This is a genomic window from Lysinibacillus sp. NPDC094177, assembly GCF_050279145.1.
Classification (GTDB): domain Bacteria; phylum Bacillota; class Bacilli; order Bacillales_A; family Planococcaceae; genus Lysinibacillus.
The window spans coordinates 11,295-222,886 of the sequence record NZ_JBNNTW010000007.1 but is presented as its reverse complement, the minus strand read 5'-3'; the positions used below and the strand labels follow the sequence as shown (position 1 = coordinate 222,886).

Here is a 211,592-nt window from a genome sequence, read left to right as displayed (position 1 = left end):
TCTGGAGACAACATAAAAAATAGAGAAATCCGAATTTGAATGAATTCAAATTCGGATTTCTCACTAATTGAAGCTAGTTATGTCCCAGCCTCTTCTTAAATCAAATTACTACTCGAATTGAATGTGTGCTAAAATCCATGTAAATTGCCACTCACAATAGAGTTAGGAAGACTATTAATAATAGTAAAAAAATCAAGCATCAAAAGGATTTATTTCTTTACGACGATTTATTAACTGACGTTCAAAGCAGAAACGAACAATATGTTGTTGGTCTACATCATCTGTATCTGTTAGCTGTATAGTTGCAATTTTTTTGTCATCTTTTTCGAATATACGAACAACCGTCGCATCCGTGATAACGTATTTTACATCCCCATTGACATATGGTAAAACGAGAGTTAACTTAACATTATCATCATCTTGGAAAGCAATTGCCCCTTTCAAGATAACTGCTAAACCACCTGCGCTAACATCCGCTGTTACTAGCTGATATTTGTAATCTTTAAACTGTATCGCTACATCTACAGGCGTTTCCACACGAACATATTCGCGGCGTTGAATTTTGATAAATTCATCTTCCTTTGGACAATGCAACATAATCATAGGTATATTACCAGCTTTACGCCCAATCACTTCTGTATTGAAAGCAAATGATTGTTTATCCTCCGTGCGAAAAGTCGCTCTAAATTCAGAACCATCTATTAAAAAAGCTGTTTTCTTTGTGGCAATATTTATTGGATAGTCGATGTAAATAATGTTTTCTTTTTGTTCTACAACTTTACAGCGGAATTTTTCAACACGCTCTGTATAAGTTGGTTCAAGATCTAATTGTGTACCAATTTTTATTTCCATGAGCATCTCCCCGAACACAAATATACTTTTATTATCGCATGAGATGCCCATTTTGGCTATATATGATCTGGTAATTTTTTGGCTCATCACCATAACGTGGAGTTGATTTTCGTTCCAACTAAGGGCCGTACTAGGAGTGTCTCTTCCTCTAATCAACTTACATATGGCATACGTTTCAACAAATGCCATCCCAATCTTCGGTGATGGACAAGTTTTTTTCTTGAATTACGTTAAATATTCCACTTTTAAAACATTGTGATTTTCAGCGTCAATAACAATTCTGAATGTTTCTTGCGTGTTTTTATCGCGGACTGCAATTACCTCATAACAAAGGCGTTGTTCAAATTGACCGTTATCTGTATAAATATTTCTTACTTCTTCTACTTTCACATCGTCACCGAAGAAAGTTTTCCAATCAATTGGTTTTGGAGTTTGTGGTTTAATCGTCTCTGCCTGAATATATTCCATCGCATTTGCACCGAGTAACTCGCCTGTATCTTTAGCAAGTTTTAATTGCACCCCATCTGCATAAATCAATGCGTTATCGCCAGGGTGAACACGTGCAAATGTTATATGCCATGCTTGATGGTTTTCACGAGATTCCACAAATGCAACATCATTCATTCCGAGTCGTTTTACATATTCTTCAGCTTTTTTCATAATTTCATCTTGTGATAGCCTTGCTTCATCTACTGGACGTTCCACTAAATAGGATATTAAATGCCCACCCTTTTCTGTTAGATCGACATATCCTAATCGGATACCTTGGTGGAATTGGATATGATAAAACGGATATGGTGCAGTATCGCTACTTCTCGTAACAGTAAATGTTGCATCTTTTATGATAGGGAATAATTGTTTTACTTTTTCCAATGCTTCTTTTTCAGTAATAACTGAATCTTGTAATGCTTTAAGATCTATTTTTTTCTGCCAATCCGATTCACTTAATGTAAGCGGGAAGTCCTTTTCGCCGTAATCCTTTAATGTCTTTTGTACATTATCAAATGTTGTATTTGGGTTCTTAGTATCTACTTGTCTTAACCAGACATCCATCTTACCGTTGTTTTTATAAAAATCTACCGTTGCTGCTGACCATTCATCTGAAAGTGATTGTAAATTTGTAGAAACTTGTGGCATTTTTTCTCGCCAAGCTTGGTAATCACCTGTTTTAGCTGTTTTCTTTGCCTCATCTCCTAGGCGCCCTAAATAACTAAACCAGTCGTTCGACATTTCCTGCCCGATAGGAATATTCGACATAGAAGATTGAACGTCAGAGCTTAGTCGCCAAACAGAATCTAACTCATTGTGAATGGCATTGTCATCCTGAAACAATAGAGATTGTGAAACAGCTTTTTGTAGATGCGATAATTTCTCCGATGCATCCGTTAAATTATCTGTGTACTGAGCTAGCACAGTACGTTGTAAACTTACATTTTCTCCGTGCATATGAATGCTATATGCCCCTAAGCCAATAACTGCCGCAGTGAGTATAACGAGCATAGTTTTCATTTTTTTCCTCCTTTCTTATGAACAGAAAATGTGTTCTCCAATTCGTTTAATTTGTGGTCGTGACCAAATCCACTTACTTGTAGCTGTTTTGGGATTAAAATAATAAAGTGCATTTTCTGAAGGATCCCATCCATTCATAGCATCAAGAACTGCTTCTTTTGCACGTTCATTTGGTTCAAGCCAAATTTGTCCATCTGCCACCGCAGTAAACGCTAATGGTTGGAAAATAATACCAGAAATAGTATTCGGAAATTCGGGGCTTTCCAAACGATTTAAAATAACAGCCGCTACTGCTACCTGACCTTCATAAGGCTCTCCCCTAGCTTCACCATAAACCGCATTCGCCATTAACTGTACATCTCTGTCAGTATATTTTGGAGGTACTTGCGTTTTAGTCCCATTATTATTACTACTACCACTACTTTTACCTCCACCACCACCGCCGCCAGTGTTTGTTTTCACTTGCCGTTCAAGTGGCACTCCACCATAATAAGTAAATTGATTTCCTGCATTTAATTGAGCTTTAACCCATCCTTCATCGTAATCTGAATTACCTGATAAAGTTTTTTTAGTTTTAGCACCAGCTATTCCATCTACTGGTAAACCATATTTCTCTTGGAAAATTCGTAAAGCCCAATATGTGTTATAGCCAAATTTGCCATCAATTTTACTTTTATAATATCCTAAGTATTGTAGCCTTGCCTGTAACTCAATTACATCATCTCCATAAGCACCACGAGAAATCTGTTGCTCGGTAAATGCAATGGCATCATTTTGCGGAATAGCAAATATACTAATCCCCAATATAAAAGCAAAAACTATGCTTACTAAACGCATTATTATCACTCCTTTTTTTCATAGCTTGAAACAAACGACTCATTTTATACATATCAATTTTTCCTCAGCAAAATTGCGTTTGGAATCGGCTTTGTGCTTAGGCCTGCACGTGGGCCGACACAATGTTGGTCATTTCGGTAATGCTACAGGACGTGGCGTTTTTACCGATGCAGTTCAGTTAGCCGTTATCGCATGGATGCGATGATTTTAGGCTAACTTCATTTAAGAATTCCTTTCCAATTCCATGACATCCACCGGAGGCTTTAGGCCAACAGATGTTTTTTGCGCGGGAGTGTAGTGCTAACGCAGCGTCAGCAACGTGTTTTTGTCTGTGCGAAAGCAAAGCGACAGCAAAATGGTTTTATCTGCGCGAAAGCAAAGCAACAGCTACAGATGTTTTTTGCTGAAAGAAGTTAAAAAATAGAAAAGCGCAGAAATCTTTTTTAGATTTCTACGCTTTATATTTTTTTATGCATATGCAAATGTTGTACTAGGTGATAGTGAGCGAGCTTGACTTTTCGTAGCCCAAACCACCACAAAAATAGCATAAAAGGTATCATTAAATATACCCAATACCCTTTGAATGATAAAATTGTATTATATAAAATGTGTAATACTACCGGTGCACAAAGCGCCATAGCAATCATTTCTTTCGTCTTTGCATGCTTTGAAAACTTGGCACGTCCATAATAATAGCCCATTACAACACCGAACAAAGCATGACTTGATACGGGTAATAATGCACGCATAAATGCAGTATTCAAACCGAAAGAAAATAAATAAAGCACATTTTCTATCGTGGCAAAACCAAGAGATATACTTGCACCATACAGTATGCCATCATAAGGATCATCGAATTCTACATGATTGTAGATTGCGATTAAAAGCACAAACCATTTAAAAAACTCTTCAACTACACTAGAAAATACTACATCTTGTAGATAAAGATAATGAAAGACCCCTTCCTCTGTTAATACATATTGTAGAAACAAGATTGGGAACGTTAAAAATGCGCCATACAAAAACGTTTGAAGTAAGGTTCTTCTTGGCTCCGTTGCCATCTGATTGCGCAAATAGAAGTAACTAAAAAGCGCTAGACCGGGAGCAATGGCAGCTGATAATAAAATGATCATGATGCCGGCTCCTTTCAAAAAAATCAATTTTCGCCTTGACATTATTATGTTGAGATTTTAAATTATGTTAGCACAATTTAAAATTCGACATCCTCACGAGGCTATAGATCACCACTTTGGCATTTCGTAGGATGTAAAATTTCTTAGCCTAAGTTTATCTTTTTCGGTCGTTTGTTGGACACCCAAATAATACATTCGTATATCTCAGGTGGAAAACTTCTGTACCATCAAGCTTTCGTTTTCAACAAAAAAATATCTGTTACATGAAGATAAACTGCTATTATTATACCATGATATGACATAAAACTTTTTAAAAGGAGATAATATTTTTTATGAAAAAAACAATTTTATTAATTCATACAGGTGGAACAATTTCTATGGCGATGAGTGATGAAGGTGCAGTAATGCCAAACAAGGAAAATCCTCTAATAAAGGAAAGCAACAAACTTGATGCACTTGCCACAATTATTGAAATGGAGGCTTTTAACCTCCCATCACCACATATTACACAAAAAGAAATGCTTAAATTACGTAATCTGATTATCGAAAAAGTTGCGGAAGAGCAAATTGATGGCGTTGTTATCACCCATGGTACTGATACATTAGAAGAAACAGCATATTTTTTAGAGTTAACAACTGATTTATCAATTCCTATTGTCTTAACAGGTGCAATGCGCTCCTCAAACGAACTTGGTGCAGATGGTATTTATAATTTGGTAGAAGCCGTTCGTGTAGCCGTTGCTGAAGAAGCTCGTGAGAAAGGTGTGCTTGTTGTCATGAATGACGAGGTCCATCTTGCTGTTAACACTACAAAAACAAGTACCAGTTCAGTAAATACCTTTCAGTCACCTCAATATGGCCCGATCGGACTTATTACAAAATCAAGAATATTGATTCACCATGCCCCTATCCGCCGTCAATATGTAGATGTCGATGGATTATCAAAACGAGTAGCCATGCTGAAAGTATATGCTGGCATGGAGGTTGACTTACTTGATGTAGTACTCGCATGTAAATATGATGGCGTTGTGTTAGAAGGCCTTGGACAAGGCAACGTCCCTCCAACAGTTGTTAAAGGTATCGAAAGTCTTTTAGAGCGCGGTATTCCTGTCATACTCGTATCCCGTTGTTTTAACGGTATTGCAGAAGGTGTCTACGGCTATGTTGGTGGTGGCAAAATGCTCGAAGACTTAGGCGCTATATTTGCAACTGGTATTAATGGTCAAAAGGCGCGATTAAAATTATTAATTGGGCTCAACAAAGTTGGAACTCCTCTTGATTTAAAGGAATTTTTCATGTAAGGCTAATGTATTCGACATTCCCTTTTGCTTATGCATCTATAATTTGCTTATAATTATCCAAGATATTATGTAAATGATTGATTGCTATCTCAAAATCCGGCTGAATAACAGACAGCTGTATGAAATTTCTTTCACGTAAGTATTGACTATCCGAATGAACATAAAAACCATTTAATTTTAAATCTCTCTGTAGATTTGCCAAAGCCTTAGGAAGTTGTAAAGTGATTAGCATCGGATACTGTCTAGTTGAAACCTGATATTGCATAAATGGTAGCTGCAGTAATGTTTTAAAGCGTTGCTGTAGCTGTCCATATCTTTCTGGATATGCTTGTAATGCTGCAGTAACATTTGCAACAAGTACTGCTGGTAATGTAAATGGAATTGCACCTTGCTGGTAATTAGCTAAATCGAGGTAAGCAGGTAATGTCGTAGAAGATTTCACAATGTTTTGCGAAAAAACAAAAGCCAAGCCACTAAGTGCACCAATTGCTTTTCCACTCACCGCAGTCGCTAAATAACAATCTTTTAAAGAAAATGGCATTGCTCCAAAAGTACTAATACAATCAATGCAAAGCTTTATATTATAACGCTTAGTAAGCTGTAAAATTTCCTTTAAATCATTACAAGTACCAGTCGACGTTTCTCCATGTACTACAAGAAGCCATTGATAAGATCTGTTTAGCAAATAAGAGTCCAGCATATTTGTATCAAAGGAACTTCCCCAATCTTGCTCGATTACATCAAAATCTAATGACCATCTCTCTGCTTGTTTTCGAAGACGTTCTCCAAACTCACCATTTGTTAAAATTAGTCCACACCCTAATTGTTGAGCCTTCAATTGCCCCAGCATTACTTCATTTGCCAATGTCCCTGTTCCTACAATTGTAGCTACATGCTCTGCCTCTGATAATTGAAGCAACTTATTTCTCATTTGCTCAAATAATGATTGAAAGCCTAACGAACGATGAGAAAGCTCAGAATACATAAATGGTTCGCTTTGTTTCACTGGACCTGGATAAAATGTATAGCACTCCTTCGCAAGTCTTTGCTGCAAAGACTTTTCAAATTGCTGTCTCCTTAATACCATTGGTAAAAATAAAGCATCTTCTGTCCCTGTAGCAGGTGCAAATTGGGTAAATCCCATTTGCTTATAAAGTTTCTCTTCACGAGTAGTACCTGAGATAACCGCTGCCGAATAACCTTTTTCGTAGGCAAAAGCTGTTAATGCCTGTGTCAACTTTAGTAGTACCCTCCCTGTTCTATATGCCCTCTTGACGGCAAGCAATCGAATTTCACATAGCTTAGTACTAATTTCCTTTGATAAATACTGCTCAACCTTTCCTATCTTTTCATCAATCGAAAACGGCCTTTGATCTCTAAATGCAAGCATGCCAATTAGTTCTATTCCTTTATAAACAACAATATATGTATTTTCATGATGAAAACGGTCAACTTTTTTTCTCTCGGGGTTGGGTTTATGCTGTGGAATTTCTTCGACAAAGGTTTCATAATTTAATCGCGCAATTTCCTCAAACTCCGCTTCTGTATGCGCAATTTTACACCAATACATAAAATCACTTCCTTTTTTCTAAAGCTTCTTTAATATTTGACATATGCTTAAAAATCATCAAAATCATTGCTACTAGCATTGGAAAATATAACATTAATTTATCAATATAAAAAATCGTTCCAACATAAAATAGAAACCCACCTAGCATACTAAGAGTTAAACTTCTAGTGACACTCAGTGTAATAGCTGAACCTACAACCATCATAGAAAATAAGCTCGGTGACAATGCCAGACCTACACCTATAAAAGTCGCTACTCCTTTTCCTCCATTAAACTTAAGCCAAAATGGAAACATATGACCAATCATACCCAAACTAGCACCTAAAACGATTTCCCATTCTTCGAAATGCAATAAACGACCTGCACCAACAATGAGCACACCTTTTAAAGAATCCCCTAAAAAGGTCCATAGAAAAGCACCTTTCCCAATCACACTACCAGCATTTCTAGCCCCTAAGTTTTTACTTCTTTCTTCCTGTAAATTAACACCATACGCTTTTCCAACGAAATACGCCGTCATAAAGTTCCCTACAATATAACTTAGAAACCAATATAATCCAAGCATACTTTCACACCTTTTTATCAACTTCGATTAGAGAAATATTGCTCATCACCATAACAGGGGTTGATTTCCGTTCCGAATGGATGCTTTCCTGCAGGCGTCTTCCGTCGCTCTAGCTTTTCTTTCCGTCGCTTTGGCTTTTCCATCCGTCACTTCGGCTCTTCTTTCCGTCGCTTCGGCTCTTCTTTCCGTCGCTTCGGCTCTTCTTTCCGTCGCTTCGATTTTATCCCCATCGCTTTCGCTCTATATCCGTCACTTTAATAAAAGCTGTATAAGCTTACATGCCTATACAGCTTCTATTGCTATTTCGCTCTTTCTACAATTGTCTTTGCAATACAATCGCCATGGAAACGGCCATTTTCAATAAAAATTTCATTGGCATTATTTCCAGCTGCAATAACTCCCGCAATGAATAATCCTTCTACATTCGTTTCCATAGTTTCCTGATTAAAGAAAGGACGTCCCGTTTCATAATCAATAGAGACACCCATTGCTCGAATAAATGAATGGTCTGGATGATAACCTGTCATCGCAAAAACAAAATCATTTTTTAAAATTTTCTTGCTACCATCAATTTCTACTACAACCTCATGCTCACGGATTTCCAGTATATTTGTATTGAAATGCATTTGGACTTCTCCATTTCGTACTACTCCTTCAAATTCTGGTAAAACCCATGGCTTGATGCTAGGTGAATACTCACTACCACGATAGGCTACAGTGACTCGAGCTCCAGCCTTATTCAACTCAAGCGCCGCATCCACTGCCGAATTTTTTCCACCTATCACAATAACATCAGTATCAAAAAATTCATGTCCCTCTTTAAAGTAATGGAAGACTTTCGGTAATTTCTCGCCTGGAATGTTTATATAATTTGGATGGTCATAGTAACCTGTTGCGATCACAACATAAGGTGTTGTATAAACCCCTTTATTAGTCGTTACTGTAAATACCACTCCATTTTTTACAACGCTATTTACTTTCTCGAAGCGGTTTACTTGAATATCTTTCAAACGCGAAACTTCTCGATAATAAACTAGTGCTTGATTTCGTTTTGGTTTACGACCTTCAATAATAAAGGGCACATCACCGATAGCTAGACGTTCACTCGTGCTAAAAAAAGTTTGATGTGTAGGGTAATTGTAAATCGCATTTACGATATTTCCTTTTTCAATGACAATTGGCTTTAATCCAATATTTTGCAAGGCTATTGCCGCTGCTAAACCACATGGGCCGCCTCCAACAATAATTGCATCTACTTGCTGCATTTCTTGACACTCCTATCAACTTTGTATCAGCAATTTGCTAATACTTTACTTTTAACTTCTTTCAGAAGAAGTCTCCCACCTCTATAGACGGTGAAATGAATGCGGGTTTAAGTTACTTTTCAGCGGGTGTCCAAACAACCTCTGAAATAAGTTAAAGCCTCCGGCGGATGTCACGGAAATCGGAAAGGAGTTCTTTGTGCATGCACTAAGCCGATTCCGGACGCATTGTTTATCTGTGCGAAAGCGAAGCGACAGCAACAATTATACCAAGGCATAATTGATTAATCGGGCTTTTACCGAATAATTCCTTATAGCTTCCATTATACGCCTTCTATCGAGTTTTGGTTGTTTATTTACCCGAAATTTCAATGTCAATAATATGACACTGTGGTCTCGCGCCAAGTCGGAAAGGTAATAATGTAGTACCATAGCCGTTACTTACTAACGTCATCACACCTTCACGCTCTCGATATGAGCCATTCGGATGCACACCGTATGGGCCAATTCTAATTTGACCACCATGTAAATGCCCACCAATCATTAAATCTGCTCTAAATTTTGCACGGACTCTTGCAAAAACACCAGGGTTATGTGAGATGAAAACAACTAAGTCTTTCTCTCCTACCTTTGTAAATGCTTCATCAAAGCTGTATTTCATTGTAGATGTGTCTTCAATTGCATTTAGCCAAAAGCGATTTTTTTTAGGTAATAATACAGCATCATTGGCGATGATCTGAACACCATGTTCCTGTAAAATACTTCGTAATCGCTCTTCACCTACTTCTCTGTCATTATTACCCCATACAAAATAAGTTGGTCCTAAAGGCGTTAATAATTTTAGATTGTCATGAATACGTTGAATAGGTGTGCGTCCATCTGCAAAATCTCCACCAATAATAACAGCATCAAAATGACCATCTAACTGCTCAATCATCTGGCGATTAATTTTGCGTAAATGTGTATCCGAAATAAAAAACAGTCGAATCTTTTCCTGTTCACCCTTTAATAGCAATTGATGATGTAAAACATTATTTTCATGTGCCACCTTCAACATATAAAGTAGGAACGCGATGACTACTAAAACAAATAGTCCAATATAAATCATTCCCTCACATCTCCTTACGAAAGCAAAAAGACGATTCGTAATAATGAAGAATCGTCTTTTTACTAAATCAGACGTACGCCTCAACCATATTTGGTTTTAACGTTTGTCCATTATTTTATACTAGAAAAACTTCATTGCCAAAGAATGACACCGCTTTTCTTATGGTAACTTAATAACTTGCCCAACCATTACATTATTAGAAGACATACCGTTTGCTGCACGAATTTTCGATAGTGTCGCTTCACTTCCATCACCGTAGTGATTCAATGCAATACGATATAGATTTTCATTTTGCTTTACTGTATGGGTACTTGCATTAGCAGATTGTTTTGCTTCTTCTGCTTTACGTGCCTCCTCGGCTTTTCGTGCTTGTTCAGCCTTTTTAGCCTCTTCCGCTTTTCTAGCCGTTTCTGATTCTGCCTGTGCTATTCTAGCTTGCTCAGCTTTTCTAACTTCTTCAGCCTTCTTGTCTGTTTCAGCCTTTTTCGCTTCCTCAGCTGCCTTCTGTTCAGTTGCTAATTTCTCAGCATCTTTTTTAGACGGCTCCTTTGTTTTGTTTTCTTTGTCTGCTTTTTCGCCTTCTTTGTTTTTGTCAGTTGATGCAGATACCTTAGTTTTATCCCCTGACTTGTCAATCTCTACAATTTGATCCGAAGAATTTTTTTCAGCCTCTTCAATTGTTTTACCAGGTTCATAGAATTTTAAAAAATAGACTAATATCGATAATGGAATTAAGATAAAAATTACAAAAAGAATCGTCATTAATGGCGGTTTTCGCTTTGTATTTTTTGGCTTTTTATTGTCATTTCCATTTTTATTCATTCTTGAAACTCTAGATAAAGCTTGCTGTTCTTTTTGTTCTTCTTCAAAAGATTGACGATGTTCTTCGATTTTATCGCGATAATCTTCTTTACTCATTCGCCTTTCCTCCAACCTTACTACGCATTCTATCATTCTATTATGACGAATTTTGCGAAAAAAGTAAATGACCGTCAGTTATAGTCTAAAAAGGGCATATCACCATAATGTAAGATTGATTTCCGTTTCGACTGCCTCTTTCCTGGGGGCGTCCAGTCTTCACTCCAATCAACTTATATATATGGCATACGTTTTAAGAAGTGCCATCCAAACTTTTGGTGATGTGCTTCTATAAACCCATTAAGAGTTGCTTTAACCGACTTTCCCATGGAATCATTTCTATTTTCTTCTCTTCCTTCAAGCGTACTTTATTGATTTCATCATAATGGATTCCACAATTTTCACAACAGTTTTCCGGTTTTTTCAACAATTTTTGCCCAAAATACCCGACTAGCTGTGTCCGAATACAGTCTTTGGTCTGAGTAATTTTTTGCATTTTATCGACTGCACGATATTTTTCTAGTGCCAAATGATTTAGACGTACTTTAACTTGTTCCATCATTTCTTGTTGTAGCCAGTAATCAAGCACACGAAAAGCGGTCTCACTCAGCTCTCCATTTTTCAGCATTTGAGAAGGGTGTATGTGTTGATTTAGTAGTTCCTGATACCGATCGACATGACTAGGAGTTGGCAAATCGCCTGTTACAACAAATTTCGCAAATTCCTCGTCACCATCACTATAAAGTAAAATCGCGAGCGCTGGTTGACCATCTCGCCCTGCGCGGCCAATCTCCTGCATGTAATTTTCTACATTAGCAGGCATCGTTTCATGGATGACCTGACGAATATCTGACTTATTGATACCCATTCCAAAAGCATTTGTGGCCACAATCCAGTCGAGTTCCCCGTCAATAAATTGTTGCTGAATAAACTGACGGTCCTCAGCACCGTAGCCAGCATGATAAGCTGCCGCTCGTATACCTGCCTGTATAAGCGCTTCGCTATATTGTTCAGCACGTTTTCGCGAGGACATATATAATATACCCGGTCCTGCAGTCTCTTTAACATGCTGTAAAATCCAGTGCAGTTTATCTGCTCTGTCCTCAAATACAACACGCCCAAGATGAATATTAGGTCGATCCACATTATATAAAAATTCAAATGGTGTCTGTAGCGACAATGTATCTCGTATATCATTAACTACTTTATTCGTCGCAGTGGCTGATAATGCTAAAACCGGTGGACGATTTTCTTGTGAAAACCATTGTCCGATTCGTAAATAATCTGGACGAAAATCAAAGCCCCATTGAGAAATACAATGTGCCTCGTCCACTACGATAAGACCTAGCTGCATTTGTGAGAGCTTGTCCTGGACTTGTTGCTGTAAAAGCATCTCTGGTGATGTAAATATAAAACGAAACTGCTCTAAAAAATGTAACACATATCGTTTTTCACTTATGGTTAAAAATGAATTTAAAGCAACTACCCTTTTTTCACCAAAGCGTTTTAGCTCCTCCACCTGATCCTGCATTAGAGAAAGCAAAGGAGAAACAATTAATATAGGCTTCTGCAAAATATATCCCGGCAACTGATAGCAAAGTGATTTCCCCATTCCTGTTGGTAATAAAGCAATAACATCTTTTTCTTCTAGAATTGCTTCAATGACCTCTTTTTGGCCTGGACGAAATGTTGTATAGCCAAAATACTTTGCTAACGTTTGTTCAAGTTCCATTTATACTTCTCCTTTCGCGAGGACAAGCCTTAACTGGAAATAACTCATACCTTCAACTACTTCATGCAATGTTTTCAATTTTTTGGTTTGATAGTGTTTCGATGCCTGCCAAACTTTTTCCGCTTCTTCATAAGAGACGAATGGACCAATAGAAAAGTTCGGTTCATTCATGGCCAATTCTACCAAATGATCCTCAATTGTACTTTGTTTTAGTTTCCTTATTTGCACAATTTGTTCAATCGAATAGCCCTGTTCATACAATTGTGCTGTTTGCTGTGCCGAATCTGTTAATAAAGCTTTTACTCTTAATTCCTCCGCCATTTTACCAAGTAACGGATAATCTTTTGTCTGATGAACTTCATTTAATAATGTATGTAGCAATTCTATAAACGCTAATTGACAATCTAAAACTGTTTCCTTACGTTCACTAGCAAGCTGCTGCCACGTCCATCCTGGTAAACTATTGCCACTCAATCGATAGAGGACAAGCTGTTTGTTAGCGTCAGATAAGGGTAACACAGAAAGCACACGTTCACATTCTTCCAATAATCGCTGCTGTAAATGCCCATTTTGATAGTTATGCTCGACTAAAAATGTACGAACCCACGACTGAATATTCGTATCCCTACTAATGGGAGAAAAAGAACGAACCCCAGCACTTTGATAGGATAAACTTTGTACAATTAACGAGAGCCTCGCAAAAAATACATGCTCATTTCCCCTATAATGCCACCCATCAAATAAAAAATCTGGTGACTGCTCCGCTCGCTGTAAACCTAACTTGTACATAGAATAATGACCAGATTCTTGCATAATTAACCAACTATACTGCAAAAATGTAGAAACAGCTTCATCAAATGTCTTCCGAGGTAGCTTAGGTAATAGCCCGAAATAATTATGCAACTGAAATAGACCAATGTCTTGAATTGTCTGGCCTGAGCGCTTTCCTCTTAATACATGATAAGCAGCAGAAATAGTACGTTCGTTGTTTAGTTTTTGAAAGATTTGCAATAAAATTTGATGAAACATAAACGCAAATTCCTCCAATTTAATAGTATTTATGTTGAAATGTAAGATAAACATCTTTAAAATGAGAATGAAGCTTTGTAGGAACATGTAAAAGGAGAGATATAAAAATGGCTAAATTCACAATTGTTGATAAAGATACATGCATCGCTTGTGGCGCTTGCGGAGCCGCAGCACCGGATATTTATGATTATGATGATGAAGGTATTGCCTTCGTTATTTTAGATGATAACATGGGAACTGCTGAAGTTCCAGAAGATCTACTAGAAGACATGCAAGATGCTTTCGAAGGATGCCCAACTGACTCAATCAAAGTAGCAGATGAAACTTTTGATGGCGACTCATTAAAATTCGAATAGTCTTAGTATCTTTAAAGGCATCCTTAACTGGGTGCCTTTATTTTATCCCCTCGTTACAAACACCAAAATTAGATTACATGTTAATTCTCTGGCTCATCACCATAACGAGTGGTTGATTTCCGTTCCGATTGGGCGCTTTTATCGCTGCATGGTCTCGGGCCAACAGATGTCTTTTGCGCGAAAGCGAAGCGGCAGCGGCACCGATGTTGATCACGAAGGCGTTATCACAGGACGTGATGGTTTTAGCCTTCGTTCCTCTATTCGCTGATCCCCAAGGAGTCGCCCAGTCTCACTCCAATCAACTAATACCCGGCAGATGTATCAACAAATGTCATTCACAACTTTTGGCGATGAGCCACTTTATTTTAAAATCTTGTATCACAAAAAATAACATCTACTACATTCTCTAACATCCTATAGACGAATCTTTTTGTACTTTTCAAAGTAAAGTTGGTCACTCTTTTCATCTTGTTATTGCAACCATTTTTTATGTATGATAAGATTTTAGTAGTTGGTACTAATAACAGATATTATTTCATAAAGGGGTTCTTATAGATGATGGATAATTTATTACAATTAAAAGATAAGAATATTGTCGTAATGGGCGTGGCAAACGATCGAAGTATTGCTTGGGGTATCGCTAAACGTTTATTTGACGTAGGTGCAAATGTTATTTTCACATATCGCCAAGAACGTTCATTAAAAAAATTACAAAAGCAATTAGAGAATATCGGACAATCCGATTCACTTATCGTACAATGTGATGTCAACAGCGACGAAAGCACAAAAGCAGCTTTCGATGAAATCGGTACAAAAGTAGGAGTAATCCATGGGATCGTGCACTCAGTAGCCTTTGCCAACGCAGAAGATTTACACAATCGCTTCTTAGAAACAACTCGTGATGGCTATGCATTTGCACAAGATACTAGCGCCTATTCCCTTATTTCAGCAGCAAAAGCCGCACATCCTTATATGACTGAGGGCGGTTCTATCGTAACAATGAGTTACTTAGGAGCTGAGCGAGTACTTGATGGCTATAATGTTATGGGTGTAGCGAAAGCTGCATTAGAGGCATCTATGCGCTATCTTGCTGCAGATATCGGCAAAGATAATATTCGCGTTAATGCTATCTCAGCTGGAGCGATTCGCACACTTGCTGCAAAAGGAGTTCCTTCATTCAATACAATTTTACACAAAATTGAAGAAACAGCTCCATTAAAACGTAATGTTCAACAAGACGAAGTGGCAGATATGACAATCGTGATGCTTTCTCACTTATCACGCGGTGTAACAGGCGAAACGATTTACATCGACTCAGGCTACAATATTATGGGATAAATACAAAGAAGCATGGAAGATCATCATCGATCTCTCATGCTTCTTTTTTCATAATATACCTACTAGTTAGTTTTACAGCTGTTATTTTAGTACCTTTGGAGCTGGGTAATCAAAGCCTTTTGTATCTACTTCCACCTTTTTCATCTGCTGATCTTTTAATGGCTTCTCTCCATCTCGTTCAGCAGTAGCGATAGCATCTACTGTTTCCATCCCCTCGATCACTTTTCCAAAAGCAGCATATTGACCATCAAGTTGCGGTGTATCCTTTACCATAATGAAAAATTGAGATCCTCCAGAATTCAGATCCTGCGAACGAGCCATTGAGATGACACCACGTTTATGCTTTAAGTCATTGTTAAAACCATTTAATGAAAACTCACCTTCTATCGAATAGCCTGGTCCACCCGTACCATTACCCGATGGATCTCCACCTTGAATCATAAAATCAGGGACAACTCGATGGAAAATAAGACCATCATAAAAACCTTTTTTAACTAAGGAAATAAAATTAGCTACCGTATTCGGCGCTTTAGAAGGCTCTAATTCGATTACAATTTTTTCATCATTGTTCATCGTAATCGTTACAATTGGATTTTCCTTCACATTTGATGAATAATCCACTTTTTCTTCCGCTTTCTTTGCCGTATTTCCCTCCGATTGCCCACTTTCTTTAGCGGCTCCACAACCCGTCAAAACAAATGCGAACGCCAACAAAGCAAAGACAAAAGTAAATCCTTTATAACGAGTAAACATATTCTTTCAACTCCTCTTTATAACCAGTCTACTCATTATACTATCAGATAGTTTATGACAAATCATTTTTATAAAAGATGATGAAGATTTTATATTTACATAAATATAAAACTATCAAATGGTGCCTCAAACAAACTACCTATTATGAATGCGAACAAGATAATTAAAACAATCCCTATTGCCCTACTGCAATGCGCTGTTTAGCAATAATACCCCTCAGTAAAAAGGATAATAGGCATGCAATAACTAAAAATACAGCAATCATTACAATAACGCCTCCCCAGCCGTAATGCATCCAATATATCCCCCCTACTGTTCCTCCAACACTTGAACCAAAATAATAAAAAAATAAATAGAGTGAAGACGCTTGCGCTTTATCATGAGTGGCTCGTTTACTTACCCAGCCACTGGCAATCGAGTGTGCCGCGAAGAAACCAAATGTAAAGATTGTAATCCCTAAAATTTTCAAACTAAGTAGCCCATTTAAAGTAAAAATTGCCCCTGTAAACATAATCGCAATGGACAATAACAGCATCTTTTGACGACCATATTGATCAGCCAGACTACCAAACCAAGCAGAGCTAAAAGTACCCACTAAGTAAATCACAAAAATCCAACCAACAATTGTGGCACTTAAATTATAAGGTGGTGCCATCAATTTAAAGCCAATGTAGTTATAAAGGGTCACAAAGCTTCCCATTAATACAAAGCTAATACCAAAAAGACAAAGCATAGATGGATCCTTCAAATGCTGCAAAAGAGATGTAGCCAATGATTTGAACTGCAATGGACGTGCTGTAAAATGCTTAGAGTTAGGTAGCATCCAGATAAATAACACGCTAATTATAAGACTGATGACACCCAGTACAATCATCCCCACCTGCCAATTGTAAAGATCCGTTAATGTCCCTATAATAACTCGTCCACTAAGGCCACCTACCGAATTACCACTTATGTATAAGCCCATCGCAATACCTAAACTAGCTGGATCCATTTCCTCACCTAAATAAGCCATCGCAATCGCTGGCAATCCTGCAAATACAACGCCCTGTATAACACGTAACACTAATATCGTTTCAAAATTAGGAGAAAAGGCAAGTGCAAGTGTAATAATAGATGCTGCAAAAACAGAAATCGTCATCAAAGATTTCCTGCCCCATGCCTCTGATAATGAACCAACAATAATCATGCTGATGGATAACGCAAAGGTTGTCACAGAAAGCGTTAAACTCGCAACTGCAGGTGATACATGAAACTCCTTCGCAAATGTTGGTAATAATGGCTGTGAAACATATAAGTTGGCGAAGGTAATAAAGCCCGCTAAAAATAAAGCCCAGTTTGCTTTATAAAACGTCTTAGTCCCCTTTTGAATGTAATCCATTTCTCTCTCTCCTTAACGTTCTTCCAATTCTACTATTAGTCTAATACAATATTCTTCAAAACACACGATACTCCGTCAACAAATGGACAAATTCATCTCTGCTTCTAGAGTCACGCACATTTTTTTATTTGACAATTTTACAGCGACTATCATTACATATTAGGACTAATTTTCCATATATAAATTTATTTTTTGTCTATTTTGAGTTGGCAATTATTGTGTTACAGTGAAAGTAATCATCTAGCAATCATTGTCAATATGAGCTCCGATGACTAAACTATTTTTCGTTGCACAGACTTGGAGGAATGTTCATGAAAATTATTGAAGCTTTAGCCCTTTCAGCACCCTATATCCACCTTGCATTAAAGGAAGAGGCAATCGTGGCTGTCATTGAGAAAGAAAATGAAACAGTTATAAAATATTTAGCTGGCAACAGTGTAGATTCAGGCTATCAAGATGGACAAAAAGTAAATGCAAATGATCAAAATGTTTTCATTGCCTTTAATGGAAAAAATGCTGATGTCATTATACCAAAGGATGTATACGGAGTTTCCATCAATGCTTTTTCATTTCCAATCCGCGAAAATGGTAAAGTCGTAGGTGCCCTGGCATTTGGACTGCCAATCGACAATGAGCTTAAACTCGAGGATTATATGAGTACAATGGATAGCATTGTAAACAGCTTACAGGACAAAGTACATACTATTGCCTCACATTCCGAGGAATTAGCAGCAACAAGTGAGGAAATCAACAAACAGGCACAGCACGCTCTTGAAGATTCAGAGAAAACAAATGAAGTAACAGATTTAATAAAAAGTATTTCTCGCCAAACTAATTTACTCGGCTTAAACGCATCTATTGAGGCGGCTCGTGCGGGTCAGCATGGCGCCGGCTTTAACATCGTAGCGCAGGACTATCCTTTGAAACATCTAGCGCCACGGAAAACATTGAAGCATCCCTACGAAATATAAATAGAAACCTTGAAAACCTTAAGCAAAATATGGGGCAAGTCAATGACGCAACGAATGAACAGGCCCAGCTCGTTCAAGATTTTAGTGAAATCATTGAGGAATTAACCGTTCTTAGTCGTGAAATGAAGGGCTTTATGCATGATGCCTTAAAACAATAAAGAGGTGGAAAATATTGAAAATTACAATTAATCCGGATTTATCTTTACGTACTGTCGAATTAGAAGATGCAAATACTGTATTTGCCTTAACAGATGCATCACGAGCATATTTACGTGAATGGTTGCCGTGGTTGGATTTCACAAAAGAAATAGCCGATACAACGGCCTATATAGAAGGCTGTATAAAAGGATACAAAGCTAAAAGTAGCCTTTCTCTTGTCATCATTTTTCGAAATGAAATAGTAGGCATTGCTGGCTTTAATACGATCAATCATAGCAATAAAATTGCTGCTATTGGGTATTGGCTTAGTGAAGGCGCTCAAGGACATGGTATTATGACGAAGACCGTACAAGCATTATTACAATATGCTTTTGGGGATTTACAGCTCAATAAGGTAGAAATTCGTGCAGCTGTAGGTAACGCAAAGAGCCGTGCCATCCCTGAGCGATTAGGCTTTACAAAAGAAGGAACGATTCGTGCAGCCGAATGGCTTTACGATCATTATGTTGACCATGTTGCTTATGGTATGCTCGCTAGCGAGTGGAAACAAATTAAGGAAAAATAGAAGTTACTCAAAAATAGCCGCCTGATATCACATATCAGGCGGCTATCTCTATTATTGTTCTACAGTTTCTTTTATTTCGTCTTGCGTTTCATTGACTGTAGCTGGTGCTCGCTTTCCTAAACCTACTGCTATTTGCTCTAGCTCAGGACGTAATGTATGCTTACCTGCATAGCTTTCGATAAGTTCCTTAACATCAATCCCTGAAGTTTCCTTCAACGATTCCTGTAATGTAGACATTAAATTAGTTGCGTAGGCAGTTACTTTATTGGCACCACCGCTTCCTTCCCCACTGCCAGTATCAACAACAGTAATTTTATCGATATTGCCAAGTGGACTCGCAAGCTCTTTCGCATATTCAGGCATCATACGTACAATCATATCAAGGACAGCTGCTTGACCATAGTATTCGAAGGCTTCCGCAATTTTACGTTTTGCCTCGGCTTCTGCCAGACCTCGAAGACGAATAATATCCGCATCTGTTTCCCCTTTTGCACGCTCAGCATCTGCTTTCGCAAGACCATCCAAACGAATTTTCTCCGCTTCTGCTTGTGCTAATGATTCGATACGGTATTTCTCCGCATCTGCCTGCGCTAGCTCACGCATTTTTGCTGCAGCTGCGTTTTGCTCGATAGCATAACGATCAGCATCAGCCTTTTTCTTAACTTCTGAATCGTATTGCTTCTCACGACGTAAAATCTCTTTTTCTTCTAACTCAATTTGCTTTTGACGTTCAATAATGCGAATTTGCATTTCCTGCTCTGTTACTTCCTGCTTTGCACGTGCAGTTTCTAGTTCATACGCTTGGTCTGCACGAGCTTTTGCAATATCTTGCTCTCGACGGAATTCTGCTACCTTTAATTGATTTTCTTTTTCTGCTTCTGCAATTTCCGTTGCACGTTCAAGCTCTGCCTTTTGTGCTTCTTTCGATGCTTCAGCACGCTTAATACGTGTTTCCTTCTCAGCATCTGCAGTAGCAATATCCGCATCACGTTTAACTTGTGCAATACGAGGTTTACCAAGCGATTCTAAGTAACCATTTTTATCACGTACATCTTTAATCGTAAAGGAAACGATTGTCAGACCCATCTTCGCCAAGTCTTGAGATGCAACACGTTGTACTTCCTGAGAGAATTTATCACGATTTTTATAAATTTCCTCAACCGTCATTGAACCTAAGATTGAACGTAAATGACCTTCTAACACTTCACGCGCCTCATTTTCACGCTCTTCCTTTTGCTTCCCTAAAAACTGCTCCGCTGCTGTCGCAATTTCAGAAATAGAACCACCGATTTTAATGATAGCTGTACCATCAGCCATAACCGGTACACCTTGTTCCGTATACACTTCAGGCGTTGTCACATCAAGCTTACTTGATAATAAGCTTAATGGCTGTGCTTGTTGGAAAATTGGGAATACGAATGTACCGCCACCACGAATAATTTTTATACGGTTCCCTGACTCATCTTTATGTACATTTTTTGAGCCAAGATAACTACCTGTCACAATCAGTGCTTCATCAGGACCCGCTGTACGATACTTTGTCACATACAGTGCAACTAGTGCGATTAAAACAAAGGCTACAATTCCTATAACAATTAAAATCTCCATAGACATATAAATATCGCTCCTTTATAAAAATTTCTTATCATAAGATCTCACAAAAAGCGTTCCTTCTTTCACTTCTACAACAAGTACCGTCGTATCGTAATCGATAGCCTCATTGTCAAATCCTGTTGCTCGCTTCGAAATCATTCCGCTAGTCGTTTCAATAACTACCTCTCCAAAACCGTCAGTCGGGATTGGAACAATAACCTTTCCTAGCTGACCACCAAGCGATTCTTCCGTATAAGCTAAAGAAACATCGGCCGATCGTAGTGGAACAAGAACAAATAAATAAAATAGGGCACTTAAAATAACTCCGATGATACAAGCAGCAACAATGTTCCAAGCACTAGGTAAGAAGGCTAATTTTTCCAGAATAAATCCTGTTGCTGACATCAACGTAATGAAAGATAGAATGACACTTGGATTTAAAATCGGTAGCCCCTCTCCAATGCCCTCGACAGCATCACTAAAAAACGTGAATAAAAGAGTTGCAAGGCCCCCAAATATTAATCCCACTAAAAATATTTGCTCGAGTGAATAGCCAAATAGCGTCAAGTTGTTCACCCCTTTTCATTGTATTACCTACTATACGGATGCAACCTACAAAAAGTTTCGTAATTTTTCACATTTTCTTAATTTTCAAATGATAGATTTTGAAATAGTAAACTTCTTAATTTATTATTAGCCATGTTACAATAAAAGGAATAATGGCAACTAAGGAGATATTGCATGAGGCTTTCAACCATTTTAAATTTTTGTATTCTTGTATTTTTCACCTTACTATTCGTCAATGATTTTTTCCCACACACTACCATAGCAGGAACACTGTCTAAAAAAATCATCCTACTTATATTAATAGCTCTTGTGATCGTGCAAATCGCGACAGAAAAGGGTAGATATAAAAAGCTTTCAAAAAAAGCCTATGTTGGCTTAACAGTATATACAGTCGGTCTTTGGGTTGTACTAACATTGCTTGGTGGTCAGTCACAATTAGGTCTATCCTTTAACAGTCCTATTTTTTATATTATCGTACTATTTCTTGCGCTTGATTTACTACGTGTTTATCGTCAATCAAAGCAAGAGCGATTAGAGGAAAAATCAAAACAATAAATACAGTTCATCACCAAAAGTTGGGATGACATTTATTAAAACATTTACCATAATATTAGTTGATTGGCGCGGAGGCTGGGCGACTCCATGGGGATTAGCGATAGAGGAACGGAAATCACCCCCACGTTATGTTACTATCCATCTATTTCGATCTACAAAAATAAAAAGCATGTCACCGAATGGGCTTTACTTGGAAGCACCAATCGGCAGACATGCTTTTCTTAAGATTCTAGTACATTTAAAATTACATCAAGATCATTGACAGCAATATCTAGGCGTTCCTTTGCCTCCATATTTTGCTGTTTTAATTGACTAAACTCTAGCAAATTTTTCTCATGCTTTAATTTGATAGAAGACAAGCGTTCGATGCGCGATTCTACCTTTTCAATGGCTTGCTCACAAACTGCTGTCCATATCTTTTCTGAATGCTGCATTTCAGTTGTTGATGGGTTGTGTTGACGCATAATTCGTGCATATACCACTTCAATTTGTTCAATTAGTTCAGAATAAAAGTGTCGCTCAACACGAGTTGTTTGGAATGTTGGGTGCTCTACCTCTTTTGCATATGGGGTAATTTGACGTAGTAGCTTTCCAGCATTTTCTCCGAAACCATGAGATAAATTCAATACATTCATTAACTGTAACAGTAAACGAATTTCTTCTAGATTAATAAGCTGTGAATCGATGCTTTCCTTTAGCTTTAAAGATTCCATATAGCGTCGATCAAAGTGCTCAATTTCACCATTGCGTTGCTCTACTAAATGATCACTTGCATTGTCTTTTAAACTTTTAATATAGCGAATGGCATGGCTTTTTAGCTCTTCCATCGACAGCAAGTTGTCATTGTCTTGTTGTGGCTTTCCTCGTTGAACATACGCAAATGCATCCATTTTTTTGGGCCATTGTGCTACTGGGGTTTCATCTGTGACATTATAGCGTATATAAATTCCGTGCATTCCATATCCTCCAAGTCCATTAAACAAGTATCTCTAAAGACAATAAATCGAATACGCAATTTTTTCAAGTAAAAAACTTTTAAAGATTGAAAATCCTTCTTTTGAACAATAATTCAAAAATCCCGAATAGTCGATACTATTCAGGATTGCTTCTTTTATCATAATAAAGATTTTTACCACTTTATCCTCTGACAAGCTTTGTTCGTATACGGTTTGAAACATACTCTACGACTAAAATAAGCAATATTAGCCCCAATAAAATTGCTCCTACCTCTGACCACTTCTAACCATTCATAGCAAAAATAAGTGGCGCTCCTATTCCATTTTAAAACATCCAACCATTCATGCAAAATGTAATAACAATTGGCAAATAACGTTCCAGCTTTTAATAAAAAAAAAATTTCGTTATGCTCCTATAAGGATTGCTGTCCCTCTGGAGTATAGCGAAATTTTTTTCTTTCATCCTAATTAGGAATCTTGTCGTATTTGATTTATGCTTTTTCCTTCAGTAAAGGCATGAATTGATTTTATTTTACCTACTGATTTGAAATTTGCCTTGTCATAGACCTTGGCAACCTGCTCATTGATAGGCAAAATCCAGAGGTATTCTAACCCCTGCTTTATCGACTCTTGCTGAATATGCTGCAGAATATATCCAATCAATCCTCGTCCTCGATGGCTTTCAAGTGTGGCTACACTCTCAACTCTCCCTTGATTTCCTGAGACAAAAATATTAGCAGTACAGCAAGCTTTGCCATCTAATCTTAATAAATAATACGTAAACTGTGGTGAATGATATGTTTGCTCAAAAGCTTGTTTAATTAATGCAGGCTCCCCAAATGTAGAAATGCTCATTTCTACAGCTAATGCTTCCTCCATATTGGCATCTGTTACAAGTTCAATTTGCATGGCTGGATTATGTGATAATTGCGAGTATTCACCATTCCAACACTGTACGTCATCAGTAAAACTTTCATGTTGAAAGCCATGATTCTCTAACACTTCTATGCATGACTGATTTTCTTCCAAGTTGTATAAATACAATCTTGGGATGAGAGATTTTGACTGATAAAAATTTTTTATTTTCTTTAAAAACATATCTGGCTCGGTAATCTTCTTCCAAATGTGTGCATGATTAGCGTCGTAATATGTTGGCATTTCCTTATTATAAAATAATACTCCTTCGTGACATGTTTCCATCTCACTAAAACTTTTAATATAATCAATATCTAACTGCATGATGTGCTCAATTTTATGCATGCTCTGTTCCTCCCTCAATCCAGCTTTCATATAAATCCTCTAACTGCTGTTCAAGCTTTTGACGTTGCTCCTTAGCAAGTGTGGGCTCTTTTAATTTCATTTCGAGCTTTTCAATTTGTTCTTCAATCGGAATCTCTTTTTTAGCAGCATAGGACTTTTCAGTCACTTCTTTTATAACTGGTTCTTTTACTATTTCTAAGCGTTTTTGTCTTGCCCATTCATAATCACCTTCAAATACTTGAATCGCTTCATGCTCAATCCATGCAACTTTTGTAAATATCTTTTGTAAAAAATAACGGTCATGTGAGACGCCAATAATGGTCCCTTCAAAGGACTCCAGTGTATCCTCCAATACCTCTCTCGCTTCAATGTCTAAATGATTGGTTGGCTCATCCAGCATCAATAAATTAATATCCTCATGCATTAACTGTGCTAGACGTAAGCGCATCTTTTCACCGCCACTTAAATCCTTCACTTTTTTAAAAACGTCATAGCCATAAAATAAAAACTGAGCAAGAATATGGCGTGCTTCAGCCTCTGACACAGAGACGCTCTCACGGAAGGCATCTATTAAACGAATAGCAGGATTTTTATGCTCAAATTGCTGTGAAAGGTAGCCAATTTTTACACTGTTGCCGACATGACAAGCACCTTCATTAGGTTCAACCTCACCTAACATCATTTTTAATAAAGTTGATTTTCCACTTCCATTACCACCCACAATCGCCAATCGTTCTCCGAAGTAAACCGCTAAATTACTTTCCTTAAATAATGGTTTCTCAAATGCATGGCTAATACCCTTCATTTGTACAACCTCTTTACCACTACGTTCAGCCATCATTAAGGCTAAATTCATTTTCTTTTTCGTTGAGGGCTTCTTCACACGCTCTATCCGTGCTAGTGCTTTTTCCATACTTTTAGCACGTCGATGTAAGCCAGCATTTGGCGGATTCGCTTCATTTGCCCATTGCCTTAGGCGCTTAATTGTTTCCTGCATTTTTTTAATTTTCTTTTGTTGTTCTTCATATTGAGCAAATTGCTGTTCAAGCTTAGCTTCCTTTTGTTCAACAAATGCATCGTAATTGCCAATATACGTAAATGCTTCTCCATCTTCAATTTCAATTATTTTTTGAGCCATTTGATTCATAAAATGACGATCATGTGATACTACAATAACAATTCCTGCAAAGTTTCGGACATAATATTCTAGCCATTCAATTGCCTGCATATCTAAATGATTCGTCGGTTCATCTAATAGCAAAATAGTAGGATTACTTAAAAGGATTTGCCCAAGCATCACCTTCGTTTTCTCCCCACCGCTTAAGCTACTAAAGGGCTGCTCAAGCAAAGGTGTAATACCTAGACCATTTGCAATCATCGCTAATTGTGCATCAATTTCATAGCCGCCCTGCAACATAAACTGTTCCTGCACATGACCATATTGCTGGAGCACCTTATCTGTTACAGCTAACTGCATTTCCTGCTCAAGCTTTGTCATTTTTGCCTTTAATGCATAGATTTCCGCAAATGCTTCCTCTAGAACTTCCTTCACAGAGAACATAGGATAATGTGGAATTTGATGTAAATAACCAATCGTCGCTTCCTTGCTTTTTATGATTCGTCCCTTATCTGGCATATCCAAACCAGCTAATAACTGTAATAAAGTCGTTTTCCCGCTGCCGTTCACGCCAACAATAGCAACATGCTCTCCTGTATTTACTTCTAATTGAAGCCCTTCAAATAAAATATTTCCACCAATAATTTTTTGTATTTGTTCAGCTTTAATTTGCATCGTTTTTTCCTCCATGAAACGTGCGAAAAACATCTATAGACACAAAAAAAGACTGCTCGATTAACAAGCAGTCTTTTCCTCATTAGTTTGTGAAAAAGAATGGTTAATCCGCTACGTTTGATATTTGATTTTGCTTAAAAATGGACAGACCTATCCCGTTGTTCGCAAAATCGAAAGTAATCACACGTGCAAAATACATAGCTGTATCCACTTTTACACATGTTTTCGTAGCGTTTTTATTCATTCCTTTTCACCTCCGTTCATCATAGTTAAATATATAATACCATAATTCAGGAAATTTGGAAAAGAAAAAAATTTATACTTTCAAATTTTTATGAATATACGAAAATCGCCACTAGCCATAAACTAATATAAAAATAGAAATGTTTTCCTAAATTAATTCGTTATTTAGTCATTTTTACGCGAATATACGATAAATATTCATGATATATTAGTCTTACTTTATATTTATGAGGGTAAAAATACGGAGGAACATTTATGAAAAAATTAAGTATGCAAAACAAAATGAGCTTATTAATTGTCGCAATCATTGCATTCGTAATTATTGCAATCGGTCTAGTCAATACAAACGAAATGAAAACAACATTGCAAGCAGAATATAATACTCGTCTCACTCAAATTTTTGATTTAAGCGTACATAATTTGGATCAAACATTGCCAGGCAAATGGCATTTAAAAAATGGGGATCTTTACAAGGGAGATGCTAAAGTAGCTAACGAAACAGCTATCATTGATAAATTAGGTGAATTATCTCAAGCAGCAATTACTATTTTTGCTCATGATACACGTATTAATACAAATATTGTAGTGGATGGAAAGCGTGCGATTGGGACAACCGCTGATCCTAAAGTAGTAGAAACTGTGTTAACGCAAGGTAAAAGTTATACAGGTACAGCTGAAGTTGTCGGCGAACCCTATTTAACAAAATATGAGCCCATTAAAAATGCGAGTGGGGAAACAATTGGTATGATATTTGCAGGAGTGCCTTCTTCTGAAATTGATGCAGTGGCTCAAAAAATGCTACTTAAAATGGGTTTCCTTACAATTATTGCAGCCATTATCGCTGTTTTTGCAGGTATTTTATTCGTACGAGGGATTGTTAAGCCTTTAAAGCATTTAAACACTCAACTCGAAACAATTTCAGCTGGGAAGGGTGATTTAACACAGGAGCTTGTTGTCAAGTCTAAGGATGAAATCGGTGAACTCGCAAATTCCTTCAATGCTATGCTCGCCACATTACGTAAAATGATGCAGCAAGTCGATAAAACAGCAAATCAAGTATCTGCCTCATCAGCTGAATTATCTGCAACAGCGGGCTCTACAACATCAACAACTGAAAATTTAACGGCCAATATGCAAGACCTAGCGAGTGGAGCAAGTACACAAAAACATAGTGCTAATGAAAATGTGGAAGCTATGCAGGATATAGCAGGAGGTATTCAACTAGTAACTGAAACAAATAGCGAGGTTTCATCTTATGCATCTGATGCCTTTGTTACCGCTAAGCACGGTGAGGAGACGGCGCAGAAGATGCAAGTACAAATGCGTGCTATGACAGCGGCCGTGCAAGACAGTGCAAATTCTATCACGTCTCTTGATTCATATGCCAACAAAATTGGCGAAATTGTTGAGGTTATTCACGCAATAGCTGACCAAACTAATTTACTTGCGCTCAATGCATCCATAGAGGCAGCACGTGCTGGAGAACATGGTAAAGGCTTTGCGGTTGTAGCTGAAGAAGTTCGTAAACTAGCGGAACAATCGAAAACATCAGCGGCAGAAATTACTGATACCATTCATACGATGCAGCAGCTAACAAAGGAAGCAAGTGAGCATATGCAACAAAGTGAACAGGAAGCCGCTTCAAGTGCAGAAATTGTTCATACAACAAGTATCGCTTTTGAAGACATTACATCCAAGGTTTTACAAGTAACGAATAAAATCCAAGAGGTTTCAAGTATTGCCGAAGAGCTCTATGCACGAATCGAACAAGCTAATGCTTCCACACAAATTATGGCTGAAATTGCAGTAGACGCACGAGAGCAATCAAAAGTAGTTACACAAATTGCAGAAGCAAATCTTGAATCCATGGAGGATATCAAAACAGCAGCCTCACAGCTTACTTATAATGCAGAGACACTACAAGATTTAATCCATCAGTTTAAATATTAAAGCTTGTTCATATCTTTTTATTTCCTAATTTAAAGAGGCTGAGAAAATCATCAGCCTCTTTATGTTTTCACTTTTCTCACAAATATTTTAACAAACGGTACGAGGAAAACGGATACGACCAGCACTCGGAATAGCTGAAATGCAGTAACGATTGTCACATTTGCATGAACAGAAGCGGCGATAATCCCCATTTGATCAAGCCCGCCTGGTACGATACTTAAAAAGCCTGATCGGAAATCAAGGCTGTAAAAACTCTTCATAACAAACGTTAACCCATAAGCTGCGCCAACAAAAATACCCGCTGATACAAAAGCGTAAAATACATGCTTCTTCGATAAATGCAAATCCTCTTTTTTCAATAAAAGTCCGATGTAAATGCCTAGCATTAGTTGCGCAATATGAAGTAGTGACAATGGCAATTTCGGTACATCAATCCCTGCTATATTTATGCCCATCAATAAAAACACTGGACCAAGCATATAGCCTGTCGGAATTTTTGCCTTTTGCGCTAGCCCCCCTGCTACTCCACACACAGCAAGTAACCCAATTAGGCTCCATGTATACGCTCCGTTGACAACTACACCCGTTCCTCCAGAGCCTGACACCATTAATGGCACAAAGCCGACAATTAAAAGAACCCTTAATATTTGGAAGAACGTAATGACGACCATATCCATATCCCCCTGCTCCTCGGCAAAGGCAATAACCTGTGACATGCCACCAGGTACACAGCATGTCAATGCGGTCGCAAAATCTAAATCTGCACGTTTTGCAACTAAATAACTAATACCAAAAAACAATACAATAAATAATACGTTTAAAACAATCATACTTCCTATAAATTGTTTAATATCCTGCACCGCTTCGGGTGTAAATGCAAAACCAATGGAATAACCCGCAACGATTAAACCAAAATTACGGAAATATTTATGCCATTTCAATTGTACTTTCGTCGATAACTGAACAATTAGTACCGCCGCAATAGCTCCAAGTAACCATGGCATCGGAATATGTAATACATTAAATAAAATCGCACCTGTTAAACCTATACATAATGTAATTAACATGTGCTTGTCAAAAATAAACATAGAAGCAACCCCTCGTGATTGTATCATTCTATTATGCCGTGAACCTCCTTGTTTTTCTACTTCATCACTTTTTTGCAAGGTCATATATCGCTAAAATTGAACCTCTTATCTATAAAATTTAACCTCTTATCCAAGATTTTCTCCAAGCCAAAATTTTCTATGCTACATTATTATTACCTGATTCAGTGTTTCTCCGTAGCGGAGATATGTAAAGGAGGCCTCCTATGAAATGAAAATTCATTTAACAATCAATAGTGCATTAGAAGAAACTGAGGTTCATATACATGCAAAGGAATATAACGAGCAAATTGAGCGACTGATGAAGCAACTACAAACTTCACAAACGACAATGTTAGATGGCTACTTTCAACAGGAAATTCATATGCTAAAAATTTCAGATATTTACTCCATTTACGCAGAGGGTGCAAAAGTATTTTTGCAGACAGAGGAACAGGAATTCGAAACGAAGCGTAAATTGTATGAGCTGGAAGCACAATTAGCGAAAGACTTTGCCCGAGTCAGTAAATCGACACTCGTTAACATTAATAAAATTGCCTCTATTCAGATGGGGAAAATCGGTACAACAGAACTGATATTAGAAAACGATGTGTCCGTCCATGTTAGTCGCAAATATTTAAAAGAATTAAAACACCACTTAGGTATTGGGAGGGACTCATAATATGAAATTTATTCGCATGATGATTATCGGACTACTCATATCACTAAGCTCTTCCTACGTTTTAGTAACATTAAGCGTCATATCTAATAACGCTGTAATGTCAGGATCGGAATTACTTGAACAAATTATCATCGCAGCCATACTTGGAGCTGTAATTGGTTTGCTGTCCATCATTTTTGATATCGAGCGTTTACCTTTTATTATTCAGCTTATTCTACATTTAATTGCAGTTACTCTGTGCGTTATGATTGCAGGCTATTTCGGGCGTTGGTTTGAACATTCTGGCATTAAGTATGTTCTTATAAGTGAAGCTATTATTTACTTAATAGTTTGGTGCATCCTTTATGTACTTCAAAAAAATGATATTGAAAAAATCAATTATGAAATTCAAAAAAGAAAGGAATAAACCACATGACTTTTGCTATACAAGTTGAAAATCTATGTAAGCAATATGGCGATCATCAGGCCGTAAAGGGTATTTCATTTACAGTTAAGCAAGGCTCCCTCTTCGCCTTTTTAGGTGCGAATGGTGCAGGGAAATCAACGACCATTGAAATACTCTGTACATTATTAAAAAAATCAAGCGGTACTGTAAAAATTAATGGCTATACACTTGATGCAAGCAATGACAATGCGGAAATTCGAAAATCCATTGGTGTAGTATTCCAGCAAAGTTTACTAGATGAACGATTAACAGTGCGGGAAAATATACTTCACCGTGGTAAAACATATGGCTTATCGAAAAAACAATTGACCGATAATTATCAATTCGTTTCAACATACTTGCATTTAGAAGATATCGAAAAGCGCAGATACGGAACGTTATCAGGTGGTCAAAAAAGGCGTGCTGATATTGCTCGAGCCCTTATCCATCGACCAAATATATTGTTTTTAGATGAACCGACGACTGGGCTTGATCCACAAACGCGTCAATTCGTTTGGCAAGCAATTAAACAACTTCAGCTAGAGACAAACATGACTGTTTTTTTAACAACACATTATATGGAGGAAGCGGCAGTCGCTCATCAAGTCATCGTCTTAAAAGAAGGAGAAATTGTTGCTGAAGGTACACCTGATGAACTTAAAACAAAATACGCCTATGATTCAATGGCAATGGTTTTTCATAATAGTTCTGAAGGGATACAGTGGCTCGAGGAAAATGCCATCTCCTATACAGAAAATCTAGGTATTTTCTCCATCCGAGTCGAATCGACACTTCATGCTTTAACGCTATTAAAAAAAGCGGAGTCGCTTATTGCTTCATTTGAAGTAATCAAAGGTACTATGGATGATGTCTTTCTTCATATTATGGCCGAGGGAGGTGCAGCTTAATGGAAGCATTATTTAGCTTAGTACAACGAAATAACAAGGTTTTTAGACGTGATAAAACACAAGTCTTCTATTCGTTACTTTCTGTCGTTATTGTCATTATCCTTTACGCAGTATTTCTTCAAAAAATGCAAGTAAATGCAATTGAAGAAGTGACAAAGGCTACCCCAGAGTTGGTAACAATGGTCAATGAGTGGATCGTCGCTGGTTTACTCTCTATGATCGCTGTTTCTTCTACACTTGCTGCGTATGGCATTGCTGTTAGGGACCTTGAATCAAAAGCACAAGCTGATTTTCTAACAGCGCCTATCTCGCGAGCAACTATCCAATTTAGCTATGTATTGAATGCCTTGATCATTGGCTGTATCTTTTCCATTATAGCCCTTATTGGCTGTGAAATTTTTATCGTTTCAACTGGCGGTGAACTACTAAGCTTTGGGGATTTCATGAAAGTAGTAGGCTTATTATTTTTATCTGTGTTACTTGCCAGTGTTTTTAATCTCTTCCTTGTGTTACTTGCTAATACCCAACATTCATTTTCAACTCTCAGTACAATCGTCGGTACAGCACTCGGTTTCTTATGTGGCGTTTATGTACCTGTTGGTGCACTTCCAAGCTTTGCTCAAAACCTTATTATGTATTTCCCTATCAGTCATACAACTTTACTATTACGCAATGCTTTTATGGAGAGCTCAATTTCCAAGGTTTTCGAAGGTGCGCCTGCTTCACAAGTAGAAGAATACAAAAAAATGTATGGTATTGTCTATGACCTTCATGGAAATATACTAAGTACCTCAACAAGCATTATCATTATTGTCGCAACAATTATTGTGCTAGCAATCTTATCTATCATTATTTTTAAAAAGAAAAATAAATAAACACTTTCGCACATCGTTTATAAAACGATGTGTTTTTTATTGATTTTACTCAAACAATTTGTTATTTTAATAGTAAATAAGCAAACAATACGTTTTATCGTTTGTTTTTTAGGAGGATATCCAATGGATGTAAATGAATTATTCTGGCAAGCTTCAATCCATGACATAAAAAAGGGCTACTACGATGAAGCAACACACTTTACTTGTTTGCTTTGCGGGGAAAAGATTGAAAAGGGTATTATTTATCCACATGAAGGCATTCTCTACGAGGCAGAAAAATTTATGCAACATCATATTACTGCTGCTCATCAATCTGTATTTCATTATTTAAATGGCCTTAATAAAAAAATGACAGGACTAACTGATCATCAAAGTCATATTTTACGCTTATTTTATGAAGGAAAAACCGATCAAGAAATTAAAGAAGAGCTGGAAATTGGTAGTGCAACAACGATACGTCACCATCGCTTTACCCTTAAAGAAAAGGAACGACAAGCGAAAACTTTTCTTGCGATGATGGAGCTATTAAAAGAACAGGACCAAAAGGAAGATAGCTTTGTACCCATTCACAAAACAGCTACGATGGTCGACGATCGTTATAATATTACGATTTCTGAAGAGCAACAATTACTTGAAAAGTACTTTCCAAACGGTATTGGTAAAGAGCTTGTCCGCTTCCCAAAACGTGAAAAACATAAAATTGTGGTACTCCGTGCAATCACAAAGCTTTTCGATGAAAAAAAACTGTATTCAGAAAAAGAATTAAACGAAATGATTCAACCGATATATGAGGACTATGTGCAAATACGTCGCTATTTAATCGAATACGGCTTCATGGATCGACAAGAGGATGGCAGTGCTTACTGGATAAAAAAATAAGAAAGAAGGATTTCCGATGGACCATAAAAAAGAATTAAAAGAAATGTATAAAGAAATAAAAATCGAAGCTGGTGTTTTTACAATGACCAATAAACAAAATAGTAAAGTGTTTGTTGGCAGCTTCAATAATTTAAAACGCTTAAATGGCTTTCAATTTATGTTAAAAACAAATACACATACTAATAAAGAGCTACAAGCCGATTACAACACATTCGGCAAGGATGCCTTCGATATTGAAGTTGTGGAATATTTGAAGAAAAAAGAAGAAGGCTATTTCGATGCCAAAAAAGAGCTAGAAAAGCTGGAACAAAAATGGATCGACAAGCTTCAGCCATTTGATGAACGTGGATATAACTAGGTAAAGCATGGGAGCTACAAAAAAAGAATCTGTTTTCTCCGCGATTTAAATGGAGAAACTTGCAGATTCTTTTTTAATTTCATATATTGTTTTATTTCGAGGGGGGATTCACTGCTTCCGGGTATTCCTTTTCGTAGGTAGAACAAAACCAGTTGCACTAGAGCAGTTCTTTGGCTGACCCGAACACTTTTCCCTTGTACCTGATCAGTTCTTTGGTTAACCCAAGCAGTTGCACCCGAGTATATTTCTTCGCCGGCCAACCCCACTTCTTTGCGTGGGTTCGTCCTCTCACTTCATTTCTTAATTTCCTGCTGAGCTTTTTTTGTTAGCTTTCCGAAAACTAGCTCATACGAATGCTTGATTAAATTTTCGACTAACTCAATAGGCACGTCATCTACATCCATATAGATTGAGTTCCAGTGTGTTTTATTCATATAGTAGCCTGGAATAATACCTTCATAGGCTTCTCTCAACTCTTCAGCCCGATTTGGTTCGCATTTTAATGTAAGTACCGGTCTTCCAGTCGCGTCTCCGCCCATCATCCCATACATTTTACCACCAATATGATAGCGATCCGCTTGCCATTCTTCTTTGTAATCATGCGTTGTTCCATGAAGCTTTAGGCATAATGCGTGAATTGTTTCTTTGTTCATTATTTAACCCCATTTCATATCAAAATAAAAAAAACACACGTTCGATTACTTTAATTGTAATCAATAACGTGTGAAGAGGAAATATATATTTATTTTAAATCATCTACTGAGCCTCTTAGCAGCAATGAGAAAGCTGAGCGTCAGCCATAACTCGTTATTACAGGACATCCATTACTTTATACCTCTATCAAACACGCCGATGACCTCGGTAGTTTGTAATATATTGACAAAGGCTTTGGCATCCGCTTCCTTGATCATACCTTTAACATCAGCAAGCTGATAGCGTGTAATGACGGTAATTAAAACTTTTCGCCCTTCGCCTGAATAAGCACCCTTCGCATCCATTATAGTTACACCTCTATGAAGCTTTTCCAGTAACTGCTGTTTTACTTCCTCGCCCTTGCTCGTAATAATCATCATTGTCAATTTAATATGACTCGTATGAATAGTGTCGACAACCTTCCCAGTAGCATAAATTGATACGAGCGTCAGTAATGCCGCATCCCAGCTAAAAACGAATCCGGAGATAGCTACAACGATACCATTCATCGCAGAGATTAATGTACCAAGTGGAAAATCTCGTTTGCGGCTTAGCAGCATCGCTATAATATCAAAACCACCAGAAGAACCTGCCGCACGAAAAATCATACCCAACCCTAAGCCCACAATAACACCACCAAATAATGAGGCAAGAATTGGATCTTGTGTAGCTTTATAAACCGGAATAATATACAAGCTTACTGACAAGACCACTACTGAAAGAATGGTATATCCAATGAACCGCTTCCCTAGCTTCAAGACCCCTATAATAAGCAACGGCAAATTCAATAGTAAATTTAAAACCCCTGTATTCAAGGGTGTAATAATACCAAGCATGATAGCAATCCCGCTTAATCCTCCACTTAAAATCTCATGTGGAATTAACAAAAGATTATAGGCAAGGGCGACTAATATCGATGAAAGTGTAATAACGACAATATTTCGCATAACAATTCCCCTATCATTTACGAACGAGTTTTATACTTCTTTCCCTTAGAATACCCAAGTTATTCGTTCAAAAAACCTGGAGTATTGCACTAACGTAGTTAAAACAACGATATTTATTTCTTCTGATATTCTTTTTTCTGCTCCTCTTTTATCGGTACTTCTTTTAACGGCTCATCTTTATTCTCTTCTACTTTCTCCGCTACCTTATAAATACGTTCAAGCATTGGCGGATGTGTATAACGGAACCACTTTACGAGTAACTGTGGATTTACCTCACTTAAACCAGATATCGTTAGCTTCTGGAATGCAGTAACTGCAGATTCTCGATCACCCGTCAGTGAAATCGCATATTGATCTGCTCTCGTTTCTTGATACCTTGAAACATAGTTCGACAGAGGGCTTGAAGCAAATAATAAAACAGATGTTAGGAGTAAAAACAATGGATAAGAACCTATGTCACCGACCTTTTTAATTTTTAATACCTGTCCGTAACGTCCAATCAACCACCTCAAACATTTCGCTGTCAGCCATAAGCCTATCAATGTCAACAGAAGATACCCAGCAATGCCAAAATAAATATGCTTTTCAACATAGTGTCCCATTTCATGTGCCATGATAAATAATATTTCATTATCCGTTAAACGATTTAAAGTTGTATCCCATAGCACAATTCTCGAATTACTGCCAATCCCCGTTACATAGGCATTTAAGGCATTTGTTTTTTCTGCCATATTGACTTCATATACGTGCTCTGCTGGTATATTCGCCTGTGAAGCAATTGACAAAATTTTCGCCTCTAGCTCTTTATTTTTTAACGGATAAAAATCATTATACAAAGGATCGATGACTACAGGTTGAATGAACATAACAAATATTGTAAATGGAATCGTTAGAAACCATGCATATAGCCACCATCTTTTGGCACTTTTTTTGATGAGCCAATAAAGGACAGTCACGATAATAAAACTCATGCCAAAGTTGACCCAAAAATCAAGAATGCCATCTCGCATCCATGACGAAAATCCTTGTGTACTAATTCCATACGTTTTACTTAAATTGTAACGATAAAAATTGAGTGGAAATAGTACAACATATAGTAAAAGTGATAATAAGAATAAGTAACTTGCATTTTGTAACAGCTTCCATTTTGTTTGTGATGTCGCAACTTTTTCGAAATAACGTGATACACCCATAGTTAATATCATGAAATAGATTAACCATTCCAAAGGTGTAGCAACAAAGAATAGGAAGTTCCGTATTTTAGAATATTCACCACTTAAGTATAGTTCCTTTTCAGACATAAACATCATTGGATCTGCAGCTGTCCCCTGCATCGCTCGTGGTATTGTACCACCACCGCTGTGGAATATATACCAATACATACACAGCACATAAACACCGAATATAAGTAGCGCGACAATTCCCATTTTTTTCGCTATGTCATTTCCTCCCTTGTTCAACACTAAGTTCGTCCTATAGTAAGTGTAAGCTAAATTAAAAAAGTTAGAACAAATTTTTCTTTGTTTTATTTACCTTCTATTCTACTTCACACCAAAAAGAACAATGCGCTAAAGTTTCCCAAAACTTCGCGAATGAATTTTAAAGTAATTGCTCATCATATTGAACTTTTGATCAAATAGAACTTCCACCGTGCGACACTTAAGATAGAAAGATTCAGCATTTTCATCCTAAATCTTGTCTAAACAGCAAAATGAATTTTAATGTAAAAACTTCATTTTTTGATTTTTCCAAACAAAAAATATCCTCATATGACATAATTCCATAGTCAGCAATAATAACATGGAATGGGGGCTGTTTATCCCTACGAAGGGAGGGTTGTACTTGTTAACTGAGTTACTGACAAAAGATACTATACAACTTGCAAATTTTGTAAATACTTGGCAGGAAGCTATTCATTTAGCTGCTAACCCACTATTAAAGGACAATAAAATCGAAAAACGCTATATTGAGGCAATGATTCATTCCATTGAAAAACACGGACCTTATGTAGTCATTACACCAAAAGTAGCGATTCCACATGCTCGGCATACAGAAGGAGTTAACGAACTAGCTATGAGCCTATTAAGCTTACAAAAGCCTGTTATGTTTGGACCAGAAATGCCTGTTTTCTTAATTATTGTCTTAGCTGCGACCGATAGTGTGTCGCATCTGCAGGCTTTAGCTGACTTAACAAAGATTTTGCAAGAACCAAATCAAATTGACAGCATCATCGCCTGCCAGCATAAAGACGATATTATTAAAGAAATTCAACAAATTGTGGCGAAGGAGTAACCTTGATGAAAATTTTAGTAGTGTGCGGGAATGGCTTAGGTAGTAGCTTTATTATGGAATTGAATGTAAAAAAAGCGTTAACTGAACTTGGAAAAGTTGCAGAAGTAACTCATACAGATTTAGCATCTGCCAAGGCAGAAAAAGCGGATATTTATATTGGTGCAGAGGATATTGTCAATCAATTACCCGAAGAGAGAGGTCACATCGTTAGTATAGTTAATATGATGAGTATTTCAGAAATTAAATTAAAGCTTAAATCTCTGCTATAACTGATTGAATTGAACTTCATTAAAAATTGGATAGGATGAGGTGTTAATATGTTAGATGTTATTATGAATGACATTTTAGGAACACCAGCTATATTAGTCGGCCTATTCGCTTTTGTCGGTTTATTAATCCAAAAAAAGTCAGCTTCAACAGTTCTTTCTGGTACGTTAAAAACGGTTATGGGCTTTGTTATTCTCGGTGCAGGTGCAACCGTTTTAATTGGTTCTTTAAATCACTTTAGTAAAATGTTTGATCATGCATTTAATGTCCAAGGGGTTATCCTAAATAACGAAGCGATTGTAGCAGCTGCCCAAACTAGTTTCGGAACAGCTACTGCTATGATCATGGTTTTCGGTATGATTATGAACATTTTATTTGCTAGATTTACACCCTTAAAATATATATTTTTAACTGGTCATCATACATTATTTATGGCATGTTTAATCGCAGCATCACTTTCAGTCGGTGGTATGAGTGGCACACCTCTTATAATCGTTGGCTCCATTATACTTGGTCTATGTATGGTCGTATTCCCTGCCATTTTACAACCAACTGTTCGGCAAATAACCGGCAGTGATGATTTTGCCGTTGGTCATTTTGGCAGTGTTGGTTATTATGTATCTGCTAAAATTGGAAAGCTCTTTGGAAACAAAGCTAAATCGACGGAAGACATAAAAGTTCCAAAATCTCTAGTTTTTTTAAGAGATACATCTGTAGCTGTTTCCTTAACTATGAGTCTATTTTTTATTATCGTTGCTCTATTCGCAGGTCAATCCTATATTGAGGCACAATTATCTGGCGGTTCAAACTTTATCGTCTTTGCCATTATTCAAGCTATTACCTTTGCCGCTGGTGTCTATATCATTTTGGCTGGAGTGCGGATGCTGATCGCCGAAATAATTCCTGCTTTTAAAGGTATTGCAGATAAGCTCGTGCCAAACACAAAGCCTGCATTAGACTGCCCAACAATTTTTCCATTCGCTCCAAATGCAGTGATTATCGGTTTCCTGTTTAGCTTTGTGGCAGGCCTAGTATCTATGTTTATACTTCCCCTCATAGGGCTAAAAGTGATTGTACCTGGGCTTGTACCACATTTCTTCACGGGTGCGGCTGCAGGAGTATTTGGTAATGCAACTGGTGGTAGAATCGGTGCCATGGTAGGAGCATTTGCCAACGGATTAATTATTAGCTTTATCCCCGCGATTCTACTTATCTTTATGGGTGATATCGGCTACGAGGGAACTACATTTGGCGATTCAGACTTCGGCATTGTAGGAATTATAATAATAAATGTATTGAAATTATTTGGTGCAGTTTAATTTAAACAATGGGCCTCGCAAACTCTTTGCGAGGCTTTTTTAATATGCCAATAGTACTTATATCGCGATATTTTCATCTTTTTCACTATAAATATAGAGATAATCCATCAGATAACCAACTAAATAACTAGTGATTTAAAATTTGTGAGGATGATTTGAACCCATTTCCCTGTAGTAAATTGTAAAAAGTTTGATAATATTTAATGGTAAAACAAAAACGTCGTCTGACATCTGACTTAGAAAAACTTTTACCGATATAAATAATACATACAATTGGAGGTACTCATATTGAAAAAATTAATGATTGGCTTTTGTCTAATCGTTTTATTAATAGCAGGCTGTTCAACAGCTTCACCAGAAAAAGTGAAAGATAATTATAAAATTGGTATCTTACTCTCCGACGCAGGGCTTGGTGATGAATCATTTAATGACTCAGCTTTTAAAGGGCTTGAGAAAGCACGAGATGAGCTAGGTATTTTGTTTGATTATAAAGAGGCGCCTGATGGTAAGTATGAAGAGAAGCTTGAAGAACTAGTCGCAGAAAAGTATAACGTCATTATTGGTCTTGGCTTCTCTGTACAGGAAGCATTGGAAAAGACTGCGAAGAAATATCCTGATCAACAATTCGTCCTGATTGATGGGCAATCAGATGTTGCCAATATCACTTCCATAACCTTTAAAGAGCAGGAAGGGAGCTTTTTACTTGGAATGGTTGCTGCAATGACGAGTAAAACTGGAAAAATAGGATTTATTGGTGGTGCAGATGTTCCGGTTATCCATCACTTTGAAAACGGCTTTATTGAGGGAGCTAAATATTATAATCCAAATATCGAAATTATTAGTGAATATGCTGGCTCATTTGATGATACCGAGGCAGGTGCCGCAATCGCAGAACGATACATAAAAAATGGTGTAGATTTTATTTATCATGCAGCGGGCTTCACAGGCTTTGGCGCCATAAAAAAAGCTGAAGAAATGGGCATTTATGCGGCTGGAGTTGATATAGATCAATTTTATATTGCAGAAAAAACTGTCGTGACATCTATGTTAAAAAATGTCGACCAAGCTGTTTTTAAAATTGCTAAAACATTAGTTGAGGACGGAAAAATTTCAGACAAATCGTTGTCATTCGGTCTAGCTGATAATGGTGTGGGCCTTGCGGATATACGTATTATTAAACTTACGCCTGAGCAACAGAAGGCCATTGAAAAAGCAAAAGAAGATATTGTCTCGGGTAAAATAAAAGTTACTGCAGAAAAGGGGAACAGCCAGTGACACTACGAAAAAAATTATTTATGAACATACTTATTCCAATTGTCCTCGCAATGGCTATGATTGTTTTTATTATCGTTCAAACATTTGATTTACAAACAACTGCACAAGATGATACAGAACTATTACTGGCAGTGAAAGAACTTGAACAAAGTTTAGTTGTAGCGAGCCAATCATTAAATAATTACACTTATTTAGATAGTGAGGCCAATAAAAATGAAGCTCTTTCAATTTTAAAAGAAACGAAGGCAAATTTAGAAAAACTCTCAACAATTGCAAAAATATCTGAGCATAAAGCAATCATCAAAAAAATTGAGGGTAAATACGACGAGTTAGCAAAAGCTTCAGAGGCAGGATTTCTTGCTTACAATCGCGCTGAGATAAAAAAACAAGCAATAAGAATATCCGGTATATTGAACGATATGTATCTACTGAAAAAAGAAACAAATGAATGGTATAAAGAAATGAATGATTTAGCGAAGCAAAAAATTTCTTTTATTACTACAACAACAATAATAGGAAGTATCCTTCTAATTATTGCTACCATCATTTTTTCTTATGTCGCAACGAAGAGAATTACAAATCCGATTAACCGTATCGTAGATTGTGCACAATTGGTGGCTGCTGGGAATTTGACAATTGACACTGCTTCCCTTCCCTATAAGAAAGACAGTCGAAATGAAGTTGATCAACTGACTGAGAACTTTTCCAAAATGATTGTTAGTTTAAAAAGCACTGTACAATCCATTGATAATGTAGGTAAAAATGTTGGCCTATTTACAAAAGATGTCACAAGCTATATTGAAAGCGTTAACGAAGGCAGCAAACAAATTGCTACATCAACCGACGAATTGGCAAAGGGAAGCTTAACTATTTCAGAAGATATCCAGTCAACTGTTATCCTTATGAATACGATGGCAGATCAATTTACTACTGTTCAGCAGACAAGTGAACAATCAGCAGTAAACGGAAACCAGGCACTATCTGCTGTTCAAACTGGTCGTAGTTCATTAGAAAAGCAATCCACTATCGCGCAGGATATTTCATCCACTTCGATTAACATCAAAGAGGCAGTTACTCAATTCTCTCAATTCACAACAGAAATTGAAGGTGCTGCTAATGCAGTTCACACGATTGCTGATCAAACAAATCTTTTAGCATTAAATGCAGCAATCGAAGCGGCACGGGCTGGAGAAGCCGGAAAAGGTTTCGCGATTGTAGCGGAGGAAGTCAAAAAATTATCTCATGAAACAGAAAAAGCGACTTCTTTAATCTCTTCTATGGTTACACATATACAAGATGGCATTTCGATCATTCTTTCTACGGCAGAGCACGGACATCAGCTTTCAACAGAGCAATTACAATCGATGACCGATACAGAAAAGTCATTCGAGGCAATTGCAACTCATGTTTTAGACATGAATGATCAGTTACAGCACCTTACGAAGGATATGGAGCAAACAAGCGAAATGAGCCAGCAAATGAACAGTGCCATTGAAAACATTTCAGCTATTACGGAAGAAACCGCTGCAGGAACAGAAGAAATATCCGCTTCTACTCAAGAGCAGTTAGGATCATTCCAAAAAATTAGTGCAAAGGTGGCAGAACTTCAAGAAATGACGAATACATTGTCTGAAGAGTTAAAAAAATTTACATTATAATGATAAAAACTTCTTTAGGACAAATTAAAAATACAAGGTTAGAAAAGAAAATCCCGAATAACGGACAATATTCGGGATTTTTCTTTTTGAACTATTATAAAGTTAAACCACCATCAACTAGAACTATTGATCCTGTCATATAGCTAGCGCGTTCAGATGCTAAGAAAGCAACCATCTCTGCTAACTCTTCTGGTGCTGCATAACGACCCATTCTCATATTTGGGAGTTCATCTGGAACATAGCCATTTGTTTCAAACATTTCCGTTACACTATTTGTTAATGCTGTTTGAACACCACCTGGACAAATAGCATTAATGCGAATGCCTTTTTTAACGTATTCTAACGAAGCTGATTTAGTCAAACCAACGACAGCATGTTTACTTGCAGAATATGCAGCCATACTATGCTCGCTTCGAACGCCTGCTGTTGAAGCTGTATTAATGATCGAACCACTTCCTTGACCTTCCATTACTTTCAAAACATGTTTTAAGCCAAGAAATACGCCTTTTACATTGATGGACATAATACGATCATATTCAGCATCCTCAATTTCTGTAAGTGGTGAAATTTTTTGAATAACTCCTGCATTATTGAAAAATACATCGATGCGTCCAAATGTTTCAATCGCAGTATTTACATAGTTCTGTACATCTTCACTTTTCGATACATCGGCTTGAACGAAGATACCTTCGCCACCCTGCTCTTTAATCATGCTTAAAGTTTCTTCACCTGTTTCTTTGTTGAAATCAACAACTACAACTTTTGCTCCATTATTAGCAAGTTTAATACTGCTGGCTCTGCCAATACCACTTCCCGCTCCAGTTACTACTGCAATTTTATTTAAAAGATTCATACTCGATTCCCCCTTGAAATAATTAATACACTGTCTATTTTATTGCCAAATTAACGATTTTTATTGTATTATTCTACACAAAATAGTATTTTCTCATTGTATTTAGTCAAAAATATTACTGTTTCATTTTTATTATCAAAAATAGAAATGGGGTTAGAAAGATGAAAATCTCCTCAGTCGATCTTCAATATATCTGTCAGCTAATATATGAAACACATAATCTTTCTGTTTTTTATATCAATCAATTTGGAGAAATTGTTTTCGAGTGCACTTCAAAAAATTTCCAACAAAATTCACATTATGCTTCCTTAATCGATCACATTCGAGCATATCCATATCATACTACTCCAAGTGATTTCCCAATTTTTTTCTCTAACGCTGATTTTAATTTTTTCTATATTAATTTGAAGATGGGTCAGCAATTTTTAGGTTCAATCATAGTAGGCCCAGCCTTTTCTTCAGAAATGTCTGATACAAATAAAAAAAGTTTCTATAATGACGATCCACCTATACCTTTTCTCCATTACCAACAATTTTTAACAATTAGTTTATTCGTTTACTATTTTATATATCGAGAAAAATTAAACAAATCGCTGGTTATACATAACAACCAAGAATTAAAACCAATTATTACCCAAGAGGAAAATTCGATTCTGGAACTTTCAAATGCAAGAAGAAATTTTAGTGTCCATACAAATCTCTATTATGAAAAAATATTGTTAGACTATGTTAAAAATGGACGTAAGGAGAAATTAAATGAGCTGATTAACTACTCAATTGTCGGAGAAACTGAACTAGGCGTACTGTCTAAACAGAGTCACATAAGAAGTGTACAGAATCTGATGATAACAGGAATTGCTCTTATTTGTCGTGCAGCCATTGAAGGTGGTTTAAATGAAGAAACAGCATTTACGTTAAGTGATTTTTATATCCAAAAACTTGAGGATCAGGGTAACTTATTATCAATACTTTCCTTAATGGAGGAAGCCATCTACGACTTTACCGATCGCGTGTCTAAATCAAATAAAGATAAATACTCTGCGACAATCACAACTTGTCAGCATTATATTGATAATCACATCTATCGTGAAGTTACATTGGATCAGCTTGCTGAAATTTGCCATTTAAGCCCCAATTATCTATCATCTCTATTTAAAAAGGAAGTCGGCATCTCAATCAGTGAATATATTCAACAGCAACGTATTGATGAAGCAAAGAGGCTATTAACTTTCACAAATTATCCAATCTTAGATATCGGTTCTTTGTTAAATTTCACTGATCAAAGCTATTTCATTAAAATCTTTAAAAAATTCACTGGCATCACACCAAAACAGTATAGAAATGAGCACTATAATAAGTAATACGGCTGCCAAATTAAAGAGAAGGGGAAAATATCGCTAAGCCAACAATTCCACCTTCTCTTTTAAGTTTTTTCAACACATATCTCTCATTGGTTTTCCAGACCTATTGCGACATTGGAGCATTAAGCATAGTTTTTTAAGGAAACGGCGTTACTATCCATCCTAAGCCGAAAAAAATCACTGTAAATATCATAATAAATAATACAATACTTAACCCCCATAGCCCTAATGAACGACTTTTTTTTGAAAATAACGCAAGGACGCTTAGAGGGGCTGTCAGATAAATTAACAAATAGAGGTTATTAAACGTTAAATCAATATTTGTTAATAGCGTAATATTAAGTACTAGAAGTAGGCATAAACCACAAATGACGCCAAACCATCCAGCTGTTACGAATCCCTTTTCAAATCTTTTTAACGTGACCAGTTCCATAATTTCACCTCACCTACTTTTAAATATCGTACAAGACTATTCATTTTTTCCACTGATGCAATGACATCTTTTTTCGGTCCTGTTACAACAACCCCGTAAGTCTTTACGCCATGTTTATTAATGTAAGCAATACGCTCCGGCAAAGCTAAATTTTTCGCACTAGATATAGCTGTCGCAAGCTCCTCGTGCTTCTCCATTGTCTTTAAAATATCTTTAAATACTTCTTCATTTGACGCTGTATCTCGAAATGGTGACCAAGTAGAATTATCAGGTTGCACAGGGTAGCCAATTGGTGAAACAACGTCGCCATTTTTGCTTAAATTTGTTTTTTCTACACCGGTATCGACTGCAGCCCATACAACATCGACATTAGGCATTGCATCTTCAACCTCTTTAACTGTCATTAGATCAAAAAACGAAATATAAGCTTCCACAACTGTTTCATCTGGTAAACCGTCAAGCACCCGCCGTTCTCGACCAGTATCCAACTGCAAATTCCTGTTTTCAGGATGTATTAACCAAGGATTAGTTTCTGTTGGATGTTTTGGCGCAACTCTCTCTAAAGATGTTGTTACTTCTTTTTTAGATAAACTACCTAGGAAAAAACGTAAATCATAAGTATTCGCTTTATAGTCTTCCTCTCCTATACGCTTATATTGCTCAAAAGAAAGCTTCATTGAAAATGGTGAAAAGGACATATCAAACTCCATTTCTTCTAATGTCGTATTAGGCTCTGTAACATACAACGTTTTACTTGCTACTTCCATTAATGTTGTAGACTTTGTACCGAAGGCGTAATACATTAATGTCAACATAAAACTAATTGGCACAATCAATAATAACATCGTTAAAGTTGCAAAAATCAACTTTGATTTTGACGTAAAGATTGTTCTTTTAATTGCTTTTTGAAATTTACTTTGATCTTTTACATTTGCGATTTCAGCTTTGGAGCTGGCTATTAATTTTTCATAATCATCCATTTTGTTGTCTCTCCTTTTCTATTAAAATTCTCATCTTTTTTCGACCACGCAATAAATGACTTTTGAGCGTATTTAATTTTAAATCTAAAATATTTGACGCTTGCTCATAAGTACAATCATGCAGATCACACAACATAATTGTCTGCTTTTCATAAGGCGATAGCTGATCGAGTAAAGAAATTAACGAATGGAAAGATTCCTCATTTATCGCAATAGTTTCAGGTGTCATATGTGTTGATCGTTCAAGATTATTCGTAAGGTCCACACGGTGCTCTCTTCGTATGTAATCAATATGGGTATAATATGCTACTTTAAATAACCATGGTTTAATGTCTTGGACCGTATTAGAAAGTAATGTAATGTGCGCTTTATAAAATGTATCCTGCATTAAATCTTCTGCTAGTGTGGGGTTTTTACATAAGGAATATAAATACCGATAAATATCGTTTATATAGCGCAAATAAAGCTGTTCAATGTCCATCTCTTCCCACCTTTCACCTTATCCTCGTTTCAGCAATAGGAAAAGTTGCACTAAATTATTTTTTTTTGCAATTTTATCATCATTTGGATAGTATCTGAAAATTTCTTTGAAATGTCTATGTAGTAAACGTTTATATGACAATACAAAAAGTATGTAACATTCAAGCGCATTTGCTTGCTTTTGCATGCACCGATAAACTTTTCCAATAGTCACAAAAAAGTCATAAGGTAGTCATAAGGCCATCATAACCAACCATTATCATAGACAACAATTAGAAGAGATGGAGTGGTTCAATGATAGAAATTAGAAATGTTAGTAAAACCTATTATCCAGATAAATCGACCCCAATTCCTGCATTGAAAAATGTAAATTTAATGTTAGCTCACGGTGAGTTCGTTGCGATTGTAGGAGCTTCTGGCTCTGGAAAATCCACACTCCTTAACACACTTGGAGGACTGGATAAGCCAGATTCGGGTGAGGTGTATATTAATGAAACACCTATGTCAACGTTTAATGATCATCAGTATTCTGATTATCGTAAAGATAACGTCGGATTTGTGTTTCAACATTTTCACCTGATTCCTCACCTGACAGTATTGGAAAATGTAGAGTTGGCTTTAGCTATGAGCTCATATGAGAAAAAGGAAGCTCACCAAAAATGTGTACAAGCTCTTCAAGAGGTCGGCCTGGAAAAAGCGATTCACCAAAAGGCTAATGAATTGTCGGGAGGACAGCAGCAAAGAGTTGCGATTGCAAGAGCGTTGGTCAAGTCGCCAAACATCATTTTGGCTGATGAACCTACCGGTGCCTTAGATTCCCAAACCTCTCAAGAAATAATTGATTTATTAAAAAGAATTTCTGAGCAAGGCCGCTTGGTCGTTGTAGTCACCCACGATGAGGCGGTTGCTGAGCAAGCTTCAAGAATCGTTCGAGTTAAAGATGGAGAGATCATCGAGGACAGGAAACAAAGTAAACGGGATTCTGTTCAAATGGAGATACCGGAAGAACCATCACGGAAACGTGCTTTTCAACTGAAATCAGCATTTAGACTTTCTTATCATAGGATTAAGGAAAAAAGGTGGCGATATTTCCTTGTATCGATAGGCATTTCTATGGGGATTTGTGGATTTTTACTGGCTCTGGCGTTTGGGAGCGGAATAGACAACTATATACAGTATTCATCCGATAAAGTAATAGACAGTAAAAAGCTAGATTTTAAAAAAGAACAAGATTATATGGTTAGTTCCGATTATTATGAACTCAAGAAAAATGAGCATATCAAATTAGTGCAACCTGAATTCGAGCTATCGGCAAGAATTGAGAAAAAGCCGGATATTATCAGCTTTGATGTCAAGCCTTTGCATAAAGAAAAAAATAGAAACGAATACGCCTTGCCGAAGGTATTATACGGCCAACTTCCAAAAGATGAGGAGCACGGAATTGCCTTGTCAGAAAGCACAGCAAAAAAACTGCTAAAGGAAGGCGGCAAGCTGGAAGAATTAATCGGTAAAGAGATTACTATTAAATTTCTGTCCATGGACGAAATTACGAGTTATCCCTCTAGATGGGACACACAAAAGCTGAAAATTTCTGCAATTACAGAACAATCTTTTATTGGAAAAGAATATTCATATATGCCATACGATTTCCACACAGAGGTTGTTAAACGTTCAAGATTTATCGGAAAAGATTCAGAAATAACGACTAACAACTATGAAGTGTATGTCGATGATAAAAGCTCAATCGAATCAGTTGTCAACCAGTTTAAGCAAAACTATACCATTACAACACCTGAAAACGTATTGAAAGAGTTAACTAAAACATTTAAAAATATACAGCTTGCTATTACTGGGGTTTCTATGCTAATTCTATTGATTTCCTCTATTATGGTAGGAATTATTCTTTATATTAGTGTTTTAGAGCGAAGAAAAGAAATTGGTTTGTTCAAAGCAATTGGCGGTAGAAACAGAGAAGTTCGCTGGATCTTCTTTTCGGAAGCAATTTTATTGGGAGGCATGGCTTCTATCAATGGTACAGTGCTAGGCATTGTGGTTCAGGTTATTTTAAACCGTACACTAGAAGCTAAAATTCATTTCGAGCTGTTACATATAGATGTATTGACAGTACTGCTAACTATAGGATTTGGGATCGTAATTAATGTGTTGGCATGTATGATTCCAGCTAACCAAGCAGCAAAGTTGAATCCGATTCAACTGCTTAAACAGGATTAATTATTGAAAGAAGGATGATAATTATGTTAAAAACAGTACGTTTATTGTTCATGATTTTGATCATAACGATATTGACAGCATGCAGCAACAATAATCAAGAAACGACCGAAAAGCCGGTTGAAGAATCCCAGAAGTCGAACGAAGAAACGTTGGACAGCAACCCTATTGAAAATAGTAAAAAAATTAGAGAAATAACACCTGAATTAGTGAAAGATATTAAAAAGATTTTGATAGACGATGCAAGCAAGCTATGGCCATCGTTCAATAATGAGGATAAGCAAATATTATTGTTGAATCCTTCTAACAAAATGGCCTATTTAATTAACAACCAGAAAACCGATATTGGACCTAAAGACGAAGTGATCGAATACAGTACGGATTCCATTAAGGATACCCAATTGTTGGTCATGCCCTTCCAACTCACGACATTCAACGATCACCCTACCTATGTATTTAACCTTGAATTTGCGTCAGACATAATTTCTGGCGCAGATGAGAACGCATATGAAATTGTGTTTAAGTTTATTGTGCATGAAGGAATTCATATTCTGCTTCAGTCAGGAGAATCTGTGGAAGGTCTTGGTACAAGAGCTGAAACATATCCCGAAGATATCGAAAGTAGATATTATCGAAATGAAATGTACCAATACCTAAAAAAAGCAATTGAATCTAAGAATAAAGATGAAAAAATCGATCAGATTCAACAAGCGGTATATTTTTATGAATTTTATTTAAATAGTAACAAGAAGAATAAGGAGCAAGATGGCTATGATAATATGGAAGGAATGGCTACTTATCTAGAGTCAAAAGCATATCAGATGATTAAACATCCAGAGGCATCTGTAAAAGAATTAAATGAGTTGACTGCACAAAATATTATAGATAATTTTATTCCAGCTGATCAAGATCAAGAAGAAGTACTCTTGATGAAGGGCCGAGAATTTTATGATATCGGAGCTTTAGCAATTGCTTCTGCAGTTGAATTAAACCTTAATGACAAAACAATATTAACAGCTTCTCCTTTAGGATTGTTGAAATCCGAATTTGGTGGCAAAAAAGCTGAAGAGCATCAAAATATAAAAAAAGCTAACGAAGATTATTACAATTCTTATAATAGTAAGCTAAAATCTTATGTAGATGATATAGTATCCAAACAGAAGGATAACCAGTATGTAGCAGTCAGAATCCCTGTGACAATCCAAAACTCCTCAGCTATGTATGAGGAAATGATAGTGGAATATCAATATAAAGGGAATCCGGCAGAAATACAGACTACGACAAGAGAAATTATCCTTTCAGATACTCGGATAAAACTTAACAAAATGAAATCTCTTTTCACAAAAGCTCCTATGGAAGATTTGGAAGATCCAACGAAGATGAATCCAAATACGATAATGGGTTACACGATTGTGTATGTTCCGAAAAAGGACATCGAATTCTCTAAGGACAAACTACTGACGATTCAAAGAGATGATATATTGATCTTTGATGCCAAGTATGAGGAAAAAAACGGAGAATATCAAATAATGATGAATTAACGAATCCATATATTTAGCAGGCATTTTTCTTCGTACGGTAAGTAATTTTACTATGAAGATTCCTGCTTTATTAAATAAGGAGATATTTAATGAAGCGAACGATTTTAATTATAGAAGATGAAATGAAAATTGCTAATATAATAGCAGACTATTTTACAATGCACGAATACAAAATCCTAATTGCGACGGATGGTAAGGTTGGTCTGCAAATGTTTGAAGAAGAAACAGTCGATTTAATTATTCTCGACATCATGCTACCAGAAATCGACGGATTCTCCGTGTGCAGAAGAATTAGAAAAAAATCAGATGTTCCTATCATCATGCTGACAGCACGTTCAGAGATAGAAGATCAGTTGATGGGCTATGAATTTAAAGTGGACGATTATATGACTAAGCCGTTCAATCCTGAGATTCTAGTAGCTAAATCTAAAGTGCTTCTTGATAGAATCTACACTGTAAAAAAAGAAGATAGAGACAAAGAAACCTTGACGCTAAAAGGAGTCACGATTAACAAACTTACACGTGAAGTATGGATAGATGGCACGTCCATTGAATTAGAGCCAAAACAATTTGATCTTTTACTATATTTGATGGAAAACAAGCATATTGTCTTATCCAGAGATCAAATATTAAATGAAGTATGGGGATATGATTATTTCGGAAATACAAGAGTAGTAGATGCGCAAGTCAAAAAACTTAGAAAAAACTTACTGCATAAAGCCTACCTAATTAAAACCATATTTGGTTTAGGGTATAAATTTGAGGTGGAATAATGCGAAAAAGAGGAATTGCCTATAAGCTTTTTTTAATTCATATTTTATTATTTGCCTCTATATTTATAATCCAAATCGTCTTTCAATCGACTTACTTCGAACCTTACTATATCAATACGAAAAAGCAAAACATGGAAGAGTTTGCTCGTACAATTGAATCAAAGATTAATAATCATGAGCCAACTGACACTATTAATCAGTACATTACACAAATTTCGGAAAATAACAATGCTATCATTTCGGTTATCGATGATCAACTTCAGCATCATTACGGTTCGTCATTAAACAATAATTACACTCAATTCGTGGTCAGAACGAAGGACAACAAGGAGTATAATATCATAGATGATTTTCTATCCATCGACTATAAAGAAATAAATGAAAAAGACATCTTCTCCATAGACGGGCTTCTAATGGATGATAAGGAATCCTTGGTCCTTCCGAAGAAAATCAAAATGGGTACTCGAGTCTTAGAGCCAACCGAGATTTCCACGATATTTTTTGAAGGATTCACTAATGATAATGACATGATGAATCAGCAGCCTAAGCCTATTACAATTGAAGGAAAAGTGATTTCTAAACCAACTGAAAGTAAATCCTTCACAGCGCAAAAGAATGTCCTCATTCAAGAAATGTTTGTCATGATGAATAGAAAAGAAGAACAAACATTCAATAATCAAATATATACGGTACGGGACACACAGACAGACATTAATAATTTGGTGTTAACTAAAAAGGTGGAAGGAACAGATTTGGTCATATTCGCCGTCACTTCTCTTCAATCTGTAGATGAGGTTATCGGGAATCTAAATCAGTACTATATTATTTTATTTGTTTTTACGATGATCATCGTTATTTTAATAGCAATAATTTTTTCCAAGACTTTATCAAAGCCTCTAGTTAAAATGAGCACTATCGCGAATCAGATTGCAAATCAAAATTTCAGTGAAAAATATATTGTTAAGTCCAAGGACGAGTTAGGACAAATGGGTAAAGCATTAAACAAAATTTCTACCAACCTAGAACAGAAAATTACGGAATTAGTCCATGCCAATGAAAAACTTGCACAAGATTATGAATTACAGTTGAAATTGAAGGAAAAAGAAAAAGAGTTTGTTGCCAACGTATCTCACGAATTAAAGACCCCTTTAACCGTAATAAACGGTTATATCAAAGGCATAAAAAACGGAGTATATGAGCAAAACGACTTGAAATATTGTGATGTTATTTTGGATGAAGTCGATCGAATGACGGAAATGGTACAAGAAATGCTTGATATTTCGAGACTTGAGTCCCCTATCTATCAGCTTACTGAAAGCACCTTTGACTTATGGCATACATTTTTAAAGGTGTACGATAAATTCAAAACAATGGCTGACGAAAAAGGATTGCAAGTTCTGTTTGAAATTGATGAGGAAGCTTATGTAAATGGGGATATAAAAAGAATCGAGCAGGTCATTACCAACTTATTTGTCAACGCTGTAAAATATACGCCAAAACATAACCGTATCAACATCAAAATAGTCTATTTAGAGGGTTTCAATAAATATATGTTCAAAATCAAAAATGAAAATATTTCCATTCCTTATGATGAAATCGAACAAATTTGGGATCCATTTTACAGAGTAGAAAAATCAAGAAGCAAAGAATTTGGTGGTTCAGGCTTAGGTTTAGCTATTGTAAAACAAATATTGGAACGTCATCACAGTAGCTTCGGCGTAAATAACACTGAAAATGGAGTCGAATTTTACTTTGACTTGAGAGCAGTTAGTACAGATTACTTGAACTACTAATCACCAACCGTTTTTCTCTTCGTCTGCTAAATAAAGATAAGTAAAGAGAAGGGGATGTTCATAATAACAGCCCCTCCATGACACTTTCGGTTTCATGGCTAGTGTATAACGAAATTAGTCGAATAATGGGTAATACTTGTTGTAACATGCTTTTATTATAGAATATTGTAAATGCCTACTGCCCATTACGTTGGCCTTTAGCTCGCTCAACCTTTCGCTTATGAATTTGCTCTTGTGTTAGTTGTAAAGATTGTTTTATCGTCTGTGTCCTCTCAGCTTGTTGAAATGCAATGATCACCGCTGGAATTAAGCTAGCTTCAGAAACGGGTTTAACTAGATAACCTAAAATATTATCTTGCCTAGACTTTTCTACAAATTCTTTTTGGCTGTATGCAGTAATCAACAGCACTGGTATATCTAGCTGACGACCAATAACCTCGCTTGCTTTTAAACCATTTAGTTTTGGCATTTCTATATCCATTAACACTAGATCTGGTTGTAACTTAAAAGCAAGTTCGATTGCTCGATCCCCATCTCCTGCTTCCCCGACTACCTCATAGCCATTGTTCCGAAGCATCATTTTTAAGTCCAGTCTGATAATTGGTTCGTCCTCAGCAACTAAAATCCGTTTTTTCATAACATCACAACCTTTCTGGACAGGGAGAATATTACATATTGTTATTCCTTTGTTGAGCAAAAGAAACTCCTGTACACTTAGCAAGAAGCATTTGTTCGATCAAATCAGATAAATAGGCACCAGCTTCAACTGAAGTTAGTCCATCTTTATGGATATTTGAAATTACCGTCCGATCGGCTTCAACTGTTTTTTCAGTAGGCCGATAAATCATGTATGCACTCAAGCTTTCATCTGTATTTAGACCTGGCCTTTCACCAATCAATGAAATGACAAGGTCACAATTAACAATAGCAGCTACTTGATCTTGCACCCATACACGTCCTCTTTTAATAAAAAACGGCTTTGCGACACTTATATTTTTTAATTTTAGCCCTTGTATTAAAGCAGGCAGTAAATCAGCTACATTGGCTTCTACCGCAGAGGAACTCAATCCATCACAAACAATAATTTGAACAGCTTTGCCTTTATCCCCGTTTTTTTCAAGATACTTAATAGACTCATCTGATAACTTTCGACCAGCATCTAAATCCATTAAATAAGATTTCATATCACTAGCTTTTGTTTCCAGCTTGTGTAAATCCATATTTTGAAGAAAATCGTCACTTACATCTCTTAATACAGCATCCTGTGCAGCTGCATGATCAATTAAAAATTGTAAATAGCTTGTCGTCAACATACGAGTTCCAGTTCGACCAATACCAATACGGGCAGGTGTAATACTTTGTGCTCGCTCAATAGATGCAGCGTTATGTGGTTCGTCTACCCCTTTTAATCGTTCTTCTGGAAAATTTATAATTTCTTCTTTATTTTGAACGGTATCGTTTTTTGGCGAATCCATGTTTTTCTTCACTTCTTCTACTACCCTTTGAATAATTTCTTGAATATCCATTTTGCGCCTCCCTCCTCAATCAAAAATTGATAAATCTCCTGCACGTTTTGTCAACCTTCCATTTTCCATTAGGCCCATATTCTCCATCCATTTTTCAAATTCCCGAAGTGGTCGTAAGCCTAGGATCTCACGCAAACTAGCATCATCGTGATAGCTTGTATCTTGATAATTCAACATGACATCATCTCCACCTGGTACTCCCATATAAAAATTCGCTCCTGCCACTGCCGTTATGATACCGGCAACTTCCTGATCATTTTGATCGGCATCCATATGATTTGTATACGTTGGAGCAATCCCCATTGGTAAGCCATGCAATTTCCCCATAAATCCGTCTTCAAGATCCGCTCTAATTAATTGGCGTCCATCATAAAGTGTCTCCGGTCCAATAAAGCCAGAAACGGTATTCACCATGAAAGGCTTCCAGTGACGTGCATAACCGTAACTTCTTGATTCAAGCGTTTGCATATCTACCCCAAAGTCAGCATTTAAAGATACTTCCGAACCCTGTCCTGTTTCAAAATACATAAAGTTTGGGCCTGTAGATGTACCATATCGAGCCATCATCTCATAGCCTTCATCAAGAATTTTTTTGGATATACCAAATGCTTCATTACCTTTTTGTGTACCTGCTAAACTTTGAAACATCAGTGCGATAGGTGCCCCCTGCTTTAAAGCTTCGATCTGTGTTGTTATATGAGCCAAAACACAATTTTGTGTTGGAATTTGCCATTTCTCAATAAATTCATGTGAAAGTGTCAAAAGTTTTTTGACGGACTCAACCGTATCCACATTCGGATTGATACCTATAACTGCATCACCTGCTCCGTAGGACAACCCTTCCTTTATTGAATACAAAATACCTTCTGGAACATCATTTGGATGGTTGGGCTGACATCGAAATGCTAAGCGGCCAGGCTCTCCAATTGTAGTATTACAATGTGCTTGATATTTCATTTTCTGCGAAGCAAGGACTAGATCAATGCTTGACATCAGCTTGGCAACAGCTGATATCATTTCACTTGTTAGTCCCCTTGAAAGTTTCAATAATTGATCCGTACCTGTACTAGATGACAAAATATAATTTCTTAATTCACCGACTGTCCAACTTTTTATATCTTTGTAAATCGTGTCGCTAATATCATCATAAATCAAGCGTGTTACTTCATCGATCTCATACGGAATAACCGGATTCTCATAAATTTCTTTCAGCTGCATCTCACTAAGTACAACTTTTGCTGCCATGCGCTCAAGCGATGATTCCGCTGCTACACGTGCCATCACATCCCCAGACTTCGCTTCACTCGCTTTTGCAAGTACCTCCCTTACCGACGAAAACGTATAATGAGTTCCTTTTACCACACAAGACAATTTCATCATTTAACACCCCTTTTTATATGTTGCAATCAAACGAAAAAAAAAAGCGCTTTCACTTATCCCTGAAGAAATTTTCTTCGGGGATAAGTGAAAGGCGCCTTTGCCTAGTTATTATTTTAATTCATTCTACACTACTATCAAATATTTTGTAAATAGTTCGAAAACAATAACAACTCTATTAACGAAACAAAGTATCAATTAAAATTGTTACTGAAGATTTATTTGGAACAGTCAGTAATATCTAGTATTAGTTAAACTTCGGTAGCTACTATCGGAAAAGTTATTGAAACTTTTGTCCCTTTGTTAGATAGAGGAAATGAAAGAACCCCTTGCAGCCTCTCTTCAACTAACATATCTACAAGCTGTAATCCTAAAGATGACATATCGCCTAAAGAAAAAGAATCACCAATTCCACATCCATCATCCGTTACTGTAATAGTAACCATTTGTTTTCGTCTCCTCAAATTTATATCAATATCCCCATAATTTTGTGAAGGAAAAGCATGCTTAATGCTATTTTGAACTAACTCATTAACAATGAGTGCAATAGCTGTTGCTTTATCTGAAGGACAGAATACCGATTCCCCTTCAACAGACACAGTAATCTGTTGGCCAGGAATAATAGACGAGGAAACTAGCAAGGTAGAAATTTGCTGTATTAAAAGGTTAATATCTGCTTCATCAATTCCACTCTTGGCCAAATAATCATGAACCAAAGCCATACTTGAAATACGGGATATACTGTCGTGAAATACTTCAGCTACTTCTTCCGATTGAGTATGTTGCATTTGTAATCGCAACAAACTGGAAATAACCTGTAAATTATTTTTAACACGATGATGGATTTCCTGAACGACAATAGCTTGAAATACACGTTGCTTGTCTCTACTATTAGTCGCTTTCATAAAGTGCTCTATATTTTTTTCGTTCTGTACTACCTGTGAGATATCTCTTTCCTTAATTAGTACCGCAATGGTCTCCCCATGCGAATCTTTTATAGGAACAATATCTTGTTGCATTATTCCGTGCTCTTCTGTAATGCCTCTTGATCCAAAAATTGGTTTCCCGGTTTTTAAACTAAATAAAACACCCGGCTCCATTTCTTCATATGCTATTTGCCCTAACATACTTTTTTTATACAAAGATGCTATAGTAGTAGGCTTTGCTTCAGCTACAACTAAAGATGCGTTATCTTCTTTCAAAAGACAATCAATAAAAATATCTGCTTGAGAAAGGTCAGCTATTATTTGAAGGTTTTGAGCCATACCTAATATAATTTCACACTTTTCATTTGATAAACTTGTCAATCGTTCTAAATCTAAAACTCCTATCATGGTATGCTCCTCCTTTCCCTAGTTTTCCAAACACTATAGCAAAAATAAAAAATGTGTACAACATGACACGAAAATATTTATCGAATTTTCAAAACGAAGGCGAATAATTAACTCTTTTAAGTTGTATAAATGTTTCAGTTTACAAAATAAAATGTAAAACGCGAGTAACCTCATAAGATATAAAACAAAAACCCGCTATCCTAAGATAACAGGCTATTTAGTCTTTACCATATGACAATACGTCATCGTTTATACTTTGAACATATTTGTTTTTTCTTGTAAGTCTTCTGCCATTTTAGAAAGTGCCGAAGTAGATGCGGTAATTTCTTGCATGGAGGCTAACTGTTCTTCTGTTGCCGCTGAAATATTTTGTGTTCCTTCTGCAGAGCTTTGGGCAATTGTATTGATTTGTTCCATGGATTCAGTCATTTGATTAACTCCTGTAACCATTTGTTCTACTGAAGAAGAGACTCCTTGTATTTGCATAGATACTTCATTAATAGCATGTTGTATTTTTTTAAAGGCTTCACCTGCGATGTTCACATTGTTAATACCTGTTACCACTTCATTTGTTGTGAAATGCATAGAGTCTAACGCTCTATTCGTTTCCGTTTGAATTCCTGTAATTAACTCAGAGATTCTCTGTGCTGACCCAGATGATTCTTCGGCCAATTTTCGCACTTCTTCTGAAACGACTGCAAAGCCCTTTCCGTGTTCTCCTGCTCTCGCCGCTTCAATTGCTGCATTTAATGCCAGTAAATTGGTTTGTGCTGCAATGCCAGTAATGACTTCAACGATTTGCCCAATCTCTGTCGAACGCTCACCTAAACCACTAATTACATTACTTAGACTACTAATAGAAGTTTGAATTGCGTTCATTTGTTGGACAGCGGTTGTAATAATGTCATTTCCATCCACTGTGATTTGATCAGCTTGTATAGCAGCCTCTGAAACGTTAGTAGAATTTTTTGCTATTGTTTGGACATCTTGTACCATTTGATTAACAACATCTGATGTATCTATAATTGTTCTAACCTGATCGTCCGTGCCGCTTGCCACCTCTAACGTAACAGACGCAATATGTTCACTAGCCTCACTTGTTTGTTCTGCACTTGCCGAAAGCTCAACCGAAAATGCAGCCATCTGTTCAGATGATTGTTTCACCTGACCAATTAAATCTCGTAATTGTGTAATCATATGACTAAATGAAGACGTTAAGACCCCTAGTTCATCCTTTGAATCATAGTCTATACTAAAATTGAATTCTCCAGCTTCGGCTCGTTGAACAGCAAATTTTAATTTTTCAACTGGGGAAATTATATATTTTCGTACACCTATAAAACCGACTGCAACAAACAAAATTCCTAATACAATTGAAATGATTAGAGAGATTGTGATACTTCTACTCGCCTCGGCTTTACTTTCCGTATTCAAAGTACTTGCATATTTTTTATTCAATTTAGTCAGCTCTAAACCTGTTGACGCAATTTTATCAAACACAGGCTTAGCACTTGAATTATAGAGATTGAATGCCTCCTCATTCTTATTAACGAGACTTAGTTTGAAAACTTGCTCCATACTTTCTTTAAAAATTGGATATTGCTGAACCAGTTCATTTATTATTTTATCCTCATCCGGTTTTAAATTGGTTGCTTTAAGTAATTGAAGATTCTTTTCATTTTCTGTAAAAGCCTTCATCACTTCATCTTTAATCTCTGTAAGTGTTGATTCATCTGTATAAATGAAAGAACGATACATGTTTGAAATAATAATTCGATTATTAATTCTATAATCAGACAAAACAATACTTGGTTCTAAACGGTCTTTAAAAATATTCTCTGTATTATTCTCCAAAGATTTCATTGAGTTATATCCAATCAATTGGATAATACCAATTGTTAAAATGGCTATAAACATTAATAGGACTAATTTTTTAAATATGGATAGATTGCGCAGCATGGTTAATACTCTCCTTCTTGATTTCAATTAATTGGTGCACATTTTAATGTAAGACAATGAATTTGTACACTTTCAAAGGTGCAAACGTACAAGTTTGTTTACTTCATGACAACATGGAGGCTAACCCGCTTGTCTCTTTTTATTCCTATGTTTTCATTATTTTTACTCGTCTCTTCGTTTTACTGATTACATACTTAAAACTAAAATAAATCCTTTAACTAAATATGCTTTTTAGCCCCTTCCTAATAACTTTGAAATCTATTTTCCATACTATTCACAATATATTTCGACAAGTTTCGTTATTTTTGAACAAAAAAACGACAAAATAATACAATTGAGTAAATAAACCTAATTTACTATGGAATTTTTTGATAAGTAGTTCTTAAGATGCGCTTTCTTTACTTTTATAAATAAATAAAGGGGAATGTCCTAAAAGTCATTTGTAGACTTTTGGGACATTCCCTCGAAAGCATTTATTATGTTTTTACTCTCTTCGAAATTCTAGCGAATACTAATCAAATACTTTGAGCTGTATTATATGGCAAAAATTAAAAGACCTGGGTTGGTTCGAGGCCACTGAAAAAGTGGTTTTTTCAATAAAACTCCAATAAAAATCTATCATTAGGATTTAGCGCTCTGGCGTTCGCTTTCCGCGGGCGAGCGACGAGCCTCCTCCTACGCTTTGCTTCGTGCGGGCTCTCGTCTGTCTCGCTTTCCCGCAGGAGTCTCACGCCGCCGCGCTAAATCCTTGCAAAGTAAAATAATCCTCATGCAAAAAAAATACTGTAAAAACATCCTATTTTAGAGTTTTTCAGTGTCCTCGTTGGTTCAGCTATAACTTTTTAGAACAAATCAAATGATAATAAGTTTTTAAAAGCTAAAAGCAATTCTTTAAGCTAGACAGGATTTTTTAAAATGCTTGTCTTGTTTGTGATTGCATACTTATTGACTTATCATGAACTCTATTTTGCATTTTTGTCGGGTTGATGAATTCCGAATATATTGCCCTCGGTATCAATATAGTAACCTTGCCACGCCATTCCCGGTAGTGCATATTTTGGCATTGCAACCCTGCCGCCATTCTCAATAATTTTAGCTTCTGTTACATCATAATTTTCCACACCCATTGTACAAGCAAATCCATTTAAAGCTTGGTTTGGTTCCGGAGAAGCACCTTGACGTTGCATTAAAGCACCATCGATTCCATGCTCGTCTTCATTACCAGTCACTGCTCCAAAGTAAGGCATTCCTGCATACTCACTCCAATCTTGAAATGACCATCCGAATACCTCTCCATAAAAATTCTTTGCACGTTCCATGTCACTTACATGAATTTCAAAATGAACTAATCTTCCCATGATATCCTCCTTGTTTTAAAGCGAACTCTTACCTGAATTAATCTGTGTTTAACTACAATTACTATAAAATATTATTATGTAGAAGGGAATTCATTTGTATGCTTTATTGACTAGATAATCCCACCTCAACACAAGAACATTTGTTCCTATTTTATCACAACGTCGTAGGTTTTGACAATCGTCGGTATCACGAATTTTTTCAGACACTCTACCGGCAATTTTCTGCATGAACAAATCTCTTTAGCTCAAATTATAGGAATCGTGGCTGTTACTTAATAAATGTTGAATACTACAAATGAAAAATTATTTTATAAAATCGAGAATAGGCATAACTAATGCTTGATTCCGATTTTTATTGTTAATTTATAGCGTTTAAATGATTTTTTAAATACTGAATAAATGGATGCTCTCCTAAATCTGATTTGCGTGTACATATAAATAAACTTTGCTGAATTTCTGCCTGTTCAACATACACCCGAGCTAGTTTCCCATTTGTTATACTTTCCGTTACACTGTAGGACGGCGCTAAAGTCATACCGTACCCTGCTTCCACTACTTTAATCGATTCATGTAAGCCCTGCATTTGAAGTCCTAATTTAGGTAATGGGCCATTTAACGTGTAAAAAACGGCCTCCAATAAATCAAGTGTCGAGCTACCTCGTTCCCGATATATAAAGTCCTCTTTCGATAATTCATCAATGGAGACAGTTTGATTGGCCAAAGAATGTGATGGATGAACAACAAACCAAAACGGGATATCTAATATTTTTTCAAACTGTAAATCAGGGTGACCAATTTTATTTTGCACGACAAAACCGAGATCTACTTCATAATTAAGAACTTGCTCTTCCACAGATTTTACATTCCCTAATGACACAAAAAATTCTATGTGAGGATTAGCAAGCTTATACGCTGCAATAATAGGCGGGAGTATATAGTTTGTTGGTATATAGGAAGAAGCAATTTGTATTTTTTCTTCCTTCGCTAAAAATTTACCGAGCTTTTCACCAATCTGTGCTTCTAAATAAAATAAACGCATTCCCTGCTCATACAAAAACTTTCCCTCAGGAGTTAATTGAATACCACGTCCTTTACCTTCAATCAATTTTGTCCCTATTTCGCTTTCTAATTTCCGAATTTGAATAGTGACAGCTGGTTGACTAAGAAGCATTTTATTCGCCGCTGCGGTAATTCCTCCTAGTTTTGCTACATTCGTAAAAATCCTTAACGCATGCAAATTCATTTCATTCACACCTTTCTATCAATCAATTTCGCCTTGGCGTAATTGTTGCTGTCGCTACGCTTTCGCACAGATAAACAATGCGTCCGGATTTTGAATTGTGCCCGGGCCTGCACGAGGGCCGACACGATGTCGGTCATTTCGGTAATGCCACAGAACGTGCCGTTTTTACCGATGCAGGTCAGTTAGCTGTTTTCGCAGGATGCGAAGGTTTTAGGCTAACATCCTTGTATTCATTCCTTTCAAAATCCGTGACATCCGCCGGAGGCTTTGGGCCAACATGATGTTGGTCACTCAGTCGTTGCCATAGGATGTGGCGTTCTTAGACTGAGTTCCTCTATTTCAGCGGATGTTAAAACACCCACTAAATAAAGATAAATTATATTTATGAATAAGCAATTATTATATATTTGTTTTATGTATTATTTAGCAGTAATTTAGGTGTAGAGGTGATTTGATGGAAATATTACTACATGAATGGTTATCAGTAAACGGTTTTATTTTATTTACAATTGGCTTACTCGCAGCAGTCATTGGTGTTCTTTTCGGCGCTGCAGGCTTTATTTTGTTACCTGCAATGTTACTTATTGGCATTCCGATTCATTCAACCATAGCTGTTAATAAATTTGCGACAGGAATTTCAGCTTTATCTAATGTCGTATCGTTTTTAATTAAAGGACATTTATCGTTAAAAAAATTTACATCTTTAATGATGATTGCTAGTTTAGGAGGTGTTTTTGGCGCATTTTTAGCCACTCTATTATCGGAACAAGTCATGAATGTTGTAGCTTGTGTAAGCTTAATTGTCGCATTTTTTATTGTACTTTGCAGTAATAAATTTATTGTAAAGTTCAAAAAAGAAACACAGGAACAACCAATTAATAAACTCATCCCGTTTGTAATTTCAATATATGACGGTGGTTTTGGACCAGGCTCAGCTCTTATGAATATAACCTATTACCTGAGAAAGCAATATATCTATATAAAAGCAGTTGAGTTAACAAGAATTATTTCTTTTTCAAGTTGTACAGGTGCCTTTCTCTTTTACTACTTTACTGGCATTGTTAATTGGGGAATCGCCATTCCTGTTTCCATTGGCTCTATCCTTGGCTCGTTCTTAGGTTTAAAGATAATTCCTTTTATCAAAACAAAATGGATTCAAGTTTTATTACCAATTATTTTTTTCTTACTGATTATTCAGGTCTTATCAGATTTATTGATATAAATCACTGTATCTGTTCCTAGACTAATTGTTGGATTTGTTGTTACACTTCGCAATCCCATCCTCATTTAATTTAATAAACAGACCAATATTGAAAGGGAAAAATTAACTACATAGGTATTAATAGAGGAATAAAAAAAGATTGAGTTCGGCACATACCAAACTCAATCCTTTGGGTCACTTCATTGAAGAATTACTTTCAAAATTTTAAACCTATTTTATACCACTCGCTCCAAATCCAGAAGTTCCACGAACAGTTTGAGATAATTCATTTACTTCTAGTAGTTGAATTGAAGGGACAAGCTGAATAACCATTTGGGCGATACGCATTGATTTTTCTACTTTAAATGTTTCTTTACCATGATTGATTAAAATAACACCGATTTCCCCTCTGTAGCCTTCATCTATTGTGCCTGGACTATTGAGAACTGTTACACTATGTTTTAATGCTAGTCCACTTCTCGGACGAATTTGAGCTTCCGTTCCTTTAGGTAATTCAATTTGTAATCCTGTTTTAATTAGTTTCGTTACTCCCGCTGGTATCTCTACTTCTTCAATAGAGTAGAGATCCATTCCAGCATCACCTGGATTGGCTTGCATAGGTAGTAATGCATCAGTGTGAATTCTTTTGATTTTTACTTCTAAGTTCATTATTTTCATCCTCAACGATTAAAATTAAATGTGTCATCTGTAATCGGTGCTACTTTTGCTTTCGCATAGGTAGAACCCTTTTGTGAAAAGAAATCATATGTGGAGCCTTCATTACGAATTCCATTCATAACAATAGGATTAACTTCTTCTTCTGGGAACATTGGATCGAAACCGACATTCATTAATGCTTTATTAGCGTTATACCGTACATAGGCTTTTACTTCAGGAGATAATCCTGTTTCCGCATAGATATCATCAGTATAATTCATTTCATTCTGATATAAATCCAGCAACAATTCATAACCCCATAATTGTAACTCTTCTTGTTTTTCTTTTGAAAATTGCTTAAATAGATTTTGAGCAAAAAATCCAACTGCTACACCATGGATTGATTCGTCGCGTAAAATAAGTGAAATAATTTCTGCACTGTTTCGTAGGAAACCTTGTCCTCCTAAGTACAGTGGGTAGAAAAAGCCTGAATAGAAAAGGAAAGATTCGAGCATAACGGACGAGAACATCGCTTTCCATAAACTCTCTGAATCGCCTTCTTCAATACCGTTATAAATATCCGCAATTTTATTTGCCTTATATTGTAGAAATTCATTTTTCTTTACCCATTCAAATAGCTCATCTATTTCTTCGTTTGTACATAGGGTAGTGAATATATAAGAATAGGATTTGGCATGTATCGCCTCAAATGCATCAAAAACGGTTAGTACAGCCTTCTCTTGTAAATCATTTGTATAAGCAGCAACACGATTCATCCCTATATTTGTCTGAACGGTATCAAGTAAGGTTAATCCTGCAAATACTTTTTTATACGTATCTTGATGTTCAAAACTTTTCCACTGTTTGATATCTTTACTTACTGCAATTTCTTCAGGAAACCAAATTTGCTTCCATTGTTGATCCCAAAATATTTGTGCAAGTTCACTCGTTGCCTTATTCCAATTGACAGCCTCATAAATTATATTTGACATGCTACACACTCCTCTAAGCTTTGTAATCTTTGACGAACATAGTAAACGGACTTAATCCCCTTTACCCATGCATAAATGTATACTTTAGCCAATTGTTCTGTTGTCCAATTGTCAGTCACATAAAGCGTCATCGAAATACCTTGGTCAACGTGTTTTTGAGAAGCTGCGTATAAATCAATTAAGTCATAAGGATCAATATCGTATGCCTCAGCATATAAATGACTGTTCTCATTTGTTAAATGAGGCATTGGATAAATTGTTCTACTATCTGCATAATCACGAACCTCTACTCGCTCTGTACATGGAGATATAGAAGCCGTACAACTACGAATATAAGAAATACTACCAGTTGGTGCAATAGCCAAACGATATGAATGGAATAAACCATATTGCATAACATCTTGCTTTAAAACTTCCCACATCTTTTTAGTAATGAGTGGAATATTTCCAAGTGCTTTTAACACAACAGGCGATAGTTCCTCTTCACTTTTATTTACATATTGATCAAAATAGCTACCTGAAGCGTAATCACTTTCCTCAAATCGATAGAAAGTTTCAGCTTTTGCTTTAGCCATCTCCATTGATGATTTGAGTGAATAAAAGTTCATCGCTTCCATAAAGCGATCCATAAAATCAATAGATTCCTTTGAGCCGTACATGATTCCCTCAGTAACAAGATGACCATGAAGATTCATGCAACCAAGCCCTACTGAATGCATTAATTTATTTGCTTTTGCAACAGATGGTACATTCTTAATGTGCGTCATTTGCGACACATTTGTTAATAAGTGCATGGCTGTATCGATTAATGTTTCGAAATCGTTTACTTTACTTGCTGCATGGATATCAATTGACCCTAAGTTACACGATACATCTAACCCATATTCATTCGGTTCATCTTGGTTAGTAATGATACTTGTTTCTTGAACTTGCAAGATTTCTGTACATAAATTTGACATTTTTACACGACCGATATTTTTGAGCGGATGCACTTTATTGACATTATCATCAAAAATTTCAAACGGATAGCCCGATTCAAATTGCGCTTTTTTAACCTCTGTATAGAGTTTACGTGCATTCAAACGTTTAATTTTACGGATATTCGGATTATCTAGAAGTTCATAGTACATATCTGATATTGAAATTTCAGACATACGTCTGCCATATTCTTTAAAAATATCGTATGGACTAAACAATACAATATCTTTATCACGTTTCATAAGATCGAAGAAAATACTTGGTATAATAATTCCTGTTGACAGTGTTGCGAGGCGAATTTTATCATCAGCATTTGGTTTTTTTGATGAAATGAAATTTTCTATGTCTGCATGGAAAATATTTAAGTAGACAACGCCCGAGCCATTTCGTTGTCCTAGTTGATTTGAATAACTGAAAGAGTTTTCCAACAGCTTCGCTACTGGGATTACACCACTTGCACGATTTAATATCTCTTTAATTGGATCACCTAAAGGGCGTAAATCCGTTAAGTTTACCCCAACTCCACCACCAAGACGTGATAGCTCCAAACAATAACCAATATTTTCGGCAATACTATTCATGGAGTCATCCATTGATAATTTAAAGCAGCTTACTAATTCGCCACGGGCTTTCTTTCCACTATTCAATGCTGTTGGTGTTGCAGGCTGATACGCTTCCATCATCGCTTCGATAGAACGCTCTGCTAGAACGGTATCCCCTTGTGCTAAATATAAAGCAATAATGACAATACGATCCTCATATTTTTCTAAAATTTCTTCCCCATCACGACTTTTCATTGCATAGCTATCGTAAAACTTGCTCGCACTCATAAAAGATGGAAAACGGAAATTATAATCATATGCTTTCTTGTACAGCTTTTTAATAAATTCCATCTCGTACATATCGATAAATGCTTTCTCATAGTAGCCCTCATCGACTAAATAGCGGATTTTTTCCTCGATATCAATAAAGTAACGTAAACGCACGTTAACATATTCTAAAAAATAGCGGCGCGTTGCTTCACGATCCTTTTCTAACTCTAGTAGACCAGTTGTACTATAACGATTCAGTACGTCATTATTAAGCTTTAAATATGTTTTCATCCCATTACCCTCGTTTCATAAAACGTTTGTATTGCTTCATAATCTGCTTGATTTCCTCTTAAATCTAGTTTCCGCACTAAGGGCACATGATAAGTAGCAGCAATTTTCTCACCGGCAGCGCCAAAAACATTATGCCCGAAATTACTATTGCCACTGGCAACTACACCCTTACAAAATTTCCTGTTGTTTTCTAAAAAACATGACACTTTTGAAGGGACATCACCTAATCCATCTGTGTAGGTGATTAAAAGGTAGGGCTCATTCAACACTAACCCATCAGAGAGTTCAATAGATTCCGCTGTTAATTTAGAAACAACATTCCGGACATTGCCTGTACGACTAGCATAAACAATCATATTGCAATCATCTCTATATGAGAAACAATCTCCTTAACATCTCCTATAAATGTTTCATTAATTTCTAAAACAGGCACACTTAAAAAACCTGCGTCAATAATTGTTTGCTTAGCTTGTTCATCGTGATCAATGTTTACAATTTCTGCTTCAAGTCCTACACGTTGTAATTCAGATTTTACCCAAAGGCATTTTGGACAGATTGTTTTCGTATAAAGTTTCATATATATCCCTCTTTTCATAAAATAAAAAAGCTATCCCTTCGAGAGAGATAGCCTAAATGGAAACGTTAAAATACAAAAAAAACACATACGTTCCCATCTCTTAATCCCCGAAGAAATGATCAATTTGTTTTATATAGGCAGGTCTCCTGGCTTTGCTTCATTCTCTGATTTCCTTCCCATGCGAATGCACAGTGGCTAATATCATCGTCAGCTTCACAGTTGCGGGGACAGCGTCGGTATTGCACCGAACTTCTCTATTAAACTACATATAGTAGTACCTTTATAAAACGAACACAATATATTGTTGTTCAATAGAACTAAGTGTACCATCCTTCAAATAAAAAGTAAATCTAGATTAGAAACTTCTTTAATATGAGATTATTCAATATTTTCTTTCACACTCTCAAAATATGATCTTAACAAATAATTAGCTGCAATAGACGACTTATTTAAAAAATTTCTAAAAAATATGAAGTTAAATATATTCGCTATTTTACATTTACCTAAATGCAGTATCTTGTTTATCAATCAGGATTATCTCATTCCATCTAATTAAGAACTCTAATTTAATGTAACACTTATGTAAAAATTAATTTCTGAGGTGAATCAAATGTATTGTAACAGTCTAATAAAACCTTAAAGTTCCATCTATTAAGTCGTAATCAACAATTAGATCAATCGTAGATACAAAGTTATTATTTGAACTCCTTACATTAAAACAGTCCATATTCCAAAGAATAATAGACTGTTTTACCACTTCAATTTTTAAATGAAATCTACCGTACAATTATTCCATTCCTACAAATAAAATAATTCCTTAAAAAATTCAGAGCTGAATTTACTTTAAACTAAGGATTATATTTTGATAATAGTTTATATAATTAATAGCAATTTTAAAAGATTATTATCTCTATTATAATCTCTAAAACTATCATAGACTCCTTTTACTTTACCATTTATTGAATTACAAAAGAAACTATGAACTTCTGGATCCTCTAATTATTCAATTTTCCATTTGTAACATATTAGAAAAAACATTTCTAATCCAGGCATTTTCTTTACTTTATTAAGCAATGTCATTCTATAGTCAAATGCCAAGTTGTTTCATTTTGCATTCCATTTAAATGTTCACTTCTTTTATATTTTTTGCATCTATAATCACTTTATAAAGTCTGATCATCATTATTACTTATTGACCCTACCAGCTCACGTTTTATATTCAAATAGGCATAAGTAATATTCTTATTATTATCCGTATTTTCTTGAATTAACTCTTTTACATAATTCTGCAATGAAATAAAATTTTCATTATATAGGTTGTTCATAATTTGCTGTCTTAACTGATTCTCATAATACGAGATTGAATGTGATGTCATCTAGTTCACTCCTATTTAGTCCATAAAAAAACATCTTTCCATTATGATTTCATGTTTTCGCAAAGCAAACTATTGCCGCAATACTGGTTGGTGTAAGTAAAATGTGTAACGGTACTAACTTCGTCCATTAGTGTTGTTTTTAACAGTTTGATTTATGCCCTCACAAAGCTTTTGTCGATCATTCTAATTATTTCTATTATCGTTGCAATGAGTATGGTCATGATGACTTCTAGTATGCTTTAAAGTTGATTAAAAATACATCACTAAACCCATTTTATACGAAAAATAAAAGAATCCATTTTGAAAAAAGATTAATCAAAATGGATTCTTCTCTAGCAGATATTTATTTTAGGTCTCCATAAAAGGTTTGATTATTTTAGCAACGTTCTTCAACTAAAGCATCAAATAGTTTAATGAGCAAATTTACTAATTATACCTTCAGTTCTTCATATTTAACTACAGAGATATAGTTTTTGTTGCAACTGTTTGTTGAAATGCCTGATCATGCTCAACAAAAACCATTGTGGGATTAAATTTTTGAATAAGCTCTTCAATCTGCATGCGCGAATAAATATCAACGAAATTTAACGGTTCGTCCCAAATATATAAATGAGCTTTTTCACATAAACTTTTGGCTATAAGCAATTTTTTCTTTTGTCCGCCGGAATAATGAGCTATATCTTTCTCAAATTGAATTCGCTCAAAATCCATCTTACGTAGGATGGATTTAAATAACGTTTCATCGATCTCATGCTCTTCGATAAAGTCCGATAATAGTCCCTTCAAATGAGAAGTATCTTGTTGGACATAGGAAATAATGAGGCCAGAACCTACATTCAGCGTGCCTGTATGCTGGATCAGATTTCCTAAAATTAGTTTTAGGATACTACTTTTTCCGCTCCCATTCTTTCCATCAAGTACAATTCGGTCACCTTGTTCAACTATAAAGCTAATTGGCTTATTCACTATTTGGTCATCATACTTAACAGACACATCCGCCAAAACAATTAATTCGTTTGACTGATATTCCAATGGTTTTAATTTTAATGACTCCGTTTTTTCCACATTTTTTAGCAGTTTTGACTTTTCCTCAATAGCTTTTTGTTGCCTTGATTGAATGTTCTTTGCTCTCTTCATCATCTTTGCCGCTTTATGTCCTACAAAACCTTTATCCAACTTAGAACCCGAATTCGTTGTCCCATTTTTGGAAGCTTCCACTTGATTAGACCAACCTGCTGAACGCTTTGAAGACTGTGTTAATCTCCCAATGTCTTTTTGTAGACGCTGATTTGTTGCCTCTTCGTGTTCCTGCTGTCTATCAAAATTTAACTTCCAAGAAGAATAGTTACCACTTTGAACTTCAATATTCGCCCTATTTATAGATAAAATATGGTCAACGCATCCATCTAAAAAGGTTCTATCATGTGAAATTAATATAAACCCTTTCTTCTTCCTTAGATAATCAGAGACCATCTTTCGTGCATCAGTGTCCAAATGATTGGTCGGCTCATCAATTAATAGAAATTGACCTTCCGTCAAAAAAAGTGCAGCAAGCAACACCTTTGTTTGTTCCCCATTTGATAATGTCTTAAATGGTCGGTACATTACCTCGGCATCGACATTTAGATAGGATATTTCACGAAGATATTCCCAATCTTCAGCTTGAGGACAAATTTCTTCAAAGATTTCATAAGTGTACTTATTTTTATCTGAAACTGGATAAGGAAAATAATTAAATTCTACAGAAGAAATGATTTTCCCGCTATACTCATAATTCCCTAATAATAAATTAAAGAATGTCGTTTTACCTCGTCCATTTCTACCAATAAACCCAAGTTTCCAATCCGTATCTATTTGAAAGTTTACACCTTCAAAAATATTGTCAAAGCTACCTGGATAAGAAAACGTTAAATCTTGAACTTTTATCATTGACATAATAATTCCTCCTTTGTATATCAACACTTTTTACTTTTTATACAAAGTCGGCACATCCATCTATTCTAAATTTCTCCGTATAAGTTTGATGGATATTAGCGACTTATACGGAGTATTACATGCGTAACAATAGTGTCTGATTCGCTCATTTCTCTCTCTCCTTTATTGATTAGATTAAAAATTTTTATGAGAGAATAAAAAATCCTCCCAATTTGTAATTGGAAGGTTTAGTCTTTCACTTATATTACATAAGTTCTTATTTGCCATTGGAGTCATGACAAGTAAAATGTAAACTGATATATAAAAATGGACAGACTAACCCTATATTTTGTAGTTTGAAGTTATTCATTTCAAATAAAAACATAGATTAGTTAATCATTTCCATCCATCAGTCCTCTCATAATTGTATATATATATTAACAATTTTTTTTATGGAATACAATTCAGTATCATCCTCACCTCAAATTAGTAAGAGATGGCTTCTATTTCTTTCTCCACTAGCGTTCAATAAAATATTTTCGCAAATTTTCATGAAACATCTTCTGTAGTTGCTGTTCGCTAATACCTAAAACATAAGCTTCACACATTATTTGCTCAACCTTTATAGAAATTTGTTGAAGGTCAGCCTCCTTTGCTTCAGCAGACTTCTTAACAATTGCTTTTGAGTTAGGTTTTATAGCGATTATTCCCTTCTTCTCAAGCTCCTTGTAGCTTTTATGAACGGTATGAAGATTAAGATTTGTTTCAGCGGCTAAATCACGAATGGAAGGCAATGGATCACCATTTTGCAAACTTCCTCTCGCTATTTCAAAAAGTAGTTGCTGGGTTAGCTGCTGATAAAAAGGAATTTTACTTCTTGGATTTATTATTACATTCAATTGTTTTCGTACCCTTTCATATTCTTTCCTTCAAAAAACATTTTGTAAATTAATGTAATTGCACATAGAGTTACAATAATCAAAATAATTACGGCAGTCATCGACGGAGAAATATTGAAAGAAAGCAAGCTAAAATGAAGAAGCCCAATGACAATCAATATCGGTAATCCATATAGCAGGCTTATTAATACTGTCGGATTTGATTTTATTGCCTCTGATGGATTAGACCATTCAAGCAATGGATGCCTTCTATCATAAAGAGGTGATAATAAATTATAAGTAATTACTAATAGTAATGTAATCAATAAATGCAGCCCCATAATAATATCACCTCTACCAAATAGCATGTAAATGATATAGCTTATTACAACCGAAATTGTGCCGATACATGATGAAGTCATAACTTTTGCTAGATAAATCTTTTGTGAATCAAATGGCAATGTCATGCTAGATGCATAGTATTTCCCCTCTCTTGAATAGGGAGTTCCGCTAATATTGTTTATACAGCTCATCAGCAAAACCATATAGACAAATAGAAAAGATTCATTGTTTACAATCCATTCGGCCTTTAAAATACTCATCTGTACGAGAATTAAAAAAATGATTGTACTAATTGGCGTTAAAACTATCCCTAAAACAGCTTGCATTTTAAAGTACGGTTCAGACTGAATAATCCAATATTCACGCTGCAAATAATTGACCCAGCTACTTTGAATATCTCTCCCCCAAACTTTAGTCGTTTTTTCTATCCTGCTGACAAGCAAGCCATGTTCATAATACTTAGACGCAATCATTTTTATCGTAGCTTTAAACAATAAATAACATAGTGCGAACAATAGGATGAAATAAATGAAACTTTTTGTAGTAGTCAATGGAAAGAGTGTCTCCACCACTGACTGTTGCATTGCAAAACGATATCCTATTTCGAGAAAATCTGAAATTGAAGATCTTAAGGATGATATTGTTGATGTATCTAATTTTGCTAAAACAATGCCGATTGAATGATAATTTTTTATTAGAAAGTACAATATTGGGCTTATTCCAATACCTACTATAAGAATCATCCTAACAAGCAAATACACAGAGGTATTAATAAATTTACTGCGAAAATGATTCAAAATGGATAATATAAATAGAAGGAACAATACAATTAATACGTTCATGACAAGTAAAAATGCAAGTGATTTTATAGCAACACCTAGTTTAAACTCTATCAGTAATATGAAAAAGGTAGGTATTGATAGAATACTTACTGCCATTATCGGTAAAGCTACAGCACTTATTATTTTCGACATCACAACCCGCTTCGCTGAAATGGGCAAATGGGCAAATATAGAAAAATCGCTTTGACTAAATACTACCGAAATTGCAAAATATGAAATCAGTAAATACGTCACACCATTTGAAAGAAGAACATTGTAAAATAAATACTCCTCTGGCGTCGCTATAAAGTAGATAATGAGCGTAAGCGTAAAATACTGAATCGCTACATAAATAAATGCAATAATTAGGAGTACTTGAATTACTGGCTGCTTTGGCTTTGCATAAAAGGATGTTAAAAAGAATTTGATTAATTGTATATTATCCTTCATTGGCTTGTTTCTCCATAAAAATAGTTTCTAAGCTCCCATCGACTAGCAAATTCTCAACACGCTCATGTAAGACAATCTTTCCATCTTTTAAAAACGAAATGGATTGACAAATTTTTTCGGCAACGTCTAATAAATGAGTGGAAAAGAGAACGGTCCCACCATTTTCAACATACTCCTTCAGACAATTTTTAAAAGCAACTACAGCAAGTGGATCCAGACCATTTAATGGTTCATCCATAATAAGGATTGGTGGACTAATTGTAAAAGCAGTAATCAACGCCATCTTATGAAGCATTCCATAAGAATACGTTCCCATTGGTTTATAAATACTTTTGTCCATACCAAAGACGCTAATAAAGCTGTGTAGTTTTTCATCTTCAGTTTTTTCATATAGTTTCAGAACAAAATGTATCCAATCAAATGCAGCTATGTTTGGAAATACATGAATCGTTTCAGGTATAAAATAAAATTGTTTTTTATAGTCGAGTGACTGCGATTTTGGCACATTATTAATCATTATTTTTCCTGAATCTTGCTCAACTAATCCAGCAAGACAATTTAATGTCGTTGTTTTACCTGCACCGTTCCCACCAACAAACCCTAGTATTTCTCCTTTTTCTATTTTTAAATCTACACCCTTTAAAACCTCATCTTGTCCATACGATTTCTGTAAATTTTGTATCGATAACAATTTCTTCACCTAATTTCTGATCAATTAATTTCGCATTCATCTCACCAACAACAGAGGTAGGAGACTTCTGTACCTGTCACTACACTTTCGGTACAGAAAATAATTTCTGAAAGAAGTTAAAATTTCTTTTTCGCAATGAAACTTTGCATGGTAATCATCATCAATAAAACTAGTAGCAGTGTTACTACAATATTGATGCCATACCAGGATCCCACTTCACCTGACATTAGAATGTTTGTTGCATACAAGCTATTACTAGCAGGATTTACAACATCTATGAATGGATGTAACCCAGCGATAAAACGACAGATTAATAGGACAACGATACTTATTAGTGCTATAAATGCAGGGCTATTAAAAAATGTACTCATCAGCGCAACAAACGTTATGATGAATAACAGCCAAACACAATAGAACGCTAAAGCCCACATAGCTTGTGTCACAGGAACAGTTGTAAATAAATACGCTGAATAGCCGTAAGATACCGCATAACCAAGAGCTATACATATAACAGCCAAAATATAATGGATGATGATTTTACTATTCAAATAAGATGATATCGATACTGGCCTAGTTAGTATAAATGCCATCATGCCATTTGCTTTTTCTCCTTGAATAATACTCATAGTGGCAACGACTAAAATAATAATGCCAAGCTGATCAAACTGTGAATATAATGTTGAGGCAAGTACCTCCTGTCCCCCCGGCTTTGCGATCGTAGGATCAATCATTATCCCTTCAACACCGCCAACCGATTGTAAAATAACAGGTAAATAATACATCAAAATCGGCTGGGTTAGCCCTAGTAAAATAAATACGATTGGGAGCCAAAGTATTTTAAATTCCCTTGCCATTTGATGTATTTCTTTTTTACTTAGTGCGATAAACGAATTCATATGCTCATACCACCAATTCCAAAAATATTTCTTCTAGATTGTCTTGAATACCCACTTCCAATTTAGTAAACATCACCTTTGTATCCAAACCATGCTGTATTAGTCGATTAGCATCTGTTTCCAAATTTTCAACATGGATTTTAAAGCCATCTCCACAGCTTTCGATTTTCTTCACATATGATAAGTGTTCAATCATTGTTAACCATTTATAATCTGCCTTTCGAATCATTAAAAAGATAGCTGATTCTTGATGGCGCATAAGCAACTCTGATTTTGTAGCATCCTCTATTTTGTAACCATTTTTGATCATCACAAAACGCTCACAAATTTCCTCTGCATCGCTCAATATATGCGTTGATAATAATACGGTCGTTTCTTTTTTGATCTCATTTAATAGATTTAACACTTCCCTTCTCCCTATTGGATCTAGTGCAGATACCGGTTCATCCATAATCATTAAAGCAGGCTTATGCAATAATGCCTGTGCGATGCCAAGTCGTTGCTTCATACCCCCTGAAAATGTCCCGACATGAATATGTGCTTCTTTCCCTAAGCCCACTTTTTCTAAAAGTAATGGAATCTCTTTCTGCAATTCGTTTTTTGATATGCCAGAAAGTGTTCCCATAAAGGACAATGTTTCAAATGCTGTCATCCATGAGAAAAAATTAGGATACTGAGGTAAGTAACCAATGTGATTTTTCATAGATGAAATCTTTTGCCCATCAAGAAGAATTTCTCCTTTGTCTGCATTCAGAATGTCAGCAATGATTTGAATTAACGTGGATTTCCCCGCTCCATTTGGTCCAATTAACCCGACACACTCATTAGCATCAATGACCATTGAAAAATCATTCACTGCGGTTTTTTGTTTAAACTTTTTCGTAATATTTTTAATCTCTAAGCGCACGTTTATTTACATCCTTCCTACCAATAATGAAGTATAGAACAGAACCAATTGAGTTAAAGAACAAAATAATAATTGTCCACATAAGTATGTTTTCTCGCGTATCTCTGTGCCGATATAAATCGAATAAAGCAACCATGATTAGAACAAATCCTACGAATAAAAATGGCAAAATAATTGGAAGTATGCTTGCCCAATCCAATTGCTGTAAATCTTCAAAACCATAGTGTAATTTCATTAATAAACCCCTTTCATTATCGTTATCAATAATGATAACAAAAAACTTTAAAAATTTCATTACCTTTTTACTGTACATCCTTTTTAAAAATATATATTATATTTTTGAGAATGTTCTCAAATTGATAACATTTGATTACTACCCTTGATACCATCTCATTTTTTCTATAGGAGGATCGTTTTATGCGTAATAAAGCAGAGGTCTTAATGCACCCTGTGAGAATGAAAATTTTACAAGCTCTGAATAAAGAAGAAGGCTTAAGCACTTTGGAGATGATTACTGTCATTAAGGATGTACCTCAAGCTACTTTATATCGTCACATCCAAATTTTAGTGGATGAAAACATTATAAAAATTGTAAAAGAGCGAAAAGTACGTTCTGTTACAGAGAAGTTTTATGCATTAAATGAAGGAGCAGCTAAACTGAGTAAGGAGGATTGGACACAACTAACGATCAAACAAAAATTGAATTATGTTTCCTACTATCAATTAGCTTTACTATCTCAATATCAAAATTATTTAACTTCACTTGATGAAAAAGAAAGCACTGCAGATTTTGCAACTTTTTCATTTCTTGACTTGTCGTTAACGAATGATCAATTTATGAACTTTGAAAATGAATTGAACGATTTAGTAACTAAATACTATAATATGGCCGACTCAACTAAAGCGACTGTGACAAAAACAATTGCTGTAAATATTATTCCAAAACCTTAAGTATTATTTCACATACAGAAATGGAGAAGATGAATGAAAAAAAGAAAATCAGTTGAAAACATACGAAAATTTATTATGATTGTCATTGGCGCTGTCATCGCAGCATATGGACTAGAAGCGGTATTAATACCGAACGATGTCATTGATGGTGGTGTGACGGGGCTTAGTATTATGGGAGCACACCTCTTTGGTATTCCATTAGGCGCACTGCTCTTTGTATTAAATATTCCTTTTATTTTTATTGGCTACAAACAAGTAGGTAAAACTTTTGCATTGATGAGTACTGCTGGGATAGCAGCTCTATCTATTTCCACAGTGCTAATGCATAATGTTAAAACAATTTTAGGTCCAAATGATCCGTTATTAGTTGTTTTATCTGGTGGTATGCTACTAGGTGTTGGGATTGGGATTGTCTTACGTAACGGTGGTGCTTTGGATGGCTCTGAAATTTTAGCCGTGTTACTTTCACGTAAGGTTCCATTTTCAGTCGGGGATATTATATTATTTATTAATGCCTTTATTTTCTTAGGGGCAAGCTTTATTTTTGGCTTAGAAAGTGCCTTATACTCAGCTTTAACATACTTTATTGCGAAAAACGTTATCGATATTATCCAAGATGGTTTAGAAAAATCAAAAGACGTTCGTGTTGTTAGTGCGAAGTCAGAGGAGATTGGTGATGCTATTCAAGCTCGTTTAGGACGTGGTGTTACATATACAAAAGGGCGTGGCGGTTTTTCCAATGAACCAACTGATATATTAAACTGTGTCATTAACCGTATGGAAGAAAATAAACTTGTGTCGATTATTAAAGATATCGATGAAGGTGCCTTCGTAGTTATTTCTGATGTATCAGAGGTACGTGGTGGGAACTTCAAAAAACGTGATATTCACTAAATACAAGGTAAGTAAGTCATTCATGAACTGCACCCCAATTGTTAGATATCTAGCAGTTGTAGGTGCAGTATTTTTTATGAATACATTTACAGTTTAAGAAACATTTCGATGGATTTAGCGTACTGGCATAAGTCAATTGAACTACACTTTAGCTTTTCTTCTCCATGACACTAATGCCAATGCCCATAAATACGACTGTCATAAATAATAGTAGACTTAAAGGTTGTAATAGCTCTACATAAGAACTAGCATTAATCGTCACACCTTTTAAAATCTCTAAACGTCAAGCTCATTTAGGAAATTGTCCGATACTAAGCTTTCTTTTATTTTCTCTTGTTCTCCAGCCTTTCGGTTAAATCATTAAAGTCTTGGACTACTTCTCGCATTGATGATTTTTTAGCTAACGAAATTCCCTTTTGAATCGATTTAAATGCTTCTTCAAATTTATTTGCTTTGATTTGGGCATCTGCAAGGCAATACCAATAAAACCAGGCATCCATTTCTGAAATTTTATCGTTATAAAACTTTTCGATGATTGAATAGTATTTGGAATATAATTCTTCATCATAAACCAACTTTTCCCCATTCCATTTTAGTACATCCACTAAATAACTATCACCAATATACATTTGCCAAACTGCTATACCGACATTTTGCTTTCCATTCACAAAGTCAATTTTATGATAAGGAACATCTGCAATTTTTTTGAATGAGTTATCAATCCATTGGAAAACTTGAAGTTTGCTTCCTATTGCTGCACCAATTGTAACACCAAATAAATATTCCTTTGTACCATCGCCGGTTATATCTACCAAACCCGAAAAATCCAAATCGACTCCTTGAATTTTAGTTTCCCAAATTTTTCTCCAATCCGAATTATGTTTTTTTAGTACTATTGATCTATACTGAGAAGGAGATGGTTGATTTTTTGCTTTAATTTCAAAAGTAAATATTATTTCTTTCTGTCCATCGTGGTCAAAGTCATAGAATTGAATTGGCAGTGTGGAGGAAGGATTTTCAGGGCTTATAAGTGACGCATTCGATGGCATAAATCTGCTAACAATTTTTATTAAGTCTTCTTTCTGGTTCTCGTTAGCGTAAACAAATATTGGACTAAAACTAACTACAAAGAGTAGCAACAATGTAAGTAGCATTAATTTCTTCATCAATAAGTATTCCCCCATATAAAGGGGAATTTTCCGAGTTTTAACAACCTCTTTTTTAAAATTTTTTTACACAACAAAAAAACCCGCCATTTAAGCAGGATTTTTACTAACTTTTATTTTTTTCTACTACTCCCGAAGACTTCATCTACCTCTTTAGCAAAGACTTGGAATATATAATTTATCTCTTGCTCTTCTGAAGCAATGCCTGTCGCTGAACCATCAGGTGTTTTCGTCCCTTGCATACGCATCAAAGTATTATGGTCAATGTCTACTGCTGAAAAATCGCCTTTTTCCCAACGCTTTATTTTCGCAATAACTCGCACAAGGCTTCCAGTTTAGAAGAAAAAAGCTGACCACTGGCACTACCATTTTCGAGAATCGCTCCATAAAACTTCAATTTGGTGGGTAAGGCTCACTAGACACATAATTTCCTAATTGGTACACTATTTGTAAATTATATCGAGGGGTTTTTACACCTATGCAGATACCCGAATCAATACAACCATCAATCTTTTATGTTACATTTGCTTATTTTATTTTTTTAATCCTATTTGTTTTTTTTAGAGTTGTTGTTTTTAACTTTTCTCTAAAAAAGATTAAACGCCCACTAAGTATGGCTTACGACATTTCTCTTTTCGTCATTACAACACTTTGGTTCTTATATCTACATTCACAAGATTTTATTTATTACAGTTATGATTCCCCTATATTATTTTGGGTTGCTTCGTGCTATTTATTCGCAATACTTGATTTCATATACAATTTTATTCTCTACAAAAAAAATAAATCCACGAGTTTATAAACTCGTGGATTATTATTCTTATTTTCCAAAATTCCAAGGTACATACGCAATATAAGAGAGTTTCGTATATTTCTGTGATGATTGGTAATTACCATAACTATCAGTATAAGCAACCGCAGTATAAGTAGTTGTAATTTGCGCCCCACCCGCTGGCATAGCTGATGTAATAACATCTAACTTATCTCCGATTCTCGGAACCGACGGGAATGATACCGTCTCCGTACTGAAAACCGATGAACCCAATAAGATAGAAATAGTACTTCCAATTAATCTGAGACTTCCAGCAAGAACTGAAATCAGAAGAACGATTGCTTGCCCCTCTTTTGCTTTTTGTACCAGTGCTGCATCATAAGTAACCGTAGGAGAAGTATGCGTACCACGCATTTTCACTGTTGGGTAAACAACATCTGAACCAATAGCAGGTGAGTTTAATGTTAACGCTACTTTAAATTCACCATACCATGGCACGTCGATTGTAATATCATCACTTGTCTTACTTTTAGTATAACTCTTACTAAATACTCGATTACCGTCACCACCACGATGTACCGTTAATGTTGCTCCGGTAGGTAGTGTAGCATTCCAACGAATGCGTAATTGACGAGATACCACTCCATAATGTTCTACTTGCGTTGCTGTTAAACCATAATCCGCCATGTTATTTCCTCCTTTTTATGTTTGTTAGCTACTAACACTATACAAAGGGAAATTCAAATAGTTTTAACAACCTCTTTTTAAAAAAAGTTAAAAAAGATTTATACATTTTCATTCAAAACGAGTTGACATAACAATAGAAAAGGGCAGTAATGACAAGGTTTTGCCCTTGGTTATTACTGCCTTTTCGTTTAGAAAGTTTTATTTACTTCGCATTTTATCGGAATTGATAACCGTCAACAGTAATCTGTTTTAGTTAACTAAAAGTAAAAAAAGACATAGTAGCAATTACTCTTTTTCTCTACTTAAATCCTTCAACATATTTAGCCTTTCAAACAGCAAAACATAATCTTGATGTTCTACAATATTAGCTTCTACTGCAATCATAGCTTTTAAATACCGTTCAATTTCTTTTGAATAAGCATTAGTAAAATCTATAAAATTAAGTACATGTACATATTCCACTTGATCATCAAAAGCACTAAAGTTTGTAATCTTTAGGTCATTTCTTATTCGTTCTAGCGTATAAATATTTGCATTCCCGAAAGGGTCAAATGTTTGTTTTTTACCTGTTTTATGTAGCTCAATTAATAGCTCGGTAAATGTGATGATGATTGTACTATGCATAGTAGTTGAGAAGAGTGAAAACTCGCTATCTTTATCATGTACTAATACTTCTAGAAAGCTATCGAGATAAAAATCATAACCATATTTTTTATCTAGGAGGACTGACACATCATTTTCTATTTCAAATTTTAATTTCATAATATACTCCTTTTAAGACAAATTATTTCTTGATTATCACAGATGTTCCCTTAACAGGATATGATGTCTTAATAATATTATCTTTTGTTACAACTGTTGTCATTTCAGAAATTCCATATTTATTTGGATTATAAGTATACACCCTTGTACCATTAGAATGAGTACTTTGGAGAGTTCCTTTTTCTAATGACTCCATAACGAGATTTTTTATTTGTGCATCACCAAGTGCTTTAGGGAATAAGGTAGTACCCTTAGTTGCAGCTTTACCTGATACATGCCTTTTATAAATATGTTCCCAACCTGTACTACTATTGCCATCCATTAAAATTCCCTTGGTGTTAAACTTCTGTATTGTCCCTAAACCTGAGAAAGCATCAACCACATGGTTCTTGTCAGCGTTTTTTAATAATTTATAAATTTTCCCCGCCTTAACAACTTTGCCTGCTGGAAATAAAGAGATGGCAGCAATGCTTTTATCAACTGCTCCCGCATCTGGGTTAAATATAGTTTTAACATCATCTAAAACTAAGAAATCTATTCCTTCTTTGACTGCATTCTTTACGAAATTCCCAGCATCTTTTAACCATTGAACGGTTGAATTGGCCCAATCTTTTACTTTATCTAATAAATTTCCTTTAGCTACTAGTTGTCTCGAAGTATCGGAAATAGTTACAGAATCGTTATAAGTGTTAGGATTTTCGCTTTTATAACGATCTGCGCTAACTGTAATTTTTCCATAATCGGGGTATGAAGTTGTAATAGAATAATTGTTGATATTAGAAACCATGTAAAATAATAACCTTTTATGTTTTTTTTGGAAATTTTAGATATCCAAATATATTTTAATATATTCAGTATGGAAAAAGTTCTATTTTCATCCGACATTTCCTGTCGTTATTCGACTATATCTGCACCCTGAAGTTACAAACTTAAAATCTCACTATAATGTCCAACTGCGTTATAAATTCACAAAAATATGGCCCACCTCAAAGCGAAATAATTATACATCTCTATACACAACAAGTTGACATAACAACTGATAGCAGAAGCTATCCAATCACGAAAAACCTTGATATATCAATATTCCCGCACAAAACCCGTCCTCAACCCGTATTCATTTTTTATAGATTGTTGAGTTTGTAGCGTTTTGTAGCTGGTGATCCAGCTGCAGCGTGTATAAAATCCTGTATGGGGTCCCGTCAGATTATGCGGATTTACAACGTTAAGAAATATACACGATTTTATGCATGCTAAACAGAACGCCATAATCGTGTAAATATTGATGTATCAAGTGTTTTCGCTTCCTGCATAAAAAGCTGTATAAATAATGTTCATAGGAAAAGCCACGAAACGTTGATTTAACAGTGTTTGTGGCTTTTTAATGTGTGTCCAAACTTTTATTTGGGAACGTTTATTAGATTTTATTTGTATAGTGTATACGTCGTTTTTACACTAAAGTACCCGTTAAATTCAACAGTCTAAATTTCTGTTCCATTTGAAAGTCTCTTTTTTATAACAAAATAGGTAACTACTCCTAAGCTAATGTAGATGAATAACATACTACTCCCCATTATCACAGAGTATTTATATATATCATAAAGACTGTATATACTTAATAAAACATAGATTATTAAAAATATAAGCCCTTTCTTTCTGCTTTTCACAAATACCGAGGAAAATATGGCTAAAGCTAAACTTATGACCATCAGTTGAAGTAAAATGACCATTGTAAACATTAAAATGTTATTATCCATTTCACCAATCCTTTCTAGGGGTCATGCCAACATTTTATCATTTATATATGTTAATTTATACCATAAATCCTACTTTTAAAATAAAATCCCCAAATCGACATTCGGTAACCCAATGGAATAAAAAGCAACTAAGAACTGGGTGTAGTTCTTAGTTGCTATATAGAACCTTCCCAAAGCGTCCTTTGGGTACTTTTCTTTGAGATTCTATTTATATGTTATCGCCATTCAGAACAAGTGGATCGAACAGTCTTCTTTAAAATTATTTTTCGCAGCGTCTCAGAGCGTCTGTCACTAAGGAGGTGGTGAAATTAATAAATCTCATATTCATCTAAAATATCTTTCAAAGAAAACCAATCATCATCATCAAAAACATTATCTAGTTTCAACAATTTCATTTTTAATTTTTGAGTAAATATAAAGATTTTATTAGCAAATTCAATCAGTTTATTTTTGTCTAATTCAAAAAGCGTATCTCCATATAAATACTCCCAAACATACTCAGCAAATTCTTTTTCTTGTTTAGGTGAATTTTCAATAGCTTCACCAATATAAAGGAAATCCTCTTTTATTTGTTCAAACACTTCCTCCAGAACTACTTTTAAAGGTACATCAATTTCATTTTGTTGCAATGCTTTAATTAAGTTTTCTTTCTCCTTTAGACTTAAAGTATCACTTGTGTACTTTTGCTTTAAATTAAGCAAGCGATCATATTCTTTATTCATTAATGTAATAATCTTTTTTTGATTTGTTCTTAAAAAATCAATGTCATTATTTGAATAAAATCCATCTGTATTTATTCTTCTTATTAAGCTATTTACATTCTTTCCAATGTAATTAATTTCTCTGGTTAATTCTCTATAAACTTTCATATCAACTTCTAAACGGAAATGATTTTTTGCACTTTCTAAAAGAAAGGCCGAAACATTTTTGTATCCTAATTCTTCTGATTTATCGTGTATATATTTTTTATCCTCTTTGGTTAATCTCATTTGAAAATAAGTATTAGTTCTTGCCATTTCTCCCAAACTCCTTTTAATTTAAATTTCGAGCGTAGCGACAACAAATATAGCTGCTTATTTTCATAAAATAACAGCTAAATATTTGTAAAGGTTGTAGGAATCTCCTACCAAGTCAAAAACAACGTTTTTGGGGTATGGCATGCCATACCCGTTGCTTGCCTTTCAAAAATATATAGAAAACTTTGCTAATCTTTTCTAAACTTTTAAAAATAAAAAACCCACTTAAGTGGGTAAAAGCTAGCTTAAGCTAGCCTTGCATTTAAGATGGTTATTAAATAGTGTGTAGTTCACGTTGTGGTGCTTTTTCTACAAGCTTTATAATTTTTTTATATTGTTTTCCTGTCTCTTCTAACTCTTCTCGAAAAACTTCGGTTACCAAAACAGGCGCCTTCGTTTCCCCAACAGCTACAATATCACCAGTTATTGACGTAATTAAAAAAGAAATTCTTTAATAAACTTGCATAATGGGTTCTTATAATCTCTATATAAAAATACCTCTTTTACCGAAAAGAGGTATTTTTATTGCGTATTGATAAAGTGTACTGCAATTAACTTGACTTTTTTTATTATTCACTTATGGTATCCAGCTCTCCGACTTTCACTTTTTCATATTTTAATCCACTAATTAGACATATAGCTCCAACCACTACAACAGCTGTTGCTCCAAATAAGGCATACTGATAGCTATTCGTATAATTGGCTAATGTTCCTGCAAGTGAAGGTCCTAACATTTGTCCCAAAGCATAACCAGCAGTTAGGTAACCTAATATTTTGTGACTGTTCACAGGCAATATTTGTCTTGCTAATGTTGTAGCTACAGTAGTAATTCCCATAAATGTTGCTCCAAAAATAAAGGCACTTATATAAAGTGTCATTGTATTAGTCGTAAACGCTGGTAAAACAATTCCTAGCCCTTGAACTAACATGGAAATCAATAATGTTCTCACGTAACCGTATCTCTGTGCCAGCGTAGACCAAACAATGCAGGATGGAATCGCTGCAATCCCGACAACAAACCATACAAAGGTAGCATCACCATGAAAGCTTGTTGATTCTTCTGCGATTGACACGATAAATGTTCCCGTGACAATATAACCAAGGCCCTCTAAGCTATAAGCCAAAATTAGCCACTTCATCCATGTCGTAGGTGGGACTTTTGGTGACGCTACTGTTTGACTTAGTTTCTGTTGTGGATGTTGAGCAACCGGCTTTATGAACATTACGATTAATACAAGCAATACGGCACAAAACAACGCCAAAGCAATCCACGTTCCATTCCAATCAAACATTGCATGTATGGGCGACACAATAACCGCACTTAGGGCAATTCCTGCACCTACCCCACTATAAAAAAGCCCAGATAAATGCGCTTTATCATTCCCAGCTAACTGATCGAGTACAAGGCTAGCAGTAACTACAAAGATCAATGCACTCATAACGCCAGAAATAAAACGAAGTACATACCATGCGATAACAGTAGCAGTAAAGCCCATCAAAGCCGTCGTCAAAACGCTAATAACGAGTGCTAATTGTAAAAAAGGAATACGTTTTTCCCCAATTTGTAAACGACCAGCCACCAATGCCCCTACTAAATATCCAAAATAATTACTTGTCGCTAGAAAACCTGCTGTGGCATGACTAAAGTCAAAAGTATCTTGCATATACGGCAAGATAACCGTATATGAAAAACGCCCAATACTCATAGCAATGACTATTGAAAAAATACCTCCTACTAAATAATGAACTGTATGCTTGTGCATATTTCCCCTCCCCTCCATCTCACTATAACGAAAATTCAGATATCACAAATAGCACGAATTCGTTATAATAGATATCAAATAATTTGATGGCTGGAGGGAATATATGAATATTAATGATCTCTTAATTTTTCGGACAGTCGTACAAACAGGTAGCTTCTCCAAGGCTGCTGTAGAGCTTAATTACACCCAATCCAACATCTCTATGAAAATACAAAATCTTGAGGCCATGTATCAAACAACCTTTTTTTATCGAGGACATCGAGGTATCCGATTGACACCAAAAGGAGAACAGTTTTATGAAATGGTATTAAAAATGCTATATCTCTATGAAAAATCCTTTGAAATACTTCAGGATACAGAGGAAAATAGAGGACTTTTACGAATTGGTTCAATGGAAACGACTGCGGCACTGCACTTACCTACCCTGTTAACTACTTTCCATAAAGCCTATGATCAGGTGGATATCACTATATTGACGAGTCCATCTCAACAAAATATCGCACGGCTAGAAAACTATGAATTAGATGGTGCATTTGTAAATGGACCCGTTTATAAAGAAAATATCCTTGCGAAGGAATTTGTTTGTGAGGAGCTTGTTGTCATCACATCTAGCAAGCATAAACGAATTGATAGCCAACGAGATTTAGAGGACAGCACATTTATTACTTTTCCTCATGGCTGCTCATATAGAGCTATTTGGGAGCATTGGTTACGTGAAGACGGTGTGCAACCACAAAAGCGTATGGAATTTGGCACCCTCGATGGAATCATTGGCTGCGTTGCTGCTGGGCTAGGTGTAACATTACTGCCACGTGCAATCGCTCAAAAATATATGGATACTCAATCACTGTCGCTGCACATACTAGCAACAAAGCAAGCTCAAATCCCAACTTGGTTTATTTATCGTAATGACGAAGTACAATCACCTGCGCTAAAATATTTTCTAGAGACGATTGATGCGTACAAATATTCTTCGATTTAAAGAGGGCTATCCATCTTTTTGATAGTTCCATCCATCACTATAAACATCAAGATATAAAAAAGGAGAAATAAATGGACTTATTTATCGCAAGTAATCGTCAATTACCTATCCGTTATTACGTCAATGAGGCGATTTGGATTCGTCGTGGTTGCTTAAGTTTGCATCAATTAACGCTGCCCTTTTTTGTAGAAGTAGAAATAAAAGACCCACATCATTTATTGAAAATTACAGAATATGTTCAAGAAGTCCAAAAACAATATAGCTATACAGAAATTCAAATTATTATTAAGGACAAAAATATTTTAATGCACTTACAAAAGAGCCTCCCCTGCTCTAATGCCAATCATATTCTCACTATTGAGCATTTAATTCGCCCATAAAAAAAGGTAGCATTACTCTAATGCTACTTTTTTTATAAAGCTGTAACAGGCAGTTCGATGATAAACTGCAACATTCCATCCGTATACTTCGCGTCAATTTTACCACTATGTAGTTCTACAATGCTTTTAGCAATAGCAAGTCCAAGTCCTGAACCTTCCGCTACACTTGTTCTAGATGGATCTTTTTTATAAAAACGATCAAATAAGCTCGTTAACTCTTCAGAAGTAAATTCATTACTTTCATTTGCGACACAGATTTGAACATTACCTTCTTTTCTTTCAAGAGAAACAAAAATCTCGCCATCACCTGTACTATATTTAATTGCATTCATTAATAAATTATCAAAAACCCTGACAATTTTTTCAGAATCTACTGTAGCAAAGATCCGCTCCTCCGAGAAATTTTTATTGAATGTACGATGGTTTTCCTCCGCTTGCGGAATTAACTCCTCGATTAACTGATCGAGCAGTTCATTAATACATACATCTTGTTGCCCAAGGATAATACTTTCGTTCGTTAGCTTCGTATATTCAAATAAATCATCAATTAGGTTTTTTAACTGTTCGGATTTTGAGAAAGCAATCTTTAAATACTCATCATATTGCTCCTTTGTGTCGTACCTCTCATCTCTTAACAATCGTAAATAGCCCATAATCGAAGTAAGTGGTGTTCGTAGGTCATGCGAAACATTAGTAATTAATTCATTTTTTTGTTTTTCAATCCTTCGTTCTATCTCTATATTGGTCATGATTGCTTCGGCCATGTGATTAACATTCTCAGTTAATAAAGCTATTTCATCTATTCCCTTTTTCTCAATTCGATAGCTTAAATCTCCTTTTGCGATTTCCTTTACCCCCTGCGCCAGCGCCTCAATTTGTTTCATCTTTCGTTTTGTTATATAAAAGAATGAAAAAGTAAAAAAAGCAATTCCTATTAATACAGGAATAGGACCCTCAGTTGTATATGTAATAACTGAACCTTCTGGAATACCACTGACAAACAAATATAAATTTTTATCTTCTATAGTTATTGGATAAAAGGCAACAAATTCTTGCCGCGAATTCTCGACTGCCGGAATATTATAATTATAGAGTGGATGGTTGATTGCAAAATCCATTACATTACGAATCTTATTGTGTAAATCAATTTGTTCTTCTTCAGCTTGCTTTGTTTTATACAAAACCTTCCCGTGCTCATCGGTAACTAACACTTTCAACGCACTCTGTTTCATTTTCATCTTTACATTTTCATCTTCAATCATTTGCTGTAAAGCTTCGACACTATTTTCGCTGACAGCCAAATCTGCCGCACGCTGAGCTTGAAAATTTATTTGTTGCATACCTGAACTATAGTCAATAGTAACTGTTTCATTGATATTCCCCAAAAGTGGCAGAGTAGCTCGTACAACAAGTAAACCGAGAAATGCACAAAGAATAAAAGTTGTTAAAAGTTGGATTCTTATGCTTTCCCTAACCTTTGTTATAGCACTCATTATAAGTATTTTAATTTTGCTTAGTAAGTATTTGAATGGCTTAATGATCTTTCTCAATTTTATAACCTACTCCCCATACTGTTTTAATATATTGAGGATTTCTTGGATTTGTCTCAATTCTTTCTCTAATTTTTCGTATATGTACCATTACCGTGTTTTCAGACTGTATAGCCTCTTCCTTCCAAACCTTTTCATAAATTTGCTCAGCACTCATCACAATGCCTTGATTTCTTGCAAATAATTCAAGAATTGAAAACTCCCTTGGCGTAAGCTTCACTTTTTCATTGTTGACGATTACTTCATGTGTGTCTGTATTGATTCGCATATCACCAATTTCTATCTCATTTTCGTTCATTCTATCTAAACGATTCATTTTAATATATCTACGAAGCTGAGATTTTATACGCGCAATTAGCTCTAATGGATTAAATGGCTTTGTTACATAGTCATCTGCCCCTAATGATAATCCAACGATTTTATCCATATCCTGAGATTTTGCTGACAGCATGATAATTGGCATCTCAGCTATTTCCCTTACCTTCATACACATTTCAATGCCATCCACATTCGGCATCATAATATCTAGGACAATTAAATGTACTTGATGCTTTTTTAATAGAGTTAGGCCTTCCTCTCCATCGCTAGCTTCTAGAACATCATAGCCTTCATTTTTTAAATAAATTGCAATAAGATTTCTAATCTCTTTTTCATCATCAACTATAAGTATCGTTTCTTTACTCATCTAATCCCACCAATTTCAAATTATATTAATGTATCAGGTATATTAATCAATACCATAACGTAGGGTTGATTTTCCGGTTAGGTGGCGTCCAGTCTCCACTAAAATCAACCTATTCCTGCAATATACTTCCTATCAATAATTATAGTTCCTAATTTTAACTATTTTTTTATTTTTCGTATATATAAAATAATAGAAACATCCTACAATTCCGACGAAAACGCCAAAATATATACCATATCTTGTAGCAAGTGTGGAAATGTACTCCATATTTTTTCCGAAAAATAAACCAAGTGTAAAGTAAATCAATGTCCAAACAAAGCCTGCTGAGTAGTAATACAAAGCGTATTTTTTAAACGACATGTTGTTCATACCTACTAAGTACGGAAGTATATGTCTCACTATTGGTATGAAATAGCTTATAACTAAAGCAAAATGACCATATCTATCTATTAGTTCTTTTGACTTTAATAAATACTTAGCCTTGTTCTTTTTCACCAATTTATCAAGTATTTTATGGCCAAACACTTTACCAAGGATAAATCCTAAGGAAAGTCCTGAAACTGCACCAAGATAAGTTATGACAAAAGCTTTTAACACACTCATTTTCTCTAACGAAGACATAAAGCCGCCACTCATAACGATCAGCTCATCAGGAAGAGGCATACCTACGATTCCTAACCATAAGCTGAAAAATAAAGCAAAATAACCGTATTGCTCGATATATGATAAAAGATCCTGTAACCCCATTAACTAGCCCTCACATTTCCAAGTTTGCAACTTAGCACATAGGCAGGTGGAATGTTAATCCACACTTTTTCATGTGAAATATCCTCAAAATATTTTTGGATAAAGGATTTCCTTACAAGTGAATATTGGAATGTAATAAATTTTCCGTCCTTTAAGCAATCCCTTACATTTCGTAAAATACATGAGGAGATGGCAGGATTCAGAGAGGTAAAAGGTAATCCAGATACGACATAGTCAATTTTTTCGATATTCAACGCTGACATATACATGCATAAATTCTCAGCAGATCCATGTATAACGATTACATTCGGCTCTTGTTCAAATTGTTTACGTAGCTTTTCACAAAAAATCTCATTATTTTCAATAAGAATTAACTTTGTTGACTGCTCTTTTCTTTTCATTAATTCTTTCGTAAATGAACCTGTACCTGGGCCTAGTTCAACAATGCATTGGGCATTTTCAAAACAAATTGTTTCGACCATTTTTTCTGCTAATTTTTTAGAACTCGGTGAAATCGCACCTATAGTTTTTGGATGTTTTATAAATTCAGCAAGGAACGTTATAAATTGCATATATTTTCTCCCCGATCAATGATTATTTGTATACTTTTACTATAAAGAGCATTCCTTAAAGATTTCCGAGGAGATTTCTTAAATTTTTCTTAAGAGTCAGAAAAGGTTTGCATGTCATTGGTTCTAATAATTATTTCCTACACAAAATAGTCATACAATTGCTTCCAGTAGAATAGAAACCTATATAGAGAACATTTAATACTGAACGGAAAAATAAAGTGGGGTGTGAAAGGATGCTTAAACTAACTGATACAAAAGAAATGGTACTCGAAATTGTGCAACATGACCCATTGTTCGTGGTAATACAAAACTCGTCTTTAGAGGAAATACTTTATAATGACGGATATTTAGCACATATTGAGGTAGCAAATTATTATTCTACTTCAGAAGTCGCAGGCTGGTTTGAAATAACGGATGCGATGCTTCGCTATTACATTAAACCATTTGAACAGTACATTTTTGATAATGCTACGAATAGCCCAAACACCAATATTCGCTTGAACCTTCCTGCCATATTAAGACTTCGCATGATTTTACTATTAAAAGATGAATACCGCGTTAAAGGTTTAAAACTTTTACTAGGGATAGATGACAACGGTCAGCTCATCAAACATCAAATAACTGCAACAACTATGGGTACTGATGATTTAGTTAATAAAGTTGATGTTCTTGGGAATGTTCTTCAGCAAATGATACAAACAGGACTTTTCAATATTTTCCCAAACGAAGAACATGGAGTATTACAAGTAACGATAAATCAAGATTTTCTCGCACAAAAAATTCAATTAGTATCCTCAGAATCAAATCTTCAAGTAGAAGAAATTCAAAAAGAAACAGCTGAACTTAAACACGAAAATGAAAATCTACAAAAACAAATTTCAGAACTGCAAGAGCGTAGCGTAAAGGATATTGTTCAAAAAATTCGTGAGCGTCATATTGAAAATGAAATAGTGTCGACATTACGAACAGAAGCATTACAGCAATTTGCGGTGGAAAATAAGGCAGGCTTTTTCAGAAAAACTTTCCGTTCCTCTCAAATTGAGATGGAAAAGGAGCAATTTGTGTTGAGCTATATTTCGAAGCACCTAGAGGAACGTTTAGAAGTAGCACTGAATAATTATTATGGAGAATAAATATCTTCAAGCTGATACTACTAAAGTTATAATCACTAACCAAAGAACATGAATGAGTCTTTTTAAAGAAGCCATTCATGTTCTTTTTTATTGTAATTTATTTTTTGAAAATTAGTCTTATAATCATTATTAAGAACAGTCGAAGGGGTGAATTGTATGCCAATGATCGAGGTCAATAATTTAACTAAAATGTTTGGGGATTTTTATAGCGTACAGAATGTGGACCTACAAATCGAAAAAGGTGAAGTGTTTGGATTTTTAGGTCCAAATGGTGCTGGTAAATCTACAACAATACGTCATTTAATGGGTTTCTTACAGCCCACAGAAGGACAGTGTTTTATAAAAGGGTTGGATTGTCGACAATCTACGGCTGAAATTCAAAAATTTGTAGGATATTTACCTGGGGAAATTGCATTTATCGATAAAATGACTGGACTACAATTTATCAAATTTATTGCCCAAATGCGAGGGTTACATGATTTAACAAGAGCTAATGATCTCATGCAATACTTTGAGTTAAATGCCACTGGGCTTATTAAGAAAATGTCAAAGGGTATGAAGCAAAAAGTTGGTCTCATTTGCGCATTTATGCATAATCCAGAGATAGTCATTCTAGATGAACCGACAAGTGGCTTAGATCCTCTTATCCAAACAAAGTTTATAGATTTTATTTTAGCTGAAAAAGAAAAAGGAACGACCATATTCATGTCCTCTCATATGATTGAAGAAATTGAAAAAACTTGTGACCGTGTAGCGATAATTAATGCTGGGAAAATTGTAGCAACTGAAACAATTGCTGACTTAAAAAAACAAAAATCTAAAAAGTTTTTAATTGAATTTCAAAGCGAGCAAGAGCTGTCTCGTTTCTTAGGAGAGCAACTTAAAATTGAACAGATTGGCCCAACTCAAGCAATTATAAAAGTTCAGGGTAATGTCCAAACATTACTTCATACACTAGCAGACTATAAAATTAATGACCTCGATATAATTTCACAATCACTTGAAGATATATTCATGCATTATTACGAAAGAGGAGGTAATGAATCATGAACTTTACTTTGCTGAAACATGAGGTTCTTGCTACTGTTAAACTTTTTAGTATTATACTCGCTGTATTAATGCTCTATATCATTAGTATTGTTTATATGTACAACCCTGAAATGAGTAATACTCTTAATAAACTTACCGAAACAATGCCTGAATTGATGTCAGCATTTGGCATGAGTAACATAGGTAATACGTTAATTGAATTTCTATCAACCTATTTGTATGGATTTTTATTACTCATTCTGCCGTTAGTTTTCATCATTATGTTGGCAAATAAACTAATTATGGGCTATATCGATAATGGCTCCATGGCATACCTAATCGCGACACCGAATACACGTTTTAAAATTGTTTTCACGCAAGCATTTTTTTTAATTGCTAGCATTTTTATTTTGCTCTCTATAACAACTTTGGTTGCAGTTATATTTTCAGAGATTCTATTTCCAAATGAATTGGATATAAGTGCTTTTTTGACTTTAAATATCGGTCTTTTTTTCTTACACTTTGCCATTAGTGGCTACTGTTTTTTTGTATCCTGCAGTAGCAAGGATTTAAGAACCTCTTATGCGTATAGTACAGGAATTCCTATCCTATTTTATTTAATTCAGGCGCTTAGTAATATGGGTGGTGCTTTAGGAAAGCTACAGTACTTCACCATCTACTCATTGTTTGCACCTGAAAAATTAATGACTCAAGATAGCTCGTCTATTTGGATGCTAGGGGCATTATTTTTAATCGGGATGCTTTGCTATATGCTAGCTATTCGTATTTTTATTAAACGTGATTTGTATTTATAACGTGAAAATCTGCTTGCTTTCTTGGAGCAAGCAGATTCTTACATTTAGAAATATAAAATATCATTGCTGCAAAGATGCCAAATCACCAAGGAAGCGCAATAACCGAAAATGAATCATCGCTAACTCCTCTACGTTTAAATCCTCATCTCCATTGTTTAGCCATTCTTGTATAACACCTAAAATCGCGGATGTTAAAAAAGCTTCAAAATATTGTTGAAACTCTGAGTCAAGTCCTTCTTCTCGAATAACAGAGATTCTGTCCAATATATGATTACTAAAAACTTTCTTCATCCTCTTACTAAAGGCGGGGCTCCCCTGCTCCCCTATAATAACTCGAAAGGCTGTTGCGTGCTCTTTAATATATTTAAACACTGCTATAAACGGCTGATAAAGTTGACCTATTTTTACCGTGTGAAAGGCTTCTAGTGGTTGAACGTTTTTTACATAGCTTTCTAGTTCATTTAATAATTCCTGCTGCAAATCTTCCATCACTTCAAATTTATCCTTATAATGTAAATAAAAAGTTCCTCGATTTATGTTTGCAGTAATAGCTAGATTTTTTACTGTTACTCGTTCAAAGCCCACTTCCTCTATTTGTATAAGTAATGCATTTTTTATAGCTTGTTTTGTTTCAAAATTCATAATATCGTGAATAGACATTTAGAACCTCCATTGTATTATCACTTTATTCCGATTAGTAGTTAGCGATGTTGTTATATGATCACAACAAGGTCAAAATAGTGTTAGTAATTACAGGCATTACCTTATTTATCGGCATTCTTCTTTATTTATTTCCATTAATCTCATTTAGGAAAATTGTTATTTATAAAATTTTATTAACAACTTACTTTTTCAATGAATTCTGAGTACTAGTCAGTTTTTTGACTTAGGCAGTTGTGAAGAGATAATAAAGTTGTAAACTTCCTATTTTAAATTTCGAACCCATTACTACTACGACTTACGATGTTATCTACAAACGTACTGTGTTTTTTAACATTGTATACTTAAAGGAAAACACGGTATCAACACCAACCAAAGGATCAGTAGAGGCACTTGAAGCACGCATCAAACAACTGGAAATGGAAAATGCCTATTAAAAACAGTTGAATGCTTTAGTTCAAATGCAAGAAAAATTACAAACAAAATCAAAGCGCAAGTAATTTTTAAACTAAAGAAAATCTACAAGGTCGTTGATTTAGTCAAAGTCGCAGGTATTCCACGAAGCACATATTACTATTTGGAAAAACGATTGAATCAGTCTGATAAATATGCGAAAGTAAAACAAGCGATTCACATGATTTATCATGAACATAAAGGTAGTTATGGGTATCGTCTTATTGCGAAAGAACTTGAAAAATACGGCTTCTTTCATGATCCGAAAACGATTAACCGCTTAATGAATCAACTAGTTTTGAAATGCCAAGTACGACTGAAAAAATATCGCTCGTATAAAGGACAGACAGGCAGAATTGCGACTAATTTAATTAAATGTGATTTTAAATCAAAGCGAATGAATGAAAAATGGGTAACTGATGTGACGGAATTTCATTTATTTGGAGAAAAACGATATTTATCAACGATTATGGACCTGTGCAACGGAGAAATTATTACTTATACAATTATGAAGCGACCTGTTTATCAATTAGTATCGAATATGTTGAATCAAGCATTCTAGCGTTTCCAGCCTAACGATGACTTAATTCTCCATTCCGATCAAGGTTGGCATTATCAAATGAGCCCATAGCAAAAAGCGCTCCAAAACACGGTATTAAACAAAGTATGTCTCGTAAAGGCAACTGCTTAGATAACGCCACAATGGAATCTTTCTTCGGTATTTTAAAAATCAGAATTACTGTATCTACAAGAGTTTGAAAGCTGTGAACAGTTTGAGCAAGAACTAATAAATTACATCGAGTATTACAATCACAAACGTATAAAGGCAAAATTAAAATATCTGAGCCCAGTGGAATACCGAGCTCAGATATTAGAAGCTGTCTAACAAATATGTCTAACTTTCTTGGGTCAGATTATCCAAGGAGTGACTTCTTGCTATTTTCTTATTTGTTCTATCATTTATTATTTCTAATTTTACTAAGTGTATGACTCTCAAATCCATTAACAGTAGTATTTTTAACTGAATAATAGGAATTATCTTTCCTTTTCGAATTAAAAGTCTACATTCTCTCCAATTAAATCTTCAAAATCGTTTTTCATAAAAGAAAGCACTTCTTCCACGAAAATTTGATACGAAATTGTGTCTGAAACATATATATTATATTCTTTACCAAATTCAAATTTTGCATTATTATTTTTAGTTTGTTCCTCTCTATAACTGATCCATTCATAAAGTTTATCATTTGAAAAATGATATACATAATTTCTGTTTGTATTAAAAAAATCAACCAAATCTTGTTTTTTCTTATTATATTTATATTTGACCCCTTGTATTTTCTTTTTTTTAATTATATCTAAATAGTTGTTGTACGATATGGCAAGTTTATCTATACAAAAAATCTCCAATAACATTAATCATTTCATTTTTCACTAAGTTAGTGGCTGAATTGAATAGTTTAAATTTGTAAAAATCCAAACTTAAATCAAAATCAGAATCCGTTTGCTGCTGTATAAAATTTAATACAGTATTACTATTTAATATAAAGATTCCCCACTTACGTGTATTGGCAACAACTTAAAGATTATTAGACTAACAACATATGTGTAATACACATAGAAGTGGATCGTATATCAACTAAGCTTAAATTGTTGAACATGATGATTCAATTCTTCTGCCATCTTTGCAAGTAGATTGGAGCTATTTGTCACTTCCTCCATCGTAGAAGAGGTTTGCTGCATTGTTGCTGAAGTTTGTTCTACACCAGCTGCTGATTGCTCGGAAATGGCTGCAATTTCATCTACCGCCTTATTAATTTGAGTTGAATTATTGACAATTTGCTTCATGTTTTGTGAAACGATTGCAATATTATCTCCCATTGATGTAACAGCTGATTCAATACTCATAAAAGTTTCATTCGTGGCAACAATTTGTGAAGTGCCATTTTGAACCTCTTTATAACTAATTTTTAATTCGTCTGTTACACTATTTGTTTCAGCTACAATTTGATCCACAATTTGAGAAATATCGATAACAGAAAGGGATACTTGTTCAGCTAATTTTCGCACTTCATCTGCTACAACAGCAAAACCTTTTCCTTGTTCTCCTGCACGTGCTGCTTCAATGGCAGCATTAAGAGCTAATAAATTTGTCTGATCCGCAATATTGTTAATCATTAGTACAAGTTCAGAGATAGATTGCGTTTTATTATTAAGACCCTCTACTCTTATTACGACTTCATGGATAATTTCATCAATTTTTGACATTTGTGTTGTGGATTGTTCCATTAATGTGCGACCTGTATTAGTTAAATGTAAGACATTATCTGAATGTGTTTGTACATAGTCACCATTATTATTCGCTTCCTGCACACGCGCTACAAAATCCTCCATTTGGATTGCTAATCCACTGGCATTATTAGCTTGTGATTCTGCTCCTTCTGCAATTTCATTCATAGTAAGTGCTACTTGTCCTGTTCCAACTTTAACTTCCTCAGCTGATTGTAGTAATTCTTCACTATGTGTGGCAACCTCATTAGAAACTACTTGAATTTGGCGCAAGATACTTTGCAATTTTCCACTTAACATATTTGTTGCACCTGTTAATTGACCGATTTCATCTTTTGATTTAACGGTTAATGCGTCATCACTTAAATTACCCTCTGCAATGCGTTGTACACGTTCAGAAATACGTTGCACTGGCCGAGAAATTGAAGTGGCACTATATAAAGCAATTCCTATTGCAATTAAAATCACTGTAACAATTATAATGTTATTGATTGTACTTAATGTATGATTATACGTAATAATAGTATCTCCAGATTTACGAACAGTGGCCTCACGGTTGCCTGCAAGATCCTCAAAGCCTAATTGGATTTCTCTCGCTTCATCAGCCACACCCATTAAATTTGCAATGGCTAACTCTTTATTTCCACTTTCATAAACAGAGAATACATTCTTTTTAACATATTCCCTCCATACCTTTGCTCTTGCAGATAACTCTGTTAATTTATCAGACAGCCGTATTTTTTGAGCCTTCTCTTCATTTTCAAGTGAAAGTTGTGTATAGTCATTGAATCTGTCTTTATATTTTTGATCGCCTGTTAACAAATAGCCTCGTGAAGCACCAATTCGTGCAGACATTGAGTTTGCTAAATGTTGATCTATAATGGAAAGCTCGAATTCTATGTTCACAATTTCGTCGAGTTCTTTACTCATTTTGATATTAGAATATGTGGTATATACACCTTGAACGATAATAACTAGTAAAACAACAATAAATCCGAATAAAATTTTTGCACGTATCGTTTTAAATTGCATGAGAAGCCTCTTTTCTTATGTATTTTTTATAGTCATCATAGTTTTAAAAGTAAAGGACTTATATAGAAATTTAAATAAACTTAGATTCATATTTTCTAATATTTCAATACTAATAAGGGTTTTAAAATTATGAAGTTGTCGTATTGACAGTAAGTCCCCCATATCCATAAGTGTTTATCTTTAAAGGCTTAATTCTTTAGGTACTATTTTCATCAATCCTCATGTGAAGAGCTAAAGCATACCTTATTTATCTCTTTTGAAAAATAATAAACTCGTACCAATAAACATCACAATACCATCAACTGGCTGAAAAATTGGTGTTTACTTACTGTATCAAGACTATGCAAAGTACCCTATGCCCTATTTCTTTTTCAGCTTAAGAACGTTCTTTTGTTTATTTTTTCAATTAATTCACAAAGTTACTTTTTTTAATAATAACCATCCTCACCTCTTTTCGAAATACCACTCCTCTTCTTCCAGTTTTGATACCATCTTTCAATTTCATCACTTAGCTCCATTGTCATTTTCTCTAGGAATATCTTCTTTAATAGCCTATATTGATCTTCAACAGCTACCTTATAATCTAATAAATCGTAAAGTTTCATCAAGAAAAAATAGCTGTCTTTATTACTAGGAAAGATGGATTGAATCCTTTCTTGTATCTTCACAGCAGCAGCGTAGTTCTCGTTCTTAAGATAATACCCACTTAATTTCTGCGCATTGTATAACCAAAGACTCCATAGATGTTCGCTTTCCCTTTCAAACCATAAATAAATTGCTTTCCCCAAAAAACTCGCCTGTATAAGCCTGGAATGCAAGCTCAGGTACCTCTATCGTATCGTGCTCGAGTGGTGGCAAAGATATTAATTGTGTTTGCCATTATCGTTGAAATACTGGTTTGATTCATTTAGTTGTTGCCACCAATCCTTTATTTCTTTAGTCTCTAAGTAATCCTTCAATTTTATTAAATTTTTATCTAACTCTGCAGCACTTATTAAAAGCTGTTCTTTATTTGTTTCTAATATTGGATTTAAAATCATCGAATTAATATAAACTTCCTGATCAGTGAATCCAAAGCGAATTTCTTTGATAAGTAATAGCGAAACTGTTAGTAAAATAATAAACAACATAAAAGACATATTTAATTTTTTACCTATACTCATCAGAAATCTCTCCAATTTAAATTTTCATTTATTTCATAGCAAATAATATTCTCTATCATTACCCACTCACATTTTCCATTATATTAATTTTATTTCTTCGTATCCTTCTTCTGTTTCTATCACATAATACTCACTATCTAAATAAAGAATAGGTGTATCACATATTTTTCTAAGAGTGATTAAATGATTTTATCCCTTCTTATGAAATCGGACATAATAATACAAATTCATTACTATATGCTTTTGTTAATAGTACAAAATTTGATTACAAACGACTTTTAACAGTTCACTAATTTTTTTCAATACTTGATTAGCATGATCCAAACCTAGACTTTCATTAAAACTTTTAAAATCATTTATATTGATTTTCAATAAATAAAACGGCTCGTTGTTCTGTATTTTTTGCTCTACGATTTTCTCTAAATACATACTGTTTGGTAATCCTGTAATCGAATCATAAATAAACCTATTTTCTAATCCAAATGCTAGCATTTTTTTTTCTGTAATATCATGGCGAATAGCTATATATTGCTCCACTTCGCCTAATTCATTTTTTGAAGTGACAATTGTAGTATCAACCCGATAGATAGTTCCATCTTTTGCCTGATTACAAATTTCACCTCGCCACGTATTCTCCTGCGAAATCATATCCCACATGGTTTTGAAAAAAGAAGAATCATAGTAACCAGAATTTATTACACGATGAGTTTTACCAATAAGTTCTTTCGTTGAATATTTAGCCATATCGTAATATTTCTGGTTGGAATATAAAATACGTCCCTTTGTATCAGTAATAGCTAAGATGGTTTTGTCATTTAATGCTTCATACATATCAAATATTTTTTTCATTTTTATCTAATTATATCCATTTCTGTTTATCTTATTTATTTCCTTTATTGTGTTGACGATATCAATCGAACCAACTTACCAACTATACCAATAGTGAAATTATCTTAATTTAATAATTTATGATTTTATTCACAAAACATTTTTTAAGAATAAGCATTTTGTTCGATTTGGCAAGCAGAGAAAATGTATTGCTAATAATTGTATTTATGACTTCAAATATAGGTTGTGAATATATACCAAAAAAATAATAACACTAAACATAACACCGCTTTATTTAAACCTGGTAACCTAAGCTATTCGTAAAAAGAAATAGCTTTTATGCCAATCGAACAAATTGATATATAAATCGTACTCGTAGTGAGATTACTTATATATTATCTGAAATCTCCTGCTGTGTAGTTTTATCGAGATGTTCATGCTTTTTAAGAGCATTTTCAGCTACAGCTGCTATTCTCACTAATGTAAGGAAATATTGTTGATTTTCCGTTGATAAATGTCTTATAATTCCAATTATTTCGTTAATAATAATTTCATTTTTCATAAATAACACCCCCATCAAATTTCATTTGTGATGTTTATAACCACATATTATCACAAACGGAATTATTGTCTACCATTTATTTTCAATTACGATAATTGAATATTTACTTTATTTGTGATAAATTATAATTACATATAAATGAGGTGAATGTATTTTGTATACCCGAATAAAAGCAATCAGAAGTGCCTTAAAGATGAACCAAGCAGAATTTGCTCAGCACTTAGGATTAGGACAATCAACTCTTGCTATGATTGAAGTAGGTAAACGTACATTTAGCGATAAACATATTAAAATAATTTGTGCAACTTTTAACGTTAATGAAGAGTGGTTGCGAACTGGGAAGGGTGAAATATTTAATTCTTCTCTCTATGAAAATGAATTAATTGAGATTTTTGATAACCTTAATCCCGAAACACAACAATATTTACTTGTTATGGCAAAAGAATTGCTTAATACTCAACAAAAATTATTATCAAAAAAATAGGGAAGATAATTTATGAGCCTGCTTCAATTAGAAAGCTTTACAGACTGCTCCATGCAAGAAAACTAAACAGATATGTTATTCAAGGTGGGGCTTACTGACCCACCTTTTTTATATCCACATTGGAGCTACTGTTGGTTTGGAATAAAGTTTGATCAAAATAAATGGGTTTGGTTCTAAACAAGAAATTGTAAAGTACCAGGCATCCATATTAGGATACTCTTGATTTCGACTGCTCAAATTAAAGAAGGAGGGCTGGACAGCCACCTTCCTGTTTGAATTACACTTGGAACTTGTTGACCATATCGAGCAGTTCATCAGCCATAAGTGAGAGATGGGTAGAAGACGCCTCAATCTCTTCCATTGATGCAAGCTGCTGCTCACTAGCGCTTGAAATGTTTTCTGCGCCGGATGCCATATTCATAGATGCCTTCTTAATCAACGTTGTTGAATGAATCAATTGCTCTGTGCTTGTAGACATTTGCTGCGAAGCTGCGGAAACCTCTTGAATTTGCCCACGGTTTGACGACGAAATCTTTGGCACCCGCCTGTATCGCTTGAACCACCATCGCCTGTTGTCCCATCCAAGAACACATCATTACCTTCGCACCTGGATCTTGCTGTATTATTTGTTTAAGCGCTTCAAAGCCTTCCATTACTGGCATCGTAATATCCATCGTAACGAAATCGGGTATTAATTTTCTATAGTGTTCAATGGCCTCAATACCATTCCTAGCCTCACCAATGATTTGATGACCGCCTTTTGTCAGAATATCCTTCAGCATTTTTCTCATAAATACTGAATCGTCAACTACCAAGATTTTCGCCATCTTTTATCCTGCCTTTTCTTGATCCAATAATAAAATACTATTCATTTAGCCGGCACTCTCAATTGTTACTGGAACAGAAATAACCTGGTAATATCCATCTTTGGTCATTTCAGTTAAATCAAGGTACACATATTTCCAGCAAGCATACCGTATTGGCTACTTCTCCTACAATGCTGTGATGAATATCTCCCCTAGAACCAATTCGAACAAACTCTCGCATATCTTTCCAAACGTTTTTATACTCCCATCAATAAGTAACCGCCCAAAATTTTTACCAGTAACTCCCACCAACACGTACATTTCAGTTTGTAATGGTGTTCGTAGCTCAAATAGAGAGTTTCAATTCTAACTAGAAGTGTTATTTACCTATTTAATAGATGCCGTGTTTCATTCCAACAATCCGCTTGTGTTTTTAGTTAGCTATAACATTTCACTCTCTCCTTTGTTTATTTCTTTGAACTTTTAAGGTTATTGAGCAATTCTATATTTACAGCTAATATGAATTCTCATGTGCTCACGCAAAAAAAAATAATCTGCTGTATTGAAGAATACAGTAGATTATTTTTTTATCCATACTCAATTATGTAGTATTTATTGTAGTATTTAATGTTTTTTTCAGAATTCCTTTGAAGCTAATTCGGTTTTTGAATGAATGTCTAACTTTCTGTATACATTTCTTAGGATTGTTCTGACAGTTGTTACGGATATATACAACTTATCAGCAATCTCCTTTGAACTTAATCTATTCCTAGCAAGCACAGCTACTTCTCTTTCCCTTGGAGTCAAGGGTGACTTTTCTTGAAGGATAGCTTTCTTAATGATGCTTATCCCCTTTCTCTGACGCTTGCATAGTACTTTTAAGGCCAAGAAGTTGTTATTATATTTACCTTCAATCGTTTCTGAGAGGAAGTCCTCCATACCTTCCTGTTGTGCAAAAGGAAGGTAAATTTGGTCTGGCAAAGCTAAGGTAAGGGCCTCTTTAAGAAGTTTCTGTGCTTCCGTGTTATCTCCATTGTTTCGTTTTGCAATAGCAAAAAAAATGAGTTGGTACACCTGGGGCATCATTAATTTTATATTTCCAACCGGATTTCTAGATGTTTCAAGAGCAGACTGGCAAATTCCATAAAACTCATTATATCGTTTATCCATAAGTAAGAGCCTTAAATGAAGTAATTGAGCGAAGGGGATAACAGGAGCATGTTGTGTATTTTTTAAACTTTCCATGTCGAAAAGCCATGGTGCAACATTATCTTTAATGCCCAGCACAAGGCTTATGATCGACATAGCATGCTCCACCATTCGCAATACATATAAATTTGAATTTTTCTTCGAATAGCCTTGAATATTCTTTATTGAAGTGGAGTAACCTTCCACATCTCCTCGCAAAATGGCAATCCGGGTAAGGACTAATTCTGCACTTATGCAGATACTGATTTCCTGATAACTACGAGCCTCATAAAGTGCTTTATGGCACAGGATTTCTGCATAGGTGTCTTCACCTCGCATGAGCATAGCCTCAGCCCTCATGAGACTATGGCGGCCGGCTCCATGCCCGTTGGTAAACTTATAATATAAAGGTGAAAATTCATCCATCTGTTGTAGTTCATTTTCCAATTCACCGGACTCACGCCAGAATAAATTCAAAATAGAGGTAGTAGCAAAGACCATTGGAATACTTTCTTTAATCATATCAGTCGGTTCCCCTAAAATTTCCCACGCCTCCATTTGGCCACCATGCATTTTAGGAATATCATTGAAGTGTTTCATAGATTCTAGTAGTTTGTATTTGCCGTTTATTTCACGTATTTCATCATGGTTAAAACCATTTCCATTTTGTACTACATAATCAAGCATTTTACACAGTTTTTGGTATGCTTCAAGCTGTCCACTAACATGTGTCTGGAAACCTAAAACGAGCATTGTAAAAGGATATTTACATAACGTGTCTTCGGGGCATTCATTAACTAGTGCCGAAATAAATTCCATTTGCTTATTCAGATGTTCATGGCTGAAAGGTAAAGAAAGGATAGCGTCAAAATCTTTGATCTTATAAAAAAATTTAGCAGCGGAGTAATATTGGGAGTTGGTAGCACAGGCTTGACCCGCTTTACGAATTTTCTGATTTTGATAACCCTTTGGCTGAATGTTATAGAAACGGTTTCGCAGATATAACTGCAAAATGCTATGCATGCTGTACATTTGTTTATCCGGAAAATATCGTATAAAATCGTTGTTTTTAAGCAAATCCTCAATCTTTTTAGGAAGCATTTTCTTCTCCGTCATGATAGCTGCCTGACACGTTGTAAAACTGTCCATAATTGAAACAGAAAGAAGAAAATCCTTTCCTTCTGGTGTAAGCCTATCCCAGATAGCGGTTTCCACCAATCCCTCTATGTCTGCGGTAAATTCGAATGACCCTGTTTCTTTATAGTTGATCATTTGTAGCCGAATAGCGGATACCCAACCCTCTGTACTAGAAAATACGTTTTCCAATTCACTATCGTTAAGACTTATGCCTTCCATACGGAACAATCTATCGGTACCTTGCCTGTCAAATAAAAAAGCAGATGTATCAATAGTATAAATATTATTATTATGAATTTTGAGCTGCTGCTTGGCTTCCAACTGTTGAGTAATAAATATCATATGCAAATTGGGGTTCTTATGCATTGAAAAGACGCTTATCAATTCACAGGGAATATCCCAGTTAACTAAATGAAAGTTATCTATTATTAAATAGGTTTTCATCTGACAGTGTATATTCTCAAGATATTTGGCCATATAAAATAGAGTGTCCATTGTGGGTATCTGAAGATTTTTCAGATCATCAGCTACTTTCCCGTTCAAGTTGGAAAATAACTCGCAAATACCCATCCATGCCATAGGAGCAGACTCGCCCAAACAAGTGTACCAGTATTCACAGGCTCCATGGGGAAGGTTCTCTTTTAAATATTCCCTTACAGCTGTAGTCTTTCCAAAGCCAGACGGTGCCTCCACGATGGTTAAGGGATGATGGGAGATTTGGTCAAGTTGTCTTTTGAGTTTGTCCTTAAAATAATATTTATTCTGTCGATTTATTATCTGTTGCATCTATTTTCCTCCATTTTTTCAACCATCCTATCAAACCAATCACTTCTTTCAACTTGATTACAAATAAACAAACTAACTTAACCCCACAATTTAATTAACTTAATATTATTCCAAAAAACGATAAACTATAGTCAAACGGACAACCTATTTTAAGCTAAACCATGTGTGTACGATTAAATCTTTTTTATAAAACTACACTCTCTCTAATTCTAAAAAAAGATACTAAATTCTAAGATTAAGATATATAAAATTCTCATTTATCGCTAAGTATTATAATTCAATCCCATTAAATTGTATAGAACGATTAAAATTAGAATCAAACAATTTAATAAGCAGAAAAACGATAAAAAATAACTTTAATATATAATCACCATAGTATACATGAAGTATTATTTTATATAACAGTTTGATTACTCCAGATTATAACAATCTAAGTATAAATCACGAAAACAAGCTTTTAATTCCATATGCAGTATTAGTTTTACTTAAGTTGAGTAATGAACCCTTTAAGGGATATATTTATTAATTTTGTTTATGATGGTGCATGTTTAGATTACTTTGAAAATGTAAGATATGGATTGGATTTTATAAAAAAAGCTATGTGATCTTAAATCATCACATAGCCTTTGCTTATAATTATTAATCTAAAAAAATAATAGCTTGCCTCATTAAATATAAGATACCCTTTAAAAGGGCAATATTAAAACGACATTCATTTTATTCAATCTGTAGTATGACCTTGATAACCACTATCTTTTATTGTATATTTTCACTTTCTGTGTTAATGAAAATAGGCCAAAGACAGCAATTTTACATATAACTGTCTTGGTCATTACACATCTAACGACATTATGGTAGTTTGCCTTAGTATCCATGCGAATGTACAACATTAATATATGATACAAAACTTTATTATTCAGTTTAAAATTTTATTATTCAATTTAGAACTATATTATTTAATAACAGCAGTCTAATTTCACCTAGCCCGAAAAGCGATGAAATCCAAAATCACTTAACACTTTTTATTTATCTGTTTATTGTAATTCCTAAAACACTACCTTAAAATTTCAAGTATCAACACTGTGTTTAGTAAAGGAGAGATGGAAATATGGGAAACAATGCAATTTCACTAAACTCCATTGAAAAAAAGTTTCATCAAAAACAAGTAATTGCCCCGCTATCCTTAGAAATCCCAAAGGGACAGCTTATCGGCTTACTTGGTCCTTCAGGCTGTGGGAAAACGACGTTAATAAAAATGATTATGGGAATGATCAAACCCGATAACGGCAATATTCAAGTATTAGATTTTATCGTCCCTCATAAGCAATTACTGACGGATATCGGCTATATGGCACAATCGGATGCACTGTATTTGGATTTAACCGGTGAAGAAAACCTTCATTTTTTTGCTAAGCTTTATCGATTATCAAAAAAAGAACGTGTGGAGCGTGTCAATTATGCTGCAAGCCTTGTTCATTTAACAGATGATTTAAATAGTAAGGTATTGAATTATTCTGGAGGGATGAAACGGAGATTATCCCTTGCAATTGCTCTTATCCAAAATCCAAAGCTGCTGATTTTAGATGAGCCAACTGTTGGTATTGATCCAGTATTAAAAAAAGAAATATGGCAGGAGTTAATTCGATTAAAAAACGATGAGCATAAAACAATCTTGGTAACGACGCATGCAATGGATGAAGCAGAGCGCTGTGACCAGTTAGCTATGCTACGTAATGGTCATATTATCGCGCATGGAACACCAGATGATTTAAAAGCTCATTATCAGGCAAAAGATTTTGATGAAGTGTTTTTAAAGGCTGGAGGTGAGGTTCTATGAGAATCGGCGCAGTTGTTACAAGAATTATGCAACAAATGAGACGCGATAAACGTACACTTGCTTTATTATTTTTAGCACCCCTTCTTGTGCTTTCTTTAATGTATTTTGTTTTTAATAGTAACGAACCTGAAATGACGCTAGTCGTATCAAATGGTCCTGCTACAATAATTGAAAAGCTTGAAGAGGCAGATTTTCATGTTATCGAAAACAATGATTTTACTATTGCCAGTTTAAAAGAAGAAAAATATGATGGCTGGTTAGCTTTCAATCAATCTCAATTGAAGCTCACATTATTAAATGATGATCCGTCTACTGCTAAGGCTTTAAAGATGAAGCTTTCTCAGGTTTTACAGCCAGAGCAATCTTCAAAGATGAAGTTGATGACTGAATACGTATTTGGCGATGAAAATACCGCTATTTTTGATATTTTTAGCCCGATGCTTATAGGTTTCTTTGTTTTCTTCTTCGTCTTTTTAATCACAGGTATAGCATTGTTAAAAGAACGAACTTCAGGGACATTGGAACGTTTACTAGCTACACCGATTAAACGTTCTGAAATAGTTGCTGGCTATATGATTGGTTATGGTTTGTTTGCCTTACTTCAAACGACCATTATTGTATTATTCGGGATTTATATCCTAGATATCGTACACGTTGGTTCAATTTGGCTCGTTCTACTAATCAATATTATCGTTGCGCTTGTTTCATTATCATTAGGAGCTCTCTTATCAAGTTTTGCTGCTTCAGAGTTTCAAATGATGCAATTTATCCCGCTTGTCATTGTACCGCAAATTTTCTTTTCCGGTATTTTCCCACTCGATAATATGGTGGAGTGGCTACAAAATATAGGTCGAATCATGCCACTATACTATGCAGCTGACGCGTTGAATGGGGTTATGTATAAAGGATATTCCTTTAGTGACATTTTATCGGACTTAGCAATTCTCGCTTCCTTCGCTCTTGTGTTTATTACATTAAATATTGTAAGTCTAAAAAAATATCGATCATTATAATCAAAAGGTTCTGCTCAAACATTGGGCAGAACCTTTTTGATTTTAAATTAGGACCATCACCAATATGTGGGGTTATTTTTCGTTCCGGCTAGGCGCTTTCCTGGGGGCGACTGGCTGGCTAACACGATGCTAGTCGAAGGCGTTATCACAGAACGTGATGCTTTTAGCCTTCGTTCCCCTATTACTAATACCCAAGGAGTCGCTCAGCCTCCAATCCAATCAACCGCTTCACTTAGCATGTATTTTCATGCATTTCATTCTAATTTTAATAATAAAACGAAACTTAAACTATAGTGTTTTATCGGCTCGGCGCTCGCCCACAGGAAAGCGAGTAGCCTGGAATGGAAATCAACCCACGTTATGAAGATACAACACAAATATAGAAAAATAAACCAAAGTACTATTAGCAAAGGAACTAATATTCATCTATACTAAATTTACAGTTAATGGCTAAATGTTTTACATCGTAAGTTAATGAAACGAAAATGACTAACAATAAAACCTAAAAATAAAGGTGTGTAAAAATGAATACGATTATGGAAATTCAGAACATCTCTAAACAGTATAGTGGTAAGAAAATTTTAGAGAACGCTACATTTTCTATTTGTGCGAATCAAATTATAGCTCTTGTAGGAAAGAATGGGTCAGGAAAGAGTACCCTTCTTAAAATTATTGCGGAATTAGTCGATGCTGACAGTGGTTCTATAGTAAAACATCAACAATCTTTAAAAATTGGCTATGTGCCAGAAGTAACACCTTCACATATTTTATTTACACCTAAAGAATATCTTTATCATATGGGCAGTATTCAAGGTATGACCAAGAAAAAACTACTGCCAAAAATAAATGATTTACTTGAATTATTTCATTTACAGGAAGCTCGGAACATTCGGATTGTTAACTTTTCTAAGGGTATGAAGCAAAAGGTTATGATTATGCAAGCAATGCTTGAAGACACAGATCTGCTAATCTTAGATGAACCATTATCAGGACTCGATTCTAAGGCACAAAGTGATTTAGAAGAAACCCTTTCCATTTTAAAGGACAAAGGGTTAAGTATCGTTTTAACATGTCACGAAACAAAATTACTGCAACATCTTGTTGATACAGTACTGATTATACAAAACAATAGCGTCATTCAAGCTGATTCATTCAATAAAAATGAACTACCAAAAAATAAATTAATTTTTGAAATATCAAGTGGTAAATTATTGGAAAACCTATTACCTTTTCTTGAAATCCAACATCAAAGTCTATTAAATAATGGTAGTCATGAGGTCATTACCGTTATTAAGACAGAAGATACAGATCAAGTATTATTGGATCTCCTACAGAAAAAAGCCTCTATTAAACAATTAATCCCAATCAATCAGAAGGAGGAACAATTTTATACCCATTTTTAAGGAGGAATAGACGCTGCTATGACAAGTTTAATGCGCTATCAATTTATCAATTATTTAAGGACCTATCAATATGTTCCACCTTTATCAATTTTCGTTTTATGTCTTGTTGTAAACTATACATTTACACCGAATCCAATTTTAAATAGCTATTCGTTTACAGCTATCATTCTCTTTTTTCTTATGGGATGGTTTACAGTTACACTATTTCACGCAGAAGATGAAGGACAAAAAATAATTACAACTCTTCATGCAAAAAGTCGAACACAATACAATTTAGCAATTTTTATGATTTGTGTACTAATTGGTTTATTCTTAAGCTGTGTATCCGTAATCTACCCTACTCTCATTGGCGCCTTTGGAGAAAAACCAAGATTTATACATCAATTACTTGGATTCCTCTCTCATTTTAGTTTATCTGTACTAGCTATTGCACTTTCAGCTATATTTACTAGAGAACTAGTCAAAGACAAACAAAATACTTGGTGGGGTGTACTTGGCATCTTGATTGTTTCAGTCGTGATCGCAACTTTAAAAGAGACAATTCTTCAGATCAAGGGACTAGTTTGGCTGCTTCCACCTGTTCGTCTTTCATTGGAAATGATGGGTTCGGAAGATTCAATAACGTCAATACCGAACATTTTTTATTGGCAATTTGTTTGGATTTTCGTCTATGCAAGCTTCGTCATCATGTTGTTCTTCCTCCTATCGAATCGAAAAAGGAGGTAAATTTCTAAAGAAGGAGCGTTTTTATGGTTAAAAAAGCCAAGGTGCTAATTATAGAAGATGAAAGTGCTATTGCAAATATCATGAAGGACTACTTAAGTGTTAACCATTTCGATCCTCATATCGTTAATACTGGTTATGAGGCACTCCAATATATGAAGGAAACCTATCCTGACTTCATCATTCTTGACCTTTCTCTCCCAGATTGCGATGGTATCGAATTATGTCGTCAAATTCGTGAAAATAATAATGTTGCTATACTAATTTTAAGTGCCCGTAGCAGTGACACCGATAAAGTTCTTGGCTTGGGATTCGGTGCAGATGATTATATGACAAAGCCCTTTTCTTTAAGCGAGCTTGTAGCAAGAATAAATGCCCATTTACGAAAACAGGATAGATGGCTGCAGGACAATGTGAGCCAGATGGATATTATTCAAATCGATCATATGAAAATCAATAAAAGTGAATATACTTTTTCACGTAATAAAAAGAACGTTCCTCTATCAGCTAAAGAATTTGATCTACTATTTTTTCTAATGAAAAATCGTAATCAGGTTTTCCCAAAAAATCAGTTACTCGATGCGGTATGGGGCTATGATACATATGGTGATGAAAATACGATAACCGTTTACATTAGACGTCTACGCGAAAAAGTTGAAAACGATCCATCTTGTCCTGTTTATATTCAAACTGTTTGGGGCGTTGGCTATAAGTTTACTACTCAAAATCATTCGTAGGAGGCACAATGTACTTAAAAAATTGGATGAAGAAATGGTTAAGGTCGATACTAATCTGTGTTTTACTGTTGTTTATTTGTATCCTCACATTATTTTTCACAAATTTTCATCGTAATGAGGAATTACAAAATGAATATGTGATCAATCAAATTCGTTTAAAAGTAAATGGACAATTACTGTACATAGAAGATCATTTCACAAGTCTTGAACAGAATATAAATTTACGCAATTCCCTTCAAGAAATGAGCAATAATGCAGGAATAGATATTACAGTCGTTAAATTAGATGGAAAAGTTATTTTTAATTCAATCGAAGCAGACCTATCACAGTTTATCAATTTAAAAGAGGATTTACATTATGATTTATTTACGTCTAAACAACAACCAGGGATCATTAAAATCGCTTTCCCTATAATTAGTGAAAAGAATGGACAACTAGGCAACGCTATTTTTACTATTGATAGAGATGTACTCTTCCCCATAGAACAGCCTATTCCTAGCAATTTTATACTTCTATTCATATGTGGTTTATTATGTTTTTGCATTATAGGACTGTCCTTGTACTTTGTACGGAAGTCTAACAAAGAGATCTTACTTCCTTTAAATTATTTGAAAAAAAATACCGAAGAAATTGTTAAAGGAAATTATGAGCAGAATACTGTATATTCGCAGGCAGATGAAATCGGTGAATTGTATGCAGTATTTGATCAAATGCGTTTGGAAATAAAAAATCTTACTATACAGCGAGATGAACAAGAACAAAACCAAAAAAAGCTTATATCTAGCATTTCACATGAAGTAAGAACACCTCTAACAACAATAAAAGCTTATTTAGATGCTATTTCAGAGGGAATTTGCCCTGACATGGATTCGCTTATGTCATATATTCAAATCATGCAAACAAATACTGAAAAAATGTCCAGATTAATTGATGATTTATTTATTCACACTTTGAAGGAGCTTGGACATATCCCAGTTAACTTAACAGAGCAATATAGCAAAGATGTCTTTACGAATATTTTGCATCCAATTCATCATTATGTCCAAACGACCGGCATTCATTTTATCGAGCCAGAATATATTCCTAATGTCCTTATTCAAGTAGATAAGCATCGACTAGAGCAAGTACTTTCAAACCTTATTACGAACGCACTAAAGCATACGACTAAAGGCGATTCAATAACCGTTTCTATCAATATAGAAAATCAATTACTAAATATTAATGTCATAGATAATGGTAATGGAATGCTTCCTGAGGATATGCCTTTTATTTTCGAACGCTATTTCAGAGGTATTCAAGCTACTGGTGAGACTGCTGTGAAAAATGAAGGAGCTGGCCTCGGATTGTCTATTTGTAAGCATATTATGGAAGCTCATAATGGTTCCATTTCATTTAAAAGTAAGCAAAATGTAGGAACAACATTTACATTAACCCTTCCTATTATTTAAATTTCTAAGTAAGATGGTAATTCCGAAAAATTAAGAATATAAGTAATGAATGAACGTCAGAAAAAATTGGAGAGTGAAGACATGATTCATGACATAGGGGAATATGTAAAATATTTAGAGGGTGTTCATAAACGAACGCTGCAATATATGAAGGAAATACCTGATGAACTTTTAGATTGGAAGCCTTCTGAAGATAAGTTTTCCATAGGTGATTTATTGCGACATATTGCATCATCTCGTTTGATGTTTCTTGGTATATTTGAAGATGGTTCTTGGACGTACGCAGGACATGATACTAGTAAAGGGGCTACTCTTGAGGATATTTCAAATTACTTAGAGTCATGTCAAATCAAATTAACAAAGGGTCTATTGAAAATTGGCAACGATGTGTTATCAAAAAAGGTTTTAACCCTTCATGGTCATGAAGTTAGTGCTTGGAGAATACTTATGTCCATTCCCGAACATGAAATCCATCATCGTGGGCAAATCTCTTCATATTTACAAATGAACAAGATTGAACCGCCTCAAATTTTCGGATTGAAAATTGAGCAAGTGAAAACATTATAATTTATGAAAGAGCTTTGGACATCACCTTATATCCAAAGCTTATTTTTGTCTTTATATAAAATTTCGCTGTTATATCCACTTTTTATAAGATCCCCACCAATCAGCTTTTACAGGCTGTTAATTCGGGATAAAATACGATTTTCATATCTACAAATATGTTGTAAGAATTTATTAATAATTTAATAAGGACCTTATAATAATTCCCCCTTACACTAAAAGTAATACATTTGAAGGAGGTATTCTCGTGGATAAAGAGGTACTTATTCGTGCTCAAAATCTATGTAAGACATATTCCACTGGGAGTGAGCAATTTCATGCAATAAAAAATATTAATATTGAAATATATAAAGAAGATTTTACTGTCATTATGGGAAACTCCGGTTCAGGTAAATCGACACTGCTTTATCTTTTAAGTGGTCTTGACTCTATTACTGCTGGAGAAGTTTATTTTCATGGAGAGAGGTTGGATACATTTACTGAACAGCAGTTAGCTACATTTCGTTCTAAAAAAATTGGTTATGTCTATCAAAGTAGTAATCTCGTCCCGGATATGACATTGCTAGAAAACATCACCCTCCCAGGATACATTGCAAAATATCCTAAAAAAGATGTGATAAAAAAAGCGGAGACGCTATTAAATAAAATGGGACTTGAAGAGCAACGAAACCGTTTACCTTCGCAAACCTCTGGTGGACAGCAACAAAGAGCTGCTATTGCTAGAGCATTAGTCAATGATCCAGAGATTCTATTTGCAGATGAACCAACTGGTAGTTTAAATTACGATCAAGGTGTAGCTGTCTTAGATATTTTAACTAATTTAAACAAAATGGGTCAGTCTGTTGTGATGATTACGCATGATATAAAAGCTGCCTGTCGTGCTAATCGGCTTATTATCATTCAGGATGGAAAAATTGGAGGTATTTTGAACTTCGATCAATACGATGATGCTAGCATACAAGAGCGTGAACATATTATCTTCTCTTATGTTGCAGGAAAGGAGTAAAAATATGCGCACAATTATTACTCTTTGCTTTGCACATATCAAGAAAAGAAAAATCCAAAATGTACTATTAGCAATCCTAATTATGCTATCCACCCTTTTATTAGCTACCTCTGTAACAATTATTATGAATACAAACAATATTTTTAAAAAAATACATCATGATTCAAATGGGGCTCATCAAATTTTAACTATGGGTAAGGATATTCATAATCCAATCACTGTCAACAATTGGTGGCAAGAGCAACAAGGAGTTACTGCCTCTAATCTCATTCCTTATAGAAATTTATCTGGCTTCACAGCGAATGGTGTAGAAACGCAAAATCTCTTATTCATGATGAATACACCAAAAATGCCCTTTGCTATTGATCGATTACTATTTTCAGAGGGTGAAAATCAGGACTATCCTACTGAGGGAACGATTTGGATTCCCACATCGATGGCTTCTACTTCGAATATTTCACTTGGAGATGCTATTGAATTTGACACCGGCGAAAAAGCTTTTACATTAAATGTTTCGGGTATTGTTGTAGACTTACCATATGGTGGCCCCTTTACAACGAATGCTCGCATTTGGATGAACGACTCTGACTACCATAAACAATTTGCTACGTTGATAGGTTCTGAAGAGTATATGATAGCTCTTCGCTTTGATGATTATCAGCAAAGTGCAAGCTATTGGATAGAATTCGAAAAATTTTTAAAAGGTCCATACCTTGAATCAAAGATGGAATACGAGGAAATCGCTTCGTTCTATTTAATTATTAATAAAATAATCGGCTTCCTTATGATAGCTTTTGGTGTAGCAATGTTATTCATTTCATTATTCATAATTGGCTTTAGTATTTCAGATGCCATTTTAACCAACTACAAAACGATCGGTGTCATTAAATCTCTCGGACTTACTTCTCGAAAAATTAGTGCTACCTATGTCTTACAATTTGCTTTATTATCCGTGGTATCGATTATTCCTGGCCTTATTGTCAGTACAATCCTTTCTAGAGTGATCATAGAAAGTTCTTTATCTTATTTAAAAGCTGGAAAACATTTAACGATTATTCAGGATTTTAGAATCACCATGCTACTTGCAATCATAATCCTTGCCATTGTTATCCTTACTGCGTTCATTTACTCAAACAAAACACGCCACGTTGAACCAGTACAGGCAATTAAATATGGTATGTCAGAATTTGCAAACAGTAAATTGAATCGGCGTTTAAATAACTCTAATCGCCTTTCTAATTTTGTTAATTTGCCGATTCAACTTCATATTGGCATTAATAACATCACCAAAAATATGAAAAGTTCCATTCTTATTATTGTCCTCACAGCCATTACATCAGCTATTTTAGTGTTTAGTGCAGTCATACTTAATAGCTTTATTTCCATCAAACAAAATACACCAGCATGGGGTTACGATTCATCACATGTCGTAGTAACAGTTTCTAATGAGGCAACATTTTCAAAACAACAGTTTGAACAATCTTTACGCGCAGACGACCGTATTAAAAATCACGCTTGGCTAGATCAATTTACAGCTGTACTCCCTAATGGACCAAATCAACCGTTAAATATTAACGTCGATACTATTGAAGGTAATTTTGACGAGGTTGGATACGAGACAACTTCTGGTCGAAATCCTGTAAATAAAAATGAAATTGCTATTGGTATTAATGTCGCTAGGGCTTTGCACAAAAATTTAGGAGATATTGTAGAAGTCTATATTGAAGGCAAGGAGCATCATTTGATTGTTACCGGTATTTATCAATCGATAGCAAATATGTCTAACTCAGCAAGAATTACCGCTGATGTTATTAAAGTTTACAATGCTACCTATTCTGCTTCAGGAGTCAGTATGATTAATTTGGTAGATGAGTCATTATCGGCTCAAATCGTTGAAGATTTAAACAATAACTTTAAAAGCTCTGTCTCAGCCGTCACACAACAAACATTATTAGATGCTGTCTTTAAAGAAGTGGTCTCTGTTTTAATGATCCCATTATCTGTCATAGGGATTTTATTTATCACAGTAACATTCATCATTATTTTTAGTGTTTCTAGAATAAATGTAAGAAAAGAAAGCGGAACTTACGGAATTTTCAAATCTATTGGTATGACCTCAAATACTATTAGATGGTCGATTACATCAGGGATTCTGTTTCTTTCAGCACTAGGGACTATATTTGGGATTTTTATCGGTGTTAAAGTAATACCCGTAGCTTTACAAAGTATTATTTTAGAATATGGCTTACTAGAACTCCCCCTTGTGATAAACTGGCCAGTTAGTATCGGATTATCTCTTTTAAGTATTTTGGCCGCTTGTCTTGGTTGCTGGTTATCAACGAAAATAATCGCCAAAACCTCACCTCGAATTTTGCTTGTTGAATAAAAAATGCCCCCAATCTACGTAGGTAGTGGGGGCGATTCTATATAAATATAGTTAATATAGTAATCTAAGGCAAACACATATTTCCCGATCAAATTTGCATTAATAAATCCGTAAAATCTTCTTCAGAAAAAACACCAATATTATTTCTTCTTAGCAATGCAGTAGTTACACCTACGCCCACTAATTTTGTCCCATTGAAATCCCCATTGTAAATCACTGCACTGCCACAAGATGGACTATACTCTTTTAAAATAACTTTAGTCGCACCTAGTTCAAGTGCTTTTTGTAATGTTGCAAATGCGCCCTTTATATAAAGCTCCGTGACATCACGGCCAGATTTTTCAACCACTCTCGCTTTTCCATCAAGTACGTCTTCACCATCTCCGCCAATAATTTCAGCGGGCTCACGAGGCGTTGAAAAACCTCCCATAAGTTCAGGGCATACAGTGATCGCCTTATTTTCTAACACAAGCTGTTGAATTCTTTCATTTAAACTATCTGTTCCGTTATAACGTACCTTTAGTCCTGCTAGGCAAGAACTTATTAAAATCATATGTGCACCTCATTTTTATCCATTTCGTATAATCACAACTATAGCTCATTTAAAAATTCCGTCAACAGCCCTTACTATGACGAGGCTTGGCTAATTATTTTCTCGGTTGAGCAAATCGCATTCTGCACATCGACCAATTCAATGTTGTTTTTTGAATTTCATCATAGATGTTCCACAGGCTATCGACTACCCGTATTTCAACATTACGTTTAAACATTTCCTCAAATAAATTTTCTATTTCAAATTTAGCAACAGGATATTGTATTGTTTCACTCGTATAATAACCAGCATTTTGATCCTGTAGTGAAAATTCGCGGATGTCAAATTCATATAAGTAAAGTTTCTTATTTTTCATCATCTCAAACCACTTGCTTTCAAGTACGACAACATGTGAACATGATACCGATGCTATATAGGCTCGTTTATCCCGTTCTGTTGTATCGGTACCAATATGGTAGCACACTCGTGGACAATTTCTTGGTGTTAAAAAATTAGGCAAGCATGTATCGTTGATTGCCCATACTAGACCTTTTCCTGAATCTAAATCAAGTCGATCAGGTAAACGAGGGTGAAATACTGTAATATCACTTTCCTCACTGACATGAAATATGCGCACATGCTTCCCTCCTTTATTTTCTTAATTTAAATACAATAAAATCTGCAAAATGCAAATCTTCCTCGAATTGTGGATACTTTCTCAGCATCTCTTTTGAAGGCATCGGTTCAATAACGTCTTCTATCGTAAATCCTGCTTGTATAATTGCTTTCATATAGCTCGTTAATGTTCGATGATAAAAGACAATTTTTTCATCAGAATCTAGCGGAAGCCTTTGATCATATACACCTTCGTAAAAATAGCGTTGAACCTTCCAATACTGTTGGTCAAGCCGTTCATTTCTTATCCATCCACTATTAGGCGTAACAAAGCAAGGATGAAGAATCGAAAAGATCAAAGTCCTATTTGGTTTTAACAGGCGATACATCTCACTCAATGCTTCCTTATAATTCTCTAAATCTTGGAGTACCATATTGGAAATAATACAATCGAACTGCTCATCTACTAAAAAATCTAGTTTTTCGCAATTTCCATATTCATATTGTATAGTGACTTCTCCCTGTGTTCTTTCCCTAGCTATTTCCAGCATTTTTTCTGAATAATCAACAGCTGTGATAATAGCCCCCTGTTTAGCAAGTATTCTACTTAAATAACCTTCTCCACATCCTGCATCTAATAGCCTTTTCCCATGTACATCTTCCAATAATGAAAAAATGGCTGGATTTAATAATACTTCACGGTGTATATCACCATGCTCATCGTAGTTTACTGTAAACCTTTCTGCATGTTGATTCCAGCGTTTAATCGCCTCTTCTGTCGTTACTGTTCTTGCCATACATTTCCCTCATTTCTGTATAGAATCGTAACGTTACGTCCCTTGTGCACATTACTATTTTTTCATATACACAAAAAAAGATATAGACTTACATTTTATTTTTTAATATCATGTAGATAGAGGCATGCCATCTTTTTAAAAAAACACAAGCCAGAAATCCCCAATCGGATTTCTGGCTTCTCTAATTTAAGAACTGGATTGAGTTCTGATAGGCAATGCATTGTCTAAAGTGGCCTGTCGTTTAACAGTGATCCATCTTCCACATAACATAACAATCAAGGCAAAAAATACAATGACTCCTGCAAATACAAGCGCTGCCTTATAGCTACTATAAACCTCGACAAGCTGACCCGCGATAATTGGCCCGATAATTTGTCCAAAAGCATAAAACGTTGTTAACAATGATACGACTGGACCGCTTTGTGTTGGGAATAGCTGACGTGCATAGGACGTTGTTAACGTCACAATGCCTACAAATGTCAAACCGAATAAAAATGACGATAATAATACGCTCCATACTGTTTGTGAAAATACTGGTAATAAGATGCCTAATACTTGCAATACATAGGCGACAAATAAAATTTTGATTGCAGAGAATTTTTCTAATAATACAGTCCAAACAGGTGCTGACGGGATAGCCGCTACCCCAACAATGACCCAGCTATACGAAGAGTATGCTTGTAGTGAAGGAATATTGTGAATGATATCTACCAAAAAAGTACCAGTGATAATATAGCCTAACCCCTCAAAGCCATATGCGACGATTAGCCATGGCATAAAGCCCTTTGTCATTTTTGCATCAGAGGATTTTGCGGTTTTCACACTATCCTGTACATGCAAACCTCTCCAAAGTATATATGTTATCACTAAAAAAACAGCAGATAAAATCCCTAAGCCTATCCATGTACCTTGCCAGGCAAACCGTGCTTCAATAGCAGGGACTAATAAACCTGAAATAGCAATTCCTAATCCGATACCACCAAATAAATAGCCTGACCACCGTGTAAGTGAATGCTTTGCTAAATAATCCATAATAATACTACATGTTAAGACAAAAATAAGTCCCCCTGTAATGCCCGCAATCAGGCGAAGTACAAGCCAAACACTATATATTTCAATGATTCCCATAAGTACAACAGAAAGGACATTTAAGACAACACTGAACAATAAAATGTTCTTCTTTTGGCGATTGATAAATCCTGCCCACAAAGCACCAATGAAATAGCCTATATAATTACTTGATGCTAAAAATCCTGCAACTTCAAACGAAAACCCGACATCATGACGCATAAATGGCAAAATTGGTGTGAATGCAAACCGGCTAATCCCCATTGCCACTACAAGTAATAGCACCCCACCAAATAAAATTCCAATGTGCTGTCGATTCATCATATCCCCACCCCCTAAAAACTTTTTGTAATTAAAAGGATACAGAGTGAAAATTAATAAATCTAATATATAATTTATATAAAAGGATAAAAAATTTTTATAAAAGGTGGGATACATAATGAATTTACATGCTCTTAGATTATTCACCAAAGTTGCCGAGCTCAATAGTGTTTCTAAAGCTGCGCAAGCTCTAATGATTAGTCAACCTGCCGTTACCATTCAAATTAGAAATTTGGAAAAAGAACTAGACTTAACTCTTTTAGAATCAAAAGGCAGAGGAATTGCTTTAACACAAAATGGGGAATTTTTATTTAAGCAGGCTCAACGATTATTTGATTTGGAAATGGATATTGAAAACAAACTAGAGCAATTAAAAAACACGGGTAATGAAGAATTACAAATTGCTTCTACCCATGTTCCATCCCATTTTTTATTACCGAAATGGCTCGCAAAGTATAAACAAGCCTATCCGACAACTAATATCCACATAAAAACGGCTAATTCCCAGCAGGTTATTGAAGAATTACTTCACTATAAGGCTGATATGGCTTTTATCGTAAAAGAGGATGGGCATCATCCAGATATTAATTATCAATTTCTCATGAATCTCGATTATTGGTTTATCGTCCCATATGGTCATCCACTGGCAGATCAAAAAGTGTCATTAGCGGAATTAATGCAGCAACCATTTGTATCGCGAGAAGATGGTAGCTCCACGAAAGAATATTTAAACGCTTTATGCAAGGTACATAAGATCCCGACCCCAAGAGTAGGGCTACAACTGGACGGCATCAATGAATCCATTCACGCCATTGCAGCTGGATATGGTACGATGCTAGCTCCATCTATTGCAGCTTCTAGCTTTATTCAACGACAGCAAATAGCTAGAGTTTTTATTAAAGACATTGATGTTCAACGTCCTATCTATCTTTGCACAAGGAAAAATGAACAAAATATCTCTTCAACCTTTAATACTTTTATAAGCATCATCAATGACTCAATTTCATAACAATTGCTTTTCAAAAGTTTAAACTACACAAAATTTTGTACGATAACGAAGTGATGTGTAGTTTTTTATTTTCAAAAAATTGTAATCTACTATATCTCATAATCTCATCACCATGGGATTGATTTCCGTTCCGCCTGTGCGCTTTCCTGGGGGTATATAGATATTTATGTCACTAGAAATTATTGAAAAACTAACGGCGTAGTTTAATTCAATAAATAATTAGGTTAAGTCTGTAAACTTAGCATAAATTAAGTAATATTAGTATTAAATACTGATATTAACGAGGTGAGGCACTTGAGAAAAAGTAAGTTATTCGTAATCTTTATTTCATTATTTTTTATAGGAGTATTTGCAGTAGGTTTTTACACTCTTAGTGATGTTCTAATTGAAAAAACAGTTAAAATTGACGAACAAAATATTATAGAGAAAAACGGTGAATACTTTCTTTTAATTGATGAGCGTGAGTTGTCATTATCGAAGAATTTTTACGATAAAATCGAATTTGAAAAATACAACGAATACAAAATTAAGTATGTTTATAATCGATTGAAAAAAAATGATGGTAAAGTCGTGATGCTAAAAAGATATGGTGAATAGCCGTGGGGTAAATAACGGAGTGCAAGACTTCGAGTTTATTAAATTGGTTGTCTGTCTCATTTCTTATTAAACTCAAATGGTGCTTTAGCGGTCCAGAATAATTAATCTTTAAAAATAAATAGCGACAAACAGATATAACCACGTATTTTGATCAAACTTTGTTCAAAATACGTGGTTTTATTTAATCAGGAAACTGAGGATTGTCTGCAAATTTTAATCAATCTTATTTCAAAAGTGACAGCTTTGCTGTTGCTCCTGAGCCTCGAGCCAACAGATGCTTTTTGCGCGAAAGCGTAGTGCTAACGAAGCGTCAGCGGCACGGGTTGGTCACGAAGGCGTTATCACAGAAGGTGATGCTTTTAGCTTTCGTTCCTCTATTGCTAATCCCCAAGGAGTCGCCCAATCTCCACGCCAACCAATTACATGGCATACGTTTTACAAATGTCATCCTAACTTTTATCAATGATTCATCTTAATGCTTGTAAAAGCTGTAAAAAAATAGTGAAATCTGTTCAAAAATCCTGCGTTAATTCTATTAATATTCGTTTTTTTATAGACGTATCAGTTTTAATGACCTATAATAATCCATACATTCATCAATACACGAACATTAAGGTGGTTTTTATGACTGATTATACGTTAATTTTTAAAGGGACAGCTTTTTCAAGTAAGTCTCCTACTGAAGTGCAAATTTTAAAGGATCATCTATTCTTCATTAATGCTGACGGGATGATTGAAAAGACTGTAGCTCCTGAGCAAGCAGACTATCAAAATCTACTAACTACATATCAACATCAAGAAAATTTCCATCAATTAGCTGACGGTCAATATTTCTTACCAGGCTTTATCGATTTGCATGTACATGCACCACAATGGGCACAAGCTGGAACTGCATTAGATATTCCACTTTATGACTGGCTGAATACATACACATTCCCTATCGAATCAAAATTCTCCGATTTAGAGTTTGCACAAGAGGTCTATGGAGATTTAGTAAGCACTCTTCTTGCAAATGGAACGACTACATCACTTTATTTTGCGACTGTCCATAAAGAAGCGAGCCTACTATTAGCGAAAATTTGTGCTGAAAAAGGGCAACGAGGTCTAGTCGGAAAAGTTGTGATGGATGATCCTGAACAAAATCCAGACTATTATCGCGATGCAAATACGCAAACGGCATTAAACGATACAGAAGAATTTATTGTAGCTGTAAAAGAATTAGCAAAATCAACGAAACAGGGTGTTTATCCAGTTGTAACACCACGCTTTATCCCAAGCTGTACAGACGATGCTTTAAAAGGTTTGGGAGAGTTAGCTGCCAAATATGATACACATATCCAATCTCATTGTAGTGAAAGTGATTGGGAGCACGGCTACGTAAAGGAACGATTTAAGAAAAATGATGCCTTTGCCTTACATGATTTTGGCCTACTGGGCGATAAATCTGTGATGGCACATTGTAATTTCTTAAATGATGACGATGCCCAGTTATTTGCTGAAACAGGAACTGCGATAGGTCATTGTCCAATTTCCAATGCTTATTTTGCAAATAGTGTCATTCCAATTGCCCACTTCCATTCAAAAGGCGTTGATATTGGATTAGGGTCAGATATTTCAGGTGGTTTCTCCCCTAGCCTATTCGATAATGCTAGACAAGCTGTTATGTCATCTAGAATGCTAGAAGACGGTGTTGATCCATCTCTTCCTACTGAAAAACGTGGTGTTCCACATTCGCGTATCACAATTAATGAAGCATTTTATTTAGCAACAGCAGGTGGCGGAGAAAGCTTAAGCCTACCTATTGGCCGTTTACAGGAAAACTACACGTGGGATGTACAAATTATCGATACAAACATATCTTCTGCAAAACTTCCGATTTTTGATAGCAAGGAAGATTTACAGGATATCTTCCAAAAAATTATGTATCTTGTGCGCCCTGAAAATATCCGTGAAGTTTGGGTACAAGGTAATCAGGTTCACGTTAGAGCATAAATAAAAATTCTAAATTTACAATTTTGAGGTGTACATCTTAGTGGAAACGCAACATAACAAATTAGCTAACGATAATATGAAAACTCAGCAGTTAACAGTTTTACCAGATGAGAAGGTTTCATTTGGTCAATCAGCCTTACTTGGTTTACAGCATGTCATGGCGATGGATGTCTACGTAGTGCCTTTCTTAATTGCCATGTTAATCGGTTTACAATCAGGTCAATCAAGCGCATTGATACAATCGACTTTCATTGCTGCAGGGATTGCAACAATTATTCAAACTCACTTTTGCATGAAGTTACCGATAGCACAAGGTCCTTCATATGTTCCTCTTGGTGCGATTGTAGGTATTTATGCCACAAGTGGTGGTGGAGATCTTGGCTGGAGCACTGTGCTAGGAGCAAGCTTAATCGGCGCCATTTTGGTCATTATTTTAGGTTATACAGGTATATTCAATAAAATCGTCAATACTTTCATTCCTCCACTTGTCGGAGGGACAATTATCTTTGTTGTCGGTCTTTCATTAATGCCTGTAGGTTTAAGTAATAACATTTTTAACGCAGCGGGTGCATCTATTAACCAAAACATCTATTTGGCTCTCATTTCAGCTACCGTTCTTATCGTTTGCGTTATGTTAGGTGCAGTCTTTCATAAAAAAGGTCGCGTATTTCGTATCACTTCAGTAATCATTGCTTTAATCGCAGGTAGTATTGCCGCGAATATTATGGGTGTCTTAGATTTATCAGCAGTATCTCAAGCAAAATGGTTTAGTATGCCTCAAATTCCATTTGCAGATTTCGGCTTTACGTTCAATTTTTCAGCCATCATTACAATGGTTATTATTTATATCGTCTTAATGGCAGAGACAACAGGTACATGGTTTGCAGTGAGTAATGTCATCGATAAACCATTAACTGATAAACAAATTAATCGCGGGGTTATCGGCGAAGGAATTGGTTGTTTCATCGCATCATTACTAGGCTCAACTCCTGTCACTGGCTATTCAACAAATGCAGGTGTGATATCGATCACAGGTATCGCAAGTCGCCGTGTTTTTATTGCTGCAGGTTTTTGGTTTGTGTTATTCGGCTTCTCTGGTAAATTAGCTGCTCTTATTTCTGCAATTCCTTCAGCAGTTATCGGTGGTGTATTTGTGATCGTTTGTGGCATTATTGCGATCAGTGGTTTACAAGTAATGAAAAATGAACACATTGGTGAAAAGGAAATGTATGTAATCGCAATACCAGTGATTTTAACATTAGCCCTAACATTACTTCCTAAAGATTTCTTATACTCATTACCAACAACAGTTCAATATTTATTCGGCTCTCCAATAGCAACTGCTGCTATAGTAGCCATCGTTTTAAATAAAATATTACCTAGTGTGAAATAACTTCAAACTCGATGCACAACTCTCCTATTCATTTAATAGAGTTGTGCATTCCAAAGAACAAAAGTTACAATTCACAACTTGGTTTGTAGTGATAGGGGCTATGTTGATTGGTGGGTTTTTAGGGAGCTATGTAATTGGTAAAGAAACAGGGCATTTTAGATTTGAAGTAGTGTTACCGATAGTTCTAGGTGCATTTTTTGCATTCATCATATTTTTGGTTTTATCTAGGGTCAAACATAAAAGGGAAGGTAATGTCCCTGAATATGATGAGCGTAATATAGTCTTAATTCAAAAATATTTAATTGTGTCTCTTTACATGATCTTAATCTTGAGTGGTAAATTTTTAATTTGTTTATATGCTGTAGGAATAAAGTCTGTTGAAACTAATCTACTTCTAATATACTTATTCTGTATATATTTGTTGTTAGGAATAGGGACTTTAATAACCAAAAAAATTTAAGAAGATAGATATTCAAAAAGCAACACTATGGAAACCGGCACGTATTTGGCTTCGAAAAATCGAAGAAAATACGGTTCCATAAGGATTTCGAACTGTCAGTTGTCCCAGTTAAAAGTTATGTCGTAATATTTTTCATAGTTTATGCATTATTTGATATTAAAAATTTGTATACCCTCATCTCGCAGAGAGAGTAGTGTGAACTACTCTCTTATATATGATTAAAGTTAGCTTATACTTAACCCAATACGCTAAACGTTATGTCTATCCCCAATATGCCAAAGAACGTTTCTTCATCGCTTCTCGGTATTGCTCTGTTGAGATTGGCAATGCTTTATTTGTTTGATAATCCATAATGACACCGTATCTTCGAACAACATCCATTTGATTAATTTCACCTTTGTTGTACATTTGTTCAACTTCTATCGGATCTGTCCCCAGCCATCTATGGCGATTTTTGCGAATATAATCACGTTCTTTTAATGTAGCAGCCATATCAATTTCGAAAGCATCCAAATCGCGGTCAATTTCATGGATCACTACGCCATAATCAAGCTTCGCACGTTCAATCGAAACATATTCATCAATAACGTCCTCTAATACAGCTTTGACATCTCGTGCTAATGGGTCGCCTAAACCGCCTCCTCCAGCTGAAGGACGTGTAAAGGTATCGCCTTTCTTTAATTCAATATTGGAGAAAATCGTACCTAAAAATTCTTCACTCTCTTTGTTTGGATTTAAAATAGCCCCTTGTGCGATAGAAGGTAAGCCACCCATAATCCCCCATGTAATGGAGCGAGAACGATCACAGCAATAGGACATCACGGTTTGATTGACATCTGTTAAAATACCGCCCTTTTCTACACCACAACCACCACGATATTTCCCAGGACCTGCAGAATCTATAATAATTTCATGCTTCGTCGTAACAACTGGTGACAAACGCTCTTGCCCCTCACATGGCTGAACACTCAATCCTACTCCGAATACTGGTGACGTTGTATTCGCACCATCGCGGTCAATACGTCCACCATGACCACCAGCCATCCAGTCATACCACATAAAATATTCACTACTATCTCGTCGTTGATCATAACCGCCTATTAGTAAATACTCTAAATTAAATGAACATGCGATAGCGCGTTCCGGCATAATATTTGACCATAATTCAAAGCAAGCATTCATAATTTTTTCAAACGCCCCTGAACAATAGCCAGAAACAGCTACTGGGCTAGGTGCGTTGACGACAGAGTTTTCAGGAAGAAATATTTTCACAACACGATAAAACCCCGAGTTCAGCGGAATGTCCGGGAAAAACGTTTTGGTTCCTGCATAAGTACCCGAAAGTGCTGAACCAAACCCTGCATTTAAAAAACAACTGATATAAGGATGTGAATCGCTTAAATCATAAGCTATTTCATCCTCCGTAATAGTCATTTTTACACGAATTGGGATGAGGCCATCTCCTAATTGTGGGTCCATATCTATATAGTCCACTGTTTCCCATTGTCCTTTAGGTAAAGCTTTAATTTTCGCCCTCATTAATCGTTCAACGTAATTTTGGACTTCTTCAAAAGCTGTTAGCACCGTGTGAATACCGTACTTCTCAATCATTTCCTTGAGTTGCTTCTCTCCCACTTTCGCCGCTTCTACTTGAGAACGTAAATCTCCTATACGTTCTTCCGGAATACGCATGTTCATGACAATAATTTTCACAACATCTGTTAAATATTGACCTTTACTATAAATACGAACAGGTGGGATACGTAGCCCTTCCCCGTAATGTTCCTTTGCTGTGATATCAAAAGAACCTGGGTTAGAACCGCCGACATCCGCCCAGTGCCCATTTGTTTGCATCAGTGCAATCAGTTTGTCATCATGGAACACTGGTAAAATTACACGTACATCACTGAAATGCGTTCCTCCACGATAAGGATCATTTACTAAAAATACGTCTCCTGGATGAATATCATCAGCGAAATCTTCTAATACAGCCTTTGCAGTTAAATGCAATGTCCCTACGTGTACAGAAATATCTTGTGTTCCTTGCATCACCGTATTGCCCTGTGCATCGCATAATGCACAGCTGAAGTCTCGATTATAAATAACAAACGAGTAGCACGTACGCAGCATTTGTTCAGCCATTTGATCGACTAAGTTCACAAAGCCGTTTTTTAACACTTCAAATGTTACCGGGTCGAGATTTTGAACCTTATCATTCGTCTCCAATTTCGTAGTACTCATAGCCTAATTCCTCCTTATCGCGTATTAGTTCACCGTAATAATGATATTTTTATAGGCATCTACTTCCGCTGTAAACCCTGGTGGAATAACAGTCGTCGTATCCAGCTGATCGATAATGGCTGGACCCTCAAATTGCGTATGAACTGGTATTTTATCGCGATGATATACGTTCGTTTCAATATATTTACCTTCAAAATAAACAGGACGTGTTTCTTTGAAAGCATCTTCAAGCGAACCTTCAGGAGCATACTGCGGGAAATTAGGCTTAGGAACTGTTCCTATAGCCGTGACACGTAGACCAAAAATCTCTACAGCTTGATCCTTATCGGAAAATGCAAATTCTCTTTCATGTTCTTGATGGAATGCTTCCAATATAGCATCTAAGGAAGTTATTTGATCGGATACGAGAACGGCCAGAGATCGCCATTGTCCTTTATAACGAAGATCTATAAAATTCGTTAATGACGATGAATTTTCTGCTATTCCTTCCTCTTTTAATAACGCATTTGCCTCTTCTCGCAATTCACTAAATTGATTTGTCAGTTCCTCTACATTTACTTCATCCAGTTTTTTCACGTACGTTTTAGAAATATCGTGGCGTACATCTACAAGTAGGCATCCCATTGCTGCTGCCACACCTGGATGAGTAGGAATAATGACTTTTGGAATGTTCAAATCTTTCGCCAAATAGGCACCATGTAATGGTCCTGCACCGCCAAAAGCTACGAGTGCGAAATCTCGTGGATCATAGCCTCTCCGTACTGATATTAATCGAACTGCATCACTCATATTGGCATTTGCAACTTCTATAATGGCACTTGCCGCTTCCTCAACTGATTGATCGAATGCATTTGCGATTTTTTTCACAGCGTTACTTGCTGCCTCTTTGTTTAATTGCATCGTACCATCCAACAAATCCACACCCAAACGTCCTAACACTAAATTCGCATCTGAGTTAGTTGGTTCAGTACCTCCTCGGCCATAGCAAGCCGGACCTGGTACTGCCCCTGCACTTTGTGGTCCATTGCGTAAAGAACCGCCTTCATCTTTCCATGCGAGACTACCGCCACCGGCTCCTATTGTTAATATTTCAATGCTCGGGAAACCAATTGGATAGCCATATTCTATAGACCAGTCCTTTGTGATCCGTATATCACCCTTATACATCAGCGAAATATCAGTACTTGTACCACCCATATCTAAGCCGATTGCATTGTCAAACCCGCACAACTTTGCGATATGCTTACTTGCAATTGCTCCAGCAGCTATCCCGGAACTTGCCAATCTAGCAGCATAGCGGGGCACTGTACTTGAAGTCATCACCCCGCCACCAGAGTGTAAAACTAATATTTCATCGTCATAGCCTTTTTTCTGCATTTCATTGCTTAACTTACTAATGTAGTTACTCATAATTGGACCAAGAACAGCATTGATAATCGTTGTACTCATACGTTCATGCTCGAAAATTTCCGGAAGCACCTCGCTTGAAATACAAACATAGACATCCGGTAATTCCTCTTTTAAAATTTCTTTGACTTTCGCCTCATTTTCCCCGTTCACATAGGCATTGATGAAACACACAGCAATGGATTCTGTTCCTCGACGTTTTAATTTTTTTGCTAATAAACGAATTTCCTCTTCATCAATAGCTTGAAGATTATTTCCTTCATAATCTATTCGTTCTGTCACTTCAAAGCGATCACGTCGTTGAATATAAGGCCTCGCAGTATCTTTGTATGTGTCCCAAATATCTTCTTTCGTTCCCCTGCGAATTTCGATTACATCTCTAAAGCCCTTTGTCGTAATAAGAGCTGTTTTTGGCAGCTTGCGCTCAATTAACGCATTCGTTCCAACTGTTGTGCCATGAGAAAAAATTTTAATATCCTTGCCATCTAATTCTGCTTTTGCTACTCCATTTAAAATTCCTTGCTCCGGGTTTGAAGGTGTAGACGACGTTTTTGTGACAAATACTTCTCCGGTCTCTTCATTAAAAACAAATACATCTGTAAACGTTCCACCGACATCAATTGCTAAACGACTTTGTGCCATAGCTCTACCTTCTTTCGTTTAATAGATTTAAAAAAAGGCAAATACGCCTGAGCGTAAATGCGGTTGTTCACTTCGTGTTACTTTGCACCAAAGCATATTCTTGTATATGAAGTTAATGCCTCAAGCGGATGCCCCAGATTTTTTATAGTTATTGCATACAATTTGAAAAAATCTGGGCCATGACACCGAGGCATATATGAAGTATATTTTTTTGTCTTCTATTCTAAATTTCTTTCATTTACTCACTTTTTGTGCCAATCGTAATTGTTTTAAACGTTGTAAAGAACTCTTTTGCTGCCTGCCCCTGCTCACGTGCACCGGTACTTGAATTTTTCATTCCTCCAAACGGTGCTTGAGGCTCTGCTCCGCCCGTTTCATCATTAACCTGTACGAGTCCAACCTCACTACGGTTAATAAAATCAAATGCTTTCGGAATGTTATTTGTATAAATAGAAGCACTCAATCCAAACTCAGAGTCATTCGATAGTCGGATCGCTTCTTCATAATCCTTTACCTTTATGACGGCTAAAACTGGTCCAAAAATCTCTTCACGGGCAATCGACATCTCGTGTGTTACATTTGTAAAGATTGTTGGATCAATATAGTATCCTTCTAACATACCTTTTGTAGGACCACCGCCAAATACAAGCTCTGCACCCTCTATTTTTGTTTTTTCAATGGCGCTTAAGATAGAATCATATTGCCCCTTGGATGACACAGGTCCCATCGTGACACCAACTTCAACTTTTTTAGCTTCTTCTATTAACTGCTCTAATACCTGTTCATAAACCGCTTCCTCGATGTAAACTCGACTAGTTGCTGTACAACGCTGTCCAGTTTGCTTCATCGCACCTTCAATCGTTAATTTTGCAGCCTGATTTAAATTGGCATCAGCTAAAATGATCGCAGCATTTTTGCCTCCAAGTTCAAGCTGAATTTTTTTATTAGTAGAACCAGCAGTATCTAATATACTTTGCCCAACACTATTTGAACCTGTAAATGTAATCGCCTTTACTTCAGGTGCCTCCAATAATACCTGCCCCACTTTTGAACCACGGCCTTGCACAACATTTAACACGTTTTTCGGTAAGCCTGCCAGTTCAAATAATTCTCCTATTAATTTACCGGTTAAAGCGCTTTCAATAGAAGGCTTCCAAACTACTGTATTGCCATACACTAATGCAGGTGCAATTTTCCACAGGGGAATAGCGACAGGGAAATTCCAAGGAGTTATGGCAGCAACGACACCGAGTGGTACCCGCATTGTGTACAGTAATTTCGCTTCATTGGCTGACGGTAACACCTCACCTGTTGCACGCATCCCTTCTTGTGCAAAATAACGTAAAATAGAAGCGCCACGTTTAACTTCACCAAGCATTTCATTTTTCGTTTTACCCATTTCACTCGAAGCTATTTCAGCTACTTTATCCATATTTTTCTCAAGCAAATCTGCTGTCACGCGTAAAATTTCTCCACGTGCAACAGAAGACGTATTTTTCCAATCTTCAAATGCATCCTGAGCAGAAACGATAACTTCTTTCGTTTCATCTATTGTCAAAAGCTCCACTTGGCCTATACATTGAGATGGTTTCGCTGGATTAAATTGTTCTCGTATTTCTCTAACAATAGTTGTCATAAAACTCCTCCTTCAAATAGTGATCGTATACACTGATATCAATTATGCCCCGGCATAATTGCGTCCGGAATCGGCTTTGTGCTTAGGCCTGCGTGAGGGCCGACACGATGTCGGTCATTTCGGTAATGCCACAGGACGTGGCGCTTTTACCGATGCAAGTCAGTTAGCCGTTATCGCATGGATTCGATGATTTTAGGCTAACATCCGATGTGAACTCCTTTCCGATTCCGTGACATCCGCCAGAGGCTTTAGGCCAACAGATGTTTTTTGTGCGAAAGCGCAGTGCTAACGTAGCGTCAGCAACAGGGGTTCATTCTGTGCGAAAGCGTAGTGCAACGAAGCGACAGCAACAACACGACGTTGGTCACTCAGACGTTTTCACAGGATGTGAAGCTCTTAGCCTGAGTTCCGGGATGTTTTTTGTACCGAAAGCGTAGCGACAGGTACAGATGTTTGGACACTCGCTGAAAAGGGACTTAAAACCTCATTCTCATCACCTTTAGAGTTGGAAGACATTTGCTGAAAGAAGTTAAACTTCTTTTTCAACAATTGTTTTTCGTATATGCTCAAATGTCTCGTCTAAAATACGTAACATTTCATCTAGCTCTACTTTCGATAGAATGAGAGGTGGAGAAAATACAACTGTATCTTGATCATAAGTGACCGTTCGGAGGATTAATCCTCGTTTCATCGTTTCTTGTACAAAAATCGGACTAAGTGGAGACTCAAACAATTCACCCGTCTCACGGCTCTTTACTAATTCAATGGCTCCAAGTAATCCAAGAGTACGCACACGGCCGATAAAGCTATATTTCTCTTGAAGTGCTCGGAATCCTTCTAACATCGCATCGCCCATTTTTGCAGCATTTTCAACGAGATTTTCTTGCTCAATGATTTCTATATTTTTCAATCCAACTTGACAAGCGAGTGCATGGCCACTGTAAGTATATCCGTGCATTAATGTCCCTTTAGAAAGCTCGCAAAAATCTTGATGAAGCTTTTCGGATATCGCCACACCGCCAAGTTGCACATAACCACTTGATACGCCTTTAGCAAATGACATCATATCTGGCACTACCCCGTAATGTTCCATACCGAAGAATTTGCCTGTACGACCAAATCCCGTAATAACCTCATCTGCAATGAATAAAATACCGTACTCATCACAAATATTTCGCACTTCTTTAAAGTAATCTTTTTGTGGAATATTAACTCCACCTGCACCTTGTACGGGCTCAGAAATAAATGCTGCCACAGTCTCAGGACCTAACGCTTCAATTGTTTCACGTAAATTACGTACGGATTCGCTGTATACATAGTGGAAATCTGGGGCATGTGAATTAGTAAAGTCACGAAATGCCTGTAAGCCTGTTGCATTTGTAGCACCCATAGCTACACCATGGTATGACTGCGTACGTGAAATAATTTTTTGGCGCTCTGGCTGCCCTTTTAGTAACCAGTAATGACGAGCTAATTTAATCGCTGTATCGTTCGACTCTGAGCCGCCTGAAGTAAAAAATACAGTGTTTAAATCTCCCGGCGTTAAAGAAGCAATTTTCGTCGCTAAACGAATAGCTGGTTCATTGCTAAATGATGCAAAGCAGGAACTAAATGCTAATGTAGATATTTGCTCCTTCGCCACTTCGGCAATTTCTTTACGACCATGCCCAATATTTACATTCCATAATGAAGACATACCATCAATGTAGATATTTCCTTCTATATCTTTTAAATAAATGCCATTTCCCTCAGTAAAAATGGCTGCTGGACCTTGTGTTTGCTGTTGTTCAATTGACGTTGTTGGGTGTAGAAAATGTTTTTGATCTAACGTTTTTAACTCTTCTTTTAGTTGAATTGTCATAAATGCCAACCTCTTTTCGTTTATAATTTCATACACTTTTTTAATAGCAATTCTCGTGCCAAGCGAAGAAAAAAATTATTTTTAACGAAAAAATATTGCTACATTTTCATAACGTGTGGTTGATTTCCGTTCCGGCCGGGCGCTTTGTCGCTGACGCTTCGCTTTCGCGCAGAGCAGAGCTTCCTGGGGGAGTCCGATGAGCCGCTTCACTTCGCTCCAGGGTCTCGGGGCAACAGGATGTTGGTCACGAAGGCGTTATCACAGGACGTGATGGTTTTAGCCTTCATTCCTCTATCGCTAATCCCAGAGGAGTCGCCCAGCCTCCACTCCAATCAACTTATATTATTGGCATACGTTTAACAAAATCATTCCTTTCTTTTGGTGATGAGTGAAAAAATCAAAACGGATCTTATTGTTACTTCACAACAACTGCAACAAAATGAAAAAGAGACGTTTCTTTTTGAAAATGCCTCTTTCCTTCTAAATCTATTAACATATTAACGATGCGTTTCATCATTTTCCTTGTATGAATTAGTGAGTATCGCAATATTACATCTTATTGTGCATAAATGAAATTTTGATGCAAAAATACATCATTAATCCTCATATGAAATTTGTCGCGTTAATTGGAACTTTTGTATTTTACGTACCAATGTTGACTGATCACAGCCAAGTGATTTAGCAGCTTGCCTGATACTCGGATATTTAGATAGAGCTTCCTTAATAAGCTGCTTTTCAAAAGCTGCCACTTGCTCCTTTAAAGTACCACTAAACTTTGGAGCTATAACTTGTTCCTGAATATTTTGTATTTCTACAGGATTTTCTATATCACGGGTAATCGCTGGGTTACTATCTAATTCTTGCTGCACAATATAAGCTGTTATTTCTGGCTGCGTTGCTAGTAAGCATATACGCTCCACCATATTTTTCAGCTGACGTACATTTCCTGGCCAATCATAAGACGCTAATATTTTCATAGCAGATGACTCAATTGTGCGATGGATACCGTATTTTTCCCCAATTATAGCTAAAAAATGGTTGACTAGTGGAATGATATCTTGACGACGATGTCTTAAAGGAGGAATTTCAATCGGGATAATATTTAAACGATAAAATAAATCCTCACGGAAATTACCTTGCCTCACCATCTCCGCTAAATTTCGATTTGTCGCAGCGATTATACGAACATCGATTGGAATAGGCTTTCCACTACCTAGACGCTGAACCTCTGATTCTTGGATCACACGTAATAATTTCGCCTGCAGTAATAAGGGCATCTCTCCAATTTCATCTAAAAACACTGTACCACCTGACGCAATCTCAAATAATCCTGCCTTACCACCTCTTGACGCTCCCGTAAACGCTCCTGCCTCATAGCCAAAAAGTTCAGATTCTAATAAATTTTCAGGGATTGCACTACAGTTAATCGTTAATATTTGATTATCGTTACGTCGGCTATTATCATGAATAAGCTTTGTAATCTCTTCTTTACCTACGCCAGATTCACCACCGATTAATACAGTTGAGTCTACCTCCGCAACTCTCATAACACGCTTTACAACCTGCATCATTTCTGAAGACACAGCTATTAAACTACTTTTTGTTGTTTCTTTATTATGTAAGGCATGTAGCTTGTGTTTAAAATTCTCGTTTTGAACTTCTAATTTTTTTACTTCTTTCTCTAACAGTTTTAATTGTGTCATATCACGTGTAATTGCTACTACGTATTGTAATTCACCATATTCGTCAAATATTGGCTTACCAGAAACTAAAAAGCATTTGCCATTAATGAAAGTCTGCAAAATAGTTACTTTTTCTTTAGATTCAATTACTTTCATCGAAATGGAATCACTCATTATTCCTTCAGCGATTACGTCTTTTGCATATCTTCCCATTAAATCAATGCCAACAATTTCAACATCAATATCATTTTGGAATAAAATTTTGCCATCACAATCACATACTGTAACGCCATCTGATATGGAATTTAATATTTTAATTGACAGTGGGTTCATAAAATCTATATGGCTTGGTTTGACATGAAATAAGCTACCTTGCGAAGTTTTTAATACATGAATAGAATAGCCTTCCGCCTCGAAGATTTCTGTTCCTTTACTATATTTTTTTATTATTTTTTCAAGAAGCTCTATTTGGATATCACTTTTAATTATTATCTCATCATTTTTTACAATAAAAAAATGTTCATCTTTATGCAGTTGAGTTATCGACATATAGACCACTTCCTCTCAAACTTTAAAAACTTCTTCATCACAAAAAAATCCGCTCACTTCTACGGGGCATCTGCAAGCCTAAAAGGTGTTTTAAAGCATCCTTTACATTCTTTCACGGCTTGATATCTCGCAGAAATGTTGCGAATTTTTTGTATTTTAATAACATTCTATTCCGAAGCGAACTTTTCCTCTATTTGCTCTGCTGATCTTGTCGACAGTTTTCGCATAATCACGAACAACACAATTGAGCCAATTAATACCGCTGTACTCAGATAGAATTGAGAGCGTAAAGATTCGATGAGAGCTTGGCATAAATAAACGACTGTTAAAATACCAATTGTGACATACGATAAATATGGAAATAGCCACATTCTAATCGATAATGGCTCATTTGAAACTTTGTCATAATAACGCCGGAAACGAATTTGTGAAATAGCAATGAAAATATAAACTGCAATCATTAATCCTCCAACGCAGTTCCCCAAAAAGTAGAAAATAACTTCAGGTGAAATGAAGTATAGCATCGCACAAATATACGCTACCACTGTACTACCAATAACAGCTGGTACAGGTACACCTCGACGATTTTTAATTTGTGAGAATATCTTTGGTGCATCGCCTTGACGTGACATTTCAAGTAACATACGTGAACTTGTATAAAGAGCAGAATTTAAAACTGAAATTAATGAAATAAAAATGACGATTTGAATAAGTTGAGCAGCAATTGGAAGCCCTGCCATCGTTAATATATTTGCATAAGGTGCTGCCAACATTTTTGAATCATTCCAAGGTATAATTAAAACCATAATAGCTACTGATCCTACAAAAAATAAACCTAATCGAAAGACAACGTTGCGAATGGCACGAACAATATTTCTCGCTGGATTTTCAGACTCTGCTGCCGCGATAGCTGCAACCTCAGCACCACAAATCGAGAAAATAACAAAAACAATTGCCGTAAAAATCGGGACAATTCCATTTGGTGCAAATCCACCGAATTCCGTTAAAATACCTAACCCCTTTGGTTCATAATTTGGCCAAATCCCTAAAATCATCGCGATACCAACAACTAAAAATACAATAATTGCCGTAACTTTAACGAATGATAGCCAATATTCAAATTCACCAAATGATTTTACTGAATAAATATTAACAATTGTCATCAATAATGTAATGCCTACGCTTCCGAGCCATGTTGGTATCATCGGGAACCAATTATGCAGCATTCCCCCTATGAGTGCTGCTTCTAACCCCACAATAAACACCCAGCTTGCCCAATAAAGCCAGCCTACTGTAAAACCTGCCCATGGACCAATATACTTTCCTGCATATGAAGCAAATGAACCTAACTCTGCTGAACCACCTGATTTCTTTCCTAATACTATTTCTCCTGATGCCATTTCCCCAACCATTTGCATAATCAGAACTATGAGTAAGCATGCAATCGCATATGAAACCACCGCTGCAGGACCGGTACTTAAAATATTTTTTCCTGTCCCAACGAAGAGCCCTGTACCAATAACCCCTCCAATAGAAATCATTGTAATATGCCGTGTTTTCAGTGATTTTTGCAAAGTTCCCATTAAACCACCCCTTTAGTGTTTTATGTAGACATTTACTAGCCCCTTTCTTCTTTTTCAATGTCTATCGTTTAATGAGCAATTCTGATGCCAAACCTACTAAATTGTTAAAGCCCCCCAAATTATTTATCTGTACATCTATTATTGGTGCAGAAAAATGTCTTATCATCAAAATTCAGGGATGATGACGTTTGAACACCCACTGAAAAGAAGTTAAAACATATGCCATACATGAGTTGATTGGAGTGGAGGCTAGGCGACTCCTTGGGGATCAGCGTCACAGATGAGACCCTGCAGCGAAGCGAAGCGGCTCATCGGACGCCCCCAGGAAAGCGCCCAGTCGGAACGGAAATCAACTCCACATTATGGTGAAAGCCTTTACAAAAAACAATGAATCTTCCATATGCATTTTTCAAATTTTGATGCGAAAATACATCATTAACAGTTTATTTACATCATCTATCCTATCCATATACACGATTAAATGAACTCATAATATTCATCTCTTCCCTGTACTTCGCTACTGTCCGCCTGGATATTTGGATACCTTCTGTACATAAAATACTTGTAATCTGCTGATCAGTTAAAGGTTTTTGTTTATCCTCTGCCTCTACCAACTGTTTGAGCCGCTTTTTAATATACATAATAGAATCCATTTTTCCAGAAATATTCATTACTCCTTTTGTAAATAGCGATTGTAAAGCATACACACCATGGGAGGTTTTTATATGTTTTCCACGCACAGCTCGACTAATCGTAGACACATGTAGACTTAAAATGTCTGCTACATCTTTTAACCGCATTGGCTTCAATGCCTCAATACCTTTATGGAAAAAATCCTCTTGTAATTCCACTAACAATCTAGTTAATTCGTACAGTGTTTTATCACGTTGTTCAATTCCTTGTAATAATAAAAGAGCATCTTTCATTGTGTCTTTGAAATATGTTTTACAATTCGGATCGTTTTTTAGTATTTCAACATAATTTTTATCGATAGAAACAATCGGTAAATATCCACGATTTAATTTAATCATCCATTCCTCTCCTAATCTTTCTACTTCGACTTCTGGCATGACATATGGAATCGCTTCAAATTTATCTCCTATCATCACTGGTTTTAAATTTTTTATATAGTGGACAGTTTTCTTCACCTCAAGTAGAGAAGTTTTATATTTTTTACTTAACTGTTTAATAGCTTGTGCAGCCACTAACTCTATATCTGTTTCGATAAACCGAGAGGCCAATTTTGGTGCAAGCGCATCTCTGTCTATCTGATTGAGTAAAAACTCCTTATAATTACGTGCCCCTACTCCTACTGGCTCGAAAGTTTGAAGTAAGTCCAATAGTGCCTCTACATGCAAAACATTTGTTTGACATCTATTTGCAACAATTTCTAAATCAACATCTAAAAATAAACGCTCATCTAGGGATTGAATTAAAAACATTAAGATTTTTAAATCAGCAGAAGATAGATTTTTATGCATAGGTACTTGTTCCAATAAAAACTTCTCATAGCTTTCTTTTACAGCAAGCTTCATCTCAAAAGGGTTATATGAATTATGCTGTGGTCCATAATATTGCGCAGAATAACTCTTATCAGAATAGCTTGCTAATTGCATAATTTCCTCATATTGCATTTTCACTGTCGCATCAGTGACAACTAACAGTGGATTTTCGTTAGCCTTATCATAAATATACTGTTCTAGCTCATTTGTTGAATATTGCAGTATTTCTAAATGCTGTACTAATTGTGGTGATAAAACTTGCATTAATTTTTGGGAAGTGTTGATAGCCATTTGCATACCCCATACCTCCATTACAGAATTTTCTACATAGTAACATGTTTATTCTGTATTTTTCCATTTTTTCGCTGAATTTTATTTTTAATACTTAGTTCATTACTCCACTCGTAAAAATTTTCTAATAATTCCAAAAAAGTAATTGACTACACTTCTAAGTAATCATAAAATACACATATACAATAATAGTTACCACATTACGGTAAAACTTAAGGAGTGATTAAATGTTTCATTTACCAACTGTGCAATTTACACATGAGCAAGAGCAATTTCGCTTAGATGTTCGAACGTTTTTACAGGATGAATTAGCAAAAGGTACCTTTACGCCTAAATGTGATTCTTGGCTAAGTGGAGATGATCCTGAATTCTCTAAATTAATTGGTCAAAAGGGTTGGATTGGCTTAACTTGGCCTAAAAAATATGGAGGTCAAGAGAGGAGTACTATTGATCGATACATTTTAACAGAAGAATTTTTAGCTGTTGGTGCTCCAGTTGCTGCACATTGGTTTGCTGATCGCCAAACTGGACCACTTCTTTTACGCTATGGAACAGAAGAACAACGTGAATATTTCTTACCGAAAATTGTGAAAGGTGAATGCTACTTCGGCATAGGCTTAAGTGAACCAAATAGTGGCTCTGACTTAGCTTCGGTTAGCACACGTGCTGAAAAAGTAGAGGGTGGCTGGATTGTCAACGGACAAAAAATATGGACGAGTAATGCACACCTTTGCCACTATATGGTGACTTTAGTACGTACAAGTCCTTTTGATGGAAAAAATAAACATGCAGGTCTCAGTCAGTTGATTGTTGATTTGCATGCGGAAGGTATAACTGTTGTTCCGATCAAATTTTTAACTGGTGAACATCATTACAATGAAGTGTTCTTTGACAATGTTTTTGTACCTGACAATATGGTTGTTGGAGAGATCGGTAATGGCTGGGCTCAAGGATTAGCAGAACTTGCCTTTGAACGTAGTGGCCCAGAGCGAATATTGAGTACATTCCCATTAATCGATGAACTTATTCAAGAATTAAAGCGCCAAAACAATTTAGAAGGGTTACAGCAAGCTTCTAAAATAGTAGCTCGTCTTTGGGGTCTACGTAATTTGTCAATTGGAGTGGCCCAGCTTTTAGAATCTGGTAATAGTGAAGACGTATCTATTCCTGCAGCACTTGTGAAGGCACTTGGTACGAAATTTGAGCAAAGTATTCCTGAAATCACACGTTTAATCGTACAGACTTATCCTACACTTGACGCGCATCGTAAAATTGATCGCTTTATGGCTGAATCCATTTTACATGCACCAGGTTTCACGATTCGAGGAGGTACTTCAGAAGTATTGTATGGCGTTGTAGCGAAAGGGGTTATAGCACAATGAGTGAAATGAAAGATATGATTCTCGATGTTGTAGAACGCATGTTAAAAGAAAAAGTCGATAAAGAGTTAGTCGATACAGTGGAACAAGGTCATTGGGCACCAGAACTATGGGATCTGTTTAAAGAAAGCGGTATGACAGCTGTAGCTATTTCAGAAGAAAATGGCGGTGCAGGTGGCGACATAGAGGATTTATTGAATATTGTTCGTTTAACTGGAAAATACGCTGCACCGATTCCATTTGCAGAAACAACATTTGCAAATTATTTATTGGAGTTTACTAGTTTACAAGTAATTGAGGACTTGTCGACGTATATGCTCTGCCCTAATCAAGCATTTATGTTAGAGAATGGCAAATTAACGGGAGAAGCGAGCCAAATCCCTTGGGCACGTCATACAAAAAAACTAGTGACACTTGCCTATAGTGCGGAGGGTACTCATCTTGTAGAAATAGATTTAAGCCACGCTGAGATGAAGCTAGGTATTAATTTAGCAGGCGAGCCACGTGATACTGTGATATTCCATGATGCTAAAGTTTCACAAGTATCTGCTGTGTTATCTCCTGAAAAGGTACACACTATAACAACACTTAATTCTGCTTTTCAATTAGCACTAATGACTGGTGCAGTCGATAAAATAAATGATTTAACTGTTCAATATACGAAAGAACGTGAGCAATTCGGTCGACCGATTCATCGCTTCCAGCTCGTTCAGCAGCATATTGTAAATTTAGCAGGTGAAACGGCAATCACTCTAGCAGCATTTAATAATGTAACGGATGCCCTTCAGAAGAATAATCAAAATAGTGAGGTTGCTTACGCCAGCATTCGTTTCGAAGAAATTATTCAAGCAGTGACAACAATTGCGCATCAAGTACACGCTGCAATTGGAACGACACACGAACATAGTTTGCATCAATTTACACGTAGACTTTGGTCATGGCGCGATGAAGGAGCCAACACCTCTTATTGGACTAATTTGGTCGCAACTCAACTATTAGAAAATAGCGGAGATAGCCTATGGAAATATTTAACTTCACCTAGCTCTAGCTCGCCACTTCTCAAAGTGGAAGGATAATTAATTAATTAATTTGTGTCAAACCACTATTGAATGATAAGGAGTGTTATCAATGACTGATTTACTTTTTGAAGTGCAAGACCATGTTGCCACAATTACAATAAATAGACCTGAGGCGTACAATGCTTTCAGTGAAGAGATGATCACTAAATGGATTGAAGCCCTTGAAACCGTTCGTGATTCAGAGGATATTCGTGTTGTCATCGTAAAAGGTAATGGAAAATCATTTTGCGCTGGCGGGGATATTAAGGCAATGCAAGCTGGTGAAGGATTTTTCCAAAGCGAGGACGATATCTCTTCTACAGGTTTAGCACGAAAAAATTCTCTTTGGAAAAAGATTCAGCGTATTCCCCTGCTCCTTGAAGAAATTGATAAGCCTGTTATTGCACAGGTGCACGGATTTGCAATGGGCGCAGGACTTGATATGGCCTTAATGTGCGATATACGGATTGCTGCAAAGTCTACAAAGATTTCAGAAAGCTACATTAACGTTGCGATCGTGCCGGGCGACGGTGGCGCTTATTATTTACCAAAACTAATCGGTATCGATCAAGCATTGGACATGTTCTGGACAGCTCGTGTACTAACTGCTGATGAAGCAAAAGACAAAGGTGTTGTGACATTTGTTGTAGAAGACCATGAGCTTGACGAATACACATTGAATTACGCAAAAGAATTAGCTAGTCGTCCAACTACGACATTGCAATTCATAAAGCGTGCTGTTTATCAGAGTCAACGGATGGATTTACGTAGTGCACTTGATTACATTTCATCACAAATGGCCATTGTTACAGAGCTAGATGATTTTAAAGAGGGTGTAAATGCAGTTGTAGAAAAACGTAAGCCTGTTTATAAATGACGTGTTTAGGAGGAAGAACAATGCAACCTCTTGAAAATATTCGAGTATTAGATTTATCTCGTGTTTATGCTGCCCCTGCTGGCTCCATGATGTTGGCAGATTTAGGAGCAGAAGTAATTCGCATAGAGCATCCATATGGCTCTGATAGTATGCGTGATTGGGGACCTTTTGTTAATGGTCAAAGTACGTATTATTTATGTGCCAATCGTAATAAAAAATCGATCACATTAGATTTAAAGACAATAGATGGCAGAGAAAAACTTAAAGAACTCGTCAAAGATGCCGATGTCGTCCTGGAAAATTTTAAAACGGGTGACATGGAGAGAATGGGTCTAAGCTATGAGGAATTAAGAAAAGTGAATCCTAGAATCATTTATTGTGCAGTAACAGGATTCGGTCAAACCGGTCCTCTTGCGTATGAACCTGGGTTCGATCCAGTTATTCAAGCAATGAGTGGTTTAATGCATGTCACTGGCTCAGCTGAAGGAGAAGCAACAAAAGTCGGTGTTCCTATTGCAGATATTTTAACCTCTAACTATGTTGCCATTAGTATTTTAGCCGCTTTACGAATGCGCGATCAAACAAATACAGGGCAATTTATCGACTTAGCTTTATTAGACGTTCAAATGAGTAGCTTAGCGAATGTAGCGAGCGCTTATTTAAATACAGGTTTTAGCTCAGAACGTCTCGGTAATCGTCATAATAATGTTGCGCCGTATCAAGTATTTAACTGTGCAGATGGCCCCCTAATGATTTGCGTTGGTACAGATGGACAATTTAAAAAGTTTTGCACGATGTTGAAACGTGAGGAATGGGCCAATGATCCTCGCTTTATAACAAATACGATGCGCAAGCAACATGAAGCGGAGCTTGTTCAGATGATTACTGACATTACAATGACAAAAACACGGGATGAATGGATTACCTTATTACAACAATATAAAATTCCAGGTGGACGTGTGAACACAATTGCTGAAGCTCTAGAACAACCGCAATTTATTGCACGTGACATGATTGGTGAAATAGAGCACAAACAATATGGTACAATCAGATTCATCAAAAACCCAATAAAATTCTCAAATTTAAATATTCAATATAAATCTGCACCACCGTTACTTGGAGAACATACAAACGAATTCCAAAAGTCCTCTCTACAAAAATAAAATTACGCTATAATAGAAATAAAAAGTATTTATGAAGCTAAATCCTCCGGCAGATGTCGAAGAAAATTTTATTACGTAGGTGACGGGATGAATCAGGAGATTTTCGAAAAAAACTATACAATGTCATCGCTGCACAAAGCTATTAAAGTATTAAAAGCTTTCACAAAAGATGAGCCTAGCCTTTCCCTAACTGAATTAAGTAAAAAAACAGGGATAAGCATTTCCAGTTTACAGCGTTTCGTTTCTACCTTTGTGTACGAAGGCTTTCTTCACAAAGATGAGCGTACTAAACGCTATCAATTAGGTCATTCGCTTCTGTATTTAGGAAATTTAGTAAAAGAAGAATCAAGTCTTATTATAGTCGCAGAACCTATTTTGAAAAAGCTAAATGAAGAAATCGGCGAAAGTGTTTCCATGAATATTATTGATGGTTTGGAGAGACGATGTATATTAAACTATGATTCAACATATCCGCTTTCAACGAAAATGTTTGTAGGTGACACCTCCCCCCTTTATGCAGGTGCATCATCTAAAATATTGCTCGCATTTATGCCGAATGTTGAAGAATATGTAGAGAATATATGTCTTGAATCCATCACTGATAAGACAATACTTTCCAAAGAGCATTTGTGGGAGGATTTACAGCAGATTCGTAGACAGCACTTTGCGAAAAGCAATAGTGAGCGTGTACGTGGAGCATGCTCTTTATCTGCACCGATTTTAAACGCTTCCAACCAAATAATTGCATCAGTGTCACTCGTTATTCCAGAAGTACGCTATAGTGACTATGATGAAAGTTTATTAATTGAGACTATCCAAGGCATTGCGTTAGAAATCGAAAAGCAATTGTATTGATAGAAACAAAGAATACACCCGAACAGGTTCACTTTTAAAGTGCCCTCTATTCGGGTGTATTGCTTTAACTATTTGGCTCATCGGACGCCCTCAGAAAAGCACCCAGTCGGAATGGAAATCAACTACACGTTAGGTAGTAACCCTATTGTCGGAATATAATTAAGTGGTAGTATTATGCAATTGAGCGACTCAAAAAGGAGAGTAGCGTTTACTAATGCACTCTCCTTTTTAACATTTAATCGACTTAGCACCAAAAGTCAACGATGATAATATTTTTACAAGTATATTAGTTGATTGGAGTGGAGACTGGGCGACTCCTTGGGGATCAGCGTCACAGATGAGACCCTGCAGCGTAGCGAAGCGGCTCATCGGACGCCCCCAGGAAGCTCTGCTCTGCGCGAAAGCGAAGCGTCAGCGGCAAAGCGCCCAGTCGGAACGGAAATCAACTACACGTTATGGTGATAAGCTAATTATTTACTAATCTTAAAAAATCGTGCCAATGATTTAAGCGTGGCAGTTCAACATGCTGGTTATAGGATTGATTTTTTAAAATTACTTTTGTATTCACATCTCGAAGTGTTTCTAATACAGCTGGTTTATCATCTACATAAACATCTAAAGCTAGCTCTTTAATGATAGCTACTTTCTCTGTATCCTGCATGCCGCAGAAAAAATGACCTTCTATGATTGGAAAACCTTGTGCTTTCATCCATTCACGTGTTTGCTCACAATATTGTTTAGGACGTGAAGTGATATAATAAATGTCATATCCCTGCTGTGCCAAAGCTTGGAGCGTCTCTAATGCTCCCTCAAAAGAAGAACAATCCGTAAAATAAATGTCCTCTAATGAACTATTCCACATCGCTGCTCCTTCATCATCTGTTAGACCAAAAGGCTCGTGAATTTCAACTCTTTGTAAAGCTTGAAATGTTTCTAGTGCAACATTTTTACCTAGTTTTTTATTATAGAGCGCAAAGGCGTGTGCTCGTAAATCAATGAGTGTGTCATCTATATCAAAGCCAAATTTCATGATGTTTTTCTTCCCTTCAAGAAGCCTTGTTTATGAAGATTGTCGCAAATGTTTGCTCATTTTCAATTTGCTTCGCTAATACTTCCTCAATGGCTTGCTCGCGCATTTGTTGAAAATCTTGTACGTTAAAATGAACAAGTGTATCTTTATTTAATAGTAACGCAAGACAATCTGCATCCTTTAGTGCACTATTGAGCCCAAATGCCCCAGTTGGTGTCATCGTGTGAACAGCATCCCCTAATAGCACAAGCCCCTTTGTCCCCCAGCAGTTACAATGACTACTGAATACATCGAGTAATACAAAATCTTGCCAAGATCTTATATGCTCATTAACAGTATCAGATAGTTCCGGAAATTGATCTGAAAGCTGTTGGATAAATGGTGTACATGCTTTTTTTCTGAGTTGAGGAAAACTTCCTTGTTCAATATTCCAACCGATTTGAATGAACCCACCTACCTGCGTAAATAATGATAGCTGTTTATCACCTATTAATGCCATTTTAATCGATGGCTCCCATCCTTGAGGAGCAGGAATTTTTGCCCACAATAAATCAAAGCCATGTTTATGCTTTTGAAAGTCGATGTGTGCTTGCTTACGAATAGTAGAGTAACGACCATCAGCACCGATTATTAACTGACTACTAATTTCAAATGTTTCCCCATCTTTTGATGCAATGACACCCGTATATCTGCCCAAAGAATCAACTATGAGCTTCGTCACCTTCGTATTCAGAAAACAAGAAAAGTGCGGAAAATGCTGTGTTTCTTGCAAAATTCCCTTTAATAGATTTGCTTGCGGTACATGAATTCCTAAATGTCCTACGGCTTCATCAGGAAAAATAGTTTTAAATGCTCTACCTTCTGCGTAATATTCAAGCTTACCCATACGTAATAAGCCGAGTGACTCGACTGCTTCAAAAAGCTGATGACTTTTTAAAACAGCCTCACCCTCCTCATTTAAATGTTCACCGCGAAATGCCTGCCCAAGTGCTGCGTTTTGTTCCAGTAGTATCACGGAAAGACCTTTTTTCGCTAGTAAGTGCGATAGAAGTGTTCCACCTGGCCCAGCCCCAACAATACAAACATCTGCTTGATAATTCACTTTTCTTCACCTATCTTTGGATAAGCAATAATACGTAAATCTTGCCCAACTTGCTCGAACGAAGCAAATTCTACATCCCATGCTTCATCCATAGAGGATGGATTTTGACCAGCAATAGGTGTTAATGATAAACGACCACCGAGAATCTTCGGCGCTATGTAAATCACATATTTGTTAATAGCACCTTGCTGTAAAAATGAAGAATTTATCGTACTTCCACCCTCTACTAAAATATCCGTAATGCCATATTGATATAGTTTTTCAAGCATATCATCAACAGCAAGCCCCTGAGATTCATGTCGAACTGGCAATACTGTTACGCCTTTTTCTTCAAATTCTGTTATTTTTTCTTGACTGGCATTTTCACTACATACAATGATGGTTTTCGCTTCTTCTACATTCAAAACATTGGCATGAGCTGGTGTACGAAGGGAGCTATCCATAATAATGCGTACTGGATTTTTTCCGTAATCTTCTTTTAATCTTGTCGTTAAAGATGGATTGTCAGCTAAAACAGTACCAACACCAACTAAAATACCATCCACCTCGTGACGAATACGGTGAACATCCTCACGCGCTGCCTCACCAGTTACCCACTTGGAATGTCCTGTATGGGCAGCTATCTTTCCATCTAAGGTCATCGCATATTTTGAAATAATAAATGGTCGTTTTGTAAGCATATTGTGAATAAAGCGTTCATTTAAACGGCGAGCTTGAGCTTCTAAAATACCCACTTCTACCTCAATACCCGCATCTCGTAACAGTTGAATACCACGCCCAGCAACAGCAGGATTTGGATCTTGCATGGCTACAACAACACGACTAACCGCTGATTCCTTCACTAAATTTGCACAAGGAGGTGTTTTTCCATAATGCGAACAAGGCTCAAGAGTTACATAAAGTGTCGCGCCTTTAGCATGTTCTCCAGCCATACGGAATGCATGCACCTCTGCATGTGGTTCCCCTGCTTTTCTGTGTAAACCTGTTCCTACAATTACACCATCTTTGACGATTACAGCCCCTACAAGTGGATTAGGATTCGTATTTCCTTTTGCACTAGCGGCTAAATCAAGTGCTAACTGCATATATTTTTCATCTGTTGTCATCTTCGTTCCTCCACTCACTTCTCTTCACGCAAATGTCCAGATTTCTCTACTTTCGTGTTTAAATAAAAACGATTCGTCTCCGTTAATCCTCCCCATAATGGGACATGTCCTTCTGCTGCTAAACCATGTGCCTGTAGTGCGGCAAGCTTCTTTGGATTATTAGTAATCAGTGTAACTGGTTTTGAACGAAGTGTAGCTAACACAGTTATGGCATCTTCATAAGAACGGGTATCGTCTGGGAAGCCAAGAGCATGGTTTGCTTCAACCGTATCTAACCCCTCTTCTTGTAATAAATAAGCAAGCGATTTCGAGAATAGCCCGATGCCACGACCTTCATGATCTGCTAAATAGAAAATGGCACCGCAGCCATGCTCCACAATCATTTTCATCGATTCATGTAATTGATAACCACAGTCACAGCGCTGGCTTCCAAAAATATCACCTGTATGACAAATGCTATGCATGCGAATTAAAGCATTCTCTGCATGTTCAAAATCTCCATAAACAAGTACTGATGACTGTTGTAAAAAAGCTAAATTTGCAGATGCTAAATCATCAATAATTTCTTCTTTTGAGAGATTAACATTTACTTTTAACCAGTTATACCATTGAAATGTCGCTGAAAATTCACCCTGTTTTACCGGTAATTTCACTGGACCAACTAGGCAAATACTTTCTGTTTCAGATTGCTTCACGATCGTCATTTTGTCTTTCACTATATCCAAAACTTTAGTAGTAATTGTCATATTTTTTCCAACCTTCTATTGTTAACAGCTAGCTAAATCCGCTAACTGAGCACTAGTATTTTCACTTCACTTACATAACGTAACTTAGTTTATAATAATAACTAAAAGCTGTCAAACTACAACTCCTACTCTATTAACAAAAACTAATTAAAAACAAAAAATGCTACATTACGTTTTTATCATATACTACTAGCTTATGGAGATGCTATTTTTTCTGTGCAGGCTAGTCTATAATAAGCTGAGGTAACTGTAATGACGAAAGGAAGTTTAGAATGCCATTAGAAAAAAATGTGCAGGTGAAACAGCCAAAATATCAGCAAATAGCTGTCGATTTGGCTTCAAAAATCGTGGAAAGAAAATATCGAATTGGCGATAAAATTTACGCAAGATCATCTCTAGCTAGCCAATACAATGTCTCTGCGGAAACTGCGAGAAGAGCGATTGCCGTTTTGCAGGACTTGGAAATCGTGGAGGCCTCTAAAGGTAGTGGGGTTATTATTATCTCGTATGAAAAGGCTGCATATTTTGTCCGACAATTCCAGGATGTTCAATCTGTCCATGAACTACAACATGAGCTTATGACTAGCATTCAGAAGCAACACCAAGAATTAATAAATCTACAGGAAAAGACCAAACAACTTATTAGTCGAACTGAACATTTCCGATCCGTCAATCCATTTATTCCTTATCAATTAGAGATGACAGCTGAAAGCCCTTGTATCCACCAAACAGTACAGGAATTAAATTTTTGGCAAAATACGTCTAGCACGATTGTCGGAATTCGTCGTAAAAATGAATTATTGCTATCACCTGGTCCATATGTTTCTTTGGAAGAAGGAGATATCATTTACTTTATCGGTAATGATGAAAGTTTCGCTCGAGTTCAGAGCTTTTTATATCCAAATTAAAATCCGCTTAAGCGCTGATATAACAGCGTTTAAGCGGATTTTTTCTCATTTGTCGATTTGACATAAGTAACAACTCTTTGTTAGTGTTAAGTTGTTACTTGTTTATATTTGGGTATCAATATCCTCAAATAGTATTTTTCTTTATTTAGTGGATGTCCAAACACCTACTGAAATAAGAGAACTCAGCCAAAGATCGCCACGTCAAATGGCACTTTATCTGTGCGTAAGTGAAGCAACACCCATTACGCCAAGGCGAAATTGATCTACGAAAGGAGAGGTTCTATTGGAAAAAATAAAAGTGGAACATGTTTCTAAAGTTTTCGGGAAACATATTCCCCAAGCATTAGAACTCGTCAAGCAACAAAAAAGCAAGACTGATATCTTAAAAGAAACAGGTGCAACAGTTGGTGTATACGATGCAAGCTTTACTGTAAATGAAGGTGAAATCTTCGTTATCATGGGATTATCAGGGAGTGGAAAGTCGACACTTATCCGGCTTTTAAACCGTCTCATAGAACCTACAAGTGGGAATATTTACATCGATGGAGAAAATATTTCTAAAATGGGCAAAGAGAGTTTACGTAATGTAAGAAGAAACAAAATGAGTATGGTCTTTCAAAACTTCGGTTTATTCCCCCATCGTACACTTCTTCAAAACACTGAATATGGCCTTGAAATCAGAGGCATTACAAAGGAAGAACGACAAGCAAAAGCTGAGCAAGCTCTCGAAAATGCGGGCTTACTTGCGTATAAGGACCAATATCCAAGTCAATTATCAGGTGGTATGCAACAGCGTGTTGGTTTAGCACGTGCACTTGCAAATGACCCTGAAATATTACTAATGGATGAGGCTTTTTCTGCACTCGATCCATTAATTCGTAAAGAAATGCAAGATGAGTTACTCGATTTACAAAGCACATTGAAAAAAACAATTTTATTTATCACCCACGATTTGAATGAAGCGTTACGTATTGGGGATCGTATCGCCATCATGAAAGATGGCTCAATCATTCAAATTGGTACTGGAGAAGAAATTTTAACGAATCCTGCAAATGATTATGTTAAAACCTTCGTAGAAGATGTCGATCGCTCTAAAGTATTAACCGCTGAAAATGCCATGGTTCGACCTGTATATGTCAATGTAGATGTAGATGGACCGACCGTAGCACTTAAAAGAATGCGCGAAGAAACGGTTAGTTTACTAATGGCCGTTGACAAAAATCGACATTTAAAAGGCTATATTACTGCTGACGACGCACGAGCTGCAGCTAAAAGACAAGAACAAACGGTACATTCAATTGTTCAATCAGAAATGTTAACCGTTCCACCAGATATGCTTTTACAGGATATTTTAGGCATGATTCATAATTCTCCTACTCCGATTGCAGTTGTAAAAGATGAGCGCTTACTTGGTGTTCTTATCCGAGGCGTTGTCATCGAAGCACTTTCAACTAGCGATGAGGAGGCAGTTGCACATGAATAAATTTTTAGACGATATCCCCGCTATACCACTAGGACCGTGGGTAGAATCAGTTATGGACTGGTTGACGAGTAATTTTTCAGTGTTTTTTAACTTGATTCAAAAAAATGGAAAACTACTCATGAATCAGGTCACTGATTTATTAGTGAGCATTCCCCCGATTATTCTAATTTTACTTATTGTCATCTTTGCCTTTTTCGTTACCGGCAAGAAATTCGGGCTCGCAACGTTTTCATTAATCGGTTTGTTATTTATCTATAATCAAGGCTTATGGACACACCTTATGGAAACAACTACGCTCGTGCTCTTTTCAAGTATCATCTCCATCATATTAGGTATTCCACTTGGCATTCTAATGTCTAAGTCAACTGTAGCAGAAAATGTGATTAAGCCGATACTCGATTTCATGCAAACAATGCCTGGCTTCGTGTACTTGATTCCTGCCGTTGCCTTCTTTGGTATTGGGATAGTACCTGGCGTATTTGCATCCGTTATTTTCGCCTTACCACCAACTGTACGTATGACGAACCTAGGAATTCGCCAAGTACCAAAAGAATTAGTAGAGGCCGCGGATTCATATGGTAGTACTTCAAAGCAAAAACTATTTAAAGTAGAAATCCCACTTGCGAAATCAACTATAATGGCAGGGATTAACCAAACGGTTATGCTATCACTGTCAATGGTTGTAACTGCCTCAATGATTGGTGCACCTGGTCTAGGACGTGAAGTATTAACTGCACTACAACGTACACAGGTTGGGAATGGCTTTGTTGCAGGTTTAGGTTTAGTAATCTTCGCTATTATAATAGATCGCTTAACGCAAAGCTTTAATAAGAAGAAAACTGTATAGAAAAAGAGGCAATTCGTAAGCGAAAGACATAGCTCTTCACCTTCATTGCTGAGATTTACGTTTTGTAGTTTGATACAAAACTATTAATATTCGAAAGGAAGATTCGATGAAACTGAAAACATTAACTAAATTAGGAATGGCCTTAGGGCTTGGCTTGTTGCTAGCTGCATGTAGTGGTAATGATTCAAGTAAGAGCAATGGTAACTCAAAGGACGTCAATCTAGCCTACGTTGAATGGGATACAGAAATTGCTTCAACTAATGTAGTTGGTCAGGTACTAGAGGATTTAGGTTACAATGTAACATTAACACCACTTGATAATGCAATTATGTGGGAGGCTGTTTCAAAAGGAGAAGCAGATGGTATGGTTGCTGCTTGGTTACCGAATACACATGCTCCTCAGTACGAAAAATATAAGAACGACCTAGATGAGCTAGGCGAAAACCTTGCTGGTGCAAAAATAGGTCTAGTAGTACCAAGCTATATGGACGTTAATTCAATTGAAGATTTAAAAAATCAAGCTGATCACACAATTACAGGTATTGAACCTGGTGCCGGGATTACAGCTGCTACTGAAAAAGCTTTAGATGAATATGATAATTTAGCAGATTGGAATCTGTTAACTTCTTCATCTGGTGCTATGACAACTTCTCTTGCTAAAGCAATTAAAAATAAAGAAGACATTATCGTGACAGGCTGGTCTCCTCATTGGATGTTCGCTAAATATGATCTTAAATACTTAGAAGATCCAAAAGGCGTTTATGGTGGCGAAGAAACGATTAACACATTCGCTCGTAAAGGTTTAAAAGAAGACCAACCAGATGTATATTCTGTACTAGATAACTTCCACTGGACATCAGAAGACTTAGAGAGTGTTATGCTAGAAATTATGGATGGTAAAGATCCAAAAGTGGCTGCTAAAGATTGGGTAGAAGCCAACGCAGACAAGGTGGCTGAATGGACGAAGGATGTAAAGAAATAATTTCAAAAATTGACGGACAACTAACGAATGGTTGTCTGTCTTTTTTGTAAATAAAAAGCCGAACCTTTTCAAATTCAGAAAAAGTTCAGATTTACATTTTAATAGTTTCGCAATGATTGTCGTTAATTCACTTTCTTGTTGCTGGAGCAAATTTTATTGTTTGTTCATTTATTTCATAAATATGCTCAAGAGTTCTTTATTTATCATCGAGTATGATAATCAAAAATAGTCATCTAGCAACGATTTGACCGACGCCAGATGACTATTTAAATTTTTATATTTCAACTCAATTACATTTTATTAGTAATAGTTAAGATAATATTTTCAAGAATATCGCGGCCCCTAAAACAAGGACTATACAAACAAGACGTCTCCAATCCTTTGATTCATTGAAAAATAACATTCCGAGTAAAGCGCCACCTGCCGCTCCAATTCCTGTCCAAATCGCATATGCTGTACCCATTGGTAATGTTTCCATGGCATATGCAAGCCCAGCAAAGCTCAAGGTAAATACGAAAATCAATAACACTAAATTTTTTATACTTTTAGCTTCATTATATTTACTAATCATATAAACACCCATCATCTCACATAGTCCTGCAACTACTAATGCAATCCATGCCATTATTGATTCACCTCTTTATCATTAGGCTCACCTGTGACAAGCTTTAAGCCAACTACTCCTGCAAGTAAAACGACGATACATAAAATTTTGGCTAACTTCCATGGCTCTCCAAACAGTAAGCTATCAGCACACACAGTACCTGCTGTCCCCAAGCCTACGAATACTGCATAAACAGTACCGACTGGTAAACTTTCTCCCGCCTTAATTAATAAATAAAAGCTAACAAAAATTGCAACTGCAGTACCAATCCATTCGAGTGCATTCCCTGCATGCTTTAAGCCAATAACCCATCCTACTTCAAATAAAGCAGCAATTATAACACTTAACCATTGTTTGTTCATTCGAATTCCTCCATTATATTGTTAGACACGGATGTATGACTTTTATTGAGCAGTTCTGACGCGGTTTTTCTGACCCACCTGAGCACTTCTACGGCACACCTGATCAGTTTGGTATCCTACCCGAGCAGTTCGGTGACTTACCCTATCACTTCTTCCGCTTACTCGAGCAGTTCGGTGGCCTTGAATTGTGCTTATTCTTTAACTTCTTTCCCTCAGTTGCCCAAAAAAAAAGCCTTCGGAGCACTACTGTAAGCAGTACCTCCCAGGCTTTTATCCTTCCGTGTCACAAAATCAATTTGTGGTTTTCTCTCGGACCAGACTAGCATTTGCTACGGAACCCTAGAAAACTATCATATTTGATTGTAATACTAGTATAGCAAACTATTTAGTCTATTTCCACTGGTACATAGCCAACTTTTTCAACTAGCGCTTGTCCCTCATCTGATACAATCCAGTCGATAAACTTCTTTACATTAGGATTATCTGTTCCTGCTGTAACAGCATAAAATTCAGATACAAGTGGGTATGTACCATTACGAATGTTTTCCTTTGTAGGCGCAATCCCATCAATGGACAATAATTTAATTTCTTTGTTATTCACCATTTCTGTTGAGTAAAATCTAAACGTGTAGCCAATAGCATTTTTATAATTACGATATTGTGATACTTCATGAATAATACCACCCATACCAGTTGTAACATTTTCAGCAGGTGCTTCCATGATTGGTGTATCTCCCATCATTCTTTCAAGTGTTGTTTGGCTACCGCTATCCGCTGGACGTTGAAAGGCTCGAATCGTATTATCTTCACCACCGACTTCGTGCCAATTCGTAATTTTGCCAGCGTATATTTGCTTAACCTGATCCAGTGATAAATTTTCTACGCTGTTCTTATGGTTAACAAAAAAGACAAAGGCCTCTCGACCAATCGGAGTCATATCAAATAGTAGGTCCTCCATCTCAGCTTGCCTTTTCTGTGATTCAGATGGTGCTGCCACAAAAATCAGATCAACTTCTCCTGAAATCAAATTTTGATAAGCTTTGGGTGTACGACTCACCATCACTCTACTTCTATCATACGGATAGTAACCCTTTGGATATGTCGCTTCTACAAAGGCAGCATACAGTGGATACATCGCCGTAGCCCCATCTAAGCGTGGCAGTGACTCAGCTAATTGTAATGAAGCCTTTATATCTGACTTTACAACTTTATTTTGCTCGGTAAATGGCTGATAGGCTGACACGTCAATTTCTGCATCAACAGTTGGAATACTCATTTTGTAGTAATATTGAATAGGCGCAATCGAGGCAATCAATAGCGCAATGCCCATTACACCAGCTAACCATATCTTCCGCTTCCTCGTTTTCAACCAATCAAAAATGAAACAAACAAATAGTACGAATATACATAACGGAACAGTAAAGAGTAGTCCCGTAAAATGTAGCGTACCATTAAAAATTATATACAGAGCGACTATCCCTGTAAAAAATAGTAATCCTACTAGTACAAACAGTGACTGAAGCACTTTCATAATCATTGGATTCCATCTCCTGATGTGCAATTTTATACCACTTGAATTTATAATAGGTTATATCCGAAAGATAAACAATAATATATTCTGAAAATTATGTTAAAATAAAGTGTAGTATTGTAAGGAGGTATTACATATGGCCATTGAAAAAGTACGTGAATATTTAGCACAATGGAATGTTGAACACAAAATACAGGAGCTAAATGAAAGCTCAGCGACCGTTGAACTAGCAGCACAGGCACTCGGATGCGAGCCAGAACGCATTGCGAAATCCTTATCGTTTCTCGTAAACGATGGAGCGATATTAATTGTAGCTGCAGGCGATGCCAAAGTCGACAATGCAAAATATAAAGCTGTCTTTGGTACAAAGGCAAAGATGCTTGGGAAAGATGAAGTTCTCGATAAGATCGGACATGATGTAGGTGGTGTTTGTCCTTTTGGGGTGAATGAGGGCGTTGCTATTTATTTAGATGAATCCCTTAAACGATTCACAACAGTATTCCCTGCATGTGGTAGTAGCAACTCCGCCATTAAGCTTACTATTTCTGAACTAGAAACCTATACTCCATATCAAGAATGGATTGACGTCTGTAAAGGCTGGAACGAGTAAAATAATTATCGGCGAAACTTTATAGAAAGTCTCGCCGATTTTTTTAGGTTTCTTCCCTATATCCAACGGCTAACCAGTGAGAATCCCATTCTGTAATTTGATTGCCTACTCTACATGATAAGCCACATGCCCGATTATCAGCGATAAATGAACCGATTAACCATTTTTTTGTCTGTAATCCATTCTTGAGCTTTATCGTTATAGAGGGCATTTCCACATACTGCTGATAAATAAACAAATTATCATCATAATGGGTATACGCAGAGGCATTCGTTTTCGTCCCATCCCCTGCATAAATTTCTACTGTATTACCTTCTCGTGAATAGACAGGCTTCTTTACAAACGACAAGTTTTCCTGAACAAATGGCTCTGCCGAAAGATACGTTGGCAACATATATTTTTGAATAGCCGCTCGTTCTTCTGCATCAAAAAGAAGTGGATCATTTTTTCGTTCCCAAATTAGCCACAATAAAATTTTAGATTGCAGTACATATGCAGCGGGTGCGTTGATAATAGCAAGCTGTCCATCTTTTACAAGTCCCAGTAAATGCAGACCAATACGATCACCATCGGAAGACACATCATCTATCAAAAACTCTACTGGGTGTGCAGGCCGATATAAAATATCGATTCTCTCCATCGCAGGCGTATATAAACCTCGAGCAATATTAGCAGTATCACTAGAATAAATTATTAGCTCTTGTATAGGCACATATTCTACATCAAAAGGTATACATTTCTTTAAAAACTGTACCTGACAATATTCCTCATAATCTTCCGAAGCCGTTTTCCCTGTAATAACGATTTTAGGTTTTTTCAAATCATTTAAATAATGCATTGCCGCAAAGAGTGCACCAGACAATGTTTTATGTAATGCCGAAACATCATTCGGATTATCAAATCCCAAATACTGACAAAGCGCTTCGTTTATCTCAAAGGTTTCTTGGACAAGAAATGGCGTTTCACCATTTAATTCAAGACATCTTATTTGCCCGTCCTCTGTACAAATAAAATCGAAGCGAGCCAGTATCGATTGTTGCTGTAAGTAATCTAATTGGATGTATGGCAGCATTTCAGAACGAATACCTAGTGCTAAAAGTTGTTCATTCGATAAGTGCTTAAATTGTTTACCAACCTTCAAAAATATTTTCCAAAGTATATTTGATGCATACTTAATTTCATCGATTTTCTCTTTGGGTAAATCTAACACATCGTATAAGGCATACTCTAGATCCACAAAGTCAGGAAAGAAATTAGGAAATTGAGAATAAAACGCTTGGCGCTGTTGAAAATGATTGTCCATATTGATTTCTCCTTTTAAGAAGATGAAGAGCCACCACGAGAGGCACCACCTGAGCCAAAGCCTGATTTCCCTGTGCTGGATGATGAGTGATTTGAATAAGAATTAGAACTATTCGTCGATGAACCTGAGCTATTGGAGAATGAACGCTTACCACTCGAATAAGACTTGGAACCGCCAGTATTTGAATTTGAGCTGTTTGTTGTGTTATTTGAGCTACTAGATGTTGTACCAGCAGGATTTTGAGAGCCATTCGTCGTAATTCCATTTGAATTTGTATTTTTACTTTCCCTAGTATTGCTATGAGTAGTACGTGGCACTGCTGAACCGCCACCTTTATCCTCTCTATCTGTACCATTTCTTAAATTGCGACTTTTATAAATGGCACTTCCGATCATTGCGCCAGTAGTTGCATACATAAGCCCATTAAAGAAATGATGTGCATAATGCGGCGAATTCTCATCTAAACATTCAAACGAACCATCGTCACTTTCTTTCCATTCATCACATGCATTTGCCATGTCGCTATCATAAACACTTTGCACACCGTTCCCTGCTGTTGTAGTATTATTTTTTTCCATTGTATTATCTGTAGTAGCAGTAGACTCTTTGACAGTCTGGGTTTCTATATTCCCACACGCAGCTAATTGCATAGCCATAAATGACGCTGTTGTTACTGCTATGTATTTTTTCATTTGTTTTGCCATATCATATTTCTCCTTTATTTTCGATACCTATTTTACGGATGTCTCCTTCGTTAGGTTTCATTTTTTACAAATTCATACATATTATAATAGCACTAAAAACCCTCCGGCGGATTGAAAGCATTTACCACCAGAGAGTTTCGCATAAAATTGTTTATTTATTTGGCACTACTTTTCTTCCATATGTCATAAAGCGCCATGCCTTTTCAAATGGCCCTATTTTAAAGAATTTGAACCAGATGACACTAAAGATAATTTGAATGATAAAAGTGATGGTTGCAATGATTACTACATCAGAAGGGGAAACAACTTCAAGCCCCATTAAAGACATAATAGCTAGGCCAATAAAGCTTTGAGCTAAATAGTTTGTAAATGCCATTTGCCCAACTCGTCCAATTGGCTTAAGCAGCTTTGCAATTTTCTTATTCTCCAACATAACAAATAAACAAGCTAAATAAAAATACGTTGTTGGAATTACCCCTAAACTAATAACGGAATTTAGATTTTGATAATCCCCTTGAGAGGCAAACCAAATCCATATCGAAATGCCAACAAAGAATGGGAAGGTAACGAATTGAATCCACTTTATTTGTTTTGAGTACTCACTTACATGACTAATCCAATCAGCTTTTGCTACTAAAAAACCAGTTAAAAACATGATAAAAATAGTAATAGCATCATTTCCTAATAAACCAAAAACAGTTGAAAAGGCTTCTTGATTTGGCATCAATATTTGTCCAAGAATGCACAGGACATGAACAGTAATGATAGCAAATAGCCATTTACTAATTGTTGAAATCTTTGCATTATAAAAAGGTAACAGTAAAAAACCTATCACTGCATAAATAGCAAGGATTGATCCCCAGAAAACAAAAATATGAACCATGCCAATTAACAATAAAGCTAGTAAACGTCTTGCAAAACGCCATCTTGGCTTATCGCCACGAGCCTCTGCACGTGAAGCAAAAATATAAAAACCTACACCAAAGAGGAATGAAAAAATCGAAAAGAATTTCTTCTCAATAAAAATATTAATAAGCGTATCAATAATACCATTAATTCCACTATAGTCGGGCATCGGTCCTCCCTCTACTATTAACTGGTAGGCTGCTACATTTATGAACAAAATGCCAAATAACGCTAGCCCACGAATAATATCTAAGGAAACAATTCTCTCTTTTTGAGCAATGGATGGATTCATTCTTTAAAACTCCTTATCTTCATACTTTACTGCGCTATGGCTATCATAGCTTCCCATCCTTACAGCAGTTTTTTTAAAAGCTTACAGGAACCTTACATTTATAGATTTGTCCCATAAGTTAACACCTTTTTTCACATACATTAGTTTTTAATCCCCTTCTAAAAGCAAAAATTTCATATTTTATAGTAACAATTATTACTTTTAAAAAGGAGAATAGATGATGTACAGACACCGCAGATTTGGTTTTTGCTACCCTGGATATAGATATTGTGGACCAGGATGCTCAGGACCAGGTAGACCTATCAACGCTGTAGATTCATGCTGCAAATTACACGACGAATGTTATGACCGATATGGTAGATCAAGATATTGCGATGAAATGTTCCAAAATTGCTTACGACCACAAATGTACGCTAATACTAAAATGGCAAGAGATGCTAAATTGTTTTACAATATCTTCGAAGCGCGTAATCGGTTCTTTTAAACAATATAGAATGCTCACAATGATATTTTTTCATTAAAATAAAGTTATAGGCTAAAACTAATTTCACACATTATATGTATTGAAATAAAAAGGAGGATAGAAGAGCTAAATAAATTCGCTCTATCTATCCTCTTTTTTATAAAAAAATGAACATATTTACTACAACAATTAATTTGTATGTTAATTCAACACACCAGGTTAGTTATACAGTGATGTAAAAACTATCGGAATTAGCTCTATCTCCTCTAATTTTCACCAGATAGAAACTCGATCCTCCGGTGCTACATACATGCCATCTCCAGGTTTAATTCCATAAGTATCATAAAATTGCTGGAAGTTCACAATCGTGCGGTTTACCCGAATTTTAGCGGCTGAATGTACATCGTTTTTGCTCAGCATCGCTGCAAATTCTTTTGTAGTTGTAGATTTCCATATTTTTGCATTACTTTCGAAATATGCTTTATAATCCGGATTACTCATGTTGGATACAACTTGCAATGAAGCCGCCATTCCACCTAAATCAGCGACATTCTCGCTCTGTGTAAGCTGACCATCGCTCAACACACCCGGAATAATCTCAATTTCATTATAGAACTCAATCAATTTCTGGTTTTTCTCTTTGAATTTCTTAAAGTCCTTTTCTGTCCACCAGTTATTTGCATTTCCATTTTCGTCGTATGCAGATCCGTTGTTATCAAATGCATGGCTGATTTCATGGCCAATGACCATGCCAATGGCACCATAGTTTGCTTCAGGTTTAGCGTTAATATCATAGAAAGGCGCTTGTAGAATACCTGCTGGGAACGTAATTTCGTTATTAAGAGCATTGTAGAAAGCATTTACAGTATATACGCTCGTTCTCCATTTCGTTCTATCAACCGGTTTTCCTAGCTCGGCTTTCATGTTATCACTGTATGCTTTGTTTACTGAGACGGTATTAGAGAACAGCGAACCACCTTCGTCGTATGTCTTGATAGCTACTTTATCTAATGTCGTATCCCATTTATCTGGGTAACCGATCTTAACAATCATCGTATCCAGCTTTTTAATTGCTTTAGCTTTTGTAGTTTCTGACATCCAATCAAGAGATTTGATTCTTTCCTCATACGTAGCAATTAACTTCTTTACCATTTGTTCAACATCTTTTTTAGCTTCTGATGAAAAATGTTTCTCGGCAAACATTTGCTCCAAATATCCGCCCATTGTGCCTGTTGTCTTGGCTACTGCGATTTCTTGATCTGTTTTTTCACCTGTAACGCCTAATAACGTTGCGTCAAACTCAATACCAGCTTCTCTGAATTCATCTGACAACGAACCACTTGTTGCCATAAGCAATTGCACTTTGGAGTAAGCTTTTAGTACGTTAAGATTAGTCTCAGTCAAGAGATCCGCGCCTTTTTGCGCCAGCTTTACATCGGTTACGATCACTTTATCAACGCTGTCGACTTTCATCGATTTCAAGACTTGTTTCATATCTATTGTTTTGAACATGCCATCGAATTGTTCGATTGTATACGGATTATAGAATTTATTGACGTCGCCTTGTTCATGAGGTTCAAGTGATACGGAAGCTAGGCTTTTCTCCATATCATATACTTTTTCGGCATGTGCATTGGCAGCAGACTTTTCCTCGCCCGATGCTACAAGAAGTCTGGACATATATTGAATATAGGCTTTTTTCGCTTTCGAGTCTTCCGTTACAAAGCTGTTCTTATCCAGACCAGTAGTTAATCCAGAGTAATACAAAGCGTTTTCACTGCTGTTCTTTGCATCGTTCATGATTAAAAAGTTGAATAATGAGGTTAGACCCAATTCTTTCTCCAAGATAAGATCTGCTTGAACGAGTTCATCAAGCGTTTTAGCCCCGTCAATTGCCTTTACATATTTTTTGATGGGCTCAATCCCTTGTTTATTTCTATTTTTTGAATCCAACGCTGTCGTATAGAAGTCGGCAATTTTTTGTTCTTTTGTTCCTTCTGCGAACTGTTTGCCAGCGAGCTCATCTATTATTTTTTCTATTTTATCGTTATTTTGCTTGTACAGCTCGGGAAAGACGCCGCCCATGATTTCTCCTGCCGGAATTGTCGATTTATTTAACCATTCCTTATTGATTGCTTCATAAAAATCGTCATTTAAATGGGAACCTTTAAGCGTCCAAATTCTGGCGATAATGTTTTGGAACTCATCGATTGTAATAGTGTCATTTGCGCCTAATGTGCCGTCGGGGTTGCCCGTCAGTACCCCTGCTTTCGCTAGTTTATCGATATCTTTCTTGGCCCAAGTGGGCACATCTGTGAACTTGACGCCAAATGTTCCACTGCGCTGATCATTTCCGACAGGCTTTGGCAATTCGCCGAATGCCCTGCTCAACATGACTAAAGCTTCAATCTTCTTAGCGGGCTCATTCTCTCTTAAATCTCCGTTTTTAGAGCCTTGCATAATGGATTCTTTTTTAATTCCTGGTTGATAAGCGTCTGCTGCCATCAACAAGGTTTTAACGATTTCTCCTCTAGTCGCTGGTGGCGAAGTTTCATCGGCATATACCGATACGCTAACTGATAGGACCATAATTATGGCCATGAATAAGGATAAAAACTTCTTTTTCATCTTGGAGCTCCTCTTAAGTAAATTTGTATAAAAAAAGATAAATGTATATAATTTAGAATTTATACCATTTATAAACCATTGTAGTTGATTTTTTTCAGTTTGAAAATATGTAAGAAGCTTTTTCATTTTCACACTTAAACAAACTAAGGCTTTAGTTGAGGAAGATAAACAAACTAGAAGCATCATCTTTGAGAGCTCCTTTTGAATTACCGCAACATTAGATTGATTAACAAACAAATTAGTAATTGTAGTAAATAGGGTCATTTCTGGTTTAAAAGAGGATAGCTAGAGCGAATTTATTTAGGCTCTTCTATCCGTTTAATTTCTATACATATTTTGTGGCATTAACTATTAGCTTCAGCCTTGGCTTTTAATAAAATATTTTTTCACCGTAAGCATTTTTTATGTATTAAGATTTTATATAAATTACATATTTTTGCGGATTACTAAAGCCAAGCTTAATGCCTAAATGATAAGAAGCTTGGTTATGAATATCGCAATCCCAACAAGGCTGTATATCATTTAAAATACAATAATCTATAAATTCTTCTGCAATGAAGCTTGCTAATCCTTTGCCTCTATAATTCTGATCAGTTACTATATCAACCTCTGCAAATTGATGGGATTTAAAAATAGTGACAGCTTCACTAATAATCTTGTCTCCATGCTGCAAACAAAAACCAAAGCCATTTTCAAGAAAATTATTAGTAGAATCCCAGTATTCCTCATAATATTGATTGTCGAATTCTAAACAATGCTCAATTTGAGGTTGCTTGATTTTAATGAATTCGTAGTCAAGTAGCTCTCTTTTTTCTCTATCGTTATAAGTATTTTTAGCAAAAGTAAAAGTATATCTTTCTAGTTTTTTTATATGATCATCTAATCCATGTTCAATTTTTGTGTTCCATTCATCTGTGTAAGAAAACAATGTAAAACGTTTACTTTGTTCAATAGATTCTTGTAGTAAAGATCCTAGTTTATTTACGATTTGTTCGCTGGACGAATCGCCATAAACATAGTATATACCTGATTTAGTTTGAAATAGTAATGCATGGAAACTTTCATTGTCAGCGTAGACAGCGCCTTCTATTACTTGATCTAGTATGCTATAGACAAATGTTGGCGCCCTTTCTATAGTTTCTTTGATAATCGAATAATTCTCGGCTGTAACCTTGATCATTATCATTCCCCCTATTCTTTTGATATATCTTCATACATTATATCGTTAATAGAAATTATTGGGGTTACTGTTTAATATTTAAATATAATATACTGGGTACATAAAATTTGAAGGGACTGAATTATGCGCAGATAGCAATATTTTTCATCCAAACTTAAATCAATTATGCCTCGGCATAATTGCTTCCGAAATCGGCTTTGTGCTTAGGCCTGCACGAGGGCCGACACGATGTCGGTCATTTCGGTAATGCCACAGGGCGTGGCGTTTTTACCGATGCAGGTCAGTTAGCCGTTATCGCATGGATGCGATGATTTTAGGCTAACATCCTTTATGAACTCCTTTCCGATTCCGTGACATCCGCCGGAGGTAAAAGTAATGATCAAACAAATTTACACAAAAAGAAAATATTTAAGAAAAATGAAGATGACGGATGCACACAGTCTATTTAATATCTGGTCAGATCCGGAAGTTACAAAATTTATGAATATCACTAATTTTACTCATGTAGAACAAGCGAAGGAAATGATTGCTCTTTTTGATCAATTAGCTGCGAGCGTAAAGCTATTCGCTTTACATTATCATGAAGGGATCGAACAAAATAATCGGCTCTTGTGGATTTAATTCATTTGACGTAGACAACGCCTCAGCAGAGATTGGCTATGATCTTACTAAAGCTTGTTGGGGAAATGGCTATGCGCAAGAAGGTATTTTGGCTTTGATTGATTATGCTTTCACCACTTTAAACATAAATAGAATTGAAGCAAAAATTGAGCCTGGTAATATAAATTCTATAAAAGTAGTAGAGAAATTGAATTTTACTTTTGAAGGAACATTTCAAGAATATGAAGAATCAAAAGAATCTTTTTATGACCTTAATAGTTATACTTTAATAAAATAAATTGATTAAAAAAGCCAAGAATGTTACCAATAAACATTCTTGGCTGCTTTCATTTCTGTTACTTAATCGGAATCCAAATTTCAGAATATGAATCAGCGCTATATGCATCTTCATCAGGGTAAACCTCTAGTTCGGCTGTTCCTGCAGCTTTATATGGATTGGATGGGAACCACTCAGAATAAATTTGTTTCCAAGTATTTTGCATCGCATCTGGCATAGGCCCATGCACCTCAAAGACAACCCACTTCGACGCAGGTACCTCCATTGCTAATAGATTTTCTCCCACTTCCCCTACATGATCCGTAGCAATCCAGTAATCAATGAAACCACTTTGCTCTTGGCTTGTATTTGGTACACAAACACCTAGCACACCTTTAATGCTTCCGTTATTTAGTTGGATAAGTTGATGATCGAAGTTTTTCGAATTCATCTCAATCCAAAATTGAGAAATGCCTCGTAAATTCTCACCATTTTGACAATTATATGTTCTTTTTACCCCCACCACTTGAAACTTTTCTTTTTCTACGATTTTATACTTCATTGGTTCTGCTCCCTTCAGGCTCACCTGGATGACTAGGCGATTATATGATTGTAGTTGTCCTTGCTTCTTTCTTGCTTCACTCGGCGTTACGTGATGCTGCTTACGAAATGCCTTAGTGAAAGCTTCAGGAGAGTCGTAGCCATATTTGTAGGCGAGTTCGATAACTTTTTGCTCTGTATTTATTAACTCCTGTGCAGCTAATGTTAACCTTCTACGTCTTATATAATCCGCAATAGACATATCCGTTAAAATCGAGAAAGTCCGTTGAAAATGAAAGACCGAAGAATTTACCTCTCGTGCAATTTGCTCCATTGTGATGTCATCTAATAAATGCTCTTCGATATAATTTATTGCTTTTTGAATCGACTCAATCCAACTCAATTGCTCTCACTCCTTGTTTATAGATTAAAACATCATAATTAGTTATTCCTGTCTTTTTATGCTAACTTTGGACTGGTAAAAATGAAAGCTTTATTTTCACCATAGCGTGGTGTTGATTTCCGTTCCGACTGGTCGCTTTGTCGCTGACGCTTCGCTTTCGCACAGAACAAAGCTTCCTGGGGACGTCCGATGAGCCGCTTGGGCCAACAGATGTTTTTTGCGCGAAAGCGAAGTGTTAACGTAGCGGCAGCAAAGTGTTTTTGTCTGTGCGAAAGCGTAGTGCAACGTAGCGACAGCAACAGCACCGATGTTGGTCACGAAGGCGTTATCACAGGACGTAATGCTTTTAGCCTTCGTTCCCCTTTCGCTGATCCCCAAGGAGTCGACCAGTCTCCACTCCAATCAACCTAAAAAAGTCATACCTATTTTTGGATAATATGGGTTAAAATTAGTATAAAATAAATGAAATTGGAGTTTTTGATTTTGGGTAAATGGCAAGGGGCTGCAGGAATTTGCTTAAATGAAGTCAATCAATTATTAATGGTTTTACAAGGTACTAAAGAGGAAGAAAAAACATGGGCAGTACCATCAGGCGGAATAGAAGCTACTGAAAATTTTGAGACATGTTGTATACGCGAAGTGTATGAAGAAACAGGATTTGTAGTAGACATCGTCAGAGAAGTGTTACATAAAAATAATGAAGTAGTAGAAGTTCGTTATTTCGAAACAATCATTAAAGGTGGACAAAAGACGATTCATGATCCCGATGAATTAATTTATGAAATCGCGTGGAAATCAAAGGAGGATTTACTAGATATAAAATTAACCTTTCCTGAAGATAGACAATTTCTATTATCATTATTTCAATAATCGAATCATCATGCATTAGGATGGATGGTGTTAGGAAGATCCTATCAGAAGCATAGTACTTGGCATAACCTCTCGCATATATCCATAACCGCGGGTATTTCCCTTTCACCCGCGGATTACTCTTCTATTATGATTACTTCATTTTTACTTTTTCAACGGCAGCTTCATATATCAATTCATCATCAATTTTAATATATTGATTTTTCGCTGCCTTACAATAGCCTTCTTGTTCTAAAAAATCCTTTAGCTCAGATTTCTTCGCAAATATTTTTTCAATGACAGTCTTCTCCACCCCAGATTCATCATCTGTTCTTTTAGCAATTGATACCCAATATATTTTTGACAATTTATATCCTCCAATCAATTATTTATAAATAATTAAAGCTGAATGTATAACTGTATGCTCCCCTATATATAACGTATTATATTTGATATCAACTATTAAATAATCACTTAAATCTAATAGAGCGTTATTAATATCATTTTCAAATTGCACAATATCATTGTTTTGGATCGATACTACTTGAGTCGCTTGTGTCATACATTTTTCTCCTTTTCTTCTAATCATAGATTAAAAGGAAGTTTTTGTCACAAAAAAATATAATCGTAATAGGAGTAGCACATAAACAGAGTACAGTAGCTCATTTAATTAGCATTTCAAACTGTCTCTTAATTCATACTCCCTCTCACTCTTATATGGTAGAGTTTAATCGGAGCGCTCGTAAAATTACCCACTTAAAACAAAAAATTTCAATTAAAATTTAATACACTATACAGGATTAAAATGTCTAGAAAGGTAGGTTTTTTTTTTGAAAATTACAGCTATCCTCGAAAATTCGAAATTAGATAAAAAATTAACTGCAAAGCATGGTTTATCATTGTATATAGAAACAGAACCGATGAACATAATTTTTGATTTAGGCCCCGATCACTCTTTTATAAAAAATGCACAAGCTCTAGGTATCGATTTAAATAAAGCACATGCAGTAATTATTTCGCATGGGCATTCTGATCATATTGGAGGGTTAAATTATTTGGAGGAAGTAAATAAACATGCTCCAATTTATTTATCTTCGAATGCATTAGAATCTCATTGGTTAAAAATTGGACCCTATTATCATAATGTAGGAGCAAAGGATACTATAGATAATTACGATAATCGTATGATGTTTGTTGATGATGGTATAGAAATTACAGAGGGAATTCATATTATTCCTTTAGAGCCCACAAACGAATATACGAAAAATCTTTATAAAGGGGATAAGAAGAAATTAGACGATTTTAATCACGAAATAGTGTTAGTCATTGAAAACGAAAATGGATTAGTTTTATTTAGCGGTTGTAGTCATCACGGAATAGTAAACATAGCTAAAACTATAACTAAAAAATTTCCAACTAAGAATATCAACGCAATCATTGGGGGATTTCATCTAATTGATCTTCCCATAGTTAACACTTTAGGAAAGACAAGAGAAGAAGTTATTTCAATTGGTCATACATTAAATGAGATGAAGATTGACTGTATTTATTCTTGCCACTGTACTGGAGCAAAAGGATTTAGCATTCTCAAAACTGTTTTAAAAGGAAAATTACAATCTTTTAAAACAGGGCAAATTATTGAGCTTTAGTTGATGTTACAAAATTATCTACTAAAAGTTCAAATTTTACGCATTCATCTATTTCTAATCATTATAAATATTATAATCTTAGCCTAAATGGAGAGATTCACTTAAAAAAAATAGAGCGAACAATAATACTATCGTGTGCCGCTATATTCCTATTCATCGTTTTTAAAGCCGTATATTATGGTGTACAAGCAAATAGATCTTTGATTAAACCCCAAAGTTCAAATCATTATCAAATAATAGATAAAGATTTTAATAAAACAATAGACGTACCTTTTACTAATATTCACTCATATAGGGGTAATGCTGACTTTATTTATATGAGTGTAGATCAAGAGAGTCCTTCTCTTGATAATAAAATTGTTGAATATAATCGAAAGACTCAGAAATACAAAACAATATTTAATAGCAAAATTAAATTGCCCTCAGTTCAAGGGATAGAATTAAATGATACTTGGTTATTGTGGGTAGATACTGATGAACAAGGAGGGTATCTAAATCCATATTTTATGAATTTAAAGACGCAAGAAATTCAACCATTGACAAAAGAAAATGAAGAAAATGTTACTAATGATTTTCCCATACTAATTGGGGATTATGCAGCTTGGATTAAAATGGATAGAAAAGGTGAAAAAGCGGAAGTTATGCTTAAGAATCTCAAAACAAGCGAAACAATTAGTATATTTAATTTAAATAGCTTTACATTCAGGAATATGTCCTTGTCTGCAAAGGATGGAAAAATATTATTTACTGATGAAAAAGATCATTTTGGATACCTCTATTTGTATGATGTGAAAAGTAAAGAAATAAAAGAATTCAAGAGTTCATTTGAATTTATTGGTTGGGCAAGGCTTCTGAATAATCAACAATGGGTTTATCTAACATTTGACGACCCTACTAAATCTTCAACTGGTGATGGTAAGCTGATTTTTTATGACTCTTCGACCAATCATACTCAAGAAGTTGTTTCGGATATGTTAGATGTAAATAATCTTCTCACTGATTTTAATAATCAAGTATTTTTAGATACTAATGCTTATAAATACTATAAAAAATTTAAGATAAAGGATCATTTATTGGTCGAAGATGGTTGGTTGGAAGCACCTTATTTGTTTAGATATCCAGCTGAAAATAATATTTATATTTTTGACCAAGAACTAAATGAAAAATACAAATTAATTATTCAAAGTGAACTACCTAACTAAAATAGCTATTCCTATTTTGAAAATAGGGATAGCCTTCTTCTTTGACACTCAATTCTTCACATTTTGGATCAAAAAAGTGTTGGAGCACCAAAGCTCCAACACTCCTCTTCTAATACATTTTCAAATATTCTTCCCGCTCCCAATTGTGGACACGTGTACGGTATTTATTCCATTCTATTTCTTTAGCAGCCGTAAATTTCTCAAAGATATGATCTCCAAGTGCTTCACGTACAATAGGATCCATTTCGAGTTCAATAAGTGCATATTCCAATGATGCCGGGAGACTGTCAATGCCATTTAATTCTCGCTCTTCTCTTGTCATTTTATAAATATTTCGATCTACAGCGTCTGGAGGGGTTAGATCTTTGCGAATTCCATCGAGCCCAGATGCTAAAATAACGGCCATCGCTAAATAAGGGTTGGCTGCTGGATCGACAGAACGAAGCTCAATACGTGTTGATAATCCTCGTGAAGCTGGAATTCGAATAAGTGGTGAACGGTTTTGTGCAGACCACGCTACGTAGCAAGGAGCCTCATAGCCAGGCACTAATCGTTTATAAGAATTAACAAGTGGGTTCGTTACAGCTGTAAAACCATGTACATGTTTTAGTATTCCTGCCATAAAGCTACGTGCTGTTTGGCTTAATTGCAATTCTGCATTTTCATCATAAAACGCATTTTTATCCCCTTCAAATAATGATAAGTTGAAGTGCATTCCAGAACCGTTAACCCCAAATAGCGGCTTAGGCATAAAGGTTGCGTGCAATCCATGCTGTGCAGCTATCGTTTTTACAACAAGCTTAAACGTTTGAATATTATCACATGCTTCGATAGCACTTGCATATTTAAAGTCGATTTCATGTTGACCAGGTGCAACCTCATGATGTGATGCCTCAATTTCAAAGCCCATTTCTTCTAACTCTAATACGATATCACGTCGGCAGTTCTCTCCTAAGTCAGTTGGGGCTAAGTCGAAGTATCCACCACTATCATTTAACTCAAGTGTTGGATGCCCTTTTTCGTCTAGCTTAAATAAGAAAAACTCTGGCTCTGGTCCTAAATTAAATGAGCTAAAACCTAACTCCTCCATCCCCTTTAAAACCCTCTTCAGATTGGAGCGTGGGTCACCTTCAAACGGTGTACCATCTGGTCTAACAATATCGCAGATGAAACGAGCCACCTTGCCTTTTTCAGCGGTCCAAGGAAAAATTACGAAGGTATCACGGTCAGGACGCAAGTACATATCTGATTCTTCAATGCGTACAAAACCTTCAATCGATGACCCATCAAACATAATTTTATTATCCAATGCTTTTTCTAATTGGCTAACTGGTACTTCAACGTTTTTTATTGTTCCTAATATATCAGTAAATTGTAGGCGAAGAAATTTCACATTTTCTTCCTTAACACGGCGTTTAATATCTCCTTTTGTATAATGTTTCATTTTTCACCACTCCAATGTAATTTTAATTAACACATTTTTTTATAACTGTTTTTAAAATACATCAAAAGAACAAAAAACACAATATCTATGTGAGGTTTTATTACATTCTTTTTTCGGAATATATTAATCTTTTTTTCAGATGAATAGAGTTCCCCTCTCAAGGTCTTTAGACTCAACAAAAAGTGTTTTAGTTAAAATTTTTTGACTTTATTGCCTGAAGCAAGAACTTTTTTTCCATATTTTATATCACAATAGTCTTGTATAACGTCATATTTATTGGTAAATTTATAGCAAAATAGAATTTTTAATATTCATCAAATAAGTAAATATGGCGTATATAATAATAGTCGGAAATTATTATGTGCGAATTCCAAAAATCTTCTGTTAAAGATACATAAGGCGGTGGATGTAAAAAGCATGTCAGTATTAATTATTGGCAACGTAAGTAATGATGTGTTGCGTCTGCAAAAATATTTTCATCGTATCGACATCAAAAATGTTCATTGCTTCACAACAACTGAAGCAGCAATGAATTATTTATCAGATTCTTTGAAAGAAGAGCTAGAATTAATTATTCTCGATGCAAAAATGACACTTAGAAATTGCGAGAACATTTGTCTGCTAATCGACGAACTAAAAAACTGGATCGATGCCCCTATCCTTCTTTCTACTACTTACGAAAAAAACATTACAATTGATAGGGTTTTTGAAGCCGGGATTTTCGATTTTATTTTAAAACCATTTGATTTCACGCAGTTTAAAACTCGGATTCAAGTGGCTCTTAAATATCAAAAGGAAACCAAGCTTCGAAAGCAGAAAGAAAGCACTATTCAAAAAGATTTAATTGTCGCAAAAAAATTCCAAAAAAATGCATTATCTCTTCCATTGAATCTTGAGCATATTCAGATCGATGGGCTTTACGTTACATCTAATACATTAGGAGGTGACATGTACTGCTGGTTTAAGATTAATGAACATTTAACTGCCATTCTTCTTTACGACGCAATGGGACATGGCATTGCCGCATCACTCGTTACAATGTCCATTAGATCTTTGTTAAAAGGAATAATTACGAAATTAATTGATCCAGTTTTAGTAATCCGAGAACTTAACCGCCAAATTTACGAGTTATTTTCTGATGAAGATATGGACCGTTTTTTAATGACAGCTATCTACATACTCATTGATACGAAAAACGGAACTTTACACTATGTTAATGCGGCTCATCCATCTGGTTTTTTATTCGGAAAATATGGAGAGACAGTGTTCCTCCCAGCAAATACACCTATTCTAGGGTTATTCCCAACCATTCGCATCAATAAAAAAACGATACCTTTATCTGGATGGCATCGCATAATACTTTATACGGATGGATTATTGACAATAAATGAGCAACATGTTGTTGATATGGACTTTTTCCATTCCTATGCTTCACAAGATAATAGCTATGCTTTGCAAAAATTTTCCCAAAAATACGATTTATTCGACAATGATTTCAGCGATGATATAACAGTAGTCTCAATAACAATTACATTACAGGGCCGGTGATTGATGATGGTATTCATACTCAATATAAATCCTGATTCACAATCTATAGCTTACATAGATCAAGTTATGGAGAATTTTACAAATGTATATAATCTACCTTTTAAAAGAGAAATACGATTTGTCGTACACGAATTAGTTATAAATGCTATTGAAGCCATGGAAAAAATCGAGCCATACTCTAAAAAAGCAATTCAAGTACACGTATACCACTCTAACGAAGAAATAAAAATAACAGTTATCGATGAAGCGAAAGGTATTGCTGAATATGATTGGGATAAGGTTCTACAATTTGATTTAAACGAATTGGATTATTCAGATCGTGGGCGAGGTTTATTTTTTGTTAAAAATATGGTCGACCATATTTGGTTTGAAAACATTTCTGAAACAAAATTTTTAGTTGGTATTTCAAAAAAGATTCATATATAAAGTAAGCGTAAAATTGGAGGAATTTTCATGAAGGTGTCAATCCGAAAAAAAATGAGTCTGTTAATATTCGGGTGTATTTTGTTACTTACTACACTTTTAGCAGGAATAAACTTTTATGTTGCCAAAAAAAATCTTTTAGAAAGCGCAAATACAAAACTTTTATCAGATATTCAATTGGGCTATGAATATTTAGATGCTAAATTTCCTGGTGAATGGTCCATAAAAAACAATCAATTGTATAAAGGCGACATTAATATGGTCGAAAATTTTGAAGCAGCTGATAAAGTTGGACAGCTAACAAACGGAAACGCGGTCTCAATCTTCCAAAACGATACTCGTATTAGTACAAATATAGTCGAGAATGGAGAACGCGCTTTAAATACAAAGGTTTCTGATGAAGTTGCCAAAGTTGTGTTAGGAGAAAAAAAACGTTTTATCGGATCAGCAAATGTCTTAGGTAGTATGCATCAAGGAGCCTATGACCCAATTTTGAATAGCCAAGGGGATGTTATCGGAGTATGGGCAACCGCAGTTCCAACCGCTCCTTATATAAGCATTGCCACAAAGTCTGCACTGGAAAATGTAGCGATTTCCTTAGGAATCGCCATATTAATAATTGTTGGAATTAGTTGGTTTTTACAGCGACAAATCATCACTCCTATCAATATTTTAAGTACAAACGCCAAAGAGTTAGCAAATTTAAATTTAAATGTAAAGTTATTAAACCCTAAAGGTAAAGATGAGATTGCTGTTTTAGCAAATGCCTTTAGTGATATGAAAAATCGTTTAACAGAGACGATGACAATCGTAGCTGGTAGCGCCAACCAAATAGCTAACTCATCGCACTCATTAGCAGAATCATCACACCAAACAAGTGAAGCTTCTAACCAAATTGCACTTACGATGAATGAAATTGCAGTTGGCACTACGACTCAATCTGATCAGGCTGAACAAATAGTGTCAATGATGCAAAAAACAATTGAAGAAGTATCGAGTAGTTTACAAAAGGCTGAGAACACTTTAAATAATGCTATAGAATCGACCCATATCGCACGCAAAGGTGAAGAGGCAATTAATGAGGCTATCAAGCATTTAAGCGACGTCACGCAAACAGTGTCTTACGCAACAGATTCTATCCAAAAACTCGGTAAACGCTCCGAGGAAATTGGTGGCATTATTACCGTTATTACCGGTATTGCAGAGCAAACAAATCTACTGGCTCTCAATGCAGCCATCGAAGCAGCACGGGCAGGAGAGCAAGGAAAAGGGTTTGCCGTTGTTGCATCAGAGGTACGCCAGCTAGCTGAACAATCAAGTTTAGCATCAGGACAAATTACAAATCTCATTAATGATATTCAGGCTGAAACCTCCGTGACAGTTCGCACGATGGAAAGTAATCTGCTAGCAGTAGAGGAACAAGTAACAATTATCAATAAAGGAGGAACTGCTTTAAAGGAAATTGTTGAAAAAGTCGAAGAAACAGAAAAAGGCGTTGAGCAAATGAAGGCTGCATTTACACATGTAAACAACAACTCCCTAGGTGTTCAACAAGCCATTCAAGATATTTCCCGTATCATTGAAGACTCCGCAGCAGCAACAGAGGAGATTGCCGCAACATCAGAAGAACAATATGCAACCGTTGCAGAAATTACACAAAGTTCAGATGAATTAGCATCAGTCGCTGATAAATTACAAAATGAAGTCAATAAATTCAAGTTTTAATTTCTAAAGGATTTTCTAATACGAAAAAGAAAATGGAGGCGCTATAGTATGAATCAGAAGAAAATTGCGATGGATATTGACACAAAGGCTGATTATATTTTGATTGCGTTTACTGGCGATTTAGAATATGGGATGATTGAAGAGATAAAAAAAGAGCTTCAATCATTAAACTTGGAAACAAAGCTTGGATACATTATCGATACGCAAAAAGTTACAAATATTGATAGTACTGGCTTTGGCATGATCGTCAATTTCGCAAAGAAAGTATCTGTAAAAGAAAAGAAAATCGCCATTATTGTCGTCGATGATTTTATTCGCAACTTGTTCGCTATTTCGCAAGTCGATAAAGTATTCCCTATGACTAAAAGCGAAGAGCAGGCAAGACAGATCATTAAAGAAGGCTGGTTTGGCGAACTATCGCTTAGCGAATATTAATGCTATTGTTGCCCCCATCATTCCATTTTACCATGCGTAATTGTGGCTGTCGCTTTGCTTTCGCACAGATAAATTGCTACACCCAATGAAAAGGAATCACATCAGTGTCCATCTCACCACCTTCAGAGGTGGGAGTGTGCTACTGAACGAAGATAAAAAAAGTAGGTTGCATTCCCGTAAAACGGAACACAACCTACTCTTTTTAATATTGTAAAAGCATGTTTACTAACACAACAATAATCACCAAAGGTACTACTATTAACATCAATAGTCGATATGTTGAATAGAACCCCTGCCCCATATGACTTCCTATTAACAATTCCCTCTTCACAAATTCTTTATCAACTACATGCGCAATAAAGATCGCAATCAATAAGTTGCCCAACGGAAGCATTAAATTAGAAACTAAAAAGTCAGTTGCATCAAAAATTGTTTTTCCAAAGATCGATACGTCCGCTAACGTGCTTGATGAAAGCGCTGCTGGGATTGCGGCAATAAAGACTACTACACCTAGTAGCATTGTCAATGTAGAACGAGACATACGCCCCTTCTCAATAAATGCAGCTACAATAATTTCATATAAACTAAAGGAAGAAGTTAGCGTTGCAAATAAAAATAATAATAAAAACATCGCTAAGAACACTTCACCAAATGGCATTTGACTAAATGCTGTTGGAAGTACCATAAATAATAAGCCCGGTCCAGATGCTGGTTCTAAATTAAAAGCAAATACAACAGGGAAAATTGCTAATCCTGCCAAAAACGATACAAGCACAGTAAGTATAACAACGGAGCCTGCAGAATTCGGTAAGCTTACATCCTTCTTTAAATAAGAGCTATACGTCACTAGACAAGAAAATCCAACCGCTAAGCCAAAGAAGGACTGCCCTAACGCTTCTAATATAGATTTCCCAGTTATATTGGAAAAGTCAGGCCACAAGAAGAATTTAACTCCCTCCATTGCCCCATCTAATGTTAAGGCTCGCACAACAAGCACAATAAACATAATGAATAATAAAGGCATCATCCACTTACTTGCCTTCTCTATACCATTTTGCACACCAAGTGAAATGACTAGTACATTTACTAGCGTAAATAACCCCAAACCTAGTAATGTAATCCAGGGTGTTCCTACAATCTTTCCAAATAGTTCACTAGGGTCATTGCCAGGATCAATAACAGCCCCAGTCACGCCAAGGCCACTATATATAAAAATCCAACCTCCTACAACACTGTAAAAAGTTAATAATAAAAAACAACCGAGCACGCCCATACGTCCAACCCAAGCCCAGCCTGTTTTCGTAGGCGCAATTTTTTTATAGGCAGTCACAGCCTCAGACTGTGTACCGCGACCTAAAACATATTCTGATAATAGCATCGGTAAACCAATCAACAATGTAAATAGGACAAAAATAAGGAAAAACGCTCCCCCACCACTTTGTCCTGTAACATACGGGAGCTTCCAAATTGCCCCTAGCCCGATCGCAGCTCCTGCCGACGCTAAAATAAAGCCTAGTTTACTAGACCACTGACTCTTTTTTTCGCTCATCTCTTCAAACTCCTCTAACATACTAAACTCTTCCTTATTCTACATTAAAATACTAAGCTCGACTAGATTAATTCTATCGATCACTTTGATTATCCAATTCGGCATTTCTTTCCGTCGCTCTGGCTTTTCTATCCTTCGCTTTGACTTTTCTATCAGTCGCTTTGTCAGTTCTTTCCTTCACTTTGACTCAAATCCTATCCTATCCTATCCTATCCTATCCTATCCTATCCTATCCTTTACTAGTTCTGCTCGTCTAACCTATCCGTTTCATATAAAAAAACCTCGAGCACTTAACAGCTCGAGGTTTCATTTCAATTATTTTGTAAATACATAGAACGCTGATTATTAATCCATTTACGCATTGTTGTGAATAGTAACGCCATGATGATAGTAATTAAAATACCTTTCACAATGTTAAATGGCAAGATACCAGCTATGATCATTTTATATAGTGAATCACCTACAACAGGCTCCATACCTAAAAAGTAAGTGTACATAGGTAAAAATATTGCATAGTTAAGAATGCTCATTCCTACTGCCATTATGATTGTTCCAGCAGCTAATCCTCCGATAAGACCTTTAACTGTTTTGAAGCGATTAAAAACAAAGCTTACTGGTAGAATAAATAAAATACCTGTTACAAAGTTCGCAATATGTCCTACCGGTACTCCTGTTGGCGTACCTGAGAAAATCCAGTCTAACACATTTTTAAATAATTCTACTAAAATACCGGCTACAGGCCCCATTGTGATTGCTGCAAGTAGTGCTGGCATATCACTGAAGTCTACTTCCAAAAACGCTGGGAATGGCGGAATAGGGAAATTAAAAAGCATTAATAAAAACGAAATACTGCTCAGCATGCCAATCGTAATAAACGATTGAAGTTTAACATTTTTCTTCATAGTAAACTCTCTCCTCTTTGCTGATTCAATCTCGCAAGAAGAAAGGTTACGACCTAATCAAGTATTATCATGAAAAAACCCCTATGCAAAAAAGCATAAGGGAGAATAGGCATGATTAAAAAACGCCATTAATTAACTATTTTTGAGCATATGCTGTGTGAATCCACATCAAAAAAACGCTCGTACATAGCTAAATTCATAACAATGAATGACGATCGTACCTCCATCTTCTCCCATCCAGACTTTAACTGTCGGCCTTGGAATTGCACCAAGTCAGCCATGCAAAAAATAATTTGCACAGGTCGCGGGCTAAAGAGTATTTAGTAAATCATTCGAGCTAATGTGTCTAAAATGAAATATTAGCGATTTACAACTCTATTACCGCCGGTCGGGATTTTCACCCTGCCCCGAAGATGAATCAATATTTTTTTGTTTCATAGCCTTACTATAAAGAATTATTAGGGAAAAGTAAATAGCTTTGCTTAAAAAATCCCGATTAAACTTGTATGTTTTACAGATTCTCGCTAATAGCCTTTTCTCCATCCCCACTGATTACTCTACCCGTCAATAAACTGACAAGAGCATTCACGCACATACAGCGGCGAGAATGCTCAAAAAATTTACTTATTAATTTCTGTTCATCCATTTGTTGAAGATTAGCGTCATGCTATTTATGGCATATATCGTTTATTGGCTCCCACAGGCTTTGGCAAGAAATTTTTAAAATCAAATCCCTCCCAGCTCTCCTGTACAACATTGTCTAGCCGTATTTGTTTATCAAAGCTTGCAGCAGTAAGCATCATAGCTTCAATCATTTGAGTTGCTCGAACAGCATCCATTGTCGTTAAATCAAGTGGCTCATCAAATGTAACAATAACGCCTTCTGCTACCTCTTTCACAGTGTATGTTATATTTTCCGGTACGACTGAAACGTATATATCATCATTTTTATTTCGCATAACGGTAAGAGCTTCTGTTACAGTGGAAAAAGTTTTGCGGGAATCGGGTGATAAATATTCAGACCCATTATCATCTTTATATAAATAATAATTAAAATGATTTGAGTTTGTTAATTCCATAATCTTACTAGGCTCTTCTTGCTTGGAAAACTCGTATGCTGTACCATCTGGATTTTCAAACTCAATATCTTTATACTCTGAGTCTGAGAATGTATCTTGTAAAGTTCCTAAATATTCGCCAGTATCTTTAGAAGCGACATCATAGTCATTTTTCTTTGGCAATACATGAACTAGTTTATCGCCCTTCTCCTTCAATTCGCCTTTATACGGATGATAGTTAGTAAAACCATTAGCTTTCTCATCAATTTGCGGCGCATACTTTTCATACATTTGTAATGTCGTAGGCTTTTTCTTCCCAAAATCAGTAGCAACTCGTTCATTTGGAATGATATATGTCATCGGTACACTTTCCTTATCACGATTTGCCAAACCAATATGGAACACCACTGCATCTGTTAAATCTTCCTCATAAACGGATGATCGTAGAGACATGATCCGTTTATGTTCTGCTACTATATTGGACTCCATAAGATTATCATGGTTGATAGAGCTTTTTGCTGCACGATTATCCTGTATTGTTGAATATTGAGAAGTTTCAGGAGCATTAGCCTGATCCATCTTCACATCATTGTTTTTCATGAACATGGTGCCTGTAAGCACTGTTAAAGCGAAAACAGCTGCAACACTCATAAAGATTGGCCATTTACGAACTTTCTTCTTTAGTATCGCTGTCTCGGTACTTTTTTGTTGCTCATGCGATGTTATTTCATCATCTAATGGTTGTTGTATAGCTTCTTGAAGATGGACATTATCCTGCAAGCGAGCATCTGCCAATAATCGATTTAATATTTCCTCTTTCGAACGGCGGTCAGAAAGCTTAGGGGCATTATTCAATACATGTTCAAATTGGTCATCATCAAATTGATTATGTGTCACTGCCGTTTCGCCTCCTGTTCTCTAACCTGTTGTAGCTGTTGCCTTAAAAATTTAATGGCACGATGCTGAGTGGTTTTTACCTTCGCTTCTGTCCAATCTAGTATTTGCGCTGTTTCTGCAATCGATAAATCTTGAAAGTATCGCATAATAATGACCATTTTTTGGTCACCTGTACAGTGTTCAAGTGCTGATTGTACTTGCATAAATTCATCACTGGCCTGCAACATGTCTTCCGGTGATGGTGTGGTTGAATGTAGCTGTTCCGTTTCCCAATCAAAAAAATCAAGTGAATGTTTTTGACGTACAGCCTGCTTTCTAAAATGATCAATAGCGACATTTTTAGCAATAGCAAAAAGCCATGTCTTTTCGCTACTATTTCCTGCGAACTGATCATATGAGCGTAATACGCGAACATAAACCTCGTGCGCTAAATCCTCAGCAAGTGTACGGTTTTTTACTAAATAAATAAGAAACTGGAACACGTCTTGATGATATGCATCGTATAACCGATGGAACACGGAGTCATTCAAAGCACTCCACCCCCGTTCTATTATATTTGTCGTCTAAATGTTCTCAGAAGTTACAGCCAATTAATACCATTTCAATAGTGATGATATTAATCGAATGGTAAATAAAACGTGAAGGTAGTCCCCTCTTTCAGTACACTATCTACCATAATATTTCCTGAATGTGCCTTGACAATATTTCTAGCAATAGCTAACCCTAGTCCAGTTCCGCCTTTAGAACGAGTACGTGCCTTATCTGCTTTATAGAAACGTTCAAAGACATATGGTAAGTCCTCTTGTGGAATACCATGCCCTGTATCTTGGACAGATATTTTGGCAAAGGTTGGCTCCTGCTCAACCTTCACTGTTACAGATCCTTCATCAGTATGACGGAGAGCATTATCAACTAAATTCGTTAATACTTGTTCAATCCGATCCTCATCTATACTAATCGTAGCTTCGGCATTAAATTCACTGTCAAATATCAGACGAACATGCTTCTCTTTTGCAACCTGTGCAAATTTTTGAGTAATACGTTCAAATGTTGAATTGATTGGGAGTTCATCCTTGTAAAGCGTCATATGCCCCGATTCCATACGCGCAAGGTCTAATAAATCTGTTACGAGGCGTCCCATACGCTTCGATTCATCATAAATAATTTTTGTAATCTCATTACGTTCTTCTTGATCCTGAATAAAATCATCATCCATTAGGGCCTCTGAATAACCTTGGAGCATCGAAATCGGCGTTCGTAGCTCATGAGACACATTGGCAATAAAGTCTGAGCGTAGTTTTTCTAGGCGATGCTGCTCAGTCATATCACGAATAACTGCAACCGCTCCACGTATCGATTCTTCACTATAAAGAGGGCTAATCGTAAACGTATAGTAACTTCCATCCATCTCAATTTCTTCTTCAAGCTTATCCTCAAACATCAGTACATGATCGAGCATATGATAAAGCTCTGGCGGAATTGGCTTCGCACTTTGTGAACCTTTATTGACAAACCATTTTTGCATTAAACGGTCCGCGGGCGGATTACTTAATAATATTGTACGATCACGATTAAACGTAATAACTGCGTCTGTCATGGATGTTAAAATATTTGAAAGCTGTTCATTTTCTTGATTGATCACTTCTAGATTGTGTTTCAATTGACGTCCCATTTGATTAAAAGCAACAGCAAGCTGGCCGATTTCATCATTTTGCGTAGTCGGCATCTTCGCTTCAAAATTCCCTTTAGAAATTTCAAATGCCAACTCACGCATTTTACGTAATGGTGACGTAATACGCGATGAAAGGAAAAACGCAAAAAATGTCGTTAGTACAAAGGCAATGAACGCAGATAAAAAGACAACTTTCGTCGTCTCTTTTGATGTTTTATGCAGTGCATCTGGACTTTGATAAATAAAAACAGCCCCGTGCACTGTATTTTCCACATTTAGCGGGAAACCTAGCACAACATACGATTCCATTTTTTCTTCGTCTGTAGAAGACGGCATCAGCATTTCCTTAATAATCGGTTTATCTGATTGAAAAACTTCTTGGAACGATTTATTAGCTAAAATCATATTCTGGATTTCTTTTTTATTTACACCTTCCTGCAAAGCAAAAGAAACTCTGTCATGGTTAATAGCAATTAGCGCATTCGTACTTTCGGGTAAAATATCTTTTAATAATTCCGACGTCGACTCTGCTGTTTTTTTATCATCTACTATACTTGCAACGGTTGCTGCTGTTTGACGCAAAGAGCTTTCTGCTTGCTGCATATGGTAATTCTGAAGAAACTCAAGCATTAAAACCGTGAAAACAAATAATACAAATGAAACGAGAAGCAATATGGTTACCCATAGCTTCCCGACAACACTATTCCATATTCTATTCATTGACAACCTCAAATTTGTAGCCAACGCCCCATACAGTAACGATCATCTTCGCTGCGTTTTCAGAGACACGGTTGAGCTTTTCACGTAAACGTTTTACATGTGTGTCAACTGTACGTAAATCGCCAAAGAAATCATAATGCCAAACTTCTTTTAGTAATTGTTCACGGTCAAATACTTTGTCTGGTGATTTCGCTAGGAAATAAAGCAATTCATACTCTTTAGGCGTTAAATTTACTTCGATCCCCTCTGCTGTTACACGGTGAGCATCATGATCGATCATTAAATGTTGAAATACAACTAAATCTTTTGAAGAAGAAGCATTTGTCGAAGGCGAGAAGGCTTGAGAACGACGTAATATAGCCTTCACACGTAACACAACCTCACGAGGACTAAATGGTTTTACAATATAATCATCTGCTCCAAGCTCAAAGCCTTGTACACGATTCGCTTCCTCGCCTTTTGCAGTTAATAAAATAATCGGTGTTGCTGCTCGTTCACGGATTTCCGCACATACTTCAAGTCCATCTTTTTCAGGCATCATAATGTCTAGTAAAATACAGTGATACTCTTTTTCTAAAGATTTTTCGATCGCTTGTTCACCATTTTCTGCTTCGTCAACAAGGTACCCTTCTCGCTCTAAATACATTTTCAATAAGCGTCGAATACGATCCTCGTCATCTACTACTAATACTGAAATATTTTCTGACACTTTAACGATCCCTCTCTTCTAATCTTTCTCTACCCTCTATTGTACATGGTACAGTACATATTGAAAAGAAAAGAAAGCCTTCTTGCCACAGCAAGAAGGCCTTTCTTTCTAATACTAGCGACGTAAAAATCTCATATGTGCTATAAATCTCAGCAGGTGTTTGGACATCCGCTGAAAAGTAACTTAAATTCGCATTCAGCTCACCACCAATAAAGGTGGGAGACTTCTGTACCTGTCGCTACGCTTTCGATACAGAAAATAATTGTAGCTGACACTTTGCTTTCGCTACATAAACAATTGCTGAAAGAAGTTAATCAGTTTTTATCAAATCAGTTTAAGCTGAAGCGTATGAGTGTAAACCTGCAAGGATCAAGTTAACAGCAATTAAGTTAAATAATATAATTCCGAAACCAATTAATGCTAACCATGCAGATTTTTCACCTTCCCAGCCTTTTGATAAACGTAAGTGTAGGAATGCTGCATAGAATAACCATGTAATAAGTGCCCACACTTCCTTCGGATCCCATCCCCAGAAACGACTCCACGCAAGTTGTGCCCAAATCATTGCAAAGATTAAAGCCCCTAACGTAAATACTGGGAAGCCAATTATCACTGAACGATAACCAATTTCATCCACTAATTGTAAATTCACTCGTTTGACAAAAGGTTGGAAAATCTCACTAATTCGACGTCGTGCAATTAATCGAATTAATAAGTACAAAACAGATCCTACTAATAATGACCACACAACTGTTGTTAATTTCTTCGCATTAATGAGTGCAGGCATTTCTACTAACGGAGACATGCCATGTTCTTCCACTGCCTTATATTCATTCATGCCAAATAGCGGAGGCATTTGGTAGGTAATTTGACGTTCATTACCCTCTTTATCAGCATAAGTATATGTTGAATCGTAATCCATCATTTTAAAAACTGATGTAGCAACCACGAAACCAACGACTACCACAAGGAAGAACATTACCGCTTCTAACCAGAAACGTTGTTTAGAAGGCTTCTTTAAATCAACTACTTTTAATAAATAAATTAGTCCTGCTACTGCACTAATTGCTAAAATTGATTGACCTAAAGCAGCTGTAATAACGTGAATTGTTAACCAGTAACTTTGTAAAGACGGCACTAAAGGACTAACCTCGGTCGGGAACATCGCCGCATAAGCAATTATTAATATCGCCACAGGTAATGCTATTAAGCCTAGAGCAGTCACGCGATAAATAAAATAAATTAAAACGAATGCCCCAACAACGAACATACCGAACGCAGTCGTAAATTCAAACATATTACTAACTGGTGCATGGCCTGAATAAATCCAACGAGTAATAAAATAACCAAGCTGCGCAAGTAGACCGATAATTGTTACAACAATTGCAGCCTTGCCCCATTTTTCGGTATTTTTACCTGTTGCATTCGATTGCTTTATCGAACCACCAAATAATAAAGTTGCAACTAGGTAGGCAATGAATGCTACAAATAATAGGTTTCCACTTATGTCAATCAAACTCATAAGGTGTTGTCACCTTCCTTTTCTTTAGTGCCTCGCTTAGTGGATTTCTTGTCATCTTCAGGCTTATCTACCTGATCTATATATGGTGGTAGACCAGCAAAAGTAGTGACTGTATCTAAATCCTTTTTCATACTAAACATATTTTTATTCACATGGGCAGCCATCAACACTTGACCATCCGGCTCCACCTGTAACCATAAACGTCGGTGGTTCCAATACGAGCCAATTACTACACCAATCATGAAAATAATACCGCCTACAAATAAAATTGGTATCGTACTGTCCTTACGAATTGTAAAGTTTGATGAATTACGCATCTCTGCTCCTGCGAATTTCATTCTATATTTGTTTTCACCAAGTGGTTCAAGTGGCGGCTTCCTAATTTCTACAAAGCTTACTTCACCTTTTGGAGTTTCTGGTGTTGTCATTTTAAATAAAAATGCTGGATTATTTGGTATTGATGATTTTGTCTGTGGTTCACCATTATCAAAGCCAGCAAAATCTGGTGTATAAACAAGAATCTGTACTGAGGAACCATTTCCTAAATCATATTCTTTTTTAGGATTCGTTAAATCAATTTGAATTTGACCAAGTGAATCTTCTTCATTTGCTTTATTCACTAAATTAAAATTCATCTGTCTCAATTCGTTAAGACGATAATTCATTTGATACAGCGCAAAACCGTTTTCTTTTAACGGATGATTAACACGAATAGAGTAATCTCTTAATTTTTCAAGATTGTCTAAATCTCCAGGAAGGGCTCCCTCAGGTTGTTTGTATAATGTGACGTCTGTTTGATAATTTTTCGCCATAGCATTTACACCTTGGTTCATTTGCTCGTTCTGGGGCTTATTACCATGGGTTTCCAAAATAAATTTATTATTTTTAATAAAATAGCCGTCCATACCTGGTATAGCTCGTGTCTCACCTTCACGTATCCAAATCGTCTCATCCACATAAAAACCAGGTAATAAGCGCAACATAACACCTGCTAAAAAGATAATGAGACCGACATGATTTATGTATGGGCCGTACCGAGCAAAACGACCGCGCTCTGCTAGAAGTGCACTTCCATCACGACGAACATGATATTTTAATTCAGTCATTTTTTGCTCAACTTTATCTAGCGTTTCATCAGGGTTTGACACTTGTCCTTCCGCAACGATACGTTGACGCTTCATAAAACTTTCATGACGTTTAACTCGTTGATTTTTTAGAGACTTATGCAATGGTAAACCACGGTCTAAACTCGCAACAATAATAGATATCGCAAGCATACCCACTAAAATTTGGAACCACCAAGTGTTATACAAATGAGAAAGTCCTAAATTATTATAGAGTTTGCCCAACACACCATACACTTTCTCATAATACTCTGCTTTACTAGGTTCCGGGGCATTAACATAAATCGCTTGCGGTAGTATTGTTCCAATTGACGCTGCGACCAACGTAATAATAATGAGGGCAATCCCCACTTTTACATTCGAGAAGAAATTCCAAATTTTATCGATGACTGTTTTATTATACGTTTTTGAACGAATCGCCGTTCCGTCGTAGCGCATATCAACAACTTTTGTTTGTTTACCTTCCTCTGTTAAAGGACGACCACATTTCTCACAAAGCTTCGTGCCGTATGGGTTACTATGACCACAAGCACAAATGATGTTTTCCATAGTCATTTTCTCCTTATTTTGGCTTCACTAATTCCATATACGATGCAATATTTTCCTCCGTCATTTCACCAGTAGTAATCTTGACTACTTTACCATCTGGATCAATAAGGACAGTTGCTGGTAAATTACCTACATTGTAGGCAGTCATAACACTTTTCGTTTTGTCAATAACTACAGGGAACGTTAATTCGTGTCTATCGACAAAATTCTGTACTTCAAAATCTGTTTGTGCAATATTGACCGCCAATGTTTGTACACCCTGATCTTTATAAACTTTATACTGACGGTCCATTGCAGGCATTTCCTTCTCACAAGGCTTACAAAAAGTACCCCAGAAGTTCAAAAACACTCCCTGTCCTTTATAATCAGACAGCTTATGTTTCTCACCGTTTAAATCTACTAACGTGAAGTCTGGTGCTTTAGAGCCAACTGCTATTAACTCTACTTTATCCTTTGTCGCTGTTCCGTATACCGTGTAACCAATTGCTAATACTAAAACTGCCAAAATTACGGTACGAATGACGAGACGTTTTTTCTTTTTCTCCAAGTTAATAACCCCCTATCAATGATGGCTTTGAGTAACTCCAATTGACGCTAAGCTTTCATACAAACACTCATATGTATAGTTTTTCACCGTATAATTTACAACATTTATGTTTGTCAAATTTTATATTTGTCATTCACTTATGCGTCAAACACCGCCTGATAAATGATGGAACCGATTTCATCAGAATAAACTAATCTAGGTATACCATTCCCACCTATTATAGCAAAATGAAACACAAACGCTTAGCTAATAATTATGAATGATTTATGAACGATTACACTAATAAGAAAGTGAATACATTACTATTACACATAGAAGTATTTCACTTTCTTTTAAAAAAATGCTTATTTATCCGATTTTTCCTGTCTCCGCTAACACGCGCAATTGCTTCACTTCATGCTTTGATAATTCACGATATTCCCCCGGCGCTAGTCCAAATAAATCTAAAAAGGCAAAGCGTTCACGTTTTAGTTTAACAACAGGAGTACCGATTGCATCGAACATGCGACGCACTTGACGATTTCGCCCTTCGTGAATAGTAATTTCACAGATTGCCTTACCTGCTTTTTCATCAAATGAAGTCATACTAACTTTTGCTGGAGCTGTTTTGCCATCTTCAAGCTTAATTCCTCGTTGAAGCTGTTTTAAACCTTCAATCGTTGGAACACCCTTAACACGAGCAATGTATGTTTTGTCGATTTTAAACTTCGGATGTGTCAGCATATAAGAGAATTCACCATCATTTGTTAATAGCAATAAGCCCGATGTATCATAATCGAGACGGCCAACTGGGAAAATTCGTTGCGGAATATGCTTAAACAAATCTGTGACAGTTTTACGTCCTTTGTCGTCTGTTACAGCCGATATCGTACCACGTGGTTTATATAGTAAATAATAAACTTTATCCTCTTTCTCCAGCTTCACGCCTTCTACTTCTATCGTATCTGAGTTGGAAACCTTTGTCCCTAACTCACGCACTACGACTCCGTTCACTTTTACTTTACCTTCTACAATCAATTGTTCCGCCTTACGCCTAGACGCCACACCAGCATAGGCAATGACCTTTTGTAATCTTTCCATTCTTTCACCTCTAGTTTTCATTCACCTTGGTTTAGAAACCAAACTTTAAACCTCATTCGCACTTTATGAATAAGGTTATTTTTCCCGCTAATCTGTGAAAATTATGTCATACTTTTATACATTATTAAAGAAAAACTAATTATGCATAAGTAATTAAATTATTTGAAATAGTTTTTATCAACTAGTTTCTGGATAATTTGCACTTGAATTTTAAGAATCACCACCATTACATGGGATTGATTTCCATTCCGACTAGAGGTGTCCGATGAGCCGCTTGAGCCAGCATTTGTTTTTTGCGCGAAAGCGCAGCGGCAGCAGCAGATGTTTTTTGTGCGAAAGCGCAGCGGCAGCAGCAGATGTTTTTTGTGCGAAAGCGCAGCGGCAGCAACAGATGTTTTTTGCGCGAAAGCGTAGTGTTAACGTAGCAGAGCATGGCGGTCTTAGTATAATTCCTATATTTCAGTAGTTGTTTGGACATCTACTGTATGGAACCGCATCTGCATTCATCTCACCACTTTTAGAGGTAGGAGTCTTCTACTGAATGAAGATAAATGGCATACGTTTTAACAAATGTCACCCCAACATTTGGCGATAATCAAATTTATCCATACCCTCTTATTATTTTTAATGAAATAGCAATCACATTTAAAAATTTTCAATAAAACAGAAAAAAGGCCACCATTTTCGGCAGCCTTTCAAAATTACTCATTTTCACTATATTTATTTTCGATTTTAAGTCCATAGTTACTTAATTCTTCATTAATAAATTGCTTAGCGCTTGATAACTTTCCTGTTAAAGATTGTTCAATTGTTGCACCATCTTGTAATGTAAAAATCAATTTATCTGGTGAACTCACACCATTTTTTTCTACAATAGTCTGTTCAACTTTCACAATATCTTCCCAGCTTGTAAAATCCTCTTGCAAACTAAAAAAATGATTCATATGAAATCCTTTTGTATCAATATATTGATAGTTATTAATACATAAAAATATCAATGCACCAGCAATTACAAACGATGTTACCACGATTCCTCGTTGAATATTCTTCCTTTTTTTTGTTTTAGGAGTCACTAAAAAATTGACTAATAACGTGACTGCTAGCATGATTAATACTACCATCATCAGAATATATGCTGTAAAAAAAGGATCAAAAAAGTAGTAATCTTTAGGTCGATAGAGCAACTCTTGAATAGGATATAAAAAGATAACGGGAGCAATAAAGCTTGACAAGAATAAAATTATTATAAACCCTATTTGATATTGCTTACTCTTTGATTCTTTGGTCATAAATACCCCCCTACAAATATTAGAAAATTCAATTAAATGTCACCATAATTAATTTTACCAAATTTTTTATCACTTGTTAAATAAAACTAATTTATTCACACAGCTCGATAGGAACTGGCGTCGTCTACAATCGTTATCCTGCATGTGTGTCAAAAACAAAAAAATCAGCGTATCGCTTTTAACGATCCGCTGATTCAACTTTTACTGGCACTGCATAAATACGCTCTTCGCCGATAAAGATGGATAGTACACCTTCCTTACGTTTTCTGGAAACATGCAAAACTTGTCTTACACTTTCTTTTTCTTCTTTATTTAACTGTAAAAGAATTGGTTCCTCTAAACGAATGGAAAGATTTTTATTGACTTTATATTTACCTTTTTTCACTACAGTCTCAAGACTGTAATCTTGCCAAACCTTGTTGGCTAAACCCCGATGTACATTCCAGTCATCGGATTCATTCAAAGTGACGACAATACAGGTTTGCCCGTCCTTTTGGAAGGCAGTTGCAAGGGTACGACCAGCCACCTTTGTAAAACCTGTTTTTCCGGCAAATGCTGAACCTTTTGCTGATTTTAATGCATTAACAGGTTGTTGTGTCTCATCGCCTATTTCGACTGCAACCCCTGACCCTTCTCGTAATAAACGATGCTTATTTTCCCATAACATCCCGTTTTCAGTATTGGCACGAAATAGAACTGTAGAGGCAATCTTCTTGAAAGTTTTATTTTGAAGAGCAATTCTCAACATTTCAGCAGTATCTCTCGCTGACGATAAATGCTCATCATGGTGCAAGCCAGACGGGTTCATAAATACTGTATTTGTGAGACCAGCAACAACAGCCCGCTCATTCATTAACTTTACAAATCCTTCTACCGATCCACCAGCATGCTCTGCTAAAGCGGTTGCTGCGTCATTCCCTGAGCGAAGCATCAAACCATATAACAGAGTTTCTACTGTAACTGTTTCACCCGCCTGCAAGTAAATTGACGAGCCCTCAGCCGTTGCAGCTCTCGGTGAAATAACCACTTCATCTTGAAGATTGCTATTTTCAATAGCAACAAGTGCTGTCCAAATTTTTGTTAAGCTAGCAATTGGTAACCGTACATCACTATTTGATTCAAATAAAACACGGCCCGTATCCCCATCTAAGACAGCATATCCGCTACCTCCTCGTGCTAAACTGGTTTGTGGAAGCATTAACATTACCACGACTATCATTAACAATACTAAACGTACTAACCGAAGCAACGAGCCACTCCTTATTATAAGTAATAGGAAAATATAGATTATATTTATGCTTCAAACAAAGCATTATACCTTTAATTCACACCTTGCTCATTTACTTTACTCCACTAAAGGTTTCTTGGAATTTAGTCATAAATAAATCTGTTTCTTGCTCTGTTTCAACTAGCTCATCTTCAGGTAAAGGCGGCATTTCTTCTATATTATTTAAACCAAAGTAATTTAAGAATTCTTTTGTTGTACCATATAAGATTGCACGCCCAGTTCCTTCTGAACGGCCAACTTCCTTAATTAACCCTCTAGCAGCGAGCGTTTGTATTGGCCTTTCACATTTCACACCACGCAAATCTTCAATTGCTACACGTGTAATTGGCTGTTTGTATGCCACAATAGCCAATACCTCAAGCGAGGCTTGCGATAATGATTGAACAGTTGGATTTTCTACTAATCTTTGAATGGTATCTGCTAATTCAGATTTTGTGATAAGCTGATAAACTCCAGCTATTTCTTTTACAGTAATACCTCTTTCTAAATCTTTTTCATATGTTGCTTTTAACGCTGCCATTGTCTGCAACACTAACTCTTCCGGTTCGCCTAAAAGTTGCGACAATTGTTTAATAGTTAAACCGTCGTCTCCAACAACGAATAATAAGGCTTCTATTCTACTCTGTAGCATCAATGTTTTCGTCATCATCCCATTCCTCCTTCTGTAAAGTAACTGTTAATTCTTCAAAGTTACCATTTTGCTCTACGATGACGATCTGACGTTTCATTAGTTCAAGAATGGATAAAAACGTCAGAATAAGCGTTGGCTTATCTTCATAGGGAAAAAGCTCGAAAAATGATGCACGTCCACCTGTAGTTCGTAATGAATCGACAACCGAACGCATTTGATCTTTCACTGAGCGTTCCTGTCTCGCTACAGTTGTCTTTAATGGTTTTTTTAATTTTTTGCGGCGCATTAGCTTTTGAAATGCCCCAAGCATGTCATAGATGTTGACGTTCAAATCAAATAACGCCATTTGTTCATCCGATGTTAACTCTGATAAATCTGCTGGCTGCCGTGTAAATACCTGTGCCCGATCTGTTTCAAGCTCTTGCAGGCTACTCGCTGCTTCTTTATATTTCTTATACTCTATTAAACGTTGCACCAATTCTTCACGAGGGTCTGGGCCGTCGACTTCTAATTCGGCATCTTCTAGCTCACCTTCGTGAATTGGTAAGAGCATTCGACTTTTAATGGCCAATAATGTTGCAGCCATCACTAAATATTCACTAGCTTCATTTAACTCCAGTACCTGCATAGCATGTATATGGTCGATATATTGTTGAGTAATTTCAGCCATTGGGATATCATAAATATCAATTTCCAATCTGTGAATTAAATGCAATAATAAATCAAGAGGCCCTGAAAAGGCTTCTAATTTTACTTCATAAGACATTGTTTTACCACCCTGAGATTCTATGTTCTTTTAGTATAGTAGAAAGGAGTCCAAAATGCATCCACAGCATCACACTTTATTTATCGACTATTGTGCTTTTTTTAATGGTAATCAAGATTTTTTTGAATGCCATGAAGTCCTTGAAGAATACTGGAAGGAAATTGCTCCAGGTGATAAAAAGCATCCTCTCGTTGGATACGTACAACTCGCAACAGGTTTATATCATTGGCGACGTGACAATAATATTGGCGCTGCGCGAATCTTAGAAAAAGCACTCAATAATTTTCAAAATAATATGGGACATATCTTTTTTGACGAAATCGACTACGAAATACTACTAACACAACTATTAAATTCACTTTCTGCTATCCAAATGGGCAAGTCCTTTCATGCATTTCAGCTTCCTCTTTCACCTATATTGGAGGAATTAGTATTTGTTCGCATACAGCTTTTACCATCAAGTAGCTATAACTATCTTCTTCATAAACATATGCTTCGAGATCGCTCACATATTCTTGCCGAGCGTCAAGAAAGCAAACAAAGAAAAAGCAGACGTCAATGATCGTCTGCTTCTTCATCGATACAATTTATACATTTTTTAACAAAATTACGTGTTTCCCCCGTTGCACGCACACTTTCGTACTGGCCAAGTTCTGCCACTTCCTGTAGCATTTCCTTCGCAACGCCTTCACCTCTATAAGAAGGGACAACGGAAACATGTTGAATCGTAGCTATATTATTACTGTCTGTTACAAGTCCAACAATGCCAACATACTCATCGTTCTTTTTCCATAAATATAAAACCCAATTATCATCATTTTCATAGGAGTGGATTGTCTCTTTGAGCTTTTTTATGTCTTTTTCGTTAGGCATAAACGAGAGTAGCCCCATTGCTATTTTCTCGAAAGCTTTCTTATATCGAATTAACATATTTGTCTATTCCCTCTTTTTCTAGCTGTACATAATCTTTGACTATCCTACACGATTTGTACTTTTACCGCAAGTCAATTTCTGTCTTACGAACCAGGTCCGAGAATACCTTTAGACGCCAATACCCAATAGACAACGCCCCACAACAAAATAAAAGTTGAAATGGACGCTAGTAATACCCATTTGTTTTTTCTCAAATTTACTCACCCTTTTTTAACGTTAGCGGGAGATCGTTTTGGACAATATCTTCATAGCTTTCGCGTCGAATTGCTAATTGATGCTTTCCATTTTCTACAAATACAACTGCTGGTCGTGGCACACGATTGTAGTTACTCGCCATAGAATATCCATACGCACCAGTACAGAAGATTGCTAGCACATCACCAGAAGCTGCTTCCTGAAGCTTAGCATCAATAATTAATTTATCGCCTGATTCACAAAGTTTACCAGCCACTGTATAAGTTGCATTTTTGGATTCATTTGCTTTACTCGCAATGACCGCCTCATACTTCGCATCATATAATGCCGGACGAATATTATCACTCATACCACCATCGACAGCAATATATTTACGAACATTAGGTACTGTTTTTTGTGAACCAATTGTATAAAGTGATGTTCCTGCATCACCCACAAGTGATCGCCCTGGTTCAATCCATATTTCCGGCATAGTTAAACCAAGTACAGTCGCTTTGTTCTTTACAACTGTAATCATATCCTCTACATATACTTGTGGCTCAAGCGGTTCATCTTCTTCAGTATAACGAATTCCGAAGCCCCCTCCTAAGTTTAACACAGTACACGTAAAATCGTGAGTCTTGTTCCAATCAGAAATTTTATCAATTAGTTTTTCTCCTGCTAAGCCAAAGCCCGCTGTATCAAAAATTTGAGAGCCAATATGGCAGTGTAATCCTAGAAGCTCTAGGTATTCATGGTTAAAAGTTTGTTGGAAAGCTTCATCTGCTTGGCCATTATTTAAATCGAAGCCAAATTTAGAATCTGCTTGGCCTGTCGTAATGAAATCATGCGTATGTGCCTCAACACCTGGCGTGACACGTAGTAAAATACGCATTTTTTGTTGACGGCGCTCTGAGATTTCTTGTAAAAGTTGAATCTCATAGAAGTTATCCACTACAATACAACCGATTTTCGAGTCAAAGGCTAATTCTAACTCAGCAATGCTTTTATTATTACCATGGAAATGTATACGCTCTGCGGGGAATCCAGCTTTTAAAGCTGTAAATAATTCTCCACCAGAGACAACATCTAAAGATAGATCTTCTTCTGCCGCTAACTGGTACACAGCTACACATGCAAATGCTTTTGAAGCATAAGCTACTTCTGCTTTTACACCTAGTTTTTTAAACGTATCAATAAAGCCGCGTGCACGCTTACGAATAAGCGCTGTATCATACACAAATAAAGGTGTACCATACTCTTTTGCAAGCTCTAATGTATCTACCTGTCCTATCGTTAAATGTCCATCTTCAGAAATCGCTTGTGTTCCATATAAATGCATGTGCATCTCTCCCTTTTCACATCGTTCCATTTTGTGATAAAAATTGCACCTAAAATGGAAATAGCATATTACTATCCTTTTCAGTTCAGAGGTATCATTCGACAATGGCTCGAACAGTACACGAGGGCTAATATCATATATATGCCAGCACCGTGTCGTGGTGAACCTTTTGATGAATGAAGACAATTTTCGCAAAAATCACAAAATACTATATGTGAACTTTATCACATGAAAAAAACGAGTGCAACGGCTCTTATGATCTTTTTCGATGTTCGGAATCAACTACATAAGGTCTTAATGCATCTGCTGTCATTGGGAAACGGACAAGTACGCGAAGCATCGCATTTGGAAAGAACGGAATAAGTGGCCACAGATATGGCGCTTGCATCGGACGTAATGAACATAAATACGTAAATAATAAAAAGAACCCAATAAATAACCCATTAACTCCCCAAATTCCAGTCATTAATAACAACAATATTCTAAAGAGTTTAATGGAGATACCCAGTTCATAAGACGGAATTATAAAGGTCAGAATAGCTGAAATGGCTGTATATAACACTACTTCTGGCGAGAATACCCCAACATCAATAGCAATCTGACCTATAGTTATACCCGCAACCAACCCCATCGCAGTGGATAATGGTGATGGGGTATGAATGGCGGCCATCCTCAAAAATTCTATCCCTATATCTCCAATAAGTATTTGTAGTAATAGTGGGATATGTGACTTTTTCTTTGCCCCTAAAAAGGATAACTCATCCGGTAAATGTATCCCGTGCGTTGCACATAAATACCACATAGGTAATAATAATAAACCAGTAATTACTCCAAAATAGCGCATAAAACGGACGAAGGTTCCGATTGATGGTGCCTGCCTATACTCCTCAGCATGCTGCAGTAAATGAAAGGCCGTTGCTGGCACAATAATTACAGAAGGAGACGTATCGACAACAATGGCTACATGTCCCTCAAGTAAATGCGCTGCGGTAATATCTGGTCGTTCCGTATATCGTACAAAAGGAACTGGATGAAACTTCTGTTTAAATAGCCATTCCTCTAGTGATTTATCAGTCATAGTCAAACCATCATGATTAATTTGTTTAATACGCTGTCGCAATTTATCGAGCGTTTCATCACTCGCAATACCCTTTATAAACACTAGCGCAACATCGGTTTGCCCGATTTCGGATATTTTATGTAGCTCGAAACGTAAATTACTATTGCGAATTCGTCGACGAATCAAAGCAGCATTTTGTGAAATACCTTCAACAAAACCGTCCCTAGATCCTCGAATTACCTTTTCATTGTCAGGCTCCTCAGGGGTACGTCCTGGATAACTTCGTATCTCTGCAACATAGCCATAACCATTTTTAGTTATAAAGGCTACCTGTCCACTTAATACGGCTAATAATATGGCTTCACGTTTGGTTTGCTCTGAACGACCTTGGAAATTGAAATAGGCTTCAAAATACTCCTTTTCATCCTCAATATCAATGTCCTCATCAGGCAACATATTAGAGAGTAATTGTGTTAACACTATCCCATCCACAAGTCCGCTTATATATATGCAAAGAACCGGCAAATCTTTGACAAATACATGCGTAATACTAATGTCAAACGATTCGCCGTCACCAAATTGCTCTTTAAGAAAATTTTCGGCTTCTTCTAAGCTGTTAAATAGTTTATCTGTCATGCTGTCACCATTTTCTTAGATGTCTTTTTTTACTGCTTCCTCTTCAACTGTGGCACTTGTGGCCATCCAATTTTTTAATTGAGCAAGAATTTTTTTCTCTAATCGTGATACCTGAACTTGTGATATGCCTAACCTGTTAGCAATTTCAGTCTGGGTACAATCTGAGAAATATCGTAAATAAATAATTGATTGCTCTCTAGGCTCAAGCCTTGTAAGCACCTCTTTAAGTGGTATATAGTCAAATGGCTGCTCAGATTTTTCGTCCTTCATCTGATCCATTAATGTAATAGAATCCCCTTCACTCTCATACAATTGTTCATGCAAGGAAGCAGGATCTCTCAATGCATCTGAGGCAGTTACAATTTCCTCAGCTGTAACACCAAGAACCTGTGCTAATTCATGAATGGTTGGTGGATGCTCATTATTTTTAATGAATTCATCAGTTGCATGACGAATTTTAAAATTAAGCTCGCGAATAGATCGGCTAACTTTCACCATACCATCATCTCTTAGAAAGCGCTGGATTTCTCCGATGATCATTGGTACAGCATATGTCGAAAATTTAACATCATACGTTAGATCAAATTTATCCACAGACTTCATGAGCCCTATGCAGCCAATTTGAAATAAATCCTCGAGCTCCACGCCCCTACTTGTAAAGCGTTGGACGATAGACCACACAAGTCTCGTATTCCCTTCAATCATTCGTTTACGAGCCTCATGATCGCCCTGCTGTGCACGTGCAATTAAATCTCGCATTTCTCCCTGTGACAATAGCTTATCGGACGACTGTTCTAGCGGCTTCAAAATTGCAGCCTCACATTACCGGTGTGCGAACCGAGTAAAATTTCTTCGTAAACGTAACAGTTGTACCTTCTTGCCACTTGGACATTACTGTCAACTGATCTGAAAAACTATCCATAATAGTAAAGCCCATACCTGAACGTTCCATAGCACTTTTCGTCGTAAATAACGGCTCCATAGCTCGACTTACATCCTCAATGCCAATACCTTTATCCATAACAGACACGGTTACAATATCATCCTCACGTTTTGCATGAACTGTAACAACGCCCTTACCATTCTCTTCATAACCGTGAATAATAGCATTGGAAACAGCCTCTGAGACAACCGTTTTAAATTCGGATAGCTCATCAATTGTTGGATCTAATTGTGCGATAAAACCTGTAACAGCCACACGCGCTAAGGCTTCATTTTCACTAAGTGCTAAAAAAGTTAATGTCATTTCGTTATCCATTTACAATCCCCCTAACTCGATCAATCGCTTCTTCTTCTGTTGCATCCATCATCCACGGCCCTAAACCTGAAAATTGAAATACTTTGCGCATTGTCGGCGATGGATTTAATAAAATTGTTCGTCCAGCGACTGCCTCTAACTCACGCATTCGACCAAGCACTAAACCTACACCTGAACTATCCATAAAAGATAGCCCCCCTAAGTTCCAAATGATGGTCGTTACAGTGCCCTGAAAAATTGCTGTAGAAATTTTAGCTCGAATTTGCTCTACTGCATGATGATCGAGCTCCCCAAACAAACGTATAACTACTGTCTCTCTTGTTACCATTTCTAATTGAAAATGCATGAACATCGCCTCCTCCTCGTGCAATTCCACATTTAATGTGGTGATTCCTTGCGGCTGACAGAACTAGTGCAAAGTCTTCCGAAATAGTGGCAAATCGACATACTTATAGATTTTTAGGTTAAATGCAGTATGGGATAAATCAACAATTTTTAAACGTGGGAGGTGATTTAAACTTATTTTTTAGGTATCTCAGCAAGATACAAGAACCTTTTTACGAAGTCTATCCGTCTATTTGGTGATTCAATCCGTCGTTTCGACTTTTCTTTCCGTAGCTTTTGCTTTTCTTTCCGTCGCTCTGACTCTTCTTTCCGTCGCTTCGGCTTTTCTTTCAGTCGCTCTGGCTTCTTTCCGTCGCTTCGGCTTTTCTTTCCGTCGCTTCGGCTCTTCTTTCCGTCGCTCTGGCTTCTTTCCGTCGCTCTGGTGCTTCTTTCCTTCGCTTCGGCTCTTCTTTCCGTCGCTCTGGCGCTTCTTTCCGTCGCTCTGACTCTCGACTTTTCTATCCATAGAACAGAAAAAAGCGAGGACCCTCTTTGTTAAAGAGAGTTCTCGCTCAAATTTATTTATGCAATTGTATAAGCCTTTTGCACTTTTTCGATTGTTTCTTCATCAATTTCACGGTTTGAATATAGATAAGCAATCGTCTCGGCAGCACGAACGTGGTCGCCTTTTTTGGCAATCAATTGAATACCAGCATCATAATCAAGCTCTGATTCTTTTGTTAATCGACCTGCACCAAGACCAACGCTAGCTTCCCCAATTAATAGTGCATTAATCGTTCCTACAATGCCTTCAATAGGTGCTTTGACAGCTACTTTATTTGCAGTGTCTTTTTGCAAGATATCTGCTAAATCGCCACCCTGTGCTACGATAAATTCCTCAAATTTTGCAGCAGCTGAACCATCCTCTAACACTCGTTTAACAGCTGCTGTTGCTTCAGCCTCATTCACTCCCGCCGCAACTTGGTACATAAGCGAAGAAATAATAACACATTCCTCAAGTAGATCCTCATGCGTTTCGTCCATACGTCCATTTAATAAAGCAAATGCTTCTACTACTTCAAGCTTATTTCCAATCATTTTGCCTAACGGATTATCCATATCACTAATATGCGCGACTACTTTACGCCCTAGTTTTTCACCGATTGCAGTCATCGTATCAGCTAATACCTGTGCTTCTTCTTCCGTTTTCATAAATGCGCCTGAGCCACATTTAACGTCGAGCACAATGCCGTCCGCACCACTTGCTATTTTCTTACTCATGATAGACGCGGCAATAAGTGGAGTGGAGTCGACAGTACCTGTCACATCTCGCAATGCGTACAATTTTTTGTCAGCTGGTACAAGATTGCCTGTTTGACCAGCGACTGCAATTTTATGTTCATTGACATTGTCGATAAATTCTTGTGATGACAGCTCTGTTTTAAAGCCACGAATCGATTCTAATTTATCGATTGTACCACCTGTAATACCCAGACCTTTACCACTAAATTTAGCAACTGGAATATCTAGTGCAGCAATTATTGGAGTAACAATTAGTGTGACTTTATCACCTACACCACCTGTTGAGTGTTTATCGATTTTAAAACCTTCAATTGTTGATAAATCAATAACATCTCCAGATTCTATCATCGCTTTTGTTAAATAAAATGTTTCGTCATATGTCATGCCCAATAAACGAATTGCCATTAGTAAGGAGCTTGCTTGATAATCAGGAATTGCACCAGTAGTGTAACCCTCTACAAAATACTCAATTTCAGCCTGTGATAGCTCTTTGCCATGCTTTTTCTTTTCAAACAGCTGCGCCATATTCATATCGATAATCCCCCTTATTTCAGCTCATTTAAGAAACTTTTACCGAAAGCTGGTGCTTCTACTTTGAAGTTTTCAGCAACTGTTGCTGCAATATCTGCAAAAGTTTCACGAAGTGCTAGCTCGCTACCACCATTAAAACGTGGTGAATAGATAATTAACGGTACATATTCACGTGTATGGTCTGTCCCAGGGAATGTTGGATCATTCCCGTGGTCTGCCGTAATGATTAGTAAATCATCTTCTGTCATTGCCTCAGTAATTTCTGGTAAACGTGCATCAAATTCTTGTAGTGCGTTACCATAACCTAGAGGGTCACGACGATGTCCAAAATTCGCATCAAAGTCCACTAAGTTTAAGAAACTTATACCATGGAAATCACGACGTACTACCTCTGCAAACTTATCCATACCATCCTTATTATTTTTCGTGCGTACTGCATCCGTAACGCCTTCACCGTTGAAAATATCAGAAATTTTTCCGATTGCGATAACATCTAAACCTGCATCCTTTAAGACATTCATCGTTGTACGACCAAATGGCTTTAACGCATAGTCATGACGATTTGATGTACGTGTGAAGTTTCCTGGTGTACCGATAAATGGACGAGCAATAACACGGCCAACTAAATATTCTGGTTGTAATGTTAGCTCACGAGCAATTTCACAAATTCTATATAATTCCTCTATTGGAATAATTTCTTCATGTGCAGCAATCTGCAAAACAGGGTCAGCAGATGTATAGACAATAATCGCTCCTGTCTCCATATGCTCCTTGCCAAAGTCCTCGATCACTTGTGTTCCACTTGCAGGTTTATTGCAAAGGACTTTGCGGCCTGTACGTTTTTCAAGCTCTTCAATAAGCTCAGCAGGGAATCCCTCTGGATACACCTTAAACGGTTTATCAATATTTAACCCCATTATTTCCCAATGCCCTGTCATAGTGTCTTTACCAACAGATGCTTCTTGCATTTTTCCGTAGTATGCTTTTGGTTTGTCAGTAGCTTGCATACCTTGTAAAGGTTCGATGTTTGCTAAGCCGAAAGACTCCATATGTGGCATTGTAAGCCCATTCATTTTTTCAGCGATATGTCCTAGAGTATGTGAACCCACATCTCCAAAATTCGCTGCGTCTGGAGCTTCACCAATTCCAACTGAGTCCAATACTACTACATGGATTTTTTCAAATGGTTTATTCATAATTTTGCCTCCTAATCTCTTGTCTCTATTTTACCAAAAAACAGCGAAAAATAAAGGTCAGACCTCCGACTAACAAATAATTTTCTCTTTTAAGCGCGTGGATGAAACTGCTTATAAACCTCTGATAGTCTAGATTTACTAATATGAGTATAAATTTGTGTTGTAGAAATATCGGCATGTCCAAGCATCTCTTGTACTGCTCGTAAATCCGCACCATTTTCCACTAAATGTGTTGCAAAGGAATGACGTAATGTATGTGGCGTTAATTCATGTTTGATGCCTGCTTTTAAAGCGTGCTCCTTCATTAATTTCCAACAACCTTGTCTTGTTAAACGTTTTCCTCTTTGATTTATAAAAAAAGCTTCTGTTTTTGGATATTTTCCTTGTAATTGACTCCTTGCACCATCTAAATAAGTACTTAATGCAGAAAGGGAGCTTTTCCCAAGCGGAATGATACGCTCCTTGCCTCCCTTACCAAAAACTCGGACAAAGCCCATCGTTAAGTGAATATCAGCTAAATCCAACGCAATCAGCTCACTAATGCGCATCCCTGAACCATATAATAGCTCTAGCATTGCTACATCCCTTACACCCTGTGGTTTGCTGCGATTTGGTGCCGCTAATAAAGCTTCAATTTCTTCAATAGAGAGGATATTTGGTAGCTTTTGCTCAATGATCGGCATTTCTAAATGGACTGTCGGATCCGTTTCAGCTCGCTTTTCTCGGAGTAAAAATTGATGAAAACTACGAATGGAGGAAATATGGCGGGCAACAGTACGACTTGTCTTTCCTTGCATACGCAACTGCTCTAAATGACGCAAAATGGTCGTTCTTTCCACTTTACGAAAATCAGACATTCCCTCCACTTCCCGCAAAAAATTCACGTAATTTTCTAAGTCTCGGCGATAAGATGCTAATGTATTCTCAGATAATTGTCGTTCTACTTGGATAAAATGGATATAATCCTCTATTGCATATTGAAATTCATTCATCACAGCGCCCCCTTACTGTCAATTATTCTCTATTTTATCACGGCTATTGGAATTGTGCTAAAACGCCCCCCTATTCGTTTAGCTATTACACTAAAATACTAATTTTGTATAAAACAAAAAACTGCCCGATTCAATCTATACATAAGATTAAAACAGACAGCTTCTTGTTATTTTTCTTCATTCAATTCGTCGTTTTTATCATGACAACGCCAGCAAATGCCGTGGAAAGTTAGTCGGTGATCCTTTATGATAAAGTTCCAACGATTTTCAACAACGGCTTCCACATCTTCAAGTAAATCCTCCTGAATTTCATCAACCGCACCACATTCGATACAAACAAGATGATGGTGGAAATGCGCAGCTCCCTCTTGGCGTAAATCATAGCGCGAAACGCCATCGCCAAAGTTGATTTTGTCGACAATTTTGAGCTCAGTTAGTAACTCTAATGTTCTATAGACAGTAGCAAGACCAATTTCAGGTGCCTTTTCTTTTACTAAAAGGTAAACATCTTCTGCACTTAGGTGGTCTTCCTCGTGCTCCAGCAGTACAGCAACTGTTGCTTCTCGCTGCGGCGTCAGCTTATAACTAGCACTATGCAACTGTTTTTTTATACGATCAATTCGGCTCTCCATGTGACGCCCCCCTAAACTCATTCCATTATACCAAAGGAGTAAATCCTATTACAAGATAGTGAATAGATTTCGAATATGCTTCTGTATGATTTTACCTGATGTTTAATTTTCGTGAGTTGTTTCTATCATTTTAATACATAAGAAATAACAATAAACTCAGCCACTATTATGATGAAAAATGCGATAAAATTCAACAAAATTGTCCGACCATCTATCATTTTCCCGATTTTTCTCTTTGACCAAGCTGGTACAAGTAAATTGCATAGGTTTAGCAACAATATACAATAGATGAGCTGAAATGGAAACCACCAAATCGTATAAACCCAGAAAGCTTCAAGCTTTTGTAATAAAAAAACCGAGCTAAAGCCAAAAAAGGTAGCACGCATCGCTACTGTTACACGTACTAAAACCTTCAAGACACTATGTGTTGCCAGCAATAGTACAAGAGCTATTGAAACAGCAACAGGTAACACTAAACGAAATAGAGAATGCCTGTCCCCATTTGTTAAACGAGGCTCTATAAATGAAATAAAAGGCTCTGCATTCGGCCCACCAATAATATGAAATAAGATAACGCCACAAACGAAACTCACAGCAATGATGGAAGCGTGATAAAATAAAGACACCGTACGAGACATAAACATGCTCCTTTTCTATCAAGGTTTGTACAGCTTATGCTCGTCCGCTTCTATTATGCTAAAGATTATTATCTTATTGTACCGCAAGCCAAAGTACTGCAAACGCGGTCTTGGCGTCAAATATACGCTCATCTGCAACCATTTGTTGAGCTTCTTCCAACGAAACTTCTAATAATTCGACAAATTCATCTTCATCTAAATCTGCTTTGTTTTCAATTTTATATAAATTCTTTGCCACAAATAGATGGATGATCTCATCTGCGAAGCCTGGTGATGTTGCAAATGCTTGTAAATAAGTTAAGCTTTGTGCACCGTAACCTGTTTCTTCCTCTAATTCGCGGCGCGCCGTCACAATCGGCTCCTCACCAGGTTCAAGTTTACCAGCTGGAATTTCAATTATTGAACGTTCTAGAGCTTTACGATATTGCTCTACTAATACTAACTTGCCCTCATCTGTAATAGCAATAACTGCAACTGCACCAGGATGCTTTATAATTTCTCTTTTTGCAACATTGCCATTCGGTAAAGTGACATCATCAACCTGTAGTTTCACAATTTTCCCGTCCAAATGGGTGTAGTCTTTGTCGTTTTTTCTTCAAACTTTTTCATTGACTATAACCTCGCTTGTTCTTCAGATATGTTCATTGTACCATTACATGTAGAGAAATCGAAGGAGGGCATTGGCATGAAAAAAAGACAGCTTGGCTCAAGTGAATTGTTAATTTCAGAAATTAGTTTAGGGGGCATGTCTCTTTCGACAGATAAGAAAAAGGCTGCTGAAATCGTGGATATGGCACTAGATGCTGGCATTAATTACATCGATACAGCCGATTTATATGATTTTGGATCAAATGAAGAAATTATTGGGGCTATTTTAGGGAAGCGTCGTAAGGATGTTGTAGTTGCTACGAAAGTTGGTAATCGATGGACAGAAGGTATAGAAGGTTGGCATTGGGATGCATCCCCATCTTATATAAAGGATGCTCTACACGCTAGCTTGAAACGACTAGGTACTGATTATATCGATGTTTATCAGTTGCATGGTGGTACTATTGAGGACGATTGGGATGGCATTATCGACACATTTGAAGATTTAAAAAAGGATGGATTGATTCGAGAATATGGCATTTCTTCTATTAGACCAAATGTCCTAAAGCGTTTTTTACCAGCGAGTTCTGCAAAAAGTGTCATGATGCAATATAGTGCTTTAGACCGTCGCCCAGAGGAATGGTTCGACTTTATCGCACGTGAAGGAGCTTCTGTTGTAACACGTGGTACTGTTGCAAAGGGGTTACTAACATATAGCTGGAAAGAACGTTTACAGCGTGTCAATGGCTTTAACACATACTCAGCTGACGAATTAACAGCAGTATTAACAGGTTTATCTTCACATTATGACGATTTACATGCACTAGCAATCGCCTTTAATCTGAAAGAACCTACTATAGCCTCAACAGTGATTGGTGCAAGCTCTCAGGAACAGCTTGCGCAAACACTGGCTGCCTATGAAAAAATTGATTCGATAACAGATTTTAAAGCAACAAAAGAGCTAACAAAAGCCGAACAATATATGGATCACCGATGAAAAAATGGCTTATCTTAATAGCATTTTTAGTAATACTTGCGATTTCCTCCAGTATGACCTATGAACAACAGTCTATTATTCCTGAATTGGAGCAAGTATTAGCAAATAAACCGTTTGAAAAGCAATTATCCGTTTTAAAAATTCCTTATTGGGACACAGTTGTTTCTGTTGAAGAACGTGGTTACTTTAAGTTTGTAGAATTTTTAATTCGGAAATTAACGCATTTTGTTGGATTCGGATGTATCGGACTTGGTATTTACTTTGCATGGGGAAAACGTCGGTTCGCCGCAGGTGTCGCTATTGCTGGGACAGCTCTTATAGCAACGCTTGATGAGTTTCGTCAAAGCTTTACACCAGGACGCACGATGAGCGGACAGGATGTTATTTTGGATACAGCTGGGGCGATTCTTTTTGTTGGGATTGTCGTGTTGGTGAGGAAAATTCTCAAAAGACAGAAGGCGCTTTAAAAAGGGCCCTTTGTCTTTTTTTATAATCTTATAGGAATCTCCAAAAATATAGTTCTTCAGATTCTGAATATAACGTTGCCCCTGCTTTTTGTAATACTTTATGTGAGGCAATATTATTTTTATCAGTATCAGCAATCACATACTTTACATTAGATTGACGTAGTAACCAATCTTTCATCATCCTAACAGTTTCAGTCATGTATCCCTTTCCCTGATATTGCGGAAATGTATAGTATCCGATTACGACTTCACCCTGTTCATTCGGTAGACCTTTTAGCATAATGCCACCAACGATACAGTTTTTTTCTTTTGCTACGATTAGCCAATTTGTATGCCAAATATAATTTTCTTCATCTTCTAATACTTTCGATAGTCTAAACTTCAAAGCATGTCTTAGTTCTTCATCAAGAAAAACTGCTTTATTTAATGACAACTCTATTTCCAATGTCTTTTCTTCATTAATTAGTAATTCTAAATACTTTGCATTTAATGGGATTAATTTTAATCTTTTAGTGCTTAATTCAATCATTTTTTCTCTCCTATCATAGATTGTAACTATACTATCAAAGAGATATATGTATTGGCAGCGTCTCCTGTTTTTTATTTTTTAATAAATAAAGCTCATAACCAAAAAATAGGATCGATTTCCGTTCCGATTGAGCGCTTTCCTGGGGCGCCCAATCTCCACTACAATCAACTTATATTTAACATATGTAGTCATTCTCACCATTCAGTGATTAATCCTAATTTTATCAATAAATCAATAATATAGAAATAATAATTTGTCATTAAAATAAAACCTCTAGACTATTAAAATTTATTGAACTTCATATTGTTTTGAAAGATACTATGCAAAAGTGTTTGATTCTCGAAGTTGTCACAACAGCTTATAATAAGAAGTACAATAAAAAACTTAATGATGACTTCCTTTTAAAAACAAATCTTCTGGACATTACTGATTACAAAAGTCTTGAATTAGCAGAAACATTTGTTTTTTCTCTAAGAGCTACACAAATTGAACAAGGAACATATAGAATCAAGTCGTTCCATCTTCATGACTTCCAAAGTTTGCATGCTCATTTATTTCAAGATATTTATACGTTCGCTAGACATTTTAGAGATGTTCAATTAATGAAAGGTTCTACTAGGTTTTGTCAATTTCAATTTATTAATTCCTATGCAGATGGATTGTTTTATCAATAAAATAATGAACCTACCTGGACTACAATTAATCAAGCAGCAAATAGATTGGCAATCCGAATTGAATATGTTACACCCTTTTCGAGAGGGTAACGGGCGTACTATTCGTATTTTTGTGCAAGCATCTGCACAATCTAGGTGTTAATTGGAACTTTACAAATATGAATAAAGAAACTTATTTAAACGCGATGATTCAATCTGTTACTAATACAGAACTATTAGAAAGGTTATTTTTTCATACAACCGAATTTATCTAATCAAAATCTGATAACACATAAAAAACAGTGAACCCGCATTTGGATTCACTGTTTCTCTTTAGAATTTAGAATTTTGAGCCTTTATCGCCATATTCGTTTAGTAGTTCTTCAAACGATTTGTTTTTCTCACGTTGCTTGCGCTCAAAGGCTAGCTTTGCTTGGCGCTCTTCTTCTGCGGCCTGCTCTTTCGCTGTTAAATCTTGCTTTGCCGCTTTTAATTTAGCAAGCACGTCACCGCCTAGCTGATCGGCTAATGTCACTGCCTCCTGCTTTGGTAGACTAGCTGTCACGCTGCTATCTACGCGTTGCTGTTGTTTTCTTTTCTTTCCCATTGCTTTCACCTTCTTATTCACTTCAAGGGCGCTTGATAACTGTTGCCACGCCTTGCCCACCACCGATACATAGTGTTGCGAGACCTGTTTTTGCATCACGCTTTTCCATCTCATGTAAAAGCGTTACTAAAATACGCGCTCCACTTGCACCAATTGGGTGGCCAAGGGCAATTGCTCCCCCGTTCACATTTAGTTTATCATGATTAAAGCCTAGTTCGCGATCTACAGCAATAGATTGTGCTGCAAAAGCTTCATTTGCTTCAATTAAATCTATATTTTCTAACGTTACATCAGCCTTTGCTAATGCTTTCTTTACTGCCGTTACAGGGCCAGTTCCCATAATAGCTGGGTCAACACCCGCGCTTGCATTCGCTGTAATTAATGCCATTGGTCGAATGCCTAACTCGTCCGCTTTTTCTTTCGACATAACAACGACAGCTGCTGCACCATCGTTAATGCCTGATGCGTTTGCTGCTGTTACAGAACCATCCTTTTTAAAGGCAGGACGTAGTTTTGATAGAGACTCAGCTGTAACGCCTTGACGCGGGAATTCATCTTTATCAAAAATAATAGGATCGCCCTTGCGCTGAGGAATTTCCACCGCTACGATTTCATCGTTAAAATTCCCTGCTGCAATTGCCGCTTCTGCACGCTGTTGTGAACGTGCTGCGAAGGCATCTTGTTCTTCTCGAGAAATCTCATAGGCATCACATAAATTTTCAGCTGTAACGCCCATATGATAGTCATTGAAGGCACACCATAATCCGTCATGAATCATCGTATCAACTACTTTTTGATCTCCCATGCGGAAGCCTTCTCGTGCATTTTTCAAAACATAGGGTGCTTGGCTCATATTTTCAAAGCCACCTGCAACGATAATATCCGCATCACCCGCTAAAATTGCTTGTGTCGCTAAGTGAACTGCTTTTAGACCTGAACCACAAACTTTATTAATCGTTAATGCAGATACTTCATGTGGTAAACCTGCTGCAATTGCTGCTTGACGAGCTGGATTTTGACCAAGTCCAGCCGATAAGACATTCCCCATAATGACTTCGTCGACTTGTTCGCCTGCTACACCAGCACGTGCTAATGCATCTTTAATAACAATACTCCCTAATTTTGTCGCTGGTACGTCCTTTAATGTTCCTTGGAATGAACCAATAGCTGTACGTACAGCACTTACGATTACTACCTCTTTCGTCATAAACATTCTCCCCTTTTCCCTGTTCAAAAATGACCACTACATGCATATGCTACTAGCAGATATGTATATTTTAACAAATATTTTGACGATTTTCGATAATAGAAATAATCGCAGTTTTGCCAAAGATAATGTAAAATGTTGACGTGTTTTAAACAATCTCAGTTGGGAACATTACAAATAAGAAAAGTGCGTACATACGAATGATGTCGCTTGTATGCCTAGACAACAAAAGAAACAGGACGTGGAGGTGTTAATAATGAAAAAGAAAATGCTTTTATTTTCAGGTATAACGACGACGATTGCCGCAGCAGCAACAGGTCTGTTTGGCTTCGCGCTCTCCAATAAATTAATGTACATTAAGCAAAAGGATCCTGAATTTGTTCGTGAACGTGAAACCACTGCTAAACGTTTTGACGAAGCTTGGTACAATAAAAATTTAAAATGTGAATTAAATATTGACTCTCCAAACAGCTATACCATTCGTGGTATTATGTTTCAGCCATTGGAAACGAATAATACCATCATTATTTGTCATGGCGTAACGGAAAATAAAATCAACTCCGTAAAATATGCTCAACTTTTTGAACGACTTGGCTACAACTCTGTTATTTTTGACCATCGTAGGCATGGGGAGACAGGTGGGAAAACAACTAGCTACGGCTATTATGAAAAAAATGACCTTGACGCAGTTGTCAAAACCGTAAAGGCAATGATTGGTGAAGATGCCATTCTTGGTATTCATGGGGAGTCAATGGGTGCCGCAACAATGCTACTATATGCAGGAACTATAGAGGATGGTGCTGATTTCTATATTTCTGATTGTGCGTTTTCTGATTTTTCAATGCTGCTTAGACAAATTGCGAAGACAGAATTTAAATACGGGTCGATTATTCCAATTCGTTTTGCAGATTTCTTTGTCCGCTTGCGAGACGGTTATTCTTTTAAAAGCGTGACACCTTCCGAAGCTGTGACAAACATTGAAAATCCAGTACTTTTTATCCATAGTATTCCTGACACATTTATTCCAGCTTCCATGACATTGGATTTATACAATAAAAAAACTGGACCTAAGAAGCTGAAACTATTTGATAACGGTGCTCATGCTCAATCCTTTAATGAAAATATGGCTGAATATGAGGATTTAATCCATGACTTTTTAGAAAATTTCATTTATCAAAAAATTAATCGTGATTCTTCTTCGTCTAATGTCATTCCATTTCATTTTTAGTACAAATGAAAAACCCTAATGTGTCAATAAGTGTCATATTTAAATAAAATATAGTTCTTCTGCAAACGAGGGGTTGATTTCCGTATGAAATAAAGGTGTCATAATGGCTCTTCCTCAAAATGATCTGTGGAAAAGCAAAGTGGCAGTGACTCTCATTGACACTATAAAAAACCTTGCAATACTGAACTGCACTCCATTGTTAGAAAGTGTCTAACAATTGGAGTGCAGTTCATTCATTCACGCAAGGTTTTTATATTTTTTATTCAGCAAAAACAATATGCCATTCATCACGTTTTGCTAAAAATTCTTTAGCTAACGCTTGTGCACCTTCTAGACTATGGCTAGCTGCCCAGCCGCATTGCACTTCATTGCACGCAGGGACTGCAGTGGCCTTTGTTACATCCGTAAATGTTTTTTCCAAAATATTTAATAAGTCCTCATAATCATTGTGATTTATTAGCGACACATAAAAGCCTGTTTGGCACCCCATTGGACTGAAATCAACAATATAATCAGAGTAATTGCGGATAATGTCTGCCGATAAATGCTCTAAGGAATGTAATGCTGGCATTTCCATATGCTCTTTATTTGGCTGTTTAAAACGAATATCATATTTGTATACTTCATCGCCATTTTTTCCTGTTTTAACACCTGCTAAACGTACATAGGGCGCTTTTACTTTCGTATGATCTAAATCAAAGCTTTCAACATTTGTTTTTTCTTTCTGCAATGCACACAACCCCTTTATATAGAATATTTCCATTATAACGAGTTTTCCTATAGAATTGTATGTTTTTTATGAATTATCGGAATTATCAATACAATAAAAAACAACTAACCCTGGCTTGGACTAGTTGCTCTTTAAAAATTCCTCTTATTTTTGGAATTTATTCATTTGTGACATCATTTGACGTACCTGCTTTTCAGACGGCGTACGACCCATCTGCGCCATCATCATACGAATCATTTGCTCATTAATCGGTGGGTTTTCTTTTAAATATTTCATCATAGCTTGACGAGCTAAAAAGAAACCAAGTGCTGCGCCCGCTGCTAATGCGATAACTACAATAATAATCCAGCCCCATGTAGGCATACAACCAACCTCCTCCACTACAATATATACCGAGAAAAAAACTCTCCACGCTCCATTATACACCAAATAGAAGCGTGTTACTATATATATTATAGTGAATTTTCTTAATGCATTGTATACTTCATGGGTTTCAACCATCCACATTCATTATCTTGTTTATTAAATGCAATAAAGCGCTCGCTCATCTTCGCAAGCATTTGGAACAAATCCAAATCGAGCATACGTGATCCCTCACAATAGACACAAATTTTGCGTTCCACTAAATAAATAGCCATCTTTCCTTTTATAGGATGTTCTAAAAATAACGCATTGCGAGCTCTCTCTAAATGTGCATACTTGGAATCTAGTTGCGCCTCTAGCATCGTAGCAATTTCATCGAAGCGAACGGTTTCACATATATACGCAAGCTCTTTTAAGGATTTCTCGTTAGCGTCTTCACAGCCTTGCATCATTTCTAATAACTTACGCTCTCTGCCAAAAATAAACGTTAAATGCTCTTCTTTTATTTTATATATGGAATAGGTTCTCACTAGAAATCCTCCTTCGCTCATTTCTTTTTCATAAGTATAGCTCATACAAACTCTTTTATTTGTCAAACGAAGGAGGCATTCATCTTCTATTTTTGTCGAAAACTTTCTACTTTCGGTTCTATCAAATGCTTTATGGCTAATTAAGTTTTTACAAATTATAACTTCTCCTTTAGTACTTAGAATATTCTCAGCCTCAAGACCTAGAGTAAAATCAATTTCCAGTCCGTTTTAGCAAGGCTCGCTAATAGGTAATATAAAGGTATCAACGAAAGGAGCTAAAACATATGAGAAAATTTTTTCTACTAATAGGAGGCTTTATCGCAGGTTGTGTTGCACTTGCTTTAACTGGACCGATTGCAGGTCTACTATTTTCAGGATTGTTTGTAGCACTCGGTATGCACTTCTACACTTCAAGTAAATCGGCATTCGGCAAAGTCTTATGGTTTACAGTGGGTCTGATTGGTGTTCTATCAGCAATTTCTAATATCCCTGCAATGGTTGGTTTAGCAGCAATCGCTGTCATCTATGTTATCTATAAAAAATGGAATGGCGAAGATGTAAAAATCCCAACGATTGAAGCTAAAGAAGAAGATCCATTTACAAACTTTGAAAAAGAATGGTCTAACTTAACAAAATAAAAGGAGCGAATTAATATGAACTTATTTCAACGTTTTAAATATACAGTAGAGGCAGATTTACATCAGTTGTTTGATAAGAAGGAACAAAAAAATCCAATTGCGATGTTAAACCAATACATTCGTGAAGCAGAAAAACAAACAGAACAAACTGGAAAATTATTAGAGCGTCAAGGTCAGCTAAAAGAGAAACTAGAGCAAGAATTTAAACAAAATGCTGAATTATTAGCTAAACGTGAGGCTCAACTAAAATTAGCTACTACTAGTGGTGAGCAAGATTTAATTGATTTTGCCTCTGATGAAGTTGCTGCTTACACAGCACGTAACAATACACTACAAGCTAGTATTGAAGCAAGTACACGTGAATACTTCGAGCTTGAACGCAAATTTGAAACAATGAAACACAAAATTAAAGATATGAAAGTGCGTCAATTACAGCTTATGGGCAAAGAAAACGTAACTCGCGCTCACCATCAAATGGACGGAATGATTGCTAAAAACAACAAAACCAACTTTGAAGATTTAGAATCATACATCGATAAACTTGCTTACCAAATCGACAAAGATCATGAAGTAACATCTTTCGAGACTCGTCTTGCACAGCTAGAAAAAAATGCTACTGAAGAAAACGCACCTCTGCTAATTGAAAACAAATAACATGTTATAATGAAGGAAATGCGCCATATTTAGAGGCGCATTCTTTCACGTTTTGAAATAGAGGGACACATTCCCTCTCTTATACTCTAAGTAGAAAGAAGGGTGACCCTCTTGCAAAATTTCACAACTAATAAGCTCACTTTTTGGGTACTATGCTTCTTTTTACTCGTTTTTGTGGAGCTCACAATTTTTAATAACGGTGGCGCCTTTTGTCTATTGATTGGGGTAGGACTTTTTTATTTAAGTTTCTCGAAAAAAAATCGTTTCTTTAAATGGACAGGAATTTTCTTTATCTCGATTGCACTATTCACAATGTGGAGTTTACGCTTATTTATCGTCATCATTCTCTTATATATGCTCTATCAATACTTGCAAAGAGAAAACGAACCGAAAGTTGTTGGTTTGGAGCTTTTCGAAAAGCTTCCTGCTGTGAAAAACGAATTATTTGGTACAATGCCTGCACCATTAGAAGCCTACAAATGGCAAGATGTTCAAATTCAACGACTTGCTGGCGATATTACGATTGATACAACACAAACAATTTTACCAGCTGGTACAAGTCTCATTACGATTCGACAAGGCATTGGTAAGGTACAAATTTATATCCCATATGAAATTCCATTCCGCTTACAATATACGACCTTGTTTGGTGAATTAAAATGCCTACATGTTGGGCCACAACGTATACTTAATGAAAGTGTAAGTTTCTCAGATGGAAACCCTGAGGATGCAAAGCGTACACTAGTTATACATGTTGCAACATGGCTTGGAGACTTGGAGGTGCTACGTAAATGATTGCCTTTATCTCAAGAATATTTACTCTATTTTTTATTTTAATGAGCGCTGCATTTGGTTTCCTTGTCGCTGTTTGGGGCGAGCCAAACGAAAAAACATGGGAGCCATTATGGCAGCAGAATTACAATAATTTCCCACTTAGTGGTTTCATTGTCGTCACACTTTTTGGGCTTAGTTTACTGATTGCAAGCTGGATCAGTATGACCGCCCGTGCAAGAGAGGCTCAGGCAACCCGTATCGTGAAACAGTTAGTTGAACCTGATTTTGTATTACCTAAAAAACAGCCTTTACCAAAACCATTGAAAAAAGCTTTAGTTCAAACAAGTGAGTTAATAGATACTCAACGAAAAAGCTTACAGCGCTTATCCAATGAGCGTGCAGAAGCTAACGATAAAATTATTCAAGAGCGAATTATCGCTGAACGTCAACGCCTTGCTCGTGAGCTCCATGATTCTGTATCACAGCAATTATTCGCAGCTTCGATGTTGCTTTCCGCATTAACCGAAACCGATGAAAATGCTACAAGCTTAAAGCAGGTCGAAAAAATTGTACAACAGGCACAGCTTGAAATGCGCGCATTATTATTACATTTACGTCCAGTAGCACTGCATAATAAAACACTGGCACAAGGGCTCGAAGAACTTATTATTGAGCTGCAACAAAAAGTATTTTTTCATATTGAATATGAGCTTGAAGAAATGTCATTATCTAAAGCGGAGGAAGATCATTTATTCCGTATTGCACAAGAAGCTTTATCGAATACGCTACGCCATGCAAAAGCTAGCGAAGTTGAATTACTGCTTGTTGCCCGCGATGACTTAGCCATTTTACGTATTCAGGACAATGGCCTCGGCTTTGATGTCGAAGCCGATAAATCTACTTCTTATGGACTTCAAAACATTGCTGAACGCGCTGTAGAAATTGGCTGTACGTACAAAATTGTATCAGTGCCTGGAGAAGGTACAATTGTAGAGGTTAAAATTCCCCTACATAAGGAGGTTGAAGTGAATGATTCAAGTGTTAATAGTGGATGACCACGAAATGGTGCGGATTGGTGTTTCCGCCTATCTATCAGCACAATCAGATATCACTGTTGTAGGTGAAGCTGAAAATGGCAAAGAGGCAGTGGAACGTGCTCTTGTCCTACGTCCAGACATTATTTTAATGGACAATGTGATGCCAGTCATGACAGGTGCTGAGGCGACAGCTGAAATTTTAGCTGCTTGGCCAGAAGCAAAAATTATGATGGTAACAAGTTTTTTAGATGATGACAAAGTCTACCCTGCATTAGAGGCTGGAGCAGTCAGCTATATTTTAAAAACGTCAAATGCGAAGCAAATCGCCGAAGCCATTCGTAAAACAATGGGTGGCGAAACCGTTTTAGAGCCAGAAGTAACATCAAAAATGATGCATCGCATGCGCCACGGCAATAATACCCCACTGTATGAGCAACTTACCGAACGTGAAATGGAAGTATTATTGCTAATGGCTAAGGGAAAAGCAAATCAGGAAATCGCCGACGATTTATACATTGCCTTAAAAACAGTAAAAACACATGTCAGCAATATTCTATCGAAGCTCGATGTTCAAGATCGGACACAAGCAGTTGTCTACGCTTTTCAAAACGGGCTAGCGAAGTAAGTTTTGATTTATCAATGATTTTTCTGGGTTTATCAGCGATTTTCGTCCATTTATCAGCGATTCCACCCGGATTATCAGCGATTTCCAACCTTTTATCAGCGATTCTACCTGGGTTATCAGCGATTTCCAACCTTTTATCAGCGATTCTACCTGGGTTATCAGCGATTTCCAACCTTTTATCAGCGATTCTACCTGGGTTATCAGCGATTTCC

206 protein-coding genes, 3 pseudogenes and 3 riboswitches are annotated in these 211,592 nt (G+C 36.2%); of the genes and pseudogenes, 81 read left to right on the top strand and 128 right to left on the bottom strand.

What is annotated here, in order from left to right:
- Nucleotides 1–192: 192 nt before the first annotated feature.
- The 4 genes from ACQKNC_RS13970 to prsW form a co-directional block, all read right to left on the bottom strand.
- Entirely contained in the window at nucleotides 193–852 is a 660-nt protein-coding gene (locus ACQKNC_RS13970) for a flagellar brake protein (protein ID WP_427425435.1), read from the bottom strand.
- Between the two features lie 225 nt (nucleotides 853–1,077).
- Nucleotides 1,078–2,361, bottom strand: a complete 1,284-nt coding sequence (locus tag ACQKNC_RS13965; protein ID WP_427425434.1) for a PepSY1/2 domain-containing protein — start codon at nucleotides 2,359–2,361, stop codon at nucleotides 1,078–1,080.
- Between the two features lie 15 nt (nucleotides 2,362–2,376).
- On the bottom strand, nucleotides 2,377–3,198 hold the full coding sequence (gene sleB, locus ACQKNC_RS13960) for a spore cortex-lytic enzyme (protein ID WP_427425433.1): 822 nt from the start codon (nucleotides 3,196–3,198) through the stop codon (nucleotides 2,377–2,379).
- Nucleotides 3,199–3,656: 458 nt separating this feature from the next.
- Complete coding sequence (prsW, locus tag ACQKNC_RS13955; RefSeq protein WP_427425432.1) at nucleotides 3,657–4,331, bottom strand: glutamic-type intramembrane protease PrsW; 675 nt, start codon at nucleotides 4,329–4,331, stop codon at nucleotides 3,657–3,659.
- 332 nt (nucleotides 4,332–4,663) lie between these two features.
- Between prsW and ACQKNC_RS13950 the strand changes: the two genes are divergently transcribed.
- Complete coding sequence (locus ACQKNC_RS13950) at nucleotides 4,664–5,632, top strand: asparaginase (protein ID WP_427425431.1); 969 nt, start codon at nucleotides 4,664–4,666, stop codon at nucleotides 5,630–5,632.
- A gap of 28 nt (nucleotides 5,633–5,660) precedes the next feature.
- Here the strand turns inward: ACQKNC_RS13950 and ACQKNC_RS13945 are convergent, their stop codons facing one another.
- On the bottom strand, nucleotides 5,661–7,202 hold the full coding sequence (locus tag ACQKNC_RS13945; RefSeq protein ID WP_427425430.1) for an aminotransferase class V-fold PLP-dependent enzyme: 1,542 nt from the start codon (nucleotides 7,200–7,202) through the stop codon (nucleotides 5,661–5,663).
- 4 nt (nucleotides 7,203–7,206) lie between these two features.
- Entirely contained in the window at nucleotides 7,207–7,767 is a 561-nt protein-coding gene (locus tag ACQKNC_RS13940; RefSeq protein WP_427425429.1) for a glycerol-3-phosphate acyltransferase, read from the bottom strand.
- A 60-nt stretch (nucleotides 7,768–7,827) separates the two neighbouring features.
- Here ACQKNC_RS13940 and ACQKNC_RS13935 point away from each other — a divergent pair, with 60 nt between their 5' ends.
- Nucleotides 7,828–8,025 (top strand): hypothetical protein, encoded by a 198-nt coding sequence (locus ACQKNC_RS13935; RefSeq protein ID WP_427425428.1) that lies wholly within the window; start codon nucleotides 7,828–7,830, stop codon nucleotides 8,023–8,025.
- A gap of 41 nt (nucleotides 8,026–8,066) precedes the next feature.
- Here ACQKNC_RS13935 and ACQKNC_RS13930 read toward each other — a convergent pair whose 3' ends face one another.
- From ACQKNC_RS13930 to ACQKNC_RS13910, 5 genes are all read right to left on the bottom strand, one after another.
- Entirely contained in the window at nucleotides 8,067–9,032 is a 966-nt protein-coding gene (locus ACQKNC_RS13930; RefSeq protein WP_427425427.1) for a YpdA family putative bacillithiol disulfide reductase, read from the bottom strand.
- Between the two features lie 349 nt (nucleotides 9,033–9,381).
- On the bottom strand, nucleotides 9,382–10,137 hold the full coding sequence (locus tag ACQKNC_RS13925; protein WP_427425426.1) for a metallophosphoesterase: 756 nt from the start codon (nucleotides 10,135–10,137) through the stop codon (nucleotides 9,382–9,384).
- Nucleotides 10,138–10,296: 159 nt separating this feature from the next.
- Nucleotides 10,297–11,055, bottom strand: coding sequence for a LysM peptidoglycan-binding domain-containing protein (locus tag ACQKNC_RS13920; protein WP_427425425.1), 759 nt, complete (start codon nucleotides 11,053–11,055; stop codon nucleotides 10,297–10,299).
- 229 nt (nucleotides 11,056–11,284) lie between these two features.
- Entirely contained in the window at nucleotides 11,285–12,727 is a 1,443-nt protein-coding gene (locus tag ACQKNC_RS13915; RefSeq protein ID WP_427425424.1) for a RecQ family ATP-dependent DNA helicase, read from the bottom strand.
- Entirely contained in the window at nucleotides 12,728–13,756 is a 1,029-nt protein-coding gene (locus ACQKNC_RS13910; RefSeq protein WP_427425423.1) for a helix-turn-helix domain-containing protein, read from the bottom strand.
- A gap of 107 nt (nucleotides 13,757–13,863) precedes the next feature.
- Here ACQKNC_RS13910 and ACQKNC_RS13905 point away from each other — a divergent pair, with 107 nt between their 5' ends.
- Nucleotides 13,864–14,112: a ferredoxin gene (locus tag ACQKNC_RS13905; RefSeq protein ID WP_053482601.1), complete on the top strand. Its 249-nt coding sequence runs from the start codon at nucleotides 13,864–13,866 to the stop codon at nucleotides 14,110–14,112.
- Nucleotides 14,113–14,667: 555 nt separating this feature from the next.
- Nucleotides 14,668–15,450 (top strand): enoyl-ACP reductase FabI, encoded by a 783-nt coding sequence (locus tag ACQKNC_RS13900; RefSeq protein WP_427425422.1) that lies wholly within the window; start codon nucleotides 14,668–14,670, stop codon nucleotides 15,448–15,450.
- A gap of 81 nt (nucleotides 15,451–15,531) precedes the next feature.
- On the opposite strand, the gene ACQKNC_RS13895 is transcribed toward ACQKNC_RS13900, so the two are convergent.
- Together ACQKNC_RS13895 and ACQKNC_RS13890 are read right to left on the bottom strand one after the other, a co-directional pair.
- Nucleotides 15,532–16,203 (bottom strand): peptidylprolyl isomerase, encoded by a 672-nt coding sequence (locus tag ACQKNC_RS13895; RefSeq protein ID WP_427425421.1) that lies wholly within the window; start codon nucleotides 16,201–16,203, stop codon nucleotides 15,532–15,534.
- 175 nt (nucleotides 16,204–16,378) lie between these two features.
- Complete coding sequence (locus ACQKNC_RS13890) at nucleotides 16,379–17,584, bottom strand: MFS transporter (RefSeq protein ID WP_427425420.1); 1,206 nt, start codon at nucleotides 17,582–17,584, stop codon at nucleotides 16,379–16,381.
- A 311-nt stretch (nucleotides 17,585–17,895) separates the two neighbouring features.
- On the opposite strand from ACQKNC_RS13890, the gene ACQKNC_RS13885 reads away from it, so the two are divergent.
- Genes ACQKNC_RS13885 through ACQKNC_RS13875 form a run of 3 tightly spaced genes read left to right on the top strand, consistent with a single transcriptional unit; the run spans nucleotide 17,896 to nucleotide 19,279 of the window.
- On the top strand, nucleotides 17,896–18,555 hold the full coding sequence (locus ACQKNC_RS13885; protein WP_427425419.1) for a methyl-accepting chemotaxis protein: 660 nt from the start codon (nucleotides 17,896–17,898) through the stop codon (nucleotides 18,553–18,555).
- Nucleotides 18,556–18,584: 29 nt separating this feature from the next.
- Nucleotides 18,585–18,713, top strand: coding sequence for a hypothetical protein (locus ACQKNC_RS13880; RefSeq protein WP_427425418.1), 129 nt, complete (start codon nucleotides 18,585–18,587; stop codon nucleotides 18,711–18,713).
- Between the two features lie 14 nt (nucleotides 18,714–18,727).
- Entirely contained in the window at nucleotides 18,728–19,279 is a 552-nt protein-coding gene (locus ACQKNC_RS13875; protein ID WP_427425417.1) for a GNAT family N-acetyltransferase, read from the top strand.
- A 51-nt stretch (nucleotides 19,280–19,330) separates the two neighbouring features.
- Here the strand turns inward: ACQKNC_RS13875 and ACQKNC_RS13870 are convergent, their stop codons facing one another.
- Both ACQKNC_RS13870 and ACQKNC_RS13865 read right to left on the bottom strand, forming a co-directional pair.
- Nucleotides 19,331–20,893: a flotillin family protein gene (locus ACQKNC_RS13870; RefSeq protein ID WP_427425416.1), complete on the bottom strand. Its 1,563-nt coding sequence runs from the start codon at nucleotides 20,891–20,893 to the stop codon at nucleotides 19,331–19,333.
- Nucleotides 20,894–20,908: 15 nt separating this feature from the next.
- Nucleotides 20,909–21,439, bottom strand: a complete 531-nt coding sequence (locus tag ACQKNC_RS13865) for an NfeD family protein (RefSeq protein ID WP_427425415.1) — start codon at nucleotides 21,437–21,439, stop codon at nucleotides 20,909–20,911.
- 174 nt (nucleotides 21,440–21,613) lie between these two features.
- Between ACQKNC_RS13865 and ACQKNC_RS13860 the strand changes: the two genes are divergently transcribed.
- On the top strand, nucleotides 21,614–21,994 hold the full coding sequence (locus tag ACQKNC_RS13860; RefSeq protein ID WP_427425414.1) for a hypothetical protein: 381 nt from the start codon (nucleotides 21,614–21,616) through the stop codon (nucleotides 21,992–21,994).
- A 221-nt stretch (nucleotides 21,995–22,215) separates the two neighbouring features.
- On the opposite strand, the gene ACQKNC_RS13855 is transcribed toward ACQKNC_RS13860, so the two are convergent.
- From ACQKNC_RS13855 to ACQKNC_RS13840, 4 genes are all read right to left on the bottom strand, one after another.
- On the bottom strand, nucleotides 22,216–22,950 hold the full coding sequence (locus ACQKNC_RS13855; RefSeq protein WP_427425413.1) for a hypothetical protein: 735 nt from the start codon (nucleotides 22,948–22,950) through the stop codon (nucleotides 22,216–22,218).
- Between the two features lie 468 nt (nucleotides 22,951–23,418).
- The gene (locus ACQKNC_RS13850) at nucleotides 23,419–24,210 is read right to left on the bottom strand and encodes a GNAT family N-acetyltransferase (RefSeq protein WP_427425412.1); all 792 of its coding nucleotides are present in this window, start codon (nucleotides 24,208–24,210) and stop codon (nucleotides 23,419–23,421) included.
- Nucleotides 24,203–26,002, bottom strand: coding sequence for a ribosomal protection-like ABC-F family protein (abc-f, locus tag ACQKNC_RS13845; protein ID WP_427425411.1), 1,800 nt, complete (start codon nucleotides 26,000–26,002; stop codon nucleotides 24,203–24,205). Before abc-f ends, ACQKNC_RS13850 begins: the two co-directional genes overlap by 8 nt.
- Nucleotides 26,003–26,105: 103 nt before the next feature.
- Entirely contained in the window at nucleotides 26,106–26,246 is a 141-nt protein-coding gene (locus ACQKNC_RS13840; RefSeq protein ID WP_427425410.1) for an RAxF-45 family protein, read from the bottom strand.
- Nucleotides 26,247–26,500: 254 nt separating this feature from the next.
- On the opposite strand from ACQKNC_RS13840, the gene ACQKNC_RS13835 reads away from it, so the two are divergent.
- Nucleotides 26,501–28,195, top strand: coding sequence for a methyl-accepting chemotaxis protein (locus ACQKNC_RS13835; protein WP_427425409.1), 1,695 nt, complete (start codon nucleotides 26,501–26,503; stop codon nucleotides 28,193–28,195).
- Nucleotides 28,196–28,254: 59 nt separating this feature from the next.
- Here ACQKNC_RS13835 and ACQKNC_RS13830 read toward each other — a convergent pair whose 3' ends face one another.
- Complete coding sequence (locus tag ACQKNC_RS13830) at nucleotides 28,255–29,283, bottom strand: AbrB family transcriptional regulator (RefSeq protein WP_427425408.1); 1,029 nt, start codon at nucleotides 29,281–29,283, stop codon at nucleotides 28,255–28,257.
- A 229-nt stretch (nucleotides 29,284–29,512) separates the two neighbouring features.
- Here ACQKNC_RS13830 and ACQKNC_RS13825 point away from each other — a divergent pair, with 229 nt between their 5' ends.
- The 6 genes from ACQKNC_RS13825 (at nucleotide 29,513) to ACQKNC_RS13800 (ending at nucleotide 33,406) form a co-directional block, all read left to right on the top strand.
- Nucleotides 29,513–29,962 (top strand): LytTR family DNA-binding domain-containing protein, encoded by a 450-nt coding sequence (locus ACQKNC_RS13825; protein ID WP_053482631.1) that lies wholly within the window; start codon nucleotides 29,513–29,515, stop codon nucleotides 29,960–29,962.
- A gap of 1 nt (nucleotide 29,963) precedes the next feature.
- Nucleotides 29,964–30,368 carry a DUF3021 domain-containing protein gene (locus ACQKNC_RS13820; RefSeq protein WP_427425407.1) on the top strand — a complete coding sequence of 135 codons (405 nt, stop codon included), beginning with the start codon at nucleotides 29,964–29,966 and terminating at the stop codon, nucleotides 30,366–30,368.
- Between the two features lie 5 nt (nucleotides 30,369–30,373).
- On the top strand, nucleotides 30,374–31,294 hold the full coding sequence (locus ACQKNC_RS13815; RefSeq protein WP_427425406.1) for an ATP-binding cassette domain-containing protein: 921 nt from the start codon (nucleotides 30,374–30,376) through the stop codon (nucleotides 31,292–31,294).
- The gene (locus tag ACQKNC_RS13810; RefSeq protein WP_427425405.1) at nucleotides 31,294–32,169 is read left to right on the top strand and encodes an ABC transporter permease; all 876 of its coding nucleotides are present in this window, start codon (nucleotides 31,294–31,296) and stop codon (nucleotides 32,167–32,169) included. Before ACQKNC_RS13815 ends, ACQKNC_RS13810 begins: the two co-directional genes overlap by 1 nt.
- A gap of 123 nt (nucleotides 32,170–32,292) precedes the next feature.
- Nucleotides 32,293–33,048 carry a DUF2087 domain-containing protein gene (locus tag ACQKNC_RS13805; protein ID WP_427425404.1) on the top strand — a complete coding sequence of 252 codons (756 nt, stop codon included), beginning with the start codon at nucleotides 32,293–32,295 and terminating at the stop codon, nucleotides 33,046–33,048.
- 16 nt (nucleotides 33,049–33,064) lie between these two features.
- Complete coding sequence (locus ACQKNC_RS13800) at nucleotides 33,065–33,406, top strand: GIY-YIG nuclease family protein (RefSeq protein ID WP_427425403.1); 342 nt, start codon at nucleotides 33,065–33,067, stop codon at nucleotides 33,404–33,406.
- 293 nt (nucleotides 33,407–33,699) lie between these two features.
- Here ACQKNC_RS13800 and ACQKNC_RS13795 read toward each other — a convergent pair whose 3' ends face one another.
- The 3 genes from ACQKNC_RS13795 to ACQKNC_RS13785 form a co-directional block, all read right to left on the bottom strand.
- Nucleotides 33,700–34,059, bottom strand: coding sequence for an MmcQ/YjbR family DNA-binding protein (locus tag ACQKNC_RS13795; protein ID WP_427425402.1), 360 nt, complete (start codon nucleotides 34,057–34,059; stop codon nucleotides 33,700–33,702).
- A gap of 171 nt (nucleotides 34,060–34,230) precedes the next feature.
- The gene (locus ACQKNC_RS13790) at nucleotides 34,231–35,046 is read right to left on the bottom strand and encodes a YitT family protein (protein WP_427425401.1); all 816 of its coding nucleotides are present in this window, start codon (nucleotides 35,044–35,046) and stop codon (nucleotides 34,231–34,233) included.
- Between the two features lie 113 nt (nucleotides 35,047–35,159).
- The gene (locus ACQKNC_RS13785; RefSeq protein WP_427425442.1) at nucleotides 35,160–36,485 is read right to left on the bottom strand and encodes a M48 family metallopeptidase; all 1,326 of its coding nucleotides are present in this window, start codon (nucleotides 36,483–36,485) and stop codon (nucleotides 35,160–35,162) included.
- Nucleotides 36,486–36,888: 403 nt separating this feature from the next.
- Between ACQKNC_RS13785 and ACQKNC_RS13780 the strand changes: the two genes are divergently transcribed.
- The 5 genes from ACQKNC_RS13780 (at nucleotide 36,889) to ACQKNC_RS13760 (ending at nucleotide 41,857) form a co-directional block, all read left to right on the top strand.
- On the top strand, nucleotides 36,889–37,338 hold the full coding sequence (locus tag ACQKNC_RS13780; protein WP_427425400.1) for a PTS sugar transporter subunit IIA: 450 nt from the start codon (nucleotides 36,889–36,891) through the stop codon (nucleotides 37,336–37,338).
- Nucleotides 37,339–37,343: 5 nt separating this feature from the next.
- Nucleotides 37,344–37,607, top strand: a complete 264-nt coding sequence (locus ACQKNC_RS13775) for a PTS sugar transporter subunit IIB (protein ID WP_427425399.1) — start codon at nucleotides 37,344–37,346, stop codon at nucleotides 37,605–37,607.
- 48 nt (nucleotides 37,608–37,655) lie between these two features.
- A complete protein-coding gene (locus ACQKNC_RS13770) occupies nucleotides 37,656–38,924 on the top strand; it encodes a PTS ascorbate transporter subunit IIC (RefSeq protein WP_427425398.1) in 1,269 nt (422 codons plus the stop codon).
- A 288-nt stretch (nucleotides 38,925–39,212) separates the two neighbouring features.
- Nucleotides 39,213–40,199, top strand: coding sequence for a BMP family lipoprotein (locus ACQKNC_RS13765; protein ID WP_427425397.1), 987 nt, complete (start codon nucleotides 39,213–39,215; stop codon nucleotides 40,197–40,199).
- Entirely contained in the window at nucleotides 40,196–41,857 is a 1,662-nt protein-coding gene (locus ACQKNC_RS13760; protein ID WP_427425396.1) for a methyl-accepting chemotaxis protein, read from the top strand. Before ACQKNC_RS13765 ends, ACQKNC_RS13760 begins: the two co-directional genes overlap by 4 nt.
- A gap of 94 nt (nucleotides 41,858–41,951) precedes the next feature.
- On the opposite strand, the gene ACQKNC_RS13755 is transcribed toward ACQKNC_RS13760, so the two are convergent.
- Nucleotides 41,952–42,710, bottom strand: coding sequence for an SDR family NAD(P)-dependent oxidoreductase (locus ACQKNC_RS13755; protein WP_427425395.1), 759 nt, complete (start codon nucleotides 42,708–42,710; stop codon nucleotides 41,952–41,954).
- Nucleotides 42,711–42,871: 161 nt separating this feature from the next.
- Between ACQKNC_RS13755 and ACQKNC_RS13750 the strand changes: the two genes are divergently transcribed.
- Nucleotides 42,872–44,071 carry an AraC family transcriptional regulator gene (locus ACQKNC_RS13750; protein ID WP_427425394.1) on the top strand — a complete coding sequence of 400 codons (1,200 nt, stop codon included), beginning with the start codon at nucleotides 42,872–42,874 and terminating at the stop codon, nucleotides 44,069–44,071.
- A 136-nt stretch (nucleotides 44,072–44,207) separates the two neighbouring features.
- Here ACQKNC_RS13750 and ACQKNC_RS13745 read toward each other — a convergent pair whose 3' ends face one another.
- The 3 genes from ACQKNC_RS13745 to ACQKNC_RS13735 are packed head-to-tail and all read right to left on the bottom strand — an operon-like array spanning nucleotide 44,208 to nucleotide 45,965.
- Nucleotides 44,208–44,504, bottom strand: coding sequence for a hypothetical protein (locus ACQKNC_RS13745; RefSeq protein ID WP_427425393.1), 297 nt, complete (start codon nucleotides 44,502–44,504; stop codon nucleotides 44,208–44,210).
- Nucleotides 44,486–45,484, bottom strand: coding sequence for an anti sigma factor C-terminal domain-containing protein (locus ACQKNC_RS13740; RefSeq protein ID WP_427425392.1), 999 nt, complete (start codon nucleotides 45,482–45,484; stop codon nucleotides 44,486–44,488). Before ACQKNC_RS13740 ends, ACQKNC_RS13745 begins: the two co-directional genes overlap by 19 nt.
- Nucleotides 45,477–45,965 (bottom strand): sigma-70 family RNA polymerase sigma factor, encoded by a 489-nt coding sequence (locus ACQKNC_RS13735; RefSeq protein ID WP_427425391.1) that lies wholly within the window; start codon nucleotides 45,963–45,965, stop codon nucleotides 45,477–45,479. Before ACQKNC_RS13735 ends, ACQKNC_RS13740 begins: the two co-directional genes overlap by 8 nt.
- A 293-nt stretch (nucleotides 45,966–46,258) precedes the next feature.
- Here ACQKNC_RS13735 and ACQKNC_RS13730 point away from each other — a divergent pair, with 293 nt between their 5' ends.
- From ACQKNC_RS13730 to ACQKNC_RS13715, 4 genes are all read left to right on the top strand, one after another.
- Nucleotides 46,259–48,196, top strand: a complete 1,938-nt coding sequence (locus ACQKNC_RS13730; RefSeq protein ID WP_427425390.1) for an ATP-binding cassette domain-containing protein — start codon at nucleotides 46,259–46,261, stop codon at nucleotides 48,194–48,196.
- A gap of 23 nt (nucleotides 48,197–48,219) precedes the next feature.
- Entirely contained in the window at nucleotides 48,220–49,734 is a 1,515-nt protein-coding gene (locus ACQKNC_RS13725) for a hypothetical protein (RefSeq protein ID WP_427425389.1), read from the top strand.
- Nucleotides 49,735–49,823: 89 nt separating this feature from the next.
- Nucleotides 49,824–50,507, top strand: coding sequence for a response regulator transcription factor (locus ACQKNC_RS13720; RefSeq protein ID WP_427425388.1), 684 nt, complete (start codon nucleotides 49,824–49,826; stop codon nucleotides 50,505–50,507).
- Complete coding sequence (locus ACQKNC_RS13715) at nucleotides 50,507–52,300, top strand: sensor histidine kinase (RefSeq protein WP_427425387.1); 1,794 nt, start codon at nucleotides 50,507–50,509, stop codon at nucleotides 52,298–52,300. Before ACQKNC_RS13720 ends, ACQKNC_RS13715 begins: the two co-directional genes overlap by 1 nt.
- 175 nt (nucleotides 52,301–52,475) lie before the next feature.
- On the opposite strand, the gene ACQKNC_RS13710 is transcribed toward ACQKNC_RS13715, so the two are convergent.
- From ACQKNC_RS13710 to ACQKNC_RS13680, 7 genes are all read right to left on the bottom strand, one after another.
- Nucleotides 52,476–52,937 (bottom strand): ANTAR domain-containing response regulator, encoded by a 462-nt coding sequence (locus ACQKNC_RS13710; RefSeq protein ID WP_427425386.1) that lies wholly within the window; start codon nucleotides 52,935–52,937, stop codon nucleotides 52,476–52,478.
- A gap of 31 nt (nucleotides 52,938–52,968) precedes the next feature.
- Nucleotides 52,969–53,826 carry an ethanolamine ammonia-lyase subunit EutC gene (gene eutC, locus ACQKNC_RS13705; protein ID WP_427425385.1) on the bottom strand — a complete coding sequence of 286 codons (858 nt, stop codon included), beginning with the start codon at nucleotides 53,824–53,826 and terminating at the stop codon, nucleotides 52,969–52,971.
- Nucleotides 53,827–53,841: 15 nt separating this feature from the next.
- A complete protein-coding gene (locus tag ACQKNC_RS13700; protein WP_427425384.1) occupies nucleotides 53,842–55,203 on the bottom strand; it encodes an ethanolamine ammonia-lyase subunit EutB in 1,362 nt (453 codons plus the stop codon).
- A gap of 251 nt (nucleotides 55,204–55,454) precedes the next feature.
- Complete coding sequence (locus tag ACQKNC_RS13695) at nucleotides 55,455–56,537, bottom strand: sensor histidine kinase (RefSeq protein WP_427425383.1); 1,083 nt, start codon at nucleotides 56,535–56,537, stop codon at nucleotides 55,455–55,457.
- Nucleotides 56,538–56,786: 249 nt separating this feature from the next.
- Nucleotides 56,787–58,496: a methyl-accepting chemotaxis protein gene (locus ACQKNC_RS13690; RefSeq protein ID WP_427425382.1), complete on the bottom strand. Its 1,710-nt coding sequence runs from the start codon at nucleotides 58,494–58,496 to the stop codon at nucleotides 56,787–56,789.
- 962 nt (nucleotides 58,497–59,458) lie between these two features.
- Nucleotides 59,459–59,854, bottom strand: coding sequence for a VOC family protein (locus ACQKNC_RS13685; protein ID WP_427425381.1), 396 nt, complete (start codon nucleotides 59,852–59,854; stop codon nucleotides 59,459–59,461).
- Between the two features lie 358 nt (nucleotides 59,855–60,212).
- A complete protein-coding gene (locus tag ACQKNC_RS13680) occupies nucleotides 60,213–61,097 on the bottom strand; it encodes a LysR family transcriptional regulator (RefSeq protein ID WP_427425380.1) in 885 nt (294 codons plus the stop codon).
- Between the two features lie 454 nt (nucleotides 61,098–61,551).
- Here ACQKNC_RS13680 and ACQKNC_RS13675 point away from each other — a divergent pair, with 454 nt between their 5' ends.
- The gene (locus ACQKNC_RS13675; protein WP_427425379.1) at nucleotides 61,552–62,319 is read left to right on the top strand and encodes a sulfite exporter TauE/SafE family protein; all 768 of its coding nucleotides are present in this window, start codon (nucleotides 61,552–61,554) and stop codon (nucleotides 62,317–62,319) included.
- Nucleotides 62,320–62,529: 210 nt separating this feature from the next.
- On the opposite strand, the gene dut is transcribed toward ACQKNC_RS13675, so the two are convergent.
- The 13 genes from dut to ACQKNC_RS13610 all read right to left on the bottom strand — a co-directional run bounded on the left by dut (nucleotide 62,530) and on the right by ACQKNC_RS13610 (nucleotide 75,115).
- Nucleotides 62,530–62,967, bottom strand: a complete 438-nt coding sequence (gene dut, locus ACQKNC_RS13670; protein WP_427425378.1) for a dUTP diphosphatase — start codon at nucleotides 62,965–62,967, stop codon at nucleotides 62,530–62,532.
- Between the two features lie 11 nt (nucleotides 62,968–62,978).
- The gene (gene nrdF, locus ACQKNC_RS13665) at nucleotides 62,979–63,947 is read right to left on the bottom strand and encodes a class 1b ribonucleoside-diphosphate reductase subunit beta (RefSeq protein ID WP_427425377.1); all 969 of its coding nucleotides are present in this window, start codon (nucleotides 63,945–63,947) and stop codon (nucleotides 62,979–62,981) included.
- Nucleotides 63,935–66,028 carry a class 1b ribonucleoside-diphosphate reductase subunit alpha gene (gene nrdE, locus ACQKNC_RS13660; protein WP_427425376.1) on the bottom strand — a complete coding sequence of 698 codons (2,094 nt, stop codon included), beginning with the start codon at nucleotides 66,026–66,028 and terminating at the stop codon, nucleotides 63,935–63,937. The genes nrdF and nrdE overlap by 13 nt, the downstream gene beginning before the upstream one ends.
- Nucleotides 66,025–66,384, bottom strand: a complete 360-nt coding sequence (nrdI, locus tag ACQKNC_RS13655; RefSeq protein WP_427425375.1) for a class Ib ribonucleoside-diphosphate reductase assembly flavoprotein NrdI — start codon at nucleotides 66,382–66,384, stop codon at nucleotides 66,025–66,027. The genes nrdE and nrdI overlap by 4 nt, the downstream gene beginning before the upstream one ends.
- A complete protein-coding gene (locus ACQKNC_RS13650) occupies nucleotides 66,381–66,605 on the bottom strand; it encodes a glutaredoxin family protein (protein WP_427425374.1) in 225 nt (74 codons plus the stop codon). The genes nrdI and ACQKNC_RS13650 overlap by 4 nt, the downstream gene beginning before the upstream one ends.
- Nucleotides 66,606–66,724: 119 nt before the next feature.
- Nucleotides 66,725–66,902: riboswitch (cobalamin riboswitch) on the bottom strand.
- An 866-nt stretch (nucleotides 66,903–67,768) separates the two neighbouring features.
- Nucleotides 67,769–67,981 carry a hypothetical protein gene (locus tag ACQKNC_RS13645; RefSeq protein ID WP_427425373.1) on the bottom strand — a complete coding sequence of 71 codons (213 nt, stop codon included), beginning with the start codon at nucleotides 67,979–67,981 and terminating at the stop codon, nucleotides 67,769–67,771.
- Nucleotides 67,982–68,437: 456 nt separating this feature from the next.
- A complete protein-coding gene (locus tag ACQKNC_RS13640; RefSeq protein ID WP_427425372.1) occupies nucleotides 68,438–69,916 on the bottom strand; it encodes an Lsa family ABC-F type ribosomal protection protein in 1,479 nt (492 codons plus the stop codon).
- A gap of 497 nt (nucleotides 69,917–70,413) precedes the next feature.
- Nucleotides 70,414–70,794, bottom strand: coding sequence for a GntR family transcriptional regulator (locus ACQKNC_RS13635; protein ID WP_427425371.1), 381 nt, complete (start codon nucleotides 70,792–70,794; stop codon nucleotides 70,414–70,416).
- On the bottom strand, nucleotides 70,791–72,386 hold the full coding sequence (locus tag ACQKNC_RS13630; RefSeq protein WP_427425370.1) for a hypothetical protein: 1,596 nt from the start codon (nucleotides 72,384–72,386) through the stop codon (nucleotides 70,791–70,793). Before ACQKNC_RS13630 ends, ACQKNC_RS13635 begins: the two co-directional genes overlap by 4 nt.
- The gene (locus tag ACQKNC_RS13625; protein WP_427425369.1) at nucleotides 72,376–73,077 is read right to left on the bottom strand and encodes an ABC transporter ATP-binding protein; all 702 of its coding nucleotides are present in this window, start codon (nucleotides 73,075–73,077) and stop codon (nucleotides 72,376–72,378) included. Before ACQKNC_RS13625 ends, ACQKNC_RS13630 begins: the two co-directional genes overlap by 11 nt.
- A 116-nt stretch (nucleotides 73,078–73,193) precedes the next feature.
- Nucleotides 73,194–73,973, bottom strand: coding sequence for an ABC transporter permease (locus ACQKNC_RS13620; protein WP_427425368.1), 780 nt, complete (start codon nucleotides 73,971–73,973; stop codon nucleotides 73,194–73,196).
- 4 nt (nucleotides 73,974–73,977) lie between these two features.
- Nucleotides 73,978–74,880 (bottom strand): ABC transporter ATP-binding protein, encoded by a 903-nt coding sequence (locus ACQKNC_RS13615; protein ID WP_427425367.1) that lies wholly within the window; start codon nucleotides 74,878–74,880, stop codon nucleotides 73,978–73,980.
- Nucleotides 74,864–75,115: a PLD nuclease N-terminal domain-containing protein gene (locus ACQKNC_RS13610; RefSeq protein ID WP_427425366.1), complete on the bottom strand. Its 252-nt coding sequence runs from the start codon at nucleotides 75,113–75,115 to the stop codon at nucleotides 74,864–74,866. The genes ACQKNC_RS13615 and ACQKNC_RS13610 overlap by 17 nt, the downstream gene beginning before the upstream one ends.
- A gap of 182 nt (nucleotides 75,116–75,297) precedes the next feature.
- Between ACQKNC_RS13610 and ACQKNC_RS13605 the strand changes: the two genes are divergently transcribed.
- Together ACQKNC_RS13605 and ACQKNC_RS13600 are read left to right on the top strand one after the other, a co-directional pair.
- On the top strand, nucleotides 75,298–75,831 hold the full coding sequence (locus ACQKNC_RS13605; RefSeq protein WP_427425365.1) for a helix-turn-helix domain-containing protein: 534 nt from the start codon (nucleotides 75,298–75,300) through the stop codon (nucleotides 75,829–75,831).
- A 33-nt stretch (nucleotides 75,832–75,864) separates the two neighbouring features.
- A complete protein-coding gene (locus ACQKNC_RS13600) occupies nucleotides 75,865–76,725 on the top strand; it encodes a YitT family protein (protein ID WP_427425364.1) in 861 nt (286 codons plus the stop codon).
- Between the two features lie 323 nt (nucleotides 76,726–77,048).
- Here ACQKNC_RS13600 and ACQKNC_RS13595 read toward each other — a convergent pair whose 3' ends face one another.
- The 8 genes from ACQKNC_RS13595 to ACQKNC_RS13560 all read right to left on the bottom strand — a co-directional run bounded on the left by ACQKNC_RS13595 (nucleotide 77,049) and on the right by ACQKNC_RS13560 (nucleotide 84,645).
- On the bottom strand, nucleotides 77,049–77,891 hold the full coding sequence (locus ACQKNC_RS13595) for a hypothetical protein (protein ID WP_427425441.1): 843 nt from the start codon (nucleotides 77,889–77,891) through the stop codon (nucleotides 77,049–77,051).
- 113 nt (nucleotides 77,892–78,004) lie between these two features.
- On the bottom strand, nucleotides 78,005–78,214 hold the full coding sequence (locus ACQKNC_RS13590; protein ID WP_427425363.1) for a DUF6241 domain-containing protein: 210 nt from the start codon (nucleotides 78,212–78,214) through the stop codon (nucleotides 78,005–78,007).
- A 497-nt stretch (nucleotides 78,215–78,711) separates the two neighbouring features.
- Nucleotides 78,712–79,350, bottom strand: coding sequence for a hypothetical protein (locus tag ACQKNC_RS13585; protein WP_427425362.1), 639 nt, complete (start codon nucleotides 79,348–79,350; stop codon nucleotides 78,712–78,714).
- A 285-nt stretch (nucleotides 79,351–79,635) separates the two neighbouring features.
- On the bottom strand, nucleotides 79,636–80,112 hold the full coding sequence (locus tag ACQKNC_RS13580) for a hypothetical protein (RefSeq protein ID WP_427425361.1): 477 nt from the start codon (nucleotides 80,110–80,112) through the stop codon (nucleotides 79,636–79,638).
- Nucleotides 80,113–80,134: 22 nt separating this feature from the next.
- Nucleotides 80,135–80,899: a hypothetical protein gene (locus ACQKNC_RS13575; protein ID WP_427425360.1), complete on the bottom strand. Its 765-nt coding sequence runs from the start codon at nucleotides 80,897–80,899 to the stop codon at nucleotides 80,135–80,137.
- A 1,275-nt stretch (nucleotides 80,900–82,174) separates the two neighbouring features.
- Nucleotides 82,175–82,882, bottom strand: a complete 708-nt coding sequence (locus ACQKNC_RS13570) for a plasmid mobilization protein (protein WP_427425359.1) — start codon at nucleotides 82,880–82,882, stop codon at nucleotides 82,175–82,177.
- A 274-nt stretch (nucleotides 82,883–83,156) separates the two neighbouring features.
- Nucleotides 83,157–83,297 (bottom strand): DUF5839 family protein, encoded by a 141-nt coding sequence (locus ACQKNC_RS13565; protein WP_427425440.1) that lies wholly within the window; start codon nucleotides 83,295–83,297, stop codon nucleotides 83,157–83,159.
- Between the two features lie 154 nt (nucleotides 83,298–83,451).
- Nucleotides 83,452–84,645 (bottom strand): YbfB/YjiJ family MFS transporter, encoded by a 1,194-nt coding sequence (locus tag ACQKNC_RS13560; protein ID WP_427425358.1) that lies wholly within the window; start codon nucleotides 84,643–84,645, stop codon nucleotides 83,452–83,454.
- 103 nt (nucleotides 84,646–84,748) lie between these two features.
- Here ACQKNC_RS13560 and ACQKNC_RS13555 point away from each other — a divergent pair, with 103 nt between their 5' ends.
- Together ACQKNC_RS13555 and ACQKNC_RS13550 are read left to right on the top strand one after the other, a co-directional pair.
- Nucleotides 84,749–85,627, top strand: coding sequence for a LysR family transcriptional regulator (locus tag ACQKNC_RS13555; RefSeq protein ID WP_427425357.1), 879 nt, complete (start codon nucleotides 84,749–84,751; stop codon nucleotides 85,625–85,627).
- A gap of 71 nt (nucleotides 85,628–85,698) precedes the next feature.
- Entirely contained in the window at nucleotides 85,699–86,007 is a 309-nt protein-coding gene (locus ACQKNC_RS13550; protein ID WP_427425356.1) for a hypothetical protein, read from the top strand.
- Between the two features lie 32 nt (nucleotides 86,008–86,039).
- Here the strand turns inward: ACQKNC_RS13550 and ACQKNC_RS13545 are convergent, their stop codons facing one another.
- From ACQKNC_RS13545 to ACQKNC_RS13530, 4 genes are all read right to left on the bottom strand, one after another.
- On the bottom strand, nucleotides 86,040–87,557 hold the full coding sequence (locus ACQKNC_RS13545; RefSeq protein WP_427425355.1) for a HAMP domain-containing sensor histidine kinase: 1,518 nt from the start codon (nucleotides 87,555–87,557) through the stop codon (nucleotides 86,040–86,042).
- Nucleotides 87,541–88,242, bottom strand: coding sequence for a response regulator transcription factor (locus ACQKNC_RS13540; RefSeq protein WP_427425354.1), 702 nt, complete (start codon nucleotides 88,240–88,242; stop codon nucleotides 87,541–87,543). The genes ACQKNC_RS13545 and ACQKNC_RS13540 overlap by 17 nt, the downstream gene beginning before the upstream one ends.
- A 132-nt stretch (nucleotides 88,243–88,374) precedes the next feature.
- Nucleotides 88,375–88,989, bottom strand: coding sequence for a DedA family protein (locus ACQKNC_RS13535; RefSeq protein WP_427425353.1), 615 nt, complete (start codon nucleotides 88,987–88,989; stop codon nucleotides 88,375–88,377).
- Nucleotides 88,989–89,561, bottom strand: a complete 573-nt coding sequence (locus ACQKNC_RS13530) for a class I SAM-dependent methyltransferase (protein ID WP_427425352.1) — start codon at nucleotides 89,559–89,561, stop codon at nucleotides 88,989–88,991. The genes ACQKNC_RS13535 and ACQKNC_RS13530 overlap by 1 nt, the downstream gene beginning before the upstream one ends.
- A gap of 233 nt (nucleotides 89,562–89,794) precedes the next feature.
- On the opposite strand from ACQKNC_RS13530, the gene ACQKNC_RS13525 reads away from it, so the two are divergent.
- The 3 genes from ACQKNC_RS13525 to ACQKNC_RS13515 all read left to right on the top strand — a co-directional run bounded on the left by ACQKNC_RS13525 (nucleotide 89,795) and on the right by ACQKNC_RS13515 (nucleotide 92,538).
- On the top strand, nucleotides 89,795–90,694 hold the full coding sequence (locus ACQKNC_RS13525; RefSeq protein ID WP_427425351.1) for a hypothetical protein: 900 nt from the start codon (nucleotides 89,795–89,797) through the stop codon (nucleotides 90,692–90,694).
- A gap of 162 nt (nucleotides 90,695–90,856) precedes the next feature.
- Nucleotides 90,857–91,744: an ATP-binding cassette domain-containing protein gene (locus ACQKNC_RS13520; protein WP_427425439.1), complete on the top strand. Its 888-nt coding sequence runs from the start codon at nucleotides 90,857–90,859 to the stop codon at nucleotides 91,742–91,744.
- Nucleotides 91,741–92,538 (top strand): ABC transporter permease, encoded by a 798-nt coding sequence (locus ACQKNC_RS13515; RefSeq protein WP_427425350.1) that lies wholly within the window; start codon nucleotides 91,741–91,743, stop codon nucleotides 92,536–92,538. The genes ACQKNC_RS13520 and ACQKNC_RS13515 overlap by 4 nt, the downstream gene beginning before the upstream one ends.
- Nucleotides 92,539–92,598: 60 nt before the next feature.
- Here ACQKNC_RS13515 and ACQKNC_RS13510 read toward each other — a convergent pair whose 3' ends face one another.
- Nucleotides 92,599–93,198 carry a TetR/AcrR family transcriptional regulator C-terminal domain-containing protein gene (locus ACQKNC_RS13510; RefSeq protein ID WP_427425349.1) on the bottom strand — a complete coding sequence of 200 codons (600 nt, stop codon included), beginning with the start codon at nucleotides 93,196–93,198 and terminating at the stop codon, nucleotides 92,599–92,601.
- Between the two features lie 341 nt (nucleotides 93,199–93,539).
- Here ACQKNC_RS13510 and ACQKNC_RS13505 point away from each other — a divergent pair.
- Nucleotides 93,540–94,537, top strand: a pseudogene (locus ACQKNC_RS13505) (IS3 family transposase); the annotation flags it as partial.
- A gap of 167 nt (nucleotides 94,538–94,704) precedes the next feature.
- Here ACQKNC_RS13505 and ACQKNC_RS13500 read toward each other — a convergent pair.
- The 6 genes from ACQKNC_RS13500 to ACQKNC_RS13475 all read right to left on the bottom strand — a co-directional run bounded on the left by ACQKNC_RS13500 (nucleotide 94,705) and on the right by ACQKNC_RS13475 (nucleotide 99,522).
- The gene (locus tag ACQKNC_RS13500) at nucleotides 94,705–95,064 is read right to left on the bottom strand and encodes a hypothetical protein (RefSeq protein WP_427425348.1); all 360 of its coding nucleotides are present in this window, start codon (nucleotides 95,062–95,064) and stop codon (nucleotides 94,705–94,707) included.
- Between the two features lie 219 nt (nucleotides 95,065–95,283).
- Nucleotides 95,284–96,969, bottom strand: a complete 1,686-nt coding sequence (locus ACQKNC_RS13495) for a methyl-accepting chemotaxis protein (protein WP_427425347.1) — start codon at nucleotides 96,967–96,969, stop codon at nucleotides 95,284–95,286.
- 428 nt (nucleotides 96,970–97,397) lie between these two features.
- Nucleotides 97,398–97,757 (bottom strand): bacterial transcriptional activator domain-containing protein, encoded by a 360-nt coding sequence (locus ACQKNC_RS13490; protein WP_427425346.1) that lies wholly within the window; start codon nucleotides 97,755–97,757, stop codon nucleotides 97,398–97,400.
- A 75-nt stretch (nucleotides 97,758–97,832) separates the two neighbouring features.
- Nucleotides 97,833–98,132, bottom strand: coding sequence for a hypothetical protein (locus tag ACQKNC_RS13485; protein WP_427425345.1), 300 nt, complete (start codon nucleotides 98,130–98,132; stop codon nucleotides 97,833–97,835).
- 246 nt (nucleotides 98,133–98,378) lie between these two features.
- Nucleotides 98,379–98,981: a sensor domain-containing diguanylate cyclase gene (locus ACQKNC_RS13480; RefSeq protein ID WP_427425344.1), complete on the bottom strand. Its 603-nt coding sequence runs from the start codon at nucleotides 98,979–98,981 to the stop codon at nucleotides 98,379–98,381.
- 367 nt (nucleotides 98,982–99,348) lie between these two features.
- Nucleotides 99,349–99,522, bottom strand: coding sequence for a hypothetical protein (locus tag ACQKNC_RS13475; RefSeq protein WP_427425343.1), 174 nt, complete (start codon nucleotides 99,520–99,522; stop codon nucleotides 99,349–99,351).
- Between the two features lie 154 nt (nucleotides 99,523–99,676).
- On the opposite strand from ACQKNC_RS13475, the gene ACQKNC_RS13470 reads away from it, so the two are divergent.
- Nucleotides 99,677–100,006: a helix-turn-helix domain-containing protein gene (locus ACQKNC_RS13470; protein ID WP_427425342.1), complete on the top strand. Its 330-nt coding sequence runs from the start codon at nucleotides 99,677–99,679 to the stop codon at nucleotides 100,004–100,006.
- Between the two features lie 277 nt (nucleotides 100,007–100,283).
- On the opposite strand, the gene ACQKNC_RS13465 is transcribed toward ACQKNC_RS13470, so the two are convergent.
- The 3 genes from ACQKNC_RS13465 to ACQKNC_RS13455 all read right to left on the bottom strand — a co-directional run bounded on the left by ACQKNC_RS13465 (nucleotide 100,284) and on the right by ACQKNC_RS13455 (nucleotide 103,923).
- The gene (locus ACQKNC_RS13465) at nucleotides 100,284–100,427 is read right to left on the bottom strand and encodes a hypothetical protein (RefSeq protein ID WP_427425341.1); all 144 of its coding nucleotides are present in this window, start codon (nucleotides 100,425–100,427) and stop codon (nucleotides 100,284–100,286) included.
- 10 nt (nucleotides 100,428–100,437) lie between these two features.
- Complete coding sequence (locus ACQKNC_RS13460; RefSeq protein WP_427425340.1) at nucleotides 100,438–100,833, bottom strand: response regulator; 396 nt, start codon at nucleotides 100,831–100,833, stop codon at nucleotides 100,438–100,440.
- Between the two features lie 615 nt (nucleotides 100,834–101,448).
- Nucleotides 101,449–103,923 (bottom strand): LuxR C-terminal-related transcriptional regulator, encoded by a 2,475-nt coding sequence (locus ACQKNC_RS13455; protein WP_427425339.1) that lies wholly within the window; start codon nucleotides 103,921–103,923, stop codon nucleotides 101,449–101,451.
- A 1,108-nt stretch (nucleotides 103,924–105,031) separates the two neighbouring features.
- Between ACQKNC_RS13455 and ACQKNC_RS13450 the strand changes: the two genes are divergently transcribed.
- The 9 genes from ACQKNC_RS13450 (at nucleotide 105,032) to ACQKNC_RS13410 (ending at nucleotide 115,040) form a co-directional block, all read left to right on the top strand.
- Nucleotides 105,032–105,760: an ABC transporter ATP-binding protein gene (locus ACQKNC_RS13450; protein ID WP_427425338.1), complete on the top strand. Its 729-nt coding sequence runs from the start codon at nucleotides 105,032–105,034 to the stop codon at nucleotides 105,758–105,760.
- A complete protein-coding gene (locus ACQKNC_RS13445) occupies nucleotides 105,757–106,773 on the top strand; it encodes an ABC transporter permease (RefSeq protein WP_427425337.1) in 1,017 nt (338 codons plus the stop codon). Before ACQKNC_RS13450 ends, ACQKNC_RS13445 begins: the two co-directional genes overlap by 4 nt.
- Before the next feature lie 524 nt (nucleotides 106,774–107,297).
- Nucleotides 107,298–108,176, top strand: coding sequence for an ABC transporter ATP-binding protein (locus tag ACQKNC_RS13440; protein ID WP_427425336.1), 879 nt, complete (start codon nucleotides 107,298–107,300; stop codon nucleotides 108,174–108,176).
- An 18-nt stretch (nucleotides 108,177–108,194) separates the two neighbouring features.
- Nucleotides 108,195–108,902 (top strand): ABC transporter permease, encoded by a 708-nt coding sequence (locus ACQKNC_RS13435; RefSeq protein ID WP_427425335.1) that lies wholly within the window; start codon nucleotides 108,195–108,197, stop codon nucleotides 108,900–108,902.
- 23 nt (nucleotides 108,903–108,925) lie between these two features.
- Nucleotides 108,926–109,636: a response regulator transcription factor gene (locus ACQKNC_RS13430; RefSeq protein WP_427425334.1), complete on the top strand. Its 711-nt coding sequence runs from the start codon at nucleotides 108,926–108,928 to the stop codon at nucleotides 109,634–109,636.
- Between the two features lie 8 nt (nucleotides 109,637–109,644).
- Nucleotides 109,645–111,084: a sensor histidine kinase gene (locus ACQKNC_RS13425; RefSeq protein WP_427425333.1), complete on the top strand. Its 1,440-nt coding sequence runs from the start codon at nucleotides 109,645–109,647 to the stop codon at nucleotides 111,082–111,084.
- Between the two features lie 81 nt (nucleotides 111,085–111,165).
- Nucleotides 111,166–111,651: a DinB family protein gene (locus tag ACQKNC_RS13420; protein WP_427425332.1), complete on the top strand. Its 486-nt coding sequence runs from the start codon at nucleotides 111,166–111,168 to the stop codon at nucleotides 111,649–111,651.
- A gap of 244 nt (nucleotides 111,652–111,895) precedes the next feature.
- Nucleotides 111,896–112,654 (top strand): ABC transporter ATP-binding protein, encoded by a 759-nt coding sequence (locus ACQKNC_RS13415; RefSeq protein WP_427425331.1) that lies wholly within the window; start codon nucleotides 111,896–111,898, stop codon nucleotides 112,652–112,654.
- Nucleotides 112,655–112,658: 4 nt separating this feature from the next.
- Nucleotides 112,659–115,040 (top strand): ABC transporter permease, encoded by a 2,382-nt coding sequence (locus ACQKNC_RS13410; protein WP_427425330.1) that lies wholly within the window; start codon nucleotides 112,659–112,661, stop codon nucleotides 115,038–115,040.
- Nucleotides 115,041–115,128: 88 nt separating this feature from the next.
- Here the strand turns inward: ACQKNC_RS13410 and ACQKNC_RS13405 are convergent, their stop codons facing one another.
- The 4 genes from ACQKNC_RS13405 to ACQKNC_RS13390 all read right to left on the bottom strand — a co-directional run bounded on the left by ACQKNC_RS13405 (nucleotide 115,129) and on the right by ACQKNC_RS13390 (nucleotide 118,373).
- The gene (locus ACQKNC_RS13405; protein ID WP_427425329.1) at nucleotides 115,129–115,593 is read right to left on the bottom strand and encodes a DUF523 domain-containing protein; all 465 of its coding nucleotides are present in this window, start codon (nucleotides 115,591–115,593) and stop codon (nucleotides 115,129–115,131) included.
- 94 nt (nucleotides 115,594–115,687) lie between these two features.
- Nucleotides 115,688–116,209 carry a DUF6886 family protein gene (locus tag ACQKNC_RS13400; RefSeq protein ID WP_427425328.1) on the bottom strand — a complete coding sequence of 174 codons (522 nt, stop codon included), beginning with the start codon at nucleotides 116,207–116,209 and terminating at the stop codon, nucleotides 115,688–115,690.
- A gap of 13 nt (nucleotides 116,210–116,222) precedes the next feature.
- On the bottom strand, nucleotides 116,223–116,984 hold the full coding sequence (locus ACQKNC_RS13395; protein WP_427425327.1) for a class I SAM-dependent methyltransferase: 762 nt from the start codon (nucleotides 116,982–116,984) through the stop codon (nucleotides 116,223–116,225).
- Nucleotides 116,985–117,170: 186 nt separating this feature from the next.
- Complete coding sequence (locus ACQKNC_RS13390; protein WP_427425438.1) at nucleotides 117,171–118,373, bottom strand: YbfB/YjiJ family MFS transporter; 1,203 nt, start codon at nucleotides 118,371–118,373, stop codon at nucleotides 117,171–117,173.
- 118 nt (nucleotides 118,374–118,491) lie between these two features.
- Here ACQKNC_RS13390 and ACQKNC_RS13385 point away from each other — a divergent pair, with 118 nt between their 5' ends.
- The 5 genes from ACQKNC_RS13385 to ACQKNC_RS13365 all read left to right on the top strand — a co-directional run bounded on the left by ACQKNC_RS13385 (nucleotide 118,492) and on the right by ACQKNC_RS13365 (nucleotide 123,824).
- Nucleotides 118,492–119,382, top strand: coding sequence for a LysR family transcriptional regulator (locus ACQKNC_RS13385; RefSeq protein ID WP_427425326.1), 891 nt, complete (start codon nucleotides 118,492–118,494; stop codon nucleotides 119,380–119,382).
- Between the two features lie 285 nt (nucleotides 119,383–119,667).
- The gene (locus ACQKNC_RS13380; protein ID WP_427425325.1) at nucleotides 119,668–119,979 is read left to right on the top strand and encodes a hypothetical protein; all 312 of its coding nucleotides are present in this window, start codon (nucleotides 119,668–119,670) and stop codon (nucleotides 119,977–119,979) included.
- A 624-nt stretch (nucleotides 119,980–120,603) separates the two neighbouring features.
- Nucleotides 120,604–121,971 carry a guanine deaminase gene (guaD, locus tag ACQKNC_RS13375; protein WP_427425324.1) on the top strand — a complete coding sequence of 456 codons (1,368 nt, stop codon included), beginning with the start codon at nucleotides 120,604–120,606 and terminating at the stop codon, nucleotides 121,969–121,971.
- 40 nt (nucleotides 121,972–122,011) lie between these two features.
- Complete coding sequence (locus ACQKNC_RS13370; RefSeq protein WP_427425323.1) at nucleotides 122,012–123,364, top strand: uracil-xanthine permease family protein; 1,353 nt, start codon at nucleotides 122,012–122,014, stop codon at nucleotides 123,362–123,364.
- A gap of 43 nt (nucleotides 123,365–123,407) precedes the next feature.
- Complete coding sequence (locus ACQKNC_RS13365) at nucleotides 123,408–123,824, top strand: hypothetical protein (protein WP_427425322.1); 417 nt, start codon at nucleotides 123,408–123,410, stop codon at nucleotides 123,822–123,824.
- Nucleotides 123,825–124,085: 261 nt separating this feature from the next.
- Here the strand turns inward: ACQKNC_RS13365 and ACQKNC_RS13360 are convergent, their stop codons facing one another.
- The 7 genes from ACQKNC_RS13360 to rpoN all read right to left on the bottom strand — a co-directional run bounded on the left by ACQKNC_RS13360 (nucleotide 124,086) and on the right by rpoN (nucleotide 137,224).
- Complete coding sequence (locus ACQKNC_RS13360; RefSeq protein ID WP_427425321.1) at nucleotides 124,086–126,065, bottom strand: hydantoinase B/oxoprolinase family protein; 1,980 nt, start codon at nucleotides 126,063–126,065, stop codon at nucleotides 124,086–124,088.
- A gap of 24 nt (nucleotides 126,066–126,089) precedes the next feature.
- Nucleotides 126,090–128,114 (bottom strand): hydantoinase/oxoprolinase family protein, encoded by a 2,025-nt coding sequence (locus tag ACQKNC_RS13355; protein ID WP_427425320.1) that lies wholly within the window; start codon nucleotides 128,112–128,114, stop codon nucleotides 126,090–126,092.
- Between the two features lie 238 nt (nucleotides 128,115–128,352).
- Nucleotides 128,353–129,750 (bottom strand): aldehyde dehydrogenase family protein, encoded by a 1,398-nt coding sequence (locus ACQKNC_RS13350; protein WP_427425319.1) that lies wholly within the window; start codon nucleotides 129,748–129,750, stop codon nucleotides 128,353–128,355.
- A 529-nt stretch (nucleotides 129,751–130,279) separates the two neighbouring features.
- Nucleotides 130,280–131,611, bottom strand: a complete 1,332-nt coding sequence (locus ACQKNC_RS13345; RefSeq protein ID WP_427425318.1) for an aspartate aminotransferase family protein — start codon at nucleotides 131,609–131,611, stop codon at nucleotides 130,280–130,282.
- Between the two features lie 596 nt (nucleotides 131,612–132,207).
- Nucleotides 132,208–133,842, bottom strand: coding sequence for a sigma-54 interaction domain-containing protein (locus ACQKNC_RS13340; protein ID WP_427425317.1), 1,635 nt, complete (start codon nucleotides 133,840–133,842; stop codon nucleotides 132,208–132,210).
- Nucleotides 133,843–134,009: 167 nt separating this feature from the next.
- Nucleotides 134,010–135,425, bottom strand: a complete 1,416-nt coding sequence (locus ACQKNC_RS13335; RefSeq protein WP_427425316.1) for an amino acid permease — start codon at nucleotides 135,423–135,425, stop codon at nucleotides 134,010–134,012.
- 461 nt (nucleotides 135,426–135,886) lie between these two features.
- Entirely contained in the window at nucleotides 135,887–137,224 is a 1,338-nt protein-coding gene (gene rpoN, locus ACQKNC_RS13330) for an RNA polymerase factor sigma-54 (RefSeq protein ID WP_427425315.1), read from the bottom strand.
- 221 nt (nucleotides 137,225–137,445) lie between these two features.
- On the opposite strand from rpoN, the gene ACQKNC_RS13325 reads away from it, so the two are divergent.
- The 5 genes from ACQKNC_RS13325 to ACQKNC_RS13305 all read left to right on the top strand — a co-directional run bounded on the left by ACQKNC_RS13325 (nucleotide 137,446) and on the right by ACQKNC_RS13305 (nucleotide 142,550).
- A complete protein-coding gene (locus tag ACQKNC_RS13325) occupies nucleotides 137,446–138,600 on the top strand; it encodes an acyl-CoA dehydrogenase family protein (protein ID WP_427425314.1) in 1,155 nt (384 codons plus the stop codon).
- On the top strand, nucleotides 138,597–139,673 hold the full coding sequence (locus ACQKNC_RS13320; RefSeq protein ID WP_427425313.1) for an acyl-CoA dehydrogenase family protein: 1,077 nt from the start codon (nucleotides 138,597–138,599) through the stop codon (nucleotides 139,671–139,673). The genes ACQKNC_RS13325 and ACQKNC_RS13320 overlap by 4 nt, the downstream gene beginning before the upstream one ends.
- A 52-nt stretch (nucleotides 139,674–139,725) precedes the next feature.
- On the top strand, nucleotides 139,726–140,532 hold the full coding sequence (locus ACQKNC_RS13315; RefSeq protein ID WP_427425312.1) for an enoyl-CoA hydratase/isomerase family protein: 807 nt from the start codon (nucleotides 139,726–139,728) through the stop codon (nucleotides 140,530–140,532).
- A gap of 20 nt (nucleotides 140,533–140,552) precedes the next feature.
- The gene (locus ACQKNC_RS13310) at nucleotides 140,553–141,695 is read left to right on the top strand and encodes a CaiB/BaiF CoA transferase family protein (RefSeq protein ID WP_427425311.1); all 1,143 of its coding nucleotides are present in this window, start codon (nucleotides 140,553–140,555) and stop codon (nucleotides 141,693–141,695) included.
- Between the two features lie 87 nt (nucleotides 141,696–141,782).
- Nucleotides 141,783–142,550 (top strand): IclR family transcriptional regulator, encoded by a 768-nt coding sequence (locus tag ACQKNC_RS13305; protein WP_427425310.1) that lies wholly within the window; start codon nucleotides 141,783–141,785, stop codon nucleotides 142,548–142,550.
- A 466-nt stretch (nucleotides 142,551–143,016) separates the two neighbouring features.
- Here the strand turns inward: ACQKNC_RS13305 and ACQKNC_RS13300 are convergent, their stop codons facing one another.
- The 4 genes from ACQKNC_RS13300 to ACQKNC_RS13285 are packed head-to-tail and all read right to left on the bottom strand — an operon-like array spanning nucleotide 143,017 to nucleotide 146,534.
- Nucleotides 143,017–143,580, bottom strand: a complete 564-nt coding sequence (locus ACQKNC_RS13300; protein WP_427425309.1) for a 5' nucleotidase, NT5C type — start codon at nucleotides 143,578–143,580, stop codon at nucleotides 143,017–143,019.
- 16 nt (nucleotides 143,581–143,596) lie between these two features.
- The gene (locus ACQKNC_RS13295) at nucleotides 143,597–144,682 is read right to left on the bottom strand and encodes an FAD-dependent monooxygenase (protein ID WP_427425308.1); all 1,086 of its coding nucleotides are present in this window, start codon (nucleotides 144,680–144,682) and stop codon (nucleotides 143,597–143,599) included.
- Nucleotides 144,679–145,788, bottom strand: a complete 1,110-nt coding sequence (ribD, locus tag ACQKNC_RS13290) for a bifunctional diaminohydroxyphosphoribosylaminopyrimidine deaminase/5-amino-6-(5-phosphoribosylamino)uracil reductase RibD (protein ID WP_427425307.1) — start codon at nucleotides 145,786–145,788, stop codon at nucleotides 144,679–144,681. The genes ACQKNC_RS13295 and ribD overlap by 4 nt, the downstream gene beginning before the upstream one ends.
- Before the next feature lie 14 nt (nucleotides 145,789–145,802).
- On the bottom strand, nucleotides 145,803–146,534 hold the full coding sequence (locus ACQKNC_RS13285) for a GTP cyclohydrolase II (RefSeq protein WP_427425306.1): 732 nt from the start codon (nucleotides 146,532–146,534) through the stop codon (nucleotides 145,803–145,805).
- A gap of 272 nt (nucleotides 146,535–146,806) precedes the next feature.
- On the opposite strand from ACQKNC_RS13285, the gene ACQKNC_RS13280 reads away from it, so the two are divergent.
- The 4 genes from ACQKNC_RS13280 (at nucleotide 146,807) to ACQKNC_RS13265 (ending at nucleotide 150,754) form a co-directional block, all read left to right on the top strand.
- Nucleotides 146,807–147,442, top strand: coding sequence for a TrkA C-terminal domain-containing protein (locus ACQKNC_RS13280; protein WP_427425305.1), 636 nt, complete (start codon nucleotides 146,807–146,809; stop codon nucleotides 147,440–147,442).
- A gap of 283 nt (nucleotides 147,443–147,725) precedes the next feature.
- Nucleotides 147,726–148,925 carry a quaternary amine ABC transporter ATP-binding protein gene (locus ACQKNC_RS13275; protein WP_427425304.1) on the top strand — a complete coding sequence of 400 codons (1,200 nt, stop codon included), beginning with the start codon at nucleotides 147,726–147,728 and terminating at the stop codon, nucleotides 148,923–148,925.
- A complete protein-coding gene (locus tag ACQKNC_RS13270; protein WP_427425303.1) occupies nucleotides 148,918–149,772 on the top strand; it encodes an ABC transporter permease in 855 nt (284 codons plus the stop codon). Before ACQKNC_RS13275 ends, ACQKNC_RS13270 begins: the two co-directional genes overlap by 8 nt.
- 106 nt (nucleotides 149,773–149,878) lie before the next feature.
- A complete protein-coding gene (locus ACQKNC_RS13265) occupies nucleotides 149,879–150,754 on the top strand; it encodes a glycine betaine ABC transporter substrate-binding protein (RefSeq protein ID WP_427425302.1) in 876 nt (291 codons plus the stop codon).
- 310 nt (nucleotides 150,755–151,064) lie between these two features.
- On the opposite strand, the gene ACQKNC_RS13260 is transcribed toward ACQKNC_RS13265, so the two are convergent.
- The 3 genes from ACQKNC_RS13260 to ACQKNC_RS13250 form a co-directional block, all read right to left on the bottom strand.
- On the bottom strand, nucleotides 151,065–151,379 hold the full coding sequence (locus ACQKNC_RS13260) for a DMT family transporter (protein WP_427425301.1): 315 nt from the start codon (nucleotides 151,377–151,379) through the stop codon (nucleotides 151,065–151,067).
- Nucleotides 151,379–151,720, bottom strand: a complete 342-nt coding sequence (locus tag ACQKNC_RS13255; RefSeq protein WP_427425300.1) for a DMT family transporter — start codon at nucleotides 151,718–151,720, stop codon at nucleotides 151,379–151,381. The genes ACQKNC_RS13260 and ACQKNC_RS13255 overlap by 1 nt, the downstream gene beginning before the upstream one ends.
- 257 nt (nucleotides 151,721–151,977) lie before the next feature.
- A riboswitch (guanidine-I (ykkC/yxkD leader) is annotated at nucleotides 151,978–152,074 on the bottom strand.
- Between the two features lie 31 nt (nucleotides 152,075–152,105).
- Nucleotides 152,106–153,254, bottom strand: a complete 1,149-nt coding sequence (locus ACQKNC_RS13250; protein ID WP_427425437.1) for a PstS family phosphate ABC transporter substrate-binding protein — start codon at nucleotides 153,252–153,254, stop codon at nucleotides 152,106–152,108.
- 133 nt (nucleotides 153,255–153,387) lie between these two features.
- On the opposite strand from ACQKNC_RS13250, the gene ACQKNC_RS13245 reads away from it, so the two are divergent.
- Nucleotides 153,388–153,861 (top strand): YbaK/EbsC family protein, encoded by a 474-nt coding sequence (locus ACQKNC_RS13245; protein ID WP_427425299.1) that lies wholly within the window; start codon nucleotides 153,388–153,390, stop codon nucleotides 153,859–153,861.
- Nucleotides 153,862–153,904: 43 nt separating this feature from the next.
- On the opposite strand, the gene ACQKNC_RS13240 is transcribed toward ACQKNC_RS13245, so the two are convergent.
- The 3 genes from ACQKNC_RS13240 to ACQKNC_RS13230 form a co-directional block, all read right to left on the bottom strand.
- Complete coding sequence (locus ACQKNC_RS13240; protein ID WP_427425298.1) at nucleotides 153,905–155,164, bottom strand: glutathionylspermidine synthase family protein; 1,260 nt, start codon at nucleotides 155,162–155,164, stop codon at nucleotides 153,905–153,907.
- A gap of 14 nt (nucleotides 155,165–155,178) precedes the next feature.
- Complete coding sequence (locus ACQKNC_RS13235) at nucleotides 155,179–155,868, bottom strand: hypothetical protein (protein ID WP_427425297.1); 690 nt, start codon at nucleotides 155,866–155,868, stop codon at nucleotides 155,179–155,181.
- A 151-nt stretch (nucleotides 155,869–156,019) separates the two neighbouring features.
- Nucleotides 156,020–157,066: a DUF418 domain-containing protein gene (locus tag ACQKNC_RS13230; RefSeq protein WP_427425296.1), complete on the bottom strand. Its 1,047-nt coding sequence runs from the start codon at nucleotides 157,064–157,066 to the stop codon at nucleotides 156,020–156,022.
- 217 nt (nucleotides 157,067–157,283) lie between these two features.
- Between ACQKNC_RS13230 and ACQKNC_RS13225 the strand changes: the two genes are divergently transcribed.
- A complete protein-coding gene (locus ACQKNC_RS13225; protein WP_427425295.1) occupies nucleotides 157,284–157,550 on the top strand; it encodes a Parvovirus coat protein VP1-like protein in 267 nt (88 codons plus the stop codon).
- A 252-nt stretch (nucleotides 157,551–157,802) separates the two neighbouring features.
- On the opposite strand, the gene ACQKNC_RS13220 is transcribed toward ACQKNC_RS13225, so the two are convergent.
- Together ACQKNC_RS13220 and ACQKNC_RS13215 are read right to left on the bottom strand one after the other, a co-directional pair.
- Entirely contained in the window at nucleotides 157,803–160,343 is a 2,541-nt protein-coding gene (locus ACQKNC_RS13220) for a M13-type metalloendopeptidase (protein WP_427425294.1), read from the bottom strand.
- A gap of 223 nt (nucleotides 160,344–160,566) precedes the next feature.
- Nucleotides 160,567–161,337 (bottom strand): GNAT family N-acetyltransferase, encoded by a 771-nt coding sequence (locus ACQKNC_RS13215; protein WP_427425293.1) that lies wholly within the window; start codon nucleotides 161,335–161,337, stop codon nucleotides 160,567–160,569.
- Between the two features lie 375 nt (nucleotides 161,338–161,712).
- Here ACQKNC_RS13215 and ACQKNC_RS13210 point away from each other — a divergent pair.
- Nucleotides 161,713–162,235: pseudogene (locus ACQKNC_RS13210) on the top strand (GNAT family N-acetyltransferase).
- A gap of 58 nt (nucleotides 162,236–162,293) precedes the next feature.
- Here the strand turns inward: ACQKNC_RS13210 and ACQKNC_RS13205 are convergent.
- Nucleotides 162,294–163,157, bottom strand: a complete 864-nt coding sequence (locus ACQKNC_RS13205; RefSeq protein WP_427425292.1) for an AraC family transcriptional regulator — start codon at nucleotides 163,155–163,157, stop codon at nucleotides 162,294–162,296.
- Between the two features lie 477 nt (nucleotides 163,158–163,634).
- Between ACQKNC_RS13205 and ACQKNC_RS13200 the strand changes: the two genes are divergently transcribed.
- Nucleotides 163,635–164,027 (top strand): NUDIX hydrolase, encoded by a 393-nt coding sequence (locus ACQKNC_RS13200; RefSeq protein WP_427425291.1) that lies wholly within the window; start codon nucleotides 163,635–163,637, stop codon nucleotides 164,025–164,027.
- Between the two features lie 133 nt (nucleotides 164,028–164,160).
- Here the strand turns inward: ACQKNC_RS13200 and ACQKNC_RS13195 are convergent, their stop codons facing one another.
- Nucleotides 164,161–164,373: a hypothetical protein gene (locus ACQKNC_RS13195; protein ID WP_427425290.1), complete on the bottom strand. Its 213-nt coding sequence runs from the start codon at nucleotides 164,371–164,373 to the stop codon at nucleotides 164,161–164,163.
- 18 nt (nucleotides 164,374–164,391) lie between these two features.
- On the bottom strand, nucleotides 164,392–164,568 hold the full coding sequence (locus ACQKNC_RS13190; protein ID WP_427425289.1) for a hypothetical protein: 177 nt from the start codon (nucleotides 164,566–164,568) through the stop codon (nucleotides 164,392–164,394).
- A gap of 268 nt (nucleotides 164,569–164,836) precedes the next feature.
- Between ACQKNC_RS13190 and ACQKNC_RS13185 the strand changes: the two genes are divergently transcribed.
- Nucleotides 164,837–165,655: an MBL fold metallo-hydrolase gene (locus tag ACQKNC_RS13185; RefSeq protein ID WP_427425288.1), complete on the top strand. Its 819-nt coding sequence runs from the start codon at nucleotides 164,837–164,839 to the stop codon at nucleotides 165,653–165,655.
- A gap of 200 nt (nucleotides 165,656–165,855) precedes the next feature.
- On the top strand, nucleotides 165,856–166,857 hold the full coding sequence (locus ACQKNC_RS13180; protein WP_427425287.1) for a hypothetical protein: 1,002 nt from the start codon (nucleotides 165,856–165,858) through the stop codon (nucleotides 166,855–166,857).
- A 109-nt stretch (nucleotides 166,858–166,966) separates the two neighbouring features.
- On the opposite strand, the gene glnA is transcribed toward ACQKNC_RS13180, so the two are convergent.
- Nucleotides 166,967–168,301, bottom strand: a complete 1,335-nt coding sequence (gene glnA, locus ACQKNC_RS13175) for a type I glutamate--ammonia ligase (protein ID WP_427425286.1) — start codon at nucleotides 168,299–168,301, stop codon at nucleotides 166,967–166,969.
- Nucleotides 168,302–168,718: 417 nt separating this feature from the next.
- On the opposite strand from glnA, the gene ACQKNC_RS13170 reads away from it, so the two are divergent.
- From ACQKNC_RS13170 to ACQKNC_RS13155, 4 genes are read left to right on the top strand one after another with little or no spacing between them, the layout of a single operon-like run.
- A complete protein-coding gene (locus tag ACQKNC_RS13170; RefSeq protein ID WP_427425285.1) occupies nucleotides 168,719–169,849 on the top strand; it encodes a SpoIIE family protein phosphatase in 1,131 nt (376 codons plus the stop codon).
- A gap of 3 nt (nucleotides 169,850–169,852) precedes the next feature.
- A complete protein-coding gene (locus tag ACQKNC_RS13165; RefSeq protein ID WP_427425284.1) occupies nucleotides 169,853–170,275 on the top strand; it encodes an ATP-binding protein in 423 nt (140 codons plus the stop codon).
- A gap of 27 nt (nucleotides 170,276–170,302) precedes the next feature.
- Nucleotides 170,303–171,997, top strand: a complete 1,695-nt coding sequence (locus ACQKNC_RS13160) for a methyl-accepting chemotaxis protein (RefSeq protein WP_427425283.1) — start codon at nucleotides 170,303–170,305, stop codon at nucleotides 171,995–171,997.
- A 48-nt stretch (nucleotides 171,998–172,045) separates the two neighbouring features.
- The gene (locus tag ACQKNC_RS13155; protein WP_427425282.1) at nucleotides 172,046–172,432 is read left to right on the top strand and encodes an STAS domain-containing protein; all 387 of its coding nucleotides are present in this window, start codon (nucleotides 172,046–172,048) and stop codon (nucleotides 172,430–172,432) included.
- Between the two features lie 202 nt (nucleotides 172,433–172,634).
- Here ACQKNC_RS13155 and ACQKNC_RS13150 read toward each other — a convergent pair whose 3' ends face one another.
- From ACQKNC_RS13150 to ACQKNC_RS13085, 14 genes are all read right to left on the bottom strand, one after another.
- Nucleotides 172,635–173,981: a sodium-dependent transporter gene (locus ACQKNC_RS13150; protein WP_427425281.1), complete on the bottom strand. Its 1,347-nt coding sequence runs from the start codon at nucleotides 173,979–173,981 to the stop codon at nucleotides 172,635–172,637.
- A gap of 311 nt (nucleotides 173,982–174,292) precedes the next feature.
- Nucleotides 174,293–174,883 carry an ECF transporter S component gene (locus ACQKNC_RS13145; RefSeq protein ID WP_427425280.1) on the bottom strand — a complete coding sequence of 197 codons (591 nt, stop codon included), beginning with the start codon at nucleotides 174,881–174,883 and terminating at the stop codon, nucleotides 174,293–174,295.
- A gap of 221 nt (nucleotides 174,884–175,104) precedes the next feature.
- A riboswitch (FMN riboswitch) is annotated at nucleotides 175,105–175,302 on the bottom strand.
- Nucleotides 175,303–175,554: 252 nt separating this feature from the next.
- Complete coding sequence (locus ACQKNC_RS13140; protein WP_427425279.1) at nucleotides 175,555–176,838, bottom strand: RNA polymerase subunit sigma; 1,284 nt, start codon at nucleotides 176,836–176,838, stop codon at nucleotides 175,555–175,557.
- Complete coding sequence (gene sigX, locus ACQKNC_RS13135; protein ID WP_427425278.1) at nucleotides 176,835–177,368, bottom strand: RNA polymerase sigma factor SigX; 534 nt, start codon at nucleotides 177,366–177,368, stop codon at nucleotides 176,835–176,837. The genes ACQKNC_RS13140 and sigX overlap by 4 nt, the downstream gene beginning before the upstream one ends.
- Nucleotides 177,369–177,454: 86 nt before the next feature.
- Nucleotides 177,455–179,230, bottom strand: a complete 1,776-nt coding sequence (locus ACQKNC_RS13130; RefSeq protein ID WP_427425277.1) for an ATP-binding protein — start codon at nucleotides 179,228–179,230, stop codon at nucleotides 177,455–177,457.
- Nucleotides 179,223–179,939 carry a response regulator transcription factor gene (locus ACQKNC_RS13125; protein WP_049668637.1) on the bottom strand — a complete coding sequence of 239 codons (717 nt, stop codon included), beginning with the start codon at nucleotides 179,937–179,939 and terminating at the stop codon, nucleotides 179,223–179,225. The genes ACQKNC_RS13130 and ACQKNC_RS13125 overlap by 8 nt, the downstream gene beginning before the upstream one ends.
- Nucleotides 179,940–180,273: 334 nt before the next feature.
- A complete protein-coding gene (ccsB, locus tag ACQKNC_RS13120) occupies nucleotides 180,274–181,461 on the bottom strand; it encodes a c-type cytochrome biogenesis protein CcsB (RefSeq protein ID WP_427425276.1) in 1,188 nt (395 codons plus the stop codon).
- Nucleotides 181,458–183,134: a cytochrome c biogenesis protein ResB gene (gene resB / locus ACQKNC_RS13115; protein WP_427425275.1), complete on the bottom strand. Its 1,677-nt coding sequence runs from the start codon at nucleotides 183,132–183,134 to the stop codon at nucleotides 181,458–181,460. Before resB ends, ccsB begins: the two co-directional genes overlap by 4 nt.
- Before the next feature lie 13 nt (nucleotides 183,135–183,147).
- Nucleotides 183,148–183,681 carry a thiol-disulfide oxidoreductase ResA gene (resA, locus tag ACQKNC_RS13110; RefSeq protein ID WP_427425274.1) on the bottom strand — a complete coding sequence of 178 codons (534 nt, stop codon included), beginning with the start codon at nucleotides 183,679–183,681 and terminating at the stop codon, nucleotides 183,148–183,150.
- Between the two features lie 348 nt (nucleotides 183,682–184,029).
- Nucleotides 184,030–184,761, bottom strand: a complete 732-nt coding sequence (locus ACQKNC_RS13105) for a pseudouridine synthase (RefSeq protein ID WP_427425273.1) — start codon at nucleotides 184,759–184,761, stop codon at nucleotides 184,030–184,032.
- Nucleotides 184,762–185,462: 701 nt separating this feature from the next.
- On the bottom strand, nucleotides 185,463–186,050 hold the full coding sequence (locus ACQKNC_RS13100; protein ID WP_427425272.1) for a hypothetical protein: 588 nt from the start codon (nucleotides 186,048–186,050) through the stop codon (nucleotides 185,463–185,465).
- A gap of 178 nt (nucleotides 186,051–186,228) precedes the next feature.
- Nucleotides 186,229–187,299, bottom strand: a complete 1,071-nt coding sequence (locus ACQKNC_RS13095) for a D-alanyl-D-alanine carboxypeptidase family protein (RefSeq protein ID WP_427425271.1) — start codon at nucleotides 187,297–187,299, stop codon at nucleotides 186,229–186,231.
- 91 nt (nucleotides 187,300–187,390) lie between these two features.
- Nucleotides 187,391–187,984, bottom strand: coding sequence for an SMC-Scp complex subunit ScpB (scpB, locus tag ACQKNC_RS13090; RefSeq protein WP_427425270.1), 594 nt, complete (start codon nucleotides 187,982–187,984; stop codon nucleotides 187,391–187,393).
- Complete coding sequence (locus tag ACQKNC_RS13085; RefSeq protein ID WP_427425269.1) at nucleotides 187,956–188,735, bottom strand: segregation/condensation protein A; 780 nt, start codon at nucleotides 188,733–188,735, stop codon at nucleotides 187,956–187,958. The genes scpB and ACQKNC_RS13085 overlap by 29 nt, the downstream gene beginning before the upstream one ends.
- A 55-nt stretch (nucleotides 188,736–188,790) precedes the next feature.
- Here ACQKNC_RS13085 and ACQKNC_RS13080 point away from each other — a divergent pair, with 55 nt between their 5' ends.
- The gene (locus ACQKNC_RS13080) at nucleotides 188,791–189,297 is read left to right on the top strand and encodes a DUF309 domain-containing protein (protein ID WP_427425268.1); all 507 of its coding nucleotides are present in this window, start codon (nucleotides 188,791–188,793) and stop codon (nucleotides 189,295–189,297) included.
- Here the strand turns inward: ACQKNC_RS13080 and ACQKNC_RS13075 are convergent.
- The 6 genes from ACQKNC_RS13075 to spoIIAA form a co-directional block, all read right to left on the bottom strand.
- The gene (locus tag ACQKNC_RS13075; protein WP_427425267.1) at nucleotides 189,291–189,665 is read right to left on the bottom strand and encodes a GNAT family N-acetyltransferase; all 375 of its coding nucleotides are present in this window, start codon (nucleotides 189,663–189,665) and stop codon (nucleotides 189,291–189,293) included. The two genes, ACQKNC_RS13080 and ACQKNC_RS13075, sit on opposite strands and share 7 nt — an antisense overlap.
- Nucleotides 189,666–189,864: 199 nt before the next feature.
- Nucleotides 189,865–191,184 (bottom strand): diaminopimelate decarboxylase, encoded by a 1,320-nt coding sequence (lysA, locus tag ACQKNC_RS13070; protein WP_427425266.1) that lies wholly within the window; start codon nucleotides 191,182–191,184, stop codon nucleotides 189,865–189,867.
- A 253-nt stretch (nucleotides 191,185–191,437) separates the two neighbouring features.
- Nucleotides 191,438–192,880 (bottom strand): spore germination protein, encoded by a 1,443-nt coding sequence (locus ACQKNC_RS13065; protein WP_427425265.1) that lies wholly within the window; start codon nucleotides 192,878–192,880, stop codon nucleotides 191,438–191,440.
- A 15-nt stretch (nucleotides 192,881–192,895) separates the two neighbouring features.
- Nucleotides 192,896–193,639 (bottom strand): RNA polymerase sporulation sigma factor SigF, encoded by a 744-nt coding sequence (sigF, locus tag ACQKNC_RS13060; RefSeq protein WP_427425436.1) that lies wholly within the window; start codon nucleotides 193,637–193,639, stop codon nucleotides 192,896–192,898.
- 58 nt (nucleotides 193,640–193,697) lie between these two features.
- Nucleotides 193,698–194,138: an anti-sigma F factor gene (spoIIAB, locus tag ACQKNC_RS13055; RefSeq protein WP_427425264.1), complete on the bottom strand. Its 441-nt coding sequence runs from the start codon at nucleotides 194,136–194,138 to the stop codon at nucleotides 193,698–193,700.
- Nucleotides 194,131–194,484, bottom strand: coding sequence for an anti-sigma F factor antagonist (gene spoIIAA, locus ACQKNC_RS13050; protein WP_427425263.1), 354 nt, complete (start codon nucleotides 194,482–194,484; stop codon nucleotides 194,131–194,133). Before spoIIAA ends, spoIIAB begins: the two co-directional genes overlap by 8 nt.
- Nucleotides 194,485–194,716: 232 nt before the next feature.
- Here spoIIAA and ACQKNC_RS13045 point away from each other — a divergent pair, with 232 nt between their 5' ends.
- Nucleotides 194,717–194,968: a hypothetical protein gene (locus tag ACQKNC_RS13045; RefSeq protein ID WP_427425262.1), complete on the top strand. Its 252-nt coding sequence runs from the start codon at nucleotides 194,717–194,719 to the stop codon at nucleotides 194,966–194,968.
- 76 nt (nucleotides 194,969–195,044) lie between these two features.
- Here the strand turns inward: ACQKNC_RS13045 and ACQKNC_RS13040 are convergent, their stop codons facing one another.
- From ACQKNC_RS13040 to ACQKNC_RS13015, 6 genes and pseudogenes are all read right to left on the bottom strand, one after another.
- Complete coding sequence (locus ACQKNC_RS13040; protein ID WP_427425261.1) at nucleotides 195,045–196,295, bottom strand: thymidine phosphorylase; 1,251 nt, start codon at nucleotides 196,293–196,295, stop codon at nucleotides 195,045–195,047.
- Nucleotides 196,296–196,309: 14 nt separating this feature from the next.
- Nucleotides 196,310–197,491 carry a phosphopentomutase gene (deoB, locus tag ACQKNC_RS13035; RefSeq protein ID WP_427425260.1) on the bottom strand — a complete coding sequence of 394 codons (1,182 nt, stop codon included), beginning with the start codon at nucleotides 197,489–197,491 and terminating at the stop codon, nucleotides 196,310–196,312.
- Nucleotides 197,492–197,580: 89 nt separating this feature from the next.
- The gene (gene xerD, locus ACQKNC_RS13030) at nucleotides 197,581–198,483 is read right to left on the bottom strand and encodes a site-specific tyrosine recombinase XerD (RefSeq protein ID WP_427425259.1); all 903 of its coding nucleotides are present in this window, start codon (nucleotides 198,481–198,483) and stop codon (nucleotides 197,581–197,583) included.
- Between the two features lie 167 nt (nucleotides 198,484–198,650).
- On the bottom strand, nucleotides 198,651–199,115 hold the full coding sequence (locus ACQKNC_RS13025; RefSeq protein WP_427425258.1) for a Fur family transcriptional regulator: 465 nt from the start codon (nucleotides 199,113–199,115) through the stop codon (nucleotides 198,651–198,653).
- A 125-nt stretch (nucleotides 199,116–199,240) separates the two neighbouring features.
- Nucleotides 199,241–199,753, bottom strand: coding sequence for a hypothetical protein (locus ACQKNC_RS13020; protein ID WP_427425257.1), 513 nt, complete (start codon nucleotides 199,751–199,753; stop codon nucleotides 199,241–199,243).
- A gap of 73 nt (nucleotides 199,754–199,826) precedes the next feature.
- Nucleotides 199,827–200,362, bottom strand: a pseudogene (locus tag ACQKNC_RS13015) (NUDIX domain-containing protein).
- Between the two features lie 76 nt (nucleotides 200,363–200,438).
- Between ACQKNC_RS13015 and ACQKNC_RS13010 the strand changes: the two are divergent.
- Nucleotides 200,439–201,338 (top strand): aldo/keto reductase, encoded by a 900-nt coding sequence (locus ACQKNC_RS13010; RefSeq protein WP_427425256.1) that lies wholly within the window; start codon nucleotides 200,439–200,441, stop codon nucleotides 201,336–201,338.
- Nucleotides 201,335–201,805: a VanZ family protein gene (locus ACQKNC_RS13005; RefSeq protein ID WP_427425255.1), complete on the top strand. Its 471-nt coding sequence runs from the start codon at nucleotides 201,335–201,337 to the stop codon at nucleotides 201,803–201,805. Before ACQKNC_RS13010 ends, ACQKNC_RS13005 begins: the two co-directional genes overlap by 4 nt.
- A 28-nt stretch (nucleotides 201,806–201,833) precedes the next feature.
- Here the strand turns inward: ACQKNC_RS13005 and ACQKNC_RS13000 are convergent, their stop codons facing one another.
- On the bottom strand, nucleotides 201,834–202,334 hold the full coding sequence (locus tag ACQKNC_RS13000) for a GNAT family N-acetyltransferase (protein ID WP_427425254.1): 501 nt from the start codon (nucleotides 202,332–202,334) through the stop codon (nucleotides 201,834–201,836).
- A 320-nt stretch (nucleotides 202,335–202,654) separates the two neighbouring features.
- Here ACQKNC_RS13000 and ACQKNC_RS12995 point away from each other — a divergent pair, with 320 nt between their 5' ends.
- Together ACQKNC_RS12995 and ACQKNC_RS12990 are read left to right on the top strand one after the other, a co-directional pair.
- Entirely contained in the window at nucleotides 202,655–203,008 is a 354-nt protein-coding gene (locus tag ACQKNC_RS12995) for a hypothetical protein (protein ID WP_427425443.1), read from the top strand.
- Nucleotides 202,983–203,150 carry a Fic family protein gene (locus ACQKNC_RS12990; RefSeq protein ID WP_427425253.1) on the top strand — a complete coding sequence of 56 codons (168 nt, stop codon included), beginning with the start codon at nucleotides 202,983–202,985 and terminating at the stop codon, nucleotides 203,148–203,150. The genes ACQKNC_RS12995 and ACQKNC_RS12990 overlap by 26 nt, the downstream gene beginning before the upstream one ends.
- 177 nt (nucleotides 203,151–203,327) lie before the next feature.
- Here the strand turns inward: ACQKNC_RS12990 and ACQKNC_RS12985 are convergent, their stop codons facing one another.
- Together ACQKNC_RS12985 and ACQKNC_RS12980 are read right to left on the bottom strand one after the other, a co-directional pair.
- Nucleotides 203,328–203,594: a YqkE family protein gene (locus tag ACQKNC_RS12985; RefSeq protein WP_132363177.1), complete on the bottom strand. Its 267-nt coding sequence runs from the start codon at nucleotides 203,592–203,594 to the stop codon at nucleotides 203,328–203,330.
- Nucleotides 203,595–203,616: 22 nt separating this feature from the next.
- Nucleotides 203,617–204,801, bottom strand: a complete 1,185-nt coding sequence (locus tag ACQKNC_RS12980; RefSeq protein WP_427425252.1) for an acetyl-CoA C-acetyltransferase — start codon at nucleotides 204,799–204,801, stop codon at nucleotides 203,617–203,619.
- Nucleotides 204,802–205,057: 256 nt separating this feature from the next.
- Between ACQKNC_RS12980 and ACQKNC_RS12975 the strand changes: the two genes are divergently transcribed.
- Nucleotides 205,058–206,029, top strand: coding sequence for an alpha/beta hydrolase (locus ACQKNC_RS12975; RefSeq protein WP_427425251.1), 972 nt, complete (start codon nucleotides 205,058–205,060; stop codon nucleotides 206,027–206,029).
- A 259-nt stretch (nucleotides 206,030–206,288) separates the two neighbouring features.
- Here the strand turns inward: ACQKNC_RS12975 and ACQKNC_RS12970 are convergent, their stop codons facing one another.
- The 3 genes from ACQKNC_RS12970 to sirA all read right to left on the bottom strand — a co-directional run bounded on the left by ACQKNC_RS12970 (nucleotide 206,289) and on the right by sirA (nucleotide 207,652).
- Nucleotides 206,289–206,792 (bottom strand): S-ribosylhomocysteine lyase, encoded by a 504-nt coding sequence (locus tag ACQKNC_RS12970; protein WP_427425250.1) that lies wholly within the window; start codon nucleotides 206,790–206,792, stop codon nucleotides 206,289–206,291.
- 111 nt (nucleotides 206,793–206,903) lie between these two features.
- Nucleotides 206,904–207,122, bottom strand: a complete 219-nt coding sequence (locus ACQKNC_RS12965) for a YneF family protein (protein WP_427425249.1) — start codon at nucleotides 207,120–207,122, stop codon at nucleotides 206,904–206,906.
- 104 nt (nucleotides 207,123–207,226) lie between these two features.
- Nucleotides 207,227–207,652: a sporulation inhibitor of replication protein SirA gene (gene sirA / locus ACQKNC_RS12960; protein ID WP_053483154.1), complete on the bottom strand. Its 426-nt coding sequence runs from the start codon at nucleotides 207,650–207,652 to the stop codon at nucleotides 207,227–207,229.
- A 284-nt stretch (nucleotides 207,653–207,936) separates the two neighbouring features.
- Between sirA and ACQKNC_RS12955 the strand changes: the two genes are divergently transcribed.
- From ACQKNC_RS12955 to ACQKNC_RS12930, 6 genes are all read left to right on the top strand, one after another.
- The gene (locus tag ACQKNC_RS12955) at nucleotides 207,937–208,290 is read left to right on the top strand and encodes a hypothetical protein (RefSeq protein ID WP_049668605.1); all 354 of its coding nucleotides are present in this window, start codon (nucleotides 207,937–207,939) and stop codon (nucleotides 208,288–208,290) included.
- A gap of 15 nt (nucleotides 208,291–208,305) precedes the next feature.
- Nucleotides 208,306–208,944 carry a PspA/IM30 family protein gene (locus ACQKNC_RS12950; protein ID WP_427425248.1) on the top strand — a complete coding sequence of 213 codons (639 nt, stop codon included), beginning with the start codon at nucleotides 208,306–208,308 and terminating at the stop codon, nucleotides 208,942–208,944.
- 111 nt (nucleotides 208,945–209,055) lie between these two features.
- On the top strand, nucleotides 209,056–209,739 hold the full coding sequence (liaF, locus tag ACQKNC_RS12945; RefSeq protein WP_427425247.1) for a cell wall-active antibiotics response protein LiaF: 684 nt from the start codon (nucleotides 209,056–209,058) through the stop codon (nucleotides 209,737–209,739).
- Nucleotides 209,736–210,773 (top strand): sensor histidine kinase, encoded by a 1,038-nt coding sequence (locus ACQKNC_RS12940; RefSeq protein WP_427425246.1) that lies wholly within the window; start codon nucleotides 209,736–209,738, stop codon nucleotides 210,771–210,773. The genes liaF and ACQKNC_RS12940 overlap by 4 nt, the downstream gene beginning before the upstream one ends.
- Complete coding sequence (locus ACQKNC_RS12935) at nucleotides 210,748–211,380, top strand: response regulator (protein WP_427425245.1); 633 nt, start codon at nucleotides 210,748–210,750, stop codon at nucleotides 211,378–211,380. Before ACQKNC_RS12940 ends, ACQKNC_RS12935 begins: the two co-directional genes overlap by 26 nt.
- A 14-nt stretch (nucleotides 211,381–211,394) precedes the next feature.
- On the top strand, nucleotides 211,395–211,592 hold a 198-nt coding region (locus ACQKNC_RS12930), incomplete at its 3' end, for a hypothetical protein (RefSeq protein ID WP_427425244.1).

Excerpts from the sequence above, each read along its gene's own strand:
- ACQKNC_RS13970 (WP_427425435.1), bottom strand. The coding sequence starts at position 852 with ATGGAAATAAAAATTGGTACACAATTAGATCTTGAACCAACTTATACA.
- ACQKNC_RS13965 (WP_427425434.1), bottom strand. The coding sequence starts at position 2,361 with ATGAAAACTATGCTCGTTATACTCACTGCGGCAGTTATTGGCTTAGGG.
- sleB (WP_427425433.1), bottom strand. The coding sequence starts at position 3,198 with ATGCGTTTAGTAAGCATAGTTTTTGCTTTTATATTGGGGATTAGTATA.
- prsW (WP_427425432.1), bottom strand. The coding sequence starts at position 4,331 with ATGATCATTTTATTATCAGCTGCCATTGCTCCCGGTCTAGCGCTTTTT.
- ACQKNC_RS13950 (WP_427425431.1), top strand. The coding sequence starts at position 4,664 with ATGAAAAAAACAATTTTATTAATTCATACAGGTGGAACAATTTCTATG.
- ACQKNC_RS13945 (WP_427425430.1), bottom strand. The coding sequence starts at position 7,202 with ATGTATTGGTGTAAAATTGCGCATACAGAAGCGGAGTTTGAGGAAATT.
- ACQKNC_RS13940 (WP_427425429.1), bottom strand. The coding sequence starts at position 7,767 with ATGCTTGGATTATATTGGTTTCTAAGTTATATTGTAGGGAACTTTATG.
- ACQKNC_RS13930 (WP_427425427.1), bottom strand. The coding sequence starts at position 9,032 with ATGCAGCAAGTAGATGCAATTATTGTTGGAGGCGGCCCATGTGGTTTA.
- ACQKNC_RS13925 (WP_427425426.1), bottom strand. The coding sequence starts at position 10,137 with ATGATTTATATTGGACTATTTGTTTTAGTAGTCATCGCGTTCCTACTT.
- ACQKNC_RS13920 (WP_427425425.1), bottom strand. The coding sequence starts at position 11,055 with ATGAGTAAAGAAGATTATCGCGATAAAATCGAAGAACATCGTCAATCT.
- ACQKNC_RS13915 (WP_427425424.1), bottom strand. The coding sequence starts at position 12,727 with ATGGAACTTGAACAAACGTTAGCAAAGTATTTTGGCTATACAACATTT.
- ACQKNC_RS13910 (WP_427425423.1), bottom strand. The coding sequence starts at position 13,756 with ATGTTTCATCAAATTTTATTGCAAATCTTTCAAAAACTAAACAACGAA.
- ACQKNC_RS13905 (WP_053482601.1), top strand. The coding sequence starts at position 13,864 with ATGGCTAAATTCACAATTGTTGATAAAGATACATGCATCGCTTGTGGC.
- ACQKNC_RS13900 (WP_427425422.1), top strand. The coding sequence starts at position 14,668 with ATGATGGATAATTTATTACAATTAAAAGATAAGAATATTGTCGTAATG.
- ACQKNC_RS13895 (WP_427425421.1), bottom strand. The coding sequence starts at position 16,203 with ATGTTTACTCGTTATAAAGGATTTACTTTTGTCTTTGCTTTGTTGGCG.
- ACQKNC_RS13890 (WP_427425420.1), bottom strand. The coding sequence starts at position 17,584 with ATGGATTACATTCAAAAGGGGACTAAGACGTTTTATAAAGCAAACTGG.
- ACQKNC_RS13885 (WP_427425419.1), top strand. The coding sequence starts at position 17,896 with ATGAAAATTATTGAAGCTTTAGCCCTTTCAGCACCCTATATCCACCTT.
- ACQKNC_RS13880 (WP_427425418.1), top strand. The coding sequence starts at position 18,585 with ATGGGGCAAGTCAATGACGCAACGAATGAACAGGCCCAGCTCGTTCAA.
- ACQKNC_RS13870 (WP_427425416.1), bottom strand. The coding sequence starts at position 20,893 with ATGTCTATGGAGATTTTAATTGTTATAGGAATTGTAGCCTTTGTTTTA.
- ACQKNC_RS13860 (WP_427425414.1), top strand. The coding sequence starts at position 21,614 with ATGAGGCTTTCAACCATTTTAAATTTTTGTATTCTTGTATTTTTCACC.
- ACQKNC_RS13855 (WP_427425413.1), bottom strand. The coding sequence starts at position 22,950 with ATGCACGGAATTTATATACGCTATAATGTCACAGATGAAACCCCAGTA.
- ACQKNC_RS13850 (WP_427425412.1), bottom strand. The coding sequence starts at position 24,210 with ATGCATAAAATTGAGCACATCATGCAGTTAGATATTGATTATATTAAA.
- abc-f (WP_427425411.1), bottom strand. The coding sequence starts at position 26,002 with ATGCAAATTAAAGCTGAACAAATACAAAAAATTATTGGTGGAAATATT.
- ACQKNC_RS13840 (WP_427425410.1), bottom strand. The coding sequence starts at position 26,246 with ATGAATAAAAACGCTACGAAAACATGTGTAAAAGTGGATACAGCTATG.
- ACQKNC_RS13835 (WP_427425409.1), top strand. The coding sequence starts at position 26,501 with ATGAAAAAATTAAGTATGCAAAACAAAATGAGCTTATTAATTGTCGCA.
- ACQKNC_RS13830 (WP_427425408.1), bottom strand. The coding sequence starts at position 29,283 with ATGTTTATTTTTGACAAGCACATGTTAATTACATTATGTATAGGTTTA.
- ACQKNC_RS13825 (WP_053482631.1), top strand. The coding sequence starts at position 29,513 with ATGAAAATTCATTTAACAATCAATAGTGCATTAGAAGAAACTGAGGTT.
- ACQKNC_RS13820 (WP_427425407.1), top strand. The coding sequence starts at position 29,964 with ATGAAATTTATTCGCATGATGATTATCGGACTACTCATATCACTAAGC.
- ACQKNC_RS13815 (WP_427425406.1), top strand. The coding sequence starts at position 30,374 with ATGACTTTTGCTATACAAGTTGAAAATCTATGTAAGCAATATGGCGAT.
- ACQKNC_RS13810 (WP_427425405.1), top strand. The coding sequence starts at position 31,294 with ATGGAAGCATTATTTAGCTTAGTACAACGAAATAACAAGGTTTTTAGA.
- ACQKNC_RS13805 (WP_427425404.1), top strand. The coding sequence starts at position 32,293 with ATGGATGTAAATGAATTATTCTGGCAAGCTTCAATCCATGACATAAAA.
- ACQKNC_RS13800 (WP_427425403.1), top strand. The coding sequence starts at position 33,065 with ATGGACCATAAAAAAGAATTAAAAGAAATGTATAAAGAAATAAAAATC.
- ACQKNC_RS13795 (WP_427425402.1), bottom strand. The coding sequence starts at position 34,059 with ATGAACAAAGAAACAATTCACGCATTATGCCTAAAGCTTCATGGAACA.
- ACQKNC_RS13790 (WP_427425401.1), bottom strand. The coding sequence starts at position 35,046 with ATGCGAAATATTGTCGTTATTACACTTTCATCGATATTAGTCGCCCTT.
- ACQKNC_RS13775 (WP_427425399.1), top strand. The coding sequence starts at position 37,344 with ATGAAAATTTTAGTAGTGTGCGGGAATGGCTTAGGTAGTAGCTTTATT.
- ACQKNC_RS13770 (WP_427425398.1), top strand. The coding sequence starts at position 37,656 with ATGTTAGATGTTATTATGAATGACATTTTAGGAACACCAGCTATATTA.
- ACQKNC_RS13755 (WP_427425395.1), bottom strand. The coding sequence starts at position 42,710 with ATGAATCTTTTAAATAAAATTGCAGTAGTAACTGGAGCGGGAAGTGGT.
- ACQKNC_RS13750 (WP_427425394.1), top strand. The coding sequence starts at position 42,872 with ATGAAAATCTCCTCAGTCGATCTTCAATATATCTGTCAGCTAATATAT.
- ACQKNC_RS13745 (WP_427425393.1), bottom strand. The coding sequence starts at position 44,504 with ATGGAACTGGTCACGTTAAAAAGATTTGAAAAGGGATTCGTAACAGCT.
- ACQKNC_RS13740 (WP_427425392.1), bottom strand. The coding sequence starts at position 45,484 with ATGGATGATTATGAAAAATTAATAGCCAGCTCCAAAGCTGAAATCGCA.
- ACQKNC_RS13735 (WP_427425391.1), bottom strand. The coding sequence starts at position 45,965 with ATGGACATTGAACAGCTTTATTTGCGCTATATAAACGATATTTATCGG.
- ACQKNC_RS13730 (WP_427425390.1), top strand. The coding sequence starts at position 46,259 with ATGATAGAAATTAGAAATGTTAGTAAAACCTATTATCCAGATAAATCG.
- ACQKNC_RS13725 (WP_427425389.1), top strand. The coding sequence starts at position 48,220 with ATGTTAAAAACAGTACGTTTATTGTTCATGATTTTGATCATAACGATA.
- ACQKNC_RS13720 (WP_427425388.1), top strand. The coding sequence starts at position 49,824 with ATGAAGCGAACGATTTTAATTATAGAAGATGAAATGAAAATTGCTAAT.
- ACQKNC_RS13715 (WP_427425387.1), top strand. The coding sequence starts at position 50,507 with ATGCGAAAAAGAGGAATTGCCTATAAGCTTTTTTTAATTCATATTTTA.
- ACQKNC_RS13710 (WP_427425386.1), bottom strand. The coding sequence starts at position 52,937 with ATGAAAAAACGGATTTTAGTTGCTGAGGACGAACCAATTATCAGACTG.
- eutC (WP_427425385.1), bottom strand. The coding sequence starts at position 53,826 with ATGGATATTCAAGAAATTATTCAAAGGGTAGTAGAAGAAGTGAAGAAA.
- ACQKNC_RS13700 (WP_427425384.1), bottom strand. The coding sequence starts at position 55,203 with ATGAAATTGTCTTGTGTGGTAAAAGGAACTCATTATACGTTTTCGTCG.
- ACQKNC_RS13695 (WP_427425383.1), bottom strand. The coding sequence starts at position 56,537 with ATGATAGGAGTTTTAGATTTAGAACGATTGACAAGTTTATCAAATGAA.
- ACQKNC_RS13690 (WP_427425382.1), bottom strand. The coding sequence starts at position 58,496 with ATGCTGCGCAATCTATCCATATTTAAAAAATTAGTCCTATTAATGTTT.
- ACQKNC_RS13685 (WP_427425381.1), bottom strand. The coding sequence starts at position 59,854 with ATGGGAAGATTAGTTCATTTTGAAATTCATGTAAGTGACATGGAACGT.
- ACQKNC_RS13680 (WP_427425380.1), bottom strand. The coding sequence starts at position 61,097 with ATGAATTTGCATGCGTTAAGGATTTTTACGAATGTAGCAAAACTAGGA.
- ACQKNC_RS13675 (WP_427425379.1), top strand. The coding sequence starts at position 61,552 with ATGGAAATATTACTACATGAATGGTTATCAGTAAACGGTTTTATTTTA.
- dut (WP_427425378.1), bottom strand. The coding sequence starts at position 62,967 with ATGAACTTAGAAGTAAAAATCAAAAGAATTCACACTGATGCATTACTA.
- nrdF (WP_427425377.1), bottom strand. The coding sequence starts at position 63,947 with ATGTCAAATATAATTTATGAGGCTGTCAATTGGAATAAGGCAACGAGT.
- nrdE (WP_427425376.1), bottom strand. The coding sequence starts at position 66,028 with ATGAAAACATATTTAAAGCTTAATAATGACGTACTGAATCGTTATAGT.
- nrdI (WP_427425375.1), bottom strand. The coding sequence starts at position 66,384 with ATGATTGTTTATGCTAGTCGTACAGGCAATGTCCGGAATGTTGTTTCT.
- ACQKNC_RS13650 (WP_427425374.1), bottom strand. The coding sequence starts at position 66,605 with ATGAAACTTTATACGAAAACAATCTGTCCAAAATGCCTTTGGGTAAAA.
- ACQKNC_RS13645 (WP_427425373.1), bottom strand. The coding sequence starts at position 67,981 with ATGACATCACATTCAATCTCGTATTATGAGAATCAGTTAAGACAGCAA.
- ACQKNC_RS13640 (WP_427425372.1), bottom strand. The coding sequence starts at position 69,916 with ATGTCAATGATAAAAGTTCAAGATTTAACGTTTTCTTATCCAGGTAGC.
- ACQKNC_RS13630 (WP_427425370.1), bottom strand. The coding sequence starts at position 72,386 with ATGAAGGATAATATACAATTAATCAAATTCTTTTTAACATCCTTTTAT.
- ACQKNC_RS13620 (WP_427425368.1), bottom strand. The coding sequence starts at position 73,973 with ATGAATTCGTTTATCGCACTAAGTAAAAAAGAAATACATCAAATGGCA.
- ACQKNC_RS13610 (WP_427425366.1), bottom strand. The coding sequence starts at position 75,115 with ATGAAATTACACTATGGTTTTGAAGATTTACAGCAATTGGATTGGGCA.
- ACQKNC_RS13605 (WP_427425365.1), top strand. The coding sequence starts at position 75,298 with ATGCGTAATAAAGCAGAGGTCTTAATGCACCCTGTGAGAATGAAAATT.
- ACQKNC_RS13600 (WP_427425364.1), top strand. The coding sequence starts at position 75,865 with ATGAAAAAAAGAAAATCAGTTGAAAACATACGAAAATTTATTATGATT.
- ACQKNC_RS13595 (WP_427425441.1), bottom strand. The coding sequence starts at position 77,891 with ATGAAGAAATTAATGCTACTTACATTGTTGCTACTCTTTGTAGTTAGT.
- ACQKNC_RS13585 (WP_427425362.1), bottom strand. The coding sequence starts at position 79,350 with ATGGCGGATTATGGTTTAACAGCAACGCAAGTAGAACATTATGGAGTG.
- ACQKNC_RS13580 (WP_427425361.1), bottom strand. The coding sequence starts at position 80,112 with ATGAAATTAAAATTTGAAATAGAAAATGATGTGTCAGTCCTCCTAGAT.
- ACQKNC_RS13575 (WP_427425360.1), bottom strand. The coding sequence starts at position 80,899 with ATGGTTTCTAATATCAACAATTATTCTATTACAACTTCATACCCCGAT.
- ACQKNC_RS13570 (WP_427425359.1), bottom strand. The coding sequence starts at position 82,882 with ATGGCAAGAACTAATACTTATTTTCAAATGAGATTAACCAAAGAGGAT.
- ACQKNC_RS13560 (WP_427425358.1), bottom strand. The coding sequence starts at position 84,645 with ATGCACAAGCATACAGTTCATTATTTAGTAGGAGGTATTTTTTCAATA.
- ACQKNC_RS13555 (WP_427425357.1), top strand. The coding sequence starts at position 84,749 with ATGAATATTAATGATCTCTTAATTTTTCGGACAGTCGTACAAACAGGT.
- ACQKNC_RS13550 (WP_427425356.1), top strand. The coding sequence starts at position 85,699 with ATGGACTTATTTATCGCAAGTAATCGTCAATTACCTATCCGTTATTAC.
- ACQKNC_RS13540 (WP_427425354.1), bottom strand. The coding sequence starts at position 88,242 with ATGAGTAAAGAAACGATACTTATAGTTGATGATGAAAAAGAGATTAGA.
- ACQKNC_RS13535 (WP_427425353.1), bottom strand. The coding sequence starts at position 88,989 with ATGGGGTTACAGGATCTTTTATCATATATCGAGCAATACGGTTATTTT.
- ACQKNC_RS13530 (WP_427425352.1), bottom strand. The coding sequence starts at position 89,561 with ATGCAATTTATAACGTTCCTTGCTGAATTTATAAAACATCCAAAAACT.
- ACQKNC_RS13525 (WP_427425351.1), top strand. The coding sequence starts at position 89,795 with ATGCTTAAACTAACTGATACAAAAGAAATGGTACTCGAAATTGTGCAA.
- ACQKNC_RS13520 (WP_427425439.1), top strand. The coding sequence starts at position 90,857 with ATGATCGAGGTCAATAATTTAACTAAAATGTTTGGGGATTTTTATAGC.
- ACQKNC_RS13515 (WP_427425350.1), top strand. The coding sequence starts at position 91,741 with ATGAACTTTACTTTGCTGAAACATGAGGTTCTTGCTACTGTTAAACTT.
- ACQKNC_RS13510 (WP_427425349.1), bottom strand. The coding sequence starts at position 93,198 with ATGTCTATTCACGATATTATGAATTTTGAAACAAAACAAGCTATAAAA.
- ACQKNC_RS13500 (WP_427425348.1), bottom strand. The coding sequence starts at position 95,064 with ATGTTATTGGAGATTTTTTGTATAGATAAACTTGCCATATCGTACAAC.
- ACQKNC_RS13495 (WP_427425347.1), bottom strand. The coding sequence starts at position 96,969 with ATGCAATTTAAAACGATACGTGCAAAAATTTTATTCGGATTTATTGTT.
- ACQKNC_RS13485 (WP_427425345.1), bottom strand. The coding sequence starts at position 98,132 with ATGAGTATAGGTAAAAAATTAAATATGTCTTTTATGTTGTTTATTATT.
- ACQKNC_RS13480 (WP_427425344.1), bottom strand. The coding sequence starts at position 98,981 with ATGAAAAAAATATTTGATATGTATGAAGCATTAAATGACAAAACCATC.
- ACQKNC_RS13475 (WP_427425343.1), bottom strand. The coding sequence starts at position 99,522 with ATGAAAAATGAAATTATTATTAACGAAATAATTGGAATTATAAGACAT.
- ACQKNC_RS13465 (WP_427425341.1), bottom strand. The coding sequence starts at position 100,427 with ATGAATATGGCATCCGGCGCAGAAAACATTTCAAGCGCTAGTGAGCAG.
- ACQKNC_RS13460 (WP_427425340.1), bottom strand. The coding sequence starts at position 100,833 with ATGGCGAAAATCTTGGTAGTTGACGATTCAGTATTTATGAGAAAAATG.
- ACQKNC_RS13455 (WP_427425339.1), bottom strand. The coding sequence starts at position 103,923 with ATGCAACAGATAATAAATCGACAGAATAAATATTATTTTAAGGACAAA.
- ACQKNC_RS13450 (WP_427425338.1), top strand. The coding sequence starts at position 105,032 with ATGGGAAACAATGCAATTTCACTAAACTCCATTGAAAAAAAGTTTCAT.
- ACQKNC_RS13445 (WP_427425337.1), top strand. The coding sequence starts at position 105,757 with ATGAGAATCGGCGCAGTTGTTACAAGAATTATGCAACAAATGAGACGC.
- ACQKNC_RS13440 (WP_427425336.1), top strand. The coding sequence starts at position 107,298 with ATGAATACGATTATGGAAATTCAGAACATCTCTAAACAGTATAGTGGT.
- ACQKNC_RS13435 (WP_427425335.1), top strand. The coding sequence starts at position 108,195 with ATGACAAGTTTAATGCGCTATCAATTTATCAATTATTTAAGGACCTAT.
- ACQKNC_RS13430 (WP_427425334.1), top strand. The coding sequence starts at position 108,926 with ATGGTTAAAAAAGCCAAGGTGCTAATTATAGAAGATGAAAGTGCTATT.
- ACQKNC_RS13425 (WP_427425333.1), top strand. The coding sequence starts at position 109,645 with ATGTACTTAAAAAATTGGATGAAGAAATGGTTAAGGTCGATACTAATC.
- ACQKNC_RS13420 (WP_427425332.1), top strand. The coding sequence starts at position 111,166 with ATGATTCATGACATAGGGGAATATGTAAAATATTTAGAGGGTGTTCAT.
- ACQKNC_RS13410 (WP_427425330.1), top strand. The coding sequence starts at position 112,659 with ATGCGCACAATTATTACTCTTTGCTTTGCACATATCAAGAAAAGAAAA.
- ACQKNC_RS13405 (WP_427425329.1), bottom strand. The coding sequence starts at position 115,593 with ATGATTTTAATAAGTTCTTGCCTAGCAGGACTAAAGGTACGTTATAAC.
- ACQKNC_RS13395 (WP_427425327.1), bottom strand. The coding sequence starts at position 116,984 with ATGGCAAGAACAGTAACGACAGAAGAGGCGATTAAACGCTGGAATCAA.
- ACQKNC_RS13390 (WP_427425438.1), bottom strand. The coding sequence starts at position 118,373 with ATGAATCGACAGCACATTGGAATTTTATTTGGTGGGGTGCTATTACTT.
- ACQKNC_RS13385 (WP_427425326.1), top strand. The coding sequence starts at position 118,492 with ATGAATTTACATGCTCTTAGATTATTCACCAAAGTTGCCGAGCTCAAT.
- guaD (WP_427425324.1), top strand. The coding sequence starts at position 120,604 with ATGACTGATTATACGTTAATTTTTAAAGGGACAGCTTTTTCAAGTAAG.
- ACQKNC_RS13360 (WP_427425321.1), bottom strand. The coding sequence starts at position 126,065 with ATGAGTACTACGAAATTGGAGACGAATGATAAGGTTCAAAATCTCGAC.
- ACQKNC_RS13355 (WP_427425320.1), bottom strand. The coding sequence starts at position 128,114 with ATGGCACAAAGTCGTTTAGCAATTGATGTCGGTGGAACGTTTACAGAT.
- ACQKNC_RS13350 (WP_427425319.1), bottom strand. The coding sequence starts at position 129,750 with ATGACAACTATTGTTAGAGAAATACGAGAACAATTTAATCCAGCGAAA.
- ACQKNC_RS13345 (WP_427425318.1), bottom strand. The coding sequence starts at position 131,611 with ATGACAATTCAACTAAAAGAAGAGTTAAAAACGTTAGATCAAAAACAT.
- ACQKNC_RS13340 (WP_427425317.1), bottom strand. The coding sequence starts at position 133,842 with ATGTCGATAACTCAACTGCATAAAGATGAACATTTTTTTATTGTAAAA.
- ACQKNC_RS13335 (WP_427425316.1), bottom strand. The coding sequence starts at position 135,425 with ATGGGAACTTTGCAAAAATCACTGAAAACACGGCATATTACAATGATT.
- rpoN (WP_427425315.1), bottom strand. The coding sequence starts at position 137,224 with ATGCAAATGGCTATCAACACTTCCCAAAAATTAATGCAAGTTTTATCA.
- ACQKNC_RS13325 (WP_427425314.1), top strand. The coding sequence starts at position 137,446 with ATGTTTCATTTACCAACTGTGCAATTTACACATGAGCAAGAGCAATTT.
- ACQKNC_RS13320 (WP_427425313.1), top strand. The coding sequence starts at position 138,597 with ATGAGTGAAATGAAAGATATGATTCTCGATGTTGTAGAACGCATGTTA.
- ACQKNC_RS13315 (WP_427425312.1), top strand. The coding sequence starts at position 139,726 with ATGACTGATTTACTTTTTGAAGTGCAAGACCATGTTGCCACAATTACA.
- ACQKNC_RS13310 (WP_427425311.1), top strand. The coding sequence starts at position 140,553 with ATGCAACCTCTTGAAAATATTCGAGTATTAGATTTATCTCGTGTTTAT.
- ACQKNC_RS13305 (WP_427425310.1), top strand. The coding sequence starts at position 141,783 with ATGAATCAGGAGATTTTCGAAAAAAACTATACAATGTCATCGCTGCAC.
- ACQKNC_RS13300 (WP_427425309.1), bottom strand. The coding sequence starts at position 143,580 with ATGAAATTTGGCTTTGATATAGATGACACACTCATTGATTTACGAGCA.
- ribD (WP_427425307.1), bottom strand. The coding sequence starts at position 145,788 with ATGACAACAGATGAAAAATATATGCAGTTAGCACTTGATTTAGCCGCT.
- ACQKNC_RS13285 (WP_427425306.1), bottom strand. The coding sequence starts at position 146,534 with ATGACAATTACTACTAAAGTTTTGGATATAGTGAAAGACAAAATGACG.
- ACQKNC_RS13280 (WP_427425305.1), top strand. The coding sequence starts at position 146,807 with ATGCCATTAGAAAAAAATGTGCAGGTGAAACAGCCAAAATATCAGCAA.
- ACQKNC_RS13270 (WP_427425303.1), top strand. The coding sequence starts at position 148,918 with ATGAATAAATTTTTAGACGATATCCCCGCTATACCACTAGGACCGTGG.
- ACQKNC_RS13265 (WP_427425302.1), top strand. The coding sequence starts at position 149,879 with ATGAAACTGAAAACATTAACTAAATTAGGAATGGCCTTAGGGCTTGGC.
- ACQKNC_RS13260 (WP_427425301.1), bottom strand. The coding sequence starts at position 151,379 with ATGGCATGGATTGCATTAGTAGTTGCAGGACTATGTGAGATGATGGGT.
- ACQKNC_RS13255 (WP_427425300.1), bottom strand. The coding sequence starts at position 151,720 with ATGAACAAACAATGGTTAAGTGTTATAATTGCTGCTTTATTTGAAGTA.
- ACQKNC_RS13245 (WP_427425299.1), top strand. The coding sequence starts at position 153,388 with ATGGCCATTGAAAAAGTACGTGAATATTTAGCACAATGGAATGTTGAA.
- ACQKNC_RS13240 (WP_427425298.1), bottom strand. The coding sequence starts at position 155,164 with ATGGACAATCATTTTCAACAGCGCCAAGCGTTTTATTCTCAATTTCCT.
- ACQKNC_RS13235 (WP_427425297.1), bottom strand. The coding sequence starts at position 155,868 with ATGGCAAAACAAATGAAAAAATACATAGCAGTAACAACAGCGTCATTT.
- ACQKNC_RS13230 (WP_427425296.1), bottom strand. The coding sequence starts at position 157,066 with ATGAATCCATCCATTGCTCAAAAAGAGAGAATTGTTTCCTTAGATATT.
- ACQKNC_RS13225 (WP_427425295.1), top strand. The coding sequence starts at position 157,284 with ATGATGTACAGACACCGCAGATTTGGTTTTTGCTACCCTGGATATAGA.
- ACQKNC_RS13220 (WP_427425294.1), bottom strand. The coding sequence starts at position 160,343 with ATGATGCTTCTAGTTTGTTTATCTTCCTCAACTAAAGCCTTAGTTTGT.
- ACQKNC_RS13215 (WP_427425293.1), bottom strand. The coding sequence starts at position 161,337 with ATGATCAAGGTTACAGCCGAGAATTATTCGATTATCAAAGAAACTATA.
- ACQKNC_RS13190 (WP_427425289.1), bottom strand. The coding sequence starts at position 164,568 with ATGACACAAGCGACTCAAGTAGTATCGATCCAAAACAATGATATTGTG.
- glnA (WP_427425286.1), bottom strand. The coding sequence starts at position 168,301 with ATGAAACATTATACAAAAGGAGATATTAAACGCCGTGTTAAGGAAGAA.
- ACQKNC_RS13170 (WP_427425285.1), top strand. The coding sequence starts at position 168,719 with ATGTCAGTATTAATTATTGGCAACGTAAGTAATGATGTGTTGCGTCTG.
- ACQKNC_RS13165 (WP_427425284.1), top strand. The coding sequence starts at position 169,853 with ATGATGGTATTCATACTCAATATAAATCCTGATTCACAATCTATAGCT.
- ACQKNC_RS13160 (WP_427425283.1), top strand. The coding sequence starts at position 170,303 with ATGAAGGTGTCAATCCGAAAAAAAATGAGTCTGTTAATATTCGGGTGT.
- ACQKNC_RS13155 (WP_427425282.1), top strand. The coding sequence starts at position 172,046 with ATGAATCAGAAGAAAATTGCGATGGATATTGACACAAAGGCTGATTAT.
- ACQKNC_RS13150 (WP_427425281.1), bottom strand. The coding sequence starts at position 173,981 with ATGAGCGAAAAAAAGAGTCAGTGGTCTAGTAAACTAGGCTTTATTTTA.
- ACQKNC_RS13145 (WP_427425280.1), bottom strand. The coding sequence starts at position 174,883 with ATGAAGAAAAATGTTAAACTTCAATCGTTTATTACGATTGGCATGCTG.
- ACQKNC_RS13130 (WP_427425277.1), bottom strand. The coding sequence starts at position 179,230 with ATGAATAGAATATGGAATAGTGTTGTCGGGAAGCTATGGGTAACCATA.
- ccsB (WP_427425276.1), bottom strand. The coding sequence starts at position 181,461 with ATGAGTTTGATTGACATAAGTGGAAACCTATTATTTGTAGCATTCATT.
- resB (WP_427425275.1), bottom strand. The coding sequence starts at position 183,134 with ATGGAAAACATCATTTGTGCTTGTGGTCATAGTAACCCATACGGCACG.
- ACQKNC_RS13105 (WP_427425273.1), bottom strand. The coding sequence starts at position 184,761 with ATGGAAAGATTACAAAAGGTCATTGCCTATGCTGGTGTGGCGTCTAGG.
- ACQKNC_RS13100 (WP_427425272.1), bottom strand. The coding sequence starts at position 186,050 with ATGACCAAAGAATCAAAGAGTAAGCAATATCAAATAGGGTTTATAATA.
- scpB (WP_427425270.1), bottom strand. The coding sequence starts at position 187,984 with ATGACGAAAACATTGATGCTACAGAGTAGAATAGAAGCCTTATTATTC.
- ACQKNC_RS13085 (WP_427425269.1), bottom strand. The coding sequence starts at position 188,735 with ATGTCTTATGAAGTAAAATTAGAAGCCTTTTCAGGGCCTCTTGATTTA.
- ACQKNC_RS13080 (WP_427425268.1), top strand. The coding sequence starts at position 188,791 with ATGCATCCACAGCATCACACTTTATTTATCGACTATTGTGCTTTTTTT.
- ACQKNC_RS13075 (WP_427425267.1), bottom strand. The coding sequence starts at position 189,665 with ATGTTAATTCGATATAAGAAAGCTTTCGAGAAAATAGCAATGGGGCTA.
- lysA (WP_427425266.1), bottom strand. The coding sequence starts at position 191,184 with ATGCATTTATATGGAACACAAGCGATTTCTGAAGATGGACATTTAACG.
- ACQKNC_RS13065 (WP_427425265.1), bottom strand. The coding sequence starts at position 192,880 with ATGACAGATAAACTATTTAACAGCTTAGAAGAAGCCGAAAATTTTCTT.
- sigF (WP_427425436.1), bottom strand. The coding sequence starts at position 193,639 with ATGCGAGATTTAATTGCACGTGCACAGCAGGGCGATCATGAGGCTCGT.
- spoIIAB (WP_427425264.1), bottom strand. The coding sequence starts at position 194,138 with ATGGATAACGAAATGACATTAACTTTTTTAGCACTTAGTGAAAATGAA.
- spoIIAA (WP_427425263.1), bottom strand. The coding sequence starts at position 194,484 with ATGCATTTTCAATTAGAAATGGTAACAAGAGAGACAGTAGTTATACGT.
- ACQKNC_RS13040 (WP_427425261.1), bottom strand. The coding sequence starts at position 196,295 with ATGAATATGGCGCAGCTGTTTGAAAAGAAAAAGCATGGCAAAGAGCTA.
- deoB (WP_427425260.1), bottom strand. The coding sequence starts at position 197,491 with ATGAATAAACCATTTGAAAAAATCCATGTAGTAGTATTGGACTCAGTT.
- xerD (WP_427425259.1), bottom strand. The coding sequence starts at position 198,483 with ATGAATGAATTTCAATATGCAATAGAGGATTATATCCATTTTATCCAA.
- ACQKNC_RS13025 (WP_427425258.1), bottom strand. The coding sequence starts at position 199,115 with ATGGAGAGCCGAATTGATCGTATAAAAAAACAGTTGCATAGTGCTAGT.
- ACQKNC_RS13020 (WP_427425257.1), bottom strand. The coding sequence starts at position 199,753 with ATGTCTCGTACGGTGTCTTTATTTTATCACGCTTCCATCATTGCTGTG.
- ACQKNC_RS13010 (WP_427425256.1), top strand. The coding sequence starts at position 200,439 with ATGAAAAAAAGACAGCTTGGCTCAAGTGAATTGTTAATTTCAGAAATT.
- ACQKNC_RS13005 (WP_427425255.1), top strand. The coding sequence starts at position 201,335 with ATGAAAAAATGGCTTATCTTAATAGCATTTTTAGTAATACTTGCGATT.
- ACQKNC_RS13000 (WP_427425254.1), bottom strand. The coding sequence starts at position 202,334 with ATGATTGAATTAAGCACTAAAAGATTAAAATTAATCCCATTAAATGCA.
- ACQKNC_RS12995 (WP_427425443.1), top strand. The coding sequence starts at position 202,655 with ATGCAAAAGTGTTTGATTCTCGAAGTTGTCACAACAGCTTATAATAAG.
- ACQKNC_RS12990 (WP_427425253.1), top strand. The coding sequence starts at position 202,983 with ATGCAGATGGATTGTTTTATCAATAAAATAATGAACCTACCTGGACTA.
- ACQKNC_RS12985 (WP_132363177.1), bottom strand. The coding sequence starts at position 203,594 with ATGGGAAAGAAAAGAAAACAACAGCAACGCGTAGATAGCAGCGTGACA.
- ACQKNC_RS12980 (WP_427425252.1), bottom strand. The coding sequence starts at position 204,801 with ATGACGAAAGAGGTAGTAATCGTAAGTGCTGTACGTACAGCTATTGGT.
- ACQKNC_RS12975 (WP_427425251.1), top strand. The coding sequence starts at position 205,058 with ATGAAAAAGAAAATGCTTTTATTTTCAGGTATAACGACGACGATTGCC.
- ACQKNC_RS12970 (WP_427425250.1), bottom strand. The coding sequence starts at position 206,792 with ATGGAAATATTCTATATAAAGGGGTTGTGTGCATTGCAGAAAGAAAAA.
- ACQKNC_RS12965 (WP_427425249.1), bottom strand. The coding sequence starts at position 207,122 with ATGCCTACATGGGGCTGGATTATTATTGTAGTTATCGCATTAGCAGCG.
- ACQKNC_RS12955 (WP_049668605.1), top strand. The coding sequence starts at position 207,937 with ATGAGAAAATTTTTTCTACTAATAGGAGGCTTTATCGCAGGTTGTGTT.
- ACQKNC_RS12950 (WP_427425248.1), top strand. The coding sequence starts at position 208,306 with ATGAACTTATTTCAACGTTTTAAATATACAGTAGAGGCAGATTTACAT.
- ACQKNC_RS12940 (WP_427425246.1), top strand. The coding sequence starts at position 209,736 with ATGATTGCCTTTATCTCAAGAATATTTACTCTATTTTTTATTTTAATG.
- ACQKNC_RS12935 (WP_427425245.1), top strand. The coding sequence starts at position 210,748 with ATGATTCAAGTGTTAATAGTGGATGACCACGAAATGGTGCGGATTGGT.